The following is a 230,686-nucleotide window of genomic DNA, read 5'->3' as shown; positions in this document are numbered from 1 at the left end:
TGGATAGCACGGCTGCATTGGCCTTTACAGCAACTTATACGTTTGATATTTCTGTATGGCAGATGACCACTGCTTTATTATGCGGCGGCCGTACTGTTATTTATGGGGAAGAACTGGTGTTACAACCATCTGCCCTGATTAAACAGGCAGAGGTGGACCGCATCAGTATTCTGGAACTGGTACCTTCTTATCTCTCTGCTGTATTGGATGCAGAAACGGGTGTAACCTTAAAATGTTTACAGTATCTGCTGGTAACAGGTGAGGCGGTAAACAGGCCGTTGCTGGAACAGTGGTTCAGTCATAAGGATTTCGGAAAGATTCCTGTGGTAAACGCCTATGGCCCAACGGAGGCTTCAGATGATATTACTCTGCACTTTATGTATAGTGCACCTGAAGGCAACCTGATTCCGGTGGGAAAACCTGTACAGAATTTACACATCTATGTGATCGATCAGGATGGCCGTTTATGCCCCTGGGGCGTTACAGGCGAGATCTGCGTGTCAGGTATCGGCGTAGGTCGCGGATATCTGAACCGCCCGGATCTCACAGCAGCAAAGTTTGTTGCTGATCCTTTCCGTGAGGGCAACCGGATGTACAGAACCGGCGACCTGGGCAAATGGCTACCCGATGGCACAGTTGTTTATCTGGGCCGTACCGACGAACAGGTGAAGATTCGCGGCTACCGTATAGAGTTGGGTGAAATAGAAAACATATTACAATCATCCGAAGAGGTGAACCAATGTACCGTAATTGCCAAAGCGGACAAGCAGGGAAATAAACGGCTGATCGCCTATGTAGTACCAACCGCAACATTCAGCAGAGAAACAATTGGTCATTACCTGAAAGAGAAGCTGCCGGCTCATATGATTCCATCTCTGATCGTGGAAATGAAACAGCTGCCATTAACCGCTCACGGAAAAGTCGATAAAAAAGCACTCCCGGACCCTGATGTCAATGAGTGGATGGCAGACCAGTACGTGGCTCCCCGCAATGAAACGGAACAAACACTGGCAAATATCTGTGCTCAGCTACTACAGATAGAACGGGTAGGGATACACGATAATCTGTTTGAACTGGGTATGAACTCCCTGCTGATAATGCGGCTGGATGCTGCGGTACAGGATGAGTTCCGGATGAAAATAGCCGTCAGAACATTCTTTGAGCTTTCTACTGTTGAACTGCTCGCAGGTTATATCTTATTGAATCAAAGTAAACCCATGTCCACAGTGGAAAAAGGAAAAACAATCGTGCTGTGATAACAACCATTGCTTAAAATTTAATTCATTAAACCATTTTATATGTCTGATTTAAATCTGGCCCATATATTAAGATTATTAAAGGAAGGAGAAGAAGCTGGTATAAATATTTCTCTTGTTGATGATGAACTGAGAGTGCACATAGCAGAGGAGAAGGAGATAGATGAACAATATCTGAAACAGTTAAGAGATAATAAATCCCATATAATAGAATTTTTTAAAAGTCATGGGTTGAAGAAGGAAGGTATCGCTGAAATAAACAGCATACCATCCTATAACAGAAATATTATTGCCCGGATTCCGCTGTCATACGGACAAGAACGTTTGTGGTTCATTGATCGGCTTGAAGGAAGTGTTCATTATCATGTGCCGGTGGTATTAAAGCTGAAGGGGGAAATAAACCGGGACGCTTTGCAATATGCGCTGCAAAATATCATCAATCGGCATGAAGTACTGAGAACAGTTGTGCGGGAAGAAGATGGAATTGCTTATCAGCATATCCTTCCGCCGGATAACTGGCAACTGCTCAATATCAATAACCCAGGAGACAATCAGCAGGCAACCATTACCCATTTCCTTAACCAGCCTTTTAATCTTTCTGTAGATCATATGCTGCGTGCAGGATTAATGAGCCTTACGGCAGATAATCATATACTGGCACTGACGATGCACCATATTGCGTCTGATGGCTGGTCAGATACCGTGATTGTAAAAGAGCTGGTTGAGTTTTACAGCGCTTATACGGAAGGTCGCACTCCTTCATTATCTCCATTGCCCATACAATACGCGGACTATGCTATCTGGCAAAGAGAATATATCTCCGGAAAAGTATTGGCTGAACTGCAACAATACTGGGAAAAGAAACTGTCGGGCCTCGAACCACTGAACCTGTCAACTGACTACGCCAGACCTGCTGTACAAAGTACCAATGGCGCCGTATTTGACCTGGTATTGGACCAGGGGCTTACCACAGCTGCCAACCGTTTGAGTCAACAGCAAGGGACTACTTTGTTCATGGTCTTGTTATCAGTATTAAAAGTGCTACTGTATCGGTACAGCGGGCAGGAAGATATTTGTGTAGGTACCCCTGTTGCGGGCAGAAGGCGAAGAGAGATTGAATCGCTGGTTGGCTTTTTTATCAATACACTGGCAATACGCAGTAGCCTGGATCGTGATACCACCTTCGCCGCTTTGTTGCAACAGGTAAGAAATACAGTGTTGGAAGGATTTGATCATCAGGATCTGCCTTTTGAAAAAGTAGTGGATGCGGTGGTGAAAGAGCGAAATAACGGCATCCATCCTTTGTTTCAGGTGATGTTTGTATTCCAGAACGGAAAGAAAACGAATAGTATTACGCTGGGGGATGTATCGTTAATCCCGGAAAGACCGGAGCACCATACTTCCAAGTTTGATCTCACCTTTACGATTGTAGAAGAAAAAGAGCGATTGTCGCTGACAGTGGAATATTGTACCGACCTGTATCAGGAAGATACTATCCGCCGCATGGCCACTCATTATGAACAATTACTCCGGTCTGCTGTATCGAAACCGGAAGGGAAGATAGATGCGCTTCCGATGCTGGTGCCGGAAGAGGAGAACCTGTTGCTGAATGTTTTCAGTGGTAACGCTGCCGGCTATCCGAAAGATAAAACAATTGTAGACCTGTTTGAAGCGCAGGTAGCTCAAAGACCGGATGCAGTGGCGGTGGTATATGAAGATCAGCAGCTGACATACCGGCAATTGAATGAACGTGCCAATCAGATCGGGCATGTACTGCGTAGTAAAGGAGTAAGAGAAGACACACTGGTGCCGGTTTGTATCAACAGAAGCCTGGAGATGATAACCGGTATGCTGGGTGTTCTGAAGGCGGGAGCTGCCTATGTGCCAATAGATCCGCTTTACCCGGAAGATCGTATCCGTTATATGCTGGAGGATACCAAAGCAGCCGTGGTGATCAGCAACAGCAATAGTAGTATGGTTTGTAAAACGGTAGCCGGTATTGAAACAGTCATAGAACTGGATACCGATCAGGAGCTGATCAGTGCGCAGCCAGTGCACGCAGTGGAGTCTGTCAGAAGTGCAAACCATGCTGCTTACGTGATATATACGTCCGGCTCCACCGGCCGTCCTAAAGGTGTGGTGATTGAACATGTGAATGTGGTCCGTTTGTTTGAAACAGATATGCCCCTGTACGATTTCAATGAGAACGATGTATGGAGCATGTTCCACTCTTTTTGTTTTGACTTTTCTGTCTGGGAGATGTATGGCGCATTGTTCTATGGTGGCCGGCTGGTAGTGGTGCCCAGGGAAGCAACACAGGATACTACACTGTTTGCGAAGCTACTGTTGGAACAGCGGGTGACTGTACTGAATCAAACGCCATCTGCTTTTTATGTGTTACAGGATTATCTCACTGCGCATACCGATACTGTGTTTGTGCGGTATGTTATATTTGGAGGGGAGGCACTTAACCCGGCCAGAACTAAAGCCTGGAAAGGCGCTTATCCGGCCTGTCGCCTGATTAATATGTATGGTATTACAGAAACTACCGTGCATGTTACCTATCAGGAATTGGAGGCCGCACACCTGGACAGTAGCACCAGCGTGATAGGAAAGCCTATTCCCACATTGTATGCTTATGTATTGAATAGCAGCAGGCTGCTGGCGCCGGTAGGTGTTCCGGGCGAACTGTATATAGGTGGTGCGGGGCTGGCAAGGGAATATCTAAACTTACCCGTATTAAGTGCAGAGCGGTTTATTACAAATCCTTTTGTTGCCGGTGAACGCCTGTATAAGACAGGAGACCTGGCACGCTGGCTGCCGGATGGAACCCTGGAATACCTGGGTCGTATAGACGATCAGGTGAAGATCCGCGGTTTCCGTATAGAGCTGGGCGAGATAGAGAACGTATTACAGCAAAGCGGCCTGGTAAGCAGCAGTGTGGTGATAGCACAAACAGATGTCACCGGTAATAAACGACTCATCGGTTATGTGGTGCCTATTGGCACGTTTGATAAAGACGCGGTACAATCATGGCTGAAAGCCCATCTGCCGGAATATATGGTGCCGGCCATATGGGTGCCGCTGGAAGAAATTCCGTTGACATCCAACGGGAAGGTTAACAAAAAGGCTTTACCCAATCCAGACCCGGGCAGTATGGCCCGTGCGGAGTTTGTGGCGCCACGTAATGAGTCAGAAGTGCGGCTGGCCGCCATATGGCAGGAGTTGCTGGGCGTAGAACGGGTAGGGATACACGATAATTTCTTTGAGCTGGGAGGCGACTCTATCCGTGTGATTCGTGTAGTCAGCAAAATATCCCAGGTGTTTGACAAACAGGTACGGGTGTTTGATGTATATCGTGCCAATACTATACAGGATTTGGCTGTTCTACTCGACAAACAAGACGTTGATAGTGATCACAAAACAACGTTGTACAAAGCCTCAGTAGCAGCATTGGAATTACTCAGAGATACCCTTTTGCCGCAATTGCCAGACGCTGGACTGATAGAAGACATTTACCCGATGAGTGATATTGAACGTGGGATGGTATATGCTTCCATGTTGAATGCAGGTGATGCGCTTTATCACGATCAATTTGTAGGCAGGATTCCCCGGGAGTTCGACGCGGCCTTGCTGACAAAGGCATTCAACTTACTCACCAACAGGCATAGTATACTAAGAACGGCCTTCCGCCTGGATATGGATACACAGGATATGCAGGTGGTGTACAAGTCGGTGGATATAACAGTGGATTATTTTGATATTCCTCAGGAAGATCAGAAAGATATAAAAAATATTATCCAGGGTTATCTTGAAGAAGAGCGGAAGAAACCATTTGTATTTGACAAGGCTCCGTTGTGGCGTGTTGCATTATTCGGACTGGATACTTTTAATATAATGGTATTTCAGTTTCATCATGCTATTCTGGATGGATGGAGTGTGGCCTCTCTCAATACTGAATTATTCCAGCTTTGCAAACGTCTGTTATCTGAACAGGAGCCGGTAATATTGTCACCCTTAAAAAGCTCCTACAAGGATTTTATCCTTGAAAGTATGGTGTCCGGAAATGACAATAGCAGTGCTGCTTTCTGGAAACAGGAGTTGGATGGTTACAAGCGCCTGGACATTTTCTCAAAAGAGAATGGTTACTATACCTTCAATCGCAGGTATGGGAATGATTTTCTGCTTCAGCTGAAAGAAAAAACAAAACAGGATAATATCTCCCTGAAAGCCCTTTTCTTAGGTGCTTACCTGTTCTCATTAAACATGCTTACCTATGAAGAGGAGCTGACAATAGGACTGGTTACCAATAACAGACCGGTACAGGAAGATGGTGATAAGCTGCTGGGATGTTTTCTGAATACGATTCCTTTCAGGTTTGAAACAGAGAAACGGGTGACCACCTGGAAAATGTATTTTGAAAATATTGAAGAGAAACTAATACAGCTCAAAGAGCACGACAGGCTCAGTCTTTCTGAAATAGCCAAAGTCACGAAAGAATCTGCTGCAGATAAAAATCCATTCTTTGATGCCATGTTCAACTTTGTAAACTTCCACGTTTATGAAGCCCTGGATAAAAATATACTGGATGGCAGCGCATATGAGACAGGCGTGGAGGCCGGTACCCTGGATGGATATGAACTAACCAATACCTTCCTTGATTGTACCATAAGTCTGACTGCCGATGTTTTTTCTGTTAGCTATACGCTCAGAAGGGCATTAAAATCAGGCAAAACGCCGGAGGAGCTGGAAGCTTACTTTAACAGTGTGCTGATGCACTATCTGGAACACTATAACATATCTGTTGCTGAAAGCAGGATATTGTCTGTGCAAGAGGAAGCACATCTGTTGCAGATAGCAGCAGGACCTTCTGCAGACTATCCGCAGCAGGAAACACTGGTCAGCCTCTTCGCAGAACAGGTGCTGAGAACACCGGATGCTGTGGCTGTCATGTATGAAGAGGCAGCATTTACCTATCGTGAGCTGGATGAGCGCAGTAATCAGTTAGGTCACTACCTGAGAAAGCTGGGGGTAAAGGCTGATACACTGGTGCCGGTATGTATAGACCGTTCACTGGATATGATGGTGGCATTGCTGGGGATATTAAAAGCCGGTGGCGCTTATGTGCCTGTAGATCCAACCTATCCGGCAGCGCGCATCAGCTTTACACTTAAAGATACGGCTGCAAAAATACTGATATGCAGTTCGGCGCTGGCCCCCAGGATGGATGGGTTAGCAGATGACGTGTATATGTTGACGTTAGATGCTCATCAGGATGTTATTACACAGGAGCCGGTAAAAGCCCTGGATATTGATATCCATCCGGACAACCTGGCTTATGTGATCTATACTTCCGGCTCTACAGGAACACCTAAAGGAGTTATGAATGCTCACCGCGGAATCGTTAACCGCTTGTTATGGACACAGGATTATTTTGGGCTGGACACCAGCGATGTGGTATTGCAGAAGACCACTTTCTGTTTTGATGTTTCTGTCTGGGAGCTGTTTTGGCCATTGATAACCGGGGCAAGGCTGGTATTTGCACAGCCGGGAGGTGAGAAAGACGGAGCTTATTTAAGTCGTACTATAGAGCGCTACGGGGTAACTACGATACATTTTGTACCCTCTATGCTGCAGGCTTTCACAGAGAACCTGACCGCCGGCGCTTGTGCCGGATTACGCCGGGTACTTTGCAGCGGGGAGGCATTACAGGCCGGGCATATCAGGAGTTACCGGAGCAAACTGAAGGCACCGTTGTATAACCTTTACGGACCTACGGAGGCAGCAATAGATGTAAGTTGCTGGCATGCGGCAGACGAGATACCGGTAACAGAACTTGTGCCGATAGGCCGTCCGGTGGCCAACACCAGACTATATATCCTGGATGCTGCCGGTAATCTGGCGCCAGCCGGTGTGGCAGGAGAACTGCATATCGGCGGCGTACAGGTAGCACGCGGCTACCTGAACCGGGAAGAACTGACCGCACAACGCTTTATAAACAGCCCTTTCCGGACAAACGAACGAATGTATAAAACGGGTGACCTCGCCCGCTGGCTACCAGATGCCAATATAGAATACCTGGGCCGCATTGATGAACAGGTAAAGATCCGCGGTTATCGTATAGAACTGGGAGAAATAGAAAATGTATTACAACAAAGCGGACTGGTAAAACAGGTTGTGGTGCTCGCAAAGCCCGACAGCACGGGCAATAGGCAACTGGTGGGGTACGTTGTTCCCGAACAGACATTTAGTAAGGAACAGGTAGTGCAGTATCTTGGAAAGCGTCTTCCCGAATATATGGTGCCGGCATTATGGGTAGTCCTGGAAACATTGCCATTAACTGCTAATGGTAAAGCTGACAGGAAAAACCTGCCCGATCCGGAGCTGAACATCGCTACAACAGAATATGTGGCGCCACGCAATGAAACAGAACAACTGCTGGCAGATATCTGGCAGCAGCTATTGGGAATATCACTGGTAGGCATATACGATAACTTTTTCGAACTGGGAGGCCATTCTCTTTTAGGAATGCGGATAGTGGCTGCTTTACGCCAGCGGAAAGGGATTGAGTTATCTATAAAGGATTTGTTTTCTTATCCTGATATCGCAGGTTTGGCCGGGTTTATCCGTACAGATGACAGCAGTACCGGATTGCCCGCCGTTACGGTAGCAGAAAGACCGGCAAGAATTCCGCTTTCATACAGTCAGGAAAGGTTGTGGTTTATCGATCAGCTGGAAGGCAGCTTGCCATACCATATTCCGGCAGTACTGCGACTGAAAGGCCGTTTACATCGTAAAGCCCTGGCTGATGCACTCGCCGCTATTGTAAGCCGTCATGAAATATTGCGGACCGTCATCCGGGCGGAAGATGGACAGCCCTACCAGCAGGTACTGGAGGCGGGTTTATGGCAGTTGCAAATAGTAACAGATTATGACAACAGCCTGCAGGAATACATTCATTCATTGATAAAGGCGCCATTTGATCTGTCTGCAGATCATATGTTGCGTGCGCATTTAATTGCGCTGAATGAAGATGACTATGTACTCGTTGTTACGCAACACCATATTGCTTCGGACGCCTGGTCTGCGAGTATTATTGTTCAGGAGCTGGTAGCATTGTACAGCGCATACGCGGAAGAACACGCACCTGCACTGCCGGCATTGCCGTTGCAATACGCAGACTATGCCATCTGGCAACGTACCTATTTATCAGGTGTGCTGGATAAAAAAATGGAATACTGGAAGGATAAGCTGTCAGGTGTGAGTACACTGCAACTGCCTGTGGATTATCCGCGCCAGCTGGTGCAGCATAGTGAAGGGGCTGAGGTGACCCTCAGCATAAATACTGAGTTGACAGAAGAGTTGAAACGGCTGTCGCAGCAACAGGGTACTACTTTGTTTATGACGATGCTGGCGGCATTCAAAGTATTGCTGTACCGTTATACGCATCAAACTGATGTCTGCGTAGGTACTTCCACAGGCGCCCGCCCATACCGGGAGCTGGAAGGACTGATCGGTTTCTTTGTAAATACACTTGCGCTGCGTAGTGATCTGAATGATAATCCTTCCTTTATATCCCTGTTACAGCAGGTGAAAACCACCACACTGGGGGCTTATGAGCATCAGGAGGTGCCGTTTGAAAAGATCGTGGAAGCAGTGGTGAAAGACAGAGATGCCAGCAGAAGTCCGCTGTTTCAGGCGATGTTTGTAATGCAGAATACACCGGATGTGCCGGAACTGCATTTGGATGAAGTGGTATTATCCGGAGAACCATCCGGAGTTGAATCTGCGAGATTTGATATTACCTTTTTTGCGGAAGAAAAAGAAGGTGGCCTGGAACTCAGTATTGTTTACCGGAGCCAGTTATTCAGTGAAGATCGTATCTGCCGCATGGCAGGGCATTATGAGCAGTTGTTGCAGGCAGTGGTGCGCAACCCTTCACAACACATAGATCATTTGCCATTATTAACAACAGCAGAGCAATACTCGCTGCAAATACTCACAGGTAAGCAGGTGCCTTATGCACCGGACCAAACCATCGTAGACATGTTTGCGGCTGTGGTAGCCCGTACGCCACAAGCTACTGCACTGGTGTTTGAGGGCAAGACACTGAGCTACCAGGAACTGGATCAACGTTCAGACAGGTTAGCTGCTTATCTGCATCATCACGGCGTAGGTGCGAATACGTTAGTACCGCTGTTTATAGAACGCTCCGCCGATATGGTAGTTGGCATCCTGGGCATTCTGAAGGCTGGTGGCGCTTATGTGCCTGTTGAACAGGATTACCCGCAGGAGCGGATCAGTTATATCTTAAAAGATACTGCCGCTTCGGTTATTGTCAGCAGCAGTACCTGCCGGGGTCTGTTGCCTGCCACTACAGCACAGGTGATTGCTCTCGATGAAAATCTGCCGGTAGAGGCAATATCGTCTCTTCCCCGTCCATCTGCTAAGCAGTTGTTGTACGTGATTTATACTTCCGGCAGTACCGGTGCGCCTAAAGGTGTAATGGTTACGCATCGCAACCTGGCAGATTACCTGGCCGGTTTGCAGGCGGCTGTTCCAATAACGGAATGCCAATCTTTTGCTTTACTGACAGGCATCGCCACCGATCTGGGCAATACCGTGTTATATGGTTCCCTGGCAGGTGGTGGTGAATTGCACCTGTTTTCCAAGGCCTTTATCAATGACAGTGAAAAACTGCATACTTATTTTGAATCACATCGGATAGATTGTATCAAGGTAGTGCCTTCCTACTGGAAAGCAGTATCGGCTCCGGATAGGTTATTGTTACCAGAGAAGCTGCTGATATTTGGAGGCGAAGCATTGGAAACAGCCGTGGTGGATAGTATCAGAGCTACCGGTAATGGACGTACGATTGTTAATCACTATGGACCCACGGAAACGACTATAGGAAAATTATTGCATGTCGTGAATGACCATGCTGACTATGGTACACATATTCCTATAGGAACACCTTTCTCCAATACCCGTGTTTATGTACTGAGTCCTGCGATGGAACTGTGTCCTGCAGGGATTCCGGGAGAGTTATACATTGGCGGTGATGGTGTGGCTGCCGGTTACCTGCATAATGAAACCCTCACTGCGCAAAGGTTTATCGATGATCCTTTCCAGGAAGGAGCTAAACTATACCGCACGGGAGATATTGTGAAATACGCTCCGGATGGCAATATCCTGTTTATTGGCCGTGGAGATGATCAGGTGAAGATCCGTGGTTACCGGGTAGAGTTAGGGGAGATAGAACGTACGCTGAATGCCTATGGAACGGTAGAACAGGGCGTAGTGATAGTAAGGGGAGATGCTAAAACGCTGGTGGGTTACGTTACCGTTACCGCTGCTTTTGATAAAGAAGATCTGCTGTCTCATTTAAAGACACAATTACCGGATTACATGGTGCCGGCACAGCTGGTAGTGATGGAGCAATTTCCGCTGCTGAACAACGGAAAGATTGACCGTCGTGCTTTGCCTGACCCGGAAGCAGCTGGGGTGGCTACCAGTACTTATGCGGCGCCGGTTACAGCCCTGGAGACAGCGCTTGCGGGTATCTGGTCGCTGTTGCTGGAAGTACCACAGGTAGGGCTACACGACGACTTCTTTGCACTGGGTGGACACTCACTGCTGGCCATCCGCCTCATCTCGGCGATGCGTAAACAGCTGTCAGTGGAAGTAACGATCGCCGATGTCTTTGACTATCCTACCATCAGCCAGTTGGCTGTGCAGTTAGATCAGCGTTCGGGTAATGTATTGATGCCGGCGATAACCCGCCAGGAAAGGCCTCGCCGTATTCCGCTTTCGTATAGCCAGGAACGTTTGTGGTTCATTGATCAGCTGGAAGGAAGTATACAGTATCATATTCCCTCTGTGCTGCGGTTAACCGGGCAATTAAACCGGGAGGCACTGGCGGCTGCTTTGCAGGAGCTGGTAAACCGTCATGAGGTGTTGCGGACCGTGATTGCTGAAGAAGATGGTATGGCCTATCAACGTATACTTGATGCGAATCAATGGCAATTAATCATAACAGATGATCCAAAATACGGCAGCCCCGCTGCTTTACAGGACCATATTCAATCATTGATAACTACACCATTCGATTTGTCAGCTGACCACATGTTAAGGGCACATCTGATAGTGTTGGGAGAAGAGGAATCTGTGCTGGTGGTAGTTCTTCACCACATTGCTTCTGATGCCTGGTCTACCGGTATTATTGTGCGTGAGCTGATCATGTTGTATGATGTGTTTACCGGTGTACATTCCACTGCGCCTGCTCCGTTGCTGTTGCAATATGCTGATTATGCTATCTGGCAAAGGGCCTATCTGACAGGGGACTTGCTGGGAAAAAAACTGGAATACTGGAAGAATAAACTAACGGGCGTAGGTACGTTGCAGTTACCTGTGGATTATGTAAGACCAGCAACATCACAAATGCGTGCGGCTGTCAGCTCATTTACACTGGACGCTTCGTTGTCTGCCCGTATAAAAACATTTTCACTTGAGCGCGGGATCACGCCATTTATGACCTTGCTGGCGGTATTGAAAATACTGTTACATCGTTATAGCGACCAGGATGATATTTGTGTGGGTACTCCGGTTGCAGGCAGGATGCAGGAAGAAACGGAAGGGCTGTTAGGGTTCTTTATTAATACCCTCGCACTGCGCAGTAGTCTGGCTGGTAATCCTTCATTTGCGGGCTTTCTGCAACAGATCAAGGAAATGACATTGGGTGCCTATGAGCACCAGGATGTGCCTTTTGAAAAAGTAGTGGAAGCTGTAGTAAAAGAGCGGGATACAAGCCGTAGCCCATTGTTTCAGGTACTGTTCTCTTTACAGAATGCGCCTGAAGTGCCGGCACTTCGCTTAGGTGAAGTAACACTTACCCCGGAACCGGGTAGTCTGGGTGCGGCGCAGTTCGACCTGATTGTTTCTGTTGAGGAAAACAAAGGACAGCTGAACGGTAGTTTTGTATACAGCGCAGATCTGTTCCATGCAGACACTATAGACCGCATGATGGCTCATTTTAGAGCCTTGCTGGAAGCAGCCGTAACATCTCCCGATAAAAAAATCGGTTCATTGAATATGCTGCAGCCGGCAGAAACAATCCTCTTGCAGAAAGTCTTCAATGATACGATGACAGTACAGCCGGAAGGTACGATGGTAGCGCTCTTTGCACAACAGGCTGCCCAAACTCCGCCAGCTGCTGCTGTTATCTTTGATACTACAACACTTACCTATAAAGAGCTCGATGAACGGTCTGGTCAACTGGCGCGCTATCTGCAAGGGAAGGGTGTCAAAAAAGGAACGTTGCTACCTATCTGTGTAATGCCTTCTGTGGAAATGATTGTCGGTATCCTCGGTATCATGAAAGCTGGCGCCGCTTATGTGCCGATAGATCCGGAGTTTCCGCCGCAGCGTATTCAATATATACTGGAAGATACTGGTGCCGGAATAGTGTTGAGCAGTAGTACTTGTAAACAGGTATTGCCAGCATTAGCTACCGGAGTAATATTGCTGGATGAGGATTGGCAACATATCAGTGGATACAGGGCAGGTAATATGGCTCATAACAATGCCCCATCTTCCTCTGACCTGGCTTATGTTATCTATACTTCCGGCAGTACAGGTAAACCTAAAGGAGTGATGATATCGCATGGTAGTCTGTTGAACTATCTGTTAAACAGTAAAACGCGGTATATCAATGATGATAGTAATGCATCGGGAAGTTATATACATCTTACCTATACCTTCGATGCATCTCTCACAGCGATGTTTATGCCGTTAATTGCCGGTAAAAAAATCGTTATCGGAGAGAAACGTGCTGGTGAAATATTTGAAGATCCTCAACTGTGGAAACATGCACCTTATGATTTTATCAAATTAACACCGGCGCATATGCCACTGCTGGAAGTGTCTATGGGCAATCGTCCGGGTGTATATCTGACTAACAGACTGGTATTAGGTGGTGAGGCACTGCAATGGGCACATTTCCGGTACTTGTCGGAACATGCGCCGGATGTGGAAATCATTAACGAATACGGACCTACGGAGGCAACGGTGGGTTGCAGTACCTACCGGATCTATGCAAAAGGAGACGGGGAAGTACACACCAAAAGTATCTCCATCGGAAAACCGATAGACAATGTACAGTTATACATCACCGACAGGTATAACGGAAGAGCGCCTGTAGGAGTAGCGGGTGAAATATGTATCGCAGGGGCGGGCCTGGCAGAAGGTTACCTGAACCGGCCGGAACTGACGGCCGAAAAATTTGTGGCCGATCCATTTAGTACGGTAGCTGGTGCCAGGATGTACCGCACCGGAGACCTGGGCAGATGGTTGCCTGATGGTAATCTCGAATACCTGGGTAGAAAAGATGATCAGGTAAAGGTACGTGGTTACCGTATTGAATTGGGAGAAATAGAAAGCATTTTACAATCCTGTGCACTGGTAGATCAATGTGTTGTGCTGGCTAAGGCAGATACGGCCGATGGGCATGCTCCTCAATCGTATAGCAGGCTGGTGGCCTATATCCTACCTCATGAATCCTTTGACAGAGAAGGTATTCTTTCATGGCTGGAAATGCATCTCCCTGCGTATATGGTTCCTGCTGCACTGGTCGAGATAGATCAGGTGCCATTAACTGCCAACGGGAAAGTGGATAAACAGGCATTGTTACTATTGGATGAAGGAACTGTTCCGGTAAATGCATACACTGCTCCCCGCAATGAGCAGGAACAACTGCTGGCTGATATCTGGAAACGCCTGCTGGAATTACCGCAGGTAGGTGTGTATGATAACTTCTTTGTGCTGGGTGGACACTCTTTGCTGGTAGTGAGGTTGATGTCTGCCATAAAGAAAACAATGCAGGTGGAAATTCAGATAGGGGAAATATTTGAGCATCCAACCATTGCGGCACTCGCACAGCTGCTGGAAGGACGTACTACTGTATCTTCTTCGGTTGCGTTGGTAAGTGTGGAAAGGCCATCCCATATCCCGCTTTCGTATAGCCAGGAACGTTTGTGGTTCATTGATCAGCTGGAAGGTAGTACACACTACCATATTCCTGCTGTGTTAAAATTAGACGGTGACCTGAACGTTGCAGGGCTGGCCCATGCATTACGTACCATTGTAAACCGCCATGAGGTGCTGCGTACGGTGATAGCACAGGAAAATAATACCGCTTATCAACGTATACTGGATAAGGACCAATGGAATTTGGAAGTGATAAATGAACCGCTGTATAAAACAGATGATACCGCCTTGCAGCAATTCATAACAACGCTGATCAGCACACCATTTAATTTGTCATCGGATCATATGCTGCGGGCACATCTGATTGTGCTCGGTGAACAGGAGTATATCCTTGCAATCGTGCTGCATCATATCGCATCTGATGGATGGTCTACCGGTATTATCGTAAGAGAATTGATGGAGCTGTATAGCGCTTATACATATACACGTGAGCCTCAGTTACCCGAATTAGCTATTCAATATGCCGACTATGCCATCTGGCAGCGTAAATATTTGTCTGGAGCTGTATTGGAGAAACAGTTGGACTACTGGAAAAATAAGCTGACTGGTGTTACGGCGTTGGAACTGCCCACAGATTATACAAGGCCGGTGCTACAAAGTACCCGTGGCAATATATTCAGCTTCCAGGTAGATGGTGCATTAAGTTCCGGGTTACGTAAGTTATCTCTGGAACAGGATACTACCTTGTTTATGACCTTACTGGCTGCGTTTAAGGTATGTTTGTCCCGTTACAGCGGACAGGCGGATATCTGTGTAGGTACACCATCGGCGGGCCGTACGCGTGAAGAAGCAGAAGGACTCATTGGCTTTTTTATCAACACACTGGCATTACGTAACCATGTAGATAAAACAGCTTCCTTTATCAGCTTCCTGAAACAGGTAAAGGAAAACACGGTAGAAGCTTACGCGCACCAGGAAATACCTTTTGAAAAAGTGGTGGAAGCTGTGGTAAAAGAACGGGATATCAGCAGAACGCCCTTATTCCAGGTAATGTTCGAACTGCAAAACATCCCGCAAACTCCCAGACTTAAACTGGGTAATGTGACATTGTCTGAAGGCCCTGCAGAACATACCACTTCCAAATTTGACCTGACTTTTGCATTGAGAGAAACACCGGATGGGCTGGAAGGGCATATAGAGTATTGTGCAGACCTGTTTGCTGCTGATACAATAGACCGTATGCAAACGCATTTTAAGCGACTGCTGCAGGCTGTTGTACAAAACCCCGGACAGCGCATAGATGATCTTGAAATGCTGGATACCATTGAAAAACAACTGGTACTGGAAACGTTTAATGCTACCGCGTACGACTATCCGAAAACACAGCTTATCACCGATCTGTTTGAAGCGCGGGTATCGCAAATGCCGGATGCAATAGCATTGGTGTTGGGCGATCAGCAGCTTACCTACCGTGAGCTGGATGAAAGGTCTGATCAACTGGCGCATTATCTGCAGGGGCAGGGCCTTACTGCCGGAAACCTGGTACCGTTATGTACCAGCCGTTCTTTCGAAATGATGATCGGTATGCTGGGCATTCTGAAGGCGGGTGGCGCCTATGTTCCTGTTGATCCTGAATATCCTGCTGAAAGAATTGGTCTTATCCTCCGTGATTGCGGCGAAGAGGGGCTGGTGGTAACAACAGGTGAACATAAACACCTGATAGCCGGTGTTAACAATAACAAACAGTTGATCTGCATAGATCAACTGCAGGAAGTGCTGCAACATCAACCTAAAACAAAGGTATCCAGTATAACATCTCCAGAAGATCTGGCATATATCATTTATACTTCCGGTTCTACCGGAAAGCCCAAAGGAGTGATGGTTCCGCATAGTGCTGTGGTTAATATGATTCACAGCCGTAGCAGGCAGTTTGGTATAACATCGGATGATAAATTGTTACAGTTCTATAACTATTGTTTTGATGCGGCTGCCGAACAGATTTACCTGGCTTTGGCAAGCGGGGCAACACTGGTGTTGATTGCTGATGAAATACGGTTGGATAAACAGCTGTTTACGCAACTGCTGGAACAGGAAGGTATCACACACCTGGATGTAACCCCGGGCTTCCTCGCAACCCTTACGCCTGGTAAGTATGGTCGTTTAAAACGGGTAGTATCGGGTGGAGAAGCCTGTTCGCCTCAACTGGCGGGCAGCTGGGCCACATATATTGACTTTTATAACGCTTACGGGCCTACGGAAACAACCGTTACCGCCACAGGGTATTTATTCACCAGGGATTATAAACTGACCGATATTGTGCCGATAGGCAAACCATTGGATAATGTAAAAGCTTATATCCTGGACGATAGTGGACATGTGTTGCCGGTAGGTGTTCCGGGAGAGTTGTATTTAGGCGGTGTGCAGGTGGCAAAGGGATATCTGAATATGCCTCATCTTACAGCGGAAAAGTTTGTGATCGATCCATTCAATGATTCTCCTGCAAAATTATACAGGACAGGAGATCTGTGTAAATGGTTGCCGGATGGCAATATCGTGTATCTCGGCAGAAAGGATGAACAGGTGAAGGTGCGTGGATATCGTATTGAACTTGGAGAAATAGAAAGTGTGTTACTCGAAACCGGTCTGGTAAAACAAGGCGTGGTTATAGCGGACCATCAACAAGGCCGTGCGGATAAACGCCTGATCGCATATGTTGTGCCGGAAGGTATTTTCGACAAGGAAGCGATATTCGCCGGTTTGCAGAGTAAGTTACCCGATTATATGGTCCCTGCTGTTGTGGTGGAACTGGCATCATTGCCATTGACCTCAAATGGGAAAATCGATAAGAAGGCATTGCCTGTAATTGAGGCTGATACGCTGTCAGAAGGTTATGTGGCGCCCCGGAATGAAATGGAACAGATGATTGCGGACGTATGGCAGGAAGTATTGGGAATCCCCCGTGTAGGCATACATGATAATTTCTTTGTGCTGGGAGGACATTCGTTGTTAGGAATGCGTGTAATTGCAGCATTGGGGCCTGAAGCAGGGATTTCTGTTAAATCATTGTTCCTGCATCCTACTGTTGCCGGGCTGGCGGCGGCTGCCCGTGTGGTCGATAGCCTGCCTTCGGTATCGGCGGTTGCCCCGGAAGACAGACCCGTTCATATCCCGCTTTCGTATAGCCAGGAACGTTTGTGGTTTATCGATCAGCTGGAAGGCAGCGTGCAGTATCATATACCAGCTGTACTAAGGTTGAAAGGAAACCTGAACCGTCAGGCCCTGGCCTATGCTTTACAGGAGATCGTAAACCGGCATGAGGTGCTGCGTACCTTTATACGGCTGGAAGATGGCAGTCCTTATCAGCAGATACAGGAAGCCGGCCACTGGCAGTTAAATGAAGTAGCTGGCGAGGCATATGCTGACGTGGAAGTACTGCATGAATATGTCCGGTCATTGATAGAGACGCCGTTTGATATGTCCGCAGATCATATGCTGCGTGCGCATTTGGTGATGCTGAATGAAGATGAATATGTGCTGGTAGTAATACTGCATCATATTGCTTCGGATGCCTGGTCTACTGGTATTATTGTACGTGAACTGGTAGAGTTATACGGTGCGTATATAGGGTCCCGTGCTGCAGCGCTTCATCCGCTGTCGTTGCAGTATGCGGATTATTCTATCTGGCAACGGAAACACTTATCGGGTGCCGTATTGGGTAAGAAGCTGGATTACTGGAAAGATAAGCTTACCGGGGTGGCTACCTTGCAACTGCCGGCAGATTATGTGCGTCCGGCCATACAAAGTAATAAGGGGGCAAACATACGATGCCAGGTGGATAGGGTAGTGGCTGATGAGTTAAAACGGTTATCGCAGCAACAGGGTACTACCTTGTTCATGACTATGCTGGCGGTATTCAAGGTATTACTGTACCGTTACAGTAATCAAACAGATGTTTGTGTGGGTACATCTACTGCAGCCCGCCCGTACCGCGAGCTGGAAGGATTGATAGGGTTCTTTGTAAATACACTCGCCCTGCGCAGTGATCTGAGTGATAATCCTTCCTTTATATCCCTGTTACAGCAGGTGAAAACCACTACAGTAGATGCTTATGCACATCAGGAGGTGCCGCTGGAGAAGATAGTGGAAGCCGTGGTGAAAGACAGGGATGCCAGCAGGAGTCCGTTGTTCCAGGTGATGTTTGTGATGCAGAATGCGCCGGATGTTCCGGAGCTGTATCTGGAGGATGTGGTTTTATCTGGTGAAGATTTTGAACACCATACTGCAAAATTCGATATTACCTTTTTTATAGCTGAGCAGGAAGATGGTCTGGAACTCAGTATTGTTTACCGGAGCCAGTTGTTCAGTGAAGACCGTATCCGCCGTATGGCAGGTCATTTTGAGCAGTTGTTGCAGGCAGTGGTGCGTAACCCTTCACAACAGATAGATCACCTGACCCTGTTAACAGCTGCAGAGCAACAGCCGCTGCAGATACTCACTGGCAAGAAGGTTCCTTATGCCACGGATCAAACCATCGTAGACATGTTTGCGGCTGCGGTAGCCCGTACGCCACAAGCTGCTGCATTGGTGTTTGAAGGCAGGACACTGAGCTACCAGGAACTGGATGAACGTTCTGATCGCTTAGCCGCTTATCTGCATCATCACGGCGTAGGTGCCAATACGTTAGTACCGCTGTTTATAGAACGCGGCTCCGATATGGTAGTTGGCATCCTGGGTATCCTAAAGGCAGGAGGTGCTTATGTACCTATTGAACAGGACTACCCGCAGGAGCGGATTAGTTATATCTTAAAAGATACAGCTGCTACAATTATTGTAAGCAGTAATGCTTGCCACGGCCTGTTGCCCGCCACTACAGCACAAGTGGTTATACTCGATGAAGATCTGCCGGTTGAAACAATACCATCTCTTCCTCGTCCATCGGCTGAGCAACTGTTATATGTGATTTATACCTCCGGTAGCACCGGCGCGCCTAAAGGAGTAATGGTTACGCATCGTAACCTGGCAGATTATCTGGCCGGTTTACAGGCGGCTGTACCGATAGCTGGTTGCCAATCTTTTGCTTTACTGACAGGCATCGCCACCGATCTGGGCAATACGGTGTTATATGGCTCCCTGGCTGGCGGCGGCAAGCTGCACCTGTTTTCCAAGGCCTTTATCAATGACAGTGAAAAACTGCATGCTTATTTTGAATCGCATCGGATAGATTGTATCAAGGTAGTGCCTTCCTACTGGAAAGCGGTATCGGCTCCGGATAGGTTACTGTTACCAGAGAAGCTGCTGATATTTGGAGGCGAAGCATTGGAAACAGCCGTGGTGGATAGTATCCGTGCTACCGGCAACGGACGTACGATTGTTAACCACTATGGACCAACGGAAACGACTATAGGAAAATTATTGCATGTAGTAAATGATTATGCTGCCTATGGTACGCACATTCCGATAGGAACACCTTTCTCCAATACCCGTGTTTATGTACTGAGCCCTGCGATGGAATTATGTCCTGCAGGGGTGCCGGGAGAGTTATACATTGGTGGTGATGGTGTGGCTGCCGGTTACCTGCATAATGAAACCCTCACAGCGCAACGGTTTATCGATGATCCTTTCCAGGAAGGAGCTAAACTATACCGCACAGGAGATATTGTGAGATACGCTCCGGATGGCAATATCCTGTTTATTGGCCGTGGAGATGATCAGGTAAAGATCCGTGGTTACCGGGTAGAGTTAGGGGAGATAGAACGTACGCTGAATGCCTATGGAACGGTAGAACAGGGCGTAGTGATAGTAAGGGGAGATGCTAAAACGCTGGTGGGTTATGTTACAGTTACAGACACTTTTGATAAAGAAGACCTGCTGTCTCATTTAAAGACACAATTACCGGATTACATGGTGCCGGCACAGCTGGTAGTGATGGAGCAATTCCCGTTGCTAAACAACGGAAAGATTGACCGTCGTGCTTTGCCTGATCCGGAAACAGCCGGTGTGGCTGCCAGCACCTATGCGGCGCCGGTTACAGCACTGGAGACGGCGCTTGCCGGTATCTGGTCGCTGTTGCTGGAAGTACCACAGGTAGGGCTACACGACGACTTCTTTGCACTGGGTGGACACTCACTGCTGGCCATCCGCCTCATCTCGGCGATGCGTAAACAGCTGTCAGTGGAGGTAACGATCGCCGATGTCTTTGACTATCCTACCATCAGTCAGTTGGCAGTACAGCTGGGCCAGCGCTCAGACAGCACCGTCATGCCGGCAGTCATACCGGAGAAAAGGCCGGATCATATCCCGCTTTCGTATAGTCAGGAGCGTTTGTGGTTTATTGATCAGCTGGAAGGCACTGTTCCCTATCATATACCTGCCGTGTTAAACCTGAAAGGTCATTTAAACAGCGACGCCCTGGAATATGCGCTGAGAACAATTGTCAACCGCCATGAAGTACTGCGGACAGTCATCGTACAGGAAGAGGGTGTGCCTTTCCAGGAAGTGAAACCCCTTGACCAGTGGAAGCTGGTAATAACAGATCATTCGCAGCATCGGGACAATACTGTAGCATTAACGGCATACATTAAAACATTAACCTCGGCTCCGTTTAATTTGTCAACAGATCATAAACTGAGAGCGCAGTTGATTGTATTGGGAGAAGAAGAGCATGTGCTGGTGGTTACACTGCACCATATTGCTTCTGATGGCTGGTCTACCGGTATTATTGTGCGTGAGCTGATGGAGCTGTATAGTGCCTTTACAGAAGCACGACTTGCGCAATTGGTCGAGTTGCCTGTACAATATGCTGATTATGCCATCTGGCAACGGAAATATCTCTCAGGTACAGTACTGGATAAAAAACTGGATTACTGGAAAAGGAAGCTGGCAGATACGGCTATATTGCCATTGCCTTACGATCGGCCGCGTACAGCTACCACCACCAAACGGGGCGCCAGCAGGAGCTTCTTCCTGGGCCTGGATCTGCAGGAGCAGTTGAAAGCGCTGTCACAGCAACAGGGTGTGACCATGTATATGACCTTGTTGACAGCCCTGAAGGTATTGTTGTATCGTTATACCGGCGAGGAAGACATCTGTATCGGCAGTCCCACCGCCGGAAGAACCCAGCAGGAAATAGAAGGGCTGATTGGCTTTTTTATTAATACGCTGGCGCTGCGGAGTGAGCTGAAGGATGATCTTTCGTTTGTTACACTGTTACATCAGGTGAAACAAACTACTCTGGAAGCCTATGCTCATCAGGAAGTGCCCTTTGAAAAAGTGGTGGAAGCTGTTGTAACTACCCGTGATCTCACCCGTCATCCTTTATTCCAGGTAATGTTTGTGTGGCAGAATACACCTGACGCGCCTGCACTCAGGTTGGGAGAGGTGGAGTTGTCATCCATGCATCTGGAACATCCGGTTGCACAGCTGGACCTGACATTCTCCATGCGGGAAAGTGAAGAAGGGTTGTACGGTAATATCGAATATTTTGCAGACCTGTTCAGTGAAGATACAATCGCACAGCTGATTTCACACTACGAAGCATTGTTGCGGGCGGTAGTCCGATCTGCGGAAGAACGTATCAGCACGTTGAGGTTATTGAGTAAAGAAGAAGAGCACATATTGCTGACAACATTTAATGCTCATGTTGATATTTATCCGGAAGATAAAACGATCAATGCTTTGTTTGCTGAACAAGCAGCTCTTTATCCGGGAGTGCCCGCAGTGGTAGCAGGAGGACAAACGCTTACCTATAATGAATTGGAGCAACGCTCCAATCAGCTGGCACATTACCTGCAACATATCGGTGTAACCAGCGAAACATATGTGGGCATATGTATAGAAAGATCAGTGGAGATGATTGTGAGTATCCTGGGTATCCTGAAGGCAGGAGCCGCTTATGTTCCTGTAGATCCGGACTATCCGGAAGAAAGGATCAGCTACATGCTCTCAGATACAGGTGCGAAGATCGTATTAAGCAGTCGTGCCAGCAAACACGCAGTGGAGAACATCGCTGGTATTATCATCCTGTTGGATGAAGGCAGGATAGCAGATTTTCCTGTTACTGCGCCTGTCCATACTGTACCATCTACGGCAGCAGCGTATGTGATTTTTACTTCCGGTTCTACAGGCAAGCCCAAAGGCGTGATCGCCAGACATCGTGGTGTAGTAAATCTGATACACTGCCAGAGTAAAGCATTCCATATCATGCCGGAAGAAAGAGTATTGATGACATCGGATTATTGTTTCGATGCCTCTGTGGAACAGCTGTTTTTTGCCTTGTTAAATGGTGGAACGCTGGTGCTGCCAGATAAAGAAATACTGGCTGATATGAGGCTGTTTGAACAGTTTTTAGATGAACAGCGTATATCACATCTGGAAGCGTCTCCTGGCCTGATCTCCAATATTACAGCCGGCAAGTACAGTGCATTAAAACGGATTCTGTCAGGAGGGGAGGCGTGTCGTAGTGAACTGGCTGAACGATGGAGCAACTATGTTGATTTCTATAACATCTATGGTCCAACAGAAGCTTCTATCTCTGCATTGATTTATCAATACACGGCAAACAGATCATATCCAACAGGAGCGTTACCTATAGGCAAACCCCTGGCTAATGTGAGGGTTTATATTCTGGATAATGACGGTCATCCCGTACCGGTTGGCGTGAAAGGAGAACTGTACATCGGTGGCGCTGGTGTTACAGCTGGTTATCTGAACAACCCGGAATTAACGGCTGCCAGGTTTATCAACGATCCGTTTACAAATGAGCCCGGAGCAAAAATGTATCGCAGTGGTGATACGGGCAAATGGTTGCCTGATGGCAATATCCTGTATCTCGGCCGTGTAGATGAACAGGTAAAAGTACGGGGCTACCGTATAGAACTGGGTGAAATAGAACGGGTGTTGCAGCGGAGTAATCTGGTAAAACAGGCCGTGGTCATATTACGAACAGCTGCGGGAGGAGATAAACAACTGCTGGGTTATGTAGTGCCTGAAGGTATTTTTAACCGGGAAGAGCTGCTGGCTTACCTGAGGACTTTGTTGCCGGCATATATGATACCGTTGCTCATAGAGCTGGAAAGTCTGCCACTGACGGTCAATGGCAAGGTGGACAAGAAAAAACTACCTGCTCCTACAGGAGCTGTATTGTCTCAGCATAGTTATACAGCGCCGCGGAATGATACAGAGCAGGGACTTGCAGACATATGGAGTACATTACTGGATATAGAACGGGTAGGGATAAACGATAATTTCTTTGAATTGGGAGGGCACTCGCTGAAAACAATGTCAGCAATCGCGAAGATCAACAAACACTTCCAAACCACATTGTCCCCGGCTGATATATTCAGATATCCGGTTTTGAAGGATCTCGCAGCAGTTCTGTTGACGCGTGAGCAGGATGATCTCCTGGTTTCCAGACATGTTGCTTTATTGAATTCCAGCATGGAAAAAGGGGTGATGATGTTCCCGCCTGCTTATGCCCAGGGTATTGTTTATGGCGGATTGGCCCGGTCAGTCGCATCTCATTCCATGTATAGCTTTGGTTATATTGATGATGCTGACAGGTTAAAGAAATATGTGGATCTGATTACCCGGTTACAGAAAACTGGTCCGTATATTCTGATGGGATATTCTATTGGTGGAAACCTCGCATTTGAAGTAGCGAAAGCACTAACAGCCGCCGGATATCATGTATCTGCGCTGATATTGATTGATTCGGTAAGAATCATACGCAAGGCAGAAGATGAAGGAATCAGCAAGGAAGAACTGGAAAAGATAATGACAGATGTATTGACACAACAGTTATCAGGTGTGGAAGAAGAACTGAAGGCCGGAATGGTGGATGAAGCATATGCTTATTCACAGTATCATAACCGTATGGTAAACGATGGTATTATAGATGCAGACATTTACCTGTTGAAAAGCGGGGAAAAGAGAGCAGATGCGGTTTATCGCTGGGATGATGCTACAACCGGAACCTTGCGTATTTACGAAGGTCTTGGTAAACACGAAAAGATGATTACGGAACCGGAGAACCTGGAGCTCAATGCTGCTATTATCAAAGGGATACTGGAGCAATTAAGTAAGTGCTGATCAAATCGTCTCCAATCAGGATAAAAACGAAAAAGCCTTACAGCGTTGTGTTGTAAGGCTTTTTCGTTTCTCTGCGATAAAGTGGTTCTAAGCGTGGAGGAAATAGCCGGCGAATAAATCAGGAGAGCAGCATTATTCATGAAAGTAATGCCTGATGATTCTGCTAATCGTATCTGCTTTATTAAAAACCATGAGATGTCCTCCGCCTTTAATGCGATAGTCAGGATGTACGAGTCTGCTGGCGATAACCCTGTCGGCTGTTCCATGTATCTGAATTGTTCGCTCAGGTGACTCTGTATTATCCCAGTGAGCAATGCTCTTTAATGCCCAGCGAAAGAAGGAAATATCCGTGTTTTGCAGCAATTTTTTTAATTCCTTCTTGTCTTTTTGGGATCGGGCGCCAAAATAACTATTGGTGAGAAAGTTAGTACGTCTTAACAATATACCTGGAATGATTCGATATAACCCCAGTCTCATGAAAAAAAACTGCACTTTGTTGAGGTCCTCCTTTTTTCGGACTGAAGAGATCAACACCATTTTTTCTACCTCTATTTGCTTAGATACTTCCACGGCCACTATACCGCCAAAAGAAAGCCCGATTAAGTATGGATTTGGGGTTGTGATCTGGCTTTTTATTCTTCCTGCATATTCCGTGATTGATTCATTTGGCAGTGCTGGAATCCAGGAGATATAAACTTTATGATAACCGGGAAGTTTCAGGTTCTTAAATACGCTTGAATCTGCCCCCATGCCACTAAAAAAATAAATTGTCTTTTCTTTAGCTGTTTCCATTGGGGCCTGGGAAGCCCCTGGGAAGCTAAGGAACATAAGTAAAACAAAAAAAATCACTTTCACATTTTTCACCATATATTTTCTTACCTTTTTGTTGATGTTGACATTATGACCCTCTTTTGGGTTTGCGATATTACCGAAAAAAAGTTCAATCATTTCAACTTTTAAGGTGTTGTCTTTATCAAAGTTGCATAGGCAAGCTGTTTAGTCTCTTTAGAAATAAAATACGCATGCGTTTTTATATTTATGAATCTTTTTAAGTCAGGCGAGCTGACAATTGCGGAGCTTGTTTTACAGCAACAGAAGTCGTTTAAAAGGTATTTTACAAGAAGTTAGGATTGGGAACTGAGGCATGGAATAAAACAGGGAAACCTGGATCGTACTATTGATGTGCCAATGGAAAACATCTGAATAATGACAAGAAGAAAACACAAGGCGAGATTATTCTCACCGGCTGCGCTCCGTTATTTTAATGATGCATTTGTGATTGTATAATTAATATATACATCTGAAAACAATATAGGACGAATGGCTAAGAGTATTGTTTCCTAATATTGATGATCATGTGAAAGCATTACCATTATTAATGATCTGATGTGTCCTGCCAACGCAGCCGGACAGGTGTTCTGAAGAAAATTTATCAGAAATTAGGCCAGACCATCCTCTCCGATGAGCGCCTGGATGCTATTAAGATCAGCTATGGTTGTATCGTGCCTGGCCAATACGTTTATTATTTCGACCACCCAGCTGTCCTCAGCATTGTCTTCCGAAACTTTTACCAGGAATATAGCCTGTATAACTCGCAGAAGTGTATTTGTTTAAATTTAGAGCTATTTGATCCTTGTGATATACGGGTAAGCAAAGGTTATTTTTAGTGGTCGTAAATCAAAATTATTCTATAGCTATCAAATAGGCGACATGCTTCATGTAAATCCGTAAATGGCTTTGAACCATTTATAATAAAAGGCGTTATTTTAGTTACTTTGGAAATTAATCCTCAAACCAACAGTTTTTTACCTTCAAAAACCATAGCATATGAAACAACCTATCGAATCAACAGTAATTAGTGCAATCAGCAGTTCCATTGGTATTCCTGAGAATGCTATCTCTTCCGATCAATCTTTGGAAGAGCTGGGAATGACTTCTATTCTGGCAGTTCAGCTTTCATCTAAATTGCAACAACAGTTTGGAATAGCAGACATGGATGGGATGTCCACCAGCAATACAATCGGTGAGATCGTCGATTATATTGAAGGTAAGGCTAAGTAAGCCATACCCAATATTCAGACTGGTAATCTCCTTTTTAATTTTTACGACAGAAAAGTTTGTGCCTGCCTAAGCCCAATGCCGGCAGAAAAAAATAATAGCTTACAGATATTATATCTGTGGGCTTTTATTTTTTTGCCTGTCGCGCCTTTCTGTGTTTTCGGCTTCTGTGCCAATTTGAGGTGAGAGGACTGAAAATAAAAAAGCCTTATGGCTCAATGCTGTAAGGCTTTTTGATAGGGCTGTAATAGTGTATAGTTATCTAGATTGAGTATTAAAAATAAATGGATCGCTAATGTTTTTAAGAACATTTGAGACATAAATATTTCCTTCTCTATTTTAAAGTAGATTTAAACTGATTATTTTTGCCCCTATTTTTAAAAAGGCGATTTAATTGCTTTTCACAATAAATTCACGAAATCAGCCATATCTCAAATGCCTTCGAGAAAATCACAACGATAGGAAAAGGGTTTAGATAGGTATTAATTAGTACGAAAATAAGGACTGTATGCAAATTCCATTGAAATCAATGCTGCTGCTGCTATTGCCATTTGCCAGCTTCGCACAGAAAACTGTTTTACCCGGAAACCCAGACATTAACACTACTCGTTTGAAACCAGGAAAATCATTGTTCACCATCTATTATGTGAAAGGTGACAACTGGACAAAAAAAGGAACTTATACAAATGAAATAACAATTTCGGGGAATGAGCTGAAATTTGTAGCCGACTACAAAGATGAAAATGAAAAATGGTTCAGAAAAAGAACTTCTATAGCAGATGCAAAAACACTGAGCCCTGTTAGCTATAAGTCTGAAGGATTGAAAAATTCACTTGACCTGAACTTCGGAAATACTATCACAGGTAAATATCATTATTCGAATGGTGATAAGGATAAGCAGATAACGTTAAAGCCAACCGGCAAATTTGTTGATTTTAATGTGTCAGAAATTCTTTTTACAACATTGCCCCTGGATGTGGGCTATAAGGCTGTAGTACCGGAGTTTTATTATGGTGATAGTCCTGATAGTGTATTGTCAAACTACATTGTAAAAGATGTAAAAAGCTACATACAACGATCACCTAAAACCGGTAATCATGAAAGCTGGCTTGTGAGTGTATTGGAAGAGTCCTCAGGTGCAGTTTACACGTATATCATAGATAAAAAAGATCACAGGATTTGGCAGAGAGAAATGCCTGTGGGTGGAGGAACGACAGAAATTTGCGTGAATGAGGAATTGGATTACCAGCCGATAGAAAGCAAATTTAGCAAAGAAGAAAATTTGAAAAAATTGGAGAATGGGAATAGTGTAATTGTAGGAACCGCATTTGCAAGAGATCACGGCAGAGGAGTAACGGTGGTAAACATCAATAGAGCACAATATGCTCCCAAAGGCACTGTTGTATCCATTCTTCCCAATTCGGCATATCTCGAAGAATGGAAAGAAGTGAACAAAAAAATAAGAAAACGCAAGAAGTTACCTGAAGTGCCTATCGATCCTAACGTTGCCGCATGTATTAAAAAGACAACCGTGTATGATGACAAAGGGCATTTTGAATTTACGAGCCTGATGCCAGGTGAGTATATATTGTTCACATCCTTTGGGTACACACACCGGTATTCGTACCAATACTATGCAGGGACTTCTTATTTGATGCATCCGAGTGGAGCGGTGCTGTCATCTAATGACAATTACAAATCCGCCAATGCCGCTACAGGAGCAACTGCTGAAATAGAATCGAAAGTTACCATCCGGAAAGATGGTGATAAAGTAGATGTTAATCTGAAAGATGTGCGGTGATAAGCTGAGTAATTTTGCAACAAAAGAATAAATGAAGAAGCCTTCAACTTATTATAGGTTGAAGGCTTCTTCATTTTGTCGGACGGCATTTGGATGGCAAATGTTACTTTCGCTATATGCAGAAATTGAAGAGGCCCTACCCATGAGAGAACCAGCCAGTGAAATAATGAAATACTTTCGCCTTTTAGCAAAATGATTGATTACCGATGGTTAGTCTAAGAAAACCGGGAGTGTAGATAGGGCTGCCAACGCTGCCTCTTGCTGTATTTCCCATGTAATAACATGGCATATATATGTCTTGTCCTTTTGCATCGACATATTTAATGTATGTATTCGCTGGATTGGGTGTAGTCCAGGTTATCTCCACGCCAAAGATGTCATATCCCGGGAAAACCGGGGTGAGTGCCACATCCATCGGACGAACGGTATAAACGAAGTGGAAAATTGTTTTAGCACCAGTTCCTGTTCCATTCTTGATATCAATGGTCAATTGCATTATTTGAGAGGTGTTATTTTCAACAAAAACCTGGTAGTCTCCGTTCCGCTTTGATTCTTTAAAGCTGCTACTAAGGATGAGGATGGGAAGAAGTATGAGGATTGAAATAAACTTTTTCATGGTTAAAGAGGGTTTTTGAAACGTGAAAAAATGATACTAATTGATAGCGTTGAGTGGCGGGTAATCAAAATTTCTGTTAAGCAGTTGGCGTTCCTGAATGGTTGGGCTGTTGGGTTATTGGCAATTTCTGCATATATGCGTTGCAATAAAGGTAAAGGTATTCGGAATAGAAAAACTTATCAAGAGCGTTAATGCAGACGCTGCAGTGGGGGATTCGGTGAGGGTATAAAACATGCCTTTGGGAATCTTGCTTGAAATTGATAATGATTACAGAAATTGGTTTCAAGTTTTACCCAGGTTTTACCTAATAAAAAAAGCCTTTACGGATTTATCCATAAAGGCTTGATTTTTAAGTCGGGACGACTAGATTCGAACTAGCGACCCCTTGCACCCCATGCAAGTGCGCTACCGGGCTGCGCTACGTCCCGAAACTTTTTTCCGGTGTTTCCCGTTTGACGGGGATGCAAAAGTAGACATTTTTTTCATTTAGAAAAATAAAATGTGTAATTTTTTTTGAAAAAGTTGATTTAACAGATTCTTTATGAACGTTAAACCTTCAATAAGTTTCTGAATTTTTTGAAAATTGTGTATTTGATTTCAATTATATATTTTTGTTTTTGTATGCAATTAATTGATATTTAAAGTTCTTGTACTAGATAGCATTTTTAATTCACCTATCTCTGTGTCGACGCAATAAGTTCGAAACTGATCCTATACGATGAAACTATCTCGCGCTGTTTTTCCTTTCAGCGCTACTATTCCAGATTGGATTTCCAATCGCTGCCTATGCATTGACCTCTGGCTCTACGGCGCCCGAGGCCACCACTTTTGAACCGGTAGATACCACCGATATGGTAAATCTGCAAACGGGCGACTTTACCTACAATTTACCCTTATTGGAAGTGCCCGGACCCGAGGGCGGATATCCGTTGGCGTTATCCTATCATGCCGGTATTCAGCCAGGTGAAGATGCCAGCTGGGCGGGATTAGGTTGGACCCTTAATCCGGGAGATATCACTCGTAACGTAAACGGCTATCCGGATGATTGGTTTAATGAATCACAGGTGAGAGGAGATTTTTGGGAGGGTGGGGAAACCCAGTCTTACAATGTAGGAGTGAGCTTTGGCATTGGGAATACACTAGCTACTGTAAGCTTTGGCCTGGCATTTTCGCAGGATGCTATGCTGGAGCAAGTGAGATTGGGTAATATGAATCCTATTTTAGGAACATTCTACAGGGAATAGAAATATTAGGGTATTCCAATAAAAATAATCAACAAGAGGTAATTAATCGACTTATAGAAATATATTAGTATGAGTGACTTTAAAGTTATATTTCCTGCATTTTATAATGTTGATGATGTATTAAATGATAATCTGGATGTGAATATTATTTTCCCGGATGGCGGTGTTTTTTTTATTGCGGTTTTTACTATCTCCAATCTTGAGATGCTCATGAAGAATAGTGGTGGGATTTATTTCTGGTCTTCGGATATGGTAGTGGTTAGAGACTTAAACAAAGAAACAATAAAAGAAGCGATATCTCAGATAATCAGAGATGGATACTATGAAAGTGCTTTTTGTAAAATTGGAACAATTGAAACAGTTTACTCAAAGGTGAAATCTTATGAGGATATAGAAAGCGAGGTTTAACTGGGCTATGAACATAGCCTATTCCTAATATCTTAAACGTATAACAAAGCCCGGACTATGTAGTGTAGTATCGGGCTTTGTTTTCTTAGGAAAGTATATAAAGAGGGCATAAAAGAATCTAATCCCTCCTCGATCCTCTCGATATCAAAAATATAATCAGAATAACGACCAATGCTACAATAAATATCCCCGTCCATATGCCGGCTTTAAAGATACCACCAATAATACTGCAGCTGCTCAGCAATAAAGAAATCAAAAGATAGGAGTACCGTTTCATGGATATATTTTAAATGAACGGGCACATATCCCGTACCAAAAAATATTTGTATTTGTCAGAATAATTGCACAGCTTTATCCAACTCAACCAAAATTGTATGAACACGGGGAAAGCAGTACGTGCAAACCTGAAAGTGGTGCCTTCCCATTCCTCACTTTGGGGAAGACTATTGGAGGGAGATCGCCACGCCTTTGCCGAAATATATGAGACCCATATAGATCATCTCTATCATTATGGTATGCATTTCTGCCGTGACCAGGAAAGGGTAAAGGACTGCATCCAGGATTTATTTCAGGACCTCTGGCTCAGCCGGGAGCATTTAACTACCAGGATACAGCATATCCGTTATTATCTGATCAGCAGCCTGCGCAGACGTCTGTTGCGTTCTCTGCAGAAGGACCGCAGGTCGCTGCACCGCGATTCCTGGGAGGCCTTTGAGTTTGAATTTACTACTCCGCAGGAAAATAAACTGATCCTGGAAGAAACAGCCGCCGAACAAAAGAAACTCCTGCAACAAGCCCTGGCCCAGCTTACCCGCCGCCAGCGGGAAGCCATCTACCTCCGTTTTTACCAGAACCTCAGTTACAACGAAGTGGCAGGCATTATGTCTATGCAGGTGGATTCTGTGTATAATACTATCTCCAAAGCTATTGGCATTCTGAAGAAGAATCTTCCTTTCCCATTGCTGCTGTTGTTTTTAGGGAGATGAAAAAAAACTTTAAAAAAAGTGATGAGATTTAACCCGATACCTGCTCTTTCTTAAAAAGACGCCACTTGGCCCGTAAAAACTATTTATCATACACCGCCCGTGATTTGGCGCTGGACGAAGATTTTCAGCAATGGGTACTACAGCCGGAGACCAGAAATGTTTTCTGGAAAAGATGGTTGCTACAGTATCCTGAAAAGGGAAACGACGTCCGGGAAGCCCGGAAACTGGTGCAGAGCATAGGCTTCAAGCCATACCGCCTCTCTGTCAGTGAAAAGGAACAGCTATGGGAGGCCGTATGTGAAGGGCTGGAGGAAGAGGTACCGCTGCAACAGGCGCGCACAAAGGTCAACTGGTGGCAGTTCTGGAAGTATGCGGCTGTATTGCTGCTGGGCATGTTGTTGTCCGGAGGATGGTGGTGGTGGAAGGGTAGTGCTAACACCATGATCGTTAGCTCCCATACCAGGCTCGGTGAAGTAAAACACCTGATGTTGCCTGATAGCTCAGAAGTGACGCTCAACGCGCATTCCCGCCTGCTCTATGCTGCCGGTCATCCGGAAGTGCGTGAGGTCTGGCTCGATGGAGAGGCTTTTTTCCACGTAAAACACAGCGCCTCGCATCGGAAATTTATTGTCCATACCTACGATAATGTAAGTGTGGAAGTGCTGGGCACACAGTTTAATGTCAACAGTGCCGGAAAGGAAGTGGTAGTAGTGCTGCAGCAAGGCAGTATCCAGCTCAATATAGAAGATAGCCTTGCAGGTAAAAGTACTTCTATGCGACTGCAACCAGGGGAGATACTGCGATACAACAAGCAGGACGGTGATTTCACCAAAAGCAGCGTCAACGCCGATCGGTTCACCTCCTGGCATACCGGACGTCTCATCATGGAAGACTACTCACTCGCTGATGCTGCCGCTTTTATGCAGCAGGTCTTCGGTAAAACCATGATCGCGCGCGATACGCAGCTGCTCAGGTATAAAGTTTCGGGTTCTATGCCTATCATATACAATGCTGATACCATGCTGGTACAGCTGGAAAAGGTTTTCCGTATGCAATTCAACCAAAAAGGCGACGAAGTCTGGATTCAAAAAAAGTAATACCACGTAGAAAGGCAGGCCACCTTTTGTCGTAACAAGTTTCATTATTAATCGTTAAAACCCGTTCTCATGAAAAGAGGTTTACGTGTGGCGCTGATGCCCGCATTAGCCCTGTATTTTCTGTTTCAATCGGTTGCGGCCCAGGATATGGCAAGCAACCGGGGCAGGATTCCCCTCAACAACGATAACGCACAGCCTGATGAATCTTCTTTAAAAAATGTACTGCACCTGATAGAAGAACGTTTCAGTGTCTCTATCGCCTACAAAAGCAACCTGGTAAAAAGCAGAAAGGTACAGGTGTCTATCACCGGCTGTCATTCACCAGAAGAAGCACTCCTTAAAGTGCTCACACCCCTGAACCTCCATTTCGAAAAACTAAGGGACCATTTTTATATGGTCACTGAAAAAAACGTAGTGGCAATACCGGCCGGTCCCGCCTCCTTACTGCAGCAACGCCCTGTAAAAGGTACTGTAAAGGATGAAAAAGGCAACCCTATGGTAGGCGTAACCGTTAGAGTCCCCGGTACCAGTATCGGCACTGTTACCAACGCAGAAGGTACGTATTCCCTCGCAGTGCCCGGTAATAGTAACGACCAGCTGGAGGTGACTTTCATCGGTTATGAAACACAACGTATAGCCGTTGGCGATAGGGCGCTGGTTAACTTTGTCCTCAGGGAAGGCGCCAGCGCTCTTAACGAGATTGTGGTTACCGGCTATACCACCCAGAAGAAAAAAGACCTCACCGGATCAGTTGCGGTGGTCAATATAGATAACCTGATCAAACAACCCTCAGCCCAGGTAACAGAACAACTGCAGGGCCAGGCTTCAGGTGTTACTGTCATTGGTTCCGGTCAGCCAGGAGAAGCGCCACAGATCAGGATCCGCGGTGTCAATACCTTCGGCGCCAACTCACCTCTCTATGTAGTAGATGGTGTGCCTACTACCGATATCGCTGATCTCAACCCCAACGATGTGGCCTCTCTACAGGTATTAAAAGATGCTGGCGCTGCCTCTATCTACGGTGCCCGTGCTTCAAACGGTGTGATCGTTATCACTACCCGCAGAGGCACCGGTAAAATATCCGTTCACTATGATGGATACTACGGCCGCCAATATCCCAAAAAAGGAAATGTATGGAACACACTCGATCCTACTGAACAAGCCCAGCTCCGCTGGATGGCCTATAAAAATTCCGGCCTGGACCCTACCACTCCTCAGTATGGAGGAGGCAGCGCGCCTGTCATACCCGACTATATCACACCGGATGGCGCCAAAGAAGGCGACCCCGCCGTAGATCCCTCCAAATACTATGTCAACCCCAGCTTCACTGACCTGGGAGACTATAAAAAATTCTATCGTATCGCTCGTGCCAACAAAGCCGGCACTGATTGGTATCACGAAATATTCCAACCTGCGCCTATCACCAGCCATAACGTAGCTGTAAGCGGCGGTGGAGACCGGGGCAACTATCTCTTTTCCCTCAATTATTTTAATCAGCAGGGAACGTTGATGAACACTTATCTGAAAAGATATACCATCCGTTCCAACACCCAGTACAACATTACAGACCGTATCAGAGTTGGGGAAAATCTCGCTTTCTCGATGACGGAAAACCCTGCAGTGGAAATCAACAGCGCCGATGCGGCCATTGGACATGCTATCCGCGAACAAAGCATCATCCCGGTGTATGATATCAAAGGCAACTACGCCGGCTCCTGGGGTGATGCCCTCGGTGATGCCCAGAATCCGGTAGCCATCCAGGCCCGCACGCGCAACAACAAAGGCCTTAACACCCGTTTGTTTGGTAACATCTATGGAGAAGTGGACTTCCTCAAATACCTCACCTTCCGCACCAGTTTCGGAGGAGAGGTCTATTCGGGGTGGTCCCACTCCTTCACGTATCCTCAGTACGAAAACAAGGAAAATGCTACCGCTAACTCCTATACCGAAGGATCTACCAACGGTCATAGCTGGACATGGACCAATACGCTGACCTATCATCAACGTTTTAATAATACCCACGACCTGAAAATAGTAGCCGGCACTGAAGCCTTCGATAGCCGCAGAAGAGCTGTAGGTGGCACAACCAAAGACTATTTCACTTTCGATCCCAACTTCCCGGACCTCAGTACTGGTACCGGTACACAAACCAATTACAGCAACCGCGAACGGGAAGGTTTATACTCCCTGCTGGGCCGCGTAGACTACTCCTTTCAGGATAAATATCTGCTCAGCGCCACCATCCGCCGCGATGGCTCCTCTAAATTCATTAATAACCGCTTCGGATGGTTCCCGGCTGTAACTGCCGGCTGGCGCCTGTCTCAGGAAGCATTCATGAAAAATATCACCTGGATCAGCGACCTTAAACTCCGTGGTGGATGGGGTATCATGGGCAATCAACTCAACCTCAGCGTCAACAATGGTTACTTCCTCTACGGTGGCAACCGCAGCTCTTCCTACTACGACCTGTCCGGTACCAGCAACAGCCTCACAGCCGGTTTCGCCGGCAAACAGATCGGTAACCCCGATGCCAAATGGGAAAGTGATATCAACGCCAACTTCGGTATAGACGCAGCCTTCTTTAAAGGTCAGCTCGAACTGTCGGCAGACTACTACCGCAAAGACATCCGGGACCTGCTCTACAATCCTGAACTGCCAGGCCTTGCCGGTACTGCTCCCCAGCCTTTTGTCAACATCGCCCGGATGAAAAATCAGGGCTTCGATTTCTCCCTCGGATGGCATAAAGAACTAGGCAGACAACTTAAAATAAACGTGACCGGTACCCTCACCACTTACAAAAATGAAATCCTCAAAATCGCCGACGGAGTAGACTACTTCGATGGCGACAGTCGCCGTTTTGATGGTAGCAACATTATCCGGAATGCAGTAGGACACCCGGTTTCCTCTTTCTTCGGTTATCAGATCGTAGGTTTCTGGAACAGCGCTAAAGAAGTTACAGATGCTGATGACAAAGTAAAAAAGGCCACCAACGATCCGGAAGCTTTCTACCAGGATGGTGCTGCGATGGGGCGTTTCCGTTATAAAGATGTCAACGGCGACGGACGTATCACCCCCGATGACCGCACCTTCCTCGGCAATCCTAACCCCGATTTTACCTATGGCATCAATATCGGTGTGGTGTACAAAAACTTTGACTTCAGCATTTTCATCTTCGGTACCCATGGCAATCAGATCTGGAACAATGTGCGCTGGTGGCGTGATTTCTACTCCTCTTTCGAAGGAGCTAAAAGTAAAACAGCCTTGTATGATTCCTGGAGACCAGATCATCAGAACGCCAAAGCGCCTATACAGGAGGTGGACGGCTCTGTCAGCACACAAGGGGTGCCCAACTCCTACATGGTGGAAAACGGAGCTTATCTCCGCGCCAAAAACATGCAGCTGGGCTATACCTTGCCTGCCGGTGCACTATCGCGCCTGCGTATACAGAAGTTCAGAGTATATGTACAGGCCGCCAACCTGTTCACCATCACCCGATACTCCGGCATTGATCCTGAAATCGGAGGCTCCAACATCACCGACTTCGGCGTAGATGAAGGTGCCTATCCTAATCAGCGTCAGTTCCTGATTGGTGTGAACCTGGGTTTTTAATCGTTGCTCATTTTAAAAGTTATGATCATGAAATTATTTTATCATAAACTGATCGGCGTTTCATTGACAGCGCTGCTGCTGGTTTCCTGCAGCAAGAGTTTCCTGGAACGTACTCCTCAATCTTCTTTACAGGAAACCGACATCACCAATAAAAAAGGTGTAAATACCCTGCTGGTCGGTGCCTATGGCGCCCTCGACGGACAGGACTTTGCCAATGGTGATATGAAGAATCTTTCAGGTGGAAGTGGTTATGCCGTTTCCCCTGATAACTGGATCTATGGCAGCGTGGCGGGTGGTGATGCCCATAAGGGAAGTGATCCCAGTGATGCTGCCACCATCCTGCAGATTGTGACATTCGCCACCAATGCGAGCAACGGCTTTTTTAATGATAAATGGAGAGTGGATTATGAAGGTATACGCCGATGTAACTTTACACTCCATGTGCTGACCAATGTAACCGACATGACTGCTGATGAAAAGACAGCAGTCGCTGCAGAAGCACGTTTCCTGCGGGCACACTATTATTCAGATCTGAAGAAGATGTTTGACAAGGTGCCCTGGGTGGATGAAAATTCGGCCAACTACCAGAAGCTGGTAGTAAATGATTACAAAGTCCCTAATGATAAGGATATATGGCCGATGATAGAAGCGGACTTTAAATACGCTGCTGATCATCTTCCGGAAACACAGCGTGAAGTGGGCCGTGCCAACAAATGGGCTGCGGTAGCTTACCTGGCCAAAACCCTGTTGTATCAGGGCAAATACGCAGCTGCCATGCCACTGCTGGAAGATGTGATCAGTTCCGGCGTCACCACCAAAGGCGTGAAGTTTGGGCTGATGGAGCATTTCCACGATAATTTCGATGCTTTCACCAAAAACAACAAAGAAGCGGTATTCTCCATTCAATACAGTGCCAATGATGGTTCTGGCGGTACCGGCAATGCCAACCAGGGAGAAATGCTCAACTATCCTTACAACAGCCCTTTTGGCTGCTGTGGCTTCTATCAGCCTTCTCAGGACCTGGTTAATTCTTTCCGTACCGATGATAACGGTCTGCCATACCTCGATGCCTTTAACCAGCATCCGGTAAAAAATGATATGGGTGTTCCGGATACTATTGCCTTCACACCGGATGATGGATACCTTGATCCGCGCCTGGACTGGACAGTAGGACGCCGTGGCATACCTTTCCTCGACTGGGGGCTTCATCCCGGTATGACCTGGGTACGCAATCAACAGTCCGGCGGCCCCTATGCCGCGCTGAAGAATGTGTATATGCAGGTAAACCAGGATAAATACTATGATGGCAACGGATGGGCACCAGGAAATGCGATTAACTATATACTCATACGTTTCGCTGACGTACTGCTGATGGCTGCCGAATGTCAGGCCAATACCGGTGATCTCAACAAGGCAGAAGCCTATGTCAATATGGTCCGTGAACGGGCTGCCAATCCCATTGGATGGGTCAAACAATACATCGACCCCAACGAACCTATGGGTGGTTATACAAATGAACCGGCGGCCAACTACCATGTAAGCCCTTATCCGGCAGGGACTTTCGCCGCTTCCGGTAAGGATTTCGCTCTCAAGGCCATCCGCTTCGAACGCAAGCTGGAACTGGCCATGGAAGGGCACCGCTTCTTTGATCTTGTTAGATGGGGCCTGGCACAAACAGAGATCAACCGTTATTTTAATTACGAAAAAACCATTACGTCTGATGTGGTCAATGGCAACTTCAGCAGCCGTAACAAATATTATCCCATTCCGCAACGCCAGATCGATCTGAGTGCGAAAGATGGAGTATCACTGTTAAAGCAGAACCCGGGGTACTAAACAATTACCGGTGCGAATTCTAATTTGCACCGGTGATTGATGATTGTTCTGCCCAGGTAAGCCCTTCCGGCAAACTATCGTTGGAGAATTCTATATGTACTACCCGTCGGTTATGGCCGTTGGTGCTACGGGAAGAAGCATGCATCAGCAGCGGGCGCATGTTGCAACAAATGATCTGCTTCTACATGGGTGAATACATCCTCAATAATCGTATAGCCGTGGGCAACCAGCTGTTGTTGGTGCATTGTTAAATCGTGCATCTTCAAATATACGGCTTACTTGTTCAAACCAAATTCATTGACCCAATGGAAGCCTCTGGTCATTAACAGATAATGGTCTGTATCTTTTTTCCGCAGGGTAAGCTGTACAGAGTCGCCGGCAATATGGCCCTGTAATACCAGTTGATTGCTCTGTAATATGGTATAATGAATACGGGTGGAATCACTGTCTTTACCCATTCTCCAGTTTACCTTATGTAAAAGGGTATCTATCACAACATGTACTCCTGCTACATCTCCGGTAGTATCCTTAAAAAGGACCAGGTTCCCTTTCTCGAAATAAATATTTTTCCATTGGGGAGAAGGCGTAGTAGGCCGTAAAAGTCTGGAGTCAGCAGGGGTAGGAATACGGTTATACGATATCACTTCATAACTGCCATAGAGCGGCCCTGTGGAGGTGGATTTTAGCAGGTAGCGATGTTGATAGAAGCCTGTTGCAACCAGATAATAGAGTAGCCCGGCAATAACGCTGTATTTAGTGCCGGTATGTAGATAGCGCAGCCATTTTCTCCTATACACGGGACGATACTCGTTCGCTGGCGCAACTGTTTGGTGCAGAAAGAAAAAACGCCCGATTCTGCTGAGATCCGGCGTGATCAGGAACAAAGCGGATATAAACAGATGGGTGGAAAAAAGTTTTACACAGATATCATAAAAGAAATTCAGTGCCATCACATTGGCCATTACAATCATGCATAACAGGGCGCCAAATAACCGCGTTCGTCGGAACAAAAGGAAAAGCCCGGCTATGCATTCGGCTATACCGGAGAAAATAGTATAGCCGGGTGATGCGCCCATAAAAGTCCAGGCCAACCCCATAGGAGAACTTTCTCCAAATGGCTGGTCCAGTTTATATAAAAGGGGAAGAGTAAACTGGGTGGGGATTACTTTCGCAATGCCATACCCAAACATAATACAAGCCAGCTGGTAACGAAACAGGGTCATGATCCAGTATTGTGCTTTGTCATCGTTTTTTCTTTTGTGGTCGATGGCCCACCAGATGCAGTTGATGATCAGGGTAAGGATCAACAGACAGAACAGCTGGAGATAATTGAAGGTCGTATCTCCACTGCCAGCAGGCCAGTATTCGATTTCATATCCTCGCCGGATCAGCAGTTTCCCTGCCCAGGTTACTACGGCATTCCACCAGTAATCCGGTAGCAGTATTTTAGGAGAATGGTACAACAGAAGATAAATAGCAAAAAAACGAAAGAGTACCAGCCGGAGGAGGGGCCATGGCTTGTTGTTATCAGTGAACGCGGGCATAAGGATAATTGAGTATAACAACGAATTACGCAAAAAATGCAGCACACGCCAAGGTGTTTAGGATATCTTTAACCGACCTGATAAGATAAACATTCGTATATACCAGCTGGTTATAAACAGATAATGCCTTATTTTTAAAGTACTTAAAAGTGAGCACGATGGTACATTTGTTTACTCCTTTGCAGCTGAGGACGATAACGCTGCGCAACCGCATAGTGGTATCACCCATGTGTGAGTATTCATCTACGGATGGATTTGCGAACGACTGGCACCTGGTGCATCTGGGGAGCCGTGCGGTAGGAGGAGCGGGGCTGGTGATGACAGAAGCAGCTGCTGTTTCGCCGGAAGGCCGTATCTCTCCACAGGACCTTGGCATCTGGAAAGATGAACAGATGGAGATGTTGCAACGTATAGCACGGTTTATTACTGACCAGGGTGCTGTACCTGGCATGCAGCTGGCACATGCCGGCAGAAAGGCCAGCACTGTAAGGCCGTGGGAGGGTAGTGGTAAAATAGACATTGCTGATGGAGGCTGGGAGGTGTACGGGCCCAGTGCTATCCCCTTCAGCGACGTATATCCTACACCGGTAGCCCTCTCTCAGGAAGGTATACTAAAAGTGCTCAACGACTTCAGAAAAGCTGCCCTGCGGGCATTGCAGGCTGGTTTTAAGGTGGTGGAGATCCATGCTGCACATGGTTATCTGCTGCATAGTTTTTTATCACCTCTAAGTAATCAACGAACAGATGAATATGGTGGTTCCTTCGAAAACAGAGTACGCCTGCTGTTACAGACGGTAGAATCTGTAAGGGCTGTATGGCCTCAGGAGCTGCCGTTGCTGGTACGTATATCCGCCACGGATTGGGCTGCTAATGGCTGGAATCCCGATGAATCCGTTCGGTTGGCTGCGATACTGAAAAGGGAAGGGGTAGACCTGGTAGACTGTTCTTCAGGCGGCCTGGTACCCTACCAGAAAATTGAGCTGGGTCCCCTCTATCAAACGCCTTTCGCCGAAAAAGTCCGCCGGGAAGCAGGCATCGCCACCGGTGCTGTAGGGCTTATCACCACTGCGGCCGAAGCAGAGTCCATCATTGCCGGCGGCCGTGCCGACCTGGTGCTGCTGGCGCGGGAACTGCTGCGGGATCCTTACTTCCCCCTAAGAGCAGCCCATCAGCTGGGAGCCGATTCCATCAAATGGCCCCTGCAATACGAAAGAGCTAAACCCCGAAAATAAAAAATCCCAGGGCTGAAGCCCTGGGCTATGATAGATTTAGAATTAATTGGATGGCTTTTAAAGAAAAAGCTCCAATTAATTCTAAATCTATCATAGCCCAAAGCCTTTCATTCTAACTAAATTGAATGGTTCTTTAAAAGAAAAACCTCCAATTAAATCCTAAACCCCCCGATTAACCCAAACAATTATAGCCCAGGGCTTCAGCCCTGGGACAAAATGGATTCGATTTTTTCGAGTTCGTCGTTGTTGAAATGCGTGTTTTTGAGTGTATCAAGATTGTTATCCAGCTGAGCTACAGAGCTGGCGCCGATCAGTACGGTGGTGATACGTTTGTCTTTCAGGATCCATGCCAGTGCCATCTGGGCGAGTGACTGCCCTCTTTGCAATGCCAGTATATATAGTTTCCTGATTTTATCAATTTTTTCGTCTGATACTTCGTGTTCTTGCAGGAATCCACTGGGTTTGCTGGCACGGGATCCTGCGGGAATGCCGTTGAGATAGCGGTCGGTGAGCAGCCCTTGCGCTAGTGGCGAAAAGGGGATACAGCCGATGCCGTTAGCTTCCAGTACGTCCAGCAGTCCGTCTTCTACCCATCGTTCAAACATGCTGTATTTAGGCTGATGAATCAGGCAGGGGGTGCCCAGTTCTTTCAGTATGGCTACGGCCTGTTGGGTTTGTTGGGCGGTATAGTTGGAGAGGCCTACATAGAGGGCTTTACCTTGTTGTACGATGCTGTGCAGTGCGCCCATGGTTTCTTCTATGGGTGTCTCCGGGTCCGGGCGGTGGGAGTAGAAGATGTCTACATAATCCAGCTGCATGCGGCGAAGGCTTTGGTCGAGGCTGGAGATGAGGTATTTACGGGAGCCTTTATCGCCATAGGGGCCGGGCCACATGAGGTAGCCGGCTTTGGTGGAGATGATCAGCTCGTCACGCAGGTGACCGGTAAAGTCCTGTTTCAGGATACGTCCGAAGTTCTCTTCTGCGCTGCCGGGAACGGGTCCGTAGTTATTGGCCAGGTCGAAGTGGGTAATGCCTTTGTCGAAGGCGCGACGGATAATACTCCGGCCATTCTCGTAGTTATCGATAGAACCGAAGTTATGCCATAACCCCAGTGATACGGCCGGAAGCTGCAGGCCGCTTCTGCCGCAGCGGTTATAGATCATGGCATCATATCTGTCTGTTGCTGGTGTGTATTGCATGGATATTTATTTTTTCAGGGGGACAAGATAATAATCAATTGTGAATTACAATAAAAAGAGAAGACCGAAGCAGTTGTTCCGCTTCGGTCTTCTCTTTTTATCGATGATTATTTTTAGTCCTGCAATTCAGGTACTGCTACTGGCACCTGGCCGGCCTGCATATCTTTCAGTTTGTTGCTGTTCTGCACTTTGGCAGGTACAGGGCGGATGTCCCACACAATACCTAACCAGCCCAGTGTTTTGATTACATAGTAGCTGATGTCAATTTCCCACCAGTAGAAACCCTGACGTGCAGCGCTCTGATAGTAGTGGTGGTTGTTGTGCCAGCCTTCACCCAGTGTAACCAGCGCGAGGACAAGGCTATTACGGGACTGATCGCCGGTGTAATAACGCTGCTTGCCGATTTTGTGCATGAGTGAGTTAATGGTAAAGGTACCATGATACAGGAATACAGTGCTGGCGAAGAAGCCTATCAGTAGGGTAGACAATCCTGCTGTCCAGTCAAACCAACCGGTGCCATTTACTTTGTTACCTACAAAATACACCGCCACCATTAAGACGATCGCAGGTATCATATGGTATTTGTTGAGCCAGAACAGTTCTTTGGCTTTATGGTCTTTGATCAGATCAAAACGGGTAGGTTTGTATTCTGGTCCCATGATCCAGCCGATGTGCGCATACCAGATGCCATAAACATTGGCAGAGTGCGGATCTTCAGGCGTATCGCTGTGTTTGTGGTGAATGCGGTGATTGGCAGACCACCAGAGGGCCCCTTTCTGCAAGCTGCTCTGTGCGCCGCCGGCCAGAATAAATTGAAAGAACCGCGATGTTTTAAAAGCACGATGGGAGAAATACCGGTGATAACCGGCTGTCACAAAAAACATACGCACTACATACAGTGCCCCACATAATATCCAGTCAAATGCTGTGGTGCCAGTAAAAAATGCCAGTAAAGGAATAGCATGAATTCCCAGGAAGTCCACTTGATGCCACCAGTTAGGTGATTTTCTGTCTTGCTTGATCGCCTTATTCATTCTGCAAATATAGTTTCCGTCTTGTATTAAATTTATGATTTAAATCATTTTGACAAAGTTAGGGCATTTCACCTCCCAAACCCAGCATGCTCCCCGAACTTTTTATAGACCCAGGTGTTAGGAAGATATAGATTGTCATTATTTTATAACAATAAAATAAAATCAATATATGTCACAGGTCCTGTCGGCCATCCGTAATAATGTAAAGTACTGGTGGCTTTATCTGCTCAATGGTATCATCTTTATTATTGCGGGCTTTATTGTTTTCAACAATCCCTTCAGCAGCTATTTACTGCTGAGTATTTTTTTTAGTGTAACCTTATTCGTGACGGGAATATTTGAAATCATTTTTGCAACGGGTAACCGTAATACCATGCATGGATGGGGTTGGTCACTGGCATCTGGCATTTTTGATGTGATCATCGGTTTTATACTCATGTTATATCCTGCTATCAGTATGGCGGTCTTGCCGATATTCCTGGCTTTCTGGTTTATGTTTAAAGGAATCAGTCTTATTGTGTTTGCCATTGCACTAAGCTCCGATAAAATCCCCAACTGGGGCTGGGTACTGGTAGGTGGTATTCTTTTGATTATGATCTCTGTGGCGATCCTTGATAATCCTGCCCTGGGCGTAGCTACTATCCTGGGGATTATGGCAGTAGCTTTCTGGATCACGGGAGTGCTTAGTATTGTTTTTGCTTTCCGGTTAAAACATATGAAGAAGCTGTTCCACTCAGCATAAAAATCATTTGCCCAGTTCCTTTCTCAAAAACTTCAATGCCCTGTTCATCTGGGTTTCTATGGTGCCGGTAGTGATGTCCAGGCGGGATGAGATCTGCCGGTAGCTGAATGCCTGTTCCTTATGCATCCGGAAGATCTGCTGTTGTTGTGCGGGTAGTTTGTTGATGGTCACTTGTAATTTCCGCTGTAGTTCTTTTTCTATTAATTTTTCCTCCGGGGAAGGGGTTGTGCTCTCCGGTGTGTATTGTGATAAAGCCTGTTCCTGGCGTGCTTTCTTGCGTAATTCGTCCAGGAAAAGGTTTCTGCCATATACTTTGAGTAATGCCATTACTTTTTCATCGTCCCTGATGCTGTCCAGGTGTTCCCATATTTTGATATAAGCCTGCTGTACAAGGTCTGCACACAGGTCATGGTCTTTGCAAAGTGCAAACAGCACTCCAAAAAGTTTGTCATAGGTCTGGTCTATTATCCGCTGCAGCCTTTCTTCCTGTTGATTTGCCAATGACGTATTGTTTTTGTTTTGCAAAATTAAGTGTGTGATCCCGGCCCCAAGATTAACAAATTGTTAAGCCCGTTTTTTTTGTACAGGTATTTTCCGGAAGATACGTGTATTTATCAAACGTTGTTTCTGCAACGGCTGCTTTTTTAGGTGGTCTATCGTGAAACACTATACGAAAGAATGAACAAGGAACTGATCATAAAATATTTCCAGGGGCGTTGTACCGGTGAAGAGGCCGGACAGGTGCAGCAGTGGCTGGACCAGCAGGGAGCTGAGTGGATCGACCGCTTTATGGACGAGCACTGGGATACCATCAGTATTACTTCTTCCGATGAAGAGCGCCGCCGGCTGGCCAGCCAGGTGATAGCCATGGCGCCGGTAAGAAGCGGAAAGGTGCGCTGGCTGAAACTGGCCGCAGCTGCTGCTTGTATGACAGCTGTAGCAGTTGCCTGCTGGTGGATGTTTGCCTCCAGCAACGCACCTGCGCAACTAACCTGGACGGAAGTACGTAACGACAGCACTGCCATACAATCGGTGAAGCTGCCCGACGCTTCGGTGGTAACGCTCAACCGGCACGCGGTGGTACGCTATTCGTCGGCTTATAACAAAAAAGACAGGCAGGTACAGTTGAGTGGGGAAGCATTTTTCGAAATCACTCCCGACGCCAACCGTCCTTTTATTGTACAGGCTGGCAGTACCACGGCCAGGGTATATGGTACTACTTTTAATGTGAATGCTTTGCCCGCAGCCGGTGAAACCAGGGTGGCCCTGCAGAGCGGAAAGATCGGCGTTACCTGCGACAGTCTCTCCGGAGAAAAGATCCTCGTTCCCGGTCAATTACTTGTATTCAACAAACAAACACATCATACAACGATCACACAACTGGCTGCCGGACAGGCCGACAGCTGGCGTAAAGGACAGCTGAACTTTGTCAATACACCTTTTAAAGATGTATTACTGCAACTGGAGAATACATATGGATTACATTTTATTTACACCGGTAAACCACAACAGCAGACAGTGACTGCTGTTTTCCCGGCCAACGATCTGCCGAAAGTATTACAGCACCTGGCTTTCATCTGGGAACTGGACTTTCAGCAAAAAAAAGATAGCATCTTCATAAAATAACAAAATTTACCCGCATCATCATGTGATACATCGCCTCTTGCGGTGTAAGGGGGACTATTTATTCCTGTAAAGCAAAACAAAACGTCAAAACAACAGTATGAAAAAGAATCTGCAACGGTGGTTCCAACCAGTATCAGGATGGCAATACCGCGCAAAGATGGGTTGCTGGTCATTGGCACTGGTAGCTGTAATGAGTGCACAGGCACAGGCTCAGGCCATCCAGATGGACCTGAGGGGCTCCAACCTGGCCATGGTAGTGGCCAGCCTCCAAAAGCAAGCGCCTGGGTACCATTTCTCCTATCAGCAACAAACATTGGAAAAAGTGAAAGTAGACAGGATCAACTTTCATCAGTCCAGTGTAAAAGCTGCACTGGAGTATCTGCAAAAAAATTACGGCCTGCAGTTCCTCCTGGAAGGTAATCAGGTGTCTGTAAAGTACAGCGCCGCTGCTGTTGCCCCTGCTGCTGACAAACTGGTGCTGCAGGGTAAAGTGACCGACGATGCCAATACACCACTTCCTGGTGTGAGCATCCTGGACAACCACGGAAAAATGCTCGGCACCACAGATGTTGCGGGTGTGTTCTCCGTAAAAACAGCGCCCGGCACTATTCTCTCTTTTTCATACATGGGTTTCACTGCAGAAAAATACGAAGTGACCGGCAAAGAAGACGTGGTAAAGATCACCATGAAACAGAATAGCCGCGAACTGAATGGCGTAGTAGTTACCGCTCTGGGTATCTCCCGTGAGCAGAAGAGCCTCGGCTTTGCCACCCAGAAACTGGATGGTAGTGCTGTGAGTGCCGCACCTACCAATGGTTTCGTGAATGCGTTGTCTGGTAAGGTAGCAGGTCTTAACCTCACCAAGGCCGGCGGCCCTATGGGTAGCAGCCGTGTGGTACTCCGCGGGGAAAGTATCCTCGACGGTCAGGGTGGTGAAGCTATCCTTGTGGTAGATGGTGTGATCGTTAATAAATCATTCAATGGAACCGGCCACCAGGGCTACCTCGGTAACGACAGCCCTATCGACTTCGGATCTGCCCTCACAGATATCAACCCTGATGATATTGAGTCTATCAACGTACTGAAAGGCCCCAGTGCTGCCGCCCTCTATGGTGCACGCGGTGCCGGCGGTGCTATCATCATCACCACCAAAAACGGTTCCCGTAATACAAAAGGTATGGGCGTTACCGTTAGCAGCAATGTTGCTATCGATCAGATCAACAACTGGCCCGACTACCAGTATGAATACGGTCAGGGTACCAACAACGCCAAATATTATTCCTACGGTAAAACCGCTGATGGCTCTAATACATCTTCCACCAGCTCCTCCTGGGGACCTAAGTTCGACGGACAATCTTACTTCCAGTTCAATTCCCCTATGGATGCCAATGGTGTAAGAACAGAACGTACGCCATGGGTACCGTATAAAAATAACCGCAAAGACTTCTTCCGCACTGGTTTCACTAATACCAATACGGTAGCCGTGTCTGGCAGCAATGATAAAGGAGATATGCGCCTTAGCTTTACCCAGATGAAGAACGAGTGGATCATGCCTAATACCGGCTACAACCGCTACTCCGTATCTTTCTCCGGTAATACACAGGTTAGCAAAAAAATCTCCCTGTCTACCAAGGTAGACTATACGAATAAGGTAGCCGACAACCTGCCTAACTCCGGGTACAACAACCAGTCTGTTGCCTACTTTATCAATTTCCAGAATCCAAACGTCGACCTCAACTGGTACAAACCTTATTGGAAGCCAGGTAGGGAAGGTATTGAGCAGAACCATCCTTTCAGCTCATTGATCGATAACCCACACCTGATCGTTAATGAAATGATCAACGCTTCCAACCGTCACAACCTCACCGGTAACGTGATGGCGAAATACAAAATACTGGACAACCTGGAGCTGATGCTGCGCAGTGGCCTCGATATGGGCTATGAGTTCCGTAACCAGCGCCGTCCCAAAAATACACAGAAGTTCCAGGATGGTATGTACCGCCAGCAGACAGTGATGAACTACGAAAACAACAACGACTTCCTGCTGCGTTACAATAAAAACATCGGTGCTGACTTTAACATCATCGCCAGTGTAGGCGGCAACGTTAGAAACCAGCGTCGTTATTATACCAACCAGCGCGCCGATAAACTGGCTGCGGTAGGTGTATACAACCTGGCTAACAGTAAAGATCCGGTAGCCTCCAGCTCTGAACGCCCTGTTGCCAAGGTGAACAGCCTGTATGCCTTTGTGAATACTTCCTGGAAAGACAAACTGTTCCTCGACGTCACCATCCGCAGAGATCAATCCAGCACATTGCCTTTACAGAACAATACTTTTTATTATCCTTCCATCGCTGCCAGTGCTGTGCTGAGTGAACTCGCTCACCTGCCTGCATTCGTATCTTTCGCCAAACTGCGTACATCCTACGCCAGCGTAGGTTTTGATGCACCTTTCGGTACCTACTCTCTGGAAAAAGATTATGAAGCCGGCTCTATCACCGGCAGCATGAGCAATCCTAATACTATCCCTAACCCTAATCTGCAGCCACAACGTAACAACGCTCTGGAATTCGGTACTGAATGGCGTCTCTTTAAAAACCGTGTAGGCTTCGACGTTACCTGGTACCGTCAGCGCGCTATCAACCAGATCTCCAGCGTGCCCATCGACCGCTCTACCGGTTACGACTACCAGCTGGCCAACGTAGGTATCGTGGAAAACAGAGGTGTGGAAGTAATGTTGAATGTAACACCAGTGAAGCTGAAAAACTTCCAGTGGAAATCTACTATCAACTGGTCCCGCAACCGTAACGAAGTAATCAAATTGAATCCGGAAGTAGGTACTTCCCTGATCATCGCTGAAGGCCCCAGAGGTACGCTGGAAGCCAGAGAAGGGCATCCGCTCGGAGAACTGTATGGTATTGGCTTTGAACGCAGCCCCGACGGTCAGGTGGTGTACAAGAATGGTCTTGCTCAACTCGCTTCGCAGGCTACTTATCGTGGCAATGCCAATCCAGACTGGAGAGGCGGCCTGAACAACCAGTTTACTTACAAAAACCTCTCCCTGTCTGTATTATTCGACATGCGCAAAGGTGGTAAGATTTATTCCCTCACCCATGCGATTCTGGCAGAACAGGGTAAAATCAAGGAAACACTGCCTGGTCGTGATAATGGTTTAATTGGTGAAGGGGTAATGCTGGATGCCAACGGTAAATATGTGCCAAATAATGTACTGGTGACCAACATGGACCAATACTACAATGCATACTACGATCGCAGCAACGTTGAGTCCAACACCTTTGATGCATCCTATATCAAACTCCGTGAAATGGTACTGAGCTATAACATACCTGCCAGTCTGTTTGGCCGTTCTTTCATCAGAGGAGCTGCGGTGAGCCTCTATGGCCGTGACCTCTTTGTATGGTCCAACTTCCCGGCTTTTGATCCGGAAACAGCTACGCTGAACAGCTCTTCCATCGTTCCTGGTTTTGAAACTGGTCAGTTTCCTTCTACCCGTACCATGGGTGTCAACGTAAAACTTAACTTCTAATCTAACACACAGGCATATATGAAAAAGTATTTTGTTTATATGGGTGTGGCACTGGGATTGTGTACCAGCGTAGCCTGTACCAAAAAATTTGAGGACATGCAGCATAACCCGGAGACCTTGAAAGTGGTGCCTGCGGGTAACTTCCTCAATGCGATTGTTTTTGATGGTGTCAATACAGGACTGAGAGAATCCCACCGTATCAATAATGAGCTGATGCAGGTAACGGTTACAGAAATCTCTACTACAGACCTGCACCGGTATTTTATCAAAAACACAGAATCCGATTATCCCTGGGAGAATTATTATCTTACCCTCAATAACGTAAAGGATATGCGTGCCTCCGCCAAACTGGCCGGAGAGCCGAACAGCGAGGCTATTGCATTGACCCTGTGGGCATGGCAGTTCCAGCATCTGGCTGATATCTTTGGAGACATCCCTTACAAGGATGCACTGCGTGGATATCCCGACAACCAGTTGCAGAACAGGTTTGATCCCCAACAGGATGTATACCGCGACCTGATCAATAAGCTGGATACCGCCAACAGACTTTTTGTGACCAATGGCAGCAAAGGTCTGGAACAGGGCGATGATCTGTTGTTTAACAGTTTTGCTGTTCCTGCTAACATCATCAAATGGAAAAAACTCTGTAACTCCCTCCGCCTTCGTTTGCTCATGCGTATCGCGCACAAATCAGCAGATGCCCGTCAGGAACTGGGCCTGATGCTGAATGCGCCTGACAAGTATCCGGTGATGGTCAGCAATGACGAGTCTGCGGTATTAAAATACACTAACGTAAAACCTTTCCAGAATCCATTCTTCAGCTACCGTGACTATGATTTCAACGGAGACAGGGCCTTGTCATCTTTCTTTGCTGACAAGCTGCTTTCCTGGAACGACCCACGCCTGGCTGTTTGGGGTAAAAAGGCAGAAGATGGTGTATACAGAGGTATTTCCAGCGGTTACAAACCAGAGCAGTTTGACAGTATCTCCGGCATTAAAGCAGCTACGCTGAATGTTGATCTGAAAAAGTCCAATCTGATTGGTACTATCATGACCTATGCAGAAGTGGAGTTTATCCGGGCAGAAGCGATCATGAAAGGATATGCTACCGGTAACGCACAAACGGCTTATGAAAATGGCGTGAAAGCAGCTGTTTCCTACTGGGGAGTGCCGGTGCCAGCCGACTTCCTGACCCGTCCGGGTATCAGCTTCAACAATACACCGGAGCAGGTACTTACCCAGAAATATTTTGCGCTGTTCTTTACGGATATGCAGCAGTGGTTTGAATACCGCCGCACCGGCTTCCCGGTATTGCCCCGTGGAGAAGGTATCATCGCCGGCATGAATATGCCTGCCCGCATGAAGTTCCCCATTATCGTACAAACGATTAATGCGGCCAATTATCAGGCCGCAGTACAGCACATGGGTGGAGATGAAATATCTACCAAAGTGTGGTGGCAACAACCATAATTAATTACAGCTTTTAAAGTGAAGGATATAGCTTGTATTGTAATGAATTACAATACAAGCTATATCCTTCACTTATTTTATAACGTTTTTTGTTACTGTTTTTTTAAATAGTATAAATGCGAAATTACTTATTATTGTAATTGATATGAGACCTGAGCCTGTACCTAACCACAGTTAGAAGCCCCGAATTACTAAAGAGCACCTCATCTCCATGCTATACTATCTTACTACGGCGCCAGATTGATCTTTCTATTTTAATATTAAGCATGCATTTGAGCTTTTACAGATTTTTTTAAAGCAGTAATATAAATCGAGTACTATAGTTGTTAATGCTATAATAAAGGGAGATGTCGAAAACCCTCAGAAAAGAGTAGGCTATTGTTAATACCTTTAAATTTTACGATTATGAACAAGGCCAGATTTTTATTGTCAGCTGTTGCTTTGGTTGCGGTTGTTGGTGCAGTTACCGCTGGTAAGTCTAATCCTAGTGATGTAGTTTATACTAGTACTATACCTACTTGTAATTGTATTGCAATCAACGCGACTCTTAATCCAAATGGTCAACCTCTCATGACAGCTTATGCAACAACGGATCGACATGCTTGTTGCTTGGATTTGCATACTATTTATCTAGAATTGTAATATTGAGTAGTGATTGAAGTAGAGGGAACTGTTACGTTTCCTCTACCAGGTAATTTTTAGCAACAACCATAATCATGATAAAATAATGCAAGAACCTGAGCAGATATTAACATTATCTGCTCAGGTTTTGCATTTAAATGATTGTAAATTGATTCTGGTGTATATTTAGCGACGTCAAAATCTAATTATCGCAACCAGATGAAATCACACATTTATGTATTAGCTTCTCTGCTGTCCTGCGGAATAATGCAGCAGAGCACTGCACAAACAGCGCCTGTTTCCCGTTATGATCAGCATGAAGCTTTTTCTCCTTTATTTTACCCTACTAACGGAAATGAGTACCGGAGCGCAGGAGGGCAGCCAGGACCCAAATACTGGCAGAATGCGGCCGACTACAAGATTGATGTTACACTGGATACCTTACAGCATCGCCTTTCCGGCACCGTGCTGATCACTTACAAAAACAACAGCCCTGATCATCTTCCTTTCCTCTGGCTGCAAATGGATCAGAACATCTACCGGGAAGATTCCCGCGGGACGGCCACTGTAGCCGCTACGGGCGACCGTTTTGCCAACCGTCATTATACTGCAGGCTTCGAATTGCAGTCGGTGACGGTGATGAGTAACGGTAAAAGCACTGCCGCCAACTACCAGGTAAATGATACCCGTATGCAGGTAAGGCTGGCAGAAGCATTAAAAGCTGGTGCCAGTATTCAGCTTAAAATACAATACAGCTATACCATCCCCGAATATGGTACAGACCGTACCGGCCGGCTCAACACCCGCCACGGATGGATATACGAAATAGCACAGTGGTATCCCCGGATGGCGGTATACGATGATGTGCTGGGCTGGAATAATATCCCTTATATGGGCGCGTCAGAGTTTTACCTGGAGTACGGGAACTTTGAATACAGTGTCACTGCACCCGCTAATATGCTGGTGGCAGGTTCTGGTGCCCTCATCAACGAGGCGCAGGTGCTGAATCCTGCAGAAGCTGCCCGGCTGGCCAAAGCACGCAATAGTGATGCTACCGTGATGATCCGCGACACCACTGCTTTTCATGACAATACGATTAAAGGCACCCGTACCTGGCATTTTACGTGTAAGGAATCCCGTGATGTGGCCTGGGCTGCCTCGGCCGCTTTCATCTGGGATGCTGCACGTATCAATCTCCCCGGTGGAAAAAAATCCCTTGCCCAGTCGGTATATCCGGTAGAATCTGCCGGTCCTCAGGCCTGGAGCCGGTCCACTGAATTTGTAAAAGGTTCTATCGAACATTACTCCCGGGAATGGTATCCCTATACCTATCCCGTGGCCACTAATGTAGCGGGTATAGTAGGAGGGATGGAATATCCCGGCATTGTTTTCTGCGGCTCGAAGGCCATCAAAGCCGAACTGTGGGGTGTTACCACTCACGAGTTCGGACATAACTGGTTCCCGATGATCGTAGGCTCCAATGAACGCAAATATGCATGGATGGACGAAGGGTTTAACACTTTTATCAATGGGATAGCCACCAGGGAATTTAACAAAGGCGAGTTTAAGACTGAACAGTCGGTGCAGCGGATGGCAACCACCATGTTTCAGAATAATGCGGAAGCTATCATGAACACACCAGATGTGATCAATCTCCGCTACAATGCCGTGGCGGCTTATTACAAGCCGGCTTTGGGACTGCAACTCCTGCGCGATCAGATACTGGGCCACGAGCGTTTTGATTATGCCTTCCGGGAATATATCAAACGCTGGGCATTTAAACACCCCACGCCGTGGGACTTTTTCCGCTCCATGGAAAATGCTGCAGGGGAGGATCTGTCCTGGTTCTGGAGAGGCTGGTTTTTGCATACCTGGAAACTGGACCAGGCCGTTAAAAGTGTTGCCTATGCACAAAATGATCCCGCCAAAGGTGCACTCATTACCTTACAGAACCTGGAGCAACTGCCCATGCCGGTGGTGCTGACCATCAAAGATGAAAACGGTCATCGCGACACCGTAAAGCTACCAGCGGAGATATGGCAGCGTGGCGCTACCTGGGTGTATCATCATCCTTCCACAGTGAAACTGTCCAGCGTAGTGATAGATCCTGAAGGTGCTTTCCCCGATATCAACCCCGGCAACAACAGCTGGAAAGCTGATAACGGCAAGCCTGTGCCGGCGGGCGTTACTACTACTACCATACTGGAAAAGTATATTCAGGCTGTTGGTGGTAAGGATAAACTGAAAAGCATTAAAGATCTCTATCTGGAAGCAGCCGGTGATATTATGGGTACACCACAGTCGGAAATCAAAACCAGATACAGACTGCCCGGCAGTTTCTGGCAGGAAGTATTTGCTCCGGCAATTGATAAGGTCATCAAAAAAACAGTTATCAAAGGTGATTCCGTGAAAGTATGGGTGATGGGTAATGAGCAGGCTTTAACAGCCACAGACAAAGGTATGGTGAAAGATAAAAACATGCTGTTTGCAGAAATTTCCTACCTGGAAATGCCGGATGGTGTGAAGATAGAACTGTCGCCGCTTACAGAATCTGTCAATGATGAAGAAGCGTATGTGATCACCATTGCCACACCAAATGGTGGTCTGCTGAAAAATTACTACGATATTAAAACTGGTCTGAAGGTGCGTTCCGCGACCCTGAGCGGGCAGGAGGGAGCACCGGGTAGCAATACAGTAACTGATTACCTGGAATACCGCGATGTAAGCGGTATACAGTTTCCTTTCCGTTCCAGAACCACTATCAATGGCTTTGAGTCCAATATCAAGATCCTGAAAGCTGTTATAAATAGTAATATGAGTGACGAGGTATTTAAGTTCTAGGTAACTGTTCACGGGTCCGGTAGCGGGTATACGAAGATAATTCCATTATATTTGTATACCTGCTATCGGATCTTTTTTTTGAAGTAGCTTTCCCTATGCAACAAACGTATAACTATACCCGTGGTTTCCGGATTCTTTTTTTATGTCTGCTGGCTCCATTTGCGCTGATGGTACCCTTCATTATTTTTTTTCTTGTTACAATGCCGGTGGATGGTACTTATTATGTGCTGGCTACTGCTTTGCTGCCTTGTATGGCGCTGGTGCTGTTTGGCTGGGATGACCTGTTTTCGGTCGTTACAGCTGACAATTATGGTATCCGTTATAAGTCACCTTTATTTGACAGGGAATTATTGTGGCAGGATATTAAAGGTTTTCGCTGGGGCAAGAATGAGCTGATACTGGCGCCTGGTGTATCGGGTAAAAGAAGGATAAAAGTGTCCGCTTTCAGAAAAGGTTATGCTACGCTGGCTAATAGCCTTACCACCCGTTATCAGAATCTCAATGTGCTGGAGGCTGAAATGGCCATGAATGCAATAAAGACGCTTAACGGAGATATCAACCGCCGCATGAAAATGGCCCGGTACAGCATGTGGACACTGAATACATTGGCAATAGGTGTCCCTATATCTACCATGGTTGCAGGCGGGGCTGGCTCATGGCTGATGGTACTACTGATGTTGGTGCCCATCGTGACTTTTATGCTGATGGAATATCACAAGGGACTGATTGTGTTGACGGGTAACAAGGAAGAAATCCGACCTGGTGCTATAATCGCGATTATTGTGCCTCAGATATGGCTATTTCTTTACACGAGTCCGCTGCATATAGTTGATCATACAAAAATGTGGCTGCCGGTTATAATGGCTGCAATGGCTTTGACGGCATGGTTGGCCTATAGTTCAAGGCATCAGCAGTTAGCCATGAAATCCGCGAAATGGTTGGCGTTATTATTTTGTGCTGTCCACTTTTGTGTTGGTTCTTATGGTTCGCTGGTGTATTTTAATGCCGTATTGGATAAAAATAAGCCGGAAATATACGAGGCTACTATCATCAATAAAAGAATTTCCAGAGGTAAATCCACTTCTTACTTACTGAAACTGCAGCCCTGGGGGCCGGAGAAGGATGAGAAGGAAATTTCTGTAGGAGAGGCTACCTACAATGCTTTGGAAGAGAATGATAAACTGGAAATGAGCTTATATAAGGGGGCTTTTGATATCCCTTGGTATAAGCCGCCACGACTCGCGAATAGCAGATTTTTATTTTAGAAACTTAAATAGCAGATAGTGGGAAAGAATGGAAGAAAACCGAAAAATCCGCCAGAAAAATACAGAGATCCTTCAAAGCCATGGTGGATTAGTAATCCGGCACTACCAGATGATTTGAACCGGGCCAGGTGGGAAGTATTCTCATTAAATGGTGTTACGATAATAATATGGGCACTGGCTTTTTTTATTACTGATGGTTTGCGATGGTATTGGGGACTTGGCCTTTTAAGTACATTGGTGGCTATTTTTCTGTTGTACCGGCATGGTAATAATATCCGTCTGATGTATCAGAAGTACCATTATTCACCTGTACCCTGTATTTCGCATGTGATAATGTTAAATGCTATCGGGTTTGTGTACTTTGGGTCTCCTGCTGCCGGTAAACCCGGAATGACCGGGGGAGTTTTACCTGTTATTTTAACAGGGAGCTGCCTGACACTATTATTCTGGCTGTCTATCAGACGATCCAAGTATGCATGGGAAGATATTGTGTTTATCATTTTTTTCCTGTTTGTACAAGGTTATAAACTGGGGCCTGTGATTTACCAAACATTTTAAAACAGCCCTGTAATATCTAAGGTAATCCTAAAATTGTTTTAAGCCCGGTCAATTGGTCTCCCCAGTAAAAATGCATATAACTGGCCAATATACTGGAAGTATGAAACACCGGTGTGGTCAGTATTTCATTCCGGGCATTTAAAACGCGTATATCCGTTTGCGTTATATCTGGTGGAGTGGTAAACTGTGAATAATGAAATTCATGTCCTCTGAGTACTACGTCACCAATATGTATTTCCCGGTATCCGAGCGACAATTTTTTCCGCTGCATGCTGGTCTGTACGGGCAACAGGCCAACCATCGGATAGGCGGTGCCATTTTCGTCCACAATACTTTCTCCCAGGTACATCATACCGCCGCATTCTGCGAGGATATGGCCTTTGTATTGCCGCAGCTGTTCCAGCAATGTACGGTTGGCAGCCAGTTGTGGCAGGTGCAGTTCGGGATAGCCGCCTGGTAAATAAAGCAGGTCTGCCTCAGGCAGCGCGGTATCTGTAAGGGGGCTGAAATAGGTAACAGGACCCAGTTGAGATAAGGCATTTATATTCTCGCGGTAGGTGAAGTTGAAGGCTTCATCCTGTGCCACGGCTATACGTAATTGGGTGGAAGGCGTAGTGGCAGGGGCTGTAGCAGCTACAGCGGGCCTTAAGGTTTGTTGTAGCAGTTGCTCCAGGTCTATATGTGCAGTGAGATGGTCCGCAGCGGCATCAATGATCTTATCATAATCTGTTTCTGCAGAAATATGAAGCCCCAGATGGCGGGAGGGTATCTTTACTTCCGGCTGTTCCGGCAGATAGCCTAATGCCGGGATACCTACGTCTGCGGCGGCTTCTTCTAGGATACGATAATGGGAGGGGGTGTTTACAAAATTAAATATTACGCCGGCAATCTGTATCTCCGGGAAAAAATGTTTGTATCCATATAATAATGCAGCGGCAGAATAGGCCATAGCTTTGGCATTCACCACCAGTATCACTGGTATGTCCAGGAGTGCGGCCAGTGCGGCGCTGCTGCCTTCCATTTTACGGGCGCCGTCAAAAAGTCCCATTACGCCTTCGATGATACTAACATCAGCCTGGCTGCTATACCAGTGGTAAAGTTCCAGGAGATGCTGTTCCTGCATCATGTATTGATCAAGATTGACACTGGTCTGGCCGGCGGCCAGGGTATGATGTTTGGGGTCCAGGTAGTCGGGGCCGCATTTAAATGGTTGTACCTTGCGGCCGCTGCGTCGCAGCGCCCTCAGCAGTGCGAGGGTGACGGTCGTTTTACCTGCACCACTATGCGGTGCCGCTATCAGAAACTGTGGTTTCATGTCTTGCAAAGATAAGCGGAGGAAATATTCTTTTGTGAAAGTTAAATATCTTCGTTGCCACTAGAAGTTATGAATACCATGAAACAACTCCGGCCGGTTATGTTTGTAGGCACTGCCTCCGATGTGGGCAAAAGCGTGATTGCTGCCGGGTTTTGCCGTATATTTAAACAGGATGGGTATATGCCGGCGCCCTTTAAGGCGCAGAATATGTCGCTCAACAGCTATGCTACGCCGGAAGGGCTTGAAATAGGCCGGGCACAGGCTGTGCAGGCAGAAGCAGCCGGCGTGGCCTGTCATACCGATATGAACCCGGTATTGCTGAAACCTACCAATGACAAAAGCTCTCAGCTGGTACTGCATGGGAAACCGGCAGGCAATCAAACAGCCTGGGAATACTTTATGCAGGACGACAAACGTCAGCTTTTTGAAGAGGTGAAAGGTGCTTTCGATAGGCTGTCGGTGCGCTACAACCCTGTGGTGATGGAAGGTGCGGGCAGTATCTCCGAACTGAACCTGCGCCATCGGGATATCACCAATATGCGGATGGCACTGCATGCAGGTGCTGCTGTATACCTGATCTCGGATATCGACAGAGGCGGTGTTTTCGGAAGTGTATATGGTACTATCGCCCTGCTGCCACCGGAAGAGAAAGCCCTGGTGAAGGGTATTATCATCAACAAATTCCGCGGCGATATCCGCCTCTTTGAAGATGGCCGTAAACAACTGGAAACACTGACCGGTATACCGGTAACGGGTGTATTGCCCTACTATCAGGATATTCATATTGAAGAAGAAGATTCGGTAGCACTATCGCTGAAGCATAAACGGCAGACCACCGGCAGAATCAATATCGCTGTGGTATTGCTCCGGCATATGTCGAATTTTACGGATTTTAATGTGCTGGAGAAAGATGAGCGGGTAAATATTTTTTATACAGATAATCCCGCGGATATTGTTACAGCAGATATTGTGATTGTCCCGGGCAGTAAAAATACGATGTCCGATCTGGTGGCTATCAAAAACAATGGAACTGCAAGGGCTATCACGGAAGCGTTTAAACGAAATAAAGTGGTGATCGGTATCTGTGGCGGTTATCAGATGATGGGTATATCTGTTGCCGATCCGCATGGTGTGGAAGGAGAGCCCGGCAGTATGCCCGGACTGGGGATATTACCGGTCAATACTGTCCTCACGCGCGAGAAGATCACCCGGCAGCGTCGTTTCTCCTACCGGCAGCAGGCTGCTTCCTGCGAAGGGTATGAGATCCATATGGGACATACAACAGGTGAAACGCCTTCACCGCTGAATGTACTGGATGATGGACAGCCCGATGGATATTTTCTCAGCAACAGATGCTGGGGTACCTATTTGCACGGCATTCTCGACAATACCGCTGTACTGGACGATTTGCTGGCGGCCTGCGGAAAAACGGTGACTGCCGCTCAAAGCTTCGACTATCGTGCTTTCCGGTCAGCTCAATATGATAAACTGGCCGCTTATATCCGGCAACACCTGGATATGGAAGCGGTATATAAAGCCATTTGTTTATGATACAAGGACACGGAGATGATGCATACCTGTTCAATCGCCCTATTGTAGCCGATTTCAGCTCAAACGTATGGTATGGTGGCACGCAGGAAAAACTGGTACAGCATATTGCGGGCAAAGTCAGTGGGGTCGGCCACTACCCGGATGCAGGTGCTGTTAAACTGCAACATCAGATAGAACAACGGAAAGAACTGACACCCGGTATGGTGATGATGACCAATGGAGGCACAGAAGCCATTTACCTGGTGGCACAGGCTTTCAGCGGCGCTACCACTACGGTGGTGGTACCTTCCTTCGCGGAATATGCCGATGCCTGCAAACTCCATAAACATGAACTGAGTTACTTTTTCTGGGAGAAGCTGGCGCCTGATACCCGCTTTATTACCGACCTGGTGTTTATCTGTAATCCCAACAACCCTACGGCCCAGGTGATGAGTGAAGAGGGAATGCTGCAGCTGATACAGTTCAACAGCCGCACTATATTTATCATCGACGAAGCATATATACAATTCACCCGTAATGCCATTACATTGTTGCCTCGTCTGCATCAACTGTCAAATGTGCTGGTCATACGGTCGCTCACCAAAACCTGCTGTATCCCCGGGCTGCGCTTAGGATACCTGGCCGGACAAAAGTCGCTGCTGGATAAGGTCAGGGCCTTCAGAATGCCCTGGTCGGTCAACAGCCTTGCTTTGGAAGCCGGTTATTATATCATGGACCACCCGGAAGAATTTGAGCTGCCGCTGGACTCCTTGCTGGCAGACACTTACAAGCTATGGGAAGGAGTACGGAAAATGCCTGAGTTCAAAGTGTTTCCTACCAATACTCACTACTTTCTGTTTGAAACCCTCACGGGTACTGCAGCAGCCCTGAAACTATGGCTGGTCAACAACTACGGGATACTGATCCGGGATGCCTCCAATTTTTATGGCCTCGAACAAGGACACTGCCGTGTAGCATGCCGCAACCAGGAAGATAATCAGTTACTCATCACTGCCCTGCATCAATGGACGCTTTCATAAAATTCGTATTGCCCTTACTGTTAGGTTATCTGCTGGACCTGTTGCTGGGAGATCCCCGCAGCTGGCCACATCCTGTGAAGCTTTTTGGTCACCTGATCGGCTATACGGAGCGGCTGCTTAACCATGGCGCTGGCCGCCTGTGGAAAGGGGCGCTGATGACGCTGTTGCTTTGTGCCGCTGTGTTTGCCGGTTTTTATCTGGCGCAGCACTGGCTGGAACAATGGCCCTGGGCCTGGCTGGCCTTTACCACTGTGTTTGTGTTTTTTGCGCTGGCCAACAAAAGCCTGCTGCTGGAAGGAAGGGAGGTGTTTGATACGTTGCACCAGCAAGGCCTGGAGGCCGGCCGTAAGCGGCTGTCCTGGATCGTGGGCCGCGATACTTCAGCTTTATCACCCAATCAGATACGGGTGGCTGTCATGGAGTCTATGTCTGAAAACCTCAGTGATGGCGTGATTGCTCCGTTGTTTTATTATGCGCTGCTGGGTTTGCCGGGTATGATGTTATATAAGATGATCAATACCCTTGATTCGATGGTGGGTTATAAAAATGATCGTTATTATTATTTTGGGAGAGTGGCTGCCCGCCTCGATGATGTGGCCAATTTTATTCCAGCCAGGATAACGGCTTTGCTGATGGTACTGGTGTCTGGCAGTCGCCGCGCGGCACAGTACATCATTCGTTTTGGTAGATCACATGCCAGCCCCAATTCCGGTTATCCGGAGGCAGCCCTGGCGGGAATCCTCAACTGTCGCTTCGGAGGCCCCAATACCTACCACGGCAGAGTAGTGGAGAAACCCTATATCGGCGAACAGCCCCGTGATATCGCTCATCATGAATTCAATAAAGTAACATATATTAATCATGCTACCACGTTGGTGATGATATTTTTTATGCTGCTGTTTTATTATTTCCTATCTTCGCCACCGTTGCCAGGTGTGTAGCCTTTTCTGAGGTACACTTAAAAGGGAATCCGGTGTAAATCCGGAGCAGTACCCGCTGCTGTAAGTTCATCTATAAGTTGCTGATAATATAGCCACTGTATCAACGGGAAGGCGTCAGACAACAGAACAAGCCAGAAGACCTGCCAGGAAACATGTTCACGGTCTGCTTCCGGGATAGAAGCCAGGACAGTTTCCTTCATACTCCCCGTATGTTAGGCACTTTCCCTGATATTCCTCCCCACAGCTCTCCACAATTTTATTTAACAGTTAACGGGCTTATTAACTTAATTCATGGGCAAAGATCTTCAAAAAGTTAAACGCATCGCGTTTATCTGCAACGGCAATTCCTGCCTCAAAAAAGGCGCGGAAGACACCACCCTGCAGCTCAGGGCTGCTATCTCAGAAAACAACCTGCATGAGGAAGTGCATACCATCCGCACACGATGCACCGGCCAATGCGAACACGGACCAATTGTTTTTATCCATCCCGAGGGGACCTGGTATAAGGAAATGTATCCGGAAAATACCACCAACCTCGTTATCAGCCATTTCCTGAACGACAAACCGGTCAGTGAGGCTATCTTTTTTGGAGAAGAAACAACTATCCGTTAAGCGAACCCTTTTTTCATGCGAATTTTTTATACTGTTGTATTATCTGCCCTGGCATCGCCAGTATGGGCACAGCAAAGCAATACAGACACCCTTTCCCGCAAAATACTCAACCTTAAAGCGATCGACATCACCGGCAGCACCGACAAAAGTGCGCACATGCTTTCCAAACTTGACCTGCAGCTGCAACCGGTGAAATCGGCTCAGGACCTGCTCCGCACTGTGCCTGGTCTCTTTATCGCGCAACATGCCGGCGGCGGAAAAGCCGAACAAATACTGGTACGTGGTATCGACAACGACCATGGCACCGATTTCGGTATATTCGTTGACGGTATACCTGTCAACCTCCCCAATCATGCCCACGGACAAGGATATGCCGATATGCACTTCCTGATCCCGGAGGTAATCGGCGGAGCCGCCTACTACAAAGGGCCCTACGAGGCCTCCCAGGGCGACTTTACCAATGCAGGTGCCGCCGTCTATACTTCCCTGTTCAGACCCGATAACCAGTTCGTGAAACTGGAATATGGCCAGTTTAACACAGCCCGCGCCGCTACCATGCTCCGCTTGCTGGATAAACAACAGCAGCCAGGCACCAGAGACCAGAACGCTTATATCGCTGCCGACTATACGTACACCGACAGCTACTTCGACAATCCGCAACATTTTAACCGATTGAACCTGTTGGGCAGATACAACATTGCCCTTAACAGTAACAATACCATTTCCCTCATTGCTTCCGGCTTTACGAGTAATTGGAACGCTTCCGGACAGGTGCCGCTGCGCGCCCTTGAAGACGGCTCTCTTCGCCGCTTTGGCTCTATAGATCCTTCAGAAGGAGGAAAGACTACCCGTATCAATGCCAACCTGCTCTGGGATACCCGCCTCAGTGAGCGCTCTTCCCTGCACCAACAGGTATATTATGTAAGAAACCTGTTTGACCTCTGGTCCAACTTTACTTTTTATAAAGAAGATAGGGTGAATGGAGATGAAATCAGACAATGGGAGAAACGTGACCTCTTCGGATATAAAAATACCTGGCGCCATGATGGTCGCCTGGGAAAAGCAACCTTGCAGTCAGAGATAGGACTGGGAGCGAGGATAGACCTGGTAAACCTGGGGCGCGATCATGTAAAGGAAAGGGAGCTGCTGTCTCATGAGGATTCCTCCCGGGTAGCAGTGGCCAATTACTCCCTCTATTTCAGCGAAACGCTGCGCCTGGCTGGTGGATGGAGTTTCAACGTGGGCCTGCGCAACGATGTGTTTACGTTTAATCTGCACGACCGTATGGACCCATCCAACAATGGCAACAGTGTAGCCTACCGGCTGAGTCCGAAGATTAACATTTACTACGATTTATCTCCTTCGCTGGCATTTTTCGCCAAAACCGGCATGGGCTTTCATTCCAACTATGCTAACGTGGCTATACGCAGCGGGCAGGAGAGTGCTGTTCCCCGTTCTTATGGGGCCGACCTTGGCGCTAATTTCAAGTTAAACAGTAAATTGCTGCTGACCGCTACATGGTGGTGGTTGCAGAGTGATGCAGAGTTCCGTTTCATCGCAGATGATGGCAGCTATGAAAACATTGGCCGTGCTACCCGTACCGGTGTAGATATAGCCTTGCGTTATCATATATGGAAGCCATTATGGGCCGATGTAAACCTCAACTATGCACACCCTCGTCTGATGGACGCTCCCGCAAAGGAAAACCATATTCCCTTTGCGCCCGTCTTCACCAGCACGGGCGGTGTTTCCTGGCAGGCAACAAAAGGATGGAATGCAGGTATACGTTACCGTTATATGGGTAAACGTGCAGCCATCGAAGATAATAGTGTTCAATCGGCCGCTTATTTTCTCACCGACGCTGTTGTGAAATATCAATGGCGCCGTTTCGAATTCGGACTTTCTGCTGAAAATATTTTTAAGGAGAAATGGGCAGAAGCTCAGTTCTACGATGAATCACAACTGAAAGACGAAAAAGCACCGGTCATGGACTTCCATATTACGCCAGGGACACCGTTCTGCCTCAGAGGTAGTATAACTGTTAAATTCTAATATGGATCAACATCTCCCTAAAATCAGCATTTTAAGTTGCGGCTGGCTGGGCAAGCCGCTGGCTCAGCATCTGCAGCGTACCGGATACACTGTGAAAGGCGCCAGAACGACGGCTGCCGGCGTACAGGAACTACAGGAAGCAGGCATAGACGGCTATCAGGTTGTTTTGAGTGAATCACAACTCGATGCACCCGATACCTTCTGGGATGCTGATATTCTGATTATCAATATTCCACCCCGTAACAGGGAACGAGGAACAGAAGCGCATGTGCAGGAAATAAAAATTCTGAAGGAGAAACTGGAAACAACCAGTATTAAAAAAGTAATCTTCGTAAGCTCTACTTCTGTTTATGCCGATGTCAACGATATGGTAACGGAACATAATATGGTGATGCCGGAAACACCCAATGGTATTGCTTTACGGGAAGTAGAACAGATATTATTGCAGTCACCTGCCTTTCGTACTACCGTGCTGCGTTTCGGAGGACTCATCGGTTATGACAGAATACCAAACGCAGAAACATTGCTCACGCAGCGTCGTAGTAACGATGTACCGATGAACGTGATACACCGCGATGATTGTATTGGTATCATCAGCCTGTTGCTCGAAAAAGATATCTGGGGAGAGATCTTCAATGCCTGCGCCAGCGTGCATCCTATCCGATACCACTATTACCGGGCAGCTGCACAGGCACAGAAGCTGGAGATGCCTAAAAAATTACAACCGATAGAACAACCATATAAAATAGTGAGTTCGGCCAAACTGAAACAAAGGTTAGGATATGAATTCATTTATGATGATCCGTTATTGATTTTTAATGCACCAACAACAGGAACAAAATAAGAATATCCTGCATCCGGTATGCATCGTAGGGGCCGGCCCCGGTGCCGCGGATATGCTAACGGTAAGGGCTACACGCTGTATAGAAACTGCTGATGTAGTCCTGCACGACAACCTGGTGTCTGATGAGATACTGGCACTATGCCGGCCTGACGCAGAGAGGATATATGCCGGCAAAAAATATGGCGACACCAAAGATCCGGCAGTACGGCAGCAGCAGATACATGAACTGATGCGCCTGCATGCATTGAATGGAAAAAAAGTGGTAAGGCTCAAGTCCGGAGATCCGTTTATCTACGGCCGCGCGGTGGAAGAGATCCGTTATCTGCAGGAACACCATATTCCATTTGAAGTGGTGCCTGGCATTACCGCCGGGATTGCCGCTGCGGGCCTGTGCCAGGTGCCGCTGACAGAGCGCAACCACAGCAATGCAGTGCTTTTTTGTACCGGCCATACCGCCAACTACGACCATGAACAGCTGGATGCGCTGGCCAATATGCTGCGCACCGGCACTACGCTGGTGATGTATATGGGGCTGAGCAACCTCTCCGTAGTAGTGGCTAAACTGTTGCAGGCAGCCGGATCAGAAACAGTATATGTAACAGCCGTTTCGAAAGTGTCTGCCCCGCAACAACAGCAGGTGACAGCATCCCTGCAGGAGATAGAAGCTGCCATACATCAGGCAGCACTGCCGATGCCGGTAGTGTTCATCATAGGAAAATATGCAACATCCATTAAGGTATAACAGATGAAAAAAGGTATACTGATCTGCGGCCATGGCAGCAGAGATAAAGAAGGAGTGGAGCATTTCAAGGTGTTGGTCCGCAAGTTACAGGACCGCTACCCTGATGATGTCGTTGATTATGGTTTCCTGGAATTTGCCCATCCCGTATATGCGGCGGCGGTAGAGCGGATGTATCTGCAGGGGGTACGGCATATTATCGCGCTGCCGGCCATCCTTTTTGCTGGTGGGCATGCTAAAAATGATATACCGTATGAAATGAATTCGCTCCAGCAGCAGTATCCTGATCTGACCATCACCATGGCCAGACATCTTGGTATTAGCGCCCCTTTGCTGCAGTTGTCCCAGCTGTTGATAGAAGAGGCGGAAACTGCTATGAAGGCGGCAGACAAGGCGGATGCCTGTTTGTTGCTGGTAGGCCGGGGCACCAACGATCCCGATGCGAATAGCGATGTGGCCAAACTGGCCCGCATGCTGGGAGAAGGTATGGGCTTCGGATTTACAACCACTGCTTATATAGGAGTGACGCAACCGTTGCTGGCAGACATCTTGCCCATCCTTGAACATCTGCCTTTTAAAAGAGTGATCGTATTACCGGTTTTTCTCTTTACTGGTATACTGCTCAAGCGCATCTACAGTCAGGTAGCCGACTGGCAGGCTTCTTCCACCAAAGAATATCTGTGTACAGCATCTTTTGGCAGCCATGAGCTGCTGCTGCAAGCCATCGATGAACGCATACAGGAGGCACAGGCCGGTCATGGCAATATGAACTGCCAGCTTTGTAAATACCGCACACAGATTGTGGGTTTTGAAGAAGATATGGGCAAGGAACAAATTGGCCACCACCTCAATGTAAAAGGCATCCTTTTCGAAGAAGAGGAAAAACCAGGTGCTCAGAAAGGAATATTATCCACCGTCAAAAAAGTATTCGGCATTTGAACCGTACCGGAAAAATATATGCAGTATCGTTAGGCCCTGGTGATCCGGACCTGATCACACTCAAAGGCTGGAAAGCCCTGCAGCAGGCAGATAAAATCTATTATCCGGCCTCGCTGCAACAGGGACAGCCACGCAGTTACGCCAGGACCATCCTCGATCACTACCAGCTGGAAAATAAAACCTGGCAGCCTATGCTGCTCGAAATGTCGAACGACCGCAGTTATAACCTGCAGGTATATACGGAGACGGCCGCGCAAATGAAAACAGACGTGCAGCAAGGTTTGCAGGTCGCATTCGTCAGCGAAGGCGACATCTCCTTTTACAGCACTTTTATCTATCTCCTCGAACATATCCGTCGGGAAAATCTTCCCCTGGAAGTAATTGCAGGAGTACCTGCTTTTCTGTTGGCAGCGGCAGCTCACCAGCAACCGCTGGCATTGCTCCGCGAAAAAATCGCCATCATCCCGCTCCTCGAAAATGCTACGGTACTGGAAGAACACCTGCGCCGCTTTGAAACCATCGTGCTGATAAAAGTGCGGGGAGCCATGGCATATATTACACCATTCCTTGAGAACAGCCAGGCTACTATGTTGTACGGGGAGAAACTGGGCACTGCTGAGCAATATCTCGCTACTGGTATCGAAGAACTGCAGGAAAGAACGCTGCCTTATTTTTCATTGATCATTCTTAAAAGTAACATATGCAACTGAGCGTAATCGGTATTGGACCTGGTGCGAAAGAGTATATACTGCCGGTAGCGCAACAGGCACTGGCGGATGCTGATATTGTAATTGGCTATCATTATTATTTTCAGTTTGTGGCCCATCTGCTGAAGCCCGGTTGTGAATGCCTGGGCCGGGAACTCTCTGAAGAAGAGGCTCGTGCAGTATTGGCTGTTGAAAGCTGTGCCCCAGGAAAAAAAGTGGCGGTGATCAGCTCCGGTGATGCTGGTGTATATGCTATGGCATCACTGGTGTATGAATATGCTGCCCGTCACAGCAGAACAGATATTGATATGCAGACCATCCCCGGTATCAGCGCCTTCCAGGGCGCCGCTGCCAGGCTGGGAGCTCCCATAGGGCACGACTTCTGTTGCATCTCCCTCTCAGATCTGATGACGCCCTGGTCTACGATTGAACAGCGTATCACCGCTGCCGCCATGGGCGACTTCGTTACTTCCTTATACAACCCCCGCAGCAAGCAGCGCAACTGGCAGCTGTCGAGATTAAAAGAAATTTATTTGCAATACCGCCATCCGGAAACACCAGTGGCCATTGTAAGACAGGTGACGAGAGAAGAAGAAAATATTCATCTCACCACACTAGCTGAACTGGACGTTACGCTTGTAGACATGTTCAGCCTCGTGATGATTGGTAATTCACAAACCTTCCGGTTTAATAATTTCCTCATCACCCCGCGGGGCTACCTGGCCCGCAAACCGGTGACCGGCGAAGAAATACAGGTGGAGAGCTTCCGCCAGATCATGCAGCAGCTGAAAAGAGATGAGTTGTCACCGGCAGACCAGTGGGCTGTGATACGCTGTATCCACAGCACCGCCGACTTTGAATATGAACAGCTGTACTACAGCCGCGGTAATGCCATGGAAGCCTGGCATGACTATCTGCGTAGTGGCGGTACCGTTATTACCGATGTAACCATGGTGCAATCCGGTATTACCAGAGCATTTACCCAACAATACGGTGTTACTGTAAAATGTTATCTCAACGATGAAAGAGTACCGGCATTGGCTGCAGCGGAAAATCTCACCCGCAGTCAGGCTGGTATGCGCCTGGCCATACAGGAACACCCCGAGGCCTTGTTTGTAGTGGGCAACGCTCCTACAGCGCTGCTGGAAATATGTGATCAATGCCAGCAAGGTACTTGCCGCCCTGCTGGTATTGTAGCGGCGCCCGTGGGTTTTGTGAACGTCCTGGAGTCAAAACTGAAACTAAGGCTGGGAGCTACTGTGCCCGCCGTTATCATAGAAGGCCGCAAAGGCGGCAGCAACGTGGCGGCAGCGATTGTAAACGCTGCCTTCACCCTGGATACAATCACTGTTATGCATACACGCTGATGCCGGAAGAATATATCGTCATAGGAGTGGCCAATACAACAGCCAATGTCTGTTCACCGGAAGCGATGGAACTGCTTTCGCAGTATCAGCATTTTTCCGGTGGGGAACGTCATTACGCTCTGGTAAAGCACTTACTGCCGGTATCCCATCACTGGATTACCATCAAGGGTAACATGCCGGCACTTTTTGCGCAATACGAACAGGTGGCAGAACCGCTGGTGGTTTTTGCCAGCGGAGATCCTTTGTTTTACGGTATGGTCAACACCATCCGAAAATATGCAGTGGATGCTAACGTAAAGGTATATCCGCAGTTCAACAGCATACAACGGCTCTGCGCCAAAGCAGGCATCCCTTATGAACAGGTATGTAATGTATCGGTACATGGCCGTAGCTGGCAGGAGCTGGATGCCGCGCTGATCAGGGGACAGAGGCAAATAGCCATACTGACGGATCTGGCACGCACGCCGCAGGCCATCGCACAGCGGATGATGGAATACAGGTTTACACAGTATGATATGCTGGTGGGTGAAGATCTGGACGGAGTTGCAGAACAATTGTCCCGGGATACACTGGAGGTGATAGCCGGCCGCACTTTTCATCCGCTCAATTGTGTGTTGCTGCAACAGGTGGCTGTATCACAGCAACCCGGAATGGGGATAGAAGACAGCCGTTTTGAAGGGCTCCCCGGCAGACCCAATATGATTACCAAAAGAACGATCCGCCTCGCCAGTATTGCGCAGTTACAGCTGCAGCAGGCAACGGTTTGCTGGGATATCGGTTTCTGTACCGGCGCAGTGGCCATAGAGGCCAGGCGCCTGTATCCGCATCTGCAGGTGGTAGCCTTCGAAAAACGATCTGAATGTGAAGGGATCATCACCCGTAATATGAAACAGTTGTCTGCTCCCGGAATTGATATACACATGGGCGACTTTTATGAAGAGGACCATGCTGCTTTGCCGATACCTGATGCAGTGTTTATCGGAGGTCATGGCAACCGCCTGGATGAACTGATGCAGATAATAGATTCGTATATGCGTCCCGGTGGGAGAGTAGTAATAAACGCTGTGCTGGACACCAGCAGAGAACAGTTTGTGCATATGACGGAAAAACTTCAATGGCAACTGCTACCGGCAGAACAGATACAGGTAGGCGACCATAACCCTATCACGGTTTTAACAGCTATCAAACAAGCATGAAACAAACATCACATATTGCTATTATTGCCAGCACAGACAGAGCTTTAGTACTGGCAGGCACCATACGCCAATCCTTGCCCGATGTGGCCATATTCTCTACCCGCAAGGATATCCCGGCAGGTGTCATTTCCATTGACACGATCGGTAGTTTCCTGGAGGAGAATTTTAACCAATACAACGCATTCCTCTTTATCGGTGCGCTGGGTATCTGTGTACGCAGTATCGCACCTTATATCAAAGATAAAAATACTGATCCGGCGATCCTCAACATGGATGATCACGGTTATTTCGTACAGCCGGTACTGTCAGGTCATACTGGTGGTGCCAATACACTGGCGCGGCAGGTGGCGCATATCCTGGGTGCTCAGGCGGTGATTACTACCTCCAGTGATTTACAGGATATATGGGCGTTAGATACGCTTGGTAAACAATATGCCTGGAAAACGGCTGCCACAGCACCTTTGAATACAGTCATCTCCCTGTTTGTCAACAACCGCCCTACAGCCTTGTTGCTTGATGTGAAAGCGGAAGGAACTATATGGCTGGAGAAAACCAAACCGGATTTTGTTACCGTCTTTTACAATATCAACGATATTCCGCTGGAGCAGTTTGACTTGTTGATAGCTGTTACCTTCCGTAAGTATGCGGTTGCCATACCAGTGCTGCACTATCATCCGGCTGCTTTGCATATCGGGATGGGCTGCAGCCGGGATATTGAGGCAGACCTGCTGGAAGTCTCTGTGCTGGAGCAATTGCAGCAACAGGGCCTTGCCGCGGAAGCTGTTAAAAGCATCGCTTCCATTGATATCAAACATGATGAAAAAGCATTTATTGCTTTGGCAGATAAATGGCAAATACCTTTTTATACCTATACCGCCGCTGCGCTCAACGAGTGCGAGGTACCCAATCCATCGCCGGTAGTGAAAGATAAGCTGGACGTATACAGCGTATCCGAAGCCAGCGCACACCTGTCTTCCGGAAACGACGGCTGGCTGGTAGAAAAACAGAAAATTACCGTCAGCTCCGGAAAAAAACATACGATCGCTGTTGCCCTGGATGCCGCACTGGAGCGGCGTGCGCAGGTGGCCATTGTTGGTGCCGGCCCCGGTGATCCTGCATTGGTGGCAGTAAGAGGTAAAGAGTTGCTGGAAAGCGCAGACCTTATCCTCTACGCTGGCAGCCTGGTACCGGAAGAACTGACCCACTACGCCAAAGAGGGCGCTGTGGTGCGCAACTCCGCCAGCATGACACTGGAAGAGCAGATCAGTCTCATGGAAGAACATTATGCCAAAGGGCATCTGATCGTAAGGCTGCAATCCGGTGATCCGTCTATTTATGGCGCCATACAGGAGCAGATGACCATCTTCGACGAAAAAGGAATGGACTACTTTATTGTACCTGGCATTTCTTCTTTCCAGGCAGCAGCTGCGGTACTCAAATCGGAGTTTACTATTCCGGAAGTGGTACAAACCATTATCCTTACGCGCGGTGAAGGTAATACCCCTTTGCCGGAGCATGAGAAACTGCAGGAGATGGCGCGGCACAGAGCTACTATGTGTATCTTCCTGAGTGCCACCATCGCTAAAAACGTACAGGCGCAACTGTTAGAACACTATCCGCCGGAAACGCCGGTAGCGGTGTTATATCGCGTGACGTGGAAAGATGAACGGGTGTTTACCGGGCAACTGCAGGAACTGGCAGCTATCATACGGAGCAACAAACTGACACGTACCGCGCTCATCATCGTAGGGGCGGCCATCGGTGCACGGAAAAACAGATCACATCTTTATAATCCGGAATGGAAACACATCTTCCGTAATCAAAAAACAAAAAATCTTTAAATCAATATGGTCCTGGTGTTTGGAGGTACAACAGAAGGTAAACTGGTGCTGGCGGCTCTGGCGGCCGCCAGCCAACCCTGCTGGTATTCGTCAAAAATAAAAATTGACGTGTCACTTCCTGCTGGTGCGCAATATCGTTATGGTGCCTTTACACCGGAAGCACTGGAAGCTTTTTGTCTGGAGCATCATATCACCACGATCGTTCATGCCAGCCATCCTTTTGCGGCTCTGTTGCATGAAACGATTGGTATCGTTAGTCAACGTTTATCCATTCCTGTGATACGCTTCGAAAGACACTATCCGGAAACGCCCTTACACCCGCTGGTGAGATATGCCGACAGTTATGAAGACGTACTGTCGGCTATTCACCACGGTGGTTATGAGCCGGTATTGTCGCTCACCGGTGTACAAACCATCATCCGCTGGCGCCCTTATTGGGAGCAGAAGAAGATGTACTGCCGTATTCTGCCTAGAGATACTTCTGTGGCCATCGCAAGGGACTACGGATTCCCGGAAGAGCAACTGCTGTTATCCTTCCCTGGTAAAACGGTGGAGGAAGAACTGCAGGTGCTGAAGGAGACCGGTGTACAGGCTATTATCACCAAAGAAAGCGGAGAGAGTGGTTACCTGTCTGTGAAGATAGATACGGCCATAGCAGCAGGCATCCCCTTGTATATTATCCGGCGGCCCGCATTGCCACCGCATTTTATAAAAGTAGACACCGCCACTGATATGCTGAAACATATAATTCATACTGCATCATGAGTTTGAAACCGGTACCACAGGGAGATCTGCGCTGGGGGTATAGTACCGGTGCCTGTGCTACGGCCTGCACCAAAGCTGCTTTGCTGGTCTTGCTGGAACAGGATGAAGTGGCGTCGGTAACGATTGCGTTGCCCGACGGAGAAGAGGTGTTGTTTAAAATACATGCCTGCAGTTTTAACGGAACACAGGCCACCTGCGCTACTTATAAAGACAGTGGAGATGATCCTGATGTGACCAATGGTGCAGAGATAGCCGTTACCGTTAGTTTCGGAGGTCCGCAGCCGGTCAGTTTTTTACCGGGAGAAGGTGTAGGCATTGTTACATTGCCCGGCTTGTCTGTCCCGGTAGGTGAGCCGGCCATCAATCCAGTACCCCGCAGCATGATGGCCGGAGTAGTGAATGATATCTGCGAAAGATATCAGGTTGACAGAAATATTAGCATCAGCGTAAGTGTATCCAATGGTGCCGTGCTGGCGGAAAAAACGTTGAATGCACGGCTTGGGATCGTGGGTGGGATTTCCATACTGGGAACTACAGGGAGAGTAAAACCTTTTTCTGCAGCGGCTTATATCGCTAGTATCGAACAAGGAATAGATGTGGCGCTGGCCAACGGATTACAGACGGTGGTCGTCAATTCCGGCGGCCGTAGCGAAAAGATACTCCGAAACCTATACCCGCAGCTGCCTGCCATGGCTTTTGTGCAGTATGGCAACTGGATAGGGGAGACATTGGCCAAGATCAACACTACACCGCTACATTCCTTTACCATCGGCATGATGCTGGGAAAGGCGGTGAAACTGGCCGCAGGATCGCTGAATACACATAGCAACCAGTCATCCTGGGATAAGGATTTTGTGGCGCAGCTGGCCGCATCGGCAGGATATCCTCCTGAAAAATGCGAAGCCATCCGCCAGCTTAATATGGCCCGTGGTCTGACGGAACTGTTTCCCTTTCAGGAATCAGAACCATTTTATCCGGCCCTGGCAGCCCGGTGCCGGCGCGTATTACAGGCTGCACTGCGCCCTGTGGATTTTGAAATTGTATTGATAGATGCAACAGATAAGTATCTGTTGTATGTGAACTAAAAATAGACATTATGTATCCGTTACTGTTAGACTCATTGTTATTAGGTGTACAGCATTCTTTTGAACCAGACCATATGGCCGCTGTGTCGGTACTGGCCTCTGAGAAAAACAGGAGGGGGTCTGGTATTGGCCGGCTGGTATGGCGTTCATCACAATGGGCGCTGGGGCATTCTGCGACACTGGTGCTGTTCAGCGCTTTTGCCTTGCTGTTGAAATCGGCGATTCCCTTTAATCTGTCTGCCTGGGCAGAGATAGCAGTAGGCCCTATCATGATATGGCTTGGATGGTCGGCGATACGCCGTAACCATCAGCTCCGGGAGATGATGGCGGAACACAAAAAATTTGAGGAACACGAACACCTGACCAATGCCTTGCATATTCACGGCAGGCAGGGAGAAGAAATAGCTATGAACCCGCTGAGCAGGTCTTTCTGGGTAGGGATGCTGCATGGACTGGCCGGCACCGGCGGCGCATGCGCGGTAGCGCTCACCCTCGCAGCTACAGATACCCGCACTGCCGTATGGATCATCGTACTGCAAAGTGTAGGTATTATCATCGCTATGACGACCTACAGCTGTGTATTAGCTTTCTCTATGTCGCGGTTTATCGAAAGAAACCAGATCGCTTTTAAAGTGATCAACGCCGTGGTCGGTGTATTCTCCATTATGATCGGCCTGTTATGGATCTATAATGCCATCACAGAATGGTGATATCATTCGTCATCTTATAAATACCACTAATCTAGCCCAGGACTTTAGTCCTGGGAATTGATAATTCGTAATTGATTTCACATGCTCGTTCCTTTATTTGTAGACTCATTTCTGCTGGGCATCCAGCATTCTTTTGAGCCGGACCATGTGGCGGCAGTATCTGTACTGGCTACAGGTGATAATCAGCAGCAGCGGATGCGCCAGCTGATGTGGCGTTCCTCTCAGTGGGCTTTGGGGCATTCGTTGACGTTAGTCATATTTGGTGTCTTCATCCTCATTCTGAAATCCGCATTATCCCTGCATATCGCGGGGTATGTGGAGTTTCTGATAGGCCCGGTGATGATATGGCTGGGCATTACCGCCTACCGGCGCAATTTTGTGGCCAGACAGCATACGCATGTACATGTTCCAACTGGTAGTGTATTAAGTCGCTCTTTCTGGATCGGTATGTTACACGGACTGGCAGGTACCGGTGGCGCCTGTACGCTGGCATTTACGCTGGCTGCCAGTGATGCTTATGCAGCCGTTGGTATCCTGATACTGCAAAGCATCGGCATCATCGTGGCAATGACGGGTTACAGCTGCCTGTTTGCCTTGTCTGTACGCCGCTTCTCCGGAAAGTGGAAACCTTCGGTGAAAGGTATCAATTACGCAGTGGGGACTTTCTCTATTGTGATAGGAGTGTTTTGTTTATATGAATCATTTAAGGAATTTCTGCCATGAAACCATATTATCCGTTTACGGCCATCTGTGGACAAGACCAGTTTAAACTGGCGCTGCTGCTCACCACCATCGATCCTTCCCTGGGTGGTGTGCTGGTGATGGGAGATAAAGGCACCGGTAAAACGACTACCGTAAGGGCATTGGCCAGTTTATTACATAATGGCGTACAGCCGTTCCCGTTTGTGAATCTGCCGGTAGGTGCTACCGAAGATCGTGTGTTGGGCAGTGTAGACCTGGAAGTATTGATCAATGAAAAAAGGGAACAGGTAAGGAAAGGCTTGCTGGCAGCCGCTCACGGAGGTATTTTGTATATCGATGAAGTGAATCTGCTCAATGATTATATCATGGATGTGCTGCTGGATGCTTCTTCCAGCGGAGGGTATTATCTGGAGAGGGATGGGCTTTCTGCCTGGCAGGACAGCCGCTTTATTCTCATCGGTACCATGAACCCGGAAGAAGGGGAGCTGCGTCCGCAGTTGCTGGATCGTTTCGGTTTATGCGTTACCGTTAGTACGCCTATTGATAAGGTACAACGTGCTACGATTATGCAGCGCCGCCTGGCTTTTGATGCCCGTCCACAGGAGTTTGTACATGCTTTCGCAGAAACAGAACGGGAGATGAACAGGGCTGTTAATCTGGCCCGCACCTTACTCGACCAGGTGTATGTTTCAGAAGATACCTATCTGGAAGTGGCAGACCTCTGTCTGGAACATCAGGCAGAAGGTATGCGCGCGGATATCCTGATTATAAAAGCGGCGAGGGCTTATGCAGCCTTCGGTAACCGGTTGGCAGTCACCAGCGCCGATGTGCATCATGTGGCGCCGCTGGTACTGGCGCATCGCAGCAAACAACGCAACCAGCCACCACGTTCACAACAACGTCAGCGGGAGCATGCGCCTTCGCCGGATAGGGGGGAATATCACACGGAAAGCAGCAGGAATCTATAGATAAAAAGTCTCAGCCATTACAGGATTATCTTTTCCAGGCTGCATCGGCAACCGCTAAAATTCCGGTGAAAACGGGCATGCAAGGTGCTCGGAAAGGAACCATCGCACGGGTGCCGCTGGCCTCCCATCAGCTCTTGTCCCGCTCCGCAGGCCATCAGCAGGAAAACGATCTGCTGGCTACTGTAAAACATTACCTGGTGCATCAGACCTGTGTAATCAAAAAAAGGCCGGTACAACAAAAAACGGCTTTACGTTTATTCGTCCTGGTAGACAGCAGCGCCTCCATGGCTGCCGACCGGCAGATAAGCCTGGTAAAAGGACTGATCACCGATATGTTGTTCCGATATCGTCAGCAACGTCCGCAGGTGAGTGTTATAGCGCTGGCACAGGGAACAGCTTCCGTGATTATACCTTTTACTACACAGCTGTCGCAGATCAACGAAGCGCTGGCCTCTTTGCGGACCGGTGGTAAAACCAACCTGGCAGCAGGTTTCCGGCAGATGGCCCAAATGATAAGGCCGAATGGGGACTATCAGCTCTATCTGTTCACCGACGGACGGGTCAATGCGGGTACCACGAATCAACCCTTTGAGGAGGCAGTAACCATTTTCCGCGAACAGCTCCGCCGTCACTGTAAACACACCAGTATCATCAATACCGAAACCGGATATCCGCGTCTCAATATGGCCGTCACATTGGCGGAAAAGCTGGGCTGCAAAGTATTCGGGCCGGAAATTTATTCAGCTTAAATTATTCATCACATGAAAATTTATACAAAAAAGGGAGATCAGGGTACCACAGCACTCTTCGGTGGTAAAAGAGTGTTCAAGGATGATACCCGCGTCAATTGCTACGGTACGCTCGATGAGGTCAATTCCACGATTGGCCTGCTCCGCGCCAAACTAAGCACAGATCACCCCTGGCAGCCCAATCTGCACCGTATCCAGAAAGATATGATGGACATGATGTCTCACCTGGCACGCCCATCCGACTGCAAAAAGGAAAACCCCAATCCTAAACCGGTTGATGGCGCCGCTTTCTGCGAACAGTGGATTGATGAGCTGGAAGCAGGTATCACCACGGCTTCAGATTATTTTCTGTTGCCAGGTGGTAATGAAATCTCCGCTCTCTGTCATGTGGTGCGTACCCAGATGCGTCGCGGAGAACGGCTGTTGGTATCGCTGATGAAAGAAGATACAATAGAAGATTATATCCCTGCTTATATCAACCGTCTGTCTGACCTGTTCTTTATTCTCGCCCGCGCAGAAATGGACAAAGCAGGTGTGGCAGAGGAGAAATGGCAGTTGTTCCTCTATAAAAGAAAAAAAACAGATCCATCCATCATCAAAGAATAGCGAAATCCCAGAATCAAAATCAAAAAATTAAAAAATGAAAAAGGTTCCAGTTACCATCGTTACCGGTTTTCTCGGCTCAGGGAAAACCACGCTGATCAGCCATCTCCTGCGTAATAACCAGGGCCGTCGTCTTGCTGTGGTAGTCAATGAATTTGGCGCCATGGGCATAGACGGAGAGCTGATCAAATCATGTTGCGAAAATGAAGAAGACATCGTAGAGCTGAATAACGGCTGCCTGTGCTGTACGGTGCAGGAAGAGTTTCTGCCCGTTATGCTCGAACTGATGGAGCGTAAGGAAAATATTGATCATATCATCATCGAAACATCCGGGCTGGCCCTGCCCAAACCGTTATTACACGCCTTCAACTGGCCCGACCTGAAACCACAGATCACCGTTGATGCCGTAGTAACTGTGGTAGATGCTGTAGGACAGGCCACCGGCGAAATCTGCAACCGGGAACTGGTACAGGCACAACGCCTGTCGGATGACAGCCTGGACCATGAAACACCTATTGAGGAGTTATTTGAAGACCAGCTGTCCTGCGCGGACCTCGTAGTGATGACCAAGTCTGATCTCCTGTCTGCAGAAGCTTTTGAACAGGTGAAAGGAATCGTGAGTAATCAACTGCGTACAGGCGTTAAAGTGATCACAGCCTCCAAAGGTCAGGCTGATCCTGGCGTTTTACTGGGCATCGGTGCTGCTGCCGAGGATGATCTGGACAACCGCCATTCCCATCACGAAGAAGATCATGCCAATGGCCACGATCACCATCATCATGATGAAGATATCCAGTCTTTTGTGGTTGATATAACGGTACCGCATACACCGGAATCACTCACTGAAAAATGTATCGCGCTGGTAGGTCAGCATGAAATCTATCGTATCAAAGGTTTCATTGATGTACCCGGAAAGCCGATGCGCATGGTGTTACAGGGTGTATCCCAGCGTTTTGAACACTACTTCGATCGCCCCTGGAAAGCTAGCGAAGAGAGAAAGACCGCATTGGTAGTGATTGGCCATGATCTTGACGAAGCAGCGATTACACAATCTTTAAACAACTAAAATATTTTATGCACCTGATCGCAACGATTCCCGGAGGCTGGAACCCTAATAACGACGGCGTTTTTATGGTGGAACAACAGCCTGGTGACATAGTCTTTCTTTCGTCCGCAGATACAGAGATTCATGCGCTGAATACAGCCTGGCATGCGCTATACGCAGCGGGTAATCCATTGCCCTCCCTGCGTATGGCTAATCTCGTGTTTCTGCGGCAGGAACTGTCTATCGATCATTACGTGGAAAATGTGGTCAGGCATGCAAAACTGGTGGTGTGCCGGCTGTTGGGCGGCAAAGGATATTACAGTTATCTGGTGGAAACACTCCGGCATTACTGCGGGCAGTGGAATATTCCGGTACTGTTTCTGCCCGGATACGATGCGCCGGACCTCGAGCTGATGGAAGCTTCTACTGCACCTATAACGGTAACGGATAGGGTATGGAAGTATTTTTCTGCGGGCGGTCCCCGGAACCTGCAGTATTGCCTGCAATATCTCTGGAGTTGTTTTCTGGAGATGCCAGCCGAAGTGCCACCACCTGTGTCTCTGCCAGATATTTTCATTGCCCTGCCGGGCAATGATATCACGGATAGAAATGCTTTCAGCATGAAGGCTGACACAAGGCTTCCGCTGGTGCCCATCGTTATTTACCGGACTCACTATGTGGCTGGTAACACCGCGCCGGTGGAGGTGTTGTGTGAGATGTTGCAACAGCGTGGGTTACAGCCCATGCCGGTATATGTGTCCAACCTCCGTGATGCAGCTGTGCTGGAAGTATTATACCGTTTCCTGACAGATGAGGGGGCGGTATCACCGGCTGTAATGCTCAATACCACCAGCTTTTCCACCAAATCGCTGGATGACAATGAAGCGGAAGATACGTTCATTTATTCACGATTAGGCGTGCCTGTTATACAGGCTGTTTTTGCTTCCTGCACAAAAGAACAGTGGGAAGCTGGCCTGTTTGGATTACCGCCTACAGATGTGGCGATCAATATAGCCCTTCCGGAAATGGATGGACGTATTATCGGCACAGCTGTATCGTTTAAGTCAGATAACGGTAAGGACCCGCTCACTGATTCCAGTACGGTATCTTATCAGGCTTATGAGCCAGGATGCGACAGGGTAGTGGAGATGGCGTTGCACTGGGTGAAGCTGCAACAGCTGAACAATGCTGCTAAAAAGGTGGCGCTCATCATGCCCAACTATCCCAATAAAGACAGCCGGCTGGCCAACGGGGTGGGGCTGGACACACCAGCCAGTGTGGTGGCTATCCTGCATGCCTTAAAAGAGGCAGGTTATGCAACAGGCACTTACATGCCGGCAGACAGCGCCGCACTGATGGAACTGCTGACGCATTACATCACCAACGATACCGCTACTTTTTATACCCGTCCTTATCAGGTTTTTCTGGAGGAAGCTGTGTTTTTCGACTGGTACCGGCATTTATCACCTGCCTTGCGTGAAAAGGTAGAACAACAGTGGGGTAATCCTGAAGACGCAGCAAGCTATACAGAAGGACGTTTTGCGCTGCCGGGCTGCATGCTGGGCAATATTTTTGTGAGCATACAGCCGGCACGTGGTTATAACAGTGATCCCAAAAGTATTTATCATAGTCCCGATCTGCCGCCGACCTTCGATTACCTGGCTTTTTACTGCTGGCTGCATCACCAGTTCAAAGCAGATGCAGTGGTACATACCGGCAAACATGGCAATCTGGAATGGCTGCCGGGAAAAAGTGTGGCATTGGGCACAGACAGCTGTTTCCCCGCCGCCCTGTTCCCTGTGTTACCTCATTTTTACCCCTTTATCGTCAACGATCCCGGCGAGGGTACACAGGCCAAACGCCGCAATCATGCCGTGATCATCGACCACCTGGTGCCGCCAATGGCAAGGGCTGAAAATTATGGTACACTCATCAAACTGGAACAGCTGGTGGACGAGTATTACGAAGCTGCCAGTCTGGATGCGCGCCGGGCCACGCTGATACGTACCAGCATCCGCAATCTGGTCAAACAGGAACATCTGCTGGAAGACCTGCAAACAGATGGTCGTGATATCGATGAGCTGTTACTGAAGCTGGACGCCTATCTCTGTGAACTGAAAGAATCACAGATCCGTGATGGCCTGCATATCTTTGGCCGCCCTCCTGCAGGTGAACAGCTGCATAGCTTGCTGGTGGCCCTGCACCGCCTGCCTGGTTATGGCTGGCCGGGTATTACCCAGGCTATAGCCCGGGATATGCAGTTGGCATTTGATCCGCTTAATTGCGATTATGCGGCACCGTTAGCCCTGGAAGGTACCACCTGTCGCACTACCGGTGATGTAGTGGAACACCTGGAAAAAACGGCCCTTAGTTATATGGAAAGTTTAACTGCAGGAGTTATGCCCGCCGCCGGACCAGCCACTACGGCCGTACTTACACGGATACAACAGGATACACTACCCCGGGTAATGGCTACTACAGATGAAATAACCCATTTGCTGAAAGGGCTGTCTGGTGGATATGTACCTTCGGGAGCCTCAGGAGCACCTACCCGCGGGAGGGTTGGCATATTGCCTACAGGTCGCAACTTTTACTCTGTGGATGTACGCAGCATCCCTACAGAAACGGCCTGGCAGCTTGGACAAAAGAGCGCCCGCCTGCTGATAGACCGTTACCTGCAGGAACATGGAGAGTATCCCCGCAGCATAGGACTGTCGGTATGGGGCACGGCTACCATGCGTACCGGCGGTGATGATCTGGCACAGGCTTTTGCGCTGATGGGCGTAAAACCCAAATGGCAAGCCGAAAGCCGTCGGGTAACAGATTTTGAAGTGATATCCCTCATAGAGCTGAGAAGACCGCGTATCGATGTTACTTTGCGTATCTCCGGCTTCTTCCGCGATGCGTTCCCGGATATGATCTCTCTCTTTAATGCGGTCGTGGCAAAGCTCATCACACTGGATGAATCGCCGGAAGACAATCCTATCCGCGCCCGTTATCTGCAGGAAAAAAATACCTGGGAACAAAAAGGACTCTCCGTTGAAAAAGCCGCGGAATGGGCGTCTTACCGTGTATTCGGCTCCAAGCCCGGAGCCTACGGTGCCGGTCTGCAGGCTTTGATCGATGAAAAAAACTGGACTACCCGGGAAGACCTGGCACTGGTATATATGAACTGGAGTGCCTACGCCTACCATGGGCGGCAGCAGGGTGTATCGGCCTATGAAGCATTCCGCAACCGCCTGTCCAATATCCAGGTGGTGATGCACAACCAGGACAACCGTGAGCATGATATCCTCGACTCCGACGATTATTACCAGTTTCACGGAGGAATGGCTAACGCAGTGGAGCAGGTGACGGGCACGCAGCCCATTATGTATTTCGGTGATCACTCCAGGCCCGAAAATCCGCGTGTTAAATCCCTTCGGGAAGAATTGCTGAAAGTATACCGCTCCCGTGTGATCAATGAAAAATGGATGGCTGGTATGCGCCGCCATGGCTATAAGGGCGCCTTCGAAATGGCCGCCACCATGGATTATCTTTTCGCATATAGTGCTACCACCGGCCTGATTGATGATTTTATGTATGAGGGAATCACCAATGCCTATCTGCTGAACGAGACCAACCGCGAGTTCCTTCAACAGTCAAATCCCCATGCACTGCAGGATATGAGCAGCCGTATGCTGGAGGCCATCCAGCGGGGCCTCTGGAAAGAACCTTCCGCAGAAATCAAAGAACAACTCATGCAATTATTACTGGAGCAGGAATAAAATGAGTACCTTGGCGGGATGAAAAATGCCCTGTATCTGCTATTCCTATGCCTTGCTGTGCATTGTAGCACAGCTCCTGTTATAAAACAGCAGCCGTTGCCTACTGATAGTCTGGCAGCCATACCGGTTAATGATGCCGATCAGCTGGTATATTCAAGGAACGGGGTAGTACTGACGGCCATGATGGCTGGTGAAGACAGAATACAACTTGAATATAAAACCCGCAGGGACACTTCCATCCAACGTTTTTCATTTCCTTATTTGTTATATACCGGTGTGGCTTTCCCGCATCAAGGTATTGCCATATTAAATGACAACGCTTATAGTACTGCATCCTGCTATATGATAGGAGACAGTATATTGTTATTGCCTCTCATCAACCATATTCCCAACGGCTTGTCTTTGTATGTGATCAATTTGCATACACGGCAGATATTGGCAGATGACTACCGTACCGGGTTACCACAGGTATGGATAAACGCGCAGAACAATACCTTTATGATCGCAGACAGTCGTCAGCTGTATAATGACAGCAGTTATGTTTACCCGCTGTATGCCTGTGCTATCAAAGAAAATGTAGTGGAAAAGAACTACAGCAGCAATATCAGCTTTCCCCTGGCGGCAGATGCAGAAGTAGCCAAAACAATCAAAGTAGCCCGAAAAGTCCTCCAATAGACAATAAGATGGCATCATGGTTTAAAACGATATTCCGCTGCGGTATAATAGCGGGTTTTCCCTTGTTCGTGGTAGTGGTGATGACAAGTGGTTTTCAGGACCCCATACCACTTATGGAGAATTGGTGGACCGGTGCTTCATTGATTGGTAGTGGCTTTTTTTACGGAATGATAGCGCCTTTTTGTTATCGTAAATATCCGTCTGTTTTTAAATGGTTGTTATGGGTAGGATTCCTTAGTTTATCGTTTGGGGTGTTGTTCTTTGCTTTCGTTTACCCATTTAGGTTATATTTGTAAGTCCTTTACCATGGCTTTTTTGATAGGTATTTTATCTGTGTGATCGGATTTGTGTCAGATGACGGTTGGTGTTAAAAGATGCATTAATTTTAGCGAATAAACTTAAATTTTATGCACGTAGAAACACTTAAAATTTTGGCCAGAATTGATGCTCTGGATGAAAAATTCGACCGTAGAATAACTGCGTTGGAATCACAGATGACAGTAGTCAAAGAATGTATTCTGCTACTGGATACAAAGGTAGATACCCTGGAAACCAGGATGGAATCTGGATTCCGGGAGATAGATCTAAAGTTCAATGTTATGGATCTGCGCTTCGAAGCAGTAAGCCATACGCTTGCTGTGATCCAAAACGACATGGACGGAATTGCGAAATTGGTACCTTTCCGCACACATTCGGTACAGCCGCTAAGTCGTGATTAACAAATCGTAGCTGACTCAATCTTCATATGGCGTTCAAAACAGAGCTCTGACCGTTTGTCGGCTGGGGCTTTTTTATTTTTTACCATTGCCCCTTTTTTAACAAATTTTTTTCGTACGAAAACGTTATATTGTATAGCTGTTTAAATGCCAACGACAGCAATTCTATTGATTACCAAAAACATCTAAACCCAACGTAGCTGTGAACCTGCTATTCATAGGCGTTATAGCCTTATCCCTATGGTTGGTGTACCTTCAGTACAAGAGTTACACCCGTAAAAGAAGCCGTATGCTGATGCCGGTACGGCCTGCCAATATCCTGAAAATCAACAGTTATACCTCATTCGGTATTATGGCCACCATCAAGTTCAAAGATGAGGCTTCTCCTCAGCTGGGAGAACGTGTACAGAAAGAAGGTGATCTGTACAAGATCACCGGTGTAATTCCAGGTGCCGCCAGCGAACACGATGGCATATGGGACTGCCGCCTCGAAAAACTGTGATGAATACTGATATTGCTGATTCTCCTGATGAGCGGAGATCAGTGCGAATTGTCGTAAACTAGATTGCCTTAAAAAATTATCAGGTGTATCAGTTACATCATATTCATCACAGTCAGGTATTTGTCAATATACAAATCCTTCGTTTTGGCCTTGTATTGCATCACAAATCTCGGATGTTCCAATGGAATGATCTTTTTGAAGAACTGTTCTTTTTTGTTCAGGGCTTCAAAGAAGGCCGCGTTTTTGCCAGTGCCCATCACATAACAAATATCCTTGTCTAAATTCCAGGCAAGCTGTGTGCGGATACTTTCTACGATAAAGGAGTATACGGCTTTGGTGAGGGCGCTGCTGTCGTAGTAGTTGTAATTGATTTCCTTACCACCAGGTTGCTCCAGGGTAAAGCCAAGCGGGCATACAGAGGTGAAGTAGAATTTTTTGTAGAACTTTTTTACGCCACCATAGGCATCAATCACATCATAGATGAACACAGAGGAAGGTTCATGGGTTTTAAACCCTTCTATGGTGATGCCACATTGGTCGTACATTCGTTTGGTATCGGTGAAGGGTACACCGGTGCTGCCTGAACCCAGGCGGCCGGGATTGATACCAAAAATGGCTCTGCGCTGTCCCTTGTCGTCATAGAACTTTTTATAAAACTGTTCCATCACGCCGAGGATTTCAGGGTTATCCCGGAAAGGATTCATGATCCGAATCCCTTTAGGCAGGTGGCCTTTAAATACAATATGCTTATTAAATTCGATGATATGGTCTGCAAAAGTCATCTTCCAAGATACTGAATCTCTCAAAAACTCCTCAAACAAAAACAAAATCCTTCAAACAAAAATCTATATCACAGTTAGCCCGTGGGCACTGATTTTCTCAAGAATATCTTCTTCTCTGTAAGGTTTCATGATATAATCATTCAACCCGCAGTTCATATAGAGGGATATATCTTCATCCATAACGTTGCCGGTGATGGCGATGATCGTAATAGCGGCTTTTTGCTTATCGGGGAGTTGCCGGATCTTTTGGGTAAAAGCGATACCATCCATACCAGGCAGATCGATGTCGGTGAGGATCATATCAAAAGATTCGCGGGCGTATATCTCCAGCGCTTCTTCTGCGGTGCCGGTGATGGAGTAGGATACCTGAAGCCTGTCCAGCAGCAATGCCAGCAGCTTTTGGTTCAGCACACTGTCTTCTACTACCAGCAGCCTGACATTGGCCGGAGGTGCTGTGGTTTGGGAAGGTGTATTCACGGGCATGGTAATTTTAACGGTACCGGGTGTCTGAACAACAGCGGGGTACCTGATTTCGAAATAGAAGGTGGAACCTTTTCCGGGTGTACTTTTTACATCTATTTTCCCGTCATGCAGGTCTATGATTTTTTTTGCAATATGTAGTCCCAGTCCGCTGCCTTTGGAAATACCGTTGCGGCCCTGGGTAAAGGCATCGAATATTTTGGGTAGTTCATTCGGTGGGATACCGGCGCCGGTATCTTTTACCGATACCTGCAACAACTCTCCGTCGCGCAGATGGGCGGTGACTGTCACCTCGCCTTTGCTGGTATATTTGATGGCGTTGGCGATAAGGTTCATCAGTACCTGTTTAAGCCGGAAAACATCGCCGTATACCTGTTGGGAAGTAGGGAAAAAGATGTTGGACTGCAGTTGAAGCGACTTTATACCGGCCTGTACCTGCAAACTGGTACAGATTTCTTCTATGGCTGTACGTGGAGAAAACTTCTCCTGTTTTAATAAAGGTCTGCCTCCTTCCATTTGCGTATAGTCGAGTACGTTATTAACGACAGACAGTAGCATTTCGGCGGAGTTACGGATGGCGGAAGCGGTTTCTCCGGGTTGTTCCCTTTCCAGCTGGCTGGTGTATCCCAACACAGAGTGGATAGGGGTGCGGATTTCATGGCTCATGGTGGTCACGAACTCGCTTTTCTGCCGGGCATATTTCTCCGCTTGTTGTTTGGAGCGGAGCAGGTCCAGATCATATTTATACAGGCGGATGATGCCGTATATGATGATCGCGGAGAGCAGCAGCAACAGCGGTATTTCCCAGTAGGTGTGTTTATCCATACGGTACAGGGAGTGACCGATATCCTGGCTCAGCAGCCAGCGTTTTTTATCGGTTTCCGCTACCATGTTCTGCCGGAGATTGGCCAGCACCTGCTGGAGGACGTTAAAGAGGCGCTGGTTGGCCATCACCAGTGCGTACTCCTTCCGGTTCATATTGGCATGGCTCTGGGCGGCGTCCCGCATAAACTGCTGATAGGTGTGTTGCAGTTTTTTCAGTGCCTCGTCATTTAATACGCTGACTTGTTCACGGGTGTCATCTGCAGCACGTTTGATCACCTTTACCTCCTGGTTCTTCTCGTGAGCGCGCGACTTATTGGAGATGGCATCCTTTATCCTTCCGAAAAGTTTTTTCTTCGGTTGGGCAGCGGCAGAGGTGGAGCTGATGATGGTATCTATCTGTTCACGCCGCGGCAGTTTAATTTTTTTGAGCTCCTGTATCACTGGAGGGGCAGCTGTGGTATCCCATTGCTGGGAGAGCTGCAGCAGGGAGTCTACATACAGGCGGGTATGAAGGAACAGCTGGGTTTTTTCTTCTTTGTCACTCAACAGACGATGTACCTGCTGCTGTTTGCTGACGGTGCCGATGGCGGTGTCGATATGGGCGCTGACAGCTTCCAGGGAAGCTACGTAGGAATGCAGGTATGCCGGATCGTAAGTGAGTGTATAGAAACGGAAATCGTTATCTGCAGAATACAATAACTGTACAGCCTTGTCTATATGGCCAGCATCGGTTTTGGTAGCTACCAGGTCTCTTACGCCTGCACTTAACTGATCAGCTGCTCGTTTCCGCAAAAAAATGATCATAAAGAAGGTAACCAGAATGATCACCATCAGAATGACTACCGCAAACCGGAAAAAACTTTTTCTTTCGTGGGCGTTATACATTATAGCATCGATTGGAAGTTGGCACAAAAGAGTCAATGTCACTCTTGGCGCCGTGAAATTAAAGCATTTTCCGTATTGCAGCTAAAAGGGACTTATGATGAATATGATTATAGATATTTAATTTTAAATTATGGATATATGTATAGTGATTATAATAGTATTATTATTTTTTTAAATTCTATATAGATCTAAATGTAATTTAAAGGTAATTTGTACTTTGTCCCCTGATTCCAAAGAAACAGCTTATTATGAAGAAATATTTGTGGATGTGGCTTTTTATATGCTTAGGTATACAAACCACCACAGCCCAGGACCCCGGCTATCGTTTGCTAAACGAAAAAAATGTAATACAGAACAGGAACTTCTACCTGTTTACACTACTGGAACAACTCCCGGCTGTAAACAGGCTGCTGCAACAGGATACCGCCATGCAGCGTGTCAATATCATCTACCAGCAGCGCCTGCAGTCCGCCACGGCTTTGAGGAGCCTGTTGCTCGACGAGCCCACAATAACCCGTTTGGCAACCTACTGGCCGCAGCTGTTACAACAACATCCCGCGGTAATGGAAGAGCTGTTGAAACATATGCGTGCCTCCGGTTTCTTCCAGCTGTACGCAGCTGAACCGGATACTGCCATCCTGGCCCGCGCCTGGAAAGATGCCGCCAGTGGTGTCAACTATATCATCAATGCCTATACGACCAACAAAGGATTCCGTTATCCTAAAATAGATTCAGCTGCTTTTTATGTTGCCAGTCCGGCCTATCAGCAGGCAATGGGCCAACTCCTGAAAAGTACCAGCCACAAAGACCGTCGTAGCACTTTTTTCTTCCAGCCTGCATTACATGCGGCCATCGGACTGCTGCTACTCAATAAGCACGACGAGTGTGCCCGCTATGAGCCATTGGATAAAACTAACAGCGAAGCATATACGAAAGTTAAAACAACAGACTGGAACAAATATACTTACACCGCCCTGCTTATCCCTGGTGCAGGCCCCGGTAATAACGATCCTATCAGTGATGCCGGTAAAAGCCGTTGCCGCATTGGTGCCGAATTGTACCGCAAAGGCAGTGCACCCTTTATCATCGTATCCGGTGGACACGTGCATCCTTATGGCACGCCATACGCGGAAGCGGTGGAAATGAAAAAATATATGGTCAATGAACTCAAAATACCGGCTGATGTTATAATGATAGACCCATACGCCAGACATACTACTACCAACGTCCGCAATGCCGTGCGCATAGCCTGGAAAAGCGGAATGCCCCTGCAGAAAAGAATGCTCTGCGTATCGGATGCTCTCCAGACCTACTATGTGGCCAGCAGCACCTTTACCAAACGCTGTCAGGATGAACTGGGGTATATGCCTGCTGCCGACCTTCAACAGGCAGATCTGTACTACCTGTCTTTCCTGCCCGACCTCAAATCCCTGCAGGCAAATGCTATGGACCCTTTGGACCCGTGAAAAAGTTTCGTTATCTTAAAATATAATCAGCACCTTCTTCGTCTTTCAAACAAATCACACACATAAAACAATTAACAAAATGTATACTATCCTTGGTGCCGGTGGCGTAATCGCAAACGAGCTGGCCAAAGAACTGGTTGCAAACGGAAAAAAAGTCCGCCTGGTGAGCCGCTCTCCCAAATCTACTGCCGGTATTACAGACCTGGTTTCTGCAGATATCACAAATGCAGAACAAACTCGTAAAGCAGTAGCCGGTTCTGCAGTGGTATTCCTCACCGCTGGTCTCAAATATGACCATAAACTCTGGGCCGCTACCTGGCCCGTTATCATGACCAACGTGATCAATGCCTGTAAAGCTACAGGTGCCAAACTGATCTTTTTCGATAACGTATATTCTTACGGGTTAGTTAACGGCCCCATGAAGGAAGATACCCCCTACAATCCCTCCAGCAAAAAGGGTAAGATCCGTGCTGCTATCGCCACCCAACTGATGAACGAAGTAAAAGCTGGTAATATCACTGCATCTATCGCCAGAGCAGCCGACTTCTACGGTCCCGGTGCCGACAAAACAGGTTTCCTTAACCTGCTCATCATCGACAAGTTCAGGAAGAAAAGCACCGCTATGTGGCTGGGAAAAGATAATGTAACTCACAGCTACACCTACACACCGGACGCCGGCAAAGGGCTTTACCTGCTCTCTCAGGATGATTCCTCCTGGAACCAGGTCTGGCACCTGCCTACTACCAACCCGGCACCAGACGGAAAAGGATATATGCGGATGATCGCACAACAGATGGGCGTAAAACCCAACTACCTGAAACTGGGAGGCTTCCTCATCCGCCTCTCCGGCCTCTTCGATACCACTATCAAGGAGCTGGGAGAAATGCTATATCAGAATAATTATCCCTACATCTTTGATTCTTCCAAATTCGAAAAACACTTTAATATGAAACCTACTTCCTATGAAGAAGGAATCAAACAGACCATTCAATTTGAATAGTCTACTAAAATTGTAGGAAATAAATTTGGTGGTTTGGATTTCTGTCCTATCTTTGCACCAGTTCTTTTAATCGCTTATCAAGAAAGGAGGAGGGAAATGGCCCGATGATACCTTAGCAACCTTCATTACTACCATGATGAAAGGTGCTGCATCCATCCCGGTAACACACCAGGAAAGATAAGTCTCTGTAATTTCTGAGATTTTATTTAGATATTGATATATCTGAAATGCAGCGTCGATACCAGTTATCTTCGCTGCATTTTTTTTATCCCTCAATAGGCTGCTCCCGCTCTCCCCACTCCTGATAGGCGCTTCTTCAGAACTTGTTTTTCATTATTTCATCAAACTAAAAAACAAACAAAGATGAGCACCATCACTGAACTGATCCATTCTATTCCCGTAGACCCGCAAACCGGCGCTATTGCAGTGCCTATCTACCAAACTTCTACCTTCGTGCAGGATGCACCAGGTGTCAACAAAGGTTACGACTACGCCCGCACCAACAACCCTACCCGGGAAACAGCAGAAAAAATTATTGCAGGTCTGGAAGGAGGGGCAGCCGCCTCGGCTTTCTCCAGCGGCCTCGCCGCTATCGATGCAGTCATCAAACTGCTGAAATCCGGCGATGAAATTGTAGCCGTAGATGATATCTACGGTGGCGCTTTCCGCCTGTTTAATAAAGTATATGAGAAATTCGGTATCCGTGTAAAATATGTAGATACAGCCGATACGCAGGCTGTCTTTAACGCCATCACACCTGCCACCCGCCTGATATGGCTGGAAACACCTACCAATCCTACACTGAAGATCTCTGATATCGCTGCTATCGGCTTCATCGCTAAAACACATAACTGTCTTTTCTGTGTAGACAATACCTTCGCTTCACCGGTATTGCAACAACCATTACTACTCGGCGCTGATCTGGTAGTACACAGTGCTACCAAATACCTGGGCGGCCATAGCGATCTGATTGCAGGAGTGGTAGTGTCTAAAACGCCTCAGCTGGGAGAGGAGATCAAATTTTATCAAAATGCCTGTGGTGCTATCCTGTCGCCCTTCGACAGCTTTCTGTTGATACGTGGCATCGAAACACTGCACCTGCGCATCAAACAACATTGTAGTAACGCACAGACTATTGCGGAATACCTGGAGCAACATCCGGCGGTAGACAAAGTATTTTACCCCGGCCTGCCTTCACATCCGGGACATGCGCTTGCAAAGCAGCAGAGTAAAGGCTTTGGTGGAATCATCTCCTTTACTTTAAAAGATGATCGTGCTGCTGCTGCCACCGCTTTTGTGACCGCTACCCACTATTTTAAACTGGCAGAAAGCCTCGGTGGCATTAAAAGTCTGCTTTGTCACCCCGCTGAAATGACGCATAAATCCATCCCTGCAGAAAAAAGAAGGGCTGCCGGGGTAAGCGACAGCCTGATACGTTTATCTGTTGGATTGGAAGAAGCAACCGACCTGCTGGCCGATCTGGAACAGGTGTTTAAGAAGTTGCCGCAGCCCGCTTTGGAAGAAAGCGCGTTACCAGCATAGCGGCCACATTGTCTCCCGTCGCATTGAGGATGGTTGCCAGCGGATCCACCAGGGTACCAATCACCATCAGCGGCGGGAGCGCCTCCGGCGGAAACTTATAAACAGACATCACCAACAGTTCGCCGATATAGCCACCATTGGGGATGCCGCCTTCCACAATACTCACAATCACCGTGATGCCCAGTGCCATCACAACGGTTTCCACACTATCGAAGCCTTTGCCAAACATGGAGAATACCACGGCCATCTTAATGATGGAGCTGATGCTGGAACCGTCTTTATGTAGGGTAGCGCCCAGCGGTACTACCACATTGCCAATAGACGGAGGCACGCCCATACGGTGTACCGCTTCCAGATTGGCCGGAATGGTAGCAATGCTGCTACCCGTGCCCACAGCAGTCAGGGTAGGGATGATATTGTTTTTCCAGAAAGTCTGAATGCCTCTGAAACCACCGGCCACAAAGGCATAGAAGCTGAAGCCCACAATAAAATAAACGGTACCGAAACCATAGTAGATACCTAAAGAATGTGCATAGGTCCCAAAAAGTTCGGGTCCTACAGTGCCCACCTGGTAAGCGAAATACGCGCCCAGGCCCACAGGGGCCACCTTCATCAACAGTCCGAGGATATCTTTCATAACTTCATTACCGGAGTGCAGAAAACGCCGGAAAGAGGCGCCCCTTTCTCCCGCACGCATGGCGGCCATACCTGTCAGTACCGAAAAAATAATGAAAGGCAACATGTTTTTCCGCGACAGCAGCTCATAAAATTCGCTGACCGTCAGCAGCCTTGTCAGCTGATCTCCGAAAGTACCGGTGCTGGCGGGTTCCTCCATATGCACCAGCGTCACCTGCTGATGGATCGGGAATATCCACACCGCCACAATCGTGAAAAACGCCGCTATCAGCAGCGTACTCAGAAATACCAGGGACATGACTCCCAGTACTTTACCCAGCCGGTGCGACGCATCAATATGTGCGATAGCTGATGCGATGGCAAAAAATACCAATGGTATCACAGTCGTAAACAACAGATTCAGAAATATATCACCTATTGGTTTGATGATCGCCACTTGTTTGCCCAGTACCAATCCTGCGATAGTACCCGCTATAATCCCGCCTAACAGCCATAAAATGCCACGGTAATTTTTGATGAATTCCATAGAAGGAAATTTATTCTTCCGGAAAACTAGTACATTTAGCTCACTTATTTTTAAATGTGAACAATGAACAGGATTTCGCTGAAACTAATGGCGATAGGGTGCCTGCTGGTAGCCCTTTTCGCCGCTTCCTCCTTTAATGCCTCCGCTCAATACCGGCTCCGGTTTAACGGTGCCAGCAATTTTGTGGAACTCAATGGAAAAGACCTCCCGCCGCCTTACACCGTGGAATGCCTGGTAAGTCGGAATAAAGTCACTACCTATTCCACACTGCTGACCGCCGGCGACTACGAGAGCGGTATCCGCCTCGAACAATACAACAACACCAACAAAATAGGACTGACCCAAAAAGGGAAGTTCGATGTGCTGTTTGACTACGAACTGCCGGTAGGTAAACTGACGCATCTGGCGCTGGTCGCTGATAGCACAGGTACCTCCCTCTATATCGACGGGAAGTTTATACAAAAGATAGATAAAACCATCCCGTTGCCCCGCAACCAGATAGGGCTGGACGCAGATGGTTTTGGTACGCTCAACGCCACGGTGGATGAGCTACGCATGTGGGATACTACGCTCGCCCCGCAAACCATTGCCCGCCTGGCTTTTAAAGCGGTAACAGATAAAGATCCTGCCTATAACCACCTGCTGCATTACTACACCTTCGATGAAGGCAGTGGCAACGTGGTAAAAGACCATAAAGGAACGCTTAACGGAAAAATATTTCTGGCCACCTACGAAAAAGTATATCCGTTGGACATCGCCATCACCAACATCGTGGCGCCGCTCAACGGAAAAGACCACTTCTCTTCCAAAGAGCCGGTTATCATCCGTGTAACCAACCTCGGTACCCGGCCGGTAGCTGCACCTGTGAAGATACAGTACACACTGGGCTATGGCAGCCCGGTTAAAACAGTGACGGTCCCTTTTAATACACAGCCGCTGCCACCTTATGCCATCCGGGATATACAGCTCGAAACAGCTGATCTGTCTGCCAAAGGCATCTGGCCACTGGAAGTGAGAGCGATACTGCCCGGTGATGAAAACACCGGTAACAATACACTGTCTACTCACCTGTTACTGAAAAAGGTGCCGCTCACCGATATCAAAAAAGTCGTGCAAAAGCCCGGTATCATTGATTTTACACTGGGTAATGCTTTTGTGCAGCTGCAATGGGCTGCAGAGGATATATACCGGCTGCAGGTCAATTCCAATGGTAAGTTTGAAGCGGCCACACAAAACGGTATTGTGGTATGGAACGGTGATAAACCGGTAGCCTACACCCTGAAAGACCGGAAAACATTTTATGAAATCAGTACTACCAAGGTAACGCTGTATGTTTATAAAGCACCTTTTCGTATAGCCATGTACGATAAGGCAGGTAAGCTCGTGATGGAAGAAACAGCGCCGCTGAGTATGGGAGAATACGCTACGCAGACACTGCGTCGTGGCCCGCAGGACCACTTTTACGGTGGTGGTATGCAGAACGGCAATTTCTCTCACCGCGATAGCATCGTTAATATTCGCAATAACTTCGGCAACTGGGGAGCGAACACCACCTCCAATCCGGCGCCGTTTTTTGTCAGCACTGCTGGTTATGGCATCTTCAGAAATACTTTCAATAAAGGCACTTATGATTTCCGGGATACTGTTGTGCTGCAGCATGAAGGCTATTCCCTGGATGCCTGGTATTTTTACGGACCTTCGCTGAAGACAGTGCTGGAACAGTATACACATGTTACCGGCCGTCCTTTTATGGTGCCGCGTTGGGGACTTGAGTTTGGTGATGCTGACTGCTACAATAAAAAAGGCGTTACCGGTGATGTGATCAAAAAAGTGGCGGAAAAATACCGCGAACAAAATATACCTGGTGGCTGGATACTACCCAATGATGGTTATGGATGTGGCTACCAGGGCCTCGACACAGTGGTGCAGCGTTTGCATCAGCTGGGCTTCTACACTGGTCTGTGGACAGAAAACGGCGTAGAAAAAATCAAAGATGAAGTGGGCCGCCTGGGTACCCGTTGTATGAAGCTGGACGTGGCCTGGGTCGGTCCGGGTTATAAATGGGGCCTCGATGGCTGCCGCGCTGCTTTTAACGGTATCGAGCAAAATGCGGATGCCCGTGGTTTTGTATGGTGTGTGGCCGGCTGGGCTGGTACACAGCGTTATGCTACGGTCTGGAGCGGTGATCAGAGTGGCAACTGGGAATACATCCGTTTTCATATCCCTACTGTGATTGGTAGTGGTCTGTCGGGTTTTAACTACGCTACCGGCGATGTGGATGGTATTTTCAAAGGCAGCGCCAAAACGTATGTGCGTGATATGCAATGGAAATGTTTCACCCCGGTGTATATGGCTATCAGTGGTTGGGCTAAAGCCAACAAACAACCCTGGGCCTACGGTGAGCCCTATACGGCCATCAACCGCAAGTATATGCAGCTGAAGATGCGGTTGACCCCTTATATGTATTCCTACTGCCGGGAAGCTTATGAATCAGGTACGCCTGTATGCCGGGCCATGGTACTGGAATATCCGAAGGACACCATTACGTGGGGCCGTGAAACCCAATACCAGTTTATGAGCGGACAATACCTGCTGGTAGCACCTGTTTATAAAGACGAAGAAAAACGCGACAGTATCTATCTGCCGGCAGGGCAGTGGACAGACTTCGACAATGGTACCGTTTATCAGGGTGGCCGCTGGCTGAATGATTTTGCCGCTCCTCTGGATAAATTACCACTGTTTGTAAAACAAGGTGCTATCATTCCTAAATACCCGGCCATGCTGTATGATGCGGAAAAGCCCAAAGACACACTCACGCTGGAGATTTATCCTGGCGCTGACGGCCACTTTAAACTGTATGAAGATGATGGCGCCACGCTGGCTTATAGGAAAGACAACGCCTATGCCTACACGAATATTTCATCTGCTACTGCCGGGAAAGAAATACGGATAAAGGTAGCGGCTTCCACCGGTACTTACCGGGGACAGTTGCCTCAGCGGAGCCTGAAGCTGGAAGTATTCTCCAATACTCGCCCCAAGGCGGTAACGTTAAACGGCAAACCGTTGCGCTGGTCATTTGACGCGACCTGCAAAAAAGGTTGCATCTTCATCGACGCGGGTATCCTGGATATCCGCCAGCTTGCTGATATCCAGCTGACGATTGAATAATGCTACTCAAATAAAAACGAAGAAGCCGTCCCAGAATGAAGGGACGGCTTCTTCGTTTTTTATAAACTCAGGAGGGCATCATCAGAATGGGTGATGACGTAATCCACCATCCACAGTGGCTACGGTGCCAGTGATATATCGTGCGCGGGGCGATACCAGGAAAACGGCCATGTTGGCCATATCCTGTGGTTCACCGAAATCACCCAGCGGGATGGCTTGTGCAACGAATTTACTGCGTTCTTCTCCCGGGAAGAAGCGGCGTATATTGTTGGTGTCTATGAGTCCTGGCTGCAGGCTGTTGACCCTGATACCATGTTTGCCAAGCTGTGCGGCCAGCTGTTTGGCCCATACAACGCCGGCTGCTTTGACTACTGCAGAAGCATTTACTTCCCTTAATTCATATGAACTGGAGATGTTCAGAATAGCTCCCTGTTTGCGTTCTATCATATGAGGCAGGAGTTGTTGTGTGAGCTGACGATGCCTGTCGAAGTCCAGTGTCATGGCTGCGGACCATTCATCATCCGGACCAACAACATCCAGCGGACGGCTTCGGCCCGCATTGTTGATGAGAATATCAACCTGTCCCAGGCTGGACAGTGCTGCAGTGGCAATTTTCTCAGGTGCATCCGGCGCAACGAAATCCTGTACTAACAGTATCGGCTCTACGCCGCCGGCAGCTATTACTTCTTCTTTAAGACTATTCAGTAAATCTTCGTTTCTTGCTACCGCTAAAACTTTTACACCTTCGGTAGCTAATTCCTGAGTGATGGCTCTTCCGATTCCCTGACTGGCGCCGGTTACTATAGCGGTCTTTCCCTTTAAATACAAGTCCATAATTCTTCTTTTTTTTGATTCAAAAATCCTGTTCTGAATTTTTATGCAAAGTAAATTGTTGTGATTAATTTTATAGATTGTGTAATCATTTGTACGCTACGAACAAACATGTAAGTAATGGCCGCCAGAAAGAAAAATTCTACGTATACTCTTAATGAACAATCACTTATCGAATGTGATCTTAGTTTCGCTGTGAACAAGATAGGAGGACGATGGAAACTGCAGATCATCAGTATGCTGGAAGATGGAAAACACAGATATGGTGAGATAAAGAAGGAATTTTCACATATTACAGAACGTATGCTGACCTTGCAATTACGGGCTTTGGAGGAAGATGGAATTATCAAGCGTACCGTCTATGCAGAGGTGCCACCAAGGGTAGAATATGAACTTACAGAAGCCGCATTGGACCTGGTTCCGATTTTAAAACAACTAAGCGAATGGGGCGGCAGAAACCGGCCTCCTCAGTCATCTCCGCCTCTAGTATAATCTATGGTATCAGGCAGTCCTCGCTGTATATCGTAATTTCCGCTCATCAAGTAATCATCTCCCATCAGAACTATCACCGTTCAAAACTGTTTAGCAGCTAACAAACCAACAGAATTTGTATGAAGTGTCTGTTATTTTGTTTGTTGTTGCCATGTTTATTTTTTCAACATAAGCAGTATTATACAATCGGTGAGGTATTAAAAAATGCCCGTCAGCTTACTCACGACAGTGTGACGGTTAAGATCCGCGGATATATTACCGGGAAGGCCAACAGGTCAACTTATCTTTTTGAAGACAGAACAGCAGAAATAAAAGTGGATATCCCTGATAAATTTCTCCCTTCCAAACCCTTTAATGACAAGGATGAAGTGATCATTGAAGCGCTGGTGCAATATGAAATAAACAAGCCGGTCACCCTGATGGCAAACCGGCCTGTTATCAATGATTAGTTATTGATGATTATAGTATTTTAAAGAGGAAAGTATAAATACTCTTGATGCTGGCAGCGATTACGATCACGGCTACCGCCACCATGATAGTTTTAGCAGATATTTTATTGGATACTCTGGCCGCTATCGGGGAAGCGATGGCGCTGCCGATCACCAGTCCCAGTACGGCATCCCAATGTACATAAGACAAAGCAGCCACAAAGGTGAGGGAGCTCAGCATTGCAATAAAAAAGCGGGTAGCCTTCACCGTGCCCAGAGAAAAACGGGGATGTCTGCCACCGGCGATGAGAGAAGACAACACAATAGATCCCCAGCCTCCGCCGCCAATTGCATCGATGAAGCCGCCACCAAAGCCCAGAAACCCAATCCGTTTTATTTTTTTAGTGACGTGTTTTTCTTTTTGTGCCCTGATGGCTCTTTTGAAGATAACAGAGCCCAGTATCAGTGTATACAGGGAAACGACCGGTTTGGTATACATCGAATAATGCTCCAGGGAAGAAAGGAGATAGGCGCCGATGACTGCACCGGTAATACCTGGTATGATCAGTATCTTAAATAGCTTTTTATTGACATTCCCCATCTTGAAGTGCATCCATCCGGCAATTCCGTTACTGAGTATCTCGGAAATATGTACTGCCGTGCTGGCTGATGCGGGCGGTATGCCCATGCTCAATGAAAAAGTGGTGGACGTGATGCCGTAAGACATACCGATGGCGCCGTCAATCATGGCAAAAATAAATCCGGCAATCAGAAAATAATAAAAGGTAGCAGGTACATCTTCAACATGTGTCCTGAATTCCGGAACCAGGTACCATACCAATGTAAGGGTGATGGCAAGGAGTATAAAGCCTGTCAACCAATATATCCATCGCTGCTTTTTCACCGCAGTACTGTCGGCAACGGTACTTCTCACAATCAGTGGTGGTAAGGCCGCTTGTTCTGCCGGCGCCGTGGTGACGAGTGTTTGTGTTTCTTTCTCCATTTTATTCCCAACCAAATTCTTCACAAAATACATAAACTCTATGAAATTAGTAGACTATATAACATATTTTTTTGGGAGAATGTTTACGCTCACCAGCAGAAAAGCGTATGGGAAACGGTTACCTATATATCAATATTATCAGGGCAAACCAGTGAAAAGCAGATCCGGAAGATGTTTTATTTACTTGCTGAAATCCTTTACCGTACTGATTTTTGAGGCTTGGGCGCGATGCCTGCTGATGAGAAAAAGCAACACATCATAATTGATTTGCCTATATTTGGCTTTGCGAACCAATTACCATATACATGCTTTTGCAAGTTTTTCTGACTTTTTTTCTTGTTTTATTAAATGGGTTTTTTGTAGCGGCAGAATTTGCCATCGTTAAAGTACGTTCTTCACAGATTAACAGTAAAGGAGGCCTGACAAGAGCTTCCACCGCAGCTAAACATATTTTAAGCAATCTTGATGGATACCTGGCTGCCACTCAGTTGGGAATCACCCTGGCCTCTCTGGGCCTTGGATGGGTGGGAGAGTCAGTTGTTACTACGCTGATACTCAGGCTGATGGAGACACTGCACATCAGTATCACTGAAACCGCTGCCCACAGTATTGCCATTCCGGTTGCCTTTCTGACTATTACCATACTTCATATCGTTTTTGGTGAGCTGGCGCCTAAATCCATGGCCATCCGCAAGCCACTGCCTACCACGCTCGCGGTGGCACTGCCACTTCGTTTCTTTTTTGTTATTTTCAGACCCTTTATCTGGCTGTTAAATGGCCTGGCTAATAGTATCCTCCGTCTGGTGGGATTAACGCCCGTAGGTGAGTCTGAAATTCACTCTGAAGAGGAATTGAAACTCATTATCTCCGAAAGCCAGGAAGGTGGCGCCATTGAAGAAACCGAACGCGAGCTGATTCAAAACGTCTTCGAGTTTGATGACAGCCGTGTAAAAGAAATCCTGACACACCGCAAAGACATCTCTGCCCTGGATATCAGCCAGCCTTTCCAGCAGCTGGTAGACCAGGTGATCAAAGATGGTTATTCCCGCTATCCGGTTTACAGCAATTCGCTCGACGAACTGAAAGGTGTTATCTATACCAAAGATCTCGTTAGAGGGGTACTGGAAAAAACACTCAACAATATCCAGGACATTCTGAAACCTTGTTTTTATGTGCCCGACAGTATGAAAATCAAGGACCTCCTGCGTACTTTCCAAAGCCAGCGCCTGCAGATGGCCGTTGTGACCAACGAATTTGGTGATACCGAAGGAATTGTAACCATGGAAGATATCCTGGAAGAACTGGTAGGAGATATCCAGGATGAACACGATCAGGAAACTCCTATCGTGGAGAAAAAAGAGGAAAATATCTACCTCGTGGATGCCCATGAATATCTCGCAGATATCAACGAACTGCTGCCGGTGCCACTGCCGGAAAGCGAACATTATGAAACGCTCTCCGGTTTGATAAACTACACCCATGGTAACATCCCAAGGGAAGGAGATGTACTGATTATTGAAAACTATGAAGTGCTGATTCTGAAGATGTTCCGAAGCTCTGTTGAAAAAGCACGTTTAAAGCTGATCCGATAAAAACTGTCAATATGGAAAAGAAAATCCTGCATGTGCTGGAAGGCCGGGAGAAACGGATTACAGACACAGAAGTGGTAAGACAGTCACTGCCTACGATGCAGTTTCGTTTTGCTAATCCATTTATTGTGGTGCACCATATGCCCGCAAAATACTTCGCACCGGGATCACCGGAAGACAGACTGCATCCCCATCCGCACCGCGGTTTTGCTCCGGTAACGTTTATGCTGCAGGGGCAGGGCTATCACCGCGATAATGCCGGCAACGCCATGACGGTTACCGCCGGTGATGTACAATGGATGTTTGCAGGTAAAGGGATACTCCATAGTGAAGGCCCTTCAGAAGATTTTCTCAGAGAAGGCGGTACCTATGAACTGCTGCAGCTCTGGTTCAACGTGCCAGCCGCCCGCAAAGGCGAAAATCCATATTATCAGTATATAAAGGGTACAGACATGCCTCCTGTAGCTCAGGCTGATGGGGTATCGCTCACCCTCGTCAGCGGCGACTACGAAGGTAAAACAGGCCCGCTGCAGAATTATACACCCATCACTGCCATCTGGGGTAGCATACAGGCTGGTAAAAAGGTAACGTTAAAGGCTACACCGGGTTACTGGACTTTATTGTACGCAATAGACGGACAAATCACCGTCAACGGAACTACTGTAGATGGATACCATCTGGTAGTATTTGATAAGGACGATGCCAGCCCGGACATACAGATCACCGCCAATGAAACAACCCGCCTGCTTTATCTCTGCGCAGAGCCTATCAACGAGCCCATAGCGGCCAAAGATAATTTTGTGATGAATACGGCTGAAGAAATAGAACAGGCTTTTGCTGACTATAAGAATGGACTCTTTGGTACGCTGGAAGCCTGACGTATAGCACTCATATAAGAATCTTGCATAAAAAAAGCCCTGGCAAAACCAGGGCTTTTCAGTTAGTTTACATGATGGCATTCTGTTTTCGCATAGCATCTCTGTTTTGTTTCTTCAAATCCTTTTTTTTGTCCTTCATTTCCTTCTTTTTCATTTTCATACTTTCGGGACTAACAGTATCCCGCACTTTGGGAGGAAATGTGTCCTGAAATAGTTTCAGGCCACTTGACTGTTTTACCAGTTCATTTTCATCCACTGGGTTGGCTTGTAATCGACGGTCCAGGTTACTCTGCAACAGGAAGAATACGGCCAGGACCATCAGCAGCCCGATTGTAGCCGGAAGATTCTTCATAAAAACAATTTTAATACCGGGGAATGCATGACAGATATCGTGCTGAATTTAACCCTGCAGGGGTAGGGCATGGTATAATGTCCTGATAATAGTTGAGTTGCGACTGCAAAAAAACATGATGCAGAGGCTGATCCGCGGTCATAGTGTGGATTTTGACGGTCATTAAGTGGAAGCCCTGAGACAGGAGCAGCCAGTATCCCTTTATGCCCACCAGACCACCAGTAAGGCACTGCTTTTGTGGCATTTTCTGTATTGATCATCAAATCTCAGATTATGAAAAATACGAGAAACGAAAATACCCATCAAAGTAAACAACAACCTTTTAGCAATCTGCCTAAGCCGGAAATCAGAGACAACCTCGACAGCCGTAAAAATGAAGAACAGGATTTTAAAGGAAAAGATACCACCCACAACCGTAAAGAGCATAAATCTGATAAGCACAAACATTAAATAATGAAATCCTTACAGCCCTGGTGGCTAATGGTTCTTTTAATGATACTCGCAGCGGCCTGCGGTGGCGGGAATAAGAAAAAGAACCAGGAAAATAAGATGCAGCACGCTATGCCTGAAAAGAAAATTACATTCAGCATGGACACTACTTTTCACGAATATCATTTCAGTATTTTTACCCGTGGTGATGCTACCATGAGAAATCTTTATGTAGGCATAGGATCTGTCAAAGACACTACCAGGGCCGACACCGTGGTGGAAAAAGATATCAAAGGTACTATTGCCAATGTAACAGTGGCCGATCTGGATAATGATGGAAAACCAGAGGTATATGTGTTTACTACCTCTTCTGGCACCGACCAGTACGGAAAAGTATACGGACTGGCCATCCTGGGTAGGCGTGCTGTGGAAATCAATACGGACGCGATCGACAGCCTGGCGGAAAAAGATTACAGAGGCCGGGATTCCTTTTATGTAAGCGGAAAGGAACTGGTTCGTACTTTCCCGGCTTTCCGGGGAGATGAGGAGGTTGAACTAAAATCAGACTCCATACGTATGGTACGCTACAAACTGATAAAATCCGGCAATACCTATGTACTGAAAGAATAAGGGCTGACCAGTTAAATGATCAGCCCTCAGCTTTTATGAACCATTAATTTCTGTGGTAATAAATGCTATGATTGCTCCATCGTGAGTAGAAGTTGTTCAGCGCCTCTTTAAACTCCTTGAAATTTTTGTTGGAAGATTGTGTCCATCCGTCTTCTGCATAGGCTGCGAGGCGGGGATATACTTTTTCTTCCATGGCCATCTCGTCGGGAATCCATTCTCCCCACATCTGACAACCCACACCCAGTATTTTGCTGTGATATTTGGCATCCAGCCCGGCAGGGATGGGGTCAAACTTATAAGCACCTTCCAGTGATATCTGGGTATAGTCATAGTCCAGGTAGGTAGCGGCATGGTAAGAGTTAACCACATCATATCCTTTGGATACCGCGTCTGTAATCAGTTTGAGATCACCTTTCCAGAAATGGACAATTGTACCTGGTGCCAGTTGTTTAGTGCCTACATCTTTGGTATCATTGTATTCATGCAGTTTGGCGCCCATAATCTCATTCCAGCCCATCATACGGCGTTGTTTGCCCGCCAGGAAAACAGAGATATCATTGGTAAAGGCTATTTGTAAATCAGCCGGGGTGGCCAGCTGATGAGATTGCATATAGGCCTGTACGTTAGCATCGGCTTTCCATTGGTCATATTTTACCTCATCACCGCCAATATGTATCACTTTGGAGGGGAACAGGCTGATTACTTCCTGTAAAACGTCCTGCAGGAAAGTAACCACTTTGGGATCGGACACATTGAAAACATCATAGTGTACGCCGAATTTTCCGGGAACGCTGATCTGCTGGTGCCTTGTGCCTAACCAGGGATAGGCCGCAATGGCGGCAGATGAGTGGCCGGGCATTTCAATCTCAGGGATAATGGTAATATGCCGCGTGGCAGCGAAAGCGATGATATCGCGAATCTGTTCCTGGGTATAAAAACCATCATGTGGTTTGCCATCATAAACAGTACTGCTCCAGCTGCCGGTTTGGGTAGAATCCCGATGGCCACCTACCTTGGTAAGCAGCGGATACTTTTTGATTTCTATCCGCCAGCCCTGGTCGTCGGTAAGATGCCAGTGAAAGGTGTTCATCTTCAGGGCGGCCATTTCTTCCAGGAGTTTTTTTACGGCTGCAGTCCCTTTAAAATGACGGGCTTCGTCCAGCATAAAGGCTCTCCAGCCAAAGCGGGGTTTGTCCTGTATGTCCACACCATCGATAATATAACTGTCATCCTTAAACGTTATTAGCTGCTGCAGTGACTGGATGCCGTAAAATATACCGGCATCGGAGGCTGCTGTAATGGTAGCTCCGGCCGGAGTCACTTTCAGCAGATACCCTTCCTTGCCCAGGGTAGAGTCCAGTTTTGCGTCTAGTGATAAGCGGATATAATTGGTTTGTGCGGCCGATTGGAGGGGGAGAGTTAACCGGGTCCGGTTTTTTATAGATTCCTGTAGGTATTTAGCTTCCCCGGCGCTTTTGCCGCTTATAACGGCAGTGGCGCCGGAGAGTTTAAATACGCCGGTAGTGGCGGTTATCTGCGAGGGCTGCGGTATAAGGCGCTGGGCCTGCAGCCTTTGGGCAGTTGTGGCCAGCAGCAATAAACTACTAAAAACCACGGATTGAAATCTGAGCATATATGTATTTTATTGTTCACAAAGCTAAGGAACGATAAAATACAAAAAAAATCTCATATTTAAATGAACTTAGGCCACCTCCGCCATTGTGCGGGAGATAGTCAGGTCGGTAATTGCTTCTGAATAAAATACCGGAGGCACATGCCCCAGTGGCAGCAGGCAGTCCGCTGCATCCTTATCGGTACTTCTAAACCAACGCTGGCTCGCTTTGGTTTTGTCGATAAAATACAGCTTGCCCAGTTTGTACTGAAATCCTTCCTCTTTATATATGCTGCTCATCTCTACAATCACTTCCAGTTGGTTTTCATCATCGGTCTTGTGATAGGCATATACGTATTTGCCGTCACTGCCTTCACTGAGTTTCCAGCCTTTCTGTTCCATGTGTTTGTTGAGCAGGGTGCTTTCCAGGGCAATGTCTTCAAAATCATGGACCAGCGTGGTCGCAGCCTGTTGTGGTGGGAGGGAAGCCACCGGCCGCTCCAGTTGCGGGAATACAGACACAATGCCTTCTTCGGTGAAACGTTGCTGCCATTGCCGGAGTTGTGCGCCGTCGAGGTATAGCGGATGCAGTATCCGGATGGAAGCGCCGGAAGGTATGCTCACTGCATCGCCATGAAGATCGGTCAGGGCACCGTTGTCACGGCACTGGAAACAGGTAATCAGCTGCTCCTGTTCATTGTATAATGCCCATAATAACCGGTTGGCATATACGAACATCACCGGATTATGTAAAAAACATTGCTGCCATTGTTCGGGCACCCATCTGCGCTGCATCACCAGGAAGTGTTCCAGCCTGCCGGTTTGCGACTTCACCGTTTCGGCCACTGCTTTGCCCAGCTGCTTGAAAGCGTCTTTGGTAGCGGCTGGCGTGGCTGCCGGAATGGATTTCAGGCGCTTATGTTTGTTGTTGATATAACCAGGCTTAAAATGCTGATCGATGAACACATGGTAAGTATCATCTTTTACCTGGAAGGGGAGAAAGAGGCCATTGAATCCGAAATCAGGTATGATCCGGTCTCCCAGCTCATGCATGGTAAGGCCCAGCTCAGCGGCGGCATGTTGAAGGCCGGCTAACGCTGCCGCCCCTACGTTGGATTTGCGTACCCGGTATTTGCGGGACAAGAACTCCACTGCTGCCAGGGCTTGTTTGCTGCCATGGATGGCCAGCGCGCCGGCACCATGTTCTGCCATACGGAGCCGTTTGTCATTGATCCATTGGGAAAGAGACTGCTCCAGTAAGGTGGCCAGCTCCTGATCGCCGGTAAGGGCGGCCAGTGCCAGCAGGTATTTTACTTTGGCATCGCCATTTCTGGCGGTGTATAAGTTGAAGAGATGTTGAGCAAAAGGTCCGCTGGTAGTACGGTCTACCAGACGAAGCAACGGTCTGGCTTCAATATCAGAGCGTATTTCTTTTATGCGCGACATGCGGTACAACAAAAAGCGCAGCATATCCTGGGTAAGCTGCATACCGTTGCGCAGGAACAGTGGTGGCAGGCTGCTATCGTCGAGCCATGTTTCCAGTGGCCGGGTAAGTTTGCCTCTCTTTTTGGCAAAGGCCACCAGCTGTTGTACGGTAGTTTCGTCGTCTGCACCTGAAATGCTAGTACCTAATGTTTCCAGCATCAGGTCGCGGGCATCGTCGTTGATTTCCTTATGCAGTGCCTGTTGGAGCAGGTCTTTGGCGGCAGGGGTGTTCAGTTTGCACAGTATCTGTACAGCCGTCAGACGTTGCTCTGCCTTTTTATGCTGCAGCAGGACACCTGCTTTTTCCAATGCCTGCGGATGGTCTGCCAGGATAACGGCAACGAGCGTACGAACAGATTTCAGCTTGTGCAGGGTGAAATCCCATAGCTGGTCTGCATACAACGAAGTATCCGCTTGCGTCAGCAGCGGGAAGATATGTTTGGCGTCGTAATCGTTTTCGATGGCCTTCAGCAGAAGTGGTGTTGCTGAGGCGCCCAGTTCCTGTCGGAGCAGTTTAAATACTTCCGGATGCAGGTATCGCTTTTCACTGAGGTGTTCATCCAGGTAACGCAGGGCAGGCTGTTTGTCCAGCAACAACAACTGTGTTACGGCCATCACATCAGGGGCCGGCAGCTGAGAAGGGTTACCCATTTCAGCCTGTTGCTGGCGGAAGGCCTGACTGGTAAGGCTGCTGTCGCTTTCCTGCAGGTAGGCATATGCGGCTTTTATGAGCAGAGGATGATAGTGGTCTGGCTGATAACGTGCCAGCAGATAAAAGCCGTTGAGTTGTGCACTATAGTCAGGCAATGTGGCGAGATGGTCTACTGCCTTCTCTATAAGCGCCCTGTATTTGTCGTAGTTGGTTTGCAACAGCACCCTCGACAGCTCAACATTGACAAAGCCTTTGCCAGACTGCATCAGTACTGGCTCCAGGTAGTCCATCTCCTTGTCCGGGTGTCCTTTGGCAAGAAGCCGGAAGAAAAGGGAGTTCCATCCTTTTTGTTTCCAGGTCTGTACGTAAGCATCAATGATATTCCATTCCGCGCTTTTGATCAGGTCTTGCAGGAATTTGCGCAGCGGCGTGAATTTCAGCGGTGAAAGGTCAAAATTGTTACCATCACCGGAATAGCCGATCATCATAGAACCGATATCTTCGGTCGAACAACCCCTTTGTTGAAGGTAGCTGGTGAAATAGCTGAAACGCAGCACGATAGCGGAAGCGGAGCCGGGAGTGTCCAGCATGGGCACAATATGTTGCAGAAACCGTTCCCTGCATTGCTGCCAGACAAGTGGGTCTGAGAGCAGTTGTAATACCAGGCGGTCGTTATCGTCCCATTGGTCCGGCAGCTTCAGCAGCTGGATAAAGACGCCCATTTCCCGGGCAATGGCCACATCCGTGTATACGGGTGGGAGGATCGTTTGTCCGGTAAGGAAATCTACCCCGTCCTGAAGCAGGGTGGAATGCCCGCTGTCTTCATAAAGCTGTTGCTGTCGTTCGATAAAAGGTAGTATAGTTTCCTTAGTATATGGCATAAGGTTTAAATAGGTTCATTATTTTTTCAGGACCATTTCCTCTCTGGCAGCCCATTGGGCAATGTCCTGTTTGCTCAGTGCCATGGCCATCATATCCGGGAATTTATCTGGTGTGCAGGCAAATACCGGGATACCCAGTGTAGCCAGGAACTGTGCATTTTCGTGGTCATATGAGGGTGCGCCTTCATCATTGAGGGCCAGTAGTACTATTACCTGTACGCCGCTGGCGGCCAGTTCTGTAAAACGTTTACGCATGCCGGCTTCATCTCCGCCTTCAAAAAGGTCAGTAATCAGCACCAGCACTGTGTCGGTAGGCCGGGCAACGATCTGCTGGCAATATTTCAGCGCAGCATTAATATCGGTGCCCCCGCCCAGTTGTACGCCAAACAGCAGTTCTACCGGGTCCTGGAGCTCTTCTGTAAGATCGGCTACCGCAGTATCGAAGACTACCATTTTCGTTTGTACGGCAGGGATAGAGGCCATCACTGCACCAAAAATGCCGGAATACACTACAGAAGTACCCATAGAACCGCTCTGGTCAAGACAGAGCACTACGTCCTTGAGGGCAGACCTTTTACGGCCATATCCAATCAGTGTTTCCGGGATGATGGTTTTGTAATCAGGTTGATAATGCTGCAGATTTTTTCGGATGGTCAGGTTCCAGTTGATTTCATGGTGGCGGGGGCGCCTGTTGCGCACACTCCTGTTAAGGCTGCCACTGATAGCCTGGTGCATAGGCTGCGACAGCTTTTTCATAAGTTCATCCACCACTTTTTTGACTACCTGACGGGCCGTGTCTTTGGTTTTTTCCGGGATCACACGGCTGAGCGTCATCAGCGTGGCCACCAGATGTACGTCCGGCTCCACATTTTCCAGCATCTCTTTTTCCAGCAGCATGGCGGTGAGGTCGAGCCGTTTGATGGCGTCTTTCTGCATCACCTGTACTACAGAGGCAGGAAAGTAGCTGCGTATATCGCCCAGCCAGCGGCTCACATTGGGAGAGGATGCACCCAGGCCACCTTTACGGTTGCTATCGTACAGTGCCTCCAGCGTTTTGTCTATCTGCTGGTCGGCCTTATTTAAAATAAAGGCAGTGCCGTCATTATTGTCTCCTCCCAGGATCAGTCGCCACCGGCGTGTATTTTCTTCCATGATCTTCATTCTGCCTGGTTATCAATATGAAAAAATCCCAACATCTTCATGACCACCGGTATGCCCATGGCCGCCCGGACTTCGTCAACTCCGGCTTCCACGGCTACCGTGGCAGGGGCATTACCTGTTCCCCGCTTCACTTTTTCACCCAGTTTTTTTCTTTCTGGGGCTGTAAAGTTAGAAAAGGTGCGGCGTAATAATGGCAATATCTGCATGAAAATATCATTTTCCAGTTGGGCTACCCAGCCATATACCATATTCCAGAGGGTTTCATCGAGCAGCAGGAGGGTACCACTGCCTTTGAGGAAGCCCTCGAGCCAGGCGGCGGCAACAGCCGGTGCATTGGCTACGGACATGGCTATACTGAAACGGCTGAAGAGGGTATCGCCGTCCAGCACTTTAAAATCAAACAGCAGCCGTGAGGCATAGCCAGCTATCATAGGCGCAGATTGACTGTTGCCAGAGATGGCCTGCAGGGTGGCGGTCCAGTCGGCCGTCAGTGCAGGATGCTGGAGCAGGCCGATGGCGTCGTTCAGCGCCTGGAATTGCTCCAGCAGCTCCAGGGCGGCATCTTCGGCTACCGCTGTACAGGCCGAAGGTAAACTGACACATATCCTGCTGATCATACTCTCCGCAATGACCATCACCATGTCGGCGTCTGTTTTGCGAACATTCCCGTACCGGGTAATATTTACCAGAGACGGAACTACTTCGAGTAACTGCAGCACATCACCGGAAGCGGCAGCCAGGTTGTTGATACGCTGGATCAGCACATCCACTACTTTGGGCAGTTCCGCCGGCAGTGCCGATTCCAGCATACCGCATACTTCCCGCAGGGTGGACGTTTTGCCGGCAATATCCATCACATATTGTGTGGTGGCTTCCAGCACGGTATTACCCCAGCTGCCTTTTTCAATGATGTCTACAGAAAAAGAGGGGTCCCACTGCAGGCGCCATTGTTCTTTAAAAGTGCCTTTGCCCGATGTCTCGGACCGGTTGCCCCAGCGGACGCCGAGCAACTCTAACCGGTGCAGGAAGATACTCCTTTCCAGATCAGTATCCTTCCGGAGGTCGAGGGTATAGTCTTTGAAATCGGCTGTTTGCGGCAGCCGCAGTCTTTTCTGCAGCCGTTCTATATCTGCCTGCAGGGGCGGTTTGGGTATGTCTGAAGGTACCTGTCCGATACGGTTGCTGACGATCAGCTCATCCCGTATCAGTTGCATCAGCACATCTTCCCCATTGCATAATATACTGAGAGTGGCTTCATTCAGTTCTTCCAGCCCTGGCCGGGAATATTGGCGCAGAGAGGCCAGTGCATTGGCCAGGCGTACTGCTTCCAGTACATGGGCTACAGAAGTATCCTGTTGTTTGTCCCTGAAAAGTTTGGCTACCAGGGCCATCCAGCGGGTACCGTCATCGGAGGGATGCTCCCAGATGTGCTGGTACCATCCGGGGGATGGCACACCGGCGCCATATCCGCTTTCATAACTTAAACGGCTGTACGTCCAGGGTATCCAGGTACAGTCGATTTTTACTTTGGGTAGCCCTTTCAGCAGGTCGTTATCGGCCTTTTGGGTGGGCATGTTTTTAAGAGCAGGTGCGTGCCAGGCGCCACATATCACGGCTATACGGGTGTACATCTCCTTTTCAGCCTGCCGTATTATTTTACGCATCCAGGCTTCCCGTAGCTGTTCCATCCGGCTGTCGCGCTGTGGAAGCTCTTCGCGTAACGCCTGCATGGCATCGCTCACCGCCTCGAATACCTGCTCCTGCTCCATCCGGTATTCAAACATATGTTCCCACCATCTTTCGCCATCATCATAACCGGCGGCATGAGCCAGGTGAACAATCGGGTCGCGGTAGAAGGCTGCTTCGGGTAATGGTTGCGCCGGCAACAGGTCTGTAAAATCATCATCCGTTTCCGGCGAGGGCAATGCTGCGACTTCGCTGGAAACCGGCAGATCATTTACCCGCGTTTGCACACCCGGATCAAAGGCATGGGACGCTGCCTGCTTGTCGGCAGTACGGGGCAATAGCCCGCCAGCGGTATCATTCAGTTTATTTTCAACAGTAGTTCCCTCATCACCATTAACCAGTAACGTAGTATCCACTTCCTCCGGAGTATTGCCGGCAGCAGCAGCTTTTTCCTTCTCAAGCGCAAACACATGTGCGAGGGGCAGGTCCATAAAACGGACCGGAATACGTTGCCGCTGCGCATACCCAATGGCCTGCCACTCGGGTGAGTATTCAGCAAAAGGGTAGAAGCAGGAATGCTGCGGGTTATCGGGCTGATACACCAGTATCGCCACTGGCGGTTTCAGGTCTTCATGGCCCGCCCAGGAAAGAATGGCGTCCGCTTCCGGAGGACCTTCCACCAGCACAATATCGGGCTGTAATGCTTCCAGAAATGTTTTTACATTTCTGGCGGAGCCGGGCCCGTGGTGCCGGATTCCTAATATATGAACAGACATAAATACACAGTTGGGTTATTGCAAATCGCGGCAGGCACGGTACACATCTTTCCAGTCTTCTCTTGTTTTTACGACGGTTTCAAGATATTCCTGCCATACCAGTTTGTCCTGTACCGGGTCTTTCACTACAGCACCAATGATACCGGCAGCCAGGTCGGCCGCGGTAAGCCTGCCATCGCCAAAATAAGCGGCGAGGGTAAGCCCGCTGTTGACAACAGAGATAGCTTCCGCCGTGCTGAGGGTACCGCCTGGTGATTTGATCTTGGTCTTGCCATCTTCGGTGATACCATTGCGCAGTTCCCGGAAGATGGTAACGATCCGGCGTATCTCTTCCAGTGCAGGCTTTTCGGCCGGCAACTCCATCACTTTTTCGAAACTTTCCACTCTTCTTTTCACAATATCTATTTCTTCTTCCATGGTGCCTGGCACTGGCAGAATAACGGTGTTGAACCTACGTTTTAAAGCGCTGGACAGTTCATTGACACCTTTGTCGCGGTTGTTGGCAGTAGCAATCAGGTTAAACCCTTTGGCGGCCTGCACTTCCGTGTTTAATTCCGGAACGGGCAGGGTTTTTTCGGAGAGAATGGTGATAAGAGTGTCCTGTACGTCGGCGCCTATACGCGTCAGCTCTTCAATACGGGCGATCTTGCCTTCCTGCATGGCACGCATCACCGGTGTTTCCACCAGCGCCTGACGGGAAGGGCCTTCAGCCAGCAATCTGGCGTAGTTCCAGCCATAACGGATACTTTCTTCGCTGGTGCCGGCAGTACCCTGCACGATACGGGTAGAATCGCCGCTGATAGCAGCTGCAAGATGTTCGCTGACCCAGCTTTTGGCAGTACCAGGTAAGCCGTAAAGCAGCAAAGCCCTGTCTGTAGCCAGTGTCGCCACCGCAATTTCCATCAGCCTTTTGCTGCCAATGTATTTTGGACTGATTTCAAAACCGTTTTTCAGTTTGCCGCCTACCAGGTAGGTTACTACTGATTGAGGCGACAGCAGCCAGTTATGCGGCCGTTTGCCACTGTCCTGTTTTTTCAGTTCTTCCAGTTCCGGTGCATAAAGGAGCTCAGCATGTTGGCGTAAAGTGTCTGACATGGTTTAAATATTTTTTGAGAATGATTGCAGGATAAATGTTTTAATCTGTAAAAGGCCTACCAGATGTAAGGAAATGGATTTCCAGTAGGTCTGATAGTTTTCATTGCTGGAAGTAATACTCTCCAGTGCTGACTTTACGGATACCGGTACCAGCGTCACAAAATCACCGACCGTACGCTGGGAGTAGGTGTATGGATTGCCGGCACAGTACTGTAATACCTTCAGGGCCAGTTCTTCGCTCCATACCTGTTTCATCTGCCCTACATAGTTCATCACCAGATTGCTGTGGGCATCAAAGTGTTGGAGGATATAGGTGTCCTGCTGGTCTGCAGGCAACAGAGGCAGTAGTGCCATATGGAAGGTGTTGGTGTGCTGTACAAAGGCGAGGGCCCTGCTGCTGTCATCAAACCAGCTGATAGCTTCCACCAGTGAGGGGAGGAAGGGCTTCAGGGCTGTCTGATGATGGAACAGGGAAACCACCTCTTCAAAAGAGCAGTTGAAATGTTGTTCCCATATTCTCGGATGTACCAATGCCACCAGTTGTGAAAGGATATGTTCAGCATCAGAAACCCGGGCATGGTTGCTTAGTTTTTCTATGCCGCTTTTAAAGATCTCTTCCGGAGGTTGAATATCTGCGGCTACTGTTACCTTGCCATTGTCATCCGCCCGGATGGCTGTTTCCAGCACCTGTTGGTATTGTTCGTGCAGGTTGGAGCCAGGGATTTTTTTCAGCAGTCTCCATGCGGCTTCTTTTACCTGTTTGCTTTTTTCTGTTAGCAGGGATTCCAGCCAGACAGCGTCTTCCAGGCTTATCTTTGTAGCCAGGGCGCCTAGTAGTTCTCCTTTAACGGCTGCACTTTCTTTACTCCACGCTTCCTGCAATAAGGTCCTCGCTTCAGCAGGGTTTTCTTCCCGCATGCGTATCAGCGCTTCCAGGCGCTGGGCGGTAGTGCCGTGCTGCCACCGTTCTTCCTTTGTATCGGCTACCACAGAGAAGTTCCATTCCCGGTTATATTGTGCCAGCCATTCCCCACGCCTGCCACAGCAGGTGGCGGCCAGGTTGCGCAATGTTTTATGGCGACTGGCATTTTCCAGAATGCGGGGCAGGTATTCCGGTGGCAGCACCTGATGGCCGCCGGCACAGCATTCCAGCCAGAGGGTCAGCAACGGGGTATTGTCGCTGTCCAGTGTATGTTGTAATGCCTGTAGGGCAGTGGGACTGCAATATTTTTTGGTCTCTGGTTCACATACTGGCAGGGTATCGGGACTGCCGGCAGTTGGCTGGCTCCCGCTTTGCCGGTAGTTGAATACCAGTGAAGCTATTTGCAGGAACTGGTCTTCCCGGTCCATACCGGAAGCTGCCAGTACCTCGCTGGCAGCGGCTTGCAGTGCGGCAGGCAGACTGTCGGTATCTGCCGCCTTTTTGGCCGTGCCCAGCAGGGCTGTATTAATAATATCATTCCATGATTGCATGATCGTACTGCTGTTGTTCCTTCCTGATTACAATATTTTATACTCCTGCTGATGCCATACGCCGAGGGGTTCGTACTCCCTTTCCCGGCCGATGACAGCCATGGGCATCGGTTGACCACCGCTGAGGGCCAGTAGCTTCCATATATGCCGAAACTCCCTGCGGACCTGCATTTCCTGTTGCTGTGCATCGCGCAGCCACCATTGCCCATCGTGGAGCACAGGTGTCAGGGCATCAATCGTATATACCTGATCGTTATACAGGGGGAGGCTGCTGCTGACGGCTGTTTGGGCGGTCATTACTGCTGTCCAGTTGGCGTATCCCTGGAAGCGGTGATCTGCAGGCATGGCCTGCTGTGTTTTGATGAGCGCCCGCATAGGTGCGGCAGAAGGATAGTAAACCAGTTCCGCCCGGATAGTGCTGCCGGGAGTAGGCAGCAGCTGGGTCTGTGGCTGGTGTCTGACGGTAAATTGTAACAGGAGGGCTGTCTGGCGGGTATGAAGACCGTATAGCCAGTACCGTTCGGTGATCAGCCGGTCATCTTCCGTGCTTTGTTTGCCCAGTACCTGCCAGGTGTCGGTGATACCGGCTTGTGTTTTCAGTTCCTCCTGTGACTGGGGGAAACCAATCATGGTGCGGATATCCTGTTGAAGGGCTGGTTCCAGATGGTCGAGATGGCCATAGGCCCGGGCCAGCAGATAAAGACGCAGCAACTGGTCCATGAAGGTATGCTGCCATCCTTCACTGTAGTAGCTGATTTCAGCCATCTCGCGCAGGATGCCCGCCAGTCCGGAGGCCTGGGCATCTACCATGCGCCGGGCCATGTTCTCACACATATCGGCGCCCTTATCGGGCAGGCCGATAATACCGTTGCGCACCATATCTTTTATCCAGCGTAACAGTTCATCCAACCCATCGCTGACTTTCCGGTGCCGGGCTTCCTGCCGTTTGTTTTGCGCGGCTTCATCTACCGGTTTGCCGGTATTGTCTGCCGCCTGCTGGGCTTTTTTCTCCGCTTTTTCTGTCCGCTTGCTGATCCATTCGGTCACCCAGGCAGGTTGTTCCACGAGGGTAAACGACTGTTTCTCCCGGGCGTAGTATAATAACAATCCTACGCCATGTTTACAAGGGAATTTGCGACTGGGACAGCTGCATTTGAAAGCCATATTGCCGGTATCTACCTGGGTCTGATAGGGTTTGCTGCCGCTGCCCTGGCATTCGCCCCAGAGGGCGGCATCACTCACGCCTATACTAACCCATTTGGCCGGCCTGGCCAGTTCTTTTCCCGCCTTACGGGACGACTCATCGGGTGCCATCGACAGCACCTGTTCTTCCGTTAGCTCCAATGATTAAAAGATTTATATGGATAGCCATTATTTAATTTGATCATAGCGCTGCACTAAACTGGTACTTAGCACATTGCAGTTGAACTAAGGTACAAATTAAATAATTTCATAAAATAAAAGCCAAATATCAAATACGACTACGCAGTGTATTTGATATTTGGCTTAAAAAAAATTTTTTTTCAACAAATCCGGTTACCCGGAAAGGATATTTTATGCCTTCCGCAGGAAGATTTAAAGGAAACCGAGTTCCAGCTTGGCTTCTTCGCTCATCATCTCCTTATTCCAGGGTGGGTCGAAAGTCAGGTGTACATCTACCTCAGATACGCCTTCGATATTTCTAACCTTTTCATCTACCTCCCTGATAATATCACCAGCTACAGGGCAGCCAGGGGCGGTAAGGGTCATGTCTATACCAATGCGGTTATTTTCCTTGATCTTGATTTCGTATACCAGTCCCAGTTCCCAGATGTTCACAGGAATTTCCGGATCGTATACGGTTTTGAGCTGTTCTTCTATCTTGTCCCTTAATGTTGCTTCACTCATGACTGGTTATTTTTTGCCTGATAGGCCACCGCATAAAGTTTCATCTGTTTGAGCATGCTCAGCAGCCCGTTGGAACGGGTAGGAGAGAGGTGGCTGCTCAGACCGATGGCATCGATAAAGTAGATGTCCGAGGAAGCGATGTCTTTCGGAGTATGTCCGGAAAGCACATAGATCATCAGGCTGATAAGCCCTTTGGTGATCACGGCATCGCTGTCGCCGGTAAAATACAGTTTACCATCCCTGAGCTCAGTATGCAGCCATACGCGTGACTGACAGCCCTTGATCAGGTTTTCCGGTACTTTGTGTTCTTCTGAAATGAGCGGTAAATCCTTACCCAGCTGGATAATATATTCATACTTATCCTCCCAGTTGCTCATTACTTCAAAGTCGGACTTTATTTCTTCCTGTCTTTCGTTGATCGTCATAATTTCTTCTCCTGTTTACCGCAGCATGGAAACGGCCCGTTTAATGCCGGCTACCAGCTTGTCTATATCTTCCTTCGTGTTGTAGAAAGTGAGAGAGGCCCGTACCGTGCCGGGGATTTTAAATTCGTCCATCAGCGGTTCGCAGCAATGGTGTCCTGTTCTCACGGCGATGCCCTGCTGGTCCAGCAGCTCACCCAGGTCAAACGGGTGGATGTCATGTACCAGGAAGGAGATAGCCCCGCTTCTGTGGGCGGCATTTCCGATAAAACGGAGACCATCAATCTGACGCAGTTGTTCCAGTGCATAGGCGAGCAGTTGCTCTTCCCATTGCTGGATTTTGTCCAGACCGACTTGCTGCAGGTATTGGATAGCTGCCCCTAAACCAATGGCGCCGGCAATATTGGGTGTACCGGCTTCAAATTTATAAGGCAGTTCATTATAAGTGGTTTTGGAAAAAGTCACGGTCTTGATCATATCGCCGCCGCCCTGGTAGGGAGGCAGTTTCTCTAACCATTCGGTGGTGCCATACAGCACCCCGATGCCGGTAGGACCGTAAATTTTATGACCCGAGAAAACGAGGAAATCCGGCTGCAGGGCCTGCACGTCGATGCTCATATGCTGAATGGCCTGAGCGGCGTCCAGCAGTACGGGGATCTTCCGTGCATGCGCCAGCGCGATAATATCCTCTACCGGGTTGATAGTGCCCATTGTGTTGGAAACATAAGTTACTGCTACTATTTTCACCGTATCGTCCAGCAGTTCTTCGTAGGCGTCCATTCTCAGCTCACCCCGTTCATTGATGGGGATGACTTTCAGGGTGGCACCACTTTCTTCACAGGCTATCTGCCAGGGAACGATGTTGGAATGGTGTTCCATGGCCGAGATGATCACACTGTCGCCGGCTTTCAGGAAACGGCGGCCCATGGTATTGGCCACCAGGTTGATGCCGTCGGTAGTGCCTTTGGTGAAGATGATCTCGTGGGTCTGTGCTGCATTGATAAAGCCGGCTACTATTTCACGGGCTTTCTCGTACGCGTTGGTGGCCACCTGACTGAGGTGGTGTACGCCACGGTGCACATTGCTGTTGTACTCCTCGTAATACCGTGCTTCTGTTTCAATTACTGACAGCGGCTTTTGGGTGGTAGCCCCGTTGTCGAGGTATACCAGCGGTTTGCCATGCACCAGTTCCTGCAGGATAGGGAAGTCCTTCCTGATCTGCTTTACGTCCAATGCTGCGGTTTCTATGTTAGCAATATGTTCCATGCAAAATGGGGGATTATTTGTTCATGATAGCTACAATCTGTTCCTGCAGATAATGTTGCAGGGCAGGGATCTTCACTTCGTCGGTGATATCATGGGAGAAGGCATTTACCATCAGTGCTTTGGCAGCGTCTTCCCCGATACCGCGGGAACGCAGGTAGAACATGGATTCTTCGCTGAACTGGCCGGCGGTGAAACCATGGCTGCATTTTACGTCGTCCGCATATATCTCCAGCTGAGGCTGGGAATTGATATCCGCTTTAGTGCCCAGCAGCAGGTTGTTGTTTTGCTGGAAGGCATTTGTTTTCTGCGCTTCCTGGTGTACCAGGATTCTGCCGGTGAAAACACCATTGGAGGAATCCAGCAGTACGCCTTTATACAGCTCGTTGCTATGGCAGTTAGGCATGATATGGTCCATAAAGGTATGGTTGTCCACATGCTGACTGTTGTTGGCAACATACAGGCCGTTCAGATTAGTTTCAGTATTGCTGCCGTTCAGGGCTACGCTCAGGTTGTTGCGCGTAAACGGTGTACCTGGCAGGGTGAAATTAAAGTGATGGTAACGGCTGTTAGCTTGCTGTTGAGCGGCAGTATAATGTACTTCCCGGAAGTGTTCATCTCCCTGTTGTACATTGTAATGCCAGAGCTCTGCGTTTTCATCGATTACGGTTTCCAGTACGCTGTTGGCGAAAGCCACGGCGTTGGTGTCCGGATGTACGGCGCTTTCGATGATGGTGGCGGCTGCGTTTTTATTCAGCACCCACAGGTGGCGGGGCTGGATAAAGGCAGGTTGTGTTGACGTGTATACGTGAACGATATGTACCGGTTTATCGATAACGGTATTAGCTGCCAGCTCCAGGTACAGGCCGTCAGAGAAGAGGGCTGTATTGATGGTGGCCAGTGCTTCCTTTTCCAGGTGGTGTTGCTGGTTAAACCAGGTGGTGAAACCAGGTGCCTGTGTATGCGCGCTGAGGGCGCCTACGGTAATACCTTTACCGGCAGGCAGCTCGGAGAGTTCTGCCTGGAGGTGACCGTTTACCAGCACAATGCGATAGCAATCCAGCTCAGGAATAGCAGTTTGTGCTACTACAGCAGCCGATACGGTAGCGGTAGTGCTAACCATCTCATAAGGAAATTCCTTGAGGTAGCGTTGTATATTGGAATAACGCCACGCTTCTGTTTTCAGTGTGGGAAGACCCATCACAGAGAAGCGTTCCAAAGCCTCCCGGCGGATGCCCTGCAGATCGTCCTGGCCGGTGGCCAGCGCCGATAATGCGTTTACATCTTCAGTTAACGCCTGGTATAAAGGCAATGTAATATCACTCGTCATAATTGTATGCTTCTTATACTGATTCTTTCAATTGTAAATCTTCCTTCAGCCAGTCATAACCTCTTTCTTCCAGTTCCAGGGCCAGTTCCTTGGTACCGGTTTTGATGATACGGCCGTTGTACAGTACATGTACAAAGTCAGGCACGATATATTCCAGCAGACGCTGGTAGTGGGTAATGACTACGAAAGATTTTTCTGCATCGCGAAGTCTGTTAACACCGTTGGAAACGATACGCAGGGCGTCGATATCCAGACCAGAGTCTGTTTCATCGAGGATGGCCAGCTGCGGATCCAGCATAGCAAGCTGGAAGATCTCGTTACGTTTCTTTTCGCCACCGCTAAAGCCTTCGTTCAGGGAACGGTTCATCAGGTTGGCGTTAAAGTCTACCAGCTGTTGTTTTTCCTTGGTCAGTTTCAGAAACTCTCTTCCTTCAATGGCAGGCAGGCCTTTGTAGGTCCTGATTTCATTGAGGGCTGTTTTCAGAAAGTTCAGGTTGGATACGCCCGGAATTTCAACAGGATATTGAAACGCCAGGAATACGCCTTCGCGGGCACGGTCTTCGGGAGACAGTTCCAGCAGGTTTTTACCATTGAACCATACTTCCCCTTCAGTTACGGTATAGTTCTCACGGCCTGCGAGCACGGAGGCCAGCGAACTTTTGCCGGAACCGTTAGGGCCCATGATGGCATGTGTTTCGCCTTTACCTATTTCCAGGTTAATGCCTTTCAGAATTTGTTTCCCTTCTACTTCTGCGTGCAGATTTTTAATCGTCAGCATGATTGTTTTATTTCGTTCTGTATGTAGTTAATTGGATAAACGAATTATCCAACGCTTCCTTCAAGTGTGATAGATAATAATTTCTGTGCTTCCACGGCAAATTCCATGGGGAGCTGGTTCAGTACTTCCTTCACGTAACCGTTTACGATCAGGGCTACTGCTTTCTCCGTATCGATGCCACGGGCATTCAGATAAAATATCTGATCTTCTCCGATTTTGGAGGTGGTGGCTTCGTGTTCGATCATCGCGGTTTTATTGCGGGATTCGATATACGGGAAGGTATGGGAGCCGCACTCGTTGCCAATCAGCAGGGAGTCGCACTGGGTAAAGTTACGGGCATTGTCTGCTCTGGGGCCTACTGCTACCAGACCGCGGTAGCTGTTGTCGCCTCTGCCGGCGGAGATACCTTTGGAGATGATACGGCTTTTAGTGCCTTTACCAATATGGTGGATCTTGGTGCCGGTGTCTGCGATCTGTTTGTTACGCACCACAGCCACGGAGTAAAATTCACCTTCAGAGTAATCACCCTGGAGGATAACACTGGGGTATTTCCAGGTGATGGCAGAACCGGTTTCTACCTGTGTCCAGGAGATCTTGCTGGCATTGCCTTTACAGATACCTCTTTTGGTCACGAAGTTGTAGATACCGCCTTTACCGTCTTTATCGCCGGGGTACCAGTTCTGAACAGTAGAATATTTGATTTCTGCATGGTCCATAGCGATCAGTTCCACTACGGCAGCGTGCAGCTGGTTTTCATCACGCATCGGGGCGGTACAGCCTTCCAGGTAGCTTACGTAGCTGCCTTCGTCTGCGATGATGAGGGTACGTTCAAACTGGCCGGTGTTCTGCGCATTGATACGGAAGTATGTGCTCAGTTCCATCGGACAGCGTACGCCCTTGGGTATATAAGTGAATGAACCGTCAGAAAATACGGCAGCATTCAGTGCAGCAAAAATATTATCAGAGTGTGGAACCACAGAACCCAGGTATTTTTTTACCAGGTCAGGGTATTCCTGAACAGCTTCACCAAAAGAGCAGAAGATAACACCCATCTCTTTCAGTTTGCCTTTAAAGGTAGTAGCTACGGAAACGCTGTCGAATACCGCGTCTACAGCTACACCGGCAAGTGCTTTCTGTTCGTTCAGCGGGATGCCCAGTTTTTCGAAAGTAGCCAGTAATTCCGGATCTACTTCATCCAGGCTGTTCAGTTGTTTTTTCTTGCGGGGAGCCGCGTAGTAGGAAATCGCCTGCAGGTCCAGTGCCGGCATCTCAAAGTGCTGCCAGCTGGGATACTGCATTTTCTTGAAGGCAGCAAATCCTTTCAGTCGCCATTCCAAAAGCCATTCCGGCTCGTTCTTTTTAGCAGAAATAAAGCGGATGATATCTTCGTTTAACCCCGTTGGAGCGATATCCATTTCAATGTCGGTGGTAAAGCCAAACTCATACTCCTTGTTGGCTATATCATCTATTATTTCGTTACTGTTTATCATACAAGTTTGATATTTATACAGCGAAGCTTTCGCCACAGCTGCATGTTCTGGTTGCATTCGGGTTGTTGAAGAAAAGGCCTTTGCCGTTGAGGCCGTCAGAATAGTCCAGTTCGGTGCCGTACAGGTACAGCAGGCTTTTCATCTGTACTACTACTTTAATGCCTTTGTCTTCAAATACCTGGTCACCTTCTTCTTCTGTTGCTTCAAATTTCATCACGTATTCAAGCCCGGAGCAACCACCGCCTTTAACACCTACTCTTACAAAGGTGCCGGGTGCATGATGTTCTTTTTCCATCAATGCTTTAATATATGCTCCTGCTTTTTCTGAAACGGTTATCATAATCAGAATTGTTTTAAATGCTGTATCCGGTTACCCGGTAATAGCCATGATCGTGGTTACGCTGTTGTTATTCCGGCTGTCACATGCGACTTGGCAGCACATAGCAGGGAAACCATCATATCCAGCTTGTTTTTATAAAATGCAGTAAACCCGCTGGTTTGCGGGTCATAGAGATTATCTTTCAGGATAGGGAGGGAGTAAGGTAATACCCAGGCCCTCAACGCTTTCGCAACTGCATCCATCGCATTTATCCCCTGCATGGCCTGCGTGCCGTCTGCCCAGGAGAGCAAAGCTACAACCTTTCCGGTTAAATATGGCCGTTGGTGTTTGCTTGTCAGTTCCAGCCAGTCCAGGCAGTTTTTCATAGCGCCAGTCATGCTTCCATGATATAAAGGCGTCATCCATATCTGAAGGTCCGCCTTACAAAATGCATTACACATCGCTGTGACGGCTTCCGGCTTCTTTGCAGCCTCCGACATCGAGAAAAAGGGTATCTGTTTTTCTGCCAGACTGAAAATCTCCGGGGAAAATCCCTGCTCGTTTAGTGCAGTTGACATATAGGCTGCCAGGCGGTTGGAAGTAGCCTCAGGACGGGTGTCGGTAGCGCCGTTAAATATGAGTACGTTCATTAATGCCTAAGATTTAGAGATTGAAAAGGTTATGAGATTAATTTTTGATGAATTAAGGTCTCATAATCATCAAAATCTCAAATTCTTTTTTTTAGCTCCTACAAAATTACGTTATTTGTAAATAAAACAAGTAATAACTTGGAAAAATATCCAACACGAACCAGAAATGCTGCTGACAGGTTTTTGATGCTCATCAAGACCAGGGGCCCCCTGTCTGCTGCCGAGCTGGCTGGTGAATTGGGTATCACTACCGAAGGTGCCCGCCTCCAGCTGGTCAAACTGGCAGAGGAAGGCCTCCTGTTAGCCGAAAGTATTTCCAAAGGGGTAGGACGCCCCATGCAGATATGGAGCCTGACTCCCATGGGCAACGCCCGCTTCCCGGACAGCCATACTGAACTGACGGTAGATATCATCCAGACTATCAAAACCGTTCTGGGCCCGGAAGCGCTTGCTAATGTCATTAAAGCACGCGAAAAAAATCAGCAGGAAAAATATCATACTGCTCTCGAAGGCATCACCGGTATCGAAAACCGGCTCACGGCCTTTGCTGCAATCAGAACCACTGAAGGATACCTGGCAGAATGGAGAAAGGAAGGCGATATCTTCCTCTTTATAGAAAATCACTGCCCTATCTGCTGTGCCGCCGCCACCTGTGATAATATCTGCACTTCCGAAATGAACACTTTCATCAGTGTCATCGGGGAAGATGTACAGGTAACACGCCTGGACCATATTATCAATGGCGCCCGCCGCTGTGTATATAAAATCCAACCGACCACTGTACCAGTAACCTGATAGTTCCCCCTTATTTAATGATCAGTACCAGTGTGCCCGAAATAATCAACAGGGCACCAATCGCCGTTTTCCAGGTGATAGCCTCCTGCAGAAAAACAGCCGCCAAAATAATCGTCAGTGCCACACTCAGTTTATCTACCGGCGCTACCTGCGATACTTTGCCCACCTGCAGGGCCTTAAAATAAAAAATCCAGGAGAAACCGGTAGCCAGGCCCGACAATACCAGAAATAACAGGGTATGCCGCGTAAGCGTTACCCCTTTATATTCTCCCCTTGCCAGCACTATACCCCAGGCGACCAGCAAAATAATTATGGTACGTATGCCGGTGGCGAGATTTGAGGGAATATCCGCCACACCTATCTTGGCAAAAATGGCCGTGAGTGCTGCAAAGCCAGCTGACAACAAAGCATAAATCCACCACATAGATTCAATTTTCAATTACGAACTACAAATTACGAATTGAAAAATCAGGAAATTGAATTGTGAAAATTCATCATTCGTGATTATTTTATCTTATATCCCAGTATTTTCAGGCTTCTTGCTACCCCGTCCAGAATAGCCACATCCGGCATATGGGCCCATTCCTGAAATCCTTTGTCGGTGAACAGTTTCAGGCTGGGGAGATTATGGGCGAAGATAAGTCCCACGATGGTATGCACTCCATACTTCGGCGCCACGTCAAGGGCATGTTGCAGGATAGCTTTGCCAAAACCTTTGCCCCTGGCTGTTTCTGCGAGGTAAATGCTGATCTCTACGGTGCCGCTATAGGCCGGACGGCTGTGAAAAGATTGAAAACTCATCCATCCGATCAGTTGATCTTCGTGGTACACCATCCATAATGGCCGTTGTTCCGGATTATGCTCATGGAACCAGGGAATGCGGCTTTCCACGCTTACCGGCGAAGTGTCCGCCGTGACCATTCTCCCTGCAATAGTACTGTTGTAAATAGCTACTATCTCAGGTAAATCCTCCAGGACTGCATCTTTGTACTGCAAATTCATATGATATGTCTGATAAAATAAAAATTATTGCCAGATGGCTTCCCGGTTATATTCCCGGCGCAACAGGCTATACAGCTCTGCATCTACAAATTTTCCCTTCTCAAAAAAAGCGTCACGCAGCATACCTTCATGCTGGAAGCCCAGCCTTCCCAGTAAACGGGAGGAGGCTGTATTGACAGGGTCTACAAAAGCTTCCACCCGGTTCACCTGCAGGTCTTCAAATACAAACTGCAGAATTATTCCAATCGCTTCGGTCATAATACCTTTGCCCCAGTAAGCAGGCAACAGGTCGTACCCCAGCTCAATTTTGTAATGTGTTTTATTCCAGTGGTGAAACCCACAGGTGCCTATCAGCTCATCCTGGCCTTTGAGGGTAATGGCCCAGCGCATGCCTTCCTGTTTTTCCCAGTTTTCCCGGAAATAAGTGATAATCTGTGTAGCTTCAGTGATATTGGTGAAAGCATCAATGTCCATATACCGTGTCACTTCTTCTTTGGAAAAGAGGGAGAACAAAGCAGCGGTATCTTTCTCAGTAATAGGTCGGAGCTCCAGCTGCTCGGTGCTTAGAACGGGTAATTGCATGGTACGGTGCCTGTTTAGGTTGCTACAAAACTAATTGATATCGTTAAATTGTACTAACAATTGAAATAAAAGTTCCAGGAGTGGCCTGGTATTTTTAATGCGGCTTTAATGCCCGCCAACATAAACATTCCCTAATTTTGCATAGATCATAGTATAATAATACTGAATGTATGAAAATATTGGTTATTGAAGATGAATCCAAAGTGGGCGCCTTTATAAAAAGAGGGCTGGAAGAACATCATCATCAGGTGGAAGTGTATACAGACGGACTGTTGGGACAGCAGGCTGCCATAGCAGAAGACTATGATCTGGTGATCCTCGACATCATGTTGCCCGGTATCAACGGACTCACTATCTGCAGAAACCTCCGGGCCCGCGAGGTGACCGCACCGGTACTGATGCTGACAGCCCTCAACGCCACCCATGACATCGTGGACGGTCTCAATGCCGGCGCAGATGACTATCTGGCTAAACCCTTCCATTTCTCAGAACTGGTAGCCAGGGTGAATGCACTGTCACGCCGGAAAAATAATTTCAAACAGGAAAAAGAAATCCTTGCCCTGGCAGACCTGCGCCTGGATACTACCTCCAAAACAGCCAGCAGGGAAGGGCAGGAGATCACCCTCACCGCCAAGGAATACGCATTGCTGGAACTGTTGCTCAAAAACACCGGCAAGGTGCTGTCCCGCGCCCTTATCTCCGAAGCCGTATGGGGACTGGAATTCGACACCGGAACCAACACAATTGATGTTTACGTGAACTATCTCCGCAACAAAATAGAAAAGGGTTTCAGCGGTGAAAAGCTGATCCACACCGTGGTAGGGATGGGGTACGTTATGAAAGTTAAAGGTACCTGGCAGCAGCAGCTATGAAGATAAGACATCGTTTATCACTACAGTTTACCCTTATCACTGGTATTATCCTCACCGGGGTGTTTATCCTGATATATCTCCTGTCTGCCCAGTATATCCGTAACAGCTTCTATAAACTGTTGCAGGTAAGGGCCCTCGTGACAGCCCAGGTATACCTCGAAAAAGATGAGCTTACCAAAAAGAAATTTCTGGAGATAGAAAAAAGCTATCGCCAGAGCATCCCCGACGAATCTAGTAATATCTACAACCAGGAAGATAAACCCGTTTTCCTGGAGAATATCAAATATACCTGGCCCAATTCCCTGCTCAACACTATCCGTAAAACAGGCACCTATCGTTTTACTTTCGGGGAAAATAAATATGGCGTAGGCATGTTTTATCCCGATAATCAGGGCGACTTTGTCGTGATCGTGACGGCCAAAAACAAGCCGGGAGAACAACAGCTGCAGTATCTGGCATTGATCCTGGGCGTCATCCTCTGTGTATCCCTGCTGGTCACGTTTGGGCTGGGGCAGTGGTTTGCCAGTAAAGCCCTGCAACCGATCCAAAGCGTCAACCGTCAGGTAAAACGTATCCGCTCCAATAACCTGCACATGCGGGTGGAACATGGTCGCAACAAAGATGAAATCGACGAGCTGGCCAGGAACTTCAATGAATTATTGCAGCACATGGAACAGGCTTTTGAAATGCAGCGTTCTTTTGTGTCGAATGCATCTCATGAGCTGCGTACCCCGCTGACCACCATTATCGGAGAGATTGAAGTAACCCTTCACCGCGAACGAAATAAAGAAGACTATATCACCACCCTCAGCACAGTGCTGGATGAGTCAGAAAAGCTTAAAATGATCACTGATGGCCTGCTGCAGCTCACCAGAGTGGATGTGATCCTTACTGCCGCCAACACAGAACCGGTGCGGCTCGATGAAATGCTGTGGGAGATACAGGAACACTGGCGTTATAAAACACCTCCGTTGCAGGCAGACGTGATCATGAACGATATGCCAGAAGATGCAGCCCGCCTGACTTTGAGGGGTAACAGAGCCTTACTCATGCTGGCACTGCAAAACATCGTGAGGAATGGTTTTAAGTTTTCGTATAACCAGCCCGTTAGTCTTCGGCTTACCTATAACAAAAGCGGCATGGTACTGTCTATCAGTGATAAAGGCATTGGTATCGCACCCAGTGAACAAGACAAAATATTTATGCCCCTCTACCGGGCAGACAACGCCTATACGTTTTCCGGCTATGGCATCGGACTGGCCATGGCTCAGAGAATCTTCCAGCTCCATCAGGCCTCCATTACTGTCAGCAGTGTTCTCGGACAGGGAACAACCTTTAACATTTTTTTTCCAATAGAGATTAAAATCTAATTTTGTTTTAACTTCATTCTAATTACCGCTTAATAGCCTATCGCCATCTTTGCAACGAAAAAAATGTTGTATGACGACTAGACTAGCATTACACGCCTTATCTGTACTGTTGGGCATCCTGTGGTGTAGCAGCGCTTTTGCGCAAACACCGGATACCCTGAGAATGACACTACCAGAGGCGGAACAGCAACTCCTTCAGAAAAATATCACCCTGCTGGCCCAAAAATTTAATGTAGACGCGGCCAAAGCAGAAGTTATCACTGCCAAACTTTGGGACAACCCACAGGTTACTTTCGAAAATGTTTTATACAGTCACACCTCCAAAAAACTGTTTGATTTCAGCTACGATGGAGAGAATTCGCTCCAGGTACAGCAGCTGATCAGAATTGCAGGCCACCGCAATAATGCGATCAAACTGGCAAAGAGCAACGTGAAAATGACAGAGTATCAGTTCTTCGATTTGTTACGAACACTGCGTTTCTCTCTCCATGATAACTTCATTGATCTGTACTATAAAAAACAATCCCTTCAGACTTTTGGCCGTCAGATTGCCTTCCTGCAGCAGATTGTAAAGGTGTTTGAGCAACAGAAGGCGATGGGGAACATTGCTCCCAAAGAAATCATCCGTATCAAATCATTGTTGTATGATCTGCAGCATGATGCACTGGAACTGTCCAATGATATCCAGCAAACCCAGTCGGATCTGGCATTGCTGATGCGCGTACCTGCCACTACAGTCATAGAACCGCAACTGCCGGAAGCCATGCCGGAAGTGTCTGCTCAGGCCTTGTCTTACCAGAATCTGCTTGATACCGCACGCGCTAACCGCTACGATCTGAAAATAGCACAGGAAAATGTGCAGTATAATAATCTTAATCTCCGTCTGCAAAAGTCTTTAGCTATCCCTGATTTACAGATGGGATTCTCCTACGATAAACAGGGTAACTTCGAAAGAAATTACAACGGCCTCAATATATCTATGCCATTGCCCATCTTTAACCGTAACCAGGGCAATATCAAAATGGCAAAGGCCACACTGGAAAACAGCAAGCTGCAACTTACCGGTACACAGGATCAGCTGGAACATGATGTGATGAACAGCCTTCAGCAGGCACTGAAAACAGATAAGCTGATGAAGGAATTTGATCCCGGCTTCGAACAGGAATACACCGCCCTGATGCATGAAGTAGAGAAAAACTACGGACTGCATTACATCGGGCTGCTCGAGTTCATCGACCTCTACGATGCTTATCGCAACAACGTGCTCAAAATGAACGAGCTCAAATACAATCGACTAAATGCACTGGAGCAGATCAACTTCGCTACCGGTTCCACTATCTACCATTTCTGATAAAATATTCCTGAATCATGCAAAATATTATGAAGCGTTATATACCTGCGGCTGTTTTTATTATATCCGTTTATGGACTCACCACCAGCTGCGGCAGCAAAAAGATTCCTGAAAAGTCCACCCAGTGGACGCTGACAGATTCTTTGCTCCGCACCCTGGCGGTGGATACAGCCACCGCTATGCCACTGGAAAGCGAAATTTATCTGACCGGTAAGATCAGTGAGAATGAAGATAAGACCGCCCGTATATTCCCGATGGTCAGCGGTATCGTGACAGATGTAAAAGTGCATTCCGGCGATTTTGTAAAAAAAGGCCAGGTGCTCGCTGTTATCAAAAGCCCTGAAATGGCCGGGTTTACAGCCGATCAGCGTATCAATAGCAATGATATGGCTATTGCGAAACGCAATATGGAAGTAGCAGAGTCTTTTTATAAAAGCGGACTTAACTCCCAGAAGGACTATGAAGAAGCCAAACGCAACTACGACAAGGCAGAAGCTGCATACAATAAATCCAGCGCCGTATTAGCAATCAATGGGGGCGGACATCAGACCAACTATGCGGTGAAAGCGCCGGTACCAGGATTTGTAATCAGTAAAAAAACGGCGGAAAATATGCAATGGAGGCCCGACAACACAGACCCCATCTTTACAGTGGCCGATCTCAACAATGTATGGGCTGTCATCAATGTCTTTGAGTCTGATATCTCCAGCATCCGGGAAGGCGATCCGGTACAGATGTCTACTTTGTCTTATCCCGATAAAACGTTTTCTGGCAGAATCGATAAGATCTATAATGTGCTCGACCCCGAAACCAAAGTGATGAAGGCCAGGGTAGTGGTAGACAATCCCGGCTTTTTACTCAAACCGGAAATGTTTGTTCGCGCACAAGCCAAACGCCATGCAGATTCCAACCAGGTAAGCATTTCTTCCCGGGGTATTATTTTCGACCACGACAAATATTATGTGCTGGTGCTGACCAACGCCAAGCCGGGCGTAGTAATCCGCGAGATTAAAGTATCCAAAACAGTAGAAGGGCGGGCCTATGTCGCCTCCGGATTACAGGAAGGGGACCGTATCATCGCTTCACGGCAGGTATTTATTTATAACACACTGAGCGATCAGCAGCAGTAAACCTAAAGGCCAGCATTATGAACAAATTCATTAAGCAAATACTTGCTTTTTCTCTTAAAAATAAATACTTCATCTTCTTTGCTGCCGGCGTCATGGCCGTCATGGGATACATCAGCTTCAAACAGATTGGTGTGGACGCTTTCCCGGACGTGACCAACACTACCGTGACCATTATTACCCAATGGCAGGGTCGCAGCGCCGAAGAAGTGGAGAAGTTTGTAACACGCCCCATCGAAATTGCGATGAACCGGGCGCAGAAAAAAACACATATCCGTTCCTCTTCCCTGTTTGGGCTGTCTGTGATAAAAGTGATCTTCGCAGATGATGTAGACGATACTTTTGCCCGGCAACAGATCAACAACAACCTTGCATCGGCCAACCTTCCCGATGGGGTAGATCCTGAAATTGAACCACCATACGGGCCTACAGGGGAGATCTACCGTTATACCCTGGAAAGCAGCAAGCTGACGATCGAGCAGCTGAAAACACTGCAGGACTGGGTGGTAGAGCGTAATCTGCTGGCAGTACCAGGTGTGGCTGATATCGTGAGCTTCGGCGGTGAAGTGAAAATCTATCAGGTGACAATGAACCCTGATAAAGCTGTGCAGTACAGCATCACCGCACAGGAAATGTTTCAGGCATTGTCAAAAAGCAATATCAACGTAGGGGGTGATGTGATCGTTAAAAACGCGCAAGCCTATGTGGTGCGCGGTATCGGGATACTCAACAATGTTGAGGAAATCAAAAATATCATCGTAGACCATATCGGCGGTACGCCCATCCTGGTAAAGGACGTGGCTGAAGTGACCGTATCGGCATTGCCTCGTCTGGGTCAGGTGGGCCGCGACCATGATAACGATATGGTAGAAGGTATCGTGGTGATGCGTAAAGGGGAGAACCCCGCCAACGTGATTGTAGGACTGAAAGAAAAAATCGAAGAGCTCAACAGCCGTATCCTGCCTGACGATGTAAAAATCAAAACATTCTATAACAGGGAAGATCTGATCGACTTTTCTACCCATACGGTACTGCACAACATGATCGAAGGGATCATCTTTGTAACGGTTATCGTATTTATCTTCATGGCCGACTGGCGTACAACCATCATTGTATCCGTAGTGATACCGCTGGCATTGCTGTTCGCCTTTATCTGTCTGAAGTTAAAGGGAATGAGTGCCAACCTGCTCTCTATGGGTGCCATCGACTTTGGTATCATTATAGACGGGGCCGTGGTAATGATGGAGGGCATCTTTGTGATGCTCGACCGGAAGGCCCATCAGGTGGGCATGGAGCGGTTCAATAAACTCAGTAAACTGGGTATGATCCGCAAAGCCTGTATGGAAAATGGTAAAGGTATCTTCTTTGCCAAGCTGATCATCATTACGGGCCTGCTTCCGATCTTCACCTTCGAAAAAGTGGAAGGTAAAATGTTCTCGCCACTGGCCTGGACACTCGGTTTTGCCCTGCTGGGTGCACTGATCCTCACCTTTACATTGGTACCCGCCCTGGCCAGTGTGCTGTTACGTAAGGATGTGAAAGAGAAACACAATTTTTTCCTGGAATTTGTACACCGTACAACCTTACGTTTCTTTAATTATACCTTCCATCATCGCAGGATGGTATTTACCATTTCGCTGGTTATCCTGGCCATCGGACTTTATTGTTTCCGTTTCCTGGGTACCGAGTTCCTGCCGCAGCTGAACGAAGGCGCCATCTACATTCGCGCTACTGGTCCGCTAAGCACTTCATTAGGAGAATCCGTGAAAGTGGCAGATGAAATGCGTAAAAAGATACTGACCTTCCCGGAAGTAAGACAGGTAATGTCACAAACCGGCCGCCCCAATGATGGTACCGATGCTACCGGTTTTTACAACATAGAGTTTCACGTAGACATCTATCCGCAGGACGAGTGGAAGAGCGGTATCTCTAAAGAAGAACTGATACGCCGTATGAACGCCAAACTGGACGGAGAGCCCGGTGTAACGCTCAACTTCTCCCAGCCTATCATGGACAATGTGGAAGAAGCGGTGTCAGGTGTGAAAGGGTCTATTGTGGTGAAACTGTTCGGAGATGATTTTAAAGTGGTAGAAAAACATGAAGAACAGATAGAGAAAATTCTGAAGTCGGTCAGTGGTATTGAAGATCTGGGTATCATGCGTAATATCGGTCAGCCGGAGCTGAGGATTAACCTGAATCAGCAGAAAATGGCACTCTATGGTGTTACCACAGAAGATGCCAACTCCGTGATCGAAATGGCCATCGGTGGAAAGGCCGCCACCAAAATTTACGAAGGAGAGAAAAACTTCGACCTGCGTATTCGTTATCCGGAGAGCTTCCGGGAAAACGAGGTGGCAATCGGCAATCTGACCATCCCTACACTGCGTGGCAATAAAATACCGCTGAAAGAAATTGCAGACATCAGCCATATCATTGGCCCAAGTATGATCTATCGCGACAAACACCAGCGTTATGGAGCCATTAAGTTCTCTGTACGTGGCCGAGACCTGGGAAGCACGATAGCAGAAGCACAGCATAAAGTACATGAACAGATCGCACTGCCTAAAGGATATTTCCTGGAGTGGGCGGGTGATTTTGAAAACCAGGAACGTGCTACCAAAAGGCTGACACAGGTGGTGCCAATCAGCCTGTTCCTCATCTTCCTGTTCCTGTTTATCCTGTTCGGTAAAGTAAAAGATTCTCTGCTGGTATTAAACAACGTGCCTTTCGCCATTATCGGAGGTATCTTCTCGTTGTGGCTGACCGGCATCAACTTCAGTATCTCTGCAGGTATCGGTTTCATTGCGTTGTTTGGTATCTGTGTGCAAAACGGGGTGATACTGCTGACGAAATTCAAATCGAATATCCGGACCATGCATCAATACTCGGATTTTAATCTCTCCAAAGCTATTCAGGAGGGGGTGGAATCCCGTATCCGTCCGGTAATCATGACAGCCATGATGGCGGCCATCGGTTTGTTGCCTGCCGCCATGAGCCATGGCATCGGTTCTGAAACAGCCCGCCCGCTGGCCCGTGTGGTAATCGGTGGTCTGATAACAGATACCATGTTCAACCTGTTTATTTTCCCAATAGTCTTTTATTGGGTGTACAGGAGAATGTTACGCAAGGCAGAGCAGTAATAAACGGTGATAAAAGATGATTAAAAGTGATGCCCCTGATAAGTTTGTTAAATACAAACGTATCAGGGGCATTTTATTGATCAAAATGATCATCGTTCAAAACATATCAGGGGTATCACTTTTAATCATTCTTCGTCACAGTTTCTTGTCCCGGGTCCTGGTCATTCTCCTTTTCCTGAATCTTGTCGTCTATTATTTCGCTGGTTTTTTTGACCACTTCTTTTTGTTCATCACCCAGCAGAATGGCCCAGGGGTTCATGTAGTCCACACTCTCACAAACGATTTTGATAATGGCAATGATAGGGATGGCGAGGAACATGCCAGGGATACCCCATAACATATTGCCCAGTACCACACCAATGATGGTAACCAGTGCATTGATCTTTACTTTAGATCCTACGATGCGTGGCAGCAGTACGTTACTGTCGAGCAGATGAACAAGAAACAGCGCGATGCCTACCTGGAGGGCAGAGATAGGTGTGCCGGTGGTAAGGGTTACCAGCATACTGATGATCAGTGCGGTAAAGATACCGATGTAGGGAATGATGTTGAAAATGGCTGCCATTACCCCTAACAGGATAGCGTATTTGATGCCCAGTATCAGAAATACAGTCGTATTGAGAATGGCCACGACTACCATTTCTATCATGAGGCCGCCTACATAACTTTTGATGATGAACCGGGTGCGTGCTACAACGCCCAGCAGGGTCTCCCGGTGTTTCTCATGGAAAAGCCTTACCAGGAAGGTGACCAGCAGCTTGCGGTAGAACAGTATAAAAAAAGAATAAAGCAGTACAAAAACGATAAAGATGATCAGCGAAGACAGGGAGAGAAAGGTTTGGCTGATGAAACTGGTGGCTGTGCCCAGGGTGCCTAGCGCAGCTTTCTGCAGATAGCTCAGCTGGGCATTGGAACTGATATGAAACTTTTCATCGATCCACGCCTGCAAAGAATTGACGGTAAACATCAGCTTCTTTTCCAGTTGGGGAAAGTCGGCAATAAATGACTGCATCTGTGTGCCCATCAACAGCATTATCAGCACTATCACGACTATAAACAGTAGTACCGACAGCGCAGCAGCGAGGCCTCTGGGAAACTTATACTTCTCCAGAAAAAGGGATACAGGCAGTAACATGATGGATATAAGAAAGGCAAATAACAGCGGGATAATGATTTCCCGGCCTACATGCGCAATGTATACCATTAAAATAAGCGACAACAGGGTAAAGGTGAGTCTCGCATTAAAGGGGAGCTTAAACTCGGTCATGGATTTTTCTTTTAAGTCAAATTTATTAAAAATCAGTTGTTTCTGTATGTAAAATTGTCTAATGCTGGATTTCATTGCATTATAATCTTCTCATTTGGTATTTTGTTGACCGCTAGAAAACTTCCCATTATGAAAAAACTATTTTCCATGCTGCTGCTGTTATGCAGCGTTGTACTGTACCCGTATTACACAAAAGCGCAACCCAAAGATACCTTGCCGGTAAGGGGCTTTTGTATTGCAGCGCCTACCCAGGCTGTACTGGCTCCGTTTATTAAATTTATCAGCGAGGAGCTGGCCCCGCGTAACATCAACACCCTGGTATTGAGGGTGGATTTTAACTATGAATATACCTCTCATCCGGAGCTGAGAGATCCCGGTGCACTGAGCAAGGCTCAGGTCAAAGAGCTGGTGAAGGTCTGTAAGCAGCATCATATCCGTCTGATCCCGCAGATCAACCTGTTGGGGCATCAGTCGTGGGCTACTACCACTATGAACCTGCTCAGAGTGTATCCCGAATTTGATGAAACACCCTGGGTGAAAATGCCTGCCAAATATGAGTGGCCCAATGCCGATGGTTTGTATTGCAAGAGTTATTGCCCGTTGCATCCGGGTGTGCACAAGGTGGTATTTGAACTGGTAGATGAGATCTGCGAGGTATTTGAAGCCACCGCCTTCCATGCGGGAATGGACGAGGTATTTTATATCGGTGACAGCAAATGTCCGCGTTGCAGTGGCCTCGATAAAGCTGAACTATATGCCGGCGAAGTGTGGACCATTCGTAATCACCTGGCCGGAAAAGGCCGTCAGCTCTGGATCTGGGGAGATCGTTTGTTAGACGGTAAAACAACCGGCATGGGCGAATGGGAAGCCAGCATGAACAACACACACCGCGCGATAGACCTGGTGCCTAAAGATATTATGATCTGCGACTGGCATTACGAGCGTCCTGATAAAACACCGGTGTATTTTGCTTCCAAAGGATTAAGTGTTATCACCTGTCCCTGGCGTAAACCGGCTAATGCGCTGCTGCAACTGAAAGATATGTACGATTTCCGCAGCACTGCTACGGCTCAAATGAAACCTCGTTATCAGGGTATGATGCAAACTATCTGGTCAGATGCCGGCCATTTCCTTGACGAATTTTATGGCCGGGGCAAACCCCAGGAAGATACGGTAAACACCAGTGCCAACTGCTTCCGGGCTGTGATGCAACCATGATAAGATTATCAGCGAAGATTAACAGGGGCTGATTTAAGATCATTTCATTTTTAATCTTCGCTGATATCTGTTTGTTATGTCCATCATTAGCATGATCAAAATCACAACTACAATTCAGTAGTGTTTACGTAATAACGGAATGTATATTTCACAGCTTTGTGTGCCGTTGAGTGACATAAAAAAGTGATTGCCGCTCATTTTGAAATTACCTTCCTTGCAGTTCTGGTTAATGAAGTTGTACATAGGGATCCCGGCGGTAGCAAAGTCCATGGGAACCGGCAGCCGAAGGAAGTGCCCTCCGGGGATACGTTTCTTCATCAGGTAAGGAAAGGTGTTGTCCATATGATGATGGGCGGCAATAGCTGTGAGGGGAATGCTGACACCTGCGAAAATGGAGATTTTTTCGTAGTCGGTTACTGGTACGGAGTCGAGAGTGCCGGTGATGACTTTGGCTTGCGGTACTTCCACCTGTCCCAGTATTTTGCTGAAGATGCTGTAGTATTGGTTCATTTTGGCAATCATTTCTCCGATAGGGTTCTGGCCGCGTGAGAGCAGGGAGTAGTAGAGCATACTGTCGGGCAGATGCACTTTGTCGCCGCGGTCGTATTGGAAGAAATTGCCAAAGATATCAGTGCCGGCGACGGTGGTGATAGTTTCGATAATATGAATGGTCCTTTTTTCGTTGGGCAGTTCCGCGATACGGCGAAACTCTTTAGGACTCTCCTTAAAATGCTGTTTGAAAGCTTTACTGAAAGCCGCTGTGGTGGCATAGCCGCAAAGGTCGGCAATAACACCGATGGAGTGACCACTATGGCGGAGCAGACCGGCAGAGAGTTCGAGGCGATGACGTTTAACGTAATGCCAGAAGGGTTCTCCCATATAGTCTGCGAAGCTGTGATAGAAGTAGGAGTAGGAGATTCCGAGGCGGTCAGACACGTCTTTGATGCTGAAAACATCGCTTACATGGTCATCAGCAAAGGAAAGTCCCTGCAGGGCAAGTTGTTCAAGTTGTTGTTTGGTAGGATTGGCGGATTTTGACATACACGGTTTTTGGTTACTTCATGGGACGTTTTTGGGTAGCATTATCCTTACAAGACTTATCAGGGTACGGTTGATATTATACTTATCAACCAATATAATTTTTTTTGAGCGTAACGTCCTTGTTTTTTTGAGAAAAAAAATTAAAGATTGACAACCAATGATCTATAACGTGAAGACTTAAATTCTTGTTCTGCTGATGTAATTTTTCCAGTCGATTTACCCCCAATGTTACTAACAATTTGCATTAAAAAAAGCCAGAATGGACAATTTTTTCTCTGTCTGATTCAATAATTTTAACCATAGGGTTATTTAACCAGGAACGCCATTAAAAGACATTGCAACTCTCATCTTACATCCGATATTTAGTCCTGCCATTACTCTTAGGGGGATGTGCCAGCAGTGATACTGTACAGGACGGGGTTGTGCCGGTACAGGAGTCCGGCAACAGCGTTGCCACGGTATTGTATATACTGGTGCCCTTATTATTATTGCTGGGGACTGTGCTCTATCTATGCTGGAGAGTACTGGTCCACCAGCGGAAATCATTGTTGGCCGCAGAGGTGAATCTTCACCAGCAGGAGATCCGGTCAGCCTCCCTGGTATTCCAGTTAAAGGAGGCTACCCTGAAGTATAAGGAGTTACAGGAAAGGCTGAACAGCCTGCAGTTGCAGAACCATAAAGACCCCAACGGACCGGCACGGGATGCCGGCGGATTATCTGAAGATTAAGGATAACATCCACCAGTAATTTTTTTCTTATTACCTGTATTTCAGTAGGTTTGTTCCCATGAAAGTAGTTTTCCAGATCACTTCTTCCACCCCGGAGGCTCAGAAAGCCATGCTGGGACAGTTAAACAACCTGCTGCAATATTATCATGACCGGCAGGTGCGTATAACTGTGGAAGTAGTAGTGCATGGAGATGCCTATGGATTGTTGTTTGCTGCCGGCAATCCCCTGGCCGGCAAGGTGGAGGATCTTTACGACAGGGCTGTCAGCTGGCTCATCTGCCAGAACACGATCAATGGTAAACAGCTAAAGATGGACCAGCTGCTTTCCTTTGTGCAGGTAGTGCCGGCAGCGGTAGCCCACCTGGTGGAAAGACAGGCTGAAGGATGGTCGTATATCCGTTGCTGATGGGTTTTCTCCCTATTTGTTTGATCAGCGTATTACTTAATTGGTTTATTAGTTTATTTTTACATCTTTAATGGCTTTTTGTTGGGACTGAAACTTTTGTAAAAGACCGAACCAAATAAAACTGTTACCAGAAACGTTAAATTAAGCAGTTGATTAGGACTAACCTCTTAAAACCAAATACTTTGAAATTCAGAAAATTTACCGGAACACTGTTGTTGTCCATGGCATTACCCTTTTTCAGCTTTGCACAGGATTGGCATATAGGTGCTTTTGCCGGTATTAGTAATTACAGTGGAGACCTTGTACAGCAAAAGGTAGACATGCGGTATACCCGTCCGGCGCTTGGTCTGCTTGTCAGAAAAGACATCAACCGTTACCTCACCCTTCGTGCCGGATTTACCTGGGGCATTGCCACCGGTGCCGACAGTACCAATGCATCAGAAGCGCTTAAAGCCCGTAACCTCAGCTTTAAATCCAATATTTTTGAAGGTAGCCTGATTGCGGAAATTAACTTTCTGGATTTGGATGAAAAAAGATTTACCCCTTATGTGTTCATAGGAGTGGGGGGCTTTGGTTTTGATCCTACTGCCAAAGACATGTCCGGTAACAGAGTGCGTTTACGCCCGCTGGGTACCGAAGGACAGGGTCTTCCGCAATATCCTCAGCGTCAGCCTTATGATCTCTTTGCTTTCTCCTTCCCGATGGGGGCCGGTTTTAAAGCAATGCTCAACGACAACTGGACACTGGGTTTTGAAATAGGTTTAAGACCTACCACCACCGATTATCTGGATGATGTAAGCACCAACTATGTAGATCAGAATACGCTGTTGGCCTACCGTGGTCAGAAAGCGGTAGACATGGCCTTCCGTGGTGACGAACTTACCGGCAAACAGACCCCGGGCGTTTATCCGCCAGACGGCACTATACGTGGCTCCGCCAAACATAAAGACTGGTATTCCTTCTCAGGCATTACCATTACTTATCGCCTCGGTGGCGGCAGTGGAGGATGGGGTAAGGTGAAAGCCACCAGATGCCCCGTAAGATTGTAACGGTAATGAATACTGATTTTTCCGATGCTCCTGATAGCGGAGATTAACATAGAAGATTAATATCGAAGATAAAAGCGAAGCCCTCATTGGTATCAATGAGGGCTTTGCTTTTATACCAGGAGCATCATAAAAAGCCAGTATTCATCACAGTTTATCTTCGCATCGATATCAGGAAAAATCACTAAAAATCAGATGAATCACAGTTATGTTGGCATAATGTTTGACAATCTCGACCTGACTTTCAACCCCCAATAAAGTCCATTTATAAACTGTATCCCGGCCCTGTTGAGCCGGGATTTTTTTATTGGCATAGTTGTTGAATTTATTTGTTTAAACAGGTAAAGAATCGCAGCCACCAGCTTAAAGTAGCTGGAAAATAGTTCACAAATCGCGGAGAGAGTAATGAAACAAAATGACTGTAAAATAAGCTGGTATGCATTCACCTGTATTGTTAAAAAATAAGTAGTGCCATGAAGAAGATTATATATTTAGCCGCGGTGATGTTGTTGGTTGGTGCTGTCAGCTTATTTGCACAGCATCGTCCACCGAGACCACCACTGCCACCAGCGCCTCCGGTTCCAAGGCATCTTCCGCATCCGCCGCTGCCACCAAGGCCTCCGCTGCCACCAAGACCACCACATCTGCACCGGCCAGCGAGACCAATTCCACCAGGACATCGCAAACACTACAAAAAACACAAACACCATCATCACGGTCACAGATACAGGTATAGCTACGTTGGATATCCGGGTGCTTATTATGCTTCCAATACTGCCGTTACACTGTACAACCTGTAACAACACACCACAACATTTATTTGCCAACCGATCTTAAAAAAAACCAAAAACATGAAAAAAGTATTCCTGATCATGCTGCTCCTGGGTGGCACGGTAGCTACTACTTACGCCCAGAGAGGCTGGGGCCACGGCTATGGACATGAAAAACATTGCGACAAATGGGAACGTAAATACTGGAAGGAAAGAGACAGAGACTGCCGCCGCTGGGAAGACGACGATTGTTATCGCCCGAGAAGAAGGGTAGTATATGCAGAACCAGCCTATTACCCGGTAGCAGTACCGGTGCCGGTTCCGCCACCGCCTCCAAGGCCGTACTACGCGCCCAGACCCAGAGCGGTTTTCCACGCAGGTGTGACCATTGCCAATTGATAACTGAGAACAGATAAATGAGATGCCTCCTGGTATAATACCGGGGGGCATTTTTTATTGCGGCGCGGGATCTTTACTTTTGTTGACTGGTTTATTAGATTATTTAACATGGCATATAAAAATCTCAGGCATTTTATAGAGAAGCTGGAACAGGAAGGTGAGCTGCTGCGCATCAGCACATTTGTAGACCCAAAGCTCGAAATAGCGGAAATTACCGACAGGGTAAGTAAAATGCCCGGCGGGGGCAAAGCCCTGCTGTTTGAAAATACTGGCTACGATTTTCCGGTACTGATCAACTCCATGGGCAGCTATAAACGTATGTGCATGGCACTGGGCGTACAGGAACTGGATGATGTTACCAGGGAAATAGAAGATCTCTTTAAAATGCTGTCCAAACCCAAGGAGAGCATACTCGACAAACTGGCCATGCTGCCCAAGCTGGGACAGTTTGCTTCCTGGATGCCCAAGGTAGTCAGCGGCAAAGGCAGCTGCCAGGAAGTAGTAATGGCTAACCCCGACCTCGGAAAACTGCCCGTACTCACTTGCTGGCCCAAAGATGGTGGTCCCTTTATCACCCTGCCCGTGATCCATACCAAAGATCCGCTCACCGGCAGCCGCAACGTAGGCATGTATCGCATGCAGGTCTTCGAAAAAGATATGACCGGTATGCACTGGCACAAACATAAGGTGTCTGCCAAACATTTCATGGAATATAAAAAGCTGAACAAGCGGATGCCGGTAGCAGTAGTGCTGGGCGGCGATCCGGTATATACCTATTCAGCCACTGCACCACTCCCCGAAAACGTGGATGAATACATGCTGGCAGGTTTCCTTCGTAAAAAGAAGGTAGAACTGGTAAAATGTATTACCCAGCCGGAGATAGAAGTGCCTGCAGATGCGGACTTTGTGATCGAAGGATATGTAGACCCGGCAGAAGACCTGATATGGGAAGGTCCGTTTGGCGACCATACCGGTTATTATTCACTGGCCGACTGGTATCCCCGTTTCCATGTAACCGCCATCACCCATCGTAAAGATGCCGTATACCCGTCTACGATAGTAGGTATCCCTCCACAGGAAGACGCCTGGATCGGTAAAGCCACCGAGCGTATTTTCCTGGCACCCATCAAAATGACGCTGGTACCGGAAATCATCAACATGGAAATGCCGGTGGAAGGCGTGTTCCATAACCTGGTCATCGCCCAGATCAAGAAAGACTACGCCGGTCAGGCTCAGAAAGTGATGAACGCCATGTGGGGCGCCGGACAAATGATGTTCAACAAAATACTGGTCGTTGCTGATGAGGGAGAAGATATCACGGATTACAAGAAGCTGGCGCAGTATGTGTTCCGTCATCTCAATCCTGCTACAGACATCTATCTGAGCCAGGGTCCTATGGACGTACTGGACCACTCCTGTTCCAAAATGGGCTTTGGTGGTAAAATGTGTATCGATGGCACCCGTAAATACGAGGAAGAAACAGACAATACCTACCTGGAGGCTGTCGCTCCGCGTGATATAGACAAAGCCTCTATCATGCGGCAGTTCCCGGAGATAAAGGATATCAACAGCAGCCTGCTGGCAATGGACATCCCTTGTATCCTTGTTGCGATACAGAAAAACCGTCCTTTCCATGTGCGGGAGCTGAATGAGCAGTTGTATGCCCTGCCTGCACTGGCAGGTGTGAAGATGGTGCTGTATGTGGAGCATACAGTAGACGTAACTGACCTGGCTTCTGCCTTGTGGCGTTTCTGTAATAACATGGACCCTAAACGCGATAGTTTTGTGATCAACAAACCTGCCAGCCAGGCCGGCCGTTATATTGGCGCCATTGGTATGGACGGGACACTGAAAACCAGACTGCTCGATAATTTCGAACGTGATTGGCCTAATATCATCGTTGCCGACGATGCTACCATCCGTAAAGTTGATGCCATCTGGAAGGACCTGCAGATAGGCCCGTTTGTGGCATCGCCTTCCCTTAAATATAAACATCAGATCTATGGAGAAGAAGCTGTGGTGGAGCAATAGCCTTGTGCTACTGCTTCTGCTGGCAGGAAGCCTGACGGCCGCCGCGCAGGTACGCCCTGCTGATTTCGGGATGCTCGACAAACTTGCCGGCACCTGGGTATACAAAACCCGGAGGGGCACGGTCGTGGAGACCTGGAGCCGGACCAACGACTCTACCTGGGCAGGCAGGACCTGGCGGGTGACAGGAGCAGATAGTGCCTTGCAGCAGTCTGTTCAGCTGGTGCGCCATGGCAACGATATCTTCTTTATTCCAGCCTATGCAGGCCAGACTTCCCCGTTGCCCATACGGCTGAAGCTGCGGGTACTGAAAGTGATTGGTTTTGTGGCTGAAGACCTGGAAAATGGTTTTCCGCAGAAAATAACCTACCGGTTTAAAGATGAAGACCATCTGGAAGCCAGAGTAGTAGGGAAGCGGGATGGGACTATAGAAGAATATATTTTCCCGTACCAAAGGGCAGAATAAGCTTATCCTGATAAATAAGAAAAGAGGGTGTATCCGCTAGTGATACACCCTCTTTTCTTATTTATTGGAATACAATTATTTATGTATTTCGGAAGTGAAGTTGAACTGAATGTCCGGGTTGTTGGTTCTTTCTGTGTTGAGGTACCATTCGGACTGGGCGAGATAAACGAGGTGGCCGTCTTTGTCTTCCACGATATTGGAAGATTTGAAGCGGATGAAGTCCTCGATTTTGTTTTTAGGTCCGGTGATCCAGCAGGCCTTATAAAAAGGCAGGGTATTGAACTGGGCAGCGGCGCCATATTCCTGGAGGAGACGGTACTGGATAACTTCAAACTGGAGGTCACCTACGCAACCGATGATTTTGCGGTTACCGCCATGTTGAGTGAACAGCTGGGCAACTCCTTCATCTGTGAGCTGACGGATACCTTTTTCGAGCTGTTTGGTTTTCATCGGGTCTTTATTGACCAGTTCCTTGAACAGTTCGGGTGAGAAGCTGGGGATGCCGGTGATGTAGAAGTTTTCACCTTCGGTGAGGGTATCACCGATTTTGAAGTTGCCGGTATCGAACAGGCCTACTACGTCGCCAGGGAAGGCATCGTCCACAATATTTTTTTCACGGGCCAGGAAGCTGTAAGGGTTGCTGAAGCGCACGTCTTTGTCGAGGCGAACGTGATGATAGAATTTATTTCTTTCGAATTTGCCGGAGCAAACGCGGAGGAAGGCGATACGATCGCGGTGACGGGGATCCAGGTTGGCGTGGATTTTAAATACAAATCCGCTGAATTTTTCTTCGTGAACATCGATTTCACGGATAGAGGATTCCCGGTTGCGGGGTACAGGAGCAATATCCACGAAGGTATCGAGGAGGTCCTTTACACCGAAGTTGTTAACGGCACTCCCAAAGAATACAGGTGCCAGTTTACCCTGGAGGTATTCTTCATTGTTGAAGGTGTCGTACACGCCTTCTATCAGTTCCACATCGCCACGGAGCTGAGCGGCATCGATGCTGTCGAAGTGCTCGTCCACGAAGCTGCTGCTGAGGTCTGGCAGTGCTACTACGTCTTCGTCAGTAGCTTTTTTATTGGGCTGGAAAGCGACGAAACTTTTGTCGTAAAGGTTGTATACACCTTTAAAGTCCTTACCCATATTGATAGGCCAGCTGAGGGGTCTTACGCGGATGCTCAGTTTTTCTTCCAGTTCATCGAGCAGGTCGAAGGGATACTTACCATCGCGGTCCATTTTATTGACGAAGATGATTACCGGAGTATCGCGCATGCGGCATACTTCCATCAGTCTTTCGGTTTGTTCTTCCACCCCTTTTACGCAGTCGATTACCAGTACAACGCTGTCTACTGCGGTGAGGGTGCGGTAGGTGTCTTCCGCAAAGTCTTTGTGGCCGGGGGTATCCAGCAGGTTGACCAGAATATCACGATATTCGAAGGTCATTACGGAAGTAGCTACGGAGATGCCTCTTTGCCGTTCTATTTCCATGAAGTCGGAAGTGGTGTGCTTCTTGATTTTGTTGGATTTCACCGCGCCGGCAGTCTGAATGGCGCCGCCAAACAGGAGGAATTTCTCTGTGAGGGTGGTTTTACCGGCGTCCGGGTGGGCGATGATAGCAAAGGATTTTCTTTTATTTATTTCGTTAGCGTACTTCATATATAACCAAAAAATGGCTGCAAAGGTAACTAATTTTTTTTTCCGGCTATATTTCGTGTTTATTGGCTTGAAGTGAGTAGATAAATCCGTTAAATTTGGAATATGATAGCAACCCTTAAAATATTAGTGACTAGTTTGAAGATGGCTATACAGGAGCTGCGGGTGAACAAGTTGCGTACTTTTTTGTCGCTGCTGGGTATCACCATCGGTATCTTCTGTATAATTGCTGTTTTTACGCTCACCAACAGCCTCGAAAAGAATATCCGTACAGACCTGGCTCAACTGGGTGATGATGTTATATACGTCCAGAAATGGCCCTGGGGGGGTAACGGAGATTATCCCTGGTGGAAATATATGAACCGGCCGGTACCGGAGTACAAGGATTTCCGGGTAATACAGGATAAGGTGCAGAGCGCCAGTTTTTCCTCTTTCAACTTTGATGTGGCCAACAAAAAGGTAGAATATGGGAATGATTATATGGAAGGGGTGTCTCTGATGGCGGTGAGTAATGATTTTGACAGGATTCAGCAGCTACAGATCTCTCATGGCCGTTTTTTCGCCAATACGGAGTGTAACAGTGGTGTTAATGTGGGCATCCTGGGAGCCACTATCTGGGATGGGCTTTTCCCTTCTGCAGAGCAGGCATTGGGTAAAACTGTGCGGGTAATGGGCCGGGATGTGAAGATTGTAGGGGTATTGAAGAAAAAGGGGGAAAGCATGATAGGCGGGTTGAATTATGACAACGGGATTATAGTGCCATACCGTTTTGCCCGTACGTTGGTGGATGAGCGTCGTTTTGCAGACCCGTATGTTCTGGTGAAGGCCAAGCCCGGTGCATCTATGAGCCAGCTGAAAGACGAGCTGAAAGGGGTTTTGCGGGCAGCCCACCGGTTGAAACCCAAAGAAGATGATGATTTTGCCCTGAATGAGATTAGTTCTGCCAGTGACAGCCTTAATTCCATTTTTGGTGCGATCAACGTAGGCGGCTTCTTTATTGCCATCTTCGCCCTGATCGTAGGGGCTTTCGGGATAGCCAATATTATGTTTGTGACGGTGAAGGAAAGAACCGCCATTATTGGTCTGAAAAAAGCCATAGGAGCTAAGAGGGGGATTATTCTGGCGGAATTTCTGATGGAAGCGGTACTTTTATGTCTTATTGGGGGAGCTTTAGGGCTGGTGCTGGTATATCTCTGTACAGTTGTCATAAATTTGGTAAGCGCCTTCCAGATGTTCCTTTCCCTGAACAACATTGTGCTGGGATTGTCTATTTCTGCGGTGGTGGGTATCCTGGCCGGCTTTATACCTGCCTATTTTGCCAGCAAACTAGACCCGGTAGTGGCGATCAGGAGCAATTAATGATCATCCCTCAAATAATCTGTTATGAAAACAGTGCGGCTATTAACTGTTCTGATTATATTTGCAGCGTGCAAAACGTCACCGCCGATCAGTACATGCCGGTATACGGGCGAGGTAAAGGATATGAGTGGTATCGACGGTTGCGGGCTGGTGATAACCATGAAAGACGGCACCACACTGCAACCGGTAGAGTTTGCCAATCCGGGGTTTACCCTGAAGGCGGGCCAGACAGTAAGATTTGATTTTATGGAGCTGAAGGACAGGCCGTCGAACTGCATGGGAGGCCGGGTGGTGCGGATAGAGTGCATACAGGAAACGAAATAATGGATAGTAAGTATATAGAAGAGGCGGGAGTTTTCCCGCCTTTTTTGTTTATTTTTGCCGCTTATGTCAGTGAAAATACTAGCGATTGAATCTTCCTGTGACGACACCGGTGCGGCAGTGCTGGTAGACGGAAAGATCCTTTCCAACCATATAGCGAACCAGAAAGTACATGAACAGTACGGAGGCGTGATTCCTGAACTGGCCTCCCGGGCTCATCAGGAAAATATAGTGCCGGTAGTGGATATTGCCCTGCGTACAGCGGGTGTGAAAGCGGAGGAGCTGAGTGCCATTGCATTTACTCAGTCACCGGGCCTGATAGGCTCCCTGCTGGTAGGTAGTTGTTTTGCCAAATCCATGGCTATGGCCCTGGATATTCCGCTGATAGGGGTGCATCATATGCAGGCGCATGTGCTGGCTAATTTTATTGACGATCCCAAACCTTCCTTCCCTTTTCTTTGCCTGACGGTATCCGGAGGACATACCCAGATTGTGTTGTGTGAAAGTCCGCTTAAAATGCGGGTTATCGGCGAAACCCTGGATGACGCGGCCGGCGAAGCCTTTGATAAAAGTGCCAAAATCCTGGGCCTGCCTTATCCCGGCGGTCCGTTAATTGATAAATATGCCCAAACAGGAGACCCTAACCGTTTTAAGTTTCCGGAGCCGCGTATCCCTGAACTGAACTTCAGTTTCAGCGGTCTGAAAACAGCTATTTTGTATTTCCTGCAGGAGAATCAGCAGCAGGACCCGGATTTCATCAGCAAAAACCTGCCTGATATCTGTGCTTCCATCCAGGGGCGTATCATCAGCATCCTGCTCAACAAGGTGCTGAAGGCCACTAAGGAAACAGGTGTGCGGGATGTGGCCATTGCGGGCGGAGTGAGTGCCAACAGTGGACTGAGGGCCGCTTTGCAGGAATATGGAGAAAAATATAACTGGCGCACCTATATCCCTAAGTTTGAGTACTGTACTGATAACGCCGGTATGATCGCTATTACAGCATATTACAAGTACCTGGCCGGCGAGTTTTCCCCGCTGGATGCCGTACCTACGGCCAGGGCCGCGTTTTAGTATATCCGGTAGATATGTGGATGCAAGGGTAGGAATACCAGCACGTTATGGGCTGTAGCAGTCAATTTACCACTACTAAAGGAGAAGATGCTATCCCTTTCTTTTAGTTTAACGATTTAGCTTTAACCCTTTCCTACAGGACCTGTAGGCATATCAAAAGGACTTGTTGTATTATGAAGAAAATCATCATTTTTTTATGGGGGTTGTCTGTCTCCACTGCGGCCCTGGCACAAGACACGGTATTGCAGAACGGCTGGAAGAACCAGAAGTATTCCATGTTCATTCACTGGGGGGCTATTTATTCCACCCTGGGCGGTGTGTGGGAGGGCAAGCCTGTCACCCGTGGCTACAGTGAGCAGATACAGTCACATGCCGGGATCTACAGCGATGTATATGGCGATGTAGCCAAACAGTTTAATCCGCAGCACTGGAATGCCGATTCTATTGTACTGCTGGCCAAAGCGGCTGGTATGAAGTCGGTAGTGATGACCTCCAAACATCATGATGGTTTTTGTATGTTCCATTCCGCTTATACGGATTATAATGTGGTAGATGCCACACCGTTTAAACGGGACGTGCTGAAGGAGCTGTCGGATGCATGCCAGCGGCATGGCTTGAAATTCGGGATGTATTTTTCTCTGATAGACTGGCATTTCCCACAAGCTTATCCTATCTCCAGCAGCAACAGCGACCCTATCACTCCCGAACACCATGAGTTCAATAAAAAACAGGTAACGGAGTTGATGACCAACTACGGCCCTGTATCTGAGATATGGTTTGATATGGGCTCTCTGACATCCACCCAGAGCGAGGACCTGGCAGAAATCGTTCATCATCTGCAGCCTGGTTGTATGGTAAGCGGCCGGCTGGGCAATGATGCCGGTGATTTTTGTGTAATGGGCGACAACCAGTATCCGGACTATAAAATTGCTTCTGCCTGGCAAACACCGGCTTCTGTATATGACGAAACCTGGGGCTACCGCTCCTGGCAGCAACATGGTCCTGTAGCAGACAAGGCGCATGAGAAGCTGGAAGGGCTTATTAAAGTGGTGAGCCGTGGCGGTAACTACCTGCTGAACATTGGCCCGCGCGGAGATGGATCAGTGGTGGATTTTGAAAAAGAAGTGCTGCTGGCCAATGGCGAGTGGCTGAAACATAATGGGGAAGCCATTTACGGCGCACAAGCCAATCCCTTTGATACTACGTTTGCCTGGGGAGAGGTAACCACCAAACCTGGGAAATTATATCTGCACCTGCTGCAAACGCCTGCGGGCGGGATTATCACACTGCCCGGGCTAACCAGCCAGGTGATGCAGGTGAGCCTCCTGGAAGGCAGTAAAAAGCTGCAGTGTAAAGTGTCCGTTAGAAATGGTGCGACTTTTATCCAGCTGCCAGCCGGGTTCCAGGTACCTGACAAAACCGTTCGGGTGCTGGCGCTTAGTTGTAAGGATAGGGTAGATATTGTGCCGGTACATCTGTTGAAAAACCCGACTGTATTGAGCAGGGCTAATGCTACCCCTTTATACAGTTTCTCCGGTATTGATTACGATAGCTATTACCGCAGCCAGGTAGGCGACCGCTGGACTTTCACCGCTGGCAAGCCTGCTCACCTCAGCGTGGTGTATAGTGCCGCGGAACAGGACAGGGCAGTGCGTTTCACCCTCAATGGTGTACCGCGTGAAATTACCCTTAACAAGGGAGTGCCCAAAAAACTGAACAATCATCCGGAGCAGCTGCAATGGAGTCCGATGTATTATTCCGGTCCTTACTGGTCAGGTATTGACGGTGTACACGGTGATTTGCGGCATGTTGATGTGTCGAAGCCATTGTCTGCCAAAGCTGGCAAATCATGGACGTTGCGTGCTGACTGGAAAAATGATGAATTACAAACCATGCCGGGTGACCGTAACCTGGGCTGGTACATATTACAGGAAGTTACAGCTCCTGCTGCAGGCAACTACCTGGTAGGATTTACCAGTGGAGACGGGATCGCTGTATATTTGAACGGTGAAGAACAGGTAGTGTATAACAATCCTGAAAGAGGTGGTAAACAAACGGAAGTACTGCTGTTGCCTTTAAAAGCAGGTAAAAACCAGCTGGTAGTGAAGTTTTACAGCCGTTTTGCAAAGCAGTCTGTATGGGCTATCCACCGTAATGTACCGCAGATAATGTATGTGCAACCTTTGCCACAACAGGTGGCCGGTAGTGAAGATATACAAGCCCTGGAGGTAAGGCAGGCGAGGCCGGTGTCTGTGCACCGTAATCTGCGGATGCCTAATTTGTCAATTGAGATGGAGCAAAAATAAGAATGGCTAATACATTTTTCCAATTCAAGCAGTTTAAGGTAGATCAGGCGCATTGCGCGATGAAAGTATGTACAGACGCCTGTATACAGGGTGCTTTTACCGCGCAGTACCTGTCTGCTACTGATATAACGGTGTCGGCTATACTGGATATAGGAGCCGGCACCGGTCTGCTTAGCCTGATGCTGGCACAGGAGGTGCCGGTACCGGTAACGGCTGTAGAGCTGGACCCCGCAGCTGCTATGCAGGCTGCGGCTAATTTTCAGGCTTCACCATGGGCGGACCGTCTGGTGCTAACGCAGGAGGATATACGAAAAATGACGGCCCCTCAGCCTTTTGATTTTATTATCACTAACCCACCGTTTTATGAAGCTGCTCTGAAGAGCGGGCATGCGCAGAAAGACCAGGCCATGCATGCCACCAACCTTAGTTATGCCGACCTGTTGGACGCTATCGGCCGTAATCTCCGGGAGGGAGGTGAGTTTTCAGTGTTATTACCCTATGTGCAGTTTGAAGTGTTCACGGCATTGGCATCAACAAAAGGTTATCATCTCCGGAAAATATTACGCGTAAAACAAAGTGTAAAACACGGGTATTTCCGGGCCACCGGTATCTTCAGCAAAACCCAGGGCCATACTGAGACAGAAGAGTTGGCCATTTATGATGAAAACAACCATTATACTCCTGCCTTTGAGGCCTTGCTGCGGCCTTATTACCTCAAGTTATAGGGGATGTACGTAGTCTTCGAGATAGGCGAACGGCTCGGTAAGCATTCCGTTTGCCGCGATGGTAGCCTGGGCTATCATGGGGCTATGTTCCCTCAGTAATTCTTCAAAAACATATTTCATGATCTGGTCACCGAAGTACTGGGAGGCATCCCGGGGCAGTTCGTTGGGCAGGTTGCTTACACACATCATATCCACTGTATCAGGGAGATAGGGTGCTGTTTGTTGCATGGTGGCTTTTATTACGCCATATACAGGGTCTTCAATGGTGCTGTCGCCCAGGTTGCAGGGTACGGAGCCGTTGGTATCATCTGTAATGTCGGCGATCACCCGGATGCGGAAGTTTTCTTTTTTCAGGTCATCCGGAGAGAACAGGGGAGGGATGTTATGGTCCCAGTAAATGCCGTTCATCAGTATATCGCTGACCGTTACATATGGGCGGAAGCGGCATTCATAGCTTTCGGGATGGGCGTGAAAGTCGGCCCGGCTATATGTTTTATCATTTTTGCGCAGATAAAGTTCTCCGGCTTTCAATTGGGTATAAACGGGATAGGCGTATTGATTGATGAGATATTCTTCCGGCGGGATGTATTTGATACCCAGGAGTCCCATGATCTCCAGCACGCCCGCAGCCACGCGGCCAGAGCCGGTGAGGACGATTTTCATCGGAGGCAATTTGATGCCGAAATAATGAGAGATCAGTTCCTGGAAGTCGTGGCAGGTATGTACCGGCTTAAAAGAGAAGGTGCCTGTTTTCCGGCCTAAGGCCTGCAATCCATTATGCGCGCCCACTACTCCGGCAAAGAAGCCGAAGCCCAGGATCCGCTGTCCGTCGGGGTGCACGAGGCATTCATAATCTATCAGTGTGATATTTTTTTCCAGGATTACCTGCAGCATATGCTGGTTATACGGTTGTTTCTTTTTGGTATGGCTAAAGAAAAGGTAGGTTTTGTTAGCGATGAGATATTCCGGCGGTACTTCCTTGATACCCAACAGCAGCTGGCACTGGCCGAGATCTTCCTGCAGTGTGATGCCCGCCCTTTGATATTCTTCATCCTTAAAACAGCGATGGGAGGAGGGTTGTACCAGTATTTCCACCTGCGGGAAATGGTGCATGATCCATTGGCATTGTTTGGGCGTAAAAGCCACACGGTTGTCGTGTGGTTGTTTTTCTTCCCTGATAAGTCCTATTGAGATCTTTTTTTCCATACTTCAATTTACTGTAAATTCTTACGCAAGAATTTTTTGCGAATAGTTGAAATTTATTTTGCAGATTAAAAAAAGATTTTCTACATTTGCATCCCGCAATTGACGCGGAGAGGTCTTGTAAAAGATTGCCCAGATGGCGGAATTGGTAGACGCGCTAGACTCAAAATCTTGTTTCGGCAACGGAGTGCAGGTTCGATTCCTGTTCTGGGCACCACAAAAAAAAACCGCTCTAAGAGCGGTTTTTTTTTGACTATCAATGTAATGTCAAGGCCTACACGGAATGGGCAAAAATCTATTACCCATTAGAATGGGGTAACCCAAAGATCAACTGCAAAAAAATCAAAATAAGGAAGCATTATCAATCATTGAGGCAAAGAAGTCACAATTAGATTGCTGGAATTAGATCGACTTTAAAGAAGGTAGGTCGAATTGCTTATGATAATGCTGATCTTTAATGTGCTGTAGATGCTTTTATTCAAATTGTAACTCCTAAATCCATAATAAAGGATGCATTATCGAATATTTATTATCTCTATTGTTGATCTTATAATCCCAGCCGGTGTTATCGCTTATAGCTGATATGGTGCCTGGGCCGGGTTACGAGTTCTCCGGACTTCCGCTGTAATTCCGGAGGTAATGGACGGTTAAATTGATATGAAAGGCCTGGGGGCGGTGATGGGGGCTATTTTAGTAAGTTATCTATTATCCCCCATAAATTAATCCTGTAATATCCAATTTATTGCCCTACCTTTAACAAGGTAATATTTGGCTTCTTCTGATTTAGTTTGGGCTTCTTTTTTCTTCCTCAGCCCCTGTTTTTCAGTAGTATATATGTGTTGAATTAAAATTATATTTGTGAATATTTTTGTAGGTAATATAGGCGACAGAACAACTGAAGATGAGATATGGTCTTTATTTGACCCATTTGGAGTTGTATATAGTATTAATGTGGCTTATGATAAGTACAGTGGCCGTTCTAAAGGCTTTGCATTCGTTGAAATGCCAGACGATTCCAATGCAGTACAGGCAATTAAGGAACTGAATAATTCAGTAGTTAATGGCCAGACAATAGTAGTGTATGAGGCTCGTCCAAAACCTGAAAGACCAGAAAATAATCGTTTCTCCAGATCCGGCCCAAGGCCTGGATTTAGACCCAGATACTAATAGTTTGATGTTTTAGAACGTCAATTACCGTTATCTGTTAAGAGAACAGAAGAGCAAAGCTACAAACTACGTTAAGTAGTTTGTAGCTTTGCTCTTATTTTTCTATGTACCAATAGTAGCTCCCCATACTGAATTTCCCACTTTATTGGCAATAATGGGGGATGGAGTCAGGTATAATTCCGGTAAAGTGATTTACATGGACTTCTGGGCCAGCTGGTGTGCTCCCTGCCGCTATGAGATGAAAAATGGCAGCCCTAAACTACATGAGAAATTTAAGGATAATAAGGATGTGGTTTTCCTTTACATCAGTGTAGATGATAAAGAAGCGTCCTGGAGAAAAGCCATCGAGGATGATAAAATAGAAGGTATTCACCTGTTGTCTGTTGGTGGTATGAAAAGCGCCGTTGCTAAAGCCTTTAATATCCAGGGTGTTCCACGCGATGTGATCATTGGAAGAGACGGAAAAATATTTGACAGTGATGCTTCGCGGCCAAGTGAAGACAAAACGCCAGCAAGAATTGAAGAAGCGTTAAGCGTTCAGTAAAAAAGGATTTTTATAAATATGCTCATTGTAAATATGGAAAATAAAAACGCCGGAGATCATCTCCTGCGTTTTCATTTTATGCTTCCGCTAATTGCCTTAACGCATAGGCTTCATACGGCAAGCCATACGGCTTAAATATCTCAATAAGATTGATAAATCCAGGATCCTTTGCAGTTAGATCCGCTGCTGCCAACAAGGCTTTCTTCCTGATTGGCGTGATATCGTCCAACGCAGTTTCACTTTTGAACAACACCTCCAATATTGTCCGCAGGTAACTGATCTGTTTCAACGAGTACATAGCAGGTAGTGCATCGATGAGTGACTCCATATTCTTTTCCAATACATCAGGTCTGGATTTACGCAGCACCACTAAAATATATTCGTGTACGTTATCGATGTCACCAGTGAAAGGCATCATGTTACAGTAGTCATCATCGAGTGCTTCATGATTGGCTAGTGCATGTAATAACTCCGTCAGCCAGGCATCCTGGGCGTTTTGGGAGGTGAGTAGTACCAGCTGTGCTGCCATCACAAAACGGACAAATGCATCTGCTTCAGTATCGAATGCTGTAGAATAAGTTGCAAGCAGTTTATTGTTTTGATCCCTGATGGCATAAAAATCCGTCAGTGAATAGATGGCGTATCCTCTTCTTGTGCTGCTGTGCTCCGTGTTTTGCCACTCATTTAGCAGGAATTGCTCTGTAGCATCATTGCCAGCATATACCAGTATGTATTGCGCCATACGAGCAACGTCAGTGTCATCATTAACAGCCCACTGCAGAAGCGTAGACTCCAAAGGAGCAATAGCCCCGATCAGCTCCGTGTATAAATCACCCATATCACTGATATAAGTTAAGTCGAGGATGGTATACAGGAATTCTACCAGTCGCAGTTGCACAGCCGGCAAGTGTTGATAGTGGGGCAGCATGCGCGCCAGTATCGCTGCTACTTTGAATGTCGATGCATACAAGGTGCCTTGTTGTTCTATCTCCTTCCAGAGCATTTCGCTGGCTATACTGGCTACTGTTTCGTCTTCCGAAAGCATGCCGTTGATACCAATTGGGAGTTCGGCCCCGCCATCGCTATGGTAGGCGTCGATGGTCTCCCAGTCGATGGTCTCCAGCTCTTTCTGCAGGTATACGGGTACTTCCAGTGCATACAGTTTATGTTTAGCATTCAATTCATCGTAGTGCCGGTTGAACAGGACTGCCACACTTTCCCAATCAGTGCGGGTGGTATTTACATCATAACCACCCCAGGAAGGTATAAAGGCATCCCATCTTATCAACCGGAAATGATCATCCAGTTCCTCTGTGACGGTAAGTTGCCGTAACATTTGTCCAGCCGGGTCGTAAAGGCGCCAGGTGCCGGTACCATCACCATTATTAGTGAAGTCGATGAGCGTGCTGCCCCCGGCAGCATAGTAGACGGCACTTTCGGGGATGCTGTGTTTGTCGGCGGAGAGATGCCCTTCACAAACCAGTTCGCCGTTAAAATATCTTCGCTTATGAACAGCAGATAACTCTTCCCGGCGTACGGAATAAAGCTCCTGGCCTGCTTTATCAAAATACGTGTTGGTCACATCTTTTTTCTTGTTGCGATGAACCGTTCGGACTTTCGCGACAGGCGTGGCTGTACCCCTGTAGTAGTAACTATTCTCGTAGTCGTTGGGATCGTCTTTATCATACAGATAGGAGATGGTTAACGCGCCGTCTTCATACCGGTAGTCTTCCAACACACCACCGGAAGTGTTGTAAACTCTATGTACCACCGTGTTGCCATTCAGATCCCATTCAAAATATTCACCAATATAATTGCCGATACGGGTATCGACCGTGCCCATTATCCAGTTGGTTGCAGAGTAGGGTAATCTGACAAAATGCGCGCGTGCAGGAACATTGTCGGGTCTTTCCGGCAAGGGATCGCCATCAGAACTCACCTCATTGTTATCTCTGTCGAAATAATGTTGGGCATTGTAAATGTATTCGTCTACATAGTCAAATTCCGCGGCCCATACATTAGCGCCGTTGTTGGGAGGAAAATATTCAGGAGTAGGATGGTCACTTTTTATCAGGCGTAACGGGCCTACATATTTATCACCGCCATACCATTCACCATCCTGTGATACAGTGCCATCGGGGTGAAAACGTTGGGTAGGGTAGGGAGGGATACCATCACGGTAATCGATGGTTACCCAGTGGTAGCCTTCTATATGCCATATTTTCCAAAGGCCAATGCGTTGATTGTTTTCATTGGTTTCGCCAAACAGCCATTCTTTGTCCGCATCATTGTAGACGGCGCCTTCGGGGACAGTAATAGGTCTTTCCATTGCTTTGAGGTGTGGATTTTTGCTCCCCAAGATATTATATTTTTTTTCAGTAGGTGATTATTGGTGTTTATTTTTCCCTGTAATTTTCAATGACCGTGACTATCTACAATCAATGCTTTCATTTCACCCTGCTGCAGTTTTGTAAGTCCTGTAACATGGTGTTGAGCGTTGAGGTTAAAAATGATTACGGCGTCTAAGTCCCGCGCGAAAAATTTATGTGTTTCAAAAGGTATCAGTTCTTTTTTATCGTTCCCTACCTGTCCATACAGGCGGCCATCTTCCAGCTTCACTTCGAAAACAGGTCCGGGATTAAACTGGTATTTTCCGGTATAGGCCGACAGTTGTTGGGGAGACACGATGATCCTCTTTAAAGTGCTCACACGATCACTATTGGCGATGCCTTTTATCGGTAGTTCTGTTCCTTCCTGTGTGAAACTGGTCACTTGCCCTTTTTGATTCCGTTCAAACCGGAGATTGGTAAGACTAGCATTGATGCGGAAAAGGTCTCTTCCCAACGGGATCAGCCGGGCCTTTAGTGCACCGGGGTTATAATACATCAGGTTTCCATCCTGACAGGCCACCGTTTTCCTTGATCCATCTTCCAGCACGTAGGTATGCTGATAAGCAGAGCGTTCACTTTCAGTGAGTGTTATCTCCGTATAGTCGTAAGGTTTAGATAGTAAGGTAGCCAGCATCCGTGAGGCTAAGATATCCGGATCGGGCGCATTCTCACGGTTTGTCAAAATAGCGGCGAATAATTTTTCATCCGGCAGATACACTACATAGGCGACAAATCCGTTTACGATTCCTATGTGTTTGATACTACGGCTTCCTTGTACATTTCCGATAGCCCATCCATAACCATAGCCCGTTAATCGGCCATTGGACAGCCGGGAGGAAGCATACGCCTTTTCCAGGGCGGCGTGACTCACCACTTTCCCGCTCATCAGGGCCTGATACCATTTCAGGAGGTCATCTGCATTAGATAACAGAGAGCCCGCAGCATATGGTAATGTCATGCTGAGGAAGCCAGCATTTTCATAATGGTTACCAGTATATTTATAACCGGGTACCCGTTGCGGGATGATGGTGACAGCATCATCATAAAATGAGTGGGTCATGCTCAGGGGTTGAAAGAAATTTTCGTTGATATAGGTAGCATAGGATTTTCCGGTGATCTGCTCTATGATATATCCCAGTAGTACATATCCGGAGTTGCTATAACTGAACGCCGTTCCCGGTTCAAAATCCAGTGGTTCGTTCCTGAAGAAATCGACGAGTTCCCGGGCTGAAAGGTCCTGGCGTTGCTGTTCACGGGTAAATTTGCTTAAGCCGGTATAATTTTTTATGCCTGCTGTGTGCGTGAGTAGTTGTGCTATATGGATGTCGGCCCCGCGGGGATAATCCGGGATAAACCTGGTGACCGGATCTTGCAGCGACAACTTTCCCTGTTGCGCCAGGGTAAGAATAGCGCAAGCGGTAAACTGCTTGGTAACAGAGCCCAGACGGAACACCTGATCCGGTTGCATATCGATGTTCAGCTCCAGGTTGGCTTTACCCAAAGCCTTCCTGTAAAGTACCTGATTGTTGCGGGCAATGAGTACTACGCCACCAGGCTCGTTGGCGGGAAAACTGCTGGTTAATAATGAGTCAAATAACTTTATATTATCCTGTCCGGTGGCCGGTACCGGCAAATAAAACGCCATGATCAGGCATAGAAAAGCCGTAGACGAGATCTTCATTTATATATATATTTTGGGAGATGAAAGAAAAGGCCGGTGTACTTTATTTCCGTTTGTGCAACTTCTTCAGCAGAAAATACGATAACAGTAAGCCCAGTCCGGTGAACAGAAATATGAAAAATATGATAACAAAGCCTCCCAGTATCGGAAACGTGGGCATACTGAAAAGGCCGGCTACCAATCCCAGCGTAATACTGATACATACTATTCCCAGGGTTAATATCAGTGGCTTGAAGTCGACGGTTCCTTTAAAAAAGTCTGCCGGCAGGCCTTTTTCAATAATGGCTATTCTTTCCTTGTGACGAGTGGTAAAATAATAGTAACTAATACCAAAAGTCGCCAGTGACAGGGCTATGAAGAATGCGGCAGATGTGGTTTGCATAGTGCGTGATATTTGTTAATCGAGTGTAAGACTCGCTCAAAAGAAAAGTGGTCACATTTTGTGACCTGTTTCTGGAAAAATAGTCTAAGTTAGAACGATCAGCCAAGCAAAGCCCAACAGCACATGTTACTTGACCGCAAACACAAGGAGGAAGACTATTACTTGCAACAGGCCATTCAGGGTAACAGGAAAGGGTTTGAATACCTGGTGACCACCTATAAAGATCTGGCATATACGATTGCCAGGAATATTGTGTTGAATAAGGAGGATGCGGAAGAAGTGGTACAAGATGCCTTCGTAAAGGCTTTCGGCGCATTGGGGGATTTCCGGAAAGCGGCTAAATTTTCCACCTGGCTATACCGCATTGTATACAATACCGCTCTTACAAAAGAGCATGCCCGGAAAGCGGTGACTATTCCTGTTGATGATGGAGTCTGGTGGCCTGCAGAAGCCGTGAGCACGGGCTCCTTAACACAGACAGATCGCAAACGATACATCGACCTGGCGCTTCGCCAGTTGACAGAAGATGAACGTGTAGTGATCACCCTCTATTATCTGGGTGAAAAAGATATTACGGAAATTGCGGCGATACTGGCATTGAAAAAATCAGCCATTAAGATGCGGTTGCTGAGAGGCCGGAAAAGCATGAAGGCCGCATTGGAATTACTACTACCTAAAGAAGTAAAAGACTTGTTATGAATACACGCAGAAAAATATCTGCCGATCCGCTTTCCCCTATCATGCAGGAAAAAGGGCTGGACACCTGCCCGGAAGGACTATCGGCCCGACTAACGGAGATGACAGTACGAAGCTATAAACGAAATTATAGTGCGATATATAAAAGAGAAGAATGGCCTGGCAAAATCATCCTGGCCATACTGCTGCTGCTCAATAGCTGGATGCTGTATGTGCTAGTACCTGGTCACGTGCATCCGGTACTGATAGCTGGCTTAGTAGGCTTTATTATAGCAACATTCGTCTTAATCCGATTAAACAAAAGCTTGCAACAACCGAATAGATAAAAAAACAAGCTATAAAAAAAGCGGAAAAAGGCCGCCCTCATCCCTTATTTTTGCAAGGTTGTAGTAAAATAGTGCTCAATGGATTTAGAGATGTTATTAGATACTTTTAGTGGTGGTATAAGTGAGCTGGAGAATATCAGGTGTATGGCAGAGACACTAATGAGAACATGTTATACTGATGTATTATTGTTGAAAGAAATGTCCTTACAGGAAGAGCTTTCTTTAGATTTTATTCAACAAGTGGAAGACCGCTTTTTGCGGAATGATTTTAGAAAGATTAAAGAATATAGTTTTTCAAACAGATATCTTCAGAAATATTGTTTAAAGGTTATCTCATTTTTTGATTCTTATGAATATTATCCGGGATCCCTGTTAAGTATGGGTAAGGATAATCTTTTTGTGATCTTAAAAGAAGGTTACCAAAATAATAAGCGTCGGGGATATCTGGCAGATGTTTGTGCCCGGGTAGGCCGCAATATGGAAGAAGCCTGGATGGCAGCTTCACAAGTATATGCAAAAACAGAAATGGAGTTGTTGAAATGTCAGAATAGAAGAAAGGAAACCACTACCTCAAAATAATTTCACCTCATTAGGATAATCAAGTATACTTATTTCATCCGGGTGCACAAATCTTTTGTACTCGCTATCCAGTATATAACCATGATCCACTACAATGTGGTGTACATGGCGCATACCAAAGAAATGATCCCGATAGGTTCCAGCTACCGGGAGGCTTTCATGAGCAGGATGAAAGACAAGATCATGACCTGATGTTGTTAACAGCATGCAGGTTCGATTTCTGTTCGTGTAAAACGAATTTTATATAAATGAAAGTATTCGGGGCTTTTTATGCTAGCCTGGCACAATGATGTTCCTGTATTGTATTTTTGCAGGAAGAATTTAAGAGAGACCATGTATTCCAAAGAGGAAGTATCCAAACAAAAGCAGGCGTTCTGGACGGCATTTGGCCGCTATATGAAACCAGTATTATCAGCAGATGGGGAGATCATCAGCTGGTCTAATTACAAAACAGGCATACCCGGTATATTCTTTAAACTGGATGCAGAAAACAGATATGTATGTATCTCTATCCTGATTACACAGGCGGATCCACAGCTGCATGCAGCTTTTTATGAATGCTTTGAAATGCAGAAAAAAATGCTGGAAAACGCATTGGGAGAAACTGACTGGGAATGGGAACAGGATATTACGGATGACTACGGCAAGAACATCAGCAGAATCGGCAAGCGGGTTGACGGCATATCTATACTTCGCACAGAAGACTGGCCAGCACTGATATCTTTCCTTAAAGAGAGGATTGTAGCACTGGACGAGTATTGGAGTACAGCAAAATATGCATTTGAAGCATTACTGTAATTACCGCTATTAAATAAAAAAAACCTGTAGCAACAATCATTGTTACAGGTTTTTTTATTTACAGATTCGGCTTACTTCCCGCTGCATTGCTTACTGCAGGCAATATTGCTAATGTTGCAGAAGGAAATGAATGCAGGAACATCCTGGTTGCAAACATTGTTTTTCATCACTATGATATCAGGCATGAAAAACCTTTAGTGCCCGTTAACTCAGTGTTAACAGGGGGATCATATTTGTGATAACTAACCATCGCCCATTAACCCAGTTCGATGATGGAAGCATATCCGAACTGATATACATAAGTAAAAAAGTGTAACCCAACTTTTACCCTATTTTTTCATTATTAAATTGTTTTGTTATGTATCTGGCTACCATGCAAATTGAGCAGTTCAAAGAGAAAGGATATCTGTTAATTGAAAATCTGTTTGATGAGAGAGAGGTGGAGTTGATACGGACAGAGATGTTGCAGGTGATTGCTGAAGACTGTCCGCGGCGTATACTCGAGAAAAACGGAAGTGTGCGGTCCTTTTTTGCTCCCGACCATAGCAATGAGATATTCGAAAAGATCGTGAAGCTGAAGCGGCTGGTAATACCCGCTGCACAATTGATCGGGACTGATGTATATGCGCATCAGACAAAAATCAATTCCAAGTCGGCTATGACCGGCGACTGGTGGGAATGGCATCAGGACTATACCTACTGGAAGAAAGATGACGGGATGCCTGCGGCTGACGTGCTGACTGCGATGATTTATCTGAATGATGTCAACGAATTCAACGGGCCGATGTTACTGATACCAGGTTCGCATAAAATCGGTACAGTCGATGAAGGAGAAAATATATCCGGTGACGGGGAAAATGGAAACAACTGGTTTGAAGAATATAAAACCAGCACCTTTTATATGACAGCCCTCACCGCAGATCTCAAGTATACCTTAAAACAAGAAGAGATTGCCAGATGGGCAAAACAGAGAGGAATAGAATCCGCCAAAGGTCCGGCAGGATCTGTTTTATTCTTTCATGGTAATGTGTTTCATGCATCTTCCAACAATCTTTCTCCCTGGGACAGATATTCGTTTCTCGTTACCTATAATAGTGTAAACAATCAACTGGAAGCGGTAGAAAAGCCAAGGCCGGAATTTATAGCCAGCCGGAACTTTGATAAAATAGTTCCTGTCCATGATCATCTGTAGTGATTAAAAGTCTTTATGTGTGTAGGCTATGGAATCTGCGACCAGATTCTGATGGCTATTCCCGCTAATCAGCTTATAGTGTTTTTTCGGCCGGTCCTGTTTATTATGGGGCCGGCATATGGAGATCAGTATGGGATTACTGCGTAAACAGCAGGTAACATGGAGTGCTCCTTCAGTATCAACTGAACGTGTCTACAACTATATAAAGGCTAAATAAGTCCGGAAGCTCAGACGATAAATAGATTTTGAAACGCTTGTCTTTTATGAGACAAGTGTTTCCCCTACTTTTGCTGCAATATTTTATTGCGATGACGGACACATTCAAACTAAGACTTATCCAACCGGGAGAATTACCGTTGGTGCTGCAGCTGCTAAAAGAAGCAGCCATTGCAATTCAGGCTAAAGGACTGGACCAGTGGGATGTATGGCTTGATCCCCCACAAGAAAAAATCAGCTGGATAGAAGAGGGATTGGCGCAGCAAGAATTTTTTGCTGTAGAGAATCAGGACAATGAACTGGTAGGCGTGTTTCGCCTGGCGGATAAAGATCTTCTTTATTGGGGAGAACAAGATGTAATGGCAGGTTATGTGCATTCACTGGTAGTCAGAAAACAGTTTGCTGGCCGGCAATTGGGAACAATCATATTAAACATGGTTGAAGATAAACTGCTTGCTGAAGGATGTCATTTGTTCCGGCTGGACTGTAATGCCGGCAATGCTTGGCTTTGCAGCTATTATGAACAGCAGGGATTTAGGAAAGTAGGGGAGGTAAAAATGCCACATTCCCTGAATAATTTGTATGAAAAGCAGATTGGTTAATGCATGGTGAAGTTTTCATGTTAAATTATATGAATATTTAACTGCCGCATATTTTGTAAATTTGGATATCTGAAATTGTAAGACCCGCTTTTTCAGCGTGTAATTGTATACCCATATGTACTTAGTCATCAACCTTGCTGGACAAAATATATCCTATAATTTATGAAAATGAAACATGCCATTCTGCTGAAAACAGGAGTAGCTTTATTTGTACTGGCTGCCGTATCCTGTAAAAAAAATGAGACCACAGAGCCTCCGATACCTATTGATCCTCCTGTAGTTTCTTATCTGCCGGTTACCGTTTATGACGATGGTATGCCTGCTGATAGTTTTGTGTATAATGATGATAACACAGTGGCTAAACTGTATTATTATTATAACAAGGATACCAAAAAGTATGCTCAAACAGTCACGTTTAAATATACTAATGGCAAATGTGTTGGCATGGAAAGGGCCCAAAATGATGTAGTGTATCAGACGGATGCCCTGGTATATAAGGGTAACAAAGTGACTAATTATACTACCTATATGGGCGGCAGAAAAGACTCCGCTTTTCTGACCCTGGATAACCGGAATATGGTGACTCTGGATGGATCAAAAGATACACTGAGGGGCAGTGACTTTGAATCAATGGATTATACAGAATTTACCTATGCTAACGGTAACCTCGTGAGTCATCTTCATCAGCATTATTATAAGGATAACGGTTCTTCCAATTCAGTTAAAGGAGAGGCGACCTATTCCTATGATGACAAAGCGAACACCTTACAGTATTTCTTCGCTGTCAATCCATACATCGCATTTATACTCAGCTGGGAAGAAGGCAATATGTTTTCAACTGGTAGAAACAACCTGACAAAATTGATGGTAGTATCAACTTCAGGTTCAGTCGTTAAATCAACCGATACTTATAAAATCACGAATATTTTTGATGAAAAAACGGGTCTGTTAAGCAAGCAGCAGCTTACTGAAAATGACAAACCCATGGGGGAACGTACTTACAGATTTATCAAAATTAAATAAGCTAAGTTTAATGAATTGAAAGAGGCGTCTCATGATATTGAGACGTCTCTTTTATTTTTGCTGTTGCCACATGGCTATTGGGCACCCGCCATAAATGCTTCTTTTTCCAGCACAGCCACCATATGCCGGCAGATACAGATCAGCCGCTGCTGATCGTCGGTGATTTTTATTTCCCAGATATGACTTCTCCGGCCCAGATGAATAGGGGTGGCAGTGCCATACACATATCCTTCTCTGGCGCTTCTTACATGATTGGCATTGATCTCCATGCCTACACAAATCTCCTTAGCCGGATCTATCACCAGCGTAGAGGCAATGCTGCCCACTGTTTCCGCCAATGCCACTGAAGCGCCGCCGTGCAGGATACCATAGGTTTGTACGGTGCGATGGTCTACGGGCATGCGTATACGAAGATAGTTATTGCCTGCCTCCGTGAACTCCATACCCAGGTGTTCATTCATAGTGGAGCGGCCTTTTGCATTCAATTCGAGGATGTTGACTTCCGAATGCCAGATAGGTGCTTGTTCCATAACGATTTTTTATTCACCGGATGAAGGTATTGATTTCAGGGGATATTCAGGGTAAAGCATAAAAAAGAGGCACTTCGATACCGAAGTGCCTCCGCTGTAATAGTCGTCGCGTGAAATTATAATTTCAGAATGATAAACTCGGTTCTGCGGTTAGCGAGGTGTTCGGCTTCTGTGCATTTTACGCCATTGGCGCAATGGTTAACCAGTTTGGTTTCTCCATATCCTTTCGCTGTCAGGCGTTGAGCATTGATACCTTTTTTAACCAGGTATGCTACGGTGGCGGCTGCACGACGTTGTGACAAGCCCATGTTAAACGCATCATTAGCCCTGGAATCGGTATGGGCACCCAGTTCTATCTCCCAGGTAGGGTTGTCTTGCAGCAGGGTTACCAGTTTGTCCAGCTCTCTGGCTGCATCCGGACGGATATCGGATTTACCCAGGTCGAAGTAAATATTATCCAGTTTGAAAGGTACATGCAGTGGGGTTTGTTCCATCTGTTTGTCCCTTTTGATGTCGACCGATGTTGTATATCCTTTCAGGGAAAGGGTATCATGGTTGATGGCGGTATATTTTGATTTTACATAACTCAGTTCATATACGCCACCGCTGTCGGCAGGGAACTGATATTGGCCATTATCGCTGGTCATTACCTGTATAACATTGCCTGTTATTTTGTGGGTAAGGCTAACGGCTACCTGTGGTATTGGCCTGTTGGAAGCCCTGTCGGTGACAATACCGCTGATGCTGAATTGTGGTGCAGGCGTCGGTTTGGGAGCAGGCGGGGTAGCTTTGATGAACCGGTAAATATCGTCGCTGCCTTTGCCGCCATCACGGTTGGATGCGAAATACAGGGCGCTGTCCAGCAGTGCAGGTGCAAAGTCATCGTAGCGGCTGTTGATGGGCACTCCCTGGTGAACGATGTTCCATCCACCGGCTTGTTGGGTGGCTTTAAAGATATCCAGTCCGCCTAGTCCCGGATGGCCATCACTGGCGAAGTAAAGGTTGCCGGCTGCATCAAAAGTGGGTGTCCGCTCATTACCGGGGGTATTGATTTGCGGGCCCATATTCACCGGATTGCTCCAGCTGTTGCCGGTTTTAACCGCATAATAAATATCGGTGCCTCCCTGCTGGCCGGGGCCGGTGTTAGACACAAAGTATAGCGTATCTCCGGCGGGGCTGATCCAGGGATCACCTACAGAATACTGCAGGGTAGCATTAAATGGCAGTTCAGGGGAAACAACCCATTGCTGCTGATCATTCAGGGTGATCTCTTTCACGCTGATGTTCATGGTCAGGATAGAATCTTTTCCCAGTGCAGAACCTGGCCTTTTTTTCAGGGTGGTTATAGCCAGATACATCGTGTTGCCGTTACCGTTATAGGAGGCGTTGGAGCTGTGATAGGCTCCGTTGATGGTTTTCTTTTCGAGCGGTTTTATATCTGTGCTGTCTCCATTGCTTTCGTACAGATGCAGGTAACTGTTGCCAGTCCAGGTGTACATTTTCTTTTTGATATTCTCATTTTCGAAGAAAGCGGATTTGAGCACTTCCCGGAATGGACGGTCAGAAGCAAAGATGTATTTGTTGTGGTAGCGGGTAATGCTCCAGTCTGAATAGGGTGAATTGAGGGCCTGCATGTTTTCCAGGGTACCTTTAACAGGTTGGCCCAGCCAGGTGGCGGCCATACGGCAACCTTCCTGCATTTGCAGTGCCAGCTTGTTGCCGGAATCAGCCAGAAGGTAGTGTTGAAGATGACTGGCAGCTACTTCGTATTTACCATTGTTCATCAGGATGGCTGCGTAATGCAGTTCATCGGCGGGTGTATATCCCTGAGTTTCCCATAGATGGGCATACCATATTTCTGCCTGCTGATAATCTTTCGTCAGGCGGTAGCTGTCAGCAGCCCCCTGTGCGGCTTTGGCACTGGGCTTTTTGCGAAATGCTTTTTCGAAAAGTGGTTTGGCTTTTTCGAAATTATAGAGCTGATAGGCGTTTAACGCTTCCCTGTAGGCATATTGTGCTTTTGCCTGCCGGCTGAAACCTGCGCCTGCCATCAGCAGGAGCAGGTAAGGAACAAACTTGCTTTGTCCGGTTAATTTCATACAACGATCATTATACAGGGTTAGAAATAGCGGGGAGACATCATTCTGGCGTTTCTCCGTTTAAAGAAATAACCGATGGAAAACTCATGGGTAGGGTAGTTGGTAGCTACCGTTCCATTCATGGTCATATCATAAGCATAGCCTACACGAAGTTTGTCGTTGACAAATACTTCGGCCATGAATACCAGCGCAGCTGGTTTTTTCAGGCTTTCCTGCAGATTGGATTTGCGCAGGAAGGCCGTGCGATAAGAGGCTCCTATCCACAACTTCTCACTGATCAGCAAAAAGGTGTTCAGGTCTATGCTGGTAGGACCAGCCAGATCTTCCTTAAACAATATGCTGGGTTTCAGCAACAGCTGTTCTGACAGTGGAACAAGCCCGCCCATGGTAAAATACAGGTGTGGCTTCAACGGCAGGTATTCTTTCATGGCAGCGGATTTCTGGAAGGACTGCGCCAGCAGGTTGCTGGCGGAGATGCCCGCATAGAATTTTTCCCGGTGATAGAAAATACCAAAGCGGGCATCCGGCAGCGTTCTGTTGTTTTCTCCGCTCATCAGTGCAGGATCGGTTACGGAAGAAGAGGTGGTCAGCAATGAAACGTCCAGCCGCTGCTGGAGGAAACCGGCACTGATACCTAATGACAGCCTGGAAGAACCGTCTTCATTCATGGGAATACGATAAGCATAGGTAGCATATACGGAGGTGGTGCTGGAAGCACCCAGTTTATCACTCATCGCCTGTAAGCCCAGACCCACGCGGTCATTGTTGGCACTACCGTCTACTGCTACTGAAAACGTTTTGGGTGCGCCGGGGTAATTGGTCCACTGGTTGCGGTAAAACGCATGGATGTTCCATTGCTCCCTGTAGCCGGCGTAGGCCGGGTTAACGTATATGCCGTTAAACATATACTGACTAAACTGCGCATCCTGCTGTGCGGAGGCGGTAACTCCGCACAGGATGAAGATCAGAACAGATAGGGCTTTATTCATAGATAATCTTTTCAGCATAAAATGTTGCATGATAGTTCATTGATTTCACGGTGATTATCGCACCAGCTGTACCCATCCTTTCAGCGATACTTTGCCGTTGGAAGTAGGACAAACCAGTTCATAGTAATAGGTACCTTCATGGAGCTGAGAACCATCCCATTCATTACGGTAATCGTTGGAACGGTATACTACGTTGCCCCAGCGGTTGAATATCACCAGACTTGATCCAGGGTACTTGTCTATGCCGAGGATGATGAACTTGTCGTTGATACCATCTCCGTTAGGTGTAAAGGCGGTAGGCACAAATATGTCAGCCCCTTTTATATCCGAACCGGCGGTAGCGGTATTATTGGTCATATCCGGATCATCGTTGGCGCCGGCTACAGTGGCTGTATTCTCTACCTTGCCTCCGCTGATCAGTTTAGCGGTCACCAGTAATTTGGCGGTCTGCTGAGGAGCCAGGGAATCCAGTTTCCAGGTCATGGTTTTGGATACCGGCTCATAGCTGGCTTTACCTGTTGCTGTTTCAGTTTTGATTTCGGTGTCACCGATATTCTGAGCCAGTATATCGGTCACGACTACACGACTGGCGCCTTTGCGGCTGTTGTTGGTTACTGTCAGCTCAAACACGATATTCTTGCCTACAGCAATTTCTGCCTGCGGAGTAACCAGTACCTTTTTAATGGCCAGGTCTACCAGACGTTTGGTGACATCTACAGTAACAGTAGATACATTGGACATAAACCCTGACTGGTCCTGGATATAGTAGGTGAACTGATCGGTGCCGCCGAAGCCTGGCTCCGGTGTATACGTTACCGTGCCATCCTGGTTGTCTTTTACTGTACCATGTTTTGGCAGGTCTTTAATGTAGACGGTATGACCGGTATTACCATAGATATCATTTTTGATGACATTGATGGTCACGGGCTCTGGTTCTTCGGTAGAAGCGGCATCATCGTTGGTATGCAGCGGTACAGGTACCGGAGTGACGGTGCTGCTGTTATTGGTGGCTACACGGTCTGTTTCGTTGCCCCTGATGGTGGCGGTGTTGGCGTAGCTGCCGGTTTTATTGACCGTAGCGGTGATGGTCAGCTGAGCGGTAGCCTGATTGGCGAGCTGGCCGATGGTCCATGAACCGGTAGTGGCAGAATAGTTGCCTGTAGATGCATTTGCGGACTTGAAGGTATATCCTGCTGGCAGTATATCCGTTACCGTGATACCTGTTGCATCGCTGGGGCCGTTGTTGCCGGCAACGATGGTGAAGGTCACATCGGAACCATGTGGAGGTGCCATATTAGACACCGTCTTGGTTACTTTCAGGTCTGCTACCGGATCAGGAGTGATGGTCACTGTGCTGCTGTTATTGCTGGCGTCGGGATCTTTCTCATTGCCTTTAACGGTGGCGGTATTGGTGTAGTTACCGGTCGTATTCACCAACGCATCTATTTTCAGTGTTACTGTTTCTCCGGCGTTCATATTACCGATGGTCCACAGACCGGTGCTGCTGTTATAGTTGCCTTTGGCCGTGGTGGCTTGTTGGAAGCTGAAGCCGCTCTGGATAACATCGGTAACCTGTACATTGGTGGCATTGCTGGCACCATTATTTTTTACAGTGATGGTGAAGGTCACCGGATCGCCGGTGCCAGGCACCAGCGTGCTGACGGTTTTATTCACCTGCAGGTCCGCTACCGGCACCGGTATGGGTGGGGTAATGGCGCTTTCATCATCGGCAGGTGTTTTATCCTTTTCGTTTCCTTTTATGATCGCTTTGTTGTTGTAGTCGCCGGAAGGTAGTACAGTGGCTTTTATCTGCAGGGTAGCAGACTGGCCGTTGGCGAGATTGCCAATGGTCCATTTGCCGGAAGCATTATCATAAGTACCGGCTGAAGGTATAGCCAGATCAAAGTGGTAGCCGGATTGCAGTATGTCCGTTACCGTTACCCCCGTAGCGTTGGAAGGGCCGTTGTTGCTGGCGGTGATGGTAAAGGTTACCTGGCTGCTGACATCCGGTGTGCTGTTGCTGATTGTTTTTACCACACTGAGGTTAGCCACCGGTGTAGGCGTTGGCGTTACTGTGCTGGTATTATTGGTTGGTACGCGATCAACTTCATTGCCAGCGATGGTGGCGGTGTTGCTGTAGCTGCCGCTCGCCAGCACTGTGGCTTGTATGGTGAGAGTAGCGGTTGCGTTCTGTGTAAGCATACCAATATTCCAGCTGCCGGCGGTGTAGGTGCCAGTGGCTGTGTTGCTGTTTACCAGTGCGTAGCCGGCTGGCAGTACGTCTGTTACGATAACGCCGGTAGCTTTGCTGGGGCCGTGGTTGGTAGCCTGAATGGTGAAGGTTACGATCTCACCAACATCAGGCGTGCTGTTGTCTACTGTTTTAGTTACTTCCAGATCACTCACTGCAACACGGGTTACAGTAGCATCCTGCTGATTGTTGGTCAGGTTAGGATCATATTCTGTACCGGCGATAGTGGCGGTATTGGTGTAGTTGCCTTCCGGATTAACCGTAGCCGTGATTTGCAGGGTCTGGCTGGTACCGCTGTTCATGGTACCGATGTTCCATTGGCCGGAGACATTATCATAGCCTGCAGCAGGAGTAGCGCTCACGAAGCTGAAGCCGGTTGGGAGCAGGTCTGTTACTACCACGTTGGTGGCGGTACTGGGCCCGTTGTTGGTGGCTGTCAGCGTGAAGGTTACATTGCTGGCTGCATCTGCGGTTGTCTTGTCAACTGTTTTCAGCACTACCAGGTCTGTCACGGGTCTTACCTGTGGAGGAGGAATGGTAGCGGTATTATCGCTGTTATCGTTGTCTTTTACTGGTGAACTGATGGTGGCTGTGTTGTTGTAATCACCGGTTGGCAGCACTTTGGCGGTGATGGTCAGCGTTTGAACATCTGCGTTGGCCATATTGCCGATAGTCCAGATACCGGTGGTTTCATCATAAGTGCCGGCAGTGGTTGTTTTAGCGGTGAACTGGTAACCGTTTTTCAGTATATCCGTTACCGTTACACCTGTTGCTGCGCTGGGACCATTGTTAGTGGCGGTAATCGTAAAGGTGACTGAAGAACCGGCATCGGGTTTATCGTTGCTGATGGTTTTGGTCACTTTAAGATTGGCCATAGGAACGAGCACCGGTGTTACAGTGCTGCTGTTGTTGGCAGGATTGCGGTCCGCTTCTGTTCCGCTGATAGTAGCAGTATTGCTATAGTTGCCGGTAGCCTTAACGGTAGCGCTGATAGTCATGTTGACGATAGCATTTGCATCCATCGCTCCGATGTTCCAGATACCACTGCCACTGTTGAAGGTACCCTGGCCGGGTGTGGAGCTAACGAAGGTGTAACCATCGGGCAATACATCGGTTACTTTTACGCCAGTAGCCTTGCTGGGACCATGATTGATAGCTTTGATCGTAAAGGTGATGGTCTCGCCGGCATCCGGGGTATTGTTGCTCACGGATTTAACCACTTCCAGATCGGTAACAGGAGTGCGGGTAACTGTAGCGCTGCCGCTGTTGTTGTTTGGCTGCGGATCGTATTCGTCACCTGCAACGGTTGCTGTATTGGTGTAATCTCCCTCCGGGTTGACGGTAGCGGTAATATCCAGTTGCAGGCTGCTGTTGGCAGGCATGTTGCCGATTGTCCATACACCATTGCTGTAAGTAGCCAGGGAAGCTGCTTTGAAGGTGAAGCCGCTGGGCAGCAGATCATTTACTTTCACATTGGTGGCATCACTGACACCTTTGTTGGTGACGGTCAATGTAAACTTCACATCGCTGCCTGCATCCGCCACTGATTTATCTACCTGTTTGGTGATAGCCAGGTCTGTGATCTGTCTTACTGTTGGTGTAACTGTTGCGGTATTGTTGGGCAGATAGGTATCTCTCTCATCTGCTTTGGCGGTAACGGTGTTGCTGTAATTACCGGTGGGCTTTACTTTAGCCGTAATAGTCAGTGTTTCAGGGGCAGCCACTGGCAGCAGCGGCATTTTCCACTGTCCGGTAACCGCATCATAGGCGCCTTTGCTGGGAGTAGCAGATATAAACTGATATCCATCTGGCAGCAGATCGGTTACCACCACGTTGGTGGCCTGGTTAAAGCCTGTGTTATTTACCTTGATGGTAAACACCACTGTGGAACCGGCATCCGGGGTAGGGTTGTTAACTGTTTTAGTTACTCCCAGGTCCACAAGATTTGATACAGTGGGTGTTACAGAAGAAGTATTGTTGCCCGGCACTTTATCTTTTTCGGTAGCAGTAACAGTCGCTGTGTTGGTGTAATTGCCAATTGGATTCACAGTCACCGTTAATTTCAGTGTTTCGGTCTGGCCTTTGGACATGAGGCCTACATTCCATACGCCAGCGGAATAGGTGCCAGCAGAAGGAAAGATGGTGGTCATCGTATAGCCGTTGGGGATAGCATCGGTTACCTTTACATTGGTAGCCTTGCTGGGTCCGTTGTTGGTGACAGTAATGGTGAAGTTGACAGTGGAACCTACTTCAGGAGTGGCATTGTCAATCGTTTTATTGACTGACAGATCAGCCACCTGGGCTACCACTACACTGGTGTTGGCGTTATTGTTTGTCAGTGTGGTTTCATCTTCAACACCATATACATGTGCTCCGAAATTGTAATTAGCATCCGGCAGCAGCGTGGCAACTATTTTCAGCATGATGGTTGACCCTGCAGTAAGATTACCTATGGTCCATATACCAGTCACCGGATCATAGCTGGCTTTGTCTTTAGACACAAGTGTATAGCCATTCGGGAGCTGAAGGTTCTCTACTGTTACGCCGGTAGCGTCACTGGGACCATTATTTTTGATGTTGATATTAAACGTAAGGTTATTACCTACATCCGGTGTGCCTGTGGGGACGATGGTCACCTGCAGGTCGGTACGTGGTTTCACCGTTGGTGGGGGAACAGTGGCTACATCATTGGCCGGATTGGTGTCATTGTCGGTGGTGATGATAGAAGCAGTATTGCCATAGCTGCCGGTAGGCTTGAAGTTGGCTGTCAGCGTGAGCGTCACTTCTTCATCTTTCAACAAAGTACCAATCTTCCACAAACCAGTGACAGCATCAAATGTTCCTTTGCCAGGAGTTGCATTCCAGTTGGTATATCCGTTTGGAAGCACATCGGTTACATTGGCATCATAACAGTTGTTAGGTCCGTAGTTCCTCACCTTGATGATGAACGTCGCCGGATCTCCCGGATATATTGGATTGGTGGTGGTCACGATTTGTTTGGTGACACCCAGGTCAACTTTTTCTTTTGGTACAATCGTCACGGTAGCCACGTTATTACCTGGTGCCGGATCATCTTCGTTCGCATTAATGGTGGCAGTATTGGTAAAATTGGACCGGTCAATATCTGCTGTTACGGTGGTAGCAAGCGTTTGTGTCAGGGTGGTGCTGGCAGCCATATTGCCGATATTCCAGGTGTATTGCCGCAGTCCGGGATCATAGATGACACCGGAAGGCAACGTGCCGGAAGGCTCAAGACCGGCAGGCATTTTATCGGTAACCACTACGCCGGTGGCGTCGCTGAGGCCGGCGTTTTTAGCGGTCAGCGTATAAGTGACCACATCTCCTACATTGGGCTTGGGATTGTCAACAGTTTTGGTGATCTGTGCATCAGCGGCGGGTTTGGGTGTGAGCGTAACAGTCGCACTGTTGTTGCCGGTATTGATATCTTCCGGAATATTACAGGAAGCAGTATTCGAGAAATTTCCGCTTGCTTTTACGAATGCGGTGATGGTGAGCACTCTTTGTTCACCGGCTTTTAATTTTCCGATTGTCCATACAGTATTGTCGTAGCTGGTGCCTCCCGGAACATTGGCACTCTGGATCGTAAATCCGTCTCCGGGTGCTTCGGGCACGGTAACGCCTATAGCATCTCCTGCACCTATGTTGGTGGCGGTAATGGTAAATACTACCGTGGTGCCTACATAAGGTGTTAGGTTCGAAACGGTTTTGGTGATCTGTATATCCGGTCTTTCAATTTTCACCGGTGTAGGTGAATTATCATCGGAGGCGGTGCCATTATGATTGGCATCGGGCTCAAGACCATTGACAGATATGTCTGACACAACAGAGCCGCCGGCATTACCGGTAGCAGTAGCCTGTGTATTGAAGGTGCCATACTGGCCATTGTTTTTAAGGTTGACTATGACCGTCACAGTAGCGGTGGAGCCGGCAGCCAGTGTATTCGTTCCCGTTAGTAAGCTGGTGTTGCCACCTGTCCCTGTAAAGGAACCATTAGCAGTGACGCCATTGGCAGACACTGACTTTATGGTAAACGCCATCGGCGCCGGAAAAGTGGCAGAGAGGTCTGCCACCGTCTGTACCTGTGTAAGTGCTATACCACCTAAATTCTGAATCGTATAGGTGTAAGTGATATTATAGCTGCCATCAGGCTGTAAATCCGGTGCGCCCGCCGCCACGGCAACGCCTATGGCGGGGAACTGGAAAGTGGCGGAAGCAATATCACTCACCGGAGTAGCACCTACGGAAGCAGTTCCGCTGGCGCCGGTAGTGTTTTTATAGGTTCCGGTCTGGGCCTTTGCTCCGGCCAGAAAAGCCAGCAGGAGTAGAGCAGTCAACCGGTATTTTACGGCAAGGAATGTTTTCTTGGTCATAGGTTTATTGTTGAACTGCTAGAAAAATTTTACGTTGATAGTGAGGGTTATGCTAGCAGTAGCTCCTGGCGCAAGACTGGCCTGGTTGGGTTGCAGCAGATTGATGTCCGTTTTACCATCGAAGGCGTTATTGTATCCATTGATACCCGTGAGGGAATGGCTGGTAACAGTATAGGTAGCGGCAGGAGGTAAAGATGCCGGGATATAATCTGTCACCTGCACATTGTTGATGGTAACAGCCGTAGCAGGGTTATGCAGGGTGAAGGTAAACTGAATGTTATAGGAGCCATCGCTGTTTTGTGTGGGCGTTGTAGCTGCTTTGGTAACCTTGATACCACAATCATCTACATTCACCTGTACATCAGCATTGCTGGAAGGGCATACGCCGTTGGTGGTGGTCCAGCGGAAAGTGTAGGCGCCTGGTGCCAGTCCGTTAACGCCGGAAGCAGGATCATTAGGCGCATTGAATACCGGTGTACCTGCAGTGCTATTGATGACAGACCAGATACCTGTTCCGATGGCGGGTGCCTGGGCGTTTAATGTCAACGGACTATAAAGACAGATATTCTGTGTAACGCCTGCATCAGCAGGTGTTGGCTTATCATATACTTTGATAGGGAAATCGCTCGTGCTGGCACAGCTGCCGGAGTTGATGGTCCAGTGCAGCAGGTATTCACCTGCGGTGATATTAGACACAGTCGTCTGTGGATCATCCGCTGTAAAGGTAAACGGTGCAGGAGAACCATCTGACTTTTCGATGGTCCATTTACCGGTTTCACCAGCCTGCGGTGCATTGGCATGCAGGGTGATAGCGGTGCTGGAACCATTGAGGATACAGTGGGCATCGGGAACAGTCTTACCTACGTTGGCATCAGCAGGATTAGGAGGCACGGAAGTGACCTTTACATTTACCAATGCTGATTTGGAAGGACATACGCCGTTGCTGATAGTCCAGCGGAAAGCATACTGTCCGACTATTGTTCCCAGTACTTTGGTGGAAGGGGCGTTGATGCCTTCAATGACGGCAGTATTGCCGGCAGGTACTGTTTCAAAGCTCCAGGTTCCTATACCGGAAGTGGGTGTGATAGCATTGAGCTGAATATTATTGATACAGGCATTGTTTTGATCGGCTCCGGGCTGTGGATCGGAGGGCTCTGCAGAAACAACGATCCGCATGATATCGGAGTTGCTGGTGCAGTAGCCATTGGAGACAGTCCATTTAAACACATATATACCAGGCAGCAGGTTGCTTACCGCGGTATTGGGCAAGGCTGTGTTCTGTATCACCGGATCGGTAGCACCATCCGGTTTACTGTCTACTGTCCATATGCCGGTGCCAAAAGATGGCGCCGTTGCCTGCAGGGTAGTTGAGATACTGCTGGTTGTTTTAGGAAGACAGAATTGCTGGTCTGGTCCGGCGGCTGCGGTGGAAGGCAGCGCGCTGGTGATAATAGTCGCTTCTGCGCTGGTGCTGTTACAACCGGCATCAGCAGCGATGGTATAAGTAAATTTATAGGTGTTGCCGGGAGTCATGTTGGAGATCACTGCGGCATTGCTGGCATTGGGGTTAATAGTGGGACCAGCAGGGCCTCCGGTTTGGCTCCAGGTGCCGGTGCTGCCTTCATTACCGGTGATCATCGCGGTAGTAGCATTACAGAGTTGTTGGGTAGTAGTTTGAATCTTTGCACTTTCTTTCACTATCAGTATTACCTCATCTGTTTTTAACGGGCAATCAGGACCGCTGCTAGCGGCCCATTGCAGCTTATAAGTACCGGTCTTTAATTTGGAGATCGTTGTATTGGGATCGGACGGATTATTAATCTGCGGATTAGATGGACCGCTTAATACGCTCCAGGTACCGATACCGTTGGTGATGGGGCTGGCGTTCAGCGTAGCCATGGCACCATCGCATATAACCTGGTCTGGTCCTGCATTAGGATCACTGGGAGGTGTGGTGATGGTGTAGGTCACATCGCTGTAGTTAACATCACAGGCGCCGTTGCTGATGGTCCAGCGGAAAATGTAACGGCCGTCTGAGAGATTGTTGACAGTGGTATTATTTTGAGAAGGATTGACGATGGTGATACCGCCAGGGCCTTCCTGCTGGCTCCATTTGCCGGTGCCGACAGTGGGTGCATTACCCTGCAGGATGATGCTGGGGCTGCCACAGAGGCGCTGGTTGGTGCCAGCATTGGCGATGGAGGCAGGAGTAGAGATGGTGTACACTACTGTATCACGGGTAGCAGGACATCCGTTGCGGGAAAGGCTCCATTCCAGCTGATAGGTGCCATTGCCTGCGCCGGTTACACCGGTATTAGGCTGGGTATCATCGGTAAAGGTCAGGCCATTGTTGCTGCCGATGACAGACCATTTACCGGATTCACCGTTGGCAGGTGTATTACCGGCCAGGGTGAGGGTAGTGGTTCCTGCGGGGAGGCATTTGTCTGGCCCGGCCACTGCCTGTTTTGGACCAGCTACAGCCGAAGTGGTGATATGCACGTTGGCGGAGCTTTGGCCACAGCTGTTTTTGACAGTCCAGGTAAAGGTATAGGCTGTGTTAGATGCCATGCCGGTAGCGGTGGCCAGTGGGTCTGCAGGATCAGAGAATACTACACCATTGGCAGGTGTCACACTCCATAGACCGCTTTCATTGATACCGGGTTTGTTGCCTTGTAATTTATAGGGAGTACTGTTACAAATAGTCTGGTCTTGTCCGGCTGCAGCAGCAGTGGGATTCCTGTCGGATACTACTACCTGTACATCGGCCTGCTGATTGGGACAGCCCTGGTTGCCGGTGATGATCCAGCGGAAGGTGTAGGTGCCATTGAGCAGTTGCGAAATCAATGTGGTAGGGTCTTTTCTGTCTGCTATCTGAGCGATGCCCGGGCCACTCACCTGTGACCAGCTGCCGGTACCTATTGCCGGTGTGTTGCCGGCGAGATGTGTTTCGGTGATACTACAGGCCAATACCTGCCGTGTGCCGGCGTTGGCAGCGGTAGGAGACTGGGAGATCTGTACATATACATCTGCATACTGGTCCTGGCATCCGCCGGAACCGTTGTTGGTGGTTCTTTTCAGACGAACAAGATAAGTACCGGGGATAGTATACTGCGGTAAAAGCAGTGGATAGGAGGCATCTGCGAAACCTGTAGCCGGTACACCCGCCGGAGCACTGATCAATGACCATTGTGTTTTGTCTCCGCCGGTATAGCTGTAGTTGACAGTAACAAACGAAGCATCGCAGGGTGCCACTACTGGTGAAGGTGCTGTGATAGTAGGAGGTGCAGTGTATTTTATGGTATAGATACCGGAGGTATTGCAACCCGTGTTAGGATTACTGATTGTATAACGGAATGCGCTGGTAAGCCCGTTAAGATTTTTTACTTCTGTAGAAGGACTGTTGGGGGAAACGATGGTACCTGCTCCTGAAACGGTGGTCCAGGTGATGGTTTCACCAGCATAGGCAGGTGTAAGTCCGGTGATGATGGTGCTGGTACGGCCATCACAATAGGTGGCTTCGGCATCCCTGGCAACGGAGACAGACTGTGTGCCTGCCGGTACGGTGAGGGTGACGTCTGCCGTGCCATTGGCACAGGGACCTTGTACTGTCCAACGGAGTTTATACGTGCCCGTAGTAAGGTTGGAAACAGTGGCTTTATTATCGTGAATATTGCTGAATACCGGAACGGTGGGACCGCTGAGTACAGACCAGGTGCCCTGTTGCCCTTTGATATTGGTACCACCAAAAGAGGCGTTCATGACAGCTGATTGTGTGGTGGTATAGCAGTTGCTGAGTACCTGGTCGGGCCCGGCTGTGACGGGCATTACACCGCCCGGATAGGTAACAACGATGTCATCGGAAGAGCGGCAGGAGTTATTACTGGTAATGGTCCAGTGGAAGGTGGCAGCTCCTGCTTTATCCGCATCTGTTTTGATATTGAGTACAGGATTAGTTGGGCTGCTGATCATGGTGATGCCCTGGGGGCTACCATCGAGTGTCCAGATGCCGCTTTCGCCGGCAACTGCCGCATTGGCCTGCAGTGTGCCACCTGGCGGGCAAACGCTGATGTCTGCGCCGGCGTTGGCGATAGTGGCCGGATAAGTGTTGTAGATGACTTCATCAAATATCAGAGAGCCATCTACACATTTGGCTGAAAGCCTGAATTTATAGGTGTTTCCGGGTGTGTATCCCAATACTTCTGATGTGAGGCTGCCTGGATTTTTGATGGTGACAGCAGGACCGGCAACCTGGGTCCATACAGGATTGACGGCGATGAGTCCACTGCTGGAGCCGGCAAGTATAAATTTGTTGTTAGGACAAACAGACGTAGTTACGCCTGCATTGATAGTACAGTTCTGGGCTAAAGCATATGTCGCTGGCAGGCAAAGCAATGCCAGGGCGATGCTACGAAGGAGACCGCTCATTATGTGGTAGTAGGATGTAAAAAAATCTGCTAATTAAGTTGAGCGCAAATATATATATGTAAACTATAATAAAACAGTATTTACACATATAAATTAATTTATAACTGATTGAGATTATTAATTTGTATTTAATTGATAATTAAATATTTGTATCATGTTTAGACAATATATTCAATACTAACCGGGAATTTTCCCGGTGTCTCTTTTTAGGTGGTAAAATTTTAGGTATCTCACATGAAAAGTAAAAAATGTTTGATGCGCTGAAATATCAGGAGAGTTGGCTGGGAACAGGATGTCGTTTCATATCATCATTTTTTTACTGATATTTGCTCTCCCTTTTTAGAATAGATATCATGAGAAGATTATTATTTGTTTTGTTTGCCTGCTTCAGCCAGGCCGCACTGGCACAGGAAGCTCCTTATTTTGAAGATATGCGTGTATGGTCGTTAGGCGGAGAAGATTCGGTCCGCCATATTTTTGCCGACACTGCTTTTATTAGAATTAGTCCGGATACCCGCCAGCTCCCCATTGATACCTTATTGGCCGGAGACGATGTTACCATTAAACAGATAACTGATAAAAGCCTTACGCTGAAAGGCCTCAAAGGGCCTTGGTTACAGGTGAAGTATATAAAGGACGGCATCGCTAAAGATGGATACATCTGGCAAGGACTGATAGGTTGCTCTCCCATGCGGCGTGGCGATGTAAAGTTTATCTATGCAGTAGACCGTCGTGCTGACAGCAGTTATGTACTGGAAGGCAACAAAGAAATCAGCAAACGTTTTCTGATCAGATTAAAAGTGGTACAGAAAGGAAAAATACTGGCTTCCGGATCGCTGATCACACCTGATGATGAAAGCGCCAGCTATAGCACTGCCAGAGTGATGAGCGGAATGGGGCTCACCGGTGTACAAAATATCGTTACCCTTACCTTTAGTGGTGAAGCTTGCGGCATTCCTACCTATGACTATTATTTTGGCTGGACAAAAGACGGAAAACTGGTCCGCTTCCCCGATAAAACCAACGTCGGAGATGCAGGTGTTTTTTATCATTCTGAAACATTTATCTTCCCCAATGAAAAGAATGGAAAACCGGATATGATCGTCTGGAATATGATAACAGAAGAAGCGACAGATGACCTGGATAAAGATGGTAACTATATTATGACCACTACTGATAAAGGAGAGAAACAATATGTATGGGATCCTGTAAATGCTAAGGTGTCTCTTATCGCGAAATAAGTTCTCCTGCTTGTCCGTTTGGTTTTCAAACTGTAACAGATAAGGTGCCATGCCCGGTTACTGCCGGGCATGGCACTTTTTATTTTTTACCCACATTACCTTTCATGAATTTGTATGCCAGCTTCAGTGAGAAATAGGAGGTACTAAATGCATCCCCTTTTAAAGTTTGGAAATACCCGCCTGTGTTGGAATAAACTTCCCCGGAAAGATAGTTGGACCTAAATAACTGAAGATGCCCCAGCAGTCCTATGTACAGCGCGCTACGGGACGTGATGCCGATATCGAAACCGGATTCCAGCACTATTGCGGGAACAATCAATTGTTGGTGATATAGTCCGATGAAGGAAACGCTGGTGAATTCTCCTGTGATGGGATGTATGTTGTACTGCTCACTGATTGGTTTGTTATCCTTGGTAAGGTTAAGATCAGCAGAAAGACCGATACCGTATAACCATCGGCTATTATGCTGTACCGGAAGGCTTTTCATTAGCAATAATGGAAGTTCAGCCTGAAAGTTGTTGACGGGGATATGTGAATAGTAACTATGGGAACCCCATAGGAATGAAGGATTGAGATGCAGACCGGTGTTTTTATTCAGTTTTTTTTCCAGTGCCAGTCCTGCTTTCAGGGTAAATTTATGGTCAAATCCTCTGAAATCCCCGGTAGGGATATACGGTATGTGTTTCGTCCAGCCACCTTCGTAGATAGATGTTTCTACACTGAAGCCCCAGTTTATCTGGGCGCTGGCTTGCTGCATCCAGCAACAGCAGAAAAGGAAAATGCTGATGGGTTTAAGCATGGTTTTTTGTTGAAGAATGTTTACAGATCAGATTAACAAGGTTTATTCGCTTGCATGCAACCTAAAATTAAAATTGGAGGGTGTTGTTCTGATCGCATATGCCGCTACTTTTCAATCAGGAAAAGAATGGGCTCTTCTTCAATTTTCAAACAATGTTCTATTTGTGCAGTACATAGACTCATTACCCTCAGGCCTCTTGTTTTTGTCCATTCCGGATCTGCCGCATGCCTTTGTTATAGTATTTTTTCATCATCCGGTTCATATGGCTGCTGTCTGTAAAACCCAGCTCCAATGCAATATTCTGTAAGGATGCATCTGTATAAACAGCGCGTGATTCAGCAATTTTTAACCGGAGCTTCATCACGTAATCCTGAAAACGTTCGTTGGCATTACGTCTGAAATATTCACTGAAGTAGGTTTCTGCAATATGAAACCGTTGTGATAGATGAGGTACTGAAAGTTTCTCCACATCCAGTATATTAAAGCTGATAAAATTCAGCAGTTCGGCAAAGCGGTCATCACTAAACATGCGTCCGCTCAGCATCCTTTTCTGCATATTGCGGCAAATAATCGCCAATACGGCCACCAAAGTATTCTGTATGATAAAGGCTGAACAGATATCCTTTTTTTCATATTCATAGAGAATGCTGTCCAACAGGCGTTTTAACTGTGCTTTGTCTTCCGGGTCTGTCACCACTTCTCCTGAATGATAGTTGTTATTGCCCAGAATAAAATTCAGCCGGCTGAACCAGCTGCTGTAATCTACATAATCATTCGGGCCCGGTACAAAGTAGGTACCGGTAAAACGAACAAACAGAAAACGGGTAGGTCTGTCTACCTGGTAATAATGGCATTTGGCGGCCGGTAAAAGAAAAATACCGTTTTTATGATAAGGGTGGAGAATATTATTCACCCGTTGGTGCCCTTCTCCATCCAGGATGTATACGAGTTCAAAGAAGTTGTTTTTCCGGCTTCTTTCCTGCCATTCGTCGTATGCTGCTATTTCCACAGCAAAAGAATCATGTAAAAAATCCATAGTATAAAAATACAGCTATTTTTTGCTGCTTTACAGTCTATCCAGGAATGTTACTGTTTTTTCACATCATCGTACTGCATGATTTTTCTCCGCTGTTTCACCTTTGTATCATTAAAAACAAAAATGATAAACAGATGAAAGCAGTTCAATTAAAAAGTTTCGGGATAGATCAGTTGATGGTGGAAGAGCGCGAGATACCTGCACTTCAGGCGAATGAAGTATTGGTGAATATTAAAGCAGTGTCTTTAAATTATCTCGACCTGATCATGGTAAATGGCAGTTTTAACAAAAATGTTGCTTTCCCTTATACACCGGCATCGGACGGAGCGGGCGTGGTAACGGCAGTAGGGGCCGGCGTTACCAGATGGAAACCGGGAGACCGTGTGGTGATTCAATATGTGCAGAACTGGACAAAGGGCAGGATAGATGCAGAAAGTAATGCGGTGCGGGTAGGGTGGCAAATACCCGGTGTAATGGCTGAATTTGTTAGTATTCCGGAACATGGGCTGGTGAAAGCACCAGAGAACCTCAGCTTTGAAGAAACGGCCACACTGCCCATTGCAGCGCTTACCGCGTGGTATGCCTTGATAGAGCAGGCCGGGCTGCGGCTGGGTCAAACTGTTCTTACCCAGGGCACGGGAGGTGTATCATTGTTTGCCCTGCAGATAGCCAAAGCAGCAGGCGCCAGGGTGATCGCTACTACCAGCAGTGATGAAAAAGCAGCGAGACTGAAAGCGCTTGGTGCCGATGCGGTGATCAACTATCGTCAGTATCCGGAATGGCATCAGCAGGTGAAAGCGCTGACAGGCGGGGAAGGTGTAGATATTACACTGGATGTAGCCGGAGAGCAGACAATCGGCCAATCGCTTTTATCAGTCAAAGAACACGGTTATGTAGGCACAGCGGGTTTTATATCCGGAACAGCGCTGCCACTGGATATCATGCAGCACCAGATCAACATGAACTTCATCCGTATCCAGGGCCTCGCTGTAGGTAGTGCAGAAAGTTTCAATGCCATGAACCGCGCCATCACCATCAACAATATTCATCCTGTAATTGATAAAATCTATCCTTTAAGCCAGGTGCAGGATGCGTACCGGCGGCTGGAATCCGGTCAGCATATCGGAAAGGTGGTTATCTCGCTTGCCTGACAACGGTTGTAATGACATCGGGGACTGTTGGTGTTTTACGCCAGCAGTCCCCGATGTATCATATATCGTTGTAAGTGATTACCTGACTTTACTGATAGTCACATCATCCAGTACAATGGCTTCTTTGCCTGTATTTTTGAAGTAGATGCGGACCGTTTTCATATTGTTGCCATATTCTTTACCCGTTTTGAAACGGAGTTGCTGCTGGCTGAAATCAGCTTTGCCGGCATGTGTTTGCGTGGCGGCCTGTTGCAGTTCACCGGTAACCAGTTTTACATTCTCCACAGCTGCATATAACGGGCTGTTACCGTTTTGCCAATAGGAGAGCTGGTAGTCGGTGTTGTTGTTTAAGTAAACATATTGTTCCATTTCCTGGCCGGGTTGAAGAGACAGTCCATGCAGACCATTTCTTTTTTTATCGGTGGCCAGGGTACCGGTGCCTTCCCAGGGGAGCAGGCTGGTATTGGCTTCAAATCCGGGATTGGGCAGTTCATTGTTGCCTTCCAGTGGCCACTGGTATCCGCGGATGTAATCCACTTCCATGTTAACGCTACCGCCTGCGCCGTAGCTGCCGAGGAAAACGTTCATAAAGTGGTTGGGTGAATAGATCTGATGTTTGTCAGTATAAGCTTTGATCAGCTTACCGTTGATATAATGTTTGATGCTGTTGGGTGTCCAGAGGATACCGTGAACGACCCAGTTATCTTTATGTTCAAAGCCTTCTGCGATATGTGTGGCGAGGTTGTGCACGAACTCACCTTTTTTGTCGACATGGCCATGTAGTACAAACTGGGCATCCAGGTTTTCGAATACATCGATCTCAAATACCTGTCCTTTGGGACGTACGCCGGTGGTGCCTTCCAGGGTAGTGCCTTCCTGCAGGTAGTACTTCAGGTCCGGGCCCGGAGAATCGAACCAGTAAGCTGTGTTTAATCCTTTCGGCTGACCACTGGCACTGCGTTTCACCCGCACTTCAAAGTAGCCGCCACGACTATTATCGAGGAGGTTTTCATTGGTACGCCAGTCATAGGTCTGGATAGAAGAGATCTTTCTGCCGTTGGATGGGTAGAAGACTTTTGCTGGCAGTGAATCATTGGTGAAAATATTGATGGAGTGGCCGGTCAGCTGATAGGCTGCTTCAGGAAGCTGGCCAGCCCGCATTTCCTGCAGGTTATCTTTTCGTAAGAAGTCGATATTGGAATAGTAGGTAGTATGCCACTTGTTTCTGTCGAGCAATTCATCATTAAATTCATCCTGCCAGAAGATTGTCATGCCTTCAGGTACGGCTGAAGAGCCGGGGATGTCCGGATGACGTGCAGTGGCAGTATCCAGGCTCCATTGAGTGGTGGTGATGACAGAGCCCTGTAGTGCCTTGCTTTTTTCGCGGTTGTTAAAGGCTTCCACCCATACATAGTACTGCGTTTTTTCCTTTACCTGCTGAATATAAAAATGGCTGGTATTAGCCGGCAGGGTGGCAGAAGGTGTACCGGGTTTCTGTTTGGAGGCAGACCAGTAAACATGATATCCGGTTTCATTGTCTGCATTGTCTTTCCAGCTCAGTTTGATCCAGCTGCGTGTCCCCTTCGTCTGAAGGGCTGTGGGCGCTGGAATTTCCTGCGCCCACAAACCTGATGATGTTAAAAGTAATAAATAAAAAAGTCGCTTCATATCACTAGTTATATCCCTCATTTTGTTTGATAACCCCGTTGCTCTGGGTAATCACTGTCCTCGGTAAAGGTAATAATACCTTGTAAGCCTGTGCAGTCGTAGAGCCGTCGTTGATGGCTCTTTGTATAAACAGGTTCCAGCGGATCAGATCATCTTTTCTCCATCCTTCTCCCCAAAGCTCAAACAAACGTTCGTCCTGAATACGTGCCAGGAACTGGTCTTTAGGTAAACCGACCGGCAGATCGCTGAGGCCCGCTCTTGCGCGCACAGCATTGATAGCATCATATGCTTGCTGGGTAGGAGCACCGTTCACTTCATTGATACATTCTGCCAGCATCAGCAATACATCGGCATAACGATAGATTGGGAAATCGATGCTGCTGTTTTGTGAATTGGCCCTGGACGGGTCTGGCGCAAATTTCATAGGAATAGCTCCCAGGGCGCCGGAAGTCCTGGCGTTTTTGTAGATCACCTTACCATCAGGTGTTTTACCGGCGGGATAGGACTCCAGCAGTACTTTGAGACGTTTGTCTTTTTTGTCAAATTTATCGTAGGAAGACCATGGCATTTTATAACCACCCCAGGCGGTAAGTGGGATGCCGGTTGAATCTACATAATCAGAAGGAAGAGCATGGGCCAGCCACATGTTGGAATACTGGTCGCCACCAGAAGAAGAGCATACCACTGCGAGAATCATCTCAGCAGAGCTACCACCTTTGCTGGCAGTGCTGAAATTGTCTTCGTAGTTGGGCAGCAGGCTATATCCCATTTTGGTGATATCCTGTCCGGTAGTGAGGGCATCATTCCATCTTTTCTCATGCATATACAGCTTCATCAAACCGGTGAGAGCTGCAGCTTTGGAGAAACGGCCGTAATCCTTGCCGGTGAATTTGTCGGGGAGAACTGCCGCCGCATCTTTGTAATCCTTTTCAATCTGTGCTACCACTACATCTTTGGTAGGTCTTGGTACATAGGGCGCGTTAGGGTTGGCCGCTATTTTAGGATCTGTGATGATGGTGAAAGGCCCGTAGTTGAAATACAGCAGCTCTGCATAATGTGCTCTCAGCGCTTTCAGCTCTCCGATATATCTTTTCTTCAGGTCAGCATCGATCTGCATCTTCTCCATTTCATCCAGGGTGATGGTGATCCGGGAGATGTAGGGCGTATAGCGTTCATAGTTATGCGTTACCCAGCCAAAGTCGGGTGTATAGTTCAGGTCGCGCAGTGGTATCCAGTTGCCACCCCAGGAGCATACTCCTTCGTCGGTGGTCATCATGGCCTGGGTGCGCCAGCCATAGGTGCCGGCATCCCAGCCCCCTTGCCAGTCCGCGCCACCGGCGAGTCCTGTATAGGCTGCGTTGACAGCGGCTACGGCGCCTTCGGTAGTGCTCACCACCGAAGAGAGGTCACCATAACTTTTATATTGCAGATCTTTTTCACACGCACTGAAAGCAGCGAGGGCTCCCAGCAAAACGAGTCGATGATATATGTTTTTCATGATTCTCCGGTTAATTGATTAGAAGGATACATTGATGCCAAATACATAACTTTTTACGAGCGGATAGAAGTTGTCCGGATCCAGCTCTGGATCAAGTCCGGGGTATTTGGTGATGGTAAATGGATTCTGTACATCGAATGAGAAACGGACTGCAGAAAACAGTTTTTGTTTTTCCAGCACTTTGCCTGGCAGGGCATAACCCAGGGTGATGTTGCGGCAGCGCAGGAATGATGCGTTGGATAACCAGTAGCTGGCTTCATTCTGGAACTGGGAGTAGGAGCCGTCTGTCAGGGATGTAGGGAAGTTTCCGTTTGTGTTTTTGATGTTCCAGCGATCGGAAGATACCGGCATGGCATTAAAACCAAAGGCATTCATGGTATTTTCTGTAATCCTGCCGGAGAGATAAGGAGACCATTTTTTCTGTACCATTCCTGAGAAGAAAATGCTCAGGTCGAAGTTTTTATAGGAGAACTGGTTACCGATACCGAAGTTAAAACGAGGATCCTTGTTGCCCAGGTAAGTCCTGTCGGCCTCTGTGATGGTGCCATCGGGGCCAACGAGGTTGCCGTTGCCATCATAACCATGTCTGTCTTCCAGGATAAGACCTCCGGGTAGCATGCCTGGCATCTGTGCCGGTGCGGAGCCTTTATCGCCTTTATAGATACCGTTGGAGATATAACCAAAGATAGGGTTGAACAGGGCGCCTTTACCAGTAGCTATTTCGTATGGTTTGAGTACACTTCTGGCCTCCGGAGAACGTTCTACCCAATAGTTGAGGTAGTGGGAGAAATTGAGGGAGGTAGACCAAGTGAAACCTTTGTCAGATACGATGTTTCTGGTTTGCAGGCTGATCTCATAACCAGTAGATCTGGTTTTGCCGGCATTACGATATACACCATCGATCACAAAACCGGTAGGGTATTTCACGTAATAGATGAGATTACGGATGGTTTTATTGTAGTAGTCTACTGAACCGGTGATCCGGTTGTTAAACAAACCGAAGTCAATACCGGTATTCAGTTCACCAGCGGTTTCCCAGGTCAGATTAGGGTTGGCATCGCGTGCCAGTACCAGACCAGAGTTAAGGTTGCCGGAACCGAAATAAGGACTTTGGGAAGTGTTGTACAATTTGGCGGCAGCTTCACCGAAGTTACTGTTGCCGGTTTCACCGTAGCCAGCTCTCAGTTTCAGGAAGGAGAGGGCATTGAGTGAACGCATAAACGGTTCATCGGAGAGAACCCAGCCGGCAGATACGCCGGGGAAGTAACCCCATTTTTTGTTGTCAGCGAAAACAGAGGAGCCATCACGACGGATAGACGCCTGTAAAGTGACGTTACCTTTGAATGTGTAGATAGCTCTGGCGAAGTAGGAAGCCCATATAGTTTCTGACTTATTGGAACCTACAGAGGGTTTGATAGCCTGACCGGCGCCGAGGTCATAATAGCTGGACACATCGGAGAGGAAGCCCTGGTTGGCAGCATTGAAACGTTCCCAGCCTGATTTCTGGTAGCTGTAGCCAGCTACAGCGCTGATGCTGTGTCTGTCGGATAATGTTTTGTTATAGGCAAGGGTATATTCCAGCAGGCTGGATTTAGCTTCTGACTGGGCAATGCTGGCAGATCCGTTTACCTGAGCGCCATAGTAGAAAGTGCGGGGCAGGTAAGTAGATCTTTTGGAGTTGGAGTTATCATAGCTGAAACGTGCGTTGGCCTTCAGTCCGGGAATAATGGTCCATTCGCCATAGGCGCTGCTCAGTACACGGTTGGCTACGGTCTGGTCTGTAACAGTGGCGTAAGACAAAGGATTAGGGATGTTAGGATAATAAGGACTTACAGGGTAGCTGCCATCGGGCAACTGTAATGGCTGTACCGGTGCCCAGTAGATAGCGGAGGTAATGATACCGCCGTTTTCCAGCACACCTTTGGTAATGGCGTTGTTGGAGGTAGAATTGGAAACAATAATGCTGGCGCCTATTTTAATTTTGTCAGATATAACCTGGTCGAGGCTCAGCCGGCCGTTGTAGCGTTTAAAGTCGGTGCCAACGATCACCCCTTTCTGATCGAAGTAGTTGCCGGAAGCATAGTAGGTAGTTTTGCCGTTACCACCGGAAAAGGAGAGATTATGCTGCTGCGTGTAGCCTGCACGGGTAATGGCGTCTGTCGCTTTTTCCTTGTTGTTATAGGCTGAATCTATCTGAGACTGGGAATAGATCGGTTTGTAAGGTGTAACGGTAGAAGCATCGGTGTTACCATAGTAGGGTGCTATCTTATTGTCGCGGTACCACATTTCTTCTTTCAGCAGATTGCGTTGCTGCATGTAATCTGCTGCGCCATATACTGGATACATTTTATCCACGTTCTGTGCGCCATAGCTGCCGGTATATTCCACTTTAGGTTTACCGGAATTTCCTTTTTTGGTGGTGATGAGCACCACGCCGGCACCAGCTCTGGCACCGTAAATGGAGGCGGCGCTGGCATCCTTCAGGAATTCGATAGAAGCGATATCATTAGGATTGATAAAGTTGAGCGGTGACTGATCTGCACCTCCATCGCCGTATTTGGTGCCGGTTCCGGGCTGTACGGGAGCGCCGCTGATAGGCACACCGTCTACTACATACAGTACACCTGCATCGGCAAAGGAAGGGTTACTTCTGATCTGTACTTTAACACCTGCTCCAGGCTGACCGGTAGGCTGCACTACCTGTACGCCGGAGGCTTTACCCTGTAAGGCCGATTGAAAAGAGGAAGATGCGCTGATGTTAAGGTCTTTGCCTTTAACGGTGGTCACCGCACCGGTTAAGTTCTTTTGTTTTACTGCGCCGTAGCCGATTACGACTACGTCAGTCAGGCTGTTGGTGGATTTCTTCATCCGGATTTCGATGGTAGCCTGGCCGTTGTAGACGATTTCCTGTGAGTCAAAACCTACTGAGCGAACGGTAATGATGTCGCCTTTGTTGAGGTCCAGGGTAAACGCACCGTCTACATTGGAGATGGCGCCTTTTTGCGAGCCTTTGATCGCTACGCTGACAAAAGGCAGGGGAACACCTTCTTCATCAATTATTTTTCCGTGTACGGTAGCCAGGGTGGCAGTTACCACTGGTGTACTCTTTCTCCTGATCGTGATTTCTTTTCCTTCGATCTGGTAAGTGAGCGGCTGACCTTCAAAGATGTCTTTTAATGCCTCATTCAGCGGAGCATTCACCAGTGAAACATTCACGGGATTGGCCGCGTTGAGGTGATCTTTTACATAAAAGAAATTGTATCCCGTCTGATTTCTAAGTTGGCGGAGGACAGTTGCGAGTGAAGCATTTTTTTCAGAGAGTGTGACCTTTTGAGCGCTGGCGGCAGCACACAAACTGATAAAAGCGGTAAGCATTAGCGTGGTGGTGATTCGCATGACAACCATGATTTTTGAAGACCGGCAATAGTTTGCCCTGCCTCCTTTGTAAAGAAGGTGTAATTTCATACCTTTACTGGCTTTGGTTTTAATTAGATACTCGACTTTGATTGAAGCCTTACAAGTAACGTGGAAGTGCTTCCTCACTTTCACGTTTTTCTTTGGTAAGGGGAAAATGATGACTGTTTAGTTCATAATACGCGGATTTAATAGTTCACTGATAAATAGTTGTTCACTGATAATAAATGGTCACTGTTGTAATATCAATATTGGCTTACATATATCTTCTTTTGTTCTATCCTGAATTTTAACAGACCTGCCTGTTGTATGGTGTGTAATACTTTAGATACATTTTCGAAGCGGGAAATAGTTCCTTCCATTCCATTGGTGGGAATGTTGCCTTCATAAATCACTTCTACATCGTACCAGCGTGCTATTTTACGCATCACCTCATAAATGTTTTCATCGTTGAATTCAAAGTAGCCGTTCTTCCAGGCTACGATGCCTTCCGTGGAAACCTTTGTTATGTTGAGTGCTCCGTTGGCGCTGCTGATTGCTTGCTGTCCGGGTTGCAGTACTTTCTGATCGTTTATTTTAATGGCGCCTTCCAGCAGGGTGGTTTTGGCAAAAGGTTCATCCGGGTAGTTGTTGACATTAAAATGGGTACCCAGTACTTTGATACGCTGCCGGTTGGTAAGCACTACAAAGGGATGTGCCGGATCGCCGGGTACTTCAAAGTAGGCTTCCCCGTTGACTTCTACCTGGCGGGTGTTCATGCCGGCAAAGGAGGTGGGGAAGGTTAGCGTGGTAGAAGCGTTTAGCCACACCCGTGTGCCATCGGGCAGCGTGATCTGGTATTGTTCTCCCCTGGCTGTGCTCAGGGTATTGTATTGAGGAGTGGCAGCTGTTCCGGCTGATACAGGCCGGTATTCCAGTGTGCCATCGGCTGTTTTGGAGATTTCTGATCCGGTCTGCGCCGCCAGTTTCCCTTGTTGTACGTCGGCCAGTAGTATTTTTTTGCCATTGGCCAATGTGAGAGTGGCAGTATTTTTCCCGGAGGGAATATCGTGTGGCATAGCGGCAACAGTTGATGCTGCAGGTAAAGCTTGTTTATCTCCGGAATGTCTGAACAGGAGCACGCTGCCGGCGATTACACCGGTGAGCAGGGCCGCTGCAGCGATGCGCCAGCCCACTACCTTGGGTTTGGGAGCAAGGCCTGTCTGCTGCCGGATTTTTTTCCATGTCCGGGATTCCAGGCCGGCGAGGTTATTGATCTCCGGTTCCTGTTCCTGCATGGCGTCGCACCAGGCGTTATATGCCGCCAGATCTTCGTCTGTGGCTGTATTGCTGGTGATACGATCTATGATATCGGCTAAGCGTTCTTTGTCCATAAAAAAAGGCCTGTTATCTCCCTGTTGTATATTAAGAGACATCAAAAAGGGGTACCCCCCAAACGAGGAGAAAAAAAATTAGAAAAAAAAGAGGGTGAGCATTTTTTTGCCCAGGTCTGATTTTAATTTTTTGAGGGCGATGGTGATCTGGTTCTCCACTGTTTTTTCGGAGATGCCCAAACGGATAGCGATTTCCTTATTGCTGAAATGCTGCATCCTGCTGAGCTGGAAGATCTCCCTGGCCCGTTCGGGCAGAGTGGCTGTAAATTCGTTGATCACCTTCCGTAATGCTTTAACATCAATATCATCATCAATGAGGGTGAAGGTGTGACGGGGGATATTGGTAGATAGGATGGCAGCACGCCGTTGTGAGGTTTGTATGGTCCTGGCCAGCCGGTACCGTACGGCAGCCATCAGATAGCCTTTCAGCGTGGTGATATCCAGTTGTTCCCTGTTCTCCCATATCCAAACAAATATTTCCTGGATCACATCACTGCATTCTTCTTCATCATTCAGAATATTGTAGGCATAACGAAAAAGCAACCCGAAATAGCGGGTATATACCTCGTTAAAGGCATGTTCCTGTCCTTCCTTCAGTAAAAGAAGTAATTCGGCGTCACTGAGTGCTTTATAATCCCACATATTCATAAAGTCAGCCAATAAAGCAAATCCAGCACGTATTTGAAGAATGATTGGCCTGGCAGGTCAAATTTGGGTTTTTTTTGTGAATAGTGCAAGAATTTATGGAGACTTCACGATTGGTTAAACTGTAACCTTACAATCGGTATATTTGCCTGCACCAATTTCATCCTTGAAAAATTAACGCAATGGCAAAAAACACCAGGGGAGGGGCTCTTATCCATCAGTCAGGTTTTGACTTCCTGAATGCCTTAAAAAAGCACAATAACAGAGAATGGTTCAACGCTAATAAAGACACCTACCTTCATGAGCTGAAACAAGTGGAGGCGTTCGCGGATGCTTTGCTGGCAGACCTTTCTTCCCATGATGTGATTGAAACGCCTTCCGGAAAAAATAGCCTCTTCAGAATATACCGCGATACCCGGTTTTCTTCAGATAAAACACCTTATAAAACCCACTGGAGCGGCGGCTTTAAGAGAGCCACCCAGTACCGCAGGGGAGGATACTACTTCCAGATAGAGCCCGGCAACACCTTTATCGGAGGTGGCTTCTGGGGACCTGTAGCCGATGATCTCAAAAAGATCCGCGAAGACATTGCCTTTGACCCGGCCCCATTGCGGAAGATCATCAACAGTAAATCGTTTGTAAACATCTTCGGCTCTTTACAAGGGGAACAACTGAAGAAAGTACCCCGTGGTTATGATGCACAGCATGAAGGGGCTGATCTCCTGCGCTATAAGCAGTTCCTGCTGATCAGACGCTTTTCCGATGAAGAAGTGCTGAGCGAACAATTCAGGAAAGAGGCTGGTAAAACCTTCGCAGCTATGCGCCCTTTCTTTGATTACATGAGTGAAGTATTGTCTACTGATTCCAACGGTCTGTAATTTAACTCCTATGCATACGATAGAACCACTGAAACCGGAAATAGAACAAAGGGTAAGAGACAGCTTTGGCCGGCAAAAGATGATGGCCCTGTATGGTGCCTCCATCACCGGTATTGGCAAAGGATTTTTTGAAATCAGCATGCCGCCCAGTGATATCCTCCTGCGGCCTTCTGGTATTTTTCATGGCAGTGCCATCGCCGGCGTGACCGACGTGGTGGCCGGTTACAGTGCCGCCACCGTACCGGTAGAAGACCCTTATTTCGTAACCGTTGAATTCAAAATCAATTTTCTTAATCAGGCCCAGGGTGACCTGCTGGTAGGTCAGGGCAAAGTAGTAAAGGCTGGTGCCACCCTGACCATTGTTCAAACAGACGTATACACCCGCACCGGAGACCGCGAAACCCACGTGGCTACCGCACTGGTGACCATGATGAGAATTAATAAACGTTAACCAAATTACACGTTAACCATGGAAATAACCACCATCAGTACATTTCTGCCCTATTACGACAAAATCAGGGAGCGTACCAAAAGATTACTGGCCGTTGTACCACCCGATTCGCTGGACTGGGCCTATAAGCCCAGCAAGTTCACCATCGGTGATGAAATACGGCATATCGCCGCTATTGAAAGATATATGTTTGCCGAAACAATAGCCGGCCGGCTTAGCATCTACCGCGGCTGCGGTAAAGACCTGGCAGACGGCTACGGCCCTGTCATGGAATACTTCGACCGTCTGCATGAAGAGTCGATGACCATCTTCCGCGCACTCAGCGATGAAGACCTGCAACGTAAATGTACCACTCCCGGCAACGCTACCATGCCTGTCTGGAAATGGATGCGTGCCATGGTGGAACATGAAATCCATCACCGGGCGCAGTTATACATTTACCTCAATATGATTGATGTGAAAACCCCACCTATGTTCGGGCTGTCGGCAGAAGAAGTGGCCGCGTATAGTAAGTAAAGCCAGGAGAAACAAACCTGCTATAACAAAAGGATTTAATGTTATGAATAACATTAAATCCTTTTGTTCTTTAATAAACCTATGTTTTTGTGACGAATAGCTGGATGATGATTTATTAAGGGATAACGTTACTGACTACACTAAGCTATATAATGGAAGTGTAACTTAATGATCCACAGTGTTTTGGTAGGGTGAAAAAAAGGAAGTATTTTGCGCTGCCAAAAGATAGTACAAGCTATTTTTTGTGAAAAAATAAAAGTTACTTTTTTAAAGAACCATGCTGTGTCAGCCGCTGCAAACCTATATGCAGACCGGCCTTCTCTTGCTATGAAAAGAATATTTGGAGTACTGCTGCATTGCTGTATATTGTTTGGAAACTTATCTGTTTGGGCCCAGGGACAACGACCTTCATTGAAGGAACCTGTTAATGTGATCCCTTCCTCACCGGAAGCCTCAGCACTTGGACGTTATGGAGATTGGCCGGTGAGCTTGCATACCGGTACCACTAATGTGGATGTTCCGTTTTACACTATTTCACAACGTGATCTGTCACTGCCTGTTCGGTTGTCGTATCATGCTTCCGGAGTTAAAGTCGAAGATGTGGCCTCCTGGGTGGGAACAGGCTGGGCATTGGAAGCCGGCGGAATGATCACCCGTACTGTACAAGGTATCCCTGATGATGACATGAATGGATATATGAGTACAAGAACGGAATTGGATAATCTGCCGAAAGTATTTGATGCCAGACAGCCGAAAGACTATCAGATTTTGAGCAATGCCAGTCAGACAGGTACAGCCCCTTATGACACTGAGCCGGATTGGTACTTCTTTAACTTCGCCGGGAAGTCGGGTAAGTTCTTTGTAGATAAGGATGGATCTATGAAATCCATGCCAGTCAGCAATCTGAAAGTGATTCATTATCCCCGTTATTATTGGGGAAATGTCAATGAGCGTTATTGGGAGATTGTAGATGATAATGGTGTTACCTATTTTCTGGGACTGAATGGTGCCTGGGAGCAAAATACCTATCAGGATGATGATAAAATGGTACGCAGGACAGCAGTAAATGGATGGTATCTGAATAAGATCATATCCCCCAACAAACAGGACAGCATTGTCTTTACCTATGAAAACAAAAGTGAGTATTACAGTGTAAAAGGAACGCAGGCACTGGTGCTGCCGGAATATGTTCCTAATGATTATCTCACAACAACGATGCTGGAAAATGCCGGATTCGGATATTTTGGTACTACCTCCCCGGGGGCTGCCACAAATGCGATCAGTGGTAAAACAAAACTCAGAACAATCACCTGGAAAGACGGAAAAATCGATTTTCACGCGGATACAAGAAGAAAGGATATTTCAGGCGTATTACTGGATAGTATTGTTGTACGAAATAATCAGCAGGACATTATAAAAAAGTATGAGTTTAAATATGACAATAATCTTAATAGACCTTACCTGTTGAGTATTGTGCAGCATCCATCACCGGAAGTCGTCCAGGATTATTATTCATTTGAGTATAACAGATTTTTAATGCCTGACCGGTTCTCTGACGCACAGGATAAATGGGGCTACTATAATGGAGCCAGTAATACCAATCTGATCGAGAATCATCCGGCGATGAGTAAATATAGAAATTCATTTCCGTTGGCAAAAGCTGATAGAATAGCTTCCAGCGGTGCAGTTGCCGGGAGCTTGACGAGTATAAAGTATCCGACTGGTGGGTATACTACCTTTGATTATGAGGTAAACCGTTATGACCGTACAGCGGAGCCGCCTAAACAGATACCCGGTTACACTGCTCCAGGAGCTTTTTCCAGCGGAGTCTCATTTATAGCCTCAGATACTCGTCATGTTGAGCATACTATTAACTCCAGGGATCGGGTGGAAGGAAAATGCAGACTTACCATAAGTGTAACCAACTACATGAGGGGGGTGGAGCCAGAAGATGCCTGGCTTCCCAGATTTATTATCTATTCAATAAAAAATGACGGAACAGAAAGTGTTTTCTATGAATGGAATGCCCATGATCATAAATTGATCAGTAACCCAACATATAACAGCGATGGCACGGAGAATCTTAGTTATAATTCGGAAGGGAATTTTCTGAGTTTTCCGGATGGAAAAATAAAATTTGTACTTGAGATTGTCTGTCTCAAAAGATTTGGTGGTGGGTGTCCCATATTTCCGAGGATGCCGCAGATCTCAGCTACTTATGAATATATGAAATACTATCCGCCAACCACTGAATCTCAGGCACAATACAATACCGCTGGTGGTATCAGAATAAGGGAAATGACCACATTCGGTCAGGATTATAAAGTAGCTACCAGGAAGCAGTACACCTATACGAAATCCGCCCTGGTAGATAATAAAATGCAGGAAGTGTCATCCGGGGTGTTGATCAGTACTCCCAATAATTATTCAATCAGTAGACGTGCATTGGCCTGTGGGCCTGTGTTTGATGGAAATGGACAGCAGGCATGTAGTTTTTCCCAGGTAAGGGTAGGTACGTTCAGTTCTATGCCAGTAACAGTATTGGGCATGACTGGTGGTGGGTATGTAGGTTATGAAAAAGTGACGGAAAAAGTAGTGGACTATGGTAACAATACCGGAAAAACAGATTATTATTTCAGTAAGGCAGAGAATGGATACAACTATCCCAATATGGATGGTAGTTATAATAGTTTTGAGGCAGGTGGATGGGGGCTTCAGTTTCCGCTGATAGATCGTAGTTATGCAAGAGGCCTGCTTCTACAGAAAGATATTTTTGCCATCACACCAGCAGGTAAGGAAAAGTTGATAGAGCAGGAGGTGAATAAATACAATCTCAATGACAACACGAATGATGATAATCTGGTCACTTCAAGATATCTCAAGGTAGTGCGCTTGGGCGACTCTCTGAAAACCTGCTGTGCCAGGACATATACTGACGCAGAACGGAAAGACAACAGGGTTTATGAATTTGGATATAGCTATTACGATGTTATTTCTCCATGGGTAACCCTGGCTAGCAAAACACTGATGAAAGATGGCGTAACCACTACTACAAAATATTCCTATAATACTTCCAATCAGATGATTTCAAGGGAAGAATGGGCCAATAGCAGAAATGAAACTGCTTTTACCGATCTGAAATACCCCATCAATAAGGTGTGGACTGGTCAGGATCCTAAGGGGATCTATCAGAAAATGATCGATCGGAATATCATCTTGCCTGTGGTAGAAGAAGAAAATGTAGTCAACGGAATACAAAGGAGCAAAACAACTGTCAGCTATAAGGACTGGTATAATAATGGCCTTATTATAAAGCCGGATACTGTTTTCACTTCCAATCTGGGTAAGCCAATGTATCCTGCTGTTATATATAAGTCATATGATCCTTTGGGTAATATCAGGGCCATGAGTGCAGGCAGTAACTTTACCTCTTCTTTCGTATGGGGCTATGGCGATGCTTACCCGGTAATGAAGGCAGATAATGCAGAAGCCAGTGAAATATACTATGAAGGATTTGAAAACAGTGTATTACCGGGAGTAGCCACAGATGTATCGCATCAGGGGAGTAAGTCTTTCAGGGGCACTTTATCCGTTAATTTTATAAGACCTGATAGTAAGGAGTACCTGCTGTCTTATTGGAAATATAGTGGCGGCAGCTGGCAAAAAGTTGTTCAGACTTTAACAAGCGATAGTCCGACACTGCGTACTACAGAACCTATTGATGATATTACCATATACCCTAAAGGGGCCGCACTGAGCACTTACAGTTATCTTCCACTGGTAGGCATAACGTCCGAGAACTCTCCTGTTAATATTCTCAGAAAATATTCCTATGATAAACTGGGTAGATTGCAGATTGTACGCGATGCAGACAACAGAATACTGAAAATGCTTTGCTATAATTACTATGGGCAGTCCACCGATTGTCTGGCGAAGTAACCCGGTATAATAGCAAACCCTTATTCGACTAACATTTGTAGCATACTATACAATATGAAATTCAGAAAGTCAGTTAAGCTGATAATAAAACTTGTTATCCCTATATTTTGTATCTGTGAGGTTGCGTTCAGTCAAAATGTGCCTGTAACAACTGACAGACAGCCGGTTGTTACCCCGCAGTCACCGGAACGTACTTATGACAGCACCCTCCGGAACTATATCTGTAGCTGGGAACCTTCCATGCCTCTGATAAGTGTTGCAGATGTAACAAATGCAGGGCGTACGGCAGGAGAAGTGAAATTAACCACCCAATATTTTGATGCTGTCGGCCGTCCGTTGCAAACGGTCAACAAGCAGATGAGCGCCAGCGGAAAAGATATCGTATCGATGTTTGTATATGATAACATCGGACGTGAAAGGATTAAATATCTGCCTTTTGTACCACAAAAGGGTAATACTAGTGATGGTAAATTCAAACTGGACCCATTCAGCGAACAACAGGCCTTTTATCAGAATGAAACACTGAACCCGGGAGCAGCAGGTGAAACTATTTATTACAGTGAAATTGATTTTGAAGCATCACCCCTGAACCGTGTATTTAAGACCTATAGTCCGGGTAATAGCTGGGGCAAAAGAGGAGGTAGCCACCCAACTACACAGGACTATGATGCCAATACCACGGAAGATGCCATCCGTATCTGGAAGATAGTGGATGGTCCGGTTATACCGGTTAGTCCGGGTATATACGAAGCCGGACAGCTGTATAAAAATATTGCTTACGATGAACAAGGGCAGACAGTTATCACTTTTACGGATAAAGACAAGCGTCTGATACTGAAGGAAGTTCAGTTAGACAATGATTGGCTCAGCACTTATTATGTTTATGATGACTCAGGTAATCTGAGGTTTGTGATACCTCCGCTGGCTGCACAGGCAATTAATGGAAACTGGAACCTCGCACCCGTAGCAGCTGAGCTTTGTTTTCAGTATCAGTATGATGAGCGCAACCGGATGATTGTGAAAAAAGTACCCGGCGCTGCTCCTGTAGAAATGGTATACGATATCCGTGATCGATTGGTACTCACACGTGACGGAAATATGAAAAACAAAAGTCAATGGCTGTTGTCTTTTTACGATGGGCTGAATCGTGCGGTGGAAACAGCTTTGTATACAGCTGATACAAATACTTATACGCGGCCTGTGCTACAGCAGATGATGAATGCCGCCACTGGTATAGGCAGTATACAATATGATTTCCCCGGTATAGCTCACCTTACGGTAAAGGTAAATGACCGGAAACTCTATGAAGCCAGAGAGAGCATCACCCTCGAACCCGAATTTGACTCTGGTAATGGAGACGACCTTGATTTCCGTATCAATCCATCCTTGACAAATGGAAGTATTTATCTGCCAGTTACCAATCCATTGCCAAACATACCATCAGCATCTTTAACACCACTTACTTTTACCTACTATGACCATTATTCCTATGATGGTTTGAAAGCAGTAGTGACAGAGGATTTCAGTAAACCGCAGGTAGGGAACAATCTTTATGCTCAACCCATTAAAACCACTTCCCTTGTTGAGGGAATGATAACAGGAACGCGCATACGTGTTTTAGGTACAGATACCTGGCTTACTACCACCAATTATTACGATGATGACAACCGGCTGGTACAGACTATCACTGACAATGTGAGCGGAGGGCAGGATGTAGCCACCACCATGTACGACTTCAGCGGAAAGGTACTAAGTACTCATCTTCATCATCGGAATAAACAGAGTAGCATAACTCCTGAAACCAAAGTATTGACCATGATGCATTATGATCATGCTGGGCGACTGGATGAAGTAACCAAGCGTATTAATGATAATCCTGCGCTACAACGTACGATTGCTGCAAATACGTATGATGAACTGGGGCAGCTGAAAACAAAGCGGCTGGGTATAACTGGTACTTCCGGTCAATTGGAAACACTGGAATATGAATACAATATCCGTGGCTGGCTGAGGGGTATCAACAGAAAGTTCGTTGCCGGCCAGGTTAACAGTAACTGGTTTGGTCAGGAGCTCAGCTATGATTATGGATTTACCGGCAAGCAATATAATGGCAATATTGCAGGAGCAAAATGGAAAAGCCGGTCAGATGGAATTGCACGGGCATATGGTTATCTGTATGACCGGTCAAATCGTGTCACCGCAGCGGATTTTAATCAACTGGAAGGAAGTGCTTCCTGGACAAAATCAAAAATGGATTTCTCTGTGAGCAATCTGACTTATGACGCCAACGGAAATATCCTGTCTATGAGCCAGAAAGGAATGGAGGGCGGTACTATCAAGCTTATTGATAGTTTGAAATATGGCTATCTTTCTAATAGCAACAAGTTATCTTTTGTTACTGATAAACAAAATAATGCCTTTACTCAACTGGGTGATTTTCGGGAGAAACAAAATGATGAATCGTCGGATTATCAATATGACGTTAACGGTAATCAGATCCTTGATCAAAATAAACAGCTGGACATTCACTATAATCACCTGAACCTCCCCGACAGTATCGTCGTTACAGGAAAGGGATACATCACCTACACCTATGATGCTGCTGGGAAGAAACTAAGAAAGAAAGTGGTTGATCAAACCGGACCAGGGAAAATTACGGTTACTGATTATACTGGTGGATTTCAATATATAAATGATACGCTGCGTATTATCAGTCACGAAGAGGGACGTATCCGTACAATCATCAAACAGGGAGTGCCACTTGATTACAAATATGATTATTTCGTTAAAGACCATCTGGGTAATATACGCATGGTTCTCACTGAGCAGACCGATTTTACCATGTATGCCGCCACCATGGAGAATAGCCGTGCCGCTGTTGAGACTTCATTGTTCAGCAATATAAATGAAACCCGGGTACCCAAACCTGCAGGCTATCCTATTGATGAGGTGGATAGCAAAAATGCCGCTGTTGCGAAGTTAAATGCCATTCCAGGTGGAAATAAAATAGGCCCGTCACTGGTGTTGCGCGTGATGGTTGGAGATACCATTCAGGTAAATGCCCGTGCCTTCTATAAATCTCAGGTCCCCATTACCCAAAACGCACCACTCTCTACGGAAGATATGGTTGTCGGATTGGTACAGGCTTTCGGGGGACAAATGGAACGTAGCGGTCAGCATGGTTTTGAAGTAGGAAATAACGGAACGCCATTCAATACAAACTTCTATAACAATAATTACCAGCAGCTGAAAAAGAAGAATCCGGATCAGCCGCAAGGCAAACCTAAAGCGTATCTCAATTTTGTATTGTTTGATGATCAGTTTAAATTAGTGGAACAGAACAGTGGTGTTAAACAGGTGAACGGTGAAGCTGATCAATTGCAAACCCTCAGTACAGACAAAATGCCAATAACGAAAAATGGCTTCCTGTATGTATATACCAGTAATGAATCACAGCAGGATGTGTTCTTTGATAATGTCGTGGTTACGCAGGCATCCGGTCCGGTGTTGGAAGAGACACATTATTATCCGTTTGGGTTGACGATGGCAGGGATATCTTCCAATGCGCTGAAGGGGACTAACTACATGGAGAATAGGTTGAAATATAACGGTAATGAGCTGCAGAGCAAGGAATTTAGTGATGGCTCCGGGCTTGAGTTGTATGATTTTAATGCAAGGACTTATGACCAGCAGATAGGTAGGTTTATACAAGTAGATCCATTAATTGAAAAAGGGGAACAGGAGAGATTTTCGCCATATCATTTTGCTAAAAATGATCCGGTGAAGATGAATGATCCGGATGGAAAATGTCCAAGTTGTATTGTTGGTGCAATTATTGGAGGAATAACGGGAGGTGTCATTGAGGCTAGTAGTCAGATGCTCTCAGGCAAATCCTTAGATGAAGTAGACTGGGCTGATGTGGCAGTTGAAGCTGGTAAAGGTGCAATAAAGGGAAGTGGCGTAGGTACAGCTGTTGTGGTGGCTTCAGAGATAATTGGAATAGTGGCCAAAGCTACCCTCGATTATTCCAGGAAGGATGGTATTAAAACTGTTTATAACGGATCTAAATCATTAGGAGAAGCAGCGTTTGATGGAGGTATGGATTACGTGGCAGGTAAGACCTTCGATGCTATTGGAGGGGGAGTGACCAAAACACTTACCAAAATTGAAGAACATTATGCGGAGTCAGAAGCTAAAGCCTTTACTAAACTAAGAACCGCCACCAATAAGCTAAATAGGATAACGAATGGTGGTACTGATTTTTCCAATCCTAAAGCAGCAGAGCTCGGGGCTAGAAAATCGACAGCTAAATCTGCATTTGATAGGGCTTCCGGTATGGCTGCTGTTTCATCTGCTGCTGCGAATTATTCCAGAAGTGAAAATGCCACTGTATTCAGAAATGCTGTTCAGGGGAAAGTAGTAGATAATTTAAAAGCTTTGCTCTTTCCTCCAAATGATTGATCAAAAATGGCAATATAGTAGTATGAAAAAAGTTAAGAGTAGTAATTTGAAAACGAAGGGAAAACAAGTACTTCCTGCTAATACCAATAACTGGAAAAAAATAATTACCTGTACACTGGCCGTTGTCGGAATAATTTTGCTAGGTGTTCTCGGATTGATGTATGATGCACGTATAAGTAAGGAAGAACGGGAGTCAGAATTGGCTCATATAAATGCAAACTTTGAATACGGTACCGGAATTATAACAGACCTGAAATCATATAAGGGGCACAGTGTACATATCCAATATAAAATAGGAGTTAACACCTATTCACAGAGCACAGGTTGGGATACAAATCCCAAACAGTTGAAAGTTGGTGATTCTATTTTGTTTCGTTATGCAGTCGATTCTCCACAGTTAATCGTAAGTGAATTACAGAACGCTTACTGATTTGTCAGCGTTTATTAGCTTTGTATTGTCTCTATGAAAAAGGTATTAATTTTCTTGATTGGCATCTTGTTGATCAGTTGTAAATACAAAAAAACAACTGCATCATTCCATAAATTGGATATCACCTACGACAATGGCTGGAGCAAAAAATTTTCGGTTATAATTGACATTACAGGAGAAGTTATGTTCAGAAAGGGAAGGTTTGTTTCAACCCTTTTTTGATCTCAATTAAAAGATCAGGACTTGTTAAAGTTGGATAGCGCCTATGACAGAACACCCTTTCTAAGCTATGACAGTATTTATGAAGAGGATAACCGATCCGATTTGTGTTCTTATAAAATAGTATTACCGGACCTCAACAACAAACAAGTGTATGTTTATGGAGATATGGCGCCTGAATCATTAAAATCATTCGTTCATTGCGTCAGGGAGATAGTAGAGGAGTTGCCATTGACACTCAGTGATACCGCCATCATCTTTGAGAGCTATAAAGGTTTTTATCCTCCATTTCCTCTAATGAAGTAGTGGATTGTATGCCTCTCAGACATCAGGAATATTAAAAAAACAATGCCATGCAAAAAAACATTTGTATCCTGCTGATAGTTATGTTTACTGCCTGTGCCGCTGCCCGGCAGGCGAAACATGCGCGTAGGTTTAACTATACGGAAAAGGGATGTCAGATAGATTCACTCAAAAAGCAGAGCATCGCTTTGTTTACGCGATACAATGAAACAGGAAAACCCTTTATAGTAGATGTGACTGAAACGGATTCTTTTTTTATTATTCGGAAGTATCCTGCAAAACCTGCATACGGAGGGACTGTGGATGTCTGGATATCAAAAGCACAATGTAAGGTGGTAAAAGAGCAGTGGGGACAATAATTCTTAATGTATCAAATAGAAACAGGCCGCTTCTGAAAAGACGGCCTGTTTCTATTTATAGTATGTATGGTGAACACATCAAAACAACTCATCCAGCAAAATATAATACTCAATCCTCTCCTTATCCGGCTGCATATTCAACATCTCAAAAAAGAGCGCTGCATAATCATCGCTGCCAAAGTTGTGATTTAAAGAACGAACGCATAGCGCTATATCCTGATAAATATCTGCAATACCGGCGCCGCCGATATCTATGAAACCGCTTACCCGGCCTTGTTTCCCGAAGATATTGGGGAGACAGTAGTCGCCATGGGTAAATGTTGGTGTATAGGCAGCAGGCTGATGTGCGATGAGATAGTCGAGTAGTGCTTGTGGTGTAGCGAAGCGGTTATTGTTTTCCCAGTCGGTGGTATCTACCAGCTGGTGTTGAACATTATAGGCAGCGGCCCTCAGCTTTTTATCCAGGTGATGATGGAATGGGCAGTTGCTGGTAGGTACAGCAGACAGCAGTTTGATGCCATCGGCCAGCAGTTTGACGGTCAGCTCCGGATTGTCGAGGTAGGAGGGAGAACACAGCATTTCTCCTTCTATGGCGGCGGTGAGCAGGTATTCTGTTTGCTGATGGGAGCCGAAATAGAGGATGGGCGGCACAGGTAGTTTATCCTGCAGCCAGGTCATCACTTCATATTCCTGCAGCAGTCCGTTTCCGGCGGGTTGTATTTTTAGATAGAAGACGCTGCGGTCGCTGAAATAGCGATGTACGCTGGCGGTGGAGAGGCCGATATCGATCTGATCGCGTTGCATGCCAGCCAGCAGGTGGGCCAGATCGGCGGGGAATGCGGATAGATGGGTGTTGTGATCGTTCATGTTTCCGTTCTATTGGCAGTATAAAAATAGGGTATTATGCTGAGGTGGGGAATATTTTACCTCCTGTACTTGCATTTGTGAAAGGCTTTTTTTTATTTTTATGCTTAAACCTTTTGTGTTTGAAGCAGTTGCCGGATACAGCGTTGTTGGAGCGTATGCAGGCATATAATGATAAGGCCGCTTTTGATGAACTGTACCGCAGATATTGGGAACAGCTTTATATAGCAGCATATGCCAGATTACAGCAGGATGCAGATGCCAAAGATTGTCTGCAGGAAGTTTTCGTTTCTTTATGGAATAAGCGCCGGGAGCTACAGATCCAGGGCCCGCTGGGACCGTATCTGCATGTAGCGCTCAAATATCGTATCCTTAATCATCTCCGTAGTAATCACAATTACCAGAAACATCTGGACCTCTTTGCTGCTGTTCCTCCCGCTGTTTTTTCCCGGGCAGATGACCGCCTTGTGCTGGCAGAAATTCAGCAGATCATTCAGCAAACGATCAATGCTATGCCGGAGAAGATGCGTGAAATTTATATCCTGAGCCGGCAGGAACAACTGAGCGTCCGCGAAATGGCCGACCAGCTGGGCGTTTCCCAGCAAACCGTGAAAAACCAGGTCAGTACTGCACTAAAACGGCTGAAAGATGCCCTCGCGCGTTTCAAATAATCCTTCTCAAAATTTTTTTTTAAGCATCTGGTACCATCGCTTTTGAGCGGTGTCATAATAATAGAAAACGGTTAAAACGTGCGCGATCAGGATAAAATAGCTCAGATCATCACACGGCTCGAAACCGGAACCTGTACTCCACAAGAACTGGAATGGCTGCATGAATGGTATCAATCCCAGGATTTGCAGGCTGGAGCAGTGTTTCGTGACGATGCCCACCAGTTGCAGCTGCAATCGGATATGTTACAGCATATTCATGAACAGCTGGATGAAGTGCAGATGCCTTCAACAGGTAGTGTGGTGCCTTTATATAAAAGATGGTGGGCCGCAGCTGCCGTGCTGGCCCTGGTGATGGCTACGGGTGTCTGGGCCTGGCATAACTACCGGGAAACACATACGCTGCTGATAGCAGAGGCAGGGCCCGGCCAGCAGCAACAGATCGTGCTGTCAGACAGTTCGCGCGTATGGCTCAACGCCGGCGCAAGACTGAAATATCCGAAGGTCTTTGGTGAGATCAGGACCGTGGAACTGGAAGGAGAAGGCTTTTTTGAGATACAACAGGATGCACATCGCCCGTTTGAAGTACATACACAGGAGCTGAATGTACAGGTGCTGGGGACTTCTTTCGATGTAAAAGCCTACAGCATGCTCGATGAAACACAGGTGACCGTGAAAACAGGCATGGTGAAAGTATTACATCACCACACCGGACTGGATGTACTGAGTGCCAACGACCAGCTGACTTACAGCCGTTCTGCACAACAATATATGAAGTCGAAAGTTGACAACGACCAGATCAACGAATGGGCCAGCGGCATGATCAGCCTGTCGCAGGCAGGCTTTGCGGAAGTAGCGCTTACGCTGGAAAACCAATACGGCGTGCATATACGATTTAATCCGTCGGAGATGAAGCAGTACGAATACACGCTGCGATGCAGCAAACAGCTGTCCGTAAGACAGGTGTTGGATATTATCAGCAGCATACATCCTATACAATATGATATGAAGGATAATGAAATAACAGTTCACCGTAAAAACTAATACAGCATAAGGAGGATGCACCAACTATAATGCAGGGATGAAAACAGTGCCTTCATCCCCTGGGACAACTATGTCCATTCGTAAAAGAAAAAACCGCGTCTGTTGCAGCAGACACGGTTAAGATCATACAAATGCTTGTATGCATTTAGTAAACACTAAAATCAACCAAATATATGCAAAATTCGCTTTCGCTAACGTATATACGTAGGTTAGTGAGAGGAGGCATTCTGTTCGCGGTGCTCACACTGGGAAATATCAGCTTCCTGTCTCCATATGTATATAGTCAGTCGTCACAGCCTGTCAGCATCACCGCTGTCTTTGAAAATGAAAACCTGGCAGCCTGTATTAAAAAGCTGGAACGCAGCTACCATCTGTCTTTCGGATACGACAACCAGGATCTGATGCGTTATCACATCAACAAACTTAACTTTGTCAACGAGTCACTGGACAAGGTTTTAGCCGCACTGCTGAAACAAACAGGACTTAAAATCGAAACAAAAAACGGCGTATACCTGATCGTCAGGCCCACTACTATGGCTGCTGTTCCAACAGAACCTGCCGGCAGAATCCGTGGCCGTATCATAGACGCAAACTCCAACAACCCTGTGCCCGGTGTGACCGTTCGTGTAGCCGGCGCCAGATATTATGCTGTTTCCAACCCTGATGGAGAGTATGAACTTATCTTGCCTCCAGGAAATTATTCCCTGCAATATTCTTTTATCGGTTATCAGGAAGAGATAAAACCAGCCATCAAAGTGATGCCCAGTGTGGTGGCTGCTGTTCCGGTGATGATGACTGTAAAACCGTCCCATCTTACAGAAGCGGTGGTAATTGGTTATGGTGTACAGGAACGCCGCAGCCTCCTGGGTTCCGTAACTACTTTCAAAGCCAGTGAACTACCCGGACAAATGCCCCTTTCGGTAGATGAAGCTATGGTTGGTAAACTGCCCGGCGTATACATTGCTCCCTCCAGTGGCGTGCCTGGCGCCGCCAGCAACATCACCATTCGTGGTATCAGCACCCTTAACGCTAACGGCAACACGCCGTTGATCGTTATCGATGGAGTACCCATTTATGGTATTGATCCCAATCTTAATACGGTCGATTATAATAAAAATGGTACGCAGGGTTTTTCATTCGGGGGCAATCAGGTAGTTAATGAATACCGCCAGCCTGCTACATTTGAAAAGAATCCCCTGGCAACACTCAATCCGGATGATATCGAATCCATCGAAGTGCTGAAAGATGCCTATTCTACTGCTATCTACGGCTCCCGCGGTTCCGGAGGCGTGATTCTCATCACCACTAAAAAAGGGAAAAGAGGTAGTGCAAGAGTAGATGTACAGTTGGGCACTTCTATCAGCTCTCCCCGCAAACTGCCTTCCATCATGACCGGCGACCAGTATGCAGATTTTTACAATCACCTGTTTGCTCTGAAAGACTCTATCGGCAAAGCTGGCAATCCTTACTACCGGCCGCTGAACTATACATTCCCGAAAGGCGTTAACACAGACTGGTTACATGAAGTGCTGCGGGACGCTACCGGCGCTGATGCCAACGTATCGCTCAGCGGCGGTACGGAGAAAAGCAACTATTACGTGAGCCTCGGCTACGACAAACAACAGGCCTATATCATCAACAACGACTTCACCCGCTACCAGGGCCGCGTCAACTTCGACAACCAGATGACCCGCAAGCTGAAAGTAGGCGTCAGCATGTCTTTGAACCAGGCTACCAACAACTCCCTCAACGCGCAGGAGATATACCGCGGTTCTATCCAGAAGGCGCCCAATATCCCTGTCCGCGATAGTGCTGGCAACTTCAACTGGCTTTATGGTAAAAACCCTACAGGCCCGGAAGATATCTCCAACCCGGTTGCACAGGCCACCACCGGCAGAAACTATACTACCGACAACCGTGTGCTGGGTAATGTGTTTGCCGATCTGAAACTGCTCTCCTGGCTTAGCCTGCACTCCGATGTAGGAGTGGACTGGATCAACTCCCGCGCCTACAGCCGGGTGATTGACCGTCCCAAAACGCCCGGAGGCAACGCTTCCGAAACACAACAGCAGCTCCGCAAATGGGTCAGCAACAACCGCATCGATATCAACAAGGCATTTGATGGCGGTCATGCTGTGAGTGCCATGCTGGGACAGAGTTTTGAGAAATCCGTAGAAGACGCTACTGCCGTAATAGGAGATGGTTTCCTCAACAATGAAATGCTGAGCATCACCACCGCGAAAAATAAAAGAGTGGTCAGCTCCCTGGAGCAACAATGGGCACAGGTGTCTTTCCTGGGAAGATTGAACTATGAATATCAGCATCGGTACCTGGTAGGTGTCACCTACCGTATGGATGGCTCTTCCCGTTTCTCTGCCAACCACCGCTATGTAGGTTTTCCTTCTTTTGCGCTGGGATGGGTGCCCAGTGAAGAATCTTTCCTGAAAGGCAATAAACTGATTGAACAACTCAAAATACGCGGTAGTGTAGGCTTCACCGGTAGTGATGGCGGCAACGGCTACTATGGCAACCAGGGCCAGTATGTAGTAGATGTATACGGCGCCTCTTACGGCAGTGTAGGTGCTATCGGTGTCAAACAACCGTCTAATCCCAACCTGCAATGGGAACGTACTACCACCTGGAACGCAGGCATGGACCTGAGTATGCTCAATGGACGTATCACCGTTACATTGGATTATTACAGAAGACAAACCTCCAACGCCATCCTCAGTTCTGTTCTGCCTTATTTTATGGGCTTCTCCATGCAGAAGCAGAACCTGGCCGATCTCAGCAACAACGGTATTGAATTCAGCATCAGCAGCCAGAACATTCAGCGTAAGGCTTTCAGCTGGACCACCAACTTCAACATCTCCGGCAACCGGAATAAAATCATACGACTGCACAAGATTGATGAAGACCAGCTGGCCAATCAGAACGAAATCGATGGTAGCCGCTTCTGGCGCGTAGGGCACTCTGCCACTGCTTATTACCTGTACAACTGGGGCGGTATCAATCCGGCCAACGGACAGCCGCTCTGGATCGATAATACCGGTAAAAGCTCCGAAGTGCCGATACAACAACAGTATTCGGGCGCTCCCTATGTACACCGCGAATATATGGGCGACGCCATGCCCGTGGTATTCGGCGGCCTGGGTAATACGCTCACCTACAAAGCCCTTGAGCTCAATTGTTTCCTTTCATTTTCCGCAGGAAATAAAATCATCAATGGCGCCAAAGCAGCACAGTACAGTTACCTGGGTAGTTCTTATACCGCCAACAATGTATATAACCTTTCCCCGGAGCTCCTGAACTACTGGCAATATCCCGGACAGGCAACAGATGTGCCGGCGCTGATCAATAAATCCAATGCAGCCGCAGCTGGCTTTGGCAGCTCCTATGATTATACGCTCAGCCGCCAGTCATCCCGCTTCCTGGAAGATGCTTCGTTTATCAAACTAAGAAGCCTCTCGCTGGCCTATAATTTTACCAGCCTGCTGAAACATCTGCAAACCGTGAAATCGTTGCGGGTATTTGTAGAAGGTAACAATCTGCTGATACTGACCAGCTACTCCGGCCTTGATCCGGAAGTGAGCGCCTATGGCTCTTCCGCGCTGAGTATGGGATATGATGAACTGACACTGCCTTCGCCACGCACCTGGAGAGTAGGTATTAAAGCATCTTTTTAAAATGATCGTATGAAAAGATATTCGTCTTACATATACAGCCTGTTGCTGCTGGTCGTACTCGTGGCTTGCAACAAACAACTCGACCTGAAGCCGGAAGGTACCATGGTGGAAGCTGACCTTTTAAAAAATAAACAAACCACCGAAAGTTTTCTGGCAGACACCTACCTGCGCATGATGGACGCCTGTGGCGGAAACATGTACCTGTTTGCAGATGTCACCGGCAATGTGGTCAGCTCTTTTGACCAGGCCGTTGTAAAAGGCAATGTAGATCCCCGCGACAAAAACTACGATGACCTCTGGAGAAAACCATACATGACCATTAATCAGGCCAATGTGATCATTACACAGCTCTCCCGGTATGCTACGTTTGATGCCGGTCTTCAGCAGCGGTTTATTGCCGAAGCCAGATTTATAAGGGCTTTCTGTCACCTGATACTGTTGCAGATGTACGGCGATGGTGCGTTGCAGGGTAAGATGAACAATAAGGGCATTCCACTGATGCTACAGTCCTTTGATGGTTATGATGGTTCTCAGAATAAAGCCAGGAATACTAACGGAGAAGTATATACGCAGATATTAAAAGACCTGGATGAGTCCATAGCTGTGTTGCCGGAAAAACGTACCGATCCTACAGATCAGGCCGGCCGTGCCACCAAAGGAGCTGCTGCGGCTCTTGCAGCCCGTGTATCACTTTATATGCAGGACTATGCCAAAGCGGCTGCTTATGCTAATACAGTGTTGTCTGCACAAGGGTATGCCCTGCAGCCGTCTTTTGTACAGCTCTGGCCCGACCATGCCACCGGCACCGGCAAATATCCGCTTAGTACCGAAATCGTTTTTGCCTTCCCGGAGAGCTTTAATGCTACCAGCTATGGCAGCCATGGTATCTACTATGCTTATGGCTATTATCAGCCGTTGCCCGACTTCCTGGCCCGGTACGAAGCACAGGACGAAAGGCTTACAGATTTGTTTACCACCACCAAACAGATGCGCAAATTCACTGACCCTAAGCTCATGGATAATGTCAATATGATCCGCCTGCCGGAAGTCATGCTGACCGCCGCCGAAGCCCTGGTTCAGACCAACGGCGTGAACGTTACCTCTGTAGACCTGCTGAATAAAGTATACGGCCGCGCCTACACGAAAAATCCGGTACCCAAAGTATACACCATAGCAGACTTCAGTAGTAAACAGGCGCTGATAGATCGCATATTGCTGGAACGCAGCCGGGAGCTGGCATTTGAAGGGTTTGCCCGTTTTGATGCCATTCGCAGCGGCAAACAGCCTAATCCCCAGTTGCCCGCAGACCGCTATGCTATGCCCATTCCTCAGCGGGAAATTGATATCACCGGCGGACTCATTGTACAAAACCCGGGATATACCAAATAACGTAAAAGCATAAACGATAAACAGATGAAGAAAACCATTACCACCCTCTCTGCCGCCTTACTGGCCCTCTGCAGCCAGGCACAGAATAGTAAGGAAATCATCCTGCAGGGAGATATCAGCGGCGACCTGAAAGGACATCATAAAATATACCTCTATTCCCGCACCTACAAGGACTCTGCCGCCATCGTCAACGGGCACTATTCTTTCAGAATACCCTTCAGCGAACCGGTATTTCTGATGCTGCTGCCAGAATATGTACAGGCCGAACGCCAGATGTATGTGCCTTTCGGCATCCTGATGGACAAACCGGTCACCTACACCGTCACCAGCGATATCAGTAAAGGCATGAATGCTTCTGTCGTAAAAGGTTCTGAGGCAACGGAACTGCTGCGGGCTTATGAGCAGGACAAGTCCACTGCCTGGAAAAAGATCAGTACCGGCCTGCAACAGGCTTTCGGTAAACCATGGCTGCAGGAGAATGATCCGCAGTACGAGGCCTTTGAGAAAAAACAGCATGAACTGCAACAACAGCATCTGCTGCCAATACTGGAGAAGCTGGTGAAAGAACATCCCAATTCCTATGCATCGGTATACAGTCTGAGTGATGCCCGCCAGATCGCTTCGGTGGAACAACAGGAACGGCTATACGCTGCATTGTCCAAAGAGATGAAAACAACAACGCCCGCAAAGGAATTTCATCAGTTTACCGAAGGTATCCGTAACTCCGCTATCGGCAGGCAGGTAAAGGATTTTTCCCTGCCAGGCCCCGATGGTAAAGTCATCGCTTTCAGCAGCCTGAAAGGAAAATACGTCCTGATCGACTTCTGGGCCAGCTGGTGCGCGCCCTGCCGCAAATCCTTCCCTCATATGAGAGAGGTGTATCAGCAGTACAAAGACCAGGACTTTATTATCTACAGTATTTCCATCGATAAAAGCAAGGCAGACTGGCTGAAGGCCGTAGCTGAAGAAAACAATCCCTGGCTGCAGTCGTTGGACAATATCAATATAGCAGGTGGCGGATTCGCAGTCACCGGTGTGCCTACCACTTATCTGATTTCTCCCGAAGGGAAAATTTTAATGAAAGAAATTGGTTTTGATGATACCGGGAATGGTAATATAGAAAAGAAGCTGGCAGCGATTTTTGGCGCCGCAGTTAAAAAGCCTGAGCCTGAAAAAATCAAAAACGAAAACGGTACAACAAAGGCTATCCCGATGATGCCTATGCAATAAGTAATATCATAAACCATCTACATGAGAAAAAAACAGAACAGCTGGCTGCTGGCCATGCTGGCCGCCAGCATGGCCCTTCCGGCCACCGCACAAACCAAACGGTTTATTACTGTGAGCGGAAAGATAAAATTTCCACCGCCACAGGAACAACAGGAAAAATTCCCTTTCCTGGTACAAAAGGAGGTAGGGGATGATCGTATCACGATTGATACAATCCGCCTGAAACCCGATGGGACTTACACGATAAAGCTGGATGCCACCCGCCCGCAGTTTTATGTATTGAATGAATTTGAAGAAGACCGGCTTACCGTTTGGGCCAACAAGGAGAATCTTCGGATAGATTTCAGAGGAATGGATACTGCGGCCATCAGGATTAAGAATCCGCCTTATGTGTACATCCAGGGTAGCGAAGAGAATAATCTCATTAACCAGGTCAATTTTATCGTTCACCGCAATTACCAGAATATGATCGAAGTGGGCCGCTTGCAGTATAAGGCTTCCCTGGCAAAGGATACAGCTTTGGAAAGGGCACTGCAGGACCAATACGGATGGCTCGGCGATGATATGGGCGAACGTTTAAAACTGCTGGTCAAAATGTATCCCAATACACCCGTACTGTTGTATGTGTTGGATTATCTGCATCCCAGAAAAGATAAGGAACTGATTACAGTAGAACTGGATCGTCTGGTGAAAAAATATCCTTATCTCGAAGAAGCAAAAAGCAAACAGGTAGATATGGTAAAGGCAGAAGCGATTGCCCGTAAAACAGCTATTGGCGCCACGGCCATAAACTTCACCCAAAACAATGTCAACGGAAAAGCGGTACAGCTGACAGACTATCGCGGCAAATATGTGCTGCTCGATTTCTGGGCCAGCTGGTGTGGTCCCTGCCGTGCAGAAAATCCCAATGTGCTCGATAACTACGAAAAGTACCACAAAAAAGGACTGGAGATCCTGGCCGTATCACTGGACGACAAAAAGGATGCATGGCTTAAAGCCATTAAAGACGACGGTCTCACCTGGGAGCATGTGAGTGATCTCAAAGGCTGGAAAAATGAAGTGGCAAAAGAATACAATATCCGTGCAGTACCCAGCAATTTCCTGCTCGACAAAGACGGTAAGATACTGGCCGTGAACCTTCGCGGGGAAGAGCTGACTCAAAAGCTGGAAGAAATCTTTGGTAAATAGTGTTTTAATTTAAGCTGTAAAGAAGTGTTATGAAGAAGTTATTATTATTGTTGCTGACCTGCTGGAGTAGTATGGCCATGGCGCAGATGCAGGCTGCTAAACGTATTATCCCGGATTATACCCACGAAACCAGGATTAAAAGCACGACGGTGAAGATATGGCGTATCATCCGCGATCTGCCGCAGGTAAAGGAATATTCCAATGGAACCATCAAAGAGGTAAATATCCGCACTGTGAATGAAACCCGCTACCGTGATCTCACTTTCAGCGATGGCCGTAAGCGCACCGATGAAATTGAACAGGTACATGAGTCGTACAAATTTTTTGTGTTTCATGTGCTGGAGCCGTTGCCGGCCGGTATCAGCAATGCCATCGTAACGGCGTTGGTAGAATCCCTGCCCGACAATGATGAGGTGTCTGTAGTGCGCTGGAGTATTATACTGGAAGGAGATAAGGCCGGCAGAAAACCGCTGGTGGACAGCCTTTCCGCTGAAATAGCCAACTATGAAGCCGGACTGAAAAAAATGCTGGAATAAATTACAAAACCGGGTATTTATTTTATGTAGATAGATACCCGGTTTTGTTGTATACACTATTTATTGTTGGATACTCCTGTCAGAAACTCTTCTATCATTGCTACTGCCAACTGAGGCATCTTACTGTCTTGTTTTCCCAAAACCTCACCCAGAAACTCTCCATGTGTACCGGGCATGATAGCCAGGCGGCCTTTGGGCAACAGCCGGGACATGGCTATTGCATGTTCGGGCTGAACTATATCCAGTTCGCTGGTGATCACAAATGCAGGTACTTTAATAGAACGGATGTCATCATCTGACCAGTCTTTGAAATGGACTACCCGTTCCCTGTCCTGGTTGAACATGGCCAGCAGTGCTTTTTGATCATGGCGGATCGCCATAAAGGCATCTTTATAAACTTGTGGCATATAACTGAAATCAGCTTGCTCCATGTTTTTCCAGAATGCAGCCGGCAGGCCTTCCCGTTTGTAAAAGGCAGAGATAATCACTACGCTGCGCACTACTTCGGGGTGGCGGATGGCTACCTGCATGGTAGTGCTACCGCCATTGCTGAATCCGATGATATCGGCTTGCGGGATGTTTAGTGCTTTTAACAGTGCGGCTATGTCATCCGCATCCTGTTCGAAAGTGGTGTTGCCGGGGCGTCCTACGGTATGACCATGTCCCTGCATTTCTACGGCTATCACCTGGTGATGACTGGCGAAGTCGTTGAGTACATTGCCAAAGGTGGTGCGGAGAGTGGAGCCACCGCCATGTATCAATAGGAGCGGGCTTCCCTGACCATGTATTTCGTAGTACATTTTGATGCCGTTAACATTGGCGTATCCGCTGGAGCTGTCTGTCTGGATGGTACTGTTTTTCAGAGGACTGGCACTGACAGGCAATACAGCGCTGATGGTAGCGAAGGCGATCGCTACCAGGATTAGGCGTTTCATTTCGTATATGTTTAAAGGTTATACTATTGATGCGCCGGCTGCAGGTGGGCTTCGAGAATGTCGAACATCTGTTCCCAGCTGGGGTAGGCGCCGGTGCGTTTGGCGAGTGCCATGTCTACGGTTTGATGTAGCGTAAACAGTGTGTTATTGCCTTCCGGTGTAAACGTGACCGTTAGTATTGTTTCTGTGGGCCAGTCGGGGTCCATGCCGGCTTCCAGGGAGCTGATAGGGTTACCCTGTTCATCGGCCAGCTGTAGTTTGCAGACGATTTTTTCGGGAGACACAATTTCGAGATAGGTGGTTTTACACCAGCAGTCTTTGTTTGTGCTACCGGGATTGCGGATACAGGAGAGTGTGCTGCCTCCTGGCCTTATATCGGTATATGCAAAGTGGACGACACAGCCTTTGGGCGCATACCAGTGTTGCAGGTGTTCGGGTTGAGTCCATGCTTCAAATACTAATTCCCGTGGTGCACGGATGATACGGGAGATGAACGTATCATTTTTTGCTCTGTTTGCCATTTTTTTTATTTTTTGATTGTAAATCCTCTAAGTACAGTTCCATGGAATCGATGGTCTCATTCCAGTATTTCCGGCATTCTTCCACCCATCCGGATATTTCCTGGAGCCGGTCTATTTTTAGTTCGCAGTAACGTTCCCGTCCTTGTTTGCGCATGACGATCAGGCCGCATTCCGTCAGTATTTTAATATGCTGGGAGATGCCGGGCCTGCTGGTGTCGAAGTTTTCGGCGATGGTATTGAGGTTCATGGATTGCCGTGCTATCAGCGTGATGATTTCCCGCCGTGTAGGGTCTGCGATGGCCTGATATATGTCCCGTCTCTTTTCCATTATGTAATCATTTGCTTACAAATATATAAAATGTAATTAAATGCTTACATAATTTTTTTTGAGAGAAAAATTGTTTTGGAGGATGATAAAGGCTCATATATATCTTTGTGTTGGAAAAGAAGATTATTATGGGACCATGGATACATACCTGCGGGCAGTGTGGCGGTAAAAGTTATTTTAATCCGTCGGACATGTTGTTACCGGAATTAATGTGCCGGCATTGCGGAAGTATAAAAATAAATCTGCCGGAAGAGCGGGAGCGTATGCGGCTGTTGTTGGAAGAGCATAACTGGTATCCGGGATTTCTGGAGTTGTTGTTTAAGATAGAGGAGGAGTTGGGTATTGAGTATGAGGACGATGATTTTCCGCGGCCGTTTGTGACGTGGCGGCAATTGCTGGAGGTGACGTGCAGGCGTTGTGGAGCGTTGACGGATGAAGAAATACTTTCGAAGCTGGCAGTGTTTTCTTCACTAACGGTAATGGATATACGGCAAATGATGGACATGCCTGTATATATAGATTGAATAGTAAAAAATTATAATTGTCAGGATAACTAATTGTTTATTTATTATATTTGTGTGGCTAAAATTCTCTGTGGTGGCTGTTTTGGTGGCATTATGATTGTGTTTTTTGTTAATCTTTTATTTTTTTCTGAAAAAAAATTTGGAGGAATCAGAATCTTTTTTATCTTCGCTTCACTTATCCAAACAGTCTGTAAATTAGTTGTCCCAAAGTTTTGATTAGCATTGTTCCCCTGAATTACTATATCTAAGATTGGCAGTATATCCTGAAATTAACTATTCCATAGGTTTCCAAGCGTCCCTTCCATCATAGCAGTTACTGACATCAGTAATTTTCCATCGATGTAACAGGGTTTCGTATTTAATCAGTCATGTGAATGTTGCGTAATTTTCTGATTGCGTGTATAAGGATGTATGTGATTTTATCCCTGGCAGCATTCTGCTTATTCTTCCGTTTGTTCGTTTCATCATCTTAAATTCAGACTTCTATGAAGAAGGAGATTCTATCATTGACCATGCTTGCGGCTGTCTTGTGTGTGGAGAACGTATCTGCACAAACATCAGGAACGGCTACTGCGAATGCTTCTGCGTCTGTTGTTACCCCACTAACCGTGATTAATCTGAATGGTAATCTGAGCTTCGGTAATATAGCACCTTCCGGGACAGCTGGTGCTGTAATATTGGCGCCTAATGGAACCCGTACTTTCACAGGAGGTGTTTCCGCCCTTCCGGGTGGTCCAAGTGTTGGTACTTTTCAGGTAACCGGAGAGAACGGATTTACGTATTCCATCACACTTCCTGTCAGTGTATCATTAACCAATACAACCAGTGGTGGAGCACAGACATTGCTTGCAAATAATTTTACCAGCTTTCCAACCCCTACCGGGGTGTTGACTGGTGGCAGCCAAACGTTGCTGGTTGGAGCAACGTTGCTGGTGCCCGGCGGCTCAGTACCAGGTGTTTACAGTACTGCTACGCCGTTTTCAGTGACCGTCAACTATAACTGATCGGCAATTTCAGCTCAACCAAAAGGTCCTGTGCTACACCTGGGTACAGGCCTTTGGTATCCCTATGAAAACCCTTCATTTATTTAATTAGTTAAGAGATGTATGCAACCATGCTTATGAAACAGCAGCTAACCCTGCGCGTGCAGCAAAGATATGAGATAGTCTTTTGCACCGCAATCATGCTTTCTTTGTTACTAAACGCGGCCTCAGTGCAGGCGCAGGGCGACCTGATGATTTATCCCAAAAGGGTAATTTTCGATGGAAGCAAAAGAACACAGGACCTGGCTCTTGCCAATTCCGGCAAAGACACCGCTACCTATCTTGTTTCCTTTGTACAAATCAGAATGAAAGAAGATGGTTCTTTTGAAAACATTGAACAACCCGATTCGGGCCAATTGTTTGCAAGCAACAACCTTCGGGTTTTCCCGAGAACTGTAACCATTGCTCCCAAAGAATCACAAGCCGTGAAACTGCAGGTTATCAATACCGGCAACCTGCCTCCCGGCGAATATCGATCCCATGTTTATTTCAGGGCTGTCCCTCCTCCCATACCTGCAGGCGAAATACCGGTCGCCAAAGACACGAACAATCTGGAAGTAAAACTGGTACCTGTCTTCGGTGTTACCATCCCCGTTATTATCCGGATTGGAACTGACTCAACGACCACCTCTATTTCAGACATGGACACCGACCTGAGCGACCCCAAAAAACCACAGGTGCTGTTTAGCATCAATCGCTCGGGTAACATGTCTACCTATGGAGATCTCACCATCGATTACGTGTCGCTCACCGGACAACGAACGCGCGCCGCTTTTGTGAAAGGCGTGGCCGTATACACGCCACTACTGAAACGGAAGTTACGCATAGAGCTTGACGCCACTTCCAAACTCAACTATCATCAGGGAAAGCTGGAAGTGAATTTCGAATCCAATGCAGGAAAAAATCCGGCACCCCTGGCCAAACAGGAACTGGGCCTGCGCTGAGCGACAGCACTATTGTTATACCCATTAACCAGTTAATTGATCATGGGCAAGAAAAGTATACAGCAAGCCAGATGGTGGGCTGTAACGGGGATACTTTTCCTGTTACCCTGGCTGCCGGTCAAAGCGCAGGTTAGGCCTACCATCATTCAGCAGCTCAACTTCGGTACTTTCAGCACGGGCCAGTCAGGTGGTACCATTACCATCTCCCCAACCGGCGCCTGCTCTACTACCGGTGATGTGATCCCCATCAACAAAGGTGGTGTTGCTACACCGGCAGTCATAGAACTGGAGGCCCCCATCGGTAGCAGAATCGCTATTCTGGAAACCAACAGTTTACTGAAAGGCAGCAATGGAAGTACCATGACGCTGCGGATCAAAGGGTCTGAACCGGCGATGCCCTTTATGACCAAGGCCCCCAGGACGAGCATCACCATTGGTGGAACCCTGACGGTCAACAGGCCAGGACATATGTCATCAGGAAAGTACGATGGACAGATCTTCATCACTTTCCTGGCAGGCGAATAACCATCATTGATTTGGAAAACAGCAATCATTTTCAACGTGAAACAGCTTCACCATACGATCACGACGTTTTTAACCGGCGTCCTTATCCTGGCTACCCTCATAGCCGGCTGTCCGGAAAAATGCAGCGCACAGGATGCTGCAGACGGAGATGAAGTGATGGTGACCGTTAGAATGCAGGAACTGGGTGCTGTTGAATTAGCTGCTATTATCCGTAAACAGGAAGTGTATCTATCCGTCAATGAGATGTTTGACTTCCTGAAAATAAAAAACACTTTTTCGGTAACGTCGGATACCCTGTCAGGGTTTATCAACAGCGCGGAAGATGTGTATACCATTGAGAAAGCAAGTAACACTATTGTATATAACAAAAAACAAACAGTCATGACAAACGCAAACCTCATCAGTACGGCTTCAGGGTTCTACCTGAAATCCAACAGCTGGGGGGACGTGTTTGGACTCAACTGCGCATTCCGTTTCAGCGACCTTTGTGTAGTACTGACTACCAAACTGGATTTACCTATTTTGAGAGAAATGCGGCAGCAACGCCTTCGCGATAAAATCAATCGGCTGAAAGGCATTGATAAGGCCGATACCATTATTGCCAGAAAAGCCACGGCGTTTAGTCTTAGTGCAGCTGACTGGTCTGTAATGGCCACCCAGCAATATGGAGGCAACAATACCAACCTTAACCTGTCTTTAGGTGGTGAATTGGTTGGTGGTGAAACCAATATCCAGTTGAATTATAACAATATTAACCAGCTGGATATACGCAACCAGCAATTTATGTGGCATCATGTAAACAATGATAATCCATTGTTACGGCAGGTTACCGTAGGCAGAATCAATAATGGCTCCATCGCGTCACTATTGTATCCTCTGGCCGGTGTACAGTTTTCGAACACACCAACGCTCAACAGGACTGCCTTCGGTACCTACCGGTTAACCGACCTTACTTATCCCGGCTGGAAAGTTGAACTGTATATCAACAATGAGCTGATCGACTATCAACAGGCGGATGCATCGGGGTTCTTTGCCTTTAATGTGCCCATTATTTATGGTAATACATCGGTACAGCTCCGGTTTTACGGCCCCTGGGGAGAAGTGCGTTCTGAACAGCGGGAGATCATTATCCCTTTTAACTTTCTCCCTGCCGGTGAAATGAATTATTCGGTGACAGGCGGCGTTGTGCTCGATGGAGAAAACAGTCGTTATGCGCAGGGAATCGTCAACTATGGCGTCTCACCACATATCACCGTGGGAGCTGGTGCGGAATATCTGTCGTCCATACCCGGTGCAAAACCGATACCTTTCACGCAGGCAGCCTGGAGGGTGACCAATAACCTGATCCTCAGCGGCGAATATGCCTACGGGGTAAGAAGTAAAGCGGCTTTATACTGGCGGTTGCCGTTCGATCTGGAAATGGACCTGCAATACCTGCTCTATCAGAAAGATCAGAGAGCGGTGAAGTACAATTACCTGGAAGAACGTAAAGCCTCGCTGACGTTGCCGATACGGAGACCAAATTTTTCACTGCTCTCCCGGATGACGGTAGACATGATCACCATGCCACCCTTATCGCAGCAACCGATCGTAGAGAAACTGCTTTATCCGCCTGCTGCGCCACTGATGAAATATACCACTGTGGAATGGGTCAACTCCTGTACAATAGGACATGTCAATACTAACCTGACTACCTTCGGTACCTTCAGGAAAGATATTAAGCCGGTGGCTTATTCCTCACTGTCGCAGGTATACCCGCTGACTACCAAAATGTTTTTAACACCCCGGCTGCAATACTCCTATGACAGGGGGCAGTTCACCAACGCGAGAGTGGAAGTGGAGAGATCGATAATGGGACGAGGTTTTGTAAGATTATCAATAGAAAGAGACTTTACTTATAGACAATTCTCCACGGGCATCACCCTACGTTACGATTTAGCCTTCGCAAAGACCGGCCTCAGTACAAATATCTCCCGTATGAATTCTTCCGTCACTGAATCCGCCAGCGGTAGCCTGTTGTACGACAAAACTGCCCATAAACTGATGGCCGGTAACGTAGGTAGCGTAGGACGAGCTCAAATGAGCATACTTGCTTTCCTCGATTTCAATGGTAACGGAAAGAAAGATCCGGGAGAACCCAAAGTGGAAGGTCTGACACTATTGGTAAATGGAGGTGTGGTGCAATATGATAAGGAAGATACCACTTACCGGGTGTACAATCTGGAGCCTTACAGAAAATATCTGATCACTTTAAACCCTGATGGTTTTAGTTCTGTGGCCTGGCAGCTGAAATACACTACCCTAAGTGCACTGGCCTTGCCTAATCAGTTCAGGCCAATAGAAGTCCCGGTTTCTATTTCCGGTGAGGTGTCAGGAATGGTCAGAAATGAATCACATAAAGGGCTGGCCAGGATCAAAATGAATATTTATGACGAATCGTCGCGGCAGGTAGCCTCCGTATTGACAGAAGGAGACGGGTATTTCAGTTACCTCGGCCTGCCACCCGGTAAATATACCGTAAGCCCGGACACAGTACAGATGCAGCGTCTGAAAATGAAGGCCAAACCGGGTGGTGTACCGGTAACGATTAAACGAAATACTGATGGAGATGTGGTAGATGGGCTCGTATTTATACTTAGCACACTTTAAAAAAACAGATACATCCAAATCGTTTGTTTACCCCAAAAATTTTTTTATTCATTCATTTCTTCATTTTTTAAACCCAAATTTCTATGAAAAAGGTGTTATCATTAGTGGTTATCGTATCAGCTATTTTCGCAGGTAAAGCAGGAGCACAAACCACAGCTACCGCAACAGCAGACGCTCATGCAACTGTAATCACCCCAATTACTATTACGAAAACCATGGACCTTAACTTCGGTATCCTGGCTCCTTCTGCAGTTCCAGGTACCCTGACCGTTAGCCCTGCCGGCATGCGCAGTGTTACCGGTGGCGTATCCCTGTTATCTACTACAGGTACCGTTAGTCCCGCACTCTTTGCTGTACAAGGGGAAGATGGCTTTTCTTATGCCATCACCCTGCCGCTGATCCCTGTAGTGTTGAACAACTCTACACATATCGGCTCCTTTATGCTGGCCTCCAACTTCACCAGCAACCCTACTGTAGTTACAGGCGGTCTGCTGACTGGTGGTAACCAGGCGTTGAATGTTGGTGCCAGACTGAATGTAGGTGCTAACCAGACACCAGGCGTGTACAACTCTCTGTTACCGTTCCCGGTTACTGTAAACTATAACTAAGCAATTGTTGCGGTTGCTAAAAAGGGGTAGCTCTGATTCTTCAGGGCACCCCTTTATCTTTTTTAGCTATGCTGTTATTTAATTATATCGCCACTGCTTCCGGTAATTGTTTGCTGAGATATCCGATAAAGGTCCATATCTCCAGCACTTCATTGATCGGTATTTCAAATGTATCATAGTTGCTGTTCAGAGAACGCAACAGCAGTGTGCCCTGTTGTTTGATACGGTTGCTCACCAGCTTGAAGATAATATCTTCTTCTCCGCCTTTGAGTACCAGCACACAGGCAGTATCGTCTTTCAGGTAAGACCAGTCTTCCAGGTATTGCGCAATGATATGGCTGCCATCGGGGATGGGATGCATGGAATCGCCGGAGATCGGGAACATGCGGATGGTTTTGCCCCTGGGTAGTTCCGGTAAGGTGAACTTGGGCAGGCCGGCAATAAACTCCGGATCGGCAAAACCGCTGCGATAGCCAGCTTTAGCCTTTGCCGGCACGTATTCCATATTTTCTTCGTTGCCGTTATCTACCGTGATGGGTAAAATACGTATATGCTTTCCTGTTAAATCTATTGTATTGCCGGCTTCCAGTGCTGCCAGCTGTTCTTCTGTGGCCTGTTGCAGGTCTGTTTTTATAAAAGTATCCAGATCAATCCGGAAGAAGCCGGAGATCAGCACCAGGTCTTCCAGCCGGGGATTGCGCGTTTTACCGCTTTCCTGCGCTGTGATCTTATTCCTGTTAATACCCAGCAAATCTGCCAGGTGTTGCTGGGATATCTTCTTCCTAATACGTAATGTTCTCAGGTTCCCTGCCCAGAAAGTTGGCTGTTTCATCATTCCGGTTGTATTTAAAATAAATTATATCTATAACTAACGGGACAAATATAGGCAATTACGATTTACCAACTACGAATTGTGTTTCAATTCTGATTCGTAATTGATTACCGGTGGTATCCTTTGCTGTTTAGTTCGGCAGCTGTGTAAGCAGCGTAGGGGGCTTCCTGCAGCGGATAGTCCCAGCAGCCCATGCGATGAAATATTTCTCCACCGAAGCCGCCTTTGAACTTGTACAGACCATACAACGGATGCTGCGGGTCTGGTGAAGGAGAGATGCCAAAGAAATCGTACTCCGTACAGCCTTTACGTTTAGCCCGGCGCATGGCCTCCCATTGCAGCATATAGGTACCCATAAAATTACGATGGGTATCGGAAGAGGCGCCGTAGAGATAAGTGCCACGGTGCCCGGACACGACGAGGAACATGGCAGCCAGTGGTATACCATCTACTTCTGCCAGTAGCATCTCCACATCGGCGGGAGAGGTGCTATTATTGGCTCTGGCGGTGAGGATGGTCCGGAAGTAACTAATATTTTCCTGTACAATTCCATTGCGGGCGCAGGTTTGCGCATACAGGTTGTACCAGGTGTCTATATTTTCCAGTCCTGCAGCTTTTACCTGCACGCCTTTTCTCCGCGCCAGCTGTATATTATACCGGGTTTTGGTTTTCATTCTGTCGAGCAGGAGGTCTTCATCTTTCTGCAGGTCCATAAAAATGGTGTTGGAAGGCAGTATGTCGCTGTTGGCCTTCTTCAGATTCCAGTTGCGGGTATTATAATTAAAACGGAGTTCCTGTATCTTTTTGGGCGGAGGGCCCATCCACACACCGTTTTCATCAAAATACCCTTCATCGGCCGACCAGTGCGACTGCCAGGCCAGGTCATAACGGAGGAGGATACACTGAGATGGGAGAAATGGTCGCAGGCTCTCGGAGAGCTCTTCCAGAAAAACACCCTGGCGCTCTGCGGCCGGCTCTGTTTCCGGGCCGTAGGGCACATAAGCGATACAATGTTCATCATTGATCTGTCGCAGGATCACTAGCACATCGCTTTCTTCAAATCTATCCTGTTGTGCATCGGCAAACAGTTCTTGTCGTGGTACTTTAAAATCAAATGCACAGGATGTCCATCCCTGGCGGCTTTTTACTTCAGACCAATAAGCTGTTTGTTGCAGAATAGCAGTTTTGTTTACCTGCCGGATCTCTTTTTTGCAAATGTCAATATACATTACTGATCATTTTATGATATAAAAAAAGAAGCGCTTCACCTCCGGAAAGAAGTGAAACGTATAAAAAATAAGCTGATAAATGTGGGTTCCCCGGTGACTAACAGCCCGGGGCCTGTGTATGGAAGTCCTTGAAGTTGGAGATGAAATACAGCTTTTTGCAGAAGCAGAAGAAAGAGATCTCTGCTGCTATACCCGCCACAGTAGTAGTTTGTGCAGGATGCGGGTGTGCTTTATATGGCAAAAAGTGTAACATGATGGGAGCAAAGGTACAAAATATCCCCGGGCTGGCCAGCATTTGGGTCAGCCCGGGAGATATTGTTAATCCGTTAATGCCTGATAGGTGGCTACTTTAAACTCTTCCCCGATGTTCCAATAGGGTGAGAGGTATTCCTGTGTAAATATCAGTGCGATCAGATCTTCCTGTGGATCGGCCCAGTAGTGGGTGTTGAAGGCGCCACCCCAGCCAAAGGAACCTTTGCTGAACGGCATCAGGTAGTCGTTTTCAGCTGTTTCCAGATTGAATCCTCCCAGACTGAATTTGAAATTTTCAGGTTGTTCCGGCAAGGGAGAGGTGTTGACACCAGGTGCCAGCTGGTTGGCGAGCATCAGTTCTACTGTTTTAGGGCCGATGATAGATTTGTTTTTATACCGGCCTTTGTGCAGGTAGATGGAGAGGAATTTTGCATAGTCGGCTGTGGTGGCGCTAAGTCCGGCGCCACCAGACAGGTAGGTGCCATGCAGTTTTGGGAACAATGGATCTACTCCTTCATAGATGGGGTGGTTGACTGGCACCATTTTGCCGTTCACCTCTTCATAAAGTGTTGCCAGGCGGTCCTGTTTGCCCGCAGGCAGATGGAACCAGGTGTCCTGCATCTCCAATGGCTCAAACACGCGCTGGCGGAGGAATACATCCAGTGGCTGCCCACTCCATATTTCGATCAGGTATCCCAGTACATCTGTATTGAGGCCATAGGTGAAGGCCTGGCCGGGATCGTGCTGTAAGGGCTGTTGCGCCAGCAGGTTGATTTTGGTTTTCAGGTCTGAGTTGACAGTGCCGATACCACTAACAACGCCGGCTTTGGCATAGACAGCGGTCATTTGCGGATCGCTGAAAACGGCTGCATAGGCGATGCCGGAAGTATGGCGCAGCAGGTCGCGAACAGTGATCTCACGGGTAGCCGGGCGGGTAGTGTAGCTGCTGTCCTGCGGATTGAAGGATACTTTTACACGGGGATGCGCGAATGCCGGGATGTATTTGGACACCGGATCGTCGAGCAGAAATTTACCTTCTTCCCAAAGTATCATAACACCCAGGCTGGTAATGGCTTTGGTTTGTGATGCGATGCGGAAGATGTTGTCTGTATGCATCGCTTTTTTGGAAGCTACATCTGCATAGCCGAAAGCTTTATTATATACCACCTGACCATGACGGATGATAAGGGCGGTGGCACCGGGGATATGCCCGGCCTGTATATGGCGGTTGATGACATCGTCGATACGGGCAGTGCGGGCAGGATCCAGTCCCTGTTGAGCATAGGATGTAATGGCCAGAAGCATAACGGCTATTACGGAAAGGAAATACTTTTTCATATCAAATAGAATATTACTGTTTTGTAAGTCAAAGGTGAGCGTATTTCTGATATAAAATAAATAGTATAAATTATACTTTGATATAAATAAATTTATACTTTTGAAGCATGATAAATTTTGAATGGTACCGCACCTTTAAGGCGATCTATCAAACCGGAACCCTTACCGGCGCTGCGCAGGAGTTGTTTATTTCCCAGCCCAACGTGAGCCAGCACCTGGCTGCGCTGGAGGCTTATATATGTCATCCGTTGTTTGAACGGCAGCCACGCCGTATGGTCCCTACTGACTATGGCAAGTTGTTATACACGCAGATCATAGAAGCGGTGGAGAAGCTCGAAAGTGTGGAAGCCGATTTCCGTCATTCCTGCGCCCAACCGATGCCGCTGACCTGCATCGGCGCTCCCAAGGAGTTTTTCCAGATGGTGATCGCGCCTCGTATCAGCGATGTAGATGCCGGCTTCATTTTTGAATTTGGACCAGCGAAGACTATGCTGGAGAAAGTGATCAAGGGAGATATGTATTTCACGCTTTCCTCTACTACGGGCAGTGAAAAGAACATCGTGTACGAGCCGGTCATGGAAGAGCGGTTTGTACTGGTGGGTAGCCCTGGCCTTGATACTGCTGCTTTTCAGAAGGCTGTCCGTAAAAAAGATCTGGCGGCGGCAGAAGCATGGCTATACGAACAACAATGGTATACTTACAGCAGTGATTTGTCTGTGGTCCGGTGTTTCTGGCAGGAGAACTTTCACAAGCGGCCTATCATAAAACCCCGTTTAGTGATACCTGACTTCGACGGTATTCTGAAAGCGCTCATCACTGGTAATGGCGTAACGATTGCTGCAGATTATCTGGTCAAAGACCTTGTCCGGAAAAAGGAGCTGAAATTATTATGGGAAGGCGCGGAACCGGTAGTAAATACTATTTACCTGGTGTATGATAAAACAAAAGTCACTACCCGCCAGGTGGAGACAGTGAAGAAACTATTGCATTTATAAGTCCTGATGGTTATTTTGTTTGAGGTACATCCCATACTCATAAAATAACACTATGATCAGAAAGGCATGGCTAACGTTGGCGTATACACTATCCGGCGCCATGGCATTGGCCCAAACCAATGCGCAAAAGGCTGATCTGCTGCAGGCAGCGGTCACCAGGTATCTGTTTGAACCGGCTACTGGCTTGTATATTCAAACCAGCGACCGCAGTAAAAATCACAATGCCCATGCGGACCTGTGGGGGCTTTGTGCGCTGGTGCAGGCTGCCAATGAAATGGAGCGGCTGCATCCGCGTAAAAATTATCTGCCACCTGTAGCGGCTGCGATACAACAATATTATGATCCGATTCCTCCTGCGCCAGGCTATGCTTCCTATGTAGTGAAGGAAAGGAGGGAAGACCGCTATTATGATGACAACCAATGGATCGGTATTGCTTACCTCGATGCGTGGCAACGTACCCGGCAGTCTGTTTATCTTACCAGGGGAGAAGAGATCTATCGTTTTATGATGACGGGATATGATACAATCACCGGTGGCGGACTCTATTGGAGAGAGGGGGACAAGACCACCAAAAACACCTGCTCCAACGGGCCTGGGATACTACTGGCGCTGCAGTTGTACGAGGCTACCCAGCGTAAGCCTTATCTGGATACTGCATTGTTGTTGTATAACTGGGTTAATCGTTATCTGCGGGATGAAGATGGTGTGTATTGGGATGCTATTAAACCGCAGAAAAATAACCGGATTGATTCTGCGGCGTATACTTATAATACCGGCACTATGCTGGAAGCCAACGTAAAGCTGTACCGTATTACACATCAGCAGCAGTACCTGAAGGAAGCACAACATATTGCAGCGGGTAGTTACCACCGTTTTTACCGGGATGGTTTGTTTCGTTCTTCTTACTGGTTTAATGCTGTATTGTTGAGAGGATATCTGGCTTTATATAAAGAAGATGGCTATAAGCAATATGTAGATGCCATGCAGGCTTATGCAGATCGGGTTTGGGAGCATGATCTTGATAAAAACACTCATATGCTGGGAAAACGTCCGGAGAAGGAGTTGTTGGCCCAGGCTGGTATGATGGAGATATATGCGCGGCTGGCGCTGGTAAAATAAAAAACCGCGCTGGTGGACACCAACGCGGTTTGCGCTGCAAAATGTGTATGATTAAAATCTTGTGACGAGTGCGATGCCCTGGTATTCGTTGAGGGTATTTTCATCCAGAAAGATGACATTACCGCCTTTGATGAGTACGGTGTCTATGACTGGCAGGGTGATATCCGTAGAGCCGTCGCCGTTACCCATGGAGATGGTTCCGTCTTCAATATGCCCGAGCGGGAAATATGTTTTTTCCATGTATAAGGTATCAGCCTGTCCGCTTTCGGCGGCAGTATAGATATCGTTCAGCTCTACCAGCAGTTTCCGGGCAGATTGTGCCTGGCTGATTTTTTCCAGGGCAGCTTCCTGTTTGCCGGCGATATATTGCTGGATAAGCGGAAAGGTCACTTTAGCTATTTCCGCATCGGTGGTATCATCAAAACTACCATGATGTTTGGCGATCACAATATTTTTGATATCCATGTTATCTTCATAAAATACCAGGTTTCTGTCTTTCCCTAATAAAATTACAGGCAGGGGATTCGCTGCATAATATTTTTTAAAACGTTTATCGGCTGTGTTAAAGAATTCTTTCAGGAGGTTGTCAATGACAATGTCTTGCGAGAGCCGCATGGGATCTGTGGTGTAGTAGTTGTTGATGTATGGGAAATCCTCGTTTTGGATTTCGAGTTCTATTTTATCATTGAAAGCTTCCAGCAGTCTTATTTTCTGTTTGGATATAGAAATAATATAGTAGTGTTCGCTCTGCTGGATAGCTTTGAGCAGTGGGCGTATTTCGAAGCGGTCGCTGATAACATACCGGTCTGTTGTGGGGATGGGTAGGCGGTAAACCTGTGCCATATCGGCATTGGCGAAGATGGCCAGTGTGTCCAGGTTATAGTCGTGATTGATAGTGCTTTCGATTTCTCTGATTTTATCGAGCACGGGCCATACAGTCCGTTTATCGTATTGTTCGTACAGCCCTTTTTCCACCTGGGTGATCAGGTTTTTGAGATGTATGTTGTCTTGTTTGTTATCGGGGAAGGTGCGGTGGGTAGAAACGAGGATGGTTACTGCGGGCGCACCTATATATTGACTTAGTTTGATCAGTTCTTGTTCCATAGTCTCCTGTTTTATCTGTGTAAACAATTCGCAACGTGTAAAGTTTATTGTGTTATCACACAAAGATGAAGTGAAACAGGAGCGGGGAAAATGACAGGGATCAGCTGGTTACTGATCCTGGTCAGCCTGTTGCCGGCCTTTGGCTGTCAGATAAGGATAGAACTGATCGCAGAACACCTGGCAGTAGTGGTGGACTGCTTTTTTGCCTTTGAGGTTTAGTTTTATTTCATTGTGGGAAAGCCAGAAGTCGCCCATAATGTATATCTGTGTGATAAGATTTTTCCAGATGTGATCGGGGATGTCGTCCCGGAAGACGCCTTCTTTGATGAGTGCATCAAATAGCAGGAGGAACTGTTCTTCGCGGGATTTATCCCAGCTGCTGTATACGGTTTTGACGGCTGGTACGCGGCGGGTCACTTCCACGAAGTGGAGGAAGATAAAGCGGTACTGCCAGATAAGTTCAAACAGTTGTTCTGTCCAGCTGCGGAAGTCGCTGAAGGTGATGGTGGCAGGTTTTTCCTTTATGCCGATGAGGTGGGTAAAGCCGTCGTTGACCTCGTTGAACAGGACGAGGATGATATCATTGGTGTTTTTATAATGATACTGGAGGTTGCCGTGGCTGATGTCCAGTTCCTTTGCTATATGCCTGATAGTGATAGCATCTATGCCCTGTTCGTTGAACAATTTAAGGGCGGCGTTCCGTATTTTTTCTTTTGTGTCCATGATATTAGTACAAATGTACTATTTTTTGGAAAAATATATTGTCGATACTATTTTATATAAAATGATGTTATTATTTTGATATAAATATTACATAATTCCTTAATTTTAATTTTTATCATTAATTTTCGGAGGAAACCGCGGGGACGTTTTCATTCTGAGTTAAAAACAAACTATCCTATCCTATACCTTATGAGGCTGTTGTTGTTACTATTTTTTGCCATGGTGCAGCTGACTGTTTATGGGCAGGCAGTAGCGCCGACGGCTAAAAAAGGTAACCGTGCTACGGAATTCCAGATGAAAGAGGGGAGTTACCTGGCTTTTGCACAAGTAAACCTCAGCATGGGAGAGATCGGCTTTCAGGTGGAAGTAGCCTGTGAGCATAAGAAAAGCGGGTCCAGGCTGGAATTCAGGATAGACAAGCCTAAAGGCAAAATTATCGGCACCCTCGATATCCCCTATACCGGCGACAGCACCTACGCCCTGAAACTAACCGGCAACCTGCGACATGCAGAAGGTGTACACGATCTGTACCTTGTAGCCAAAGGAGGCGTGGCTTTCAGTGTAACCTCCTTCAGTTTTATCCACAATTATTAATATATGCTTTCCCGTTAGTCTGAAAAAAAATTTACTTTTTGTTTGGAAAATAAATGGGAGTGCTTATCTTTGCGCTCCCTGATCACAATATCAGTTGCCCAGATGGCGAAATTGGTAGACGCACTGTGTTCAGGTCGCAGCGCCTGCAAGGGTGTGCTGGTTCGAATCCAGTTCTGGGCACTAGGAAAGGTTGTAGATATCTGATCTACAGCCTTTTTTATTTCTATGAGTGTCAAAGATCCACGCTCTTTAGTGCTTTCTCCCACTATTTGCGACACTCAATTGACACCCACAATGACACTCAGTTTGTTTGCGCTTCCCTATTACTTCGGGAGTAACACTATTCCAAAACAACTATTTCCTCTATAAAACGGATCAAGTTGAAAATGAAAGAAAACGATACCAAGCGACTTTCACGGCTAACCGCTATCTTAATACAATTGCAGACAAAGCGATTGTTGACAGCGACCAGCCTTGCTGAAAAATTTAATGTCAATGTAAGAACCATCTACAGAGATATCAGGGCATTGGAACAGGCCGGGGTGCCTATTCTTACAGAAGAGGGAAAAGGGTATACGCTGATGGAAGGCTATAAAATTCCGCCGGTGATGTTTTCTGAAAGCCAGGCCAATGCGCTTATTCTGGCGGAGCAATTGGTGCTAAAAAATAAAGACACTTCTTTTGTAAAAGATTACACCGAGGCTATCGATAAAATAAAAGCAGTGCTAAGGCAGCCGGAAAAAGACAAAGCCAACTTGCTCGCTGACCGTACCCGTTTTGAGCAGAATATAAACAGGGAAAGAAACAGTAATAATATATCGCAGCTACAAAATGCGCTGACTAATTTTCTCTTAATAAAAGTGAAATACAGTAACGAGCGAAATAAAGCCTCAGACAGGATCCTTGAGCCTTTTGCCCTGATCAGCACCAATGAAAACTGGTTGCTGATAGCCTGGTGCCGCATGCGTAAAGCATTCAGGTATTTCCGCCTGGACAGGATTACCAGACTGGAAATTCTCTCCGAAAATTTCACCCCGCATAAAATGACGCTGCAGGAGTATTTTGATAAATATTACTAATTTTTTTATACCCCTGACATAAGGCTGTCGTAACCCCGTTTTAGGTTTGCACTATCAATAACAAATTAATAGTCAACAAAAATGGAAAAGCAGACTTTCGACCCTTGGGCATGGGGCAAAAACACTAATTCAGTACAGGCAGTAGAAGTTAAAAATGTAGCAGGAACACTCTATTGTTCCGGGCAGGTAGCGATAGATGCCAATGGGATACCAAGCGGTGCGGACATGCGTTCACAGCTTATTCAAACTATTCAGAACCTGGAAGAGCTGATCAGCGAATCAGGTTATGAGTGCAAGAACATTGTAAGACTGAACGTGTATACTACCTCTACACAAGAATTTTTTTCAACCTGTATGGATGTGTATGTGCCTTTTATTCAAAAGTACAGTATCCAGCAAGCCACTACTTTATTGGGTGTTAAAGAATTATTTGCTACGTTGACGGTAGAACTGGAAGCAACAGTGGTAAGATAAGCATTGGGGTAACGTCCTACAATAAAAGCCGGAGATGATCTCCGGCTTTTATTTTTTCATGCAGTGTTAATTGTTTTAATGCATATATCCGTTCGATTTTTTCCGATTGGATAATTTAGTAAGGTCATTTTTTATATTTGCCTTGACAGGTGAAGAAGTACTAAAAAGTGTGTAAAAAGGACATACTTTCAAGAATTTGAAAATTTGCGACATTCATTTGACACTCAAAGAGAACAACTTATTGATAAGCATGCTGTAAAGAATCCAGTTCTGGGCACTAAAAAGGAAAGGTCGGAGATATCTCCGACCTTTCCTTTTTTAAGTACTTCCAAATCCTTTACAGGCAAGGCGATCAGCTCCAATATAGGGTTAGGCTCAATGGTTCGATAATCGTTTCTATCAAAAATGAGTTTTGAAGAGAATATCGAACCAATGATCTTTTGTTTGGCATCTAAATCAAGAACCGTTATTCCGTTCAATAAAGGCATTTTTTGGAAACCTAACACCCTTTATCCGGAGCCTAAATTGGCATAAGTTGCAGGAAAATTTTCCGAATTATTATGAGGAGTAAAGAAGGACAGAAAAGATAATAGGCAAGATAGCTCGACCATTTTTTCTAAAATGAAAGAAGGTGCCTCAAAATTACTTTTGAGACACCTTCTTTTTATTCTTTTTGATAGTAATCAGGCAGGTTGTAAATATTGTGCATAAGAATACCCCTCAGCACCATCATCGGTACGAATGAGCCACCATTGCTCATTCATTTTACTGATGAGTGTAACAATTTCACCATGTGCAGCCTTTCCAACGATTGGCTGATCTGTTCCCGGCCCTTTACGAATATTAAGATTGGTTGATTCAGTGACTACTGTCAATTTAGCCCCGGTTACTGCGGTAGCTACCTGAATATCCATTACAACATCTCCGCTAAGAAAATTTGGATCTATCTGCCCATAAATATTCCAAAGCTTATCTTTAACATCCCCGCTGGGAGCAGTGCCATTAATATGCAATACTCCATCCTGTTCCGCAACTTGCAGATCTGAAACACCAGATGCTGTCGCTGTATCCAGCAAATCTTTGTATTTATCCTGTAATGCCATAAATGTTTTAGTTTAAAATGGACTGACTTATTTTACTTTCAAACCTTTTGCATCTACCTTTTTAGGATGTAATGCATCTAATGCCATCTTTAAGGTTTTCCAACGATCTGCTTTCTCTTCGCCGGTAACTGTTAATACGCCATCTTTTACGTCTACTTTTACGCCAGGGAAATCTTTCACTACATCAGCTACCGCAGTTTTGAGTGAATCATCTGCTGTTACCGCTACAGGTGCTGCAGGTGGAGGAGGAGGCGTAACCGTGATGTTATTAACCACGCTCTTAACATCTTTTACAGACTTAGCTGCTTTTTCAGCAGATGTTTTCTCTTCCTCAGTACTTACTGTACCAGACAATGTTACTACCCCTTCTTTTACATTGGCAGTTACTCCAGGAATAGATTGAACTGCTGTACTAACTGTGGTCATGATTTCCGAATCTTTCGGTTTGCTCTTACAAGCAACCATGAAAAATAGCCCAATGGCCATGATGGAAGTCGTCAGATGCCTGAGTTTCATAGTTTCTAAAGTTTTAAAGGTGATAAATTCCGCCAAAAGATAAGTATCTTTTTTTATCCTGCAATAAAATCGCAGTCAAATACTTATGATTTAACATTAAAAACGCTATGAATAACGGCTAACTGTTAACTATACACGAGGGATATTAATGCGGGTTGGACTGGGATACCAAAAATCCCAGCGGTATTTGTAGTAAACATACTACATCATTATACTACCATTATCATGTTTGGGCCCCGGTTGGATGAACGTCGTGGTACATAGTGGGGTATCTAAATAGTTGTAGAATAATATTTGGAAATCATTGTTGTCCGGGTAAATTAATTGCTGGCATACGATCAATATACGCAATTGGGAGAATCACTAAGAAACAAATAAGGAGTGCTTTATTTAAGGAAATATGTAGCTGTGAAGAGAATGAGTAAGAAGGGCGATAAGATCACATTTTGCTGTATCCTGGCAGTGTATTGTGGTACCTTTACTGGGGTATTCATGTAAAGCTCCAGGTATCACTTCAATAACACGACGATCATATCATTCATCCCTCAAAGCCTTTTTTATGAATCTTCATGTTGCTTTCAGCATAGCACTAATGCTCAGTCTCTCTCCTGTAAACAACGGACAACCAGGCCATGCAAATACTACAACCATACCTGCCATTACTGCCAGGCGGCTCTTTGTCACCTATTTTTACTTCGGCGGCTACTGCCCTGCTGCTACCTGGCTAGGTAGAGAAATCATTATTTATAACCCGGATACCACCCGGACGATCACTGTCACGCTGGAGAAGAAAACCTACAATGGCAGCGTGCTTGTCAGTACAGTTTACCTGAATGTAGTGCTACCGCCGCAAACTCCGCATGACCTGGGATGTACCGCCGACTTTCCTATCGGAACATATTACGTATATCAACAGGTAGCAGAAACATAATCTGGTACAACGCTTTGTACAACGCAGCTACCATTGCCTGCTATTAATGCAATTATACAGCAGTAACAGATAACTGTAACGGGCTCGTTATATTTACTTCCATGTTACAGCAACAGTATATCAGTTATAAAAAAGTAAATTGTTGTTGCCAAACTTTACACGAACATATGATCAACTAAATATTGAAAACTATTATCGTAAAAAATCACAACGAAGTGAAAAAAAAACCGAAGATCCGGGAACAACGGTGTCTTATTTCTCTTATTAGTCTGACATGGTTGTTCTTCAGGCAATGACGGTTTGCCCGGCTGGATAGCCTCAACGAATTAGACTACCTGTAATGTATTATAAAACAATTGTGCGAATGTCTGCGCTAGTCCGCTCTGGTTGCCCCTATTGTATTATCGTTCTATTGTAGTATTGCGATTGGTTTGTTGTTTTACAACAAAAAAGCTCGATCTTTTAAAATTAAATGCCGCCCAACCGACAATACTGGTATCGTCATTTTTGTGATTTATACTGATTATGATAAAAGAACGCAAGACCCCTGTTGATTAAAGCTTACGTTGGTTCGATTTTCACTGTTTTATTCTTTTCAGGCCTAAATGACTAACATTTTATTGATACAGAATTCTAAAAATGGTATTAAAGTTAGTCTACTTCAGTTCTGTTTATCTTCCAAAGGTTGCATATACGATTTTGCTAAATTAAAACTTAGATATAATTTTAAGGGGGAGGACCTCATCTACCATTTCTCTAATCTGCCGTGACTCGTTTTTAAGGGAAGGATAATTGAATTTTAGCCTTGTTCACAACTAGAGTAAGTCGCCC

174 protein-coding genes, 3 tRNA genes and 2 riboswitches (1 of these 179 only partly in view) are annotated in these 230,686 nt (G+C 47.2%); of the genes, 113 read left to right on the top strand and 64 right to left on the bottom strand.

The window, feature by feature from the left end:
• Together DF182_RS01655 and DF182_RS01650 are read left to right on the top strand one after the other, a co-directional pair.
• A protein-coding gene (locus tag DF182_RS01655; protein ID WP_113613952.1) for a non-ribosomal peptide synthase/polyketide synthase crosses the window boundary here: on the top strand, positions 1-1,256 show its final stretch. The gene continues 17,299 nt to the left of window position 1, outside the view; 1,256 of the gene's 18,555 nt are visible here — the last part of the coding sequence; its start codon lies beyond the left edge, outside the window; its stop codon occupies positions 1,254-1,256.
• A gap of 42 nt (positions 1,257-1,298) precedes the next feature.
• Positions 1,299-24,326: a non-ribosomal peptide synthase/polyketide synthase gene (locus DF182_RS01650; RefSeq protein WP_113613951.1), complete on the top strand. Its 23,028-nt coding sequence runs from the start codon at positions 1,299-1,301 to the stop codon at positions 24,324-24,326.
• Positions 24,327-24,458: 132 nt separating this feature from the next.
• On the opposite strand, the gene DF182_RS01645 is transcribed toward DF182_RS01650, so the two are convergent.
• A complete protein-coding gene (locus DF182_RS01645) occupies positions 24,459-25,274 on the bottom strand; it encodes an alpha/beta hydrolase (RefSeq protein WP_113613950.1) in 816 nt (271 codons plus the stop codon).
• Positions 25,275-26,153: 879 nt separating this feature from the next.
• On the opposite strand from DF182_RS01645, the gene DF182_RS01640 reads away from it, so the two are divergent.
• Together DF182_RS01640 and DF182_RS01635 are read left to right on the top strand one after the other, a co-directional pair.
• Positions 26,154-26,387, top strand: a complete 234-nt coding sequence (locus DF182_RS01640; protein WP_113613949.1) for an acyl carrier protein — start codon at positions 26,154-26,156, stop codon at positions 26,385-26,387.
• Between the two features lie 505 nt (positions 26,388-26,892).
• Entirely contained in the window at positions 26,893-28,185 is a 1,293-nt protein-coding gene (locus DF182_RS01635; RefSeq protein WP_211327020.1) for a DUF3108 domain-containing protein, read from the top strand.
• Between the two features lie 184 nt (positions 28,186-28,369).
• Here the strand turns inward: DF182_RS01635 and DF182_RS01630 are convergent, their stop codons facing one another.
• Positions 28,370-28,801, bottom strand: coding sequence for a hypothetical protein (locus DF182_RS01630; RefSeq protein ID WP_113613948.1), 432 nt, complete (start codon positions 28,799-28,801; stop codon positions 28,370-28,372).
• 354 nt (positions 28,802-29,155) lie between these two features.
• Positions 29,156-29,229 (bottom strand) — tRNA-Pro (locus tag DF182_RS01625).
• Between the two features lie 363 nt (positions 29,230-29,592).
• Here DF182_RS01625 and DF182_RS01620 point away from each other — a divergent pair.
• From DF182_RS01620 to DF182_RS32080, 7 genes are all read left to right on the top strand, one after another.
• A complete protein-coding gene (locus DF182_RS01620) occupies positions 29,593-30,045 on the top strand; it encodes a hypothetical protein (protein WP_113613947.1) in 453 nt (150 codons plus the stop codon).
• A 69-nt stretch (positions 30,046-30,114) separates the two neighbouring features.
• Positions 30,115-30,453: a hypothetical protein gene (locus DF182_RS01615; protein ID WP_113613946.1), complete on the top strand. Its 339-nt coding sequence runs from the start codon at positions 30,115-30,117 to the stop codon at positions 30,451-30,453.
• A 374-nt stretch (positions 30,454-30,827) separates the two neighbouring features.
• The gene (locus DF182_RS01605) at positions 30,828-31,439 is read left to right on the top strand and encodes an RNA polymerase sigma factor (RefSeq protein WP_113613944.1); all 612 of its coding nucleotides are present in this window, start codon (positions 30,828-30,830) and stop codon (positions 31,437-31,439) included.
• 65 nt (positions 31,440-31,504) lie between these two features.
• On the top strand, positions 31,505-32,536 hold the full coding sequence (locus DF182_RS01600; protein WP_113613943.1) for a FecR family protein: 1,032 nt from the start codon (positions 31,505-31,507) through the stop codon (positions 32,534-32,536).
• 69 nt (positions 32,537-32,605) lie between these two features.
• Positions 32,606-36,145, top strand: coding sequence for a SusC/RagA family TonB-linked outer membrane protein (locus DF182_RS01595; protein WP_113613942.1), 3,540 nt, complete (start codon positions 32,606-32,608; stop codon positions 36,143-36,145).
• A 27-nt stretch (positions 36,146-36,172) separates the two neighbouring features.
• Positions 36,173-37,981 (top strand): RagB/SusD family nutrient uptake outer membrane protein, encoded by a 1,809-nt coding sequence (locus DF182_RS01590; RefSeq protein WP_113616729.1) that lies wholly within the window; start codon positions 36,173-36,175, stop codon positions 37,979-37,981.
• A gap of 32 nt (positions 37,982-38,013) precedes the next feature.
• Positions 38,014-38,232: a hypothetical protein gene (locus DF182_RS32080; protein WP_147243313.1), complete on the top strand. Its 219-nt coding sequence runs from the start codon at positions 38,014-38,016 to the stop codon at positions 38,230-38,232.
• Positions 38,233-38,256: 24 nt separating this feature from the next.
• Here DF182_RS32080 and DF182_RS01585 read toward each other — a convergent pair whose 3' ends face one another.
• Positions 38,257-39,525 carry a hypothetical protein gene (locus DF182_RS01585; RefSeq protein WP_113613941.1) on the bottom strand — a complete coding sequence of 423 codons (1,269 nt, stop codon included), beginning with the start codon at positions 39,523-39,525 and terminating at the stop codon, positions 38,257-38,259.
• A 158-nt stretch (positions 39,526-39,683) separates the two neighbouring features.
• Between DF182_RS01585 and DF182_RS01580 the strand changes: the two genes are divergently transcribed.
• Positions 39,684-40,757, top strand: a complete 1,074-nt coding sequence (locus tag DF182_RS01580; protein ID WP_113613940.1) for an NADH:flavin oxidoreductase/NADH oxidase — start codon at positions 39,684-39,686, stop codon at positions 40,755-40,757.
• Between the two features lie 200 nt (positions 40,758-40,957).
• Here the strand turns inward: DF182_RS01580 and mgrA are convergent, their stop codons facing one another.
• Both mgrA and DF182_RS01570 read right to left on the bottom strand, forming a co-directional pair.
• Positions 40,958-41,956, bottom strand: a complete 999-nt coding sequence (gene mgrA / locus DF182_RS01575; protein ID WP_113613939.1) for an L-glyceraldehyde 3-phosphate reductase — start codon at positions 41,954-41,956, stop codon at positions 40,958-40,960.
• Positions 41,957-42,069: 113 nt separating this feature from the next.
• On the bottom strand, positions 42,070-42,990 hold the full coding sequence (locus DF182_RS01570) for an acyl-CoA desaturase (RefSeq protein ID WP_113613938.1): 921 nt from the start codon (positions 42,988-42,990) through the stop codon (positions 42,070-42,072).
• A gap of 169 nt (positions 42,991-43,159) precedes the next feature.
• On the opposite strand from DF182_RS01570, the gene DF182_RS01565 reads away from it, so the two are divergent.
• Complete coding sequence (locus DF182_RS01565; RefSeq protein WP_113613937.1) at positions 43,160-43,732, top strand: HdeD family acid-resistance protein; 573 nt, start codon at positions 43,160-43,162, stop codon at positions 43,730-43,732.
• A 3-nt stretch (positions 43,733-43,735) separates the two neighbouring features.
• Here DF182_RS01565 and DF182_RS01560 read toward each other — a convergent pair whose 3' ends face one another.
• Positions 43,736-44,233: an RNA polymerase sigma factor gene (locus DF182_RS01560; RefSeq protein ID WP_161964023.1), complete on the bottom strand. Its 498-nt coding sequence runs from the start codon at positions 44,231-44,233 to the stop codon at positions 43,736-43,738.
• 177 nt (positions 44,234-44,410) lie between these two features.
• Between DF182_RS01560 and DF182_RS01555 the strand changes: the two genes are divergently transcribed.
• The 6 genes from DF182_RS01555 to DF182_RS01535 all read left to right on the top strand — a co-directional run bounded on the left by DF182_RS01555 (position 44,411) and on the right by DF182_RS01535 (position 55,102).
• Positions 44,411-45,358 carry a FecR family protein gene (locus DF182_RS01555; protein ID WP_113613935.1) on the top strand — a complete coding sequence of 316 codons (948 nt, stop codon included), beginning with the start codon at positions 44,411-44,413 and terminating at the stop codon, positions 45,356-45,358.
• A 97-nt stretch (positions 45,359-45,455) separates the two neighbouring features.
• Positions 45,456-48,905, top strand: coding sequence for a SusC/RagA family TonB-linked outer membrane protein (locus DF182_RS01550; protein WP_113613934.1), 3,450 nt, complete (start codon positions 45,456-45,458; stop codon positions 48,903-48,905).
• An 18-nt stretch (positions 48,906-48,923) separates the two neighbouring features.
• On the top strand, positions 48,924-50,375 hold the full coding sequence (locus DF182_RS01545; RefSeq protein WP_113613933.1) for a SusD/RagB family nutrient-binding outer membrane lipoprotein: 1,452 nt from the start codon (positions 48,924-48,926) through the stop codon (positions 50,373-50,375).
• Positions 50,376-50,780: 405 nt separating this feature from the next.
• On the top strand, positions 50,781-51,017 hold the full coding sequence (locus DF182_RS32075) for a hypothetical protein (protein WP_147243312.1): 237 nt from the start codon (positions 50,781-50,783) through the stop codon (positions 51,015-51,017).
• Positions 51,018-51,215: 198 nt separating this feature from the next.
• A complete protein-coding gene (locus tag DF182_RS01540) occupies positions 51,216-53,837 on the top strand; it encodes a M1 family metallopeptidase (protein WP_161964022.1) in 2,622 nt (873 codons plus the stop codon).
• A gap of 95 nt (positions 53,838-53,932) precedes the next feature.
• Positions 53,933-55,102, top strand: a complete 1,170-nt coding sequence (locus tag DF182_RS01535; RefSeq protein ID WP_113613932.1) for a hypothetical protein — start codon at positions 53,933-53,935, stop codon at positions 55,100-55,102.
• 574 nt (positions 55,103-55,676) lie between these two features.
• Here the strand turns inward: DF182_RS01535 and DF182_RS01525 are convergent.
• On the bottom strand, positions 55,677-56,975 hold the full coding sequence (locus DF182_RS01525) for a cobyrinate a,c-diamide synthase (RefSeq protein WP_113613930.1): 1,299 nt from the start codon (positions 56,973-56,975) through the stop codon (positions 55,677-55,679).
• Positions 56,976-57,053: 78 nt separating this feature from the next.
• Between DF182_RS01525 and DF182_RS01520 the strand changes: the two genes are divergently transcribed.
• The 24 genes from DF182_RS01520 to DF182_RS01405 all read left to right on the top strand — a co-directional run bounded on the left by DF182_RS01520 (position 57,054) and on the right by DF182_RS01405 (position 83,070).
• Positions 57,054-58,526, top strand: coding sequence for a cobyric acid synthase (locus DF182_RS01520; RefSeq protein WP_161964156.1), 1,473 nt, complete (start codon positions 57,054-57,056; stop codon positions 58,524-58,526).
• Positions 58,523-59,545: a pyridoxal phosphate-dependent aminotransferase gene (locus DF182_RS01515; RefSeq protein ID WP_113613928.1), complete on the top strand. Its 1,023-nt coding sequence runs from the start codon at positions 58,523-58,525 to the stop codon at positions 59,543-59,545. Before DF182_RS01520 ends, DF182_RS01515 begins: the two co-directional genes overlap by 4 nt.
• Positions 59,530-60,486: an adenosylcobinamide-phosphate synthase CbiB gene (cbiB, locus tag DF182_RS01510; RefSeq protein WP_153259988.1), complete on the top strand. Its 957-nt coding sequence runs from the start codon at positions 59,530-59,532 to the stop codon at positions 60,484-60,486. The genes DF182_RS01515 and cbiB overlap by 16 nt, the downstream gene beginning before the upstream one ends.
• Positions 60,460-60,648, top strand: a riboswitch (cobalamin riboswitch). Its footprint overlaps the gene before it by 27 nt.
• Positions 60,649-60,777: 129 nt before the next feature.
• On the top strand, positions 60,778-61,098 hold the full coding sequence (locus DF182_RS01505; protein WP_113613927.1) for a (2Fe-2S) ferredoxin domain-containing protein: 321 nt from the start codon (positions 60,778-60,780) through the stop codon (positions 61,096-61,098).
• A 15-nt stretch (positions 61,099-61,113) separates the two neighbouring features.
• Positions 61,114-63,150 (top strand): TonB-dependent receptor, encoded by a 2,037-nt coding sequence (locus tag DF182_RS01500; RefSeq protein WP_113613926.1) that lies wholly within the window; start codon positions 61,114-61,116, stop codon positions 63,148-63,150.
• A 1-nt stretch (position 63,151) separates the two neighbouring features.
• Positions 63,152-63,994 (top strand): Rossmann-fold NAD(P)-binding domain-containing protein, encoded by an 843-nt coding sequence (locus DF182_RS01495; RefSeq protein ID WP_113613925.1) that lies wholly within the window; start codon positions 63,152-63,154, stop codon positions 63,992-63,994.
• Positions 63,969-64,736 carry a uroporphyrinogen-III C-methyltransferase gene (cobA, locus tag DF182_RS01490; protein ID WP_113613924.1) on the top strand — a complete coding sequence of 256 codons (768 nt, stop codon included), beginning with the start codon at positions 63,969-63,971 and terminating at the stop codon, positions 64,734-64,736. The genes DF182_RS01495 and cobA overlap by 26 nt, the downstream gene beginning before the upstream one ends.
• 3 nt (positions 64,737-64,739) lie before the next feature.
• Entirely contained in the window at positions 64,740-65,672 is a 933-nt protein-coding gene (locus DF182_RS01485) for a sirohydrochlorin chelatase (RefSeq protein WP_113613923.1), read from the top strand.
• The gene (gene cobI, locus DF182_RS01480; protein ID WP_113613922.1) at positions 65,669-66,382 is read left to right on the top strand and encodes a precorrin-2 C(20)-methyltransferase; all 714 of its coding nucleotides are present in this window, start codon (positions 65,669-65,671) and stop codon (positions 66,380-66,382) included. The genes DF182_RS01485 and cobI overlap by 4 nt, the downstream gene beginning before the upstream one ends.
• Entirely contained in the window at positions 66,373-67,746 is a 1,374-nt protein-coding gene (gene cobJ, locus DF182_RS01475) for a precorrin-3B C(17)-methyltransferase (RefSeq protein WP_113613921.1), read from the top strand. Before cobI ends, cobJ begins: the two co-directional genes overlap by 10 nt.
• The gene (gene cbiE, locus DF182_RS01470; RefSeq protein ID WP_113613920.1) at positions 67,746-68,942 is read left to right on the top strand and encodes a precorrin-6y C5,15-methyltransferase (decarboxylating) subunit CbiE; all 1,197 of its coding nucleotides are present in this window, start codon (positions 67,746-67,748) and stop codon (positions 68,940-68,942) included. The genes cobJ and cbiE overlap by 1 nt, the downstream gene beginning before the upstream one ends.
• Positions 68,939-70,783 (top strand): precorrin-4 C(11)-methyltransferase, encoded by a 1,845-nt coding sequence (gene cobM, locus DF182_RS01465; protein WP_113613919.1) that lies wholly within the window; start codon positions 68,939-68,941, stop codon positions 70,781-70,783. The genes cbiE and cobM overlap by 4 nt, the downstream gene beginning before the upstream one ends.
• Positions 70,784-70,789: 6 nt before the next feature.
• Positions 70,790-71,548, top strand: a complete 759-nt coding sequence (locus DF182_RS01460; RefSeq protein ID WP_113613918.1) for a precorrin-6A/cobalt-precorrin-6A reductase — start codon at positions 70,790-70,792, stop codon at positions 71,546-71,548.
• Positions 71,545-72,633, top strand: coding sequence for a cobalt-precorrin-5B (C(1))-methyltransferase (locus tag DF182_RS01455; protein ID WP_113613917.1), 1,089 nt, complete (start codon positions 71,545-71,547; stop codon positions 72,631-72,633). The genes DF182_RS01460 and DF182_RS01455 overlap by 4 nt, the downstream gene beginning before the upstream one ends.
• A gap of 11 nt (positions 72,634-72,644) precedes the next feature.
• Positions 72,645-73,343, top strand: a complete 699-nt coding sequence (locus tag DF182_RS01450) for a hypothetical protein (protein ID WP_113613916.1) — start codon at positions 72,645-72,647, stop codon at positions 73,341-73,343.
• A gap of 81 nt (positions 73,344-73,424) precedes the next feature.
• A complete protein-coding gene (locus DF182_RS01445; protein WP_113613915.1) occupies positions 73,425-74,066 on the top strand; it encodes a hypothetical protein in 642 nt (213 codons plus the stop codon).
• Complete coding sequence (locus DF182_RS01440) at positions 74,063-75,013, top strand: ATP-binding protein (RefSeq protein WP_113613914.1); 951 nt, start codon at positions 74,063-74,065, stop codon at positions 75,011-75,013. Before DF182_RS01445 ends, DF182_RS01440 begins: the two co-directional genes overlap by 4 nt.
• A 77-nt stretch (positions 75,014-75,090) precedes the next feature.
• The gene (locus tag DF182_RS01435; RefSeq protein WP_113613913.1) at positions 75,091-75,762 is read left to right on the top strand and encodes a vWA domain-containing protein; all 672 of its coding nucleotides are present in this window, start codon (positions 75,091-75,093) and stop codon (positions 75,760-75,762) included.
• Between the two features lie 12 nt (positions 75,763-75,774).
• A complete protein-coding gene (locus tag DF182_RS01430) occupies positions 75,775-76,368 on the top strand; it encodes a cob(I)yrinic acid a,c-diamide adenosyltransferase (RefSeq protein WP_113613912.1) in 594 nt (197 codons plus the stop codon).
• A gap of 34 nt (positions 76,369-76,402) precedes the next feature.
• The gene (gene cobW, locus DF182_RS01425; protein ID WP_113613911.1) at positions 76,403-77,431 is read left to right on the top strand and encodes a cobalamin biosynthesis protein CobW; all 1,029 of its coding nucleotides are present in this window, start codon (positions 76,403-76,405) and stop codon (positions 77,429-77,431) included.
• Positions 77,432-77,439: 8 nt separating this feature from the next.
• Positions 77,440-81,177, top strand: a complete 3,738-nt coding sequence (cobN, locus tag DF182_RS01420) for a cobaltochelatase subunit CobN (RefSeq protein ID WP_113613910.1) — start codon at positions 77,440-77,442, stop codon at positions 81,175-81,177.
• 96 nt (positions 81,178-81,273) lie between these two features.
• Entirely contained in the window at positions 81,274-81,852 is a 579-nt protein-coding gene (locus DF182_RS01415; protein ID WP_147243311.1) for a hypothetical protein, read from the top strand.
• A gap of 407 nt (positions 81,853-82,259) precedes the next feature.
• Complete coding sequence (locus DF182_RS01410) at positions 82,260-82,571, top strand: hypothetical protein (protein ID WP_113613908.1); 312 nt, start codon at positions 82,260-82,262, stop codon at positions 82,569-82,571.
• Positions 82,572-82,770: 199 nt separating this feature from the next.
• Positions 82,771-83,070 (top strand): hypothetical protein, encoded by a 300-nt coding sequence (locus DF182_RS01405; protein WP_147243310.1) that lies wholly within the window; start codon positions 82,771-82,773, stop codon positions 83,068-83,070.
• A gap of 92 nt (positions 83,071-83,162) precedes the next feature.
• On the opposite strand, the gene DF182_RS01400 is transcribed toward DF182_RS01405, so the two are convergent.
• Positions 83,163-83,852, bottom strand: coding sequence for a uracil-DNA glycosylase family protein (locus DF182_RS01400; RefSeq protein WP_113613906.1), 690 nt, complete (start codon positions 83,850-83,852; stop codon positions 83,163-83,165).
• Between the two features lie 63 nt (positions 83,853-83,915).
• A complete protein-coding gene (locus DF182_RS01395) occupies positions 83,916-86,042 on the bottom strand; it encodes a hybrid sensor histidine kinase/response regulator (protein WP_113613905.1) in 2,127 nt (708 codons plus the stop codon).
• Between the two features lie 248 nt (positions 86,043-86,290).
• Between DF182_RS01395 and DF182_RS01390 the strand changes: the two genes are divergently transcribed.
• From DF182_RS01390 to DF182_RS01380, 3 genes are all read left to right on the top strand, one after another.
• Positions 86,291-87,508, top strand: coding sequence for a YdcF family protein (locus DF182_RS01390; protein WP_113613904.1), 1,218 nt, complete (start codon positions 86,291-86,293; stop codon positions 87,506-87,508).
• Positions 87,509-87,587: 79 nt separating this feature from the next.
• Positions 87,588-88,508, top strand: coding sequence for an NAD-dependent epimerase/dehydratase family protein (locus DF182_RS01385; RefSeq protein WP_113613903.1), 921 nt, complete (start codon positions 87,588-87,590; stop codon positions 88,506-88,508).
• 71 nt (positions 88,509-88,579) lie between these two features.
• A riboswitch (SAM riboswitch) is annotated at positions 88,580-88,692 on the top strand.
• Positions 88,693-88,871: 179 nt separating this feature from the next.
• Positions 88,872-90,050, top strand: a complete 1,179-nt coding sequence (locus tag DF182_RS01380; RefSeq protein WP_113613902.1) for a trans-sulfuration enzyme family protein — start codon at positions 88,872-88,874, stop codon at positions 90,048-90,050.
• On the opposite strand, the gene DF182_RS01375 is transcribed toward DF182_RS01380, so the two are convergent.
• The gene (locus DF182_RS01375) at positions 90,001-91,212 is read right to left on the bottom strand and encodes a dicarboxylate/amino acid:cation symporter (RefSeq protein WP_113613901.1); all 1,212 of its coding nucleotides are present in this window, start codon (positions 91,210-91,212) and stop codon (positions 90,001-90,003) included. The genes DF182_RS01380 and DF182_RS01375 overlap by 50 nt on opposite strands.
• 63 nt (positions 91,213-91,275) lie before the next feature.
• On the opposite strand from DF182_RS01375, the gene DF182_RS01370 reads away from it, so the two are divergent.
• A complete protein-coding gene (locus tag DF182_RS01370; protein ID WP_113613900.1) occupies positions 91,276-94,380 on the top strand; it encodes a TIM-barrel domain-containing protein in 3,105 nt (1,034 codons plus the stop codon).
• An 81-nt stretch (positions 94,381-94,461) separates the two neighbouring features.
• Here the strand turns inward: DF182_RS01370 and DF182_RS01365 are convergent, their stop codons facing one another.
• Positions 94,462-95,214, bottom strand: coding sequence for an SDR family NAD(P)-dependent oxidoreductase (locus tag DF182_RS01365; RefSeq protein ID WP_113613899.1), 753 nt, complete (start codon positions 95,212-95,214; stop codon positions 94,462-94,464).
• A 117-nt stretch (positions 95,215-95,331) separates the two neighbouring features.
• On the opposite strand from DF182_RS01365, the gene DF182_RS01360 reads away from it, so the two are divergent.
• The gene (locus tag DF182_RS01360) at positions 95,332-95,703 is read left to right on the top strand and encodes a winged helix-turn-helix transcriptional regulator (protein WP_113613898.1); all 372 of its coding nucleotides are present in this window, start codon (positions 95,332-95,334) and stop codon (positions 95,701-95,703) included.
• A 119-nt stretch (positions 95,704-95,822) separates the two neighbouring features.
• A complete protein-coding gene (locus tag DF182_RS01355) occupies positions 95,823-96,152 on the top strand; it encodes a NirD/YgiW/YdeI family stress tolerance protein (protein ID WP_113613897.1) in 330 nt (109 codons plus the stop codon).
• Between the two features lie 10 nt (positions 96,153-96,162).
• Here DF182_RS01355 and DF182_RS01350 read toward each other — a convergent pair whose 3' ends face one another.
• The gene (locus DF182_RS01350; protein WP_211327019.1) at positions 96,163-97,134 is read right to left on the bottom strand and encodes a sulfite exporter TauE/SafE family protein; all 972 of its coding nucleotides are present in this window, start codon (positions 97,132-97,134) and stop codon (positions 96,163-96,165) included.
• A 305-nt stretch (positions 97,135-97,439) separates the two neighbouring features.
• Between DF182_RS01350 and DF182_RS01340 the strand changes: the two genes are divergently transcribed.
• The gene (locus DF182_RS01340; protein ID WP_113613894.1) at positions 97,440-98,726 is read left to right on the top strand and encodes a hemolysin family protein; all 1,287 of its coding nucleotides are present in this window, start codon (positions 97,440-97,442) and stop codon (positions 98,724-98,726) included.
• Between the two features lie 11 nt (positions 98,727-98,737).
• The gene (locus DF182_RS01335; RefSeq protein ID WP_113613893.1) at positions 98,738-99,601 is read left to right on the top strand and encodes a pirin family protein; all 864 of its coding nucleotides are present in this window, start codon (positions 98,738-98,740) and stop codon (positions 99,599-99,601) included.
• A 67-nt stretch (positions 99,602-99,668) separates the two neighbouring features.
• Here DF182_RS01335 and DF182_RS01330 read toward each other — a convergent pair whose 3' ends face one another.
• Positions 99,669-99,953, bottom strand: a complete 285-nt coding sequence (locus tag DF182_RS01330) for a hypothetical protein (protein ID WP_113613892.1) — start codon at positions 99,951-99,953, stop codon at positions 99,669-99,671.
• A gap of 273 nt (positions 99,954-100,226) precedes the next feature.
• Here DF182_RS01330 and DF182_RS32505 point away from each other — a divergent pair, with 273 nt between their 5' ends.
• A complete protein-coding gene (locus DF182_RS32505; RefSeq protein ID WP_153259987.1) occupies positions 100,227-100,403 on the top strand; it encodes a hypothetical protein in 177 nt (58 codons plus the stop codon).
• 3 nt (positions 100,404-100,406) lie between these two features.
• A complete protein-coding gene (locus DF182_RS01325) occupies positions 100,407-101,012 on the top strand; it encodes a hypothetical protein (protein ID WP_147243309.1) in 606 nt (201 codons plus the stop codon).
• Between the two features lie 43 nt (positions 101,013-101,055).
• Here the strand turns inward: DF182_RS01325 and DF182_RS01320 are convergent, their stop codons facing one another.
• From DF182_RS01320 to DF182_RS01250, 15 genes are all read right to left on the bottom strand, one after another.
• Entirely contained in the window at positions 101,056-102,645 is a 1,590-nt protein-coding gene (locus DF182_RS01320; protein ID WP_113613890.1) for a beta-N-acetylhexosaminidase, read from the bottom strand.
• A gap of 69 nt (positions 102,646-102,714) precedes the next feature.
• Entirely contained in the window at positions 102,715-105,642 is a 2,928-nt protein-coding gene (locus DF182_RS01315; protein WP_113613889.1) for a DUF4132 domain-containing protein, read from the bottom strand.
• A gap of 18 nt (positions 105,643-105,660) precedes the next feature.
• On the bottom strand, positions 105,661-106,803 hold the full coding sequence (locus DF182_RS01310; protein ID WP_113613888.1) for a VWA domain-containing protein: 1,143 nt from the start codon (positions 106,801-106,803) through the stop codon (positions 105,661-105,663).
• Positions 106,800-109,265, bottom strand: coding sequence for a DUF5682 family protein (locus tag DF182_RS32645; RefSeq protein ID WP_245957345.1), 2,466 nt, complete (start codon positions 109,263-109,265; stop codon positions 106,800-106,802). Before DF182_RS32645 ends, DF182_RS01310 begins: the two co-directional genes overlap by 4 nt.
• A 15-nt stretch (positions 109,266-109,280) precedes the next feature.
• Positions 109,281-110,360 (bottom strand): ATP-binding protein, encoded by a 1,080-nt coding sequence (locus DF182_RS01300; protein WP_113613887.1) that lies wholly within the window; start codon positions 110,358-110,360, stop codon positions 109,281-109,283.
• A 3-nt stretch (positions 110,361-110,363) separates the two neighbouring features.
• On the bottom strand, positions 110,364-111,833 hold the full coding sequence (locus tag DF182_RS01295) for a DUF5691 domain-containing protein (RefSeq protein WP_113613886.1): 1,470 nt from the start codon (positions 111,831-111,833) through the stop codon (positions 110,364-110,366).
• A gap of 27 nt (positions 111,834-111,860) precedes the next feature.
• The gene (locus DF182_RS01290) at positions 111,861-113,177 is read right to left on the bottom strand and encodes an SWIM zinc finger family protein (RefSeq protein ID WP_113613885.1); all 1,317 of its coding nucleotides are present in this window, start codon (positions 113,175-113,177) and stop codon (positions 111,861-111,863) included.
• A gap of 231 nt (positions 113,178-113,408) precedes the next feature.
• The gene (locus tag DF182_RS01285) at positions 113,409-113,720 is read right to left on the bottom strand and encodes a DUF59 domain-containing protein (RefSeq protein ID WP_113613884.1); all 312 of its coding nucleotides are present in this window, start codon (positions 113,718-113,720) and stop codon (positions 113,409-113,411) included.
• A complete protein-coding gene (locus DF182_RS01280) occupies positions 113,717-114,145 on the bottom strand; it encodes a SufE family protein (RefSeq protein ID WP_113613883.1) in 429 nt (142 codons plus the stop codon). The genes DF182_RS01285 and DF182_RS01280 overlap by 4 nt, the downstream gene beginning before the upstream one ends.
• Before the next feature lie 15 nt (positions 114,146-114,160).
• A complete protein-coding gene (locus tag DF182_RS01275; RefSeq protein WP_113613882.1) occupies positions 114,161-115,408 on the bottom strand; it encodes an aminotransferase class V-fold PLP-dependent enzyme in 1,248 nt (415 codons plus the stop codon).
• Positions 115,409-115,421: 13 nt separating this feature from the next.
• Entirely contained in the window at positions 115,422-116,735 is a 1,314-nt protein-coding gene (gene sufD / locus DF182_RS01270; RefSeq protein ID WP_113613881.1) for a Fe-S cluster assembly protein SufD, read from the bottom strand.
• A gap of 13 nt (positions 116,736-116,748) precedes the next feature.
• Positions 116,749-117,513, bottom strand: a complete 765-nt coding sequence (sufC, locus tag DF182_RS01265) for a Fe-S cluster assembly ATPase SufC (protein WP_113613880.1) — start codon at positions 117,511-117,513, stop codon at positions 116,749-116,751.
• A 44-nt stretch (positions 117,514-117,557) separates the two neighbouring features.
• Positions 117,558-119,003 carry a Fe-S cluster assembly protein SufB gene (gene sufB, locus DF182_RS01260; protein WP_113613879.1) on the bottom strand — a complete coding sequence of 482 codons (1,446 nt, stop codon included), beginning with the start codon at positions 119,001-119,003 and terminating at the stop codon, positions 117,558-117,560.
• 13 nt (positions 119,004-119,016) lie between these two features.
• Complete coding sequence (locus DF182_RS01255; RefSeq protein WP_113613878.1) at positions 119,017-119,343, bottom strand: HesB/IscA family protein; 327 nt, start codon at positions 119,341-119,343, stop codon at positions 119,017-119,019.
• Positions 119,344-119,399: 56 nt separating this feature from the next.
• Positions 119,400-119,972, bottom strand: coding sequence for an NADPH-dependent FMN reductase (locus tag DF182_RS01250; protein WP_113613877.1), 573 nt, complete (start codon positions 119,970-119,972; stop codon positions 119,400-119,402).
• Positions 119,973-120,110: 138 nt separating this feature from the next.
• On the opposite strand from DF182_RS01250, the gene DF182_RS01245 reads away from it, so the two are divergent.
• Entirely contained in the window at positions 120,111-120,767 is a 657-nt protein-coding gene (locus DF182_RS01245) for a helix-turn-helix transcriptional regulator (RefSeq protein ID WP_245957344.1), read from the top strand.
• A 10-nt stretch (positions 120,768-120,777) separates the two neighbouring features.
• Here the strand turns inward: DF182_RS01245 and DF182_RS01240 are convergent, their stop codons facing one another.
• From DF182_RS01240 to DF182_RS01230, 3 genes are all read right to left on the bottom strand, one after another.
• Positions 120,778-121,191 carry an EamA family transporter gene (locus DF182_RS01240; RefSeq protein ID WP_113613876.1) on the bottom strand — a complete coding sequence of 138 codons (414 nt, stop codon included), beginning with the start codon at positions 121,189-121,191 and terminating at the stop codon, positions 120,778-120,780.
• An 80-nt stretch (positions 121,192-121,271) separates the two neighbouring features.
• Entirely contained in the window at positions 121,272-121,769 is a 498-nt protein-coding gene (locus tag DF182_RS01235; RefSeq protein WP_245957343.1) for a GNAT family N-acetyltransferase, read from the bottom strand.
• A gap of 24 nt (positions 121,770-121,793) precedes the next feature.
• Complete coding sequence (locus DF182_RS01230) at positions 121,794-122,351, bottom strand: GNAT family N-acetyltransferase (RefSeq protein WP_113613875.1); 558 nt, start codon at positions 122,349-122,351, stop codon at positions 121,794-121,796.
• A gap of 170 nt (positions 122,352-122,521) precedes the next feature.
• Between DF182_RS01230 and DF182_RS01225 the strand changes: the two genes are divergently transcribed.
• From DF182_RS01225 to DF182_RS01205, 5 genes are all read left to right on the top strand, one after another.
• Positions 122,522-123,223 (top strand): response regulator transcription factor, encoded by a 702-nt coding sequence (locus tag DF182_RS01225; protein WP_113613874.1) that lies wholly within the window; start codon positions 122,522-122,524, stop codon positions 123,221-123,223.
• Complete coding sequence (locus DF182_RS01220) at positions 123,220-124,593, top strand: sensor histidine kinase (RefSeq protein ID WP_113613873.1); 1,374 nt, start codon at positions 123,220-123,222, stop codon at positions 124,591-124,593. Before DF182_RS01225 ends, DF182_RS01220 begins: the two co-directional genes overlap by 4 nt.
• 70 nt (positions 124,594-124,663) lie before the next feature.
• A complete protein-coding gene (locus tag DF182_RS01215) occupies positions 124,664-125,944 on the top strand; it encodes a TolC family protein (protein WP_113613872.1) in 1,281 nt (426 codons plus the stop codon).
• A gap of 17 nt (positions 125,945-125,961) precedes the next feature.
• Entirely contained in the window at positions 125,962-127,074 is a 1,113-nt protein-coding gene (locus DF182_RS01210) for an efflux RND transporter periplasmic adaptor subunit (RefSeq protein WP_113613871.1), read from the top strand.
• Between the two features lie 17 nt (positions 127,075-127,091).
• Positions 127,092-130,211: an efflux RND transporter permease subunit gene (locus DF182_RS01205; protein ID WP_113613870.1), complete on the top strand. Its 3,120-nt coding sequence runs from the start codon at positions 127,092-127,094 to the stop codon at positions 130,209-130,211.
• A gap of 121 nt (positions 130,212-130,332) precedes the next feature.
• Here the strand turns inward: DF182_RS01205 and DF182_RS01200 are convergent, their stop codons facing one another.
• Positions 130,333-131,478, bottom strand: a complete 1,146-nt coding sequence (locus DF182_RS01200; RefSeq protein WP_161964021.1) for an AI-2E family transporter — start codon at positions 131,476-131,478, stop codon at positions 130,333-130,335.
• 129 nt (positions 131,479-131,607) lie between these two features.
• Between DF182_RS01200 and DF182_RS01195 the strand changes: the two genes are divergently transcribed.
• Positions 131,608-132,696, top strand: coding sequence for a family 20 glycosylhydrolase (locus DF182_RS01195; protein WP_113613868.1), 1,089 nt, complete (start codon positions 131,608-131,610; stop codon positions 132,694-132,696).
• Positions 132,697-132,810: 114 nt separating this feature from the next.
• Here DF182_RS01195 and DF182_RS01190 read toward each other — a convergent pair whose 3' ends face one another.
• Positions 132,811-133,737 (bottom strand): helix-turn-helix transcriptional regulator, encoded by a 927-nt coding sequence (locus tag DF182_RS01190; protein ID WP_113613867.1) that lies wholly within the window; start codon positions 133,735-133,737, stop codon positions 132,811-132,813.
• Positions 133,738-134,159: 422 nt separating this feature from the next.
• On the opposite strand from DF182_RS01190, the gene DF182_RS01185 reads away from it, so the two are divergent.
• The 7 genes from DF182_RS01185 (at position 134,160) to DF182_RS01155 (ending at position 139,580) form a co-directional block, all read left to right on the top strand.
• Positions 134,160-134,465 (top strand): hypothetical protein, encoded by a 306-nt coding sequence (locus DF182_RS01185; protein ID WP_147243308.1) that lies wholly within the window; start codon positions 134,160-134,162, stop codon positions 134,463-134,465.
• 58 nt (positions 134,466-134,523) lie between these two features.
• Entirely contained in the window at positions 134,524-134,871 is a 348-nt protein-coding gene (locus DF182_RS01180) for a DsrE family protein (protein WP_113613865.1), read from the top strand.
• A 182-nt stretch (positions 134,872-135,053) separates the two neighbouring features.
• Complete coding sequence (porG, locus tag DF182_RS01175; RefSeq protein ID WP_113613864.1) at positions 135,054-135,920, top strand: type IX secretion system protein PorG; 867 nt, start codon at positions 135,054-135,056, stop codon at positions 135,918-135,920.
• 470 nt (positions 135,921-136,390) lie between these two features.
• Positions 136,391-136,717: a hypothetical protein gene (locus DF182_RS32235; protein WP_153259986.1), complete on the top strand. Its 327-nt coding sequence runs from the start codon at positions 136,391-136,393 to the stop codon at positions 136,715-136,717.
• A gap of 51 nt (positions 136,718-136,768) precedes the next feature.
• A complete protein-coding gene (locus DF182_RS01165) occupies positions 136,769-137,086 on the top strand; it encodes a hypothetical protein (protein ID WP_113613862.1) in 318 nt (105 codons plus the stop codon).
• Positions 137,087-137,194: 108 nt separating this feature from the next.
• A complete protein-coding gene (locus DF182_RS01160) occupies positions 137,195-139,117 on the top strand; it encodes a menaquinone biosynthesis decarboxylase (RefSeq protein ID WP_113613861.1) in 1,923 nt (640 codons plus the stop codon).
• Positions 139,089-139,580, top strand: a complete 492-nt coding sequence (locus DF182_RS01155; RefSeq protein ID WP_113613860.1) for a DUF6265 family protein — start codon at positions 139,089-139,091, stop codon at positions 139,578-139,580. The genes DF182_RS01160 and DF182_RS01155 overlap by 29 nt, the downstream gene beginning before the upstream one ends.
• Positions 139,581-139,655: 75 nt before the next feature.
• Here DF182_RS01155 and DF182_RS01150 read toward each other — a convergent pair whose 3' ends face one another.
• The gene (locus DF182_RS01150) at positions 139,656-141,239 is read right to left on the bottom strand and encodes a peptide chain release factor 3 (RefSeq protein ID WP_113613859.1); all 1,584 of its coding nucleotides are present in this window, start codon (positions 141,237-141,239) and stop codon (positions 139,656-139,658) included.
• Between the two features lie 102 nt (positions 141,240-141,341).
• Here DF182_RS01150 and DF182_RS01145 point away from each other — a divergent pair, with 102 nt between their 5' ends.
• The 5 genes from DF182_RS01145 (at position 141,342) to DF182_RS01125 (ending at position 147,018) form a co-directional block, all read left to right on the top strand.
• Entirely contained in the window at positions 141,342-142,595 is a 1,254-nt protein-coding gene (locus tag DF182_RS01145) for an ABC transporter permease (protein ID WP_113613858.1), read from the top strand.
• Positions 142,596-142,619: 24 nt separating this feature from the next.
• Entirely contained in the window at positions 142,620-142,919 is a 300-nt protein-coding gene (locus DF182_RS01140) for a hypothetical protein (RefSeq protein WP_113613857.1), read from the top strand.
• A gap of 63 nt (positions 142,920-142,982) precedes the next feature.
• Entirely contained in the window at positions 142,983-143,987 is a 1,005-nt protein-coding gene (tsaD, locus tag DF182_RS01135; RefSeq protein ID WP_113616726.1) for a tRNA (adenosine(37)-N6)-threonylcarbamoyltransferase complex transferase subunit TsaD, read from the top strand.
• Between the two features lie 173 nt (positions 143,988-144,160).
• Complete coding sequence (locus tag DF182_RS01130; RefSeq protein WP_113613856.1) at positions 144,161-146,293, top strand: alpha-L-fucosidase; 2,133 nt, start codon at positions 144,161-144,163, stop codon at positions 146,291-146,293.
• A 2-nt stretch (positions 146,294-146,295) separates the two neighbouring features.
• Complete coding sequence (locus DF182_RS01125) at positions 146,296-147,018, top strand: tRNA1(Val) (adenine(37)-N6)-methyltransferase (RefSeq protein WP_113613855.1); 723 nt, start codon at positions 146,296-146,298, stop codon at positions 147,016-147,018.
• Here DF182_RS01125 and DF182_RS01120 read toward each other — a convergent pair.
• Positions 147,013-148,224: an NAD(P)-dependent oxidoreductase gene (locus DF182_RS01120; RefSeq protein WP_113613854.1), complete on the bottom strand. Its 1,212-nt coding sequence runs from the start codon at positions 148,222-148,224 to the stop codon at positions 147,013-147,015. The genes DF182_RS01125 and DF182_RS01120 overlap by 6 nt on opposite strands.
• A gap of 127 nt (positions 148,225-148,351) precedes the next feature.
• Here DF182_RS01120 and DF182_RS01115 point away from each other — a divergent pair.
• The 3 genes from DF182_RS01115 to DF182_RS01105 all read left to right on the top strand — a co-directional run bounded on the left by DF182_RS01115 (position 148,352) and on the right by DF182_RS01105 (position 149,932).
• A tRNA-Leu gene (locus DF182_RS01115) sits at positions 148,352-148,438 on the top strand.
• 641 nt (positions 148,439-149,079) lie between these two features.
• Positions 149,080-149,388, top strand: a complete 309-nt coding sequence (locus tag DF182_RS01110) for an RNA recognition motif domain-containing protein (protein WP_113613853.1) — start codon at positions 149,080-149,082, stop codon at positions 149,386-149,388.
• 154 nt (positions 149,389-149,542) lie between these two features.
• Positions 149,543-149,932, top strand: a complete 390-nt coding sequence (locus DF182_RS01105; protein ID WP_113613852.1) for a TlpA family protein disulfide reductase — start codon at positions 149,543-149,545, stop codon at positions 149,930-149,932.
• 76 nt (positions 149,933-150,008) lie between these two features.
• Here the strand turns inward: DF182_RS01105 and DF182_RS01100 are convergent, their stop codons facing one another.
• The 3 genes from DF182_RS01100 to DF182_RS01090 form a co-directional block, all read right to left on the bottom strand.
• Positions 150,009-152,261, bottom strand: a complete 2,253-nt coding sequence (locus DF182_RS01100) for a hypothetical protein (RefSeq protein ID WP_113613851.1) — start codon at positions 152,259-152,261, stop codon at positions 150,009-150,011.
• 86 nt (positions 152,262-152,347) lie between these two features.
• Positions 152,348-154,003, bottom strand: coding sequence for a serine hydrolase (locus tag DF182_RS01095; protein WP_113613850.1), 1,656 nt, complete (start codon positions 154,001-154,003; stop codon positions 152,348-152,350).
• Positions 154,004-154,046: 43 nt separating this feature from the next.
• Positions 154,047-154,385 carry a DUF6249 domain-containing protein gene (locus DF182_RS01090; RefSeq protein WP_113613849.1) on the bottom strand — a complete coding sequence of 113 codons (339 nt, stop codon included), beginning with the start codon at positions 154,383-154,385 and terminating at the stop codon, positions 154,047-154,049.
• A 123-nt stretch (positions 154,386-154,508) separates the two neighbouring features.
• Between DF182_RS01090 and DF182_RS01085 the strand changes: the two genes are divergently transcribed.
• The 8 genes from DF182_RS01085 (at position 154,509) to DF182_RS01050 (ending at position 159,817) form a co-directional block, all read left to right on the top strand.
• Positions 154,509-155,084, top strand: coding sequence for an RNA polymerase sigma factor (locus DF182_RS01085; protein ID WP_113613848.1), 576 nt, complete (start codon positions 154,509-154,511; stop codon positions 155,082-155,084).
• Entirely contained in the window at positions 155,081-155,407 is a 327-nt protein-coding gene (locus tag DF182_RS01080; protein ID WP_113613847.1) for a hypothetical protein, read from the top strand. The genes DF182_RS01085 and DF182_RS01080 overlap by 4 nt, the downstream gene beginning before the upstream one ends.
• Before the next feature lie 78 nt (positions 155,408-155,485).
• Positions 155,486-155,986: a hypothetical protein gene (locus DF182_RS01075; protein ID WP_113613846.1), complete on the top strand. Its 501-nt coding sequence runs from the start codon at positions 155,486-155,488 to the stop codon at positions 155,984-155,986.
• 9 nt (positions 155,987-155,995) lie between these two features.
• Positions 155,996-156,178 carry a LytTR family transcriptional regulator DNA-binding domain-containing protein gene (locus DF182_RS01070; RefSeq protein WP_113613845.1) on the top strand — a complete coding sequence of 61 codons (183 nt, stop codon included), beginning with the start codon at positions 155,996-155,998 and terminating at the stop codon, positions 156,176-156,178.
• A gap of 141 nt (positions 156,179-156,319) precedes the next feature.
• Positions 156,320-156,784 carry a DUF4268 domain-containing protein gene (locus DF182_RS01065; protein ID WP_113613844.1) on the top strand — a complete coding sequence of 155 codons (465 nt, stop codon included), beginning with the start codon at positions 156,320-156,322 and terminating at the stop codon, positions 156,782-156,784.
• Positions 156,785-157,142: 358 nt separating this feature from the next.
• The gene (locus tag DF182_RS01060) at positions 157,143-157,976 is read left to right on the top strand and encodes a phytanoyl-CoA dioxygenase family protein (RefSeq protein WP_113613843.1); all 834 of its coding nucleotides are present in this window, start codon (positions 157,143-157,145) and stop codon (positions 157,974-157,976) included.
• Positions 157,977-158,239: 263 nt separating this feature from the next.
• On the top strand, positions 158,240-158,794 hold the full coding sequence (locus DF182_RS01055) for a GNAT family N-acetyltransferase (protein ID WP_113613842.1): 555 nt from the start codon (positions 158,240-158,242) through the stop codon (positions 158,792-158,794).
• 162 nt (positions 158,795-158,956) lie between these two features.
• Positions 158,957-159,817: a hypothetical protein gene (locus tag DF182_RS01050; protein ID WP_113613841.1), complete on the top strand. Its 861-nt coding sequence runs from the start codon at positions 158,957-158,959 to the stop codon at positions 159,815-159,817.
• A 74-nt stretch (positions 159,818-159,891) separates the two neighbouring features.
• Here the strand turns inward: DF182_RS01050 and DF182_RS01045 are convergent, their stop codons facing one another.
• From DF182_RS01045 to DF182_RS01025, 5 genes are all read right to left on the bottom strand, one after another.
• Positions 159,892-160,347 carry a hotdog fold thioesterase gene (locus tag DF182_RS01045; RefSeq protein ID WP_113613840.1) on the bottom strand — a complete coding sequence of 152 codons (456 nt, stop codon included), beginning with the start codon at positions 160,345-160,347 and terminating at the stop codon, positions 159,892-159,894.
• A 116-nt stretch (positions 160,348-160,463) separates the two neighbouring features.
• On the bottom strand, positions 160,464-162,446 hold the full coding sequence (locus DF182_RS01040) for an OmpA family protein (RefSeq protein WP_113613839.1): 1,983 nt from the start codon (positions 162,444-162,446) through the stop codon (positions 160,464-160,466).
• Between the two features lie 20 nt (positions 162,447-162,466).
• Positions 162,467-163,435, bottom strand: a complete 969-nt coding sequence (locus DF182_RS01035; protein WP_113616725.1) for a PorP/SprF family type IX secretion system membrane protein — start codon at positions 163,433-163,435, stop codon at positions 162,467-162,469.
• A 54-nt stretch (positions 163,436-163,489) separates the two neighbouring features.
• Entirely contained in the window at positions 163,490-170,077 is a 6,588-nt protein-coding gene (locus DF182_RS01030) for a DUF7507 domain-containing protein (protein WP_113613838.1), read from the bottom strand.
• A gap of 18 nt (positions 170,078-170,095) precedes the next feature.
• A complete protein-coding gene (locus DF182_RS01025) occupies positions 170,096-174,502 on the bottom strand; it encodes a hypothetical protein (RefSeq protein WP_113613837.1) in 4,407 nt (1,468 codons plus the stop codon).
• Positions 174,503-174,855: 353 nt separating this feature from the next.
• Here DF182_RS01025 and DF182_RS01020 point away from each other — a divergent pair, with 353 nt between their 5' ends.
• A complete protein-coding gene (locus DF182_RS01020; protein ID WP_147243307.1) occupies positions 174,856-175,743 on the top strand; it encodes a hypothetical protein in 888 nt (295 codons plus the stop codon).
• Between the two features lie 79 nt (positions 175,744-175,822).
• On the opposite strand, the gene DF182_RS01015 is transcribed toward DF182_RS01020, so the two are convergent.
• Together DF182_RS01015 and DF182_RS01010 are read right to left on the bottom strand one after the other, a co-directional pair.
• Positions 175,823-176,542, bottom strand: coding sequence for a hypothetical protein (locus DF182_RS01015; RefSeq protein ID WP_113613835.1), 720 nt, complete (start codon positions 176,540-176,542; stop codon positions 175,823-175,825).
• Between the two features lie 187 nt (positions 176,543-176,729).
• Entirely contained in the window at positions 176,730-177,578 is an 849-nt protein-coding gene (locus DF182_RS01010; RefSeq protein ID WP_113613834.1) for an AraC family transcriptional regulator, read from the bottom strand.
• Between the two features lie 134 nt (positions 177,579-177,712).
• On the opposite strand from DF182_RS01010, the gene DF182_RS01005 reads away from it, so the two are divergent.
• Positions 177,713-178,729 carry a zinc-dependent alcohol dehydrogenase family protein gene (locus tag DF182_RS01005; protein WP_161964019.1) on the top strand — a complete coding sequence of 339 codons (1,017 nt, stop codon included), beginning with the start codon at positions 177,713-177,715 and terminating at the stop codon, positions 178,727-178,729.
• A gap of 78 nt (positions 178,730-178,807) precedes the next feature.
• Here the strand turns inward: DF182_RS01005 and DF182_RS01000 are convergent, their stop codons facing one another.
• From DF182_RS01000 to DF182_RS00980, 5 genes are all read right to left on the bottom strand, one after another.
• Complete coding sequence (locus DF182_RS01000; protein WP_113613832.1) at positions 178,808-180,397, bottom strand: fibronectin type III domain-containing protein; 1,590 nt, start codon at positions 180,395-180,397, stop codon at positions 178,808-178,810.
• Between the two features lie 4 nt (positions 180,398-180,401).
• Positions 180,402-181,895, bottom strand: a complete 1,494-nt coding sequence (locus DF182_RS00995; RefSeq protein ID WP_113613831.1) for a RagB/SusD family nutrient uptake outer membrane protein — start codon at positions 181,893-181,895, stop codon at positions 180,402-180,404.
• A gap of 18 nt (positions 181,896-181,913) precedes the next feature.
• Positions 181,914-185,291 (bottom strand): TonB-dependent receptor, encoded by a 3,378-nt coding sequence (locus DF182_RS00990; protein ID WP_161964018.1) that lies wholly within the window; start codon positions 185,289-185,291, stop codon positions 181,914-181,916.
• 263 nt (positions 185,292-185,554) lie between these two features.
• On the bottom strand, positions 185,555-186,682 hold the full coding sequence (locus DF182_RS00985; RefSeq protein WP_161964017.1) for a FecR family protein: 1,128 nt from the start codon (positions 186,680-186,682) through the stop codon (positions 185,555-185,557).
• A 78-nt stretch (positions 186,683-186,760) separates the two neighbouring features.
• Entirely contained in the window at positions 186,761-187,330 is a 570-nt protein-coding gene (locus tag DF182_RS00980; protein ID WP_113613828.1) for an RNA polymerase sigma-70 factor, read from the bottom strand.
• A 179-nt stretch (positions 187,331-187,509) separates the two neighbouring features.
• Between DF182_RS00980 and DF182_RS00975 the strand changes: the two genes are divergently transcribed.
• The 8 genes from DF182_RS00975 to DF182_RS00940 all read left to right on the top strand — a co-directional run bounded on the left by DF182_RS00975 (position 187,510) and on the right by DF182_RS00940 (position 198,883).
• Complete coding sequence (locus DF182_RS00975) at positions 187,510-188,205, top strand: DUF2461 domain-containing protein (protein WP_113613827.1); 696 nt, start codon at positions 187,510-187,512, stop codon at positions 188,203-188,205.
• A gap of 10 nt (positions 188,206-188,215) precedes the next feature.
• Positions 188,216-188,656: a PaaI family thioesterase gene (locus DF182_RS00970; protein WP_113613826.1), complete on the top strand. Its 441-nt coding sequence runs from the start codon at positions 188,216-188,218 to the stop codon at positions 188,654-188,656.
• Between the two features lie 18 nt (positions 188,657-188,674).
• The gene (locus DF182_RS00965) at positions 188,675-189,172 is read left to right on the top strand and encodes a DinB family protein (protein ID WP_113613825.1); all 498 of its coding nucleotides are present in this window, start codon (positions 188,675-188,677) and stop codon (positions 189,170-189,172) included.
• 327 nt (positions 189,173-189,499) lie between these two features.
• On the top strand, positions 189,500-193,111 hold the full coding sequence (locus DF182_RS00960) for a hypothetical protein (RefSeq protein WP_147243306.1): 3,612 nt from the start codon (positions 189,500-189,502) through the stop codon (positions 193,109-193,111).
• A gap of 138 nt (positions 193,112-193,249) precedes the next feature.
• Positions 193,250-197,572 carry a DUF6443 domain-containing protein gene (locus tag DF182_RS00955; protein WP_161964016.1) on the top strand — a complete coding sequence of 1,441 codons (4,323 nt, stop codon included), beginning with the start codon at positions 193,250-193,252 and terminating at the stop codon, positions 197,570-197,572.
• 22 nt (positions 197,573-197,594) lie between these two features.
• The gene (locus DF182_RS00950; RefSeq protein ID WP_147243305.1) at positions 197,595-198,002 is read left to right on the top strand and encodes a hypothetical protein; all 408 of its coding nucleotides are present in this window, start codon (positions 197,595-197,597) and stop codon (positions 198,000-198,002) included.
• A gap of 243 nt (positions 198,003-198,245) precedes the next feature.
• The gene (locus tag DF182_RS00945; protein WP_113613821.1) at positions 198,246-198,527 is read left to right on the top strand and encodes a hypothetical protein; all 282 of its coding nucleotides are present in this window, start codon (positions 198,246-198,248) and stop codon (positions 198,525-198,527) included.
• A gap of 47 nt (positions 198,528-198,574) precedes the next feature.
• A complete protein-coding gene (locus tag DF182_RS00940) occupies positions 198,575-198,883 on the top strand; it encodes a hypothetical protein (RefSeq protein WP_113613820.1) in 309 nt (102 codons plus the stop codon).
• Between the two features lie 78 nt (positions 198,884-198,961).
• Here DF182_RS00940 and DF182_RS00935 read toward each other — a convergent pair whose 3' ends face one another.
• On the bottom strand, positions 198,962-199,750 hold the full coding sequence (locus tag DF182_RS00935) for an APH(3') family aminoglycoside O-phosphotransferase (protein WP_113613819.1): 789 nt from the start codon (positions 199,748-199,750) through the stop codon (positions 198,962-198,964).
• A 119-nt stretch (positions 199,751-199,869) separates the two neighbouring features.
• On the opposite strand from DF182_RS00935, the gene DF182_RS00930 reads away from it, so the two are divergent.
• The 7 genes from DF182_RS00930 to DF182_RS00900 all read left to right on the top strand — a co-directional run bounded on the left by DF182_RS00930 (position 199,870) and on the right by DF182_RS00900 (position 209,488).
• Positions 199,870-200,418 carry an RNA polymerase sigma factor gene (locus DF182_RS00930; RefSeq protein WP_161964015.1) on the top strand — a complete coding sequence of 183 codons (549 nt, stop codon included), beginning with the start codon at positions 199,870-199,872 and terminating at the stop codon, positions 200,416-200,418.
• Positions 200,419-200,496: 78 nt separating this feature from the next.
• Complete coding sequence (locus tag DF182_RS00925; RefSeq protein ID WP_113613817.1) at positions 200,497-201,459, top strand: FecR family protein; 963 nt, start codon at positions 200,497-200,499, stop codon at positions 201,457-201,459.
• A gap of 173 nt (positions 201,460-201,632) precedes the next feature.
• On the top strand, positions 201,633-205,145 hold the full coding sequence (locus DF182_RS00920) for a SusC/RagA family TonB-linked outer membrane protein (RefSeq protein WP_113613816.1): 3,513 nt from the start codon (positions 201,633-201,635) through the stop codon (positions 205,143-205,145).
• A 9-nt stretch (positions 205,146-205,154) separates the two neighbouring features.
• Positions 205,155-206,534, top strand: coding sequence for a RagB/SusD family nutrient uptake outer membrane protein (locus DF182_RS00915; protein WP_113613815.1), 1,380 nt, complete (start codon positions 205,155-205,157; stop codon positions 206,532-206,534).
• A gap of 24 nt (positions 206,535-206,558) precedes the next feature.
• A complete protein-coding gene (locus tag DF182_RS00910) occupies positions 206,559-207,764 on the top strand; it encodes a TlpA disulfide reductase family protein (protein WP_113613814.1) in 1,206 nt (401 codons plus the stop codon).
• A gap of 21 nt (positions 207,765-207,785) precedes the next feature.
• The gene (locus DF182_RS00905; protein WP_113613813.1) at positions 207,786-208,952 is read left to right on the top strand and encodes a peroxiredoxin family protein; all 1,167 of its coding nucleotides are present in this window, start codon (positions 207,786-207,788) and stop codon (positions 208,950-208,952) included.
• A gap of 29 nt (positions 208,953-208,981) precedes the next feature.
• The gene (locus DF182_RS00900) at positions 208,982-209,488 is read left to right on the top strand and encodes a hypothetical protein (RefSeq protein WP_147243304.1); all 507 of its coding nucleotides are present in this window, start codon (positions 208,982-208,984) and stop codon (positions 209,486-209,488) included.
• A gap of 56 nt (positions 209,489-209,544) precedes the next feature.
• Here the strand turns inward: DF182_RS00900 and DF182_RS00895 are convergent, their stop codons facing one another.
• Genes DF182_RS00895 through DF182_RS00885 form a run of 3 tightly spaced genes read right to left on the bottom strand, consistent with a single transcriptional unit; the run spans position 209,545 to position 211,272 of the window.
• The gene (locus tag DF182_RS00895) at positions 209,545-210,423 is read right to left on the bottom strand and encodes an alpha/beta fold hydrolase (RefSeq protein ID WP_113613811.1); all 879 of its coding nucleotides are present in this window, start codon (positions 210,421-210,423) and stop codon (positions 209,545-209,547) included.
• A gap of 23 nt (positions 210,424-210,446) precedes the next feature.
• Positions 210,447-210,944 (bottom strand): SRPBCC family protein, encoded by a 498-nt coding sequence (locus DF182_RS00890; protein WP_113613810.1) that lies wholly within the window; start codon positions 210,942-210,944, stop codon positions 210,447-210,449.
• Positions 210,922-211,272 (bottom strand): ArsR/SmtB family transcription factor, encoded by a 351-nt coding sequence (locus tag DF182_RS00885; RefSeq protein ID WP_113613809.1) that lies wholly within the window; start codon positions 211,270-211,272, stop codon positions 210,922-210,924. Before DF182_RS00885 ends, DF182_RS00890 begins: the two co-directional genes overlap by 23 nt.
• Positions 211,273-211,400: 128 nt before the next feature.
• Here DF182_RS00885 and DF182_RS00880 point away from each other — a divergent pair, with 128 nt between their 5' ends.
• The 6 genes from DF182_RS00880 to DF182_RS00855 all read left to right on the top strand — a co-directional run bounded on the left by DF182_RS00880 (position 211,401) and on the right by DF182_RS00855 (position 217,565).
• Entirely contained in the window at positions 211,401-211,796 is a 396-nt protein-coding gene (locus DF182_RS00880; protein ID WP_113613808.1) for a hypothetical protein, read from the top strand.
• 485 nt (positions 211,797-212,281) lie between these two features.
• Complete coding sequence (locus DF182_RS00875; protein ID WP_113613807.1) at positions 212,282-212,800, top strand: DUF4402 domain-containing protein; 519 nt, start codon at positions 212,282-212,284, stop codon at positions 212,798-212,800.
• Between the two features lie 116 nt (positions 212,801-212,916).
• Positions 212,917-213,783 carry a fimbrial biogenesis chaperone gene (locus tag DF182_RS00870; protein ID WP_161964014.1) on the top strand — a complete coding sequence of 289 codons (867 nt, stop codon included), beginning with the start codon at positions 212,917-212,919 and terminating at the stop codon, positions 213,781-213,783.
• A gap of 42 nt (positions 213,784-213,825) precedes the next feature.
• The gene (locus DF182_RS00865; protein ID WP_113613805.1) at positions 213,826-214,308 is read left to right on the top strand and encodes a DUF4402 domain-containing protein; all 483 of its coding nucleotides are present in this window, start codon (positions 213,826-213,828) and stop codon (positions 214,306-214,308) included.
• A 36-nt stretch (positions 214,309-214,344) separates the two neighbouring features.
• Complete coding sequence (locus DF182_RS00860; protein WP_147243303.1) at positions 214,345-216,957, top strand: hypothetical protein; 2,613 nt, start codon at positions 214,345-214,347, stop codon at positions 216,955-216,957.
• Positions 216,958-217,040: 83 nt separating this feature from the next.
• Positions 217,041-217,565 (top strand): DUF4402 domain-containing protein, encoded by a 525-nt coding sequence (locus tag DF182_RS00855; RefSeq protein ID WP_113613803.1) that lies wholly within the window; start codon positions 217,041-217,043, stop codon positions 217,563-217,565.
• 82 nt (positions 217,566-217,647) lie between these two features.
• Here DF182_RS00855 and DF182_RS00850 read toward each other — a convergent pair whose 3' ends face one another.
• From DF182_RS00850 to DF182_RS00835, 4 genes are all read right to left on the bottom strand, one after another.
• Positions 217,648-218,400: an XRE family transcriptional regulator gene (locus tag DF182_RS00850; RefSeq protein WP_113613802.1), complete on the bottom strand. Its 753-nt coding sequence runs from the start codon at positions 218,398-218,400 to the stop codon at positions 217,648-217,650.
• Positions 218,401-218,504: 104 nt separating this feature from the next.
• A complete protein-coding gene (locus tag DF182_RS00845; RefSeq protein WP_113613801.1) occupies positions 218,505-219,626 on the bottom strand; it encodes a lipid II:glycine glycyltransferase FemX in 1,122 nt (373 codons plus the stop codon).
• A gap of 97 nt (positions 219,627-219,723) precedes the next feature.
• Positions 219,724-219,879 (bottom strand): hypothetical protein, encoded by a 156-nt coding sequence (locus tag DF182_RS32230; protein ID WP_153259985.1) that lies wholly within the window; start codon positions 219,877-219,879, stop codon positions 219,724-219,726.
• Between the two features lie 65 nt (positions 219,880-219,944).
• On the bottom strand, positions 219,945-221,216 hold the full coding sequence (locus tag DF182_RS00835; RefSeq protein WP_113613799.1) for a serine hydrolase domain-containing protein: 1,272 nt from the start codon (positions 221,214-221,216) through the stop codon (positions 219,945-219,947).
• A 107-nt stretch (positions 221,217-221,323) separates the two neighbouring features.
• Between DF182_RS00835 and DF182_RS00830 the strand changes: the two genes are divergently transcribed.
• Together DF182_RS00830 and DF182_RS00825 are read left to right on the top strand one after the other, a co-directional pair.
• Positions 221,324-222,211 carry a LysR family transcriptional regulator gene (locus DF182_RS00830; RefSeq protein ID WP_113613798.1) on the top strand — a complete coding sequence of 296 codons (888 nt, stop codon included), beginning with the start codon at positions 221,324-221,326 and terminating at the stop codon, positions 222,209-222,211.
• A gap of 52 nt (positions 222,212-222,263) precedes the next feature.
• Positions 222,264-223,331 carry a glycoside hydrolase family 76 protein gene (locus DF182_RS00825; RefSeq protein WP_211327017.1) on the top strand — a complete coding sequence of 356 codons (1,068 nt, stop codon included), beginning with the start codon at positions 222,264-222,266 and terminating at the stop codon, positions 223,329-223,331.
• Positions 223,332-223,382: 51 nt separating this feature from the next.
• Here DF182_RS00825 and DF182_RS00820 read toward each other — a convergent pair whose 3' ends face one another.
• Positions 223,383-224,435, bottom strand: coding sequence for a baeRF3 domain-containing protein (locus tag DF182_RS00820; protein WP_113613797.1), 1,053 nt, complete (start codon positions 224,433-224,435; stop codon positions 223,383-223,385).
• A 108-nt stretch (positions 224,436-224,543) separates the two neighbouring features.
• A complete protein-coding gene (locus tag DF182_RS00815; protein WP_113613796.1) occupies positions 224,544-225,158 on the bottom strand; it encodes a TetR/AcrR family transcriptional regulator in 615 nt (204 codons plus the stop codon).
• 189 nt (positions 225,159-225,347) lie between these two features.
• On the opposite strand from DF182_RS00815, the gene DF182_RS00810 reads away from it, so the two are divergent.
• The 4 genes from DF182_RS00810 to DF182_RS00795 all read left to right on the top strand — a co-directional run bounded on the left by DF182_RS00810 (position 225,348) and on the right by DF182_RS00795 (position 227,305).
• Positions 225,348-225,752, top strand: coding sequence for a carbohydrate-binding protein (locus tag DF182_RS00810; RefSeq protein ID WP_113613795.1), 405 nt, complete (start codon positions 225,348-225,350; stop codon positions 225,750-225,752).
• Positions 225,753-225,848: 96 nt separating this feature from the next.
• Positions 225,849-225,932 (top strand) — tRNA-Leu (locus tag DF182_RS00805).
• 206 nt (positions 225,933-226,138) lie between these two features.
• On the top strand, positions 226,139-226,831 hold the full coding sequence (locus tag DF182_RS00800) for a helix-turn-helix transcriptional regulator (RefSeq protein ID WP_113613794.1): 693 nt from the start codon (positions 226,139-226,141) through the stop codon (positions 226,829-226,831).
• Between the two features lie 81 nt (positions 226,832-226,912).
• A complete protein-coding gene (locus tag DF182_RS00795; protein ID WP_113613793.1) occupies positions 226,913-227,305 on the top strand; it encodes a RidA family protein in 393 nt (130 codons plus the stop codon).
• 224 nt (positions 227,306-227,529) lie between these two features.
• On the opposite strand, the gene DF182_RS00790 is transcribed toward DF182_RS00795, so the two are convergent.
• The 3 genes from DF182_RS00790 to DF182_RS00780 form a co-directional block, all read right to left on the bottom strand.
• Positions 227,530-227,793, bottom strand: coding sequence for a hypothetical protein (locus DF182_RS00790; protein WP_113613792.1), 264 nt, complete (start codon positions 227,791-227,793; stop codon positions 227,530-227,532).
• 195 nt (positions 227,794-227,988) lie between these two features.
• Complete coding sequence (locus DF182_RS00785; RefSeq protein ID WP_113613791.1) at positions 227,989-228,408, bottom strand: SH3 domain-containing protein; 420 nt, start codon at positions 228,406-228,408, stop codon at positions 227,989-227,991.
• A 27-nt stretch (positions 228,409-228,435) separates the two neighbouring features.
• On the bottom strand, positions 228,436-228,960 hold the full coding sequence (locus DF182_RS00780) for a BON domain-containing protein (protein WP_211327016.1): 525 nt from the start codon (positions 228,958-228,960) through the stop codon (positions 228,436-228,438).
• Between the two features lie 523 nt (positions 228,961-229,483).
• Between DF182_RS00780 and DF182_RS00775 the strand changes: the two genes are divergently transcribed.
• Positions 229,484-229,855, top strand: coding sequence for a hypothetical protein (locus tag DF182_RS00775; RefSeq protein WP_147243302.1), 372 nt, complete (start codon positions 229,484-229,486; stop codon positions 229,853-229,855).
• Positions 229,856-230,686: the final 831 nt, after the last annotated feature.

The organism is Chitinophaga flava (genome assembly GCF_003308995.1).
GTDB lineage: Bacteria > Bacteroidota > Bacteroidia > Chitinophagales > Chitinophagaceae > Chitinophaga > Chitinophaga flava.
This window is presented reverse-complemented; position numbering and strand designations above follow the sequence as displayed.

Bases quoted from the DNA above. Each gene is read 5' to 3' on its own strand.
- DF182_RS01650 (WP_113613951.1), top strand. From the start codon at position 1,299: ATGTCTGATTTAAATCTGGCCCATATATTAAGATTATTAAAGGAAGGA.
- DF182_RS01645 (WP_113613950.1), bottom strand. From the start codon at position 25,274: ATGATTGAACTTTTTTTCGGTAATATCGCAAACCCAAAAGAGGGTCAT.
- DF182_RS01640 (WP_113613949.1), top strand. From the start codon at position 26,154: ATGAAACAACCTATCGAATCAACAGTAATTAGTGCAATCAGCAGTTCC.
- DF182_RS01635 (WP_211327020.1), top strand. From the start codon at position 26,893: ATGCAAATTCCATTGAAATCAATGCTGCTGCTGCTATTGCCATTTGCC.
- DF182_RS01630 (WP_113613948.1), bottom strand. From the start codon at position 28,801: ATGAAAAAGTTTATTTCAATCCTCATACTTCTTCCCATCCTCATCCTT.
- DF182_RS01615 (WP_113613946.1), top strand. From the start codon at position 30,115: ATGAGTGACTTTAAAGTTATATTTCCTGCATTTTATAATGTTGATGAT.
- DF182_RS01605 (WP_113613944.1), top strand. From the start codon at position 30,828: ATGAACACGGGGAAAGCAGTACGTGCAAACCTGAAAGTGGTGCCTTCC.
- DF182_RS01595 (WP_113613942.1), top strand. From the start codon at position 32,606: ATGAAAAGAGGTTTACGTGTGGCGCTGATGCCCGCATTAGCCCTGTAT.
- DF182_RS01590 (WP_113616729.1), top strand. From the start codon at position 36,173: ATGAAATTATTTTATCATAAACTGATCGGCGTTTCATTGACAGCGCTG.
- DF182_RS01585 (WP_113613941.1), bottom strand. From the start codon at position 39,525: ATGCCCGCGTTCACTGATAACAACAAGCCATGGCCCCTCCTCCGGCTG.
- DF182_RS01580 (WP_113613940.1), top strand. From the start codon at position 39,684: ATGGTACATTTGTTTACTCCTTTGCAGCTGAGGACGATAACGCTGCGC.
- mgrA (WP_113613939.1), bottom strand. From the start codon at position 41,956: ATGCAATACACACCAGCAACAGACAGATATGATGCCATGATCTATAAC.
- DF182_RS01570 (WP_113613938.1), bottom strand. From the start codon at position 42,990: ATGAATAAGGCGATCAAGCAAGACAGAAAATCACCTAACTGGTGGCAT.
- DF182_RS01565 (WP_113613937.1), top strand. From the start codon at position 43,160: ATGTCACAGGTCCTGTCGGCCATCCGTAATAATGTAAAGTACTGGTGG.
- DF182_RS01555 (WP_113613935.1), top strand. From the start codon at position 44,411: ATGAACAAGGAACTGATCATAAAATATTTCCAGGGGCGTTGTACCGGT.
- DF182_RS01550 (WP_113613934.1), top strand. From the start codon at position 45,456: ATGAAAAAGAATCTGCAACGGTGGTTCCAACCAGTATCAGGATGGCAA.
- DF182_RS01545 (WP_113613933.1), top strand. From the start codon at position 48,924: ATGAAAAAGTATTTTGTTTATATGGGTGTGGCACTGGGATTGTGTACC.
- DF182_RS32075 (WP_147243312.1), top strand. From the start codon at position 50,781: ATGAACAAGGCCAGATTTTTATTGTCAGCTGTTGCTTTGGTTGCGGTT.
- DF182_RS01540 (WP_161964022.1), top strand. From the start codon at position 51,216: ATGAAATCACACATTTATGTATTAGCTTCTCTGCTGTCCTGCGGAATA.
- DF182_RS01535 (WP_113613932.1), top strand. From the start codon at position 53,933: ATGCAACAAACGTATAACTATACCCGTGGTTTCCGGATTCTTTTTTTA.
- DF182_RS01525 (WP_113613930.1), bottom strand. From the start codon at position 56,975: ATGAAACCACAGTTTCTGATAGCGGCACCGCATAGTGGTGCAGGTAAA.
- DF182_RS01520 (WP_161964156.1), top strand. From the start codon at position 57,054: ATGAAACAACTCCGGCCGGTTATGTTTGTAGGCACTGCCTCCGATGTG.
- DF182_RS01515 (WP_113613928.1), top strand. From the start codon at position 58,523: ATGATACAAGGACACGGAGATGATGCATACCTGTTCAATCGCCCTATT.
- cbiB (WP_153259988.1), top strand. From the start codon at position 59,530: ATGGACGCTTTCATAAAATTCGTATTGCCCTTACTGTTAGGTTATCTG.
- DF182_RS01505 (WP_113613927.1), top strand. From the start codon at position 60,778: ATGGGCAAAGATCTTCAAAAAGTTAAACGCATCGCGTTTATCTGCAAC.
- DF182_RS01500 (WP_113613926.1), top strand. From the start codon at position 61,114: ATGCGAATTTTTTATACTGTTGTATTATCTGCCCTGGCATCGCCAGTA.
- DF182_RS01495 (WP_113613925.1), top strand. From the start codon at position 63,152: ATGGATCAACATCTCCCTAAAATCAGCATTTTAAGTTGCGGCTGGCTG.
- cobA (WP_113613924.1), top strand. From the start codon at position 63,969: ATGCACCAACAACAGGAACAAAATAAGAATATCCTGCATCCGGTATGC.
- DF182_RS01485 (WP_113613923.1), top strand. From the start codon at position 64,740: ATGAAAAAAGGTATACTGATCTGCGGCCATGGCAGCAGAGATAAAGAA.
- cobJ (WP_113613921.1), top strand. From the start codon at position 66,373: ATGCAACTGAGCGTAATCGGTATTGGACCTGGTGCGAAAGAGTATATA.
- cbiE (WP_113613920.1), top strand. From the start codon at position 67,746: ATGCCGGAAGAATATATCGTCATAGGAGTGGCCAATACAACAGCCAAT.
- cobM (WP_113613919.1), top strand. From the start codon at position 68,939: ATGAAACAAACATCACATATTGCTATTATTGCCAGCACAGACAGAGCT.
- DF182_RS01460 (WP_113613918.1), top strand. From the start codon at position 70,790: ATGGTCCTGGTGTTTGGAGGTACAACAGAAGGTAAACTGGTGCTGGCG.
- DF182_RS01455 (WP_113613917.1), top strand. From the start codon at position 71,545: ATGAGTTTGAAACCGGTACCACAGGGAGATCTGCGCTGGGGGTATAGT.
- DF182_RS01450 (WP_113613916.1), top strand. From the start codon at position 72,645: ATGTATCCGTTACTGTTAGACTCATTGTTATTAGGTGTACAGCATTCT.
- DF182_RS01445 (WP_113613915.1), top strand. From the start codon at position 73,425: ATGCTCGTTCCTTTATTTGTAGACTCATTTCTGCTGGGCATCCAGCAT.
- DF182_RS01440 (WP_113613914.1), top strand. From the start codon at position 74,063: ATGAAACCATATTATCCGTTTACGGCCATCTGTGGACAAGACCAGTTT.
- DF182_RS01435 (WP_113613913.1), top strand. From the start codon at position 75,091: ATGCAAGGTGCTCGGAAAGGAACCATCGCACGGGTGCCGCTGGCCTCC.
- DF182_RS01430 (WP_113613912.1), top strand. From the start codon at position 75,775: ATGAAAATTTATACAAAAAAGGGAGATCAGGGTACCACAGCACTCTTC.
- cobW (WP_113613911.1), top strand. From the start codon at position 76,403: ATGAAAAAGGTTCCAGTTACCATCGTTACCGGTTTTCTCGGCTCAGGG.
- cobN (WP_113613910.1), top strand. From the start codon at position 77,440: ATGCACCTGATCGCAACGATTCCCGGAGGCTGGAACCCTAATAACGAC.
- DF182_RS01410 (WP_113613908.1), top strand. From the start codon at position 82,260: ATGCACGTAGAAACACTTAAAATTTTGGCCAGAATTGATGCTCTGGAT.
- DF182_RS01400 (WP_113613906.1), bottom strand. From the start codon at position 83,852: ATGACTTTTGCAGACCATATCATCGAATTTAATAAGCATATTGTATTT.
- DF182_RS01395 (WP_113613905.1), bottom strand. From the start codon at position 86,042: ATGTATAACGCCCACGAAAGAAAAAGTTTTTTCCGGTTTGCGGTAGTC.
- DF182_RS01390 (WP_113613904.1), top strand. From the start codon at position 86,291: ATGAAGAAATATTTGTGGATGTGGCTTTTTATATGCTTAGGTATACAA.
- DF182_RS01385 (WP_113613903.1), top strand. From the start codon at position 87,588: ATGTATACTATCCTTGGTGCCGGTGGCGTAATCGCAAACGAGCTGGCC.
- DF182_RS01380 (WP_113613902.1), top strand. From the start codon at position 88,872: ATGAGCACCATCACTGAACTGATCCATTCTATTCCCGTAGACCCGCAA.
- DF182_RS01375 (WP_113613901.1), bottom strand. From the start codon at position 91,212: ATGGAATTCATCAAAAATTACCGTGGCATTTTATGGCTGTTAGGCGGG.
- DF182_RS01370 (WP_113613900.1), top strand. From the start codon at position 91,276: ATGAACAGGATTTCGCTGAAACTAATGGCGATAGGGTGCCTGCTGGTA.
- DF182_RS01365 (WP_113613899.1), bottom strand. From the start codon at position 95,214: ATGGACTTGTATTTAAAGGGAAAGACCGCTATAGTAACCGGCGCCAGT.
- DF182_RS01360 (WP_113613898.1), top strand. From the start codon at position 95,332: ATGGCCGCCAGAAAGAAAAATTCTACGTATACTCTTAATGAACAATCA.
- DF182_RS01355 (WP_113613897.1), top strand. From the start codon at position 95,823: ATGAAGTGTCTGTTATTTTGTTTGTTGTTGCCATGTTTATTTTTTCAA.
- DF182_RS01350 (WP_211327019.1), bottom strand. From the start codon at position 97,134: ATGGAGAAAGAAACACAAACACTCGTCACCACGGCGCCGGCAGAACAA.
- DF182_RS01340 (WP_113613894.1), top strand. From the start codon at position 97,440: ATGCTTTTGCAAGTTTTTCTGACTTTTTTTCTTGTTTTATTAAATGGG.
- DF182_RS01335 (WP_113613893.1), top strand. From the start codon at position 98,738: ATGGAAAAGAAAATCCTGCATGTGCTGGAAGGCCGGGAGAAACGGATT.
- DF182_RS01330 (WP_113613892.1), bottom strand. From the start codon at position 99,953: ATGAAGAATCTTCCGGCTACAATCGGGCTGCTGATGGTCCTGGCCGTA.
- DF182_RS32505 (WP_153259987.1), top strand. From the start codon at position 100,227: ATGAAAAATACGAGAAACGAAAATACCCATCAAAGTAAACAACAACCT.
- DF182_RS01325 (WP_147243309.1), top strand. From the start codon at position 100,407: ATGAAATCCTTACAGCCCTGGTGGCTAATGGTTCTTTTAATGATACTC.
- DF182_RS01320 (WP_113613890.1), bottom strand. From the start codon at position 102,645: ATGCTCAGATTTCAATCCGTGGTTTTTAGTAGTTTATTGCTGCTGGCC.
- DF182_RS01315 (WP_113613889.1), bottom strand. From the start codon at position 105,642: ATGCCATATACTAAGGAAACTATACTACCTTTTATCGAACGACAGCAA.
- DF182_RS01310 (WP_113613888.1), bottom strand. From the start codon at position 106,803: ATGAAGATCATGGAAGAAAATACACGCCGGTGGCGACTGATCCTGGGA.
- DF182_RS32645 (WP_245957345.1), bottom strand. From the start codon at position 109,265: ATGTCTGTTCATATATTAGGAATCCGGCACCACGGGCCCGGCTCCGCC.
- DF182_RS01300 (WP_113613887.1), bottom strand. From the start codon at position 110,360: ATGTCAGACACTTTACGCCAACATGCTGAGCTCCTTTATGCACCGGAA.
- DF182_RS01295 (WP_113613886.1), bottom strand. From the start codon at position 111,833: ATGCAATCATGGAATGATATTATTAATACAGCCCTGCTGGGCACGGCC.
- DF182_RS01285 (WP_113613884.1), bottom strand. From the start codon at position 113,720: ATGAGTGAAGCAACATTAAGGGACAAGATAGAAGAACAGCTCAAAACC.
- DF182_RS01280 (WP_113613883.1), bottom strand. From the start codon at position 114,145: ATGACGATCAACGAAAGACAGGAAGAAATAAAGTCCGACTTTGAAGTA.
- DF182_RS01275 (WP_113613882.1), bottom strand. From the start codon at position 115,408: ATGGAACATATTGCTAACATAGAAACCGCAGCATTGGACGTAAAGCAG.
- sufD (WP_113613881.1), bottom strand. From the start codon at position 116,735: ATGACGAGTGATATTACATTGCCTTTATACCAGGCGTTAACTGAAGAT.
- sufC (WP_113613880.1), bottom strand. From the start codon at position 117,513: ATGCTGACGATTAAAAATCTGCACGCAGAAGTAGAAGGGAAACAAATT.
- sufB (WP_113613879.1), bottom strand. From the start codon at position 119,003: ATGATAAACAGTAACGAAATAATAGATGATATAGCCAACAAGGAGTAT.
- DF182_RS01255 (WP_113613878.1), bottom strand. From the start codon at position 119,343: ATGATAACCGTTTCAGAAAAAGCAGGAGCATATATTAAAGCATTGATG.
- DF182_RS01250 (WP_113613877.1), bottom strand. From the start codon at position 119,972: ATGAACGTACTCATATTTAACGGCGCTACCGACACCCGTCCTGAGGCT.
- DF182_RS01240 (WP_113613876.1), bottom strand. From the start codon at position 121,191: ATGTGGTGGATTTATGCTTTGTTGTCAGCTGGCTTTGCAGCACTCACG.
- DF182_RS01235 (WP_245957343.1), bottom strand. From the start codon at position 121,769: ATGAATTTGCAGTACAAAGATGCAGTCCTGGAGGATTTACCTGAGATA.
- DF182_RS01230 (WP_113613875.1), bottom strand. From the start codon at position 122,351: ATGCAATTACCCGTTCTAAGCACCGAGCAGCTGGAGCTCCGACCTATT.
- DF182_RS01225 (WP_113613874.1), top strand. From the start codon at position 122,522: ATGAAAATATTGGTTATTGAAGATGAATCCAAAGTGGGCGCCTTTATA.
- DF182_RS01220 (WP_113613873.1), top strand. From the start codon at position 123,220: ATGAAGATAAGACATCGTTTATCACTACAGTTTACCCTTATCACTGGT.
- DF182_RS01215 (WP_113613872.1), top strand. From the start codon at position 124,664: ATGACGACTAGACTAGCATTACACGCCTTATCTGTACTGTTGGGCATC.
- DF182_RS01210 (WP_113613871.1), top strand. From the start codon at position 125,962: ATGCAAAATATTATGAAGCGTTATATACCTGCGGCTGTTTTTATTATA.
- DF182_RS01205 (WP_113613870.1), top strand. From the start codon at position 127,092: ATGAACAAATTCATTAAGCAAATACTTGCTTTTTCTCTTAAAAATAAA.
- DF182_RS01200 (WP_161964021.1), bottom strand. From the start codon at position 131,478: ATGACCGAGTTTAAGCTCCCCTTTAATGCGAGACTCACCTTTACCCTG.
- DF182_RS01195 (WP_113613868.1), top strand. From the start codon at position 131,608: ATGAAAAAACTATTTTCCATGCTGCTGCTGTTATGCAGCGTTGTACTG.
- DF182_RS01190 (WP_113613867.1), bottom strand. From the start codon at position 133,737: ATGTCAAAATCCGCCAATCCTACCAAACAACAACTTGAACAACTTGCC.
- DF182_RS01180 (WP_113613865.1), top strand. From the start codon at position 134,524: ATGAAAGTAGTTTTCCAGATCACTTCTTCCACCCCGGAGGCTCAGAAA.
- DF182_RS32235 (WP_153259986.1), top strand. From the start codon at position 136,391: ATGAAGAAGATTATATATTTAGCCGCGGTGATGTTGTTGGTTGGTGCT.
- DF182_RS01165 (WP_113613862.1), top strand. From the start codon at position 136,769: ATGAAAAAAGTATTCCTGATCATGCTGCTCCTGGGTGGCACGGTAGCT.
- DF182_RS01160 (WP_113613861.1), top strand. From the start codon at position 137,195: ATGGCATATAAAAATCTCAGGCATTTTATAGAGAAGCTGGAACAGGAA.
- DF182_RS01155 (WP_113613860.1), top strand. From the start codon at position 139,089: ATGGAGAAGAAGCTGTGGTGGAGCAATAGCCTTGTGCTACTGCTTCTG.
- DF182_RS01150 (WP_113613859.1), bottom strand. From the start codon at position 141,239: ATGAAGTACGCTAACGAAATAAATAAAAGAAAATCCTTTGCTATCATC.
- DF182_RS01145 (WP_113613858.1), top strand. From the start codon at position 141,342: ATGATAGCAACCCTTAAAATATTAGTGACTAGTTTGAAGATGGCTATA.
- DF182_RS01140 (WP_113613857.1), top strand. From the start codon at position 142,620: ATGAAAACAGTGCGGCTATTAACTGTTCTGATTATATTTGCAGCGTGC.
- tsaD (WP_113616726.1), top strand. From the start codon at position 142,983: ATGTCAGTGAAAATACTAGCGATTGAATCTTCCTGTGACGACACCGGT.
- DF182_RS01130 (WP_113613856.1), top strand. From the start codon at position 144,161: ATGAAGAAAATCATCATTTTTTTATGGGGGTTGTCTGTCTCCACTGCG.
- DF182_RS01125 (WP_113613855.1), top strand. From the start codon at position 146,296: ATGGCTAATACATTTTTCCAATTCAAGCAGTTTAAGGTAGATCAGGCG.
- DF182_RS01120 (WP_113613854.1), bottom strand. From the start codon at position 148,224: ATGGAAAAAAAGATCTCAATAGGACTTATCAGGGAAGAAAAACAACCA.
- DF182_RS01105 (WP_113613852.1), top strand. From the start codon at position 149,543: ATGGGGGATGGAGTCAGGTATAATTCCGGTAAAGTGATTTACATGGAC.
- DF182_RS01100 (WP_113613851.1), bottom strand. From the start codon at position 152,261: ATGGAAAGACCTATTACTGTCCCCGAAGGCGCCGTCTACAATGATGCG.
- DF182_RS01095 (WP_113613850.1), bottom strand. From the start codon at position 154,003: ATGAAGATCTCGTCTACGGCTTTTCTATGCCTGATCATGGCGTTTTAT.
- DF182_RS01090 (WP_113613849.1), bottom strand. From the start codon at position 154,385: ATGCAAACCACATCTGCCGCATTCTTCATAGCCCTGTCACTGGCGACT.
- DF182_RS01085 (WP_113613848.1), top strand. From the start codon at position 154,509: ATGTTACTTGACCGCAAACACAAGGAGGAAGACTATTACTTGCAACAG.
- DF182_RS01080 (WP_113613847.1), top strand. From the start codon at position 155,081: ATGAATACACGCAGAAAAATATCTGCCGATCCGCTTTCCCCTATCATG.
- DF182_RS01075 (WP_113613846.1), top strand. From the start codon at position 155,486: ATGGATTTAGAGATGTTATTAGATACTTTTAGTGGTGGTATAAGTGAG.
- DF182_RS01065 (WP_113613844.1), top strand. From the start codon at position 156,320: ATGTATTCCAAAGAGGAAGTATCCAAACAAAAGCAGGCGTTCTGGACG.
- DF182_RS01060 (WP_113613843.1), top strand. From the start codon at position 157,143: ATGTATCTGGCTACCATGCAAATTGAGCAGTTCAAAGAGAAAGGATAT.
- DF182_RS01055 (WP_113613842.1), top strand. From the start codon at position 158,240: ATGAGACAAGTGTTTCCCCTACTTTTGCTGCAATATTTTATTGCGATG.
- DF182_RS01050 (WP_113613841.1), top strand. From the start codon at position 158,957: ATGAAAATGAAACATGCCATTCTGCTGAAAACAGGAGTAGCTTTATTT.
- DF182_RS01045 (WP_113613840.1), bottom strand. From the start codon at position 160,347: ATGGAACAAGCACCTATCTGGCATTCGGAAGTCAACATCCTCGAATTG.
- DF182_RS01040 (WP_113613839.1), bottom strand. From the start codon at position 162,446: ATGAAATTAACCGGACAAAGCAAGTTTGTTCCTTACCTGCTCCTGCTG.
- DF182_RS01035 (WP_113616725.1), bottom strand. From the start codon at position 163,435: ATGAATAAAGCCCTATCTGTTCTGATCTTCATCCTGTGCGGAGTTACC.
- DF182_RS01030 (WP_113613838.1), bottom strand. From the start codon at position 170,077: ATGACCAAGAAAACATTCCTTGCCGTAAAATACCGGTTGACTGCTCTA.
- DF182_RS01025 (WP_113613837.1), bottom strand. From the start codon at position 174,502: ATGAGCGGTCTCCTTCGTAGCATCGCCCTGGCATTGCTTTGCCTGCCA.
- DF182_RS01020 (WP_147243307.1), top strand. From the start codon at position 174,856: ATGAGAAGATTATTATTTGTTTTGTTTGCCTGCTTCAGCCAGGCCGCA.
- DF182_RS01015 (WP_113613835.1), bottom strand. From the start codon at position 176,542: ATGCTTAAACCCATCAGCATTTTCCTTTTCTGCTGTTGCTGGATGCAG.
- DF182_RS01010 (WP_113613834.1), bottom strand. From the start codon at position 177,578: ATGGATTTTTTACATGATTCTTTTGCTGTGGAAATAGCAGCATACGAC.
- DF182_RS01005 (WP_161964019.1), top strand. From the start codon at position 177,713: ATGAAAGCAGTTCAATTAAAAAGTTTCGGGATAGATCAGTTGATGGTG.
- DF182_RS01000 (WP_113613832.1), bottom strand. From the start codon at position 180,397: ATGAAGCGACTTTTTTATTTATTACTTTTAACATCATCAGGTTTGTGG.
- DF182_RS00995 (WP_113613831.1), bottom strand. From the start codon at position 181,895: ATGAAAAACATATATCATCGACTCGTTTTGCTGGGAGCCCTCGCTGCT.
- DF182_RS00990 (WP_161964018.1), bottom strand. From the start codon at position 185,291: ATGCGAATCACCACCACGCTAATGCTTACCGCTTTTATCAGTTTGTGT.
- DF182_RS00985 (WP_161964017.1), bottom strand. From the start codon at position 186,682: ATGGACAAAGAACGCTTAGCCGATATCATAGATCGTATCACCAGCAAT.
- DF182_RS00980 (WP_113613828.1), bottom strand. From the start codon at position 187,330: ATGAATATGTGGGATTATAAAGCACTCAGTGACGCCGAATTACTTCTT.
- DF182_RS00975 (WP_113613827.1), top strand. From the start codon at position 187,510: ATGGCAAAAAACACCAGGGGAGGGGCTCTTATCCATCAGTCAGGTTTT.
- DF182_RS00970 (WP_113613826.1), top strand. From the start codon at position 188,216: ATGCATACGATAGAACCACTGAAACCGGAAATAGAACAAAGGGTAAGA.
- DF182_RS00965 (WP_113613825.1), top strand. From the start codon at position 188,675: ATGGAAATAACCACCATCAGTACATTTCTGCCCTATTACGACAAAATC.
- DF182_RS00960 (WP_147243306.1), top strand. From the start codon at position 189,500: ATGAAAAGAATATTTGGAGTACTGCTGCATTGCTGTATATTGTTTGGA.
- DF182_RS00950 (WP_147243305.1), top strand. From the start codon at position 197,595: ATGAAAAAAGTTAAGAGTAGTAATTTGAAAACGAAGGGAAAACAAGTA.
- DF182_RS00940 (WP_113613820.1), top strand. From the start codon at position 198,575: ATGCAAAAAAACATTTGTATCCTGCTGATAGTTATGTTTACTGCCTGT.
- DF182_RS00935 (WP_113613819.1), bottom strand. From the start codon at position 199,750: ATGAACGATCACAACACCCATCTATCCGCATTCCCCGCCGATCTGGCC.
- DF182_RS00920 (WP_113613816.1), top strand. From the start codon at position 201,633: ATGCAAAATTCGCTTTCGCTAACGTATATACGTAGGTTAGTGAGAGGA.
- DF182_RS00915 (WP_113613815.1), top strand. From the start codon at position 205,155: ATGAAAAGATATTCGTCTTACATATACAGCCTGTTGCTGCTGGTCGTA.
- DF182_RS00910 (WP_113613814.1), top strand. From the start codon at position 206,559: ATGAAGAAAACCATTACCACCCTCTCTGCCGCCTTACTGGCCCTCTGC.
- DF182_RS00905 (WP_113613813.1), top strand. From the start codon at position 207,786: ATGAGAAAAAAACAGAACAGCTGGCTGCTGGCCATGCTGGCCGCCAGC.
- DF182_RS00900 (WP_147243304.1), top strand. From the start codon at position 208,982: ATGAAGAAGTTATTATTATTGTTGCTGACCTGCTGGAGTAGTATGGCC.
- DF182_RS00895 (WP_113613811.1), bottom strand. From the start codon at position 210,423: ATGAAACGCCTAATCCTGGTAGCGATCGCCTTCGCTACCATCAGCGCT.
- DF182_RS00890 (WP_113613810.1), bottom strand. From the start codon at position 210,944: ATGGCAAACAGAGCAAAAAATGATACGTTCATCTCCCGTATCATCCGT.
- DF182_RS00885 (WP_113613809.1), bottom strand. From the start codon at position 211,272: ATGGAAAAGAGACGGGACATATATCAGGCCATCGCAGACCCTACACGG.
- DF182_RS00880 (WP_113613808.1), top strand. From the start codon at position 211,401: ATGGGACCATGGATACATACCTGCGGGCAGTGTGGCGGTAAAAGTTAT.
- DF182_RS00875 (WP_113613807.1), top strand. From the start codon at position 212,282: ATGAAGAAGGAGATTCTATCATTGACCATGCTTGCGGCTGTCTTGTGT.
- DF182_RS00870 (WP_161964014.1), top strand. From the start codon at position 212,917: ATGAAACAGCAGCTAACCCTGCGCGTGCAGCAAAGATATGAGATAGTC.
- DF182_RS00865 (WP_113613805.1), top strand. From the start codon at position 213,826: ATGGGCAAGAAAAGTATACAGCAAGCCAGATGGTGGGCTGTAACGGGG.
- DF182_RS00855 (WP_113613803.1), top strand. From the start codon at position 217,041: ATGAAAAAGGTGTTATCATTAGTGGTTATCGTATCAGCTATTTTCGCA.
- DF182_RS00850 (WP_113613802.1), bottom strand. From the start codon at position 218,400: ATGATGAAACAGCCAACTTTCTGGGCAGGGAACCTGAGAACATTACGT.
- DF182_RS00845 (WP_113613801.1), bottom strand. From the start codon at position 219,626: ATGTATATTGACATTTGCAAAAAAGAGATCCGGCAGGTAAACAAAACT.
- DF182_RS32230 (WP_153259985.1), bottom strand. From the start codon at position 219,879: ATGTTACACTTTTTGCCATATAAAGCACACCCGCATCCTGCACAAACT.
- DF182_RS00835 (WP_113613799.1), bottom strand. From the start codon at position 221,216: ATGAAAAAGTATTTCCTTTCCGTAATAGCCGTTATGCTTCTGGCCATT.
- DF182_RS00830 (WP_113613798.1), top strand. From the start codon at position 221,324: ATGATAAATTTTGAATGGTACCGCACCTTTAAGGCGATCTATCAAACC.
- DF182_RS00825 (WP_211327017.1), top strand. From the start codon at position 222,264: ATGATCAGAAAGGCATGGCTAACGTTGGCGTATACACTATCCGGCGCC.
- DF182_RS00820 (WP_113613797.1), bottom strand. From the start codon at position 224,435: ATGGAACAAGAACTGATCAAACTAAGTCAATATATAGGTGCGCCCGCA.
- DF182_RS00815 (WP_113613796.1), bottom strand. From the start codon at position 225,158: ATGGACACAAAAGAAAAAATACGGAACGCCGCCCTTAAATTGTTCAAC.
- DF182_RS00810 (WP_113613795.1), top strand. From the start codon at position 225,348: ATGAGGCTGTTGTTGTTACTATTTTTTGCCATGGTGCAGCTGACTGTT.
- DF182_RS00800 (WP_113613794.1), top strand. From the start codon at position 226,139: ATGAAAGAAAACGATACCAAGCGACTTTCACGGCTAACCGCTATCTTA.
- DF182_RS00795 (WP_113613793.1), top strand. From the start codon at position 226,913: ATGGAAAAGCAGACTTTCGACCCTTGGGCATGGGGCAAAAACACTAAT.
- DF182_RS00790 (WP_113613792.1), bottom strand. From the start codon at position 227,793: ATGCCTTTATTGAACGGAATAACGGTTCTTGATTTAGATGCCAAACAA.
- DF182_RS00785 (WP_113613791.1), bottom strand. From the start codon at position 228,408: ATGGCATTACAGGATAAATACAAAGATTTGCTGGATACAGCGACAGCA.
- DF182_RS00775 (WP_147243302.1), top strand. From the start codon at position 229,484: ATGAATCTTCATGTTGCTTTCAGCATAGCACTAATGCTCAGTCTCTCT.